188 protein-coding genes, 3 tRNA genes, 2 pseudogenes and 1 riboswitch (2 of these 194 running past the window's edge) are annotated in these 230,686 nt (G+C 63.2%); of the genes and pseudogenes, 74 read left to right on the forward strand and 119 right to left on the reverse strand.

The annotated features are described in order from the left end of the window. The 12 genes from JTF07_RS05490 to JTF07_RS05545 form a co-directional block, all read right to left on the reverse strand. Window positions 1-258 carry the start of a GlxA family transcriptional regulator gene (locus tag JTF07_RS05490; protein WP_204233239.1) on the reverse strand. It extends 780 nt beyond the left edge of the window, so only the first 258 of its 1,038 coding nucleotides appear in the window; it begins with the start codon at window positions 256-258; its stop codon lies off the left edge, out of view. A gap of 87 nt (window positions 259-345) precedes the next feature. Beyond that, window positions 346-690, reverse strand: a complete 345-nt coding sequence (locus JTF07_RS05495; protein WP_204233240.1) for a carboxymuconolactone decarboxylase family protein — start codon at window positions 688-690, stop codon at window positions 346-348. Window positions 691-804: 114 nt separating this feature from the next. Next, window positions 805-2,412, reverse strand: a complete 1,608-nt coding sequence (locus tag JTF07_RS05500) for a serine hydrolase domain-containing protein (protein ID WP_204233241.1) — start codon at window positions 2,410-2,412, stop codon at window positions 805-807. 423 nt (window positions 2,413-2,835) lie between these two features. Beyond that, complete coding sequence (gene chrA / locus JTF07_RS05505; protein ID WP_204233242.1) at window positions 2,836-4,122, reverse strand: chromate efflux transporter; 1,287 nt, start codon at window positions 4,120-4,122, stop codon at window positions 2,836-2,838. Window positions 4,123-4,240: 118 nt separating this feature from the next. After that, a complete protein-coding gene (locus JTF07_RS05510) occupies window positions 4,241-4,861 on the reverse strand; it encodes a response regulator (protein ID WP_204233243.1) in 621 nt (206 codons plus the stop codon). Then, window positions 4,858-6,150: a sensor histidine kinase gene (locus tag JTF07_RS05515; RefSeq protein WP_252199311.1), complete on the reverse strand. Its 1,293-nt coding sequence runs from the start codon at window positions 6,148-6,150 to the stop codon at window positions 4,858-4,860. Before JTF07_RS05515 ends, JTF07_RS05510 begins: the two co-directional genes overlap by 4 nt. A gap of 188 nt (window positions 6,151-6,338) precedes the next feature. Continuing rightward, window positions 6,339-8,711 (reverse strand): MMPL family transporter, encoded by a 2,373-nt coding sequence (locus JTF07_RS05520; protein ID WP_204233244.1) that lies wholly within the window; start codon window positions 8,709-8,711, stop codon window positions 6,339-6,341. Between the two features lie 122 nt (window positions 8,712-8,833). Beyond that, complete coding sequence (locus JTF07_RS05525; protein WP_204233245.1) at window positions 8,834-9,400, reverse strand: isochorismatase family protein; 567 nt, start codon at window positions 9,398-9,400, stop codon at window positions 8,834-8,836. 52 nt (window positions 9,401-9,452) lie between these two features. Continuing rightward, window positions 9,453-10,139, reverse strand: a complete 687-nt coding sequence (locus JTF07_RS05530) for a GrpB family protein (protein WP_204233246.1) — start codon at window positions 10,137-10,139, stop codon at window positions 9,453-9,455. Window positions 10,140-10,192: 53 nt separating this feature from the next. Further along, on the reverse strand, window positions 10,193-10,960 hold the full coding sequence (locus tag JTF07_RS05535; protein ID WP_204233247.1) for a siderophore-interacting protein: 768 nt from the start codon (window positions 10,958-10,960) through the stop codon (window positions 10,193-10,195). Between the two features lie 93 nt (window positions 10,961-11,053). Further along, entirely contained in the window at window positions 11,054-11,530 is a 477-nt protein-coding gene (locus JTF07_RS05540) for a DoxX family protein (RefSeq protein ID WP_204233248.1), read from the reverse strand. A 54-nt stretch (window positions 11,531-11,584) separates the two neighbouring features. Continuing rightward, window positions 11,585-12,763, reverse strand: coding sequence for a CPBP family intramembrane glutamic endopeptidase (locus JTF07_RS05545; RefSeq protein WP_353843882.1), 1,179 nt, complete (start codon window positions 12,761-12,763; stop codon window positions 11,585-11,587). A gap of 284 nt (window positions 12,764-13,047) precedes the next feature. On the opposite strand from JTF07_RS05545, the gene argG reads away from it, so the two are divergent. Together argG and JTF07_RS05555 are read left to right on the forward strand one after the other, a co-directional pair. Further along, window positions 13,048-14,469 (forward strand): argininosuccinate synthase, encoded by a 1,422-nt coding sequence (gene argG / locus JTF07_RS05550; protein WP_204233249.1) that lies wholly within the window; start codon window positions 13,048-13,050, stop codon window positions 14,467-14,469. Between the two features lie 322 nt (window positions 14,470-14,791). Next, complete coding sequence (locus JTF07_RS05555) at window positions 14,792-15,598, forward strand: DNA alkylation repair protein (protein ID WP_204233250.1); 807 nt, start codon at window positions 14,792-14,794, stop codon at window positions 15,596-15,598. On the opposite strand, the gene JTF07_RS05560 is transcribed toward JTF07_RS05555, so the two are convergent. The 3 genes from JTF07_RS05560 to JTF07_RS05570 form a co-directional block, all read right to left on the reverse strand. Then, the gene (locus tag JTF07_RS05560) at window positions 15,561-16,364 is read right to left on the reverse strand and encodes an alpha/beta fold hydrolase (protein ID WP_204233251.1); all 804 of its coding nucleotides are present in this window, start codon (window positions 16,362-16,364) and stop codon (window positions 15,561-15,563) included. The genes JTF07_RS05555 and JTF07_RS05560 overlap by 38 nt on opposite strands. 142 nt (window positions 16,365-16,506) lie before the next feature. Then, a tRNA-Arg gene (locus JTF07_RS05565) sits at window positions 16,507-16,579 on the reverse strand. Between the two features lie 165 nt (window positions 16,580-16,744). Continuing rightward, window positions 16,745-17,131 (reverse strand): hypothetical protein, encoded by a 387-nt coding sequence (locus tag JTF07_RS05570; protein WP_204233252.1) that lies wholly within the window; start codon window positions 17,129-17,131, stop codon window positions 16,745-16,747. A 454-nt stretch (window positions 17,132-17,585) separates the two neighbouring features. Here JTF07_RS05570 and JTF07_RS05575 point away from each other — a divergent pair, with 454 nt between their 5' ends. Beyond that, window positions 17,586-19,418 carry a phosphoenolpyruvate carboxykinase (GTP) gene (locus JTF07_RS05575; protein WP_204233253.1) on the forward strand — a complete coding sequence of 611 codons (1,833 nt, stop codon included), beginning with the start codon at window positions 17,586-17,588 and terminating at the stop codon, window positions 19,416-19,418. A gap of 470 nt (window positions 19,419-19,888) precedes the next feature. Here the strand turns inward: JTF07_RS05575 and JTF07_RS05580 are convergent, their stop codons facing one another. From JTF07_RS05580 to JTF07_RS05590, 3 genes are all read right to left on the reverse strand, one after another. Further along, window positions 19,889-20,122, reverse strand: coding sequence for a hypothetical protein (locus JTF07_RS05580; protein WP_204233254.1), 234 nt, complete (start codon window positions 20,120-20,122; stop codon window positions 19,889-19,891). Continuing rightward, a complete protein-coding gene (locus JTF07_RS05585) occupies window positions 20,119-21,600 on the reverse strand; it encodes an inorganic phosphate transporter (protein WP_353843883.1) in 1,482 nt (493 codons plus the stop codon). Before JTF07_RS05585 ends, JTF07_RS05580 begins: the two co-directional genes overlap by 4 nt. A gap of 226 nt (window positions 21,601-21,826) precedes the next feature. Beyond that, window positions 21,827-23,272, reverse strand: coding sequence for an aspartate aminotransferase family protein (locus JTF07_RS05590; protein ID WP_204233615.1), 1,446 nt, complete (start codon window positions 23,270-23,272; stop codon window positions 21,827-21,829). Between the two features lie 184 nt (window positions 23,273-23,456). Between JTF07_RS05590 and JTF07_RS05595 the strand changes: the two genes are divergently transcribed. The 4 genes from JTF07_RS05595 to JTF07_RS05610 all read left to right on the forward strand — a co-directional run bounded on the left by JTF07_RS05595 (window position 23,457) and on the right by JTF07_RS05610 (window position 27,768). Next, window positions 23,457-25,088 carry a PucR family transcriptional regulator gene (locus tag JTF07_RS05595; RefSeq protein ID WP_204233255.1) on the forward strand — a complete coding sequence of 544 codons (1,632 nt, stop codon included), beginning with the start codon at window positions 23,457-23,459 and terminating at the stop codon, window positions 25,086-25,088. Window positions 25,089-25,356: 268 nt separating this feature from the next. Further along, the gene (locus JTF07_RS05600) at window positions 25,357-26,199 is read left to right on the forward strand and encodes a substrate-binding periplasmic protein (protein WP_204233256.1); all 843 of its coding nucleotides are present in this window, start codon (window positions 25,357-25,359) and stop codon (window positions 26,197-26,199) included. Window positions 26,200-26,230: 31 nt separating this feature from the next. After that, the gene (locus JTF07_RS05605; protein ID WP_204233257.1) at window positions 26,231-26,968 is read left to right on the forward strand and encodes an amino acid ABC transporter permease; all 738 of its coding nucleotides are present in this window, start codon (window positions 26,231-26,233) and stop codon (window positions 26,966-26,968) included. Further along, window positions 26,965-27,768, forward strand: a complete 804-nt coding sequence (locus JTF07_RS05610) for an amino acid ABC transporter ATP-binding protein (protein WP_143920774.1) — start codon at window positions 26,965-26,967, stop codon at window positions 27,766-27,768. The genes JTF07_RS05605 and JTF07_RS05610 overlap by 4 nt, the downstream gene beginning before the upstream one ends. Window positions 27,769-27,802: 34 nt before the next feature. Here the strand turns inward: JTF07_RS05610 and JTF07_RS05615 are convergent, their stop codons facing one another. From JTF07_RS05615 to JTF07_RS05650, 8 genes are all read right to left on the reverse strand, one after another. Further along, on the reverse strand, window positions 27,803-28,558 hold the full coding sequence (locus tag JTF07_RS05615) for an SDR family NAD(P)-dependent oxidoreductase (RefSeq protein WP_204233258.1): 756 nt from the start codon (window positions 28,556-28,558) through the stop codon (window positions 27,803-27,805). A 57-nt stretch (window positions 28,559-28,615) separates the two neighbouring features. Beyond that, window positions 28,616-29,380 carry an SDR family NAD(P)-dependent oxidoreductase gene (locus tag JTF07_RS05620; protein WP_204233259.1) on the reverse strand — a complete coding sequence of 255 codons (765 nt, stop codon included), beginning with the start codon at window positions 29,378-29,380 and terminating at the stop codon, window positions 28,616-28,618. 38 nt (window positions 29,381-29,418) lie between these two features. Beyond that, window positions 29,419-30,504, reverse strand: coding sequence for a proline racemase family protein (locus JTF07_RS05625; protein ID WP_204233260.1), 1,086 nt, complete (start codon window positions 30,502-30,504; stop codon window positions 29,419-29,421). A gap of 33 nt (window positions 30,505-30,537) precedes the next feature. Next, a complete protein-coding gene (locus JTF07_RS05630; protein WP_204233261.1) occupies window positions 30,538-31,437 on the reverse strand; it encodes a dihydrodipicolinate synthase family protein in 900 nt (299 codons plus the stop codon). Between the two features lie 58 nt (window positions 31,438-31,495). Then, window positions 31,496-32,809, reverse strand: coding sequence for an NAD(P)/FAD-dependent oxidoreductase (locus JTF07_RS05635; protein WP_353843900.1), 1,314 nt, complete (start codon window positions 32,807-32,809; stop codon window positions 31,496-31,498). 254 nt (window positions 32,810-33,063) lie between these two features. After that, the gene (locus JTF07_RS05640) at window positions 33,064-33,819 is read right to left on the reverse strand and encodes a GntR family transcriptional regulator (protein WP_204233263.1); all 756 of its coding nucleotides are present in this window, start codon (window positions 33,817-33,819) and stop codon (window positions 33,064-33,066) included. Between the two features lie 56 nt (window positions 33,820-33,875). Next, a complete protein-coding gene (locus tag JTF07_RS05645; RefSeq protein ID WP_204233264.1) occupies window positions 33,876-34,469 on the reverse strand; it encodes a short chain dehydrogenase in 594 nt (197 codons plus the stop codon). Window positions 34,470-34,654: 185 nt separating this feature from the next. Further along, window positions 34,655-34,743, reverse strand: a tRNA-Ser gene (locus JTF07_RS05650). Between the two features lie 751 nt (window positions 34,744-35,494). Here JTF07_RS05650 and JTF07_RS05655 point away from each other — a divergent pair. Together JTF07_RS05655 and JTF07_RS05660 are read left to right on the forward strand one after the other, a co-directional pair. After that, on the forward strand, window positions 35,495-37,360 hold the full coding sequence (locus JTF07_RS05655; RefSeq protein ID WP_204233265.1) for an LCP family protein: 1,866 nt from the start codon (window positions 35,495-35,497) through the stop codon (window positions 37,358-37,360). Beyond that, entirely contained in the window at window positions 37,357-39,582 is a 2,226-nt protein-coding gene (locus JTF07_RS05660; protein WP_204233266.1) for an FAD/NAD(P)-binding protein, read from the forward strand. The genes JTF07_RS05655 and JTF07_RS05660 overlap by 4 nt, the downstream gene beginning before the upstream one ends. A 31-nt stretch (window positions 39,583-39,613) precedes the next feature. On the opposite strand, the gene JTF07_RS20820 is transcribed toward JTF07_RS05660, so the two are convergent. Both JTF07_RS20820 and JTF07_RS05670 read right to left on the reverse strand, forming a co-directional pair. After that, window positions 39,614-42,022: a YhgE/Pip family protein gene (locus JTF07_RS20820; RefSeq protein WP_204233267.1), complete on the reverse strand. Its 2,409-nt coding sequence runs from the start codon at window positions 42,020-42,022 to the stop codon at window positions 39,614-39,616. Continuing rightward, window positions 42,019-44,889 (reverse strand): MMPL family transporter, encoded by a 2,871-nt coding sequence (locus JTF07_RS05670; protein WP_204233268.1) that lies wholly within the window; start codon window positions 44,887-44,889, stop codon window positions 42,019-42,021. Before JTF07_RS05670 ends, JTF07_RS20820 begins: the two co-directional genes overlap by 4 nt. Before the next feature lie 219 nt (window positions 44,890-45,108). Here JTF07_RS05670 and JTF07_RS05675 point away from each other — a divergent pair, with 219 nt between their 5' ends. After that, window positions 45,109-45,756 (forward strand): TetR/AcrR family transcriptional regulator, encoded by a 648-nt coding sequence (locus tag JTF07_RS05675; RefSeq protein WP_204233269.1) that lies wholly within the window; start codon window positions 45,109-45,111, stop codon window positions 45,754-45,756. 51 nt (window positions 45,757-45,807) lie between these two features. Continuing rightward, entirely contained in the window at window positions 45,808-46,785 is a 978-nt protein-coding gene (locus tag JTF07_RS05680; RefSeq protein WP_204233270.1) for a hypothetical protein, read from the forward strand. A gap of 10 nt (window positions 46,786-46,795) precedes the next feature. On the opposite strand, the gene JTF07_RS05685 is transcribed toward JTF07_RS05680, so the two are convergent. Together JTF07_RS05685 and JTF07_RS05690 are read right to left on the reverse strand one after the other, a co-directional pair. Beyond that, window positions 46,796-47,932, reverse strand: coding sequence for a C45 family autoproteolytic acyltransferase/hydrolase (locus JTF07_RS05685; RefSeq protein ID WP_204233271.1), 1,137 nt, complete (start codon window positions 47,930-47,932; stop codon window positions 46,796-46,798). Window positions 47,933-47,966: 34 nt separating this feature from the next. Next, window positions 47,967-49,061 (reverse strand): MBL fold metallo-hydrolase, encoded by a 1,095-nt coding sequence (locus JTF07_RS05690; RefSeq protein WP_204233272.1) that lies wholly within the window; start codon window positions 49,059-49,061, stop codon window positions 47,967-47,969. A gap of 458 nt (window positions 49,062-49,519) precedes the next feature. Here JTF07_RS05690 and JTF07_RS05695 point away from each other — a divergent pair, with 458 nt between their 5' ends. Then, window positions 49,520-50,893, forward strand: coding sequence for an APC family permease (locus tag JTF07_RS05695; protein ID WP_204233273.1), 1,374 nt, complete (start codon window positions 49,520-49,522; stop codon window positions 50,891-50,893). A gap of 250 nt (window positions 50,894-51,143) precedes the next feature. Here the strand turns inward: JTF07_RS05695 and JTF07_RS05700 are convergent. Beyond that, window positions 51,144-51,231, reverse strand: a tRNA-Ser gene (locus JTF07_RS05700). A 102-nt stretch (window positions 51,232-51,333) separates the two neighbouring features. Further along, window positions 51,334-53,877, reverse strand: coding sequence for a maltokinase N-terminal cap-like domain-containing protein (locus JTF07_RS05705; RefSeq protein WP_204233274.1), 2,544 nt, complete (start codon window positions 53,875-53,877; stop codon window positions 51,334-51,336). Window positions 53,878-54,124: 247 nt separating this feature from the next. Here JTF07_RS05705 and ilvA point away from each other — a divergent pair, with 247 nt between their 5' ends. From ilvA to JTF07_RS05730, 5 genes are all read left to right on the forward strand, one after another. Further along, window positions 54,125-55,411, forward strand: coding sequence for a threonine ammonia-lyase IlvA (gene ilvA / locus JTF07_RS05710; protein WP_204233275.1), 1,287 nt, complete (start codon window positions 54,125-54,127; stop codon window positions 55,409-55,411). A 71-nt stretch (window positions 55,412-55,482) separates the two neighbouring features. After that, entirely contained in the window at window positions 55,483-56,511 is a 1,029-nt protein-coding gene (locus JTF07_RS05715) for an NAD(P)H-quinone oxidoreductase (protein ID WP_204233276.1), read from the forward strand. 61 nt (window positions 56,512-56,572) lie between these two features. Further along, window positions 56,573-57,151, forward strand: coding sequence for a proteasome activator (locus JTF07_RS05720; protein ID WP_204233277.1), 579 nt, complete (start codon window positions 56,573-56,575; stop codon window positions 57,149-57,151). After that, complete coding sequence (locus tag JTF07_RS05725; RefSeq protein ID WP_204233278.1) at window positions 57,148-57,666, forward strand: hypothetical protein; 519 nt, start codon at window positions 57,148-57,150, stop codon at window positions 57,664-57,666. Before JTF07_RS05720 ends, JTF07_RS05725 begins: the two co-directional genes overlap by 4 nt. Continuing rightward, on the forward strand, window positions 57,663-58,487 hold the full coding sequence (locus JTF07_RS05730) for an HAD family hydrolase (protein WP_204233279.1): 825 nt from the start codon (window positions 57,663-57,665) through the stop codon (window positions 58,485-58,487). The genes JTF07_RS05725 and JTF07_RS05730 overlap by 4 nt, the downstream gene beginning before the upstream one ends. Window positions 58,488-58,599: 112 nt before the next feature. On the opposite strand, the gene JTF07_RS05735 is transcribed toward JTF07_RS05730, so the two are convergent. Next, a complete protein-coding gene (locus JTF07_RS05735) occupies window positions 58,600-59,448 on the reverse strand; it encodes an HAD family hydrolase (protein ID WP_204233280.1) in 849 nt (282 codons plus the stop codon). Between the two features lie 28 nt (window positions 59,449-59,476). After that, complete coding sequence (gene serS, locus JTF07_RS05740; protein WP_204233281.1) at window positions 59,477-60,757, reverse strand: serine--tRNA ligase; 1,281 nt, start codon at window positions 60,755-60,757, stop codon at window positions 59,477-59,479. Window positions 60,758-60,854: 97 nt separating this feature from the next. Between serS and JTF07_RS05745 the strand changes: the two genes are divergently transcribed. From JTF07_RS05745 to JTF07_RS05755, 3 genes are all read left to right on the forward strand, one after another. Then, window positions 60,855-61,970: a diacylglycerol/lipid kinase family protein gene (locus JTF07_RS05745; RefSeq protein ID WP_252199312.1), complete on the forward strand. Its 1,116-nt coding sequence runs from the start codon at window positions 60,855-60,857 to the stop codon at window positions 61,968-61,970. Between the two features lie 225 nt (window positions 61,971-62,195). Further along, complete coding sequence (locus JTF07_RS05750; RefSeq protein WP_204233282.1) at window positions 62,196-64,385, forward strand: hypothetical protein; 2,190 nt, start codon at window positions 62,196-62,198, stop codon at window positions 64,383-64,385. A 244-nt stretch (window positions 64,386-64,629) separates the two neighbouring features. Beyond that, window positions 64,630-65,970 carry a hypothetical protein gene (locus JTF07_RS05755; protein ID WP_204233283.1) on the forward strand — a complete coding sequence of 447 codons (1,341 nt, stop codon included), beginning with the start codon at window positions 64,630-64,632 and terminating at the stop codon, window positions 65,968-65,970. Window positions 65,971-66,080: 110 nt separating this feature from the next. On the opposite strand, the gene JTF07_RS05760 is transcribed toward JTF07_RS05755, so the two are convergent. From JTF07_RS05760 to dnaK, 4 genes are all read right to left on the reverse strand, one after another. Next, window positions 66,081-66,518 carry a heat shock protein transcriptional repressor HspR gene (locus JTF07_RS05760; RefSeq protein WP_143920824.1) on the reverse strand — a complete coding sequence of 146 codons (438 nt, stop codon included), beginning with the start codon at window positions 66,516-66,518 and terminating at the stop codon, window positions 66,081-66,083. 14 nt (window positions 66,519-66,532) lie between these two features. Then, entirely contained in the window at window positions 66,533-67,555 is a 1,023-nt protein-coding gene (locus JTF07_RS05765) for a DnaJ C-terminal domain-containing protein (RefSeq protein WP_204233284.1), read from the reverse strand. A 145-nt stretch (window positions 67,556-67,700) separates the two neighbouring features. Then, complete coding sequence (locus tag JTF07_RS05770) at window positions 67,701-68,420, reverse strand: nucleotide exchange factor GrpE (protein ID WP_204233285.1); 720 nt, start codon at window positions 68,418-68,420, stop codon at window positions 67,701-67,703. After that, window positions 68,420-70,282: a molecular chaperone DnaK gene (gene dnaK, locus JTF07_RS05775; protein ID WP_204233286.1), complete on the reverse strand. Its 1,863-nt coding sequence runs from the start codon at window positions 70,280-70,282 to the stop codon at window positions 68,420-68,422. The genes JTF07_RS05770 and dnaK overlap by 1 nt, the downstream gene beginning before the upstream one ends. Window positions 70,283-70,692: 410 nt before the next feature. Between dnaK and JTF07_RS20825 the strand changes: the two genes are divergently transcribed. From JTF07_RS20825 to JTF07_RS21025, 4 genes are all read left to right on the forward strand, one after another. Continuing rightward, a complete protein-coding gene (locus tag JTF07_RS20825) occupies window positions 70,693-71,382 on the forward strand; it encodes a TnsA-like heteromeric transposase endonuclease subunit (protein ID WP_353843901.1) in 690 nt (229 codons plus the stop codon). A gap of 62 nt (window positions 71,383-71,444) precedes the next feature. After that, entirely contained in the window at window positions 71,445-73,334 is a 1,890-nt protein-coding gene (locus JTF07_RS05785; RefSeq protein WP_353843884.1) for a TnsB C-terminal domain-containing protein, read from the forward strand. Between the two features lie 50 nt (window positions 73,335-73,384). Then, a complete protein-coding gene (locus JTF07_RS05790; RefSeq protein WP_252199314.1) occupies window positions 73,385-74,398 on the forward strand; it encodes a TniB family NTP-binding protein in 1,014 nt (337 codons plus the stop codon). Further along, a complete protein-coding gene (locus tag JTF07_RS21025) occupies window positions 74,367-76,061 on the forward strand; it encodes a TniQ family protein (RefSeq protein WP_502710958.1) in 1,695 nt (564 codons plus the stop codon). Before JTF07_RS05790 ends, JTF07_RS21025 begins: the two co-directional genes overlap by 32 nt. 296 nt (window positions 76,062-76,357) lie before the next feature. On the opposite strand, the gene JTF07_RS05800 is transcribed toward JTF07_RS21025, so the two are convergent. Both JTF07_RS05800 and JTF07_RS05805 read right to left on the reverse strand, forming a co-directional pair. Then, complete coding sequence (locus JTF07_RS05800) at window positions 76,358-76,591, reverse strand: hypothetical protein (RefSeq protein ID WP_204233291.1); 234 nt, start codon at window positions 76,589-76,591, stop codon at window positions 76,358-76,360. Beyond that, window positions 76,588-77,424, reverse strand: a complete 837-nt coding sequence (locus JTF07_RS05805; protein WP_204233292.1) for a helix-turn-helix transcriptional regulator — start codon at window positions 77,422-77,424, stop codon at window positions 76,588-76,590. Before JTF07_RS05805 ends, JTF07_RS05800 begins: the two co-directional genes overlap by 4 nt. 159 nt (window positions 77,425-77,583) lie before the next feature. Between JTF07_RS05805 and JTF07_RS05810 the strand changes: the two genes are divergently transcribed. Together JTF07_RS05810 and JTF07_RS05815 are read left to right on the forward strand one after the other, a co-directional pair. Continuing rightward, entirely contained in the window at window positions 77,584-78,837 is a 1,254-nt protein-coding gene (locus JTF07_RS05810; RefSeq protein ID WP_204233293.1) for a hypothetical protein, read from the forward strand. 489 nt (window positions 78,838-79,326) lie between these two features. Beyond that, window positions 79,327-80,505: an alpha/beta fold hydrolase gene (locus JTF07_RS05815; RefSeq protein ID WP_204233294.1), complete on the forward strand. Its 1,179-nt coding sequence runs from the start codon at window positions 79,327-79,329 to the stop codon at window positions 80,503-80,505. A 593-nt stretch (window positions 80,506-81,098) separates the two neighbouring features. On the opposite strand, the gene JTF07_RS05820 is transcribed toward JTF07_RS05815, so the two are convergent. After that, complete coding sequence (locus JTF07_RS05820; RefSeq protein ID WP_204233295.1) at window positions 81,099-82,058, reverse strand: DMT family transporter; 960 nt, start codon at window positions 82,056-82,058, stop codon at window positions 81,099-81,101. Between JTF07_RS05820 and JTF07_RS05825 the strand changes: the two genes are divergently transcribed. Next, on the forward strand, window positions 82,057-83,466 hold the full coding sequence (locus JTF07_RS05825; RefSeq protein ID WP_204233296.1) for an aminotransferase-like domain-containing protein: 1,410 nt from the start codon (window positions 82,057-82,059) through the stop codon (window positions 83,464-83,466). The genes JTF07_RS05820 and JTF07_RS05825 overlap by 2 nt on opposite strands. 64 nt (window positions 83,467-83,530) lie before the next feature. Here JTF07_RS05825 and JTF07_RS05830 read toward each other — a convergent pair whose 3' ends face one another. Then, window positions 83,531-84,451 (reverse strand): EamA family transporter, encoded by a 921-nt coding sequence (locus JTF07_RS05830; RefSeq protein ID WP_204233297.1) that lies wholly within the window; start codon window positions 84,449-84,451, stop codon window positions 83,531-83,533. A gap of 79 nt (window positions 84,452-84,530) precedes the next feature. On the opposite strand from JTF07_RS05830, the gene JTF07_RS05835 reads away from it, so the two are divergent. Then, on the forward strand, window positions 84,531-85,421 hold the full coding sequence (locus JTF07_RS05835; protein WP_204233298.1) for a LysR family transcriptional regulator: 891 nt from the start codon (window positions 84,531-84,533) through the stop codon (window positions 85,419-85,421). Between the two features lie 43 nt (window positions 85,422-85,464). Here JTF07_RS05835 and JTF07_RS05840 read toward each other — a convergent pair whose 3' ends face one another. Beyond that, on the reverse strand, window positions 85,465-86,535 hold the full coding sequence (locus JTF07_RS05840) for a GNAT family N-acetyltransferase (protein WP_353843885.1): 1,071 nt from the start codon (window positions 86,533-86,535) through the stop codon (window positions 85,465-85,467). Window positions 86,536-86,553: 18 nt separating this feature from the next. On the opposite strand from JTF07_RS05840, the gene JTF07_RS05845 reads away from it, so the two are divergent. Continuing rightward, window positions 86,554-87,030 carry a MarR family winged helix-turn-helix transcriptional regulator gene (locus tag JTF07_RS05845; RefSeq protein ID WP_252199322.1) on the forward strand — a complete coding sequence of 159 codons (477 nt, stop codon included), beginning with the start codon at window positions 86,554-86,556 and terminating at the stop codon, window positions 87,028-87,030. Here the strand turns inward: JTF07_RS05845 and JTF07_RS05850 are convergent. Then, the gene (locus tag JTF07_RS05850) at window positions 87,025-87,603 is read right to left on the reverse strand and encodes a TetR/AcrR family transcriptional regulator (protein ID WP_204233300.1); all 579 of its coding nucleotides are present in this window, start codon (window positions 87,601-87,603) and stop codon (window positions 87,025-87,027) included. The genes JTF07_RS05845 and JTF07_RS05850 overlap by 6 nt on opposite strands. A 73-nt stretch (window positions 87,604-87,676) precedes the next feature. On the opposite strand from JTF07_RS05850, the gene JTF07_RS05855 reads away from it, so the two are divergent. Beyond that, a complete protein-coding gene (locus JTF07_RS05855; RefSeq protein WP_204233301.1) occupies window positions 87,677-88,084 on the forward strand; it encodes a VOC family protein in 408 nt (135 codons plus the stop codon). Window positions 88,085-88,115: 31 nt separating this feature from the next. Here JTF07_RS05855 and JTF07_RS05860 read toward each other — a convergent pair whose 3' ends face one another. Genes JTF07_RS05860 through JTF07_RS05870 form a run of 3 tightly spaced genes read right to left on the reverse strand, consistent with a single transcriptional unit; the run spans window position 88,116 to window position 89,979 of the window. Beyond that, the gene (locus JTF07_RS05860) at window positions 88,116-88,910 is read right to left on the reverse strand and encodes an ABC-2 transporter permease (RefSeq protein ID WP_204233302.1); all 795 of its coding nucleotides are present in this window, start codon (window positions 88,908-88,910) and stop codon (window positions 88,116-88,118) included. Then, window positions 88,907-89,623 carry an ABC transporter ATP-binding protein gene (locus tag JTF07_RS05865; protein WP_204233303.1) on the reverse strand — a complete coding sequence of 239 codons (717 nt, stop codon included), beginning with the start codon at window positions 89,621-89,623 and terminating at the stop codon, window positions 88,907-88,909. Before JTF07_RS05865 ends, JTF07_RS05860 begins: the two co-directional genes overlap by 4 nt. After that, on the reverse strand, window positions 89,620-89,979 hold the full coding sequence (locus tag JTF07_RS05870; protein ID WP_204233304.1) for a hypothetical protein: 360 nt from the start codon (window positions 89,977-89,979) through the stop codon (window positions 89,620-89,622). The genes JTF07_RS05865 and JTF07_RS05870 overlap by 4 nt, the downstream gene beginning before the upstream one ends. A gap of 71 nt (window positions 89,980-90,050) precedes the next feature. Between JTF07_RS05870 and JTF07_RS05875 the strand changes: the two genes are divergently transcribed. After that, entirely contained in the window at window positions 90,051-90,578 is a 528-nt protein-coding gene (locus tag JTF07_RS05875) for a helix-turn-helix domain-containing protein (RefSeq protein WP_204233305.1), read from the forward strand. A gap of 38 nt (window positions 90,579-90,616) precedes the next feature. After that, window positions 90,617-91,282: an SGNH/GDSL hydrolase family protein gene (locus tag JTF07_RS05880; protein WP_139467925.1), complete on the forward strand. Its 666-nt coding sequence runs from the start codon at window positions 90,617-90,619 to the stop codon at window positions 91,280-91,282. A gap of 72 nt (window positions 91,283-91,354) precedes the next feature. Here the strand turns inward: JTF07_RS05880 and JTF07_RS21030 are convergent, their stop codons facing one another. From JTF07_RS21030 to JTF07_RS05890, 4 genes and pseudogenes are all read right to left on the reverse strand, one after another. Beyond that, complete coding sequence (locus JTF07_RS21030) at window positions 91,355-91,633, reverse strand: DUF8610 domain-containing protein (RefSeq protein WP_502710959.1); 279 nt, start codon at window positions 91,631-91,633, stop codon at window positions 91,355-91,357. Between the two features lie 87 nt (window positions 91,634-91,720). Then, a pseudogene (locus tag JTF07_RS20295) lies at window positions 91,721-91,863 on the reverse strand (IS3 family transposase); the annotation flags it as partial. 9 nt (window positions 91,864-91,872) lie between these two features. Beyond that, window positions 91,873-91,983: pseudogene (locus JTF07_RS20300) on the reverse strand (hypothetical protein); the annotation flags it as partial. Between the two features lie 715 nt (window positions 91,984-92,698). Beyond that, window positions 92,699-92,854, reverse strand: coding sequence for a hypothetical protein (locus JTF07_RS05890; RefSeq protein ID WP_204233307.1), 156 nt, complete (start codon window positions 92,852-92,854; stop codon window positions 92,699-92,701). Between the two features lie 64 nt (window positions 92,855-92,918). On the opposite strand from JTF07_RS05890, the gene JTF07_RS05895 reads away from it, so the two are divergent. Continuing rightward, entirely contained in the window at window positions 92,919-95,408 is a 2,490-nt protein-coding gene (locus JTF07_RS05895) for an excinuclease ABC subunit UvrA (RefSeq protein ID WP_204233308.1), read from the forward strand. 66 nt (window positions 95,409-95,474) lie between these two features. On the opposite strand, the gene JTF07_RS05900 is transcribed toward JTF07_RS05895, so the two are convergent. Together JTF07_RS05900 and JTF07_RS05905 are read right to left on the reverse strand one after the other, a co-directional pair. Continuing rightward, window positions 95,475-96,743: an alpha-hydroxy acid oxidase gene (locus JTF07_RS05900; RefSeq protein ID WP_204233309.1), complete on the reverse strand. Its 1,269-nt coding sequence runs from the start codon at window positions 96,741-96,743 to the stop codon at window positions 95,475-95,477. Between the two features lie 76 nt (window positions 96,744-96,819). Then, window positions 96,820-98,511: an L-lactate permease gene (locus tag JTF07_RS05905; RefSeq protein WP_204233310.1), complete on the reverse strand. Its 1,692-nt coding sequence runs from the start codon at window positions 98,509-98,511 to the stop codon at window positions 96,820-96,822. Window positions 98,512-98,726: 215 nt separating this feature from the next. Between JTF07_RS05905 and JTF07_RS05910 the strand changes: the two genes are divergently transcribed. Further along, window positions 98,727-99,533 (forward strand): FadR/GntR family transcriptional regulator, encoded by an 807-nt coding sequence (locus JTF07_RS05910; protein ID WP_204233311.1) that lies wholly within the window; start codon window positions 98,727-98,729, stop codon window positions 99,531-99,533. 81 nt (window positions 99,534-99,614) lie between these two features. Here JTF07_RS05910 and aztD read toward each other — a convergent pair whose 3' ends face one another. The 4 genes from aztD to aztB form a co-directional block, all read right to left on the reverse strand. Continuing rightward, a complete protein-coding gene (aztD, locus tag JTF07_RS05915; protein ID WP_204233312.1) occupies window positions 99,615-100,865 on the reverse strand; it encodes a zinc metallochaperone AztD in 1,251 nt (416 codons plus the stop codon). 82 nt (window positions 100,866-100,947) lie between these two features. After that, entirely contained in the window at window positions 100,948-101,871 is a 924-nt protein-coding gene (aztC, locus tag JTF07_RS05920; RefSeq protein WP_204233313.1) for a zinc ABC transporter substrate-binding protein AztC, read from the reverse strand. After that, entirely contained in the window at window positions 101,871-103,103 is a 1,233-nt protein-coding gene (locus JTF07_RS05925; RefSeq protein WP_204233314.1) for an outer membrane protein assembly factor BamB family protein, read from the reverse strand. The genes aztC and JTF07_RS05925 overlap by 1 nt, the downstream gene beginning before the upstream one ends. Before the next feature lie 9 nt (window positions 103,104-103,112). Continuing rightward, window positions 103,113-103,964 (reverse strand): zinc ABC transporter permease AztB, encoded by an 852-nt coding sequence (gene aztB / locus JTF07_RS05930; protein ID WP_204233315.1) that lies wholly within the window; start codon window positions 103,962-103,964, stop codon window positions 103,113-103,115. 29 nt (window positions 103,965-103,993) lie between these two features. Here aztB and aztA point away from each other — a divergent pair, with 29 nt between their 5' ends. Next, window positions 103,994-104,626 carry a zinc ABC transporter ATP-binding protein AztA gene (gene aztA / locus JTF07_RS05935; RefSeq protein ID WP_204233316.1) on the forward strand — a complete coding sequence of 211 codons (633 nt, stop codon included), beginning with the start codon at window positions 103,994-103,996 and terminating at the stop codon, window positions 104,624-104,626. Between the two features lie 61 nt (window positions 104,627-104,687). Here aztA and JTF07_RS05940 read toward each other — a convergent pair whose 3' ends face one another. Together JTF07_RS05940 and JTF07_RS05945 are read right to left on the reverse strand one after the other, a co-directional pair. Next, on the reverse strand, window positions 104,688-108,368 hold the full coding sequence (locus tag JTF07_RS05940; RefSeq protein WP_353843886.1) for an efflux RND transporter permease subunit: 3,681 nt from the start codon (window positions 108,366-108,368) through the stop codon (window positions 104,688-104,690). A gap of 313 nt (window positions 108,369-108,681) precedes the next feature. Then, window positions 108,682-109,869 carry a CobW family GTP-binding protein gene (locus tag JTF07_RS05945; RefSeq protein WP_204233317.1) on the reverse strand — a complete coding sequence of 396 codons (1,188 nt, stop codon included), beginning with the start codon at window positions 109,867-109,869 and terminating at the stop codon, window positions 108,682-108,684. 133 nt (window positions 109,870-110,002) lie between these two features. On the opposite strand from JTF07_RS05945, the gene JTF07_RS05950 reads away from it, so the two are divergent. Beyond that, on the forward strand, window positions 110,003-110,416 hold the full coding sequence (locus tag JTF07_RS05950; RefSeq protein ID WP_252199324.1) for a Fur family transcriptional regulator: 414 nt from the start codon (window positions 110,003-110,005) through the stop codon (window positions 110,414-110,416). Window positions 110,417-110,429: 13 nt separating this feature from the next. On the opposite strand, the gene JTF07_RS05955 is transcribed toward JTF07_RS05950, so the two are convergent. Then, window positions 110,430-111,470 (reverse strand): GTP-binding protein, encoded by a 1,041-nt coding sequence (locus tag JTF07_RS05955; protein WP_204233319.1) that lies wholly within the window; start codon window positions 111,468-111,470, stop codon window positions 110,430-110,432. Window positions 111,471-111,538: 68 nt separating this feature from the next. Between JTF07_RS05955 and ykgO the strand changes: the two genes are divergently transcribed. Next, window positions 111,539-111,661, forward strand: coding sequence for a type B 50S ribosomal protein L36 (ykgO, locus tag JTF07_RS05960; protein ID WP_009884304.1), 123 nt, complete (start codon window positions 111,539-111,541; stop codon window positions 111,659-111,661). Here the strand turns inward: ykgO and JTF07_RS05965 are convergent. After that, window positions 111,652-112,293, reverse strand: coding sequence for a molybdenum cofactor guanylyltransferase (locus tag JTF07_RS05965; protein ID WP_143920853.1), 642 nt, complete (start codon window positions 112,291-112,293; stop codon window positions 111,652-111,654). The two genes, ykgO and JTF07_RS05965, sit on opposite strands and share 10 nt — an antisense overlap. 195 nt (window positions 112,294-112,488) lie before the next feature. Between JTF07_RS05965 and JTF07_RS05970 the strand changes: the two genes are divergently transcribed. Beyond that, a complete protein-coding gene (locus tag JTF07_RS05970; protein ID WP_204233320.1) occupies window positions 112,489-114,213 on the forward strand; it encodes an amidase in 1,725 nt (574 codons plus the stop codon). An 8-nt stretch (window positions 114,214-114,221) separates the two neighbouring features. Here JTF07_RS05970 and JTF07_RS05975 read toward each other — a convergent pair whose 3' ends face one another. Both JTF07_RS05975 and JTF07_RS05980 read right to left on the reverse strand, forming a co-directional pair. Further along, entirely contained in the window at window positions 114,222-114,830 is a 609-nt protein-coding gene (locus JTF07_RS05975) for a TetR/AcrR family transcriptional regulator (protein ID WP_204233321.1), read from the reverse strand. After that, a complete protein-coding gene (locus tag JTF07_RS05980) occupies window positions 114,827-116,086 on the reverse strand; it encodes a glycosyltransferase (RefSeq protein WP_204233322.1) in 1,260 nt (419 codons plus the stop codon). The genes JTF07_RS05975 and JTF07_RS05980 overlap by 4 nt, the downstream gene beginning before the upstream one ends. Window positions 116,087-116,246: 160 nt before the next feature. Between JTF07_RS05980 and JTF07_RS05985 the strand changes: the two genes are divergently transcribed. Together JTF07_RS05985 and JTF07_RS05990 are read left to right on the forward strand one after the other, a co-directional pair. Further along, entirely contained in the window at window positions 116,247-117,020 is a 774-nt protein-coding gene (locus JTF07_RS05985; RefSeq protein WP_204233323.1) for an isocitrate lyase/PEP mutase family protein, read from the forward strand. 74 nt (window positions 117,021-117,094) lie between these two features. Further along, complete coding sequence (locus tag JTF07_RS05990; RefSeq protein WP_204233324.1) at window positions 117,095-117,856, forward strand: VOC family protein; 762 nt, start codon at window positions 117,095-117,097, stop codon at window positions 117,854-117,856. A 35-nt stretch (window positions 117,857-117,891) separates the two neighbouring features. Here JTF07_RS05990 and JTF07_RS05995 read toward each other — a convergent pair whose 3' ends face one another. Both JTF07_RS05995 and JTF07_RS06000 read right to left on the reverse strand, forming a co-directional pair. Continuing rightward, window positions 117,892-120,015: a RecQ family ATP-dependent DNA helicase gene (locus JTF07_RS05995; protein WP_204233325.1), complete on the reverse strand. Its 2,124-nt coding sequence runs from the start codon at window positions 120,013-120,015 to the stop codon at window positions 117,892-117,894. A 49-nt stretch (window positions 120,016-120,064) separates the two neighbouring features. After that, window positions 120,065-120,544, reverse strand: a complete 480-nt coding sequence (locus JTF07_RS06000) for a hypothetical protein (protein WP_204233326.1) — start codon at window positions 120,542-120,544, stop codon at window positions 120,065-120,067. Between the two features lie 160 nt (window positions 120,545-120,704). On the opposite strand from JTF07_RS06000, the gene JTF07_RS06005 reads away from it, so the two are divergent. After that, entirely contained in the window at window positions 120,705-121,295 is a 591-nt protein-coding gene (locus JTF07_RS06005; RefSeq protein ID WP_204233327.1) for a TetR/AcrR family transcriptional regulator, read from the forward strand. 3 nt (window positions 121,296-121,298) lie between these two features. Here JTF07_RS06005 and JTF07_RS06010 read toward each other — a convergent pair whose 3' ends face one another. Beyond that, window positions 121,299-122,762 carry an aminotransferase-like domain-containing protein gene (locus JTF07_RS06010; RefSeq protein ID WP_204233328.1) on the reverse strand — a complete coding sequence of 488 codons (1,464 nt, stop codon included), beginning with the start codon at window positions 122,760-122,762 and terminating at the stop codon, window positions 121,299-121,301. A gap of 93 nt (window positions 122,763-122,855) precedes the next feature. Here JTF07_RS06010 and JTF07_RS06015 point away from each other — a divergent pair, with 93 nt between their 5' ends. Beyond that, window positions 122,856-123,560, forward strand: a complete 705-nt coding sequence (locus JTF07_RS06015; RefSeq protein WP_204233329.1) for a pyridoxamine 5'-phosphate oxidase family protein — start codon at window positions 122,856-122,858, stop codon at window positions 123,558-123,560. Window positions 123,561-123,563: 3 nt separating this feature from the next. On the opposite strand, the gene JTF07_RS06020 is transcribed toward JTF07_RS06015, so the two are convergent. After that, complete coding sequence (locus tag JTF07_RS06020; protein ID WP_252199327.1) at window positions 123,564-124,499, reverse strand: ArgP/LysG family DNA-binding transcriptional regulator; 936 nt, start codon at window positions 124,497-124,499, stop codon at window positions 123,564-123,566. 69 nt (window positions 124,500-124,568) lie between these two features. Here JTF07_RS06020 and JTF07_RS06025 point away from each other — a divergent pair, with 69 nt between their 5' ends. Both JTF07_RS06025 and JTF07_RS06030 read left to right on the forward strand, forming a co-directional pair. Beyond that, window positions 124,569-125,168: a LysE/ArgO family amino acid transporter gene (locus JTF07_RS06025; protein WP_204233331.1), complete on the forward strand. Its 600-nt coding sequence runs from the start codon at window positions 124,569-124,571 to the stop codon at window positions 125,166-125,168. Window positions 125,169-125,379: 211 nt separating this feature from the next. Then, complete coding sequence (locus JTF07_RS06030; protein WP_204233332.1) at window positions 125,380-126,102, forward strand: AAA family ATPase; 723 nt, start codon at window positions 125,380-125,382, stop codon at window positions 126,100-126,102. Between the two features lie 72 nt (window positions 126,103-126,174). Here the strand turns inward: JTF07_RS06030 and JTF07_RS06035 are convergent, their stop codons facing one another. The 5 genes from JTF07_RS06035 to JTF07_RS06055 all read right to left on the reverse strand — a co-directional run bounded on the left by JTF07_RS06035 (window position 126,175) and on the right by JTF07_RS06055 (window position 132,504). Further along, window positions 126,175-128,379 (reverse strand): YhgE/Pip domain-containing protein, encoded by a 2,205-nt coding sequence (locus JTF07_RS06035; RefSeq protein ID WP_204233333.1) that lies wholly within the window; start codon window positions 128,377-128,379, stop codon window positions 126,175-126,177. Window positions 128,380-128,437: 58 nt separating this feature from the next. Next, a complete protein-coding gene (locus JTF07_RS06040; RefSeq protein ID WP_204233334.1) occupies window positions 128,438-129,280 on the reverse strand; it encodes an ATP-binding cassette domain-containing protein in 843 nt (280 codons plus the stop codon). A 520-nt stretch (window positions 129,281-129,800) separates the two neighbouring features. Continuing rightward, entirely contained in the window at window positions 129,801-130,382 is a 582-nt protein-coding gene (locus tag JTF07_RS06045; RefSeq protein ID WP_186292956.1) for a DUF805 domain-containing protein, read from the reverse strand. Window positions 130,383-130,650: 268 nt separating this feature from the next. Continuing rightward, entirely contained in the window at window positions 130,651-131,961 is a 1,311-nt protein-coding gene (locus JTF07_RS06050) for an MFS transporter (protein ID WP_204233335.1), read from the reverse strand. Between the two features lie 66 nt (window positions 131,962-132,027). Further along, window positions 132,028-132,504 carry a MarR family winged helix-turn-helix transcriptional regulator gene (locus JTF07_RS06055; protein WP_204233336.1) on the reverse strand — a complete coding sequence of 159 codons (477 nt, stop codon included), beginning with the start codon at window positions 132,502-132,504 and terminating at the stop codon, window positions 132,028-132,030. A gap of 175 nt (window positions 132,505-132,679) precedes the next feature. Next, window positions 132,680-132,808, forward strand: a riboswitch (FMN riboswitch). A gap of 114 nt (window positions 132,809-132,922) precedes the next feature. Between JTF07_RS06055 and ribD the strand changes: the two genes are divergently transcribed. The 5 genes from ribD (at window position 132,923) to JTF07_RS06080 (ending at window position 138,112) form a co-directional block, all read left to right on the forward strand. Next, the gene (gene ribD / locus JTF07_RS06060; protein WP_204233337.1) at window positions 132,923-133,993 is read left to right on the forward strand and encodes a bifunctional diaminohydroxyphosphoribosylaminopyrimidine deaminase/5-amino-6-(5-phosphoribosylamino)uracil reductase RibD; all 1,071 of its coding nucleotides are present in this window, start codon (window positions 132,923-132,925) and stop codon (window positions 133,991-133,993) included. A 42-nt stretch (window positions 133,994-134,035) separates the two neighbouring features. After that, window positions 134,036-134,800, forward strand: coding sequence for a riboflavin synthase (locus JTF07_RS06065; RefSeq protein WP_204233338.1), 765 nt, complete (start codon window positions 134,036-134,038; stop codon window positions 134,798-134,800). Next, window positions 134,793-136,115: a 3,4-dihydroxy-2-butanone-4-phosphate synthase gene (ribB, locus tag JTF07_RS06070; RefSeq protein WP_204233339.1), complete on the forward strand. Its 1,323-nt coding sequence runs from the start codon at window positions 134,793-134,795 to the stop codon at window positions 136,113-136,115. The genes JTF07_RS06065 and ribB overlap by 8 nt, the downstream gene beginning before the upstream one ends. A gap of 91 nt (window positions 136,116-136,206) precedes the next feature. Next, window positions 136,207-136,677 carry a 6,7-dimethyl-8-ribityllumazine synthase gene (gene ribH, locus JTF07_RS06075; RefSeq protein ID WP_204233340.1) on the forward strand — a complete coding sequence of 157 codons (471 nt, stop codon included), beginning with the start codon at window positions 136,207-136,209 and terminating at the stop codon, window positions 136,675-136,677. Between the two features lie 496 nt (window positions 136,678-137,173). Next, window positions 137,174-138,112, forward strand: a complete 939-nt coding sequence (locus tag JTF07_RS06080; protein WP_204233341.1) for an endonuclease domain-containing protein — start codon at window positions 137,174-137,176, stop codon at window positions 138,110-138,112. A 157-nt stretch (window positions 138,113-138,269) separates the two neighbouring features. Here the strand turns inward: JTF07_RS06080 and poxB are convergent, their stop codons facing one another. The 5 genes from poxB to JTF07_RS06105 all read right to left on the reverse strand — a co-directional run bounded on the left by poxB (window position 138,270) and on the right by JTF07_RS06105 (window position 147,167). Continuing rightward, on the reverse strand, window positions 138,270-139,985 hold the full coding sequence (poxB, locus tag JTF07_RS06085; protein WP_204233342.1) for a ubiquinone-dependent pyruvate dehydrogenase: 1,716 nt from the start codon (window positions 139,983-139,985) through the stop codon (window positions 138,270-138,272). A 187-nt stretch (window positions 139,986-140,172) separates the two neighbouring features. Further along, complete coding sequence (locus JTF07_RS06090; RefSeq protein ID WP_353843887.1) at window positions 140,173-141,357, reverse strand: MFS transporter; 1,185 nt, start codon at window positions 141,355-141,357, stop codon at window positions 140,173-140,175. A gap of 109 nt (window positions 141,358-141,466) precedes the next feature. After that, the gene (locus JTF07_RS06095) at window positions 141,467-144,913 is read right to left on the reverse strand and encodes an ATP-binding protein (protein WP_353843888.1); all 3,447 of its coding nucleotides are present in this window, start codon (window positions 144,911-144,913) and stop codon (window positions 141,467-141,469) included. Beyond that, window positions 144,910-145,707 carry a DUF4194 domain-containing protein gene (locus tag JTF07_RS06100; protein ID WP_252199330.1) on the reverse strand — a complete coding sequence of 266 codons (798 nt, stop codon included), beginning with the start codon at window positions 145,705-145,707 and terminating at the stop codon, window positions 144,910-144,912. Before JTF07_RS06100 ends, JTF07_RS06095 begins: the two co-directional genes overlap by 4 nt. Further along, the gene (locus JTF07_RS06105) at window positions 145,704-147,167 is read right to left on the reverse strand and encodes a DUF3375 domain-containing protein (protein WP_204233344.1); all 1,464 of its coding nucleotides are present in this window, start codon (window positions 147,165-147,167) and stop codon (window positions 145,704-145,706) included. Before JTF07_RS06105 ends, JTF07_RS06100 begins: the two co-directional genes overlap by 4 nt. Before the next feature lie 235 nt (window positions 147,168-147,402). On the opposite strand from JTF07_RS06105, the gene JTF07_RS06110 reads away from it, so the two are divergent. Further along, window positions 147,403-148,464, forward strand: a complete 1,062-nt coding sequence (locus tag JTF07_RS06110; protein WP_252199333.1) for a phosphatase PAP2 family protein — start codon at window positions 147,403-147,405, stop codon at window positions 148,462-148,464. A 22-nt stretch (window positions 148,465-148,486) separates the two neighbouring features. On the opposite strand, the gene JTF07_RS06115 is transcribed toward JTF07_RS06110, so the two are convergent. Further along, window positions 148,487-148,915, reverse strand: a complete 429-nt coding sequence (locus JTF07_RS06115; protein WP_204233345.1) for an MmcQ/YjbR family DNA-binding protein — start codon at window positions 148,913-148,915, stop codon at window positions 148,487-148,489. Window positions 148,916-148,998: 83 nt separating this feature from the next. Between JTF07_RS06115 and JTF07_RS06120 the strand changes: the two genes are divergently transcribed. Next, window positions 148,999-149,988, forward strand: a complete 990-nt coding sequence (locus tag JTF07_RS06120) for an asparaginase domain-containing protein (protein WP_204233346.1) — start codon at window positions 148,999-149,001, stop codon at window positions 149,986-149,988. Between the two features lie 72 nt (window positions 149,989-150,060). On the opposite strand, the gene JTF07_RS06125 is transcribed toward JTF07_RS06120, so the two are convergent. After that, entirely contained in the window at window positions 150,061-151,059 is a 999-nt protein-coding gene (locus JTF07_RS06125; protein ID WP_353843902.1) for a LacI family DNA-binding transcriptional regulator, read from the reverse strand. A 232-nt stretch (window positions 151,060-151,291) separates the two neighbouring features. On the opposite strand from JTF07_RS06125, the gene JTF07_RS06130 reads away from it, so the two are divergent. From JTF07_RS06130 to JTF07_RS06150, 5 genes are all read left to right on the forward strand, one after another. Beyond that, complete coding sequence (locus tag JTF07_RS06130; protein ID WP_204233348.1) at window positions 151,292-152,629, forward strand: MFS transporter; 1,338 nt, start codon at window positions 151,292-151,294, stop codon at window positions 152,627-152,629. 5 nt (window positions 152,630-152,634) lie between these two features. Continuing rightward, the gene (locus tag JTF07_RS06135; protein WP_204233349.1) at window positions 152,635-152,973 is read left to right on the forward strand and encodes an L-rhamnose mutarotase; all 339 of its coding nucleotides are present in this window, start codon (window positions 152,635-152,637) and stop codon (window positions 152,971-152,973) included. A 76-nt stretch (window positions 152,974-153,049) separates the two neighbouring features. Beyond that, window positions 153,050-154,219, forward strand: a complete 1,170-nt coding sequence (gene rhaI / locus JTF07_RS06140) for an L-rhamnose isomerase (protein ID WP_204233350.1) — start codon at window positions 153,050-153,052, stop codon at window positions 154,217-154,219. A gap of 50 nt (window positions 154,220-154,269) precedes the next feature. Further along, complete coding sequence (locus JTF07_RS06145; RefSeq protein ID WP_204233351.1) at window positions 154,270-156,312, forward strand: bifunctional aldolase/short-chain dehydrogenase; 2,043 nt, start codon at window positions 154,270-154,272, stop codon at window positions 156,310-156,312. Between the two features lie 11 nt (window positions 156,313-156,323). Further along, window positions 156,324-157,838, forward strand: a complete 1,515-nt coding sequence (locus JTF07_RS06150) for a rhamnulokinase (protein ID WP_204233352.1) — start codon at window positions 156,324-156,326, stop codon at window positions 157,836-157,838. Window positions 157,839-157,989: 151 nt separating this feature from the next. Here JTF07_RS06150 and curA read toward each other — a convergent pair whose 3' ends face one another. Both curA and JTF07_RS06160 read right to left on the reverse strand, forming a co-directional pair. Then, on the reverse strand, window positions 157,990-159,012 hold the full coding sequence (gene curA / locus JTF07_RS06155) for an NADPH-dependent curcumin/dihydrocurcumin reductase (RefSeq protein ID WP_204233353.1): 1,023 nt from the start codon (window positions 159,010-159,012) through the stop codon (window positions 157,990-157,992). 77 nt (window positions 159,013-159,089) lie between these two features. Next, window positions 159,090-159,890: a ribonuclease FAU-1 family protein gene (locus JTF07_RS06160; RefSeq protein ID WP_204233354.1), complete on the reverse strand. Its 801-nt coding sequence runs from the start codon at window positions 159,888-159,890 to the stop codon at window positions 159,090-159,092. 129 nt (window positions 159,891-160,019) lie between these two features. Here JTF07_RS06160 and JTF07_RS06165 point away from each other — a divergent pair, with 129 nt between their 5' ends. Further along, window positions 160,020-160,973 (forward strand): amidohydrolase family protein, encoded by a 954-nt coding sequence (locus tag JTF07_RS06165; RefSeq protein ID WP_204233355.1) that lies wholly within the window; start codon window positions 160,020-160,022, stop codon window positions 160,971-160,973. Window positions 160,974-161,034: 61 nt separating this feature from the next. On the opposite strand, the gene JTF07_RS06170 is transcribed toward JTF07_RS06165, so the two are convergent. From JTF07_RS06170 to JTF07_RS06235, 14 genes are all read right to left on the reverse strand, one after another. Continuing rightward, entirely contained in the window at window positions 161,035-161,574 is a 540-nt protein-coding gene (locus JTF07_RS06170; protein ID WP_204233356.1) for a DUF421 domain-containing protein, read from the reverse strand. Window positions 161,575-161,616: 42 nt separating this feature from the next. After that, window positions 161,617-162,402: an SDR family oxidoreductase gene (locus tag JTF07_RS06175; RefSeq protein WP_204233357.1), complete on the reverse strand. Its 786-nt coding sequence runs from the start codon at window positions 162,400-162,402 to the stop codon at window positions 161,617-161,619. Window positions 162,403-162,562: 160 nt separating this feature from the next. Then, a complete protein-coding gene (locus JTF07_RS06180; protein WP_204233358.1) occupies window positions 162,563-163,546 on the reverse strand; it encodes a DUF4097 family beta strand repeat-containing protein in 984 nt (327 codons plus the stop codon). A gap of 1 nt (window position 163,547) precedes the next feature. Beyond that, window positions 163,548-164,192 (reverse strand): response regulator transcription factor, encoded by a 645-nt coding sequence (locus JTF07_RS06185; protein ID WP_009881760.1) that lies wholly within the window; start codon window positions 164,190-164,192, stop codon window positions 163,548-163,550. Further along, window positions 164,180-166,231 (reverse strand): sensor histidine kinase, encoded by a 2,052-nt coding sequence (locus tag JTF07_RS06190; RefSeq protein WP_204233359.1) that lies wholly within the window; start codon window positions 166,229-166,231, stop codon window positions 164,180-164,182. Before JTF07_RS06190 ends, JTF07_RS06185 begins: the two co-directional genes overlap by 13 nt. A gap of 212 nt (window positions 166,232-166,443) precedes the next feature. Further along, complete coding sequence (locus tag JTF07_RS06195; protein ID WP_204233360.1) at window positions 166,444-167,721, reverse strand: trans-sulfuration enzyme family protein; 1,278 nt, start codon at window positions 167,719-167,721, stop codon at window positions 166,444-166,446. A gap of 223 nt (window positions 167,722-167,944) precedes the next feature. Beyond that, window positions 167,945-170,110 carry an FAD/NAD(P)-binding protein gene (locus tag JTF07_RS06200; RefSeq protein ID WP_204233361.1) on the reverse strand — a complete coding sequence of 722 codons (2,166 nt, stop codon included), beginning with the start codon at window positions 170,108-170,110 and terminating at the stop codon, window positions 167,945-167,947. After that, a complete protein-coding gene (locus JTF07_RS06205; RefSeq protein WP_204233362.1) occupies window positions 170,103-171,065 on the reverse strand; it encodes an LLM class flavin-dependent oxidoreductase in 963 nt (320 codons plus the stop codon). The genes JTF07_RS06200 and JTF07_RS06205 overlap by 8 nt, the downstream gene beginning before the upstream one ends. Then, complete coding sequence (ssuE, locus tag JTF07_RS06210) at window positions 171,062-171,667, reverse strand: NADPH-dependent FMN reductase (RefSeq protein WP_204233363.1); 606 nt, start codon at window positions 171,665-171,667, stop codon at window positions 171,062-171,064. Before ssuE ends, JTF07_RS06205 begins: the two co-directional genes overlap by 4 nt. Before the next feature lies 1 nt (window position 171,668). Then, window positions 171,669-173,075 carry an NtaA/DmoA family FMN-dependent monooxygenase gene (locus tag JTF07_RS06215; protein WP_204233364.1) on the reverse strand — a complete coding sequence of 469 codons (1,407 nt, stop codon included), beginning with the start codon at window positions 173,073-173,075 and terminating at the stop codon, window positions 171,669-171,671. Further along, the gene (locus tag JTF07_RS06220; protein ID WP_204233365.1) at window positions 173,068-174,939 is read right to left on the reverse strand and encodes a dipeptide ABC transporter ATP-binding protein; all 1,872 of its coding nucleotides are present in this window, start codon (window positions 174,937-174,939) and stop codon (window positions 173,068-173,070) included. Before JTF07_RS06220 ends, JTF07_RS06215 begins: the two co-directional genes overlap by 8 nt. Next, window positions 174,936-175,892, reverse strand: coding sequence for an ABC transporter permease (locus JTF07_RS06225; RefSeq protein ID WP_204233366.1), 957 nt, complete (start codon window positions 175,890-175,892; stop codon window positions 174,936-174,938). The genes JTF07_RS06220 and JTF07_RS06225 overlap by 4 nt, the downstream gene beginning before the upstream one ends. Continuing rightward, window positions 175,889-176,881, reverse strand: a complete 993-nt coding sequence (locus JTF07_RS06230; RefSeq protein ID WP_204233367.1) for an ABC transporter permease — start codon at window positions 176,879-176,881, stop codon at window positions 175,889-175,891. The genes JTF07_RS06225 and JTF07_RS06230 overlap by 4 nt, the downstream gene beginning before the upstream one ends. Next, window positions 176,878-178,548: an ABC transporter substrate-binding protein gene (locus tag JTF07_RS06235; protein WP_204233368.1), complete on the reverse strand. Its 1,671-nt coding sequence runs from the start codon at window positions 178,546-178,548 to the stop codon at window positions 176,878-176,880. The genes JTF07_RS06230 and JTF07_RS06235 overlap by 4 nt, the downstream gene beginning before the upstream one ends. Window positions 178,549-179,128: 580 nt before the next feature. Between JTF07_RS06235 and JTF07_RS06240 the strand changes: the two genes are divergently transcribed. Then, window positions 179,129-179,503 carry an ArsR/SmtB family transcription factor gene (locus JTF07_RS06240; RefSeq protein ID WP_204233369.1) on the forward strand — a complete coding sequence of 125 codons (375 nt, stop codon included), beginning with the start codon at window positions 179,129-179,131 and terminating at the stop codon, window positions 179,501-179,503. Then, the gene (locus JTF07_RS06245; RefSeq protein ID WP_204233370.1) at window positions 179,500-179,991 is read left to right on the forward strand and encodes an SRPBCC domain-containing protein; all 492 of its coding nucleotides are present in this window, start codon (window positions 179,500-179,502) and stop codon (window positions 179,989-179,991) included. Before JTF07_RS06240 ends, JTF07_RS06245 begins: the two co-directional genes overlap by 4 nt. 44 nt (window positions 179,992-180,035) lie before the next feature. On the opposite strand, the gene JTF07_RS06250 is transcribed toward JTF07_RS06245, so the two are convergent. Further along, window positions 180,036-181,562, reverse strand: a complete 1,527-nt coding sequence (locus JTF07_RS06250) for an acyltransferase family protein (protein WP_204233371.1) — start codon at window positions 181,560-181,562, stop codon at window positions 180,036-180,038. 333 nt (window positions 181,563-181,895) lie between these two features. Between JTF07_RS06250 and JTF07_RS06255 the strand changes: the two genes are divergently transcribed. Beyond that, window positions 181,896-182,930 (forward strand): nitronate monooxygenase, encoded by a 1,035-nt coding sequence (locus JTF07_RS06255; RefSeq protein WP_204233372.1) that lies wholly within the window; start codon window positions 181,896-181,898, stop codon window positions 182,928-182,930. 54 nt (window positions 182,931-182,984) lie between these two features. Here JTF07_RS06255 and JTF07_RS06260 read toward each other — a convergent pair whose 3' ends face one another. Next, the gene (locus JTF07_RS06260) at window positions 182,985-183,746 is read right to left on the reverse strand and encodes a response regulator (protein ID WP_286672912.1); all 762 of its coding nucleotides are present in this window, start codon (window positions 183,744-183,746) and stop codon (window positions 182,985-182,987) included. A gap of 168 nt (window positions 183,747-183,914) precedes the next feature. Between JTF07_RS06260 and JTF07_RS06265 the strand changes: the two genes are divergently transcribed. The 4 genes from JTF07_RS06265 (at window position 183,915) to JTF07_RS06280 (ending at window position 189,025) form a co-directional block, all read left to right on the forward strand. Next, window positions 183,915-184,844: a hypothetical protein gene (locus JTF07_RS06265; RefSeq protein ID WP_204233373.1), complete on the forward strand. Its 930-nt coding sequence runs from the start codon at window positions 183,915-183,917 to the stop codon at window positions 184,842-184,844. After that, window positions 184,841-186,883 carry a sensor histidine kinase gene (locus tag JTF07_RS06270; RefSeq protein WP_204233374.1) on the forward strand — a complete coding sequence of 681 codons (2,043 nt, stop codon included), beginning with the start codon at window positions 184,841-184,843 and terminating at the stop codon, window positions 186,881-186,883. The genes JTF07_RS06265 and JTF07_RS06270 overlap by 4 nt, the downstream gene beginning before the upstream one ends. A 106-nt stretch (window positions 186,884-186,989) precedes the next feature. After that, window positions 186,990-188,360 (forward strand): sensor histidine kinase, encoded by a 1,371-nt coding sequence (locus tag JTF07_RS06275; RefSeq protein WP_204233375.1) that lies wholly within the window; start codon window positions 186,990-186,992, stop codon window positions 188,358-188,360. Continuing rightward, window positions 188,357-189,025 carry a response regulator gene (locus JTF07_RS06280; protein ID WP_204233376.1) on the forward strand — a complete coding sequence of 223 codons (669 nt, stop codon included), beginning with the start codon at window positions 188,357-188,359 and terminating at the stop codon, window positions 189,023-189,025. The genes JTF07_RS06275 and JTF07_RS06280 overlap by 4 nt, the downstream gene beginning before the upstream one ends. A 21-nt stretch (window positions 189,026-189,046) precedes the next feature. On the opposite strand, the gene JTF07_RS06285 is transcribed toward JTF07_RS06280, so the two are convergent. Continuing rightward, complete coding sequence (locus JTF07_RS06285) at window positions 189,047-189,808, reverse strand: 3-hydroxyacyl-CoA dehydrogenase (RefSeq protein WP_204233377.1); 762 nt, start codon at window positions 189,806-189,808, stop codon at window positions 189,047-189,049. A gap of 166 nt (window positions 189,809-189,974) precedes the next feature. Further along, on the reverse strand, window positions 189,975-190,577 hold the full coding sequence (locus tag JTF07_RS06290; RefSeq protein WP_252199338.1) for an NADPH-dependent FMN reductase: 603 nt from the start codon (window positions 190,575-190,577) through the stop codon (window positions 189,975-189,977). A gap of 304 nt (window positions 190,578-190,881) precedes the next feature. On the opposite strand from JTF07_RS06290, the gene JTF07_RS06295 reads away from it, so the two are divergent. Next, a complete protein-coding gene (locus JTF07_RS06295) occupies window positions 190,882-191,544 on the forward strand; it encodes a TetR/AcrR family transcriptional regulator (protein WP_204233378.1) in 663 nt (220 codons plus the stop codon). A gap of 114 nt (window positions 191,545-191,658) precedes the next feature. Here the strand turns inward: JTF07_RS06295 and JTF07_RS06300 are convergent, their stop codons facing one another. From JTF07_RS06300 to JTF07_RS06315, 4 genes are all read right to left on the reverse strand, one after another. Next, a complete protein-coding gene (locus tag JTF07_RS06300) occupies window positions 191,659-193,437 on the reverse strand; it encodes a dipeptide ABC transporter ATP-binding protein (RefSeq protein WP_204233379.1) in 1,779 nt (592 codons plus the stop codon). Continuing rightward, window positions 193,437-194,474 carry an ABC transporter permease gene (locus tag JTF07_RS06305; protein ID WP_252199341.1) on the reverse strand — a complete coding sequence of 346 codons (1,038 nt, stop codon included), beginning with the start codon at window positions 194,472-194,474 and terminating at the stop codon, window positions 193,437-193,439. Before JTF07_RS06305 ends, JTF07_RS06300 begins: the two co-directional genes overlap by 1 nt. Continuing rightward, window positions 194,474-195,565, reverse strand: a complete 1,092-nt coding sequence (locus JTF07_RS06310; protein ID WP_143920913.1) for an ABC transporter permease — start codon at window positions 195,563-195,565, stop codon at window positions 194,474-194,476. Before JTF07_RS06310 ends, JTF07_RS06305 begins: the two co-directional genes overlap by 1 nt. Before the next feature lie 226 nt (window positions 195,566-195,791). Beyond that, window positions 195,792-197,423, reverse strand: coding sequence for an ABC transporter substrate-binding protein (locus tag JTF07_RS06315; protein WP_204233380.1), 1,632 nt, complete (start codon window positions 197,421-197,423; stop codon window positions 195,792-195,794). 348 nt (window positions 197,424-197,771) lie between these two features. Between JTF07_RS06315 and JTF07_RS06320 the strand changes: the two genes are divergently transcribed. After that, on the forward strand, window positions 197,772-199,310 hold the full coding sequence (locus JTF07_RS06320) for an alanine/glycine:cation symporter family protein (RefSeq protein WP_204233381.1): 1,539 nt from the start codon (window positions 197,772-197,774) through the stop codon (window positions 199,308-199,310). Window positions 199,311-199,479: 169 nt separating this feature from the next. Here the strand turns inward: JTF07_RS06320 and fbaA are convergent, their stop codons facing one another. Beyond that, the gene (gene fbaA / locus JTF07_RS06325) at window positions 199,480-200,502 is read right to left on the reverse strand and encodes a class II fructose-bisphosphate aldolase (RefSeq protein WP_143920916.1); all 1,023 of its coding nucleotides are present in this window, start codon (window positions 200,500-200,502) and stop codon (window positions 199,480-199,482) included. A gap of 227 nt (window positions 200,503-200,729) precedes the next feature. On the opposite strand from fbaA, the gene JTF07_RS06330 reads away from it, so the two are divergent. Continuing rightward, window positions 200,730-202,049, forward strand: coding sequence for an MFS transporter (locus JTF07_RS06330; RefSeq protein WP_204233382.1), 1,320 nt, complete (start codon window positions 200,730-200,732; stop codon window positions 202,047-202,049). Window positions 202,050-202,201: 152 nt separating this feature from the next. Here the strand turns inward: JTF07_RS06330 and JTF07_RS06335 are convergent, their stop codons facing one another. Both JTF07_RS06335 and JTF07_RS06340 read right to left on the reverse strand, forming a co-directional pair. Further along, window positions 202,202-202,690, reverse strand: a complete 489-nt coding sequence (locus tag JTF07_RS06335) for an SRPBCC family protein (RefSeq protein WP_204233383.1) — start codon at window positions 202,688-202,690, stop codon at window positions 202,202-202,204. Between the two features lie 52 nt (window positions 202,691-202,742). Beyond that, a complete protein-coding gene (locus tag JTF07_RS06340; RefSeq protein ID WP_204233384.1) occupies window positions 202,743-203,084 on the reverse strand; it encodes an ArsR/SmtB family transcription factor in 342 nt (113 codons plus the stop codon). 88 nt (window positions 203,085-203,172) lie between these two features. On the opposite strand from JTF07_RS06340, the gene JTF07_RS06345 reads away from it, so the two are divergent. The 4 genes from JTF07_RS06345 to JTF07_RS06360 all read left to right on the forward strand — a co-directional run bounded on the left by JTF07_RS06345 (window position 203,173) and on the right by JTF07_RS06360 (window position 208,415). Further along, complete coding sequence (locus tag JTF07_RS06345; protein WP_204233385.1) at window positions 203,173-203,913, forward strand: TetR/AcrR family transcriptional regulator; 741 nt, start codon at window positions 203,173-203,175, stop codon at window positions 203,911-203,913. Continuing rightward, window positions 203,910-204,893 (forward strand): ABC transporter ATP-binding protein, encoded by a 984-nt coding sequence (locus JTF07_RS06350; RefSeq protein ID WP_204233386.1) that lies wholly within the window; start codon window positions 203,910-203,912, stop codon window positions 204,891-204,893. Before JTF07_RS06345 ends, JTF07_RS06350 begins: the two co-directional genes overlap by 4 nt. Continuing rightward, window positions 204,890-206,587, forward strand: coding sequence for an ABC transporter permease (locus JTF07_RS06355; RefSeq protein ID WP_204233387.1), 1,698 nt, complete (start codon window positions 204,890-204,892; stop codon window positions 206,585-206,587). Before JTF07_RS06350 ends, JTF07_RS06355 begins: the two co-directional genes overlap by 4 nt. Before the next feature lie 115 nt (window positions 206,588-206,702). Then, window positions 206,703-208,415 (forward strand): FAD/NAD(P)-binding protein, encoded by a 1,713-nt coding sequence (locus JTF07_RS06360; RefSeq protein WP_204233388.1) that lies wholly within the window; start codon window positions 206,703-206,705, stop codon window positions 208,413-208,415. 20 nt (window positions 208,416-208,435) lie between these two features. Here JTF07_RS06360 and JTF07_RS06365 read toward each other — a convergent pair whose 3' ends face one another. From JTF07_RS06365 to JTF07_RS06380, 4 genes are read right to left on the reverse strand one after another with little or no spacing between them, the layout of a single operon-like run. Then, on the reverse strand, window positions 208,436-210,694 hold the full coding sequence (locus tag JTF07_RS06365) for a LuxR C-terminal-related transcriptional regulator (protein ID WP_204233389.1): 2,259 nt from the start codon (window positions 210,692-210,694) through the stop codon (window positions 208,436-208,438). Next, entirely contained in the window at window positions 210,691-211,701 is a 1,011-nt protein-coding gene (locus JTF07_RS06370; protein WP_204233390.1) for an LCP family protein, read from the reverse strand. The genes JTF07_RS06365 and JTF07_RS06370 overlap by 4 nt, the downstream gene beginning before the upstream one ends. Next, on the reverse strand, window positions 211,698-212,831 hold the full coding sequence (locus JTF07_RS06375; RefSeq protein ID WP_252199344.1) for an aminotransferase class I/II-fold pyridoxal phosphate-dependent enzyme: 1,134 nt from the start codon (window positions 212,829-212,831) through the stop codon (window positions 211,698-211,700). The genes JTF07_RS06370 and JTF07_RS06375 overlap by 4 nt, the downstream gene beginning before the upstream one ends. Beyond that, a complete protein-coding gene (locus JTF07_RS06380) occupies window positions 212,828-214,735 on the reverse strand; it encodes an SDR family NAD(P)-dependent oxidoreductase (protein WP_204233624.1) in 1,908 nt (635 codons plus the stop codon). Before JTF07_RS06380 ends, JTF07_RS06375 begins: the two co-directional genes overlap by 4 nt. 323 nt (window positions 214,736-215,058) lie before the next feature. Between JTF07_RS06380 and JTF07_RS06385 the strand changes: the two genes are divergently transcribed. Beyond that, window positions 215,059-216,129 (forward strand): glycosyltransferase, encoded by a 1,071-nt coding sequence (locus JTF07_RS06385; RefSeq protein ID WP_204233391.1) that lies wholly within the window; start codon window positions 215,059-215,061, stop codon window positions 216,127-216,129. Continuing rightward, a complete protein-coding gene (locus JTF07_RS06390) occupies window positions 216,119-217,162 on the forward strand; it encodes a glycosyltransferase family 2 protein (RefSeq protein ID WP_204233392.1) in 1,044 nt (347 codons plus the stop codon). The genes JTF07_RS06385 and JTF07_RS06390 overlap by 11 nt, the downstream gene beginning before the upstream one ends. Window positions 217,163-217,227: 65 nt before the next feature. On the opposite strand, the gene JTF07_RS06395 is transcribed toward JTF07_RS06390, so the two are convergent. Next, window positions 217,228-218,322: an EpsG family protein gene (locus JTF07_RS06395; protein WP_204233393.1), complete on the reverse strand. Its 1,095-nt coding sequence runs from the start codon at window positions 218,320-218,322 to the stop codon at window positions 217,228-217,230. After that, entirely contained in the window at window positions 218,319-219,725 is a 1,407-nt protein-coding gene (locus JTF07_RS06400; protein ID WP_204233394.1) for a tyrosine-protein kinase domain-containing protein, read from the reverse strand. The genes JTF07_RS06395 and JTF07_RS06400 overlap by 4 nt, the downstream gene beginning before the upstream one ends. 289 nt (window positions 219,726-220,014) lie before the next feature. Between JTF07_RS06400 and JTF07_RS06405 the strand changes: the two genes are divergently transcribed. Beyond that, on the forward strand, window positions 220,015-221,256 hold the full coding sequence (locus JTF07_RS06405) for a lipopolysaccharide biosynthesis protein (protein ID WP_204233395.1): 1,242 nt from the start codon (window positions 220,015-220,017) through the stop codon (window positions 221,254-221,256). 61 nt (window positions 221,257-221,317) lie between these two features. Here the strand turns inward: JTF07_RS06405 and JTF07_RS06410 are convergent, their stop codons facing one another. The 7 genes from JTF07_RS06410 to JTF07_RS06440 all read right to left on the reverse strand — a co-directional run. Further along, window positions 221,318-221,971 (reverse strand): arsenate reductase/protein-tyrosine-phosphatase family protein, encoded by a 654-nt coding sequence (locus tag JTF07_RS06410; RefSeq protein ID WP_204233396.1) that lies wholly within the window; start codon window positions 221,969-221,971, stop codon window positions 221,318-221,320. Beyond that, window positions 221,968-223,821 (reverse strand): tyrosine-protein kinase domain-containing protein, encoded by a 1,854-nt coding sequence (locus JTF07_RS06415; protein ID WP_204233397.1) that lies wholly within the window; start codon window positions 223,819-223,821, stop codon window positions 221,968-221,970. Before JTF07_RS06415 ends, JTF07_RS06410 begins: the two co-directional genes overlap by 4 nt. Further along, window positions 223,799-224,386, reverse strand: a complete 588-nt coding sequence (locus JTF07_RS06420) for an arsenate reductase/protein-tyrosine-phosphatase family protein (RefSeq protein WP_204233398.1) — start codon at window positions 224,384-224,386, stop codon at window positions 223,799-223,801. Before JTF07_RS06420 ends, JTF07_RS06415 begins: the two co-directional genes overlap by 23 nt. Before the next feature lie 32 nt (window positions 224,387-224,418). Beyond that, window positions 224,419-225,462 carry a sugar transferase gene (locus JTF07_RS06425; protein WP_204233399.1) on the reverse strand — a complete coding sequence of 348 codons (1,044 nt, stop codon included), beginning with the start codon at window positions 225,460-225,462 and terminating at the stop codon, window positions 224,419-224,421. Between the two features lie 214 nt (window positions 225,463-225,676). Next, the gene (locus JTF07_RS06430) at window positions 225,677-228,361 is read right to left on the reverse strand and encodes a helix-turn-helix transcriptional regulator (protein ID WP_204233400.1); all 2,685 of its coding nucleotides are present in this window, start codon (window positions 228,359-228,361) and stop codon (window positions 225,677-225,679) included. Between the two features lie 241 nt (window positions 228,362-228,602). Next, window positions 228,603-229,847: a type III PLP-dependent enzyme domain-containing protein gene (locus JTF07_RS06435; RefSeq protein WP_204233401.1), complete on the reverse strand. Its 1,245-nt coding sequence runs from the start codon at window positions 229,845-229,847 to the stop codon at window positions 228,603-228,605. A 71-nt stretch (window positions 229,848-229,918) separates the two neighbouring features. Then, a protein-coding gene (locus JTF07_RS06440; protein ID WP_204233402.1) for an ATP-grasp domain-containing protein crosses the window boundary here: on the reverse strand, window positions 229,919-230,686 show its 3' portion. It continues 315 nt past the right edge of the window; the window shows 768 of its 1,083 coding nt (coding positions 316-1,083); its start codon lies beyond the right edge, outside the window; its stop codon occupies window positions 229,919-229,921.

Raw genomic sequence — 230,686 nt, forward strand, 5'->3', positions numbered from 1 at the left:
GTAGGAGAGACCGTCGGCACCGGTGACCAATCCGGGACCGGCTCCGCACACTTCAACCGAGTAGGGCCAGGTTCCGCCGGGGAGGATTCCGCTGGGATGGACCGTTGCGGTGGGGCTGACGGCATTGGAGCCGCGGCCGAAGACCTGGACGGGAACTCCGAGGTCAATGGCAGACACCCCGCCCAGAGCCAGCACGAGAATACGGTGCGGCTGCGGACGGGGTGTTCTGCGCAGAGCAGTTCGGGAATCTTCAGTCATGATTGCTCATCAGTCTAGGCAATCGAACGGCCCCGTTCATCAGCGACTCTGAGCAGCCGAGGATCGGGCATGACTCCCACGTTCGATTCAGCTGTGGTCGTGGACTCCTGTGAGCTTGAATCCGAGACGGCCATGGGCGAATGCGCCGCCGGCCCGAATCGCCGAGGCGGTCCATGCTGTCTCTGCCAGCTCGGTCTCCGATGCGCCGGCCTTGACCGCCGCGTTCGAGTGCGCATCGATGCAGTATGTGCACTGGGTGGTCAGTCCGACGGCATAGGCGATGAGCTCGCGGTACTTCAGCGGGATCTCACGCCCGTCCTCAGCGAAGACGGCGTTGTTGAAATCGCCGAAGGCCTTGAGGATGTCCGGGGTGGTCTCCTTGTAGGCCTTGTCGTACTTTCCGTCGCCTTCGCGATCGAAGAAATCAGTCATCGTGCGCTACCTCCTGGGATCGAAATCGTTCCAATTCATCACGCTACAGCCACGAGGCAGTGGGATGCATCCGTTTTCGTCATACACGGGCGGGCAGCGGCGTTTGAATGGGAGTCAGACGATGCCTGGCTGAGGCACGAACGGCTGTGGTGCGATGCTTGCGGCAGCGGCGGGTGCGGCCACGTTCGGAATCAGGGTGCCTGCTGCAGCAGGGCGGGAAGCCGCGGCGCTCGGAGCTGAGGCTTCGGGAGCCGCACTGCCGAGATCGCTCGAGGGTTCGACTGCGGACGCCACCGGCGATACGGCCGCGGATCGGGTCTTCGGGGGAACAGCCTCGGCGATGGCCTCGAACATGGCCAGAGTGCCGTGCTGATGGGCCAGGCTCACCGGTTGAGGGTCACTGGAGAGCTTGACGCCCACGGTCTGGGTGGCGCGGTCGATGTAGAGCATCTGGCCGTGGATGCCGATGCCGATGACCACGTCGCGGCTGGCCGAGGGCACCCAGAACTGGCTGCGGTACATTCCACCCGGGTAGGACTGACCCGACGGGGAGTCGGCGAAGACCTGGGCGGAATCGGCCGCACCGGTGAAGATGTCGTCGATCCACTGGCTTGAGAGGACGCGTTCTCCCTCGGCCGTGGTTCCACCGCGGGCGATCATCTCACCGAACCGAGTCAGGTCGCGCAGGGTGGTGCTGATGGCGCCGTCGGCGATGGAACCGCCCCACCGGTCCTGGCAGACCTGGGCTGCATGGGCCGCACCGATCTTCGACCATACGTATTCGCTGGCGATGACGGAGAAGGGCTGCCCGACGACGGCTTCGCAGATCCAGGCCAGGACGTCGGTCTCGCAGCTGCGGTAGACGTAGGCACCGCCGTGCTCGCGTTCGCTGGTCAGGCCCATGAGGAAGTCCTTGATTCCGTTCGCCGAGGTGGCTGTCCGCGGCGCGAAGTCGACTGCCTCGAACAGGTCCCGAATCTCGGATCCTTCCTTGAGGTATTCCTCGGAGAACTTGATGCCCGATCGCATGTCGAGGAGGTCGCGGATGGTTGCCCCGGCATATCCGCTCTCGGACAGTGCGGGCACGCGGGTGGTGACCAGGTCGTCTGGGGAGAGAAGGCCCGCGTCGGTGAGTGCGCCGACGACCGCGGAAACGATGGACTTGCTGATCGAGAACAGCATGTGCTGGCGCGCAGGCTTCATCGGCCAGGCGTATTCCTCTTCCAGCGCGATGCCGTCGCGGGAGACCATCCAGGCGTCGGTGAATGTGTTGGCCAGAACGTCGCCGACGGTCGACCAACTCTCGTCAGCACCGGACCACTTCTCGCGGTCGATGGGCAGGGGACGGAAATCGTTCTCTTCGGTCACAAGCTCACGGACCGGGCCGATCCCGCGCGGGATGCCCCCGGTCGGAAATATCTCCTCCATGCGCGTCAGAGCGAAGGCGAAGTACTTCGGCCACTTCCAGGAGTCGAGATCGATGCGTTCGAGGATCGCCTCCGAAGGATCGACGATGGCGTCTTCGCTCGCCGATGTGAGTTCGCCGGCGCGCGGCAGCGGCGGCTCGGCTGGGGGCTCTGACGGCGGTTCGGTTGAGGCGGCGCTGTCGCCGGCCCGCTCCGTCTGCGGACTGATGCCTTTGGTATTTCCCGAAAGTGCTCCGAAGCGGCGTACGCCAGATTCGTCGAGAGAACCGGGCAGTGTCTTGTCCCCATCTGCCATCGCTCGCCTCCACCGGTCTCGATCGGCATGGACTGCCGATCTGCATGGAAGAGCCTACCTGGAGGAGAAGAACCATCACAGTTGAGTCCGGGGTTCAGGCCACATTTCGAGCGTCAATGCGTGAAATGACAGGCCTGCTACCAGGTGCGACATCGCAAACGGTTACTTATCAGTTATTCAACTTACAGTCCGACGATTCCACCTATCTCCCACCGAATAGGCTTCCACACCCCTCCCGGTCCATCCCTGAGATTCGGTGCGTCGATACTCCACAACTCGTCACCGGAAGGGTCGATCGCGCGCAGTTTCTCCGCTGACCAGTCGGTGACAAGTGCGTGGCCAGCTTCATCGTTACACCCGCTGAGCGCCAGCAGCATCGCCGCCACTTCGATTACCAAGCGGACATCGGCACCGAGGTGGGAGTCAGAGGAACGCGAACCCGATCAGCCCGGCGGCGATGACGGCGGCCCAAGCTGGCAGCTTCCACTGCACCTGAGCGACGAAGACGGCGACCGCCAGCGCCAGCGTGGCAGGCGAGGTGATGCCCTGAGTGAACACCGGGTCGTAGAGGGCGGCCGCCAGGATGCCCACCACGGCCGCGTTGACTCCCAGCAGTGCCCGCCGCACAGAAGGGGCACGACGCAGGCGCTCCCAGAAGGGCAGGGCAGCGATGACCAGCAGCGCTGCGGGCAGGAAGATCGCCAGCAATGCGATTCCGGCACCGATCAGACCCGTCGGCCCCGTTGTCGCAGAGGCCCCGAGGAACCCTGCGAATGTGAACAGCGGACCCGGCACCGCCTGTGCGGCGCCGTATCCGGCGAGAAACGAATCGTGCCCCACGAGACCGGTCGCAACAGTTTCCGTCTCGAGCAGAGGCAGCACGACGTGACCGCCGCCGAAGACGAGAGCACCGGCGCGGTAGAAGACGTCGACCAAGCGCAGATTTGAGTCTCCGGTCACTGCAGTCAGGATCGGCAGTGCCACCAGCAGCAGCACGAAGGCAGTCAGAGCGAGGGCACCGACTCTGCGGGAGATGCGGACGCCGAAGTCGTGTCGCGCGCCGAAATCCTGTCGCATTTCGTCTCCACCGGACCGCGCTCCCGCATCCGGACTCTGACTGCCGGTGACCGCAGCGGCTTCTCGGCCCAGCCAAACGAGCCCGATGACGGCGCCCAGCACGATTGCGGCCACCTGAACGAAGGGGTTCGGGACCAGCAGGATGATGATCATAGCGGCGCCGGCGATGGTGGCGCGTTTGGCATCTGGGGTGAGGTTCTTTGCCATTCCCAGCACCGCTTGAGCCACTACGGCGACCGCGGCCGCCTTGAGCCCGTACAGCCAGCCCATGTTCGCGTCATCACCCAGTGAGGCGATGCCGAAGGCGAAGGCGACCAGCACAATTGCCGATGGCATGGTGAAGGCGAACCAAGCCGCGAGCAGACCGCCCATTCCTGCCCGCTGCAGTCCGATCGCCATGCCCACCTGACTGGAGGCCGGACCGGGAAGGAACTGGCACAGCGCCACAAGGTCTGCGTAGGTGCCGTCGGAGAGCCATTTTCGGCGCTCAACGAAGGTCTCCCGGAAGAATCCCAGGTGTGCGACTGGCCCGCCGAACGAGGTCACCCCGAGGCGCAGGAATGCCCAGAACACTTCCCCGATCGTGCCGGGATACCTGCGCCCCTGCTGCACGTCTGTCATCGATTCGCCCATTCTCACTATTCTGGCCTCGGCGGCTCATGCGAACAAACAATCCGCCGATGAGTATCGGTGAACTTCAGGACAACTTTTGCGCCCAGCCTCCTGGAGTCAGGTTCCGCGTCGACAGCTGCTACACCAGCCCCTGATCTTCGGCGACACGGATGGCGCGGGAACGAGAGTCCACTCCGAGCTTCGTGAATACGTTGACCAGGTGACTCTTCACGGTCGCCTCGGTGACGAAGAGCTCCTGTGCGATCTGTGCGTTCGAGGCACCGGTGGCCAGCAGCTTCACCACGTCGCGTTCCCTTCTGGTCAGCTTCGGCCCCGGATTTCTCAGTGCAGCGATGACCTTCGATGAGATCTCGGGCGGCAGATAGGTCTCTCCGCGTGAGGCTTTCTCGATCGCAGTCGAGATGTCCTCGGGGTTGATGTCCTTGAGCAGATACCCGGACGCTCCGGCGTTGAGGGCGGCGACGATCTCCGAATCGTTGTCGAAGGTCGTGAGGATGAGGACCGCCGGCTTCTGCTGCATGGCGTTGAGTCGTTTCGTCACCTCGATGCCGTCGATGCCCTCTCCCAGTCGCAGATCGCACATCACCACATCGGGTGCGAGCTCATCGACTAATGCCAGCGCTTCCTCGCCGCTGCTGGCCTCACCGACGACAGCAATATGGTCGGGGGCGTCGATGACGGACCGCAGGCCGGCCCGCACCACGGGATGGTCGTCGACGAGAATCACTCGAATGCTCATGCACTGTCTCCTTGTGAGAGTTGTCCATCGGCGTCATCGGCCTCGCCGAGGTGGTCCTGACGTGACGTGAGAGTCGGGTTGTTGGGCAACGTGGCTGAGATGGCGAAGCCTGAGCCGGGCGTTGTCTCGATGACGAGTTCGCCTCCCAGCTCGCGCATCCGTGAGCCGATGAAGTCGAGTCCGAAGCCGGATTCCGATTCGCGCTTTCGCGCCTCCGGATCGGCCATGCCGATACCGTCGTCGACGATGTCCATGCGGATCGATCCGTCGAGGTCCATGAGGCTGATCATGACCCTAGTGGCTTGAGAGTGCTGTCTGACATTGGCGAGCGCGGACTGCGCGGTCCTCAGCAGCGCAACCTCCACCTCGGCGGGCAGAGAGGGCACGGTCTCGTCGACATCGACGCGACCGTGGATGGATGTGTCCTCCTCCAGGCGGGTGAGCAGGCGTCGGATGGCTGCGGTCAGCGCTCCGTCCTCGAGCTCGGCGGGGGCGAGTGCGGCGATGATCCGGCGCACGTCGCGCGAACTCTGCGCGGCGAGGTCCTCGACTTGGCGCAGAACCTGCTGCGCGTGCTCATCGGTGGTCCTGTCCACCTCGGCGTGGGCGATGAGACGGATCGAGGAGATCTCCTGCGCGATGGTGTCATGGATGTCGCGGGAGACGCGGGTGCGTTCCTGGATCTCACCAGCATGGCGCTGAGTCAGGGCCAGTTCATCCTGCAGGTCCAGCAGATTCTGGTGAGCCAGCTCCAAGGACTGCAGCAGCTCTTCGCGTCTGCGCCCCTCCCGCAGAAGTTCGATGTAGCCGCGGGAGAGACCGAGCGCGAACACCGCACCGATGAGCGATCCGATGATGCTCGCGGTGCCGACCGCACCATAATGGGCCAGGGGCGCCACGACCGTCGCAATGTAGGTCAGCGCGGTGAAGACGACGGCGATGCGCAACGAGAACAGGTGACCGGCGAGCAGCCAGAGGACGAAGGCGATCCAGATGAATTCGGCGGAGACCAGCAGGGTGCACAGCCACGCACCGGCGAGGACCAGCAGCCACCATTTGGCCAGAACGATCGCACCGCTGCGAGCGGCCCGGACGGCGCCGAGGGCGTACCAGGCGAGGAACACGATGCTCACGGCGATCGCGGCCAGGGGTGCCGCTCCGGCATCGATGGCGCGGACGCACGAGATCACGGTGAGAGCCAGGGCCATCGCATGCTGGCCGATCTCCATGGTTCTCTCTGTCCACCCGCGCGTGCCCACGGTTTCGCCTTCCTGCAAATCGTTCTTCATGTTTGTCGTCAATCCTGCTGTCGTCATTCCTGCCAACTCAATCACATCTGCGGCGAGTGCGTGTGCTTTTCGGCGGTCGACGCTTTCGGCGGCGACGGGGCCCGACCATCGAGTTGTTTCGATAGCCGGGCCCCGCCCGTGTGAACCGATTGCGTCAGTTGCCTGTGTCAGCTCTCGGCACCTTTGGGTCAGTGCCTGCCGTGACCTACGGAGGCGCTGGCCTCGTGCCGGTCGGGCTCAACGAGGAGGCGAATCCCCTCCGCAGACTTGCCGTCGGACTCCATACCATCGGCCGGCGAGGACTGGGCTGAACCTGCTGACTGGAGATCCCCCGTCTCCTCGTCACCGGCCGCGGCGGCGTCAGCATCGGCGTACTTGTGCTCCGAGTGGGTGATTGCCCTGTTGGGCCACCACATCCGGTTTCCGGCCAGGCCGAAGATGGCTGGAACGATGACCGTGCGCACAAGCACGGTGTCGGCGAGGACGCCGACTCCGACGATGAGTCCCAGCTGGCCCAGAACCATCAGGGGCAGCATTCCCAGGGCTGCGAACACTCCGGCCAGGACGATGCCGGCGCTGGTGATCACGCCGCCGGTGTGGCTGACGGCCTCGATCATGCCCTGGCGGGCACCGTGGACGACCGATTCCTTCTTCGCTCGGTGGGACAGGAAGATCGAGTAGTCGATGCCCAGCGCCACGAGGAACAGGAACGCGAGGATCGAAACCTGAGCATCGAGTGCTCCCTGACCGAACATCGTCCGGCTGAGGAATGCGCCGAGGCCGATCGCCGCGGCCGAAGACGCCACGTTGACCACGAGTAGGGTTCCCGCCACGAGCGGTGCACGGAGGATGCCGAGCAGAATGATGAAGCTGATGGCCAGGATCATCGGTGCAATCGTCAGGAAGTCCTGAGCGTTGCCGTCGCGGGCATCGAGTTCGGTTGCCGCCGCGCCGCCGACGTGTGCGTTCGCACCGTCGATCGCGTCGACGTCTGACCGGATGTCCGTGATCAGGTCGATGCCCGCAGGGCTGTCGGGTTCGAATTCGCCGGTGACCATGACCTTCGAGATCGAGTCTGCCCCGGTGCTCGTTTCGTCGATGACGTTGGCGCGCACGACACCGTCGATGTCGGCCACGGAGTCCGCTACCTGATCGGCGTGGGCTGAGTCGGTGACGACCCAGATCGGCTGCGATTCACCGGGAGGGAAGTGTTCTGACAGGACGTCGAGGCCCTGCGCCGATTCGGACTGCACACGGAACTTCTCGGACTGATCCAGTCCCACTGAGGTGCCGATGAGACCCGTGGCCATGACACCGAGAATGATGATTCCTGCGCCGAGGTGGATGCCCGGCTTCTTGACCACGCGAGTCGCGATGGTCCTCCAGATGGAAGGCTTCGCTGCGGGACCGGTCCCGGAGGCGTCGTCAGCAGCCCTCCCGTCGGTGGCAGTCTCGTCGGAGGCGTCTTGCACCTTGGGGACGAACGGCCAGAAGACGCCCTTGCCGCAGATCGCGAGAACCGGGGGCAGGGCGAAGAGCACGGCGGCTGCGGCGATGATGAGTCCGACTGCGGCGGTGATGCCCAGTCCGCGGGTTCCCGGGATGACGGCGAAGACGAGGCTGAGCAGTGACAGAACCACGGTCAGGTTCGAGGCGAGGATCGTCGATGCGGTGTGGGTCCAGGCGGAGCCAAGGGCCAGACGGTGGTCGCTTTCGCGGCCCAGCTCCTCCCGGTAGCGGGAGATGAACAGGAGCGCATAGTTGGCACCGGCGCCGAAGACGAGGACGCTGATGATGCCCGTGTCGAACTGCAGATCGAGTGCGTCACCGACCGCTGCGGTCACGGTGGATGCGAGTCCGTCGGCGGTGCCGATGACGATCAGCGGCAGCAGCCACAGGATCGGCGAGCGGTAGGTGATGATGAGCAGGAGTGCGACGATGACGATGGTGACGATGAGGAGCGTGAAGTCCGCGCCGCCGAATGCCGAAGCGATGTCGGCACCGATCGCCGGTCCACCGGTGACCAGGAGGGACATGCCGGAGTCCGTGAGGTCACCTGCCTGAGAGTCGTCGGCGATGAAGTCGCGGAGTCCATCGACGGTATCGGCGGTGTCGGAGTTGGTCAGGCCGACATCGATGGGGACCATGAGGAGCGCGGCCTTGCCGTCGTCACTCATGATCGGTCTGCTCGCCTGGGATGCAGCATCACCGGACGAGGAGTCTGTGCTCGATTCGCCGTTCTGGGCGGAGTCGATGTAGTCGCCGAGCGAGGCTCTCAGCTTCCCCAGTTCGGACTGGTCGCGGTCACTGAGAACCGAACCGTCGGTGTGAGAGGCCACGACCATGACCGACTGCTTGTCGGCGTCGGGGAACTTCTGCAGGAGCTGGGCGGCCTGAGTGGATTCGGAGTCGGCCGGAGCTGATTCGTTGGCCCGGTCCTCGCCTGCGCCGGACAGGAGCCCGAAGAGCAGGGTGACGAGGATGACGACCCCGCCGAGGACGAACCACGAACCGCGCTTCGACACGAGGGTGTGCGCGCTTTTCGCAAATGTTGTGTTCATGACTCAAGCTCATCAACATTCTGAGCTGAAAACATCGCCTAGGAGTTCAGACTCAACCTGCAACTTTCGATGGAGAAAGCGCAGAATTCTCGACTATGCACCGTCTCACCTGGACAGATGATTCAGACGATCGTCGCACCCGCGGCGTCCATCTCTGCCAGAGCCACCGTGGAGGAGTCCTTGCCGACGCCTGCGATGAGGTCCTGGTGAACACGAACGGACCATCCGCCTTTGAGTGCGTCGAGGACGGTGGCGCATACGCAATGGTCGGTGGCGATGCCGACGACGTCGACCTCGGTGATGGTGAGCTTCGTCAGCAGATCACCGAGGTGCTCCCCCGCATCCGTCGTCCCCTGGAAGGCGGAGTAGTCAGGGGTGCCCTGCCCTTTGCGTACGTGGTGGGTGATGGCGTCGGCGGTCAGCAGAGGATCGTATTCGGCGCCCTCGGTGTCCGCGACGCAGTGCACGGGCCAGGAGTCGACGAAGTCGGGGCTCTGGCTGAAGTGGCCGCCGTTGTCGCTGTCGGCATCATGCCAGTCGCGGGAGGCGATGATCGCGTCATAGTCACCGGCATGGGCCCCAAGGTAGCGGGTCACCTCGATGGCCACGGTGTCGCCTCCGTCCACGCCGAGCGCCCCGCCCTCGGTGAAGTCGTTCTGGATGTCCACGATGAGAAGTGCCTTCGCCATACTTCGAGCATAGGCGCTTCAATGCGAATTTCCAGAGGTGTGGCGCGGTTGCTCAGATCCAGCCCTCTGCACGGAAGATGCTGTGATAGATCTCCCGGATGACGCATTGCTTGCGAGCGTTGTACTCCATGACCGTCTCACCGGCGGAATTCGCCTCAGCGACCGAACGCAGCTTCACCGCCTGATAGCGATTCCGGTCATCGGAGCTGCCAGTCAACCAATCGCGAAACAGGCGCATGCGAGCGACTTCCGGGCACCGTGGTCCGAACACGTGAAGGTTGCACATCGGAGCGACCAGGATTCCTGAATGCGCGTCGAGGTTCTTGAACATTCGGTGCTGGTACCAGGCCGGTTGGCGAATGACGAGTTCGAAACCGATCTGGTTGAGCAATGGTCGGAAGTCGGGCTCTACGCGAGGGTCGGCGACAACGAGAGCGACATCGATGATCGGCTTCGCCGCCAGACCAGGCACCGAGGTGGAGCCGACATGAGCGATGCCGAGGGCTTTGTCCCCGAGCCGGGTGAGGATCTGCTTCGACAGCTGCGAATAGTTCTCAGCCCAAGCGGGATCGTGGTCGACGAATTCGATGGGAGCGTGTGGGAGATCGGGCCGTAACCAGAGATCGGGATCATCGACGTCATTGAAGGTCACGATCTCCTTCACCTCAGCGCTGAGCAGATTGGAGCTACGCGGATGGGAGCCGAGCGGATCCACTGGGCCGTCATTGTTCGCTGACATATTCTCCTCGCTATCCGCTCCGAAGTGGTCACGACAGCTTCACATGGGAGAGCTCACCCGGTGGGTTTGCCCTCGAACCAGTAGAACTGTGAGAAATGATGATCCTTCTTCAGCTCCAGATCCTGTTTGATCAACGTACGGACCTGTTTGATGAGACTGCGTTCTCCGGCTGCCCAGACGTAGAGCCCGTCGGGATCGAGGTCGAACGAGCGCACATGCTCAACCAAGGCTGCCCCGAACGGACCCTCCCTGCCCACCCACACCCACCGAGCGTTCGGATGCTCGGCCCGGGGAAGGGTGTTCACTGTGGTCGGCTCGTGGTCGTCTTCGATCGCAACGGTCACTGGCACCTCGGCGGGGATGGTCTGCAGCCAGGAGTTCACTGCTGGCAGTGCGGTGAGGTCGCCCGCGAGAAGGATGTGGTTCGTGTCCGAGGGCAGATCGATGCGGGCAGGGGTCAGCGCGGCTTCGATGGTCGTTCCCGGCGCGGCGGTCATCGCCCACTGGCTGGCAGGACCGTTGTCGGCGGGATTCGCGGCGCCACCGTGGATGACGAAGTCGAGGCTGAACGTGCCGGCGGCCACGTCGATATCGACGAACGTGTACCCGCGCTGGCTGACGCTCCCTTCGCCCTTCTCCGGATGAGGGAACCACAGCCGGGTCCACAGGGTAGGAAACACCTCGCTGAGCTCGGCCAGGAGATTCGGCCCTGAGAAGTAGATGCGTCGGTAATAGTCCGTGAAGTCCTCGACCCGAGTCACCGTAACCTCGTGGTTGGAGATCCGCATCAGGCGCATCACGCCACGCTGCCAATTGACCATAGTCTTCTTCTCCTCGCTCAGCCATGCGTTCAGAAATGAGCTTAGCCTAAGCTAATAAGGAAGATTATGGCGTGGGACTCGGAGCGTCACCCCTCAGCCCTGCTTCAGGGCTTTCCTCTGAGCCTTCGCTGCGGCTTTCCGGGCCGCATTCTTAGCTGCCTGCTTGGTCGTTTGGGCACCTGCGACGAGGAGGAGACCGCCCAGGGCCGCGACATTCTTCGAGAAGTGGGTCTTGTGTGCCGCGGCGTCGGCGCCGTCCATCTCCCAGAATGCGTGACCAGCCAGTGTGGTCGGGATCAGAGATCCAGCGAGGGCAAGAGCGGACAGACGTGGCTTGATGCCCAACGCCATCGTGGTTCCAGCGAGGAGCTGGAGTCCGCCGTTGGCACGGACCAGGAACTCATCGTCGTCGGACAGGACCGGCACGTATTCGCGGATCGCATCGAGCGTCGGTCCAGCAGCCTGGACCCGGCCGCCCGGGTTGGTCAGTGCCGAGTAACCGCCGGTGATGAAGATCGGTGCAGTGAGTACGCGTCCTGCTGTCTGCAGCAACGATGATCCTAGTGCCATGGAATTCTCCTTGAGGTATGGGCTTTTGAGCCTAACGGATGCCTGACCTCGGCCTCAATGCGCTTCGCCATGAGGCGTCACTGGAGGTGCTGGCTCCGCAGGCGCCATTGGCTGAGCCGAGGACGCGGGCGGCACAGCGGGCGCGGGCGGCGCCACGGGCGCAGGTGCCTTCGGCAGTTTGACACCCAGTTCGGGCTGCTTGCTGAACTGGCCCGTGGCGAAGAGAATCGCGATGACGATCGCGGAGACGATCCATCCGGACACGCCCAGGAAGGAGACCAAGGCCATGTCCGGCGTCGAGGCTGAGCCGTCGATGAACAGCCCGAGCAGCATTCCGGCCGAGCCGTTGAGCGCAGCGTGTGCGGCGACGGCTGGCCAGACCGAACCGGTGCGCAGTCGCAGCCACCCGAACAGGATTCCCAGCATGATGCATCCGCCGACCATGAAGGCCACACCGGTGATGTCGGGGCGTGCGAAGTTGTATCCGAGCAGGATCAGCGGTGCGTGCCACAGGCCCCAGATCACTCCGACGATGAGCAGCGCCGGCCAGGTGCCGAGCGGACGCAGGCTCGTCAGCAGCCACCCTCTCCAGCCGACCTCTTCACCGAAGGCGACGATCACGTTGAGCGCCGATCCCAGCGCCATGATCAGCAGGTAGCCGATCACAGCCAGGGCCACCGGCACCTCGTCCAGGCCGGGCAGGTGCGAGAGCTGTGTCTTGAACCCCGAGAGGCCAAGCAGATCAACCTGCATCCACCCGAAGGCTGCGCCCACCAGGTAGGCCGCGGCAACGAGTACGAATATTCCGAAGAAGGCGAGTGCGGTCATCCCGAGCACCCGGCCGAAGGGACGCAGCGGCCAGATGCCGAGATACCTGACGATGCTGGCCCGAGGCTCACCGGCGCGACGGCGCTGGACGATCATTGCCACGACCACAGCGATCAGCGGGGTGAACATCATGGCCATCCCAGACACCTGCACGAGCACGGGATCGCCCAACCCTTCACCGCTCAACCACAGCGGCAGGCAGACGAGCCAGGCGAGGATCACCGCAACGGCGACGAAGACTGCGAACTCGAGCCAGGGCACTGTGGCCGGCACGATCGCCAACGGTCGCCCCTTGGCCTCCACCACGTCCCCCGCCGGTTCCCTCGCCGAGGTGTCCACGGGGTCTGTGGCCACGGGGTCTGTGGCCGCGTTGGCGTTGTCGTTGTGATCCGTTCCCGTGCTCACGGTTCCTCCTCAGTCCTGCACCGACGCCTCAGTCCTGATGCTTCGGGCCTGCTGCTTCAGCCCTGCGCCGTTCTCATGTTCCAACCTACGTTGTCGCAGAACTCGGCACCTCCGCCGCGTGGATGAAATCGGTCTCGTTCGTGTAGCCGAGCAGTCCGATCTGTCCGCGCTCTCCGACTCGCAACCTCCCCGGAGAGGGACCAGCCTTCCTCTCAACCACATAAAAATACATGTCTATGCATAACAATTCGACAGGAGTTGGCCGGGCCGCTAAGCTGGTCAGCATGTCGAAAGTATTGTCTTCGCTCCCCATCGGTGAGCACGTTGGAATCGCCTTCTCCGGCGGACTGGATACGTCCTGCGCGGTTGCATGGATGCGCCACAAGGGCGCCGTTCCCTGCACCTACACGGCTGATATCGGCCAGTATGACGAGCCCGACCTCGACTCCGTGACGGAGCGTGCGAAGGAATACGGTGCAGAGATCGCCCGTTTCGTCGATGCCAAGCGCCTGCTCGTCGAAGAGGGCTTCGTCGCTCTGCAGTGCGGTGCCTTCAACGTCCGCTCCGGCGGCAAGACCTACTTCAACACCACGCCCCTGGGTCGCGCGGTCACCGGCACCATGCTCGTGCGCGCCATGAAGGAAGACGGCGTCGACATCTGGGGCGACGGCTCGACCTACAAGGGCAACGACATCGAGCGCTTCTACCGGTACGGCCTCATGGCCAATCCGAAGCTGCGCATCTATAAGCCATGGCTCGACTCGGACTTCGTCGAGGAGCTCGGCGGCCGCCAGGAGATGAGCGAATGGCTCGTCGAGCACGGCTACCCCTACCGTGACTCCGCCGAGAAGGCGTACTCCACCGACGCCAACATCTGGGGTGCGACCCACGAGGCCAAGACGCTTGAATTCCTCGATGCCGGACTCGACATCGTCGAACCGATCATGGGTGTCGCCGCTTGGCGCGATGACGTCGAGGTCGCGACCGAAGAGGTCACCGTCGGCTTCGAGGCGGGTCGCCCCGTGTCGATCAACGGCGAGAAGTTCGACGATCCCGTTGCCCTGGTCTTCAAGGCCAACGAGGTCGGCGGCCGTCACGGACTCGGCGTTTCCGACCAGATCGAGAACCGTATCATCGAGGCGAAGTCGCGGGGCATCTACGAGGCCCCCGGCATGGCGCTGTTCCACATCACCTACGAGCGCCTGCTCAACGCCATCCACAACGAAGACACCATCGCGCTCTACCACGAAGAGGGTCGCCGCCTGGGTCGCCGCATGTACGAGGGTCGCTGGTTGGACCCGCAGTCCCTCATGTTGCGCGAATCCATGCAGCGTTGGGTCGCCTCGGCGATCACCGGCGAAGTGACGTTGCGCCTGCGCCGCGGCGACGACTACACAATCGTCAACACCACCGGCCCGAACCTCAGCTACCACCCGGAGAAGTTGTCGATGGAGCGCGTGGGCGACGCCGCCTTCGGTCCCGAGGACCGCATCGGCCAGCTGACCATGCGCAACCTCGACATCGCCGATTCGCGTGCCCGCCTCGAGCAGTACGCGGCCATGGGCATCGTCTCGGGCCCGACATCGGAGCTCGTCGGTTCCCTTGAGGCCGGTGGCGCTGACGAGATCGCAAACTCCACCGACGATGTCGACGCCGCCAGTGACCGTGCCGGACTGTCCGCCGCCTTCGACGCTGGTACGGACTGACCAAGATCCACCTGGCCGGCTGAGTGACTGGCCGGCCGACCACCTGACCGGCTGAGTGACTGGCCGGCCGAGTCCTTCTCGAAGCCCGCGCACACAGTGACATCACTGTGTGCGCGGGCTTCTGTGTTGCGGCATACTTCCGTGTCGGCGCGGACTGATGAGGTGCAACGGACTCCCCCGCGGCGCATCCCCACCTTCGGGCCCTGGCTTTTCGGCACCGACGCCGCAACAGTTGGTAAGTTCTCCTCGATCCCAGCGCCTGGATCAAACAGAACTTACCAACCGTTGCATCTCTTTCGGTGCGCAGTGGGATGATCGTGCCATGACATCAGCTACGTCCGGTGTGCGCTTCCTCGCCGAGGTGCTCGACCGTGAACTCCGGGACCGTGGCAGCTCCGTACGAGCCACGAAGGAACGGGCGTACCTCAAGAGCGAGCTCGTCCACTACGGCGTCGGCGTGCCCGCTACTCGGGGAGTGGTCCGCGAGGTGTTGCGCACGAATGAGTTGAAGCATGACGGGGTGATCGCTCTTGCCGAGGTGCTGTGGAATTTCGCAGGCAACGAAGACGGCATGAACCAAGCCGCCAGCCAGTCTCCTGTCTACGAACTCCGCAGCGCGGCAACGATGGTGCTCATCGACAAGCAGGACCACCTCGGCGCCGATGATACTGACCTCTTCGAACGGCTGCTGCGTCAGGCACACACCTGGGCACTCGTCGATCCGCTCGCCGGTGATGCCATCGGCCCGCTGGCCGAACACGATGCGGAGTTCGATCCCATCCTCGAGCGTTGGGCGGGTGACGAAGATTTCTGGATCCGGCGCTCAGCGCTGCTGGCCCACCTCAGGCCACTGCGTGAGGGTCGCGGTGACTTCGTCCGATTTTCACGGTTCGCCGATGCGATGCTGGAGGAGAAGGAGTTCTTCATCCGCAAGGCCATCGGGTGGGTGCTGCGCGATACCGCCCGCACGCGTCCCGATATGGTCTTCGATTGGATGCTGCCGCGTGCACACCGAGCTTCAGGTGTGACGATGCGCGAAGCAGTGAAGCATCTGTCGCCGGAGCAGCGGGATGCACTGCTCGCAGGTCCTTTCAGAGGGACCCGGCGAACTCGATCAGGATCTGGTTGAAAGCCTCGGGCTGCTCGATGTTGGCCGCATGCCCATCATTGGGGATGACCGTCGACGATCCGATCGGAGCCAGCCCTGCGGTCGCGGCTGCATGCGATGCCGGCCAGTGCTCGCTCTCGGCTCCGGCGACGAAGAGCACGGGCACGTCGGCGCCTTCGATCACCGGACGCCAATCGGCCTTCGCATGGTCGTTGAGAAGTGCGAGCTCGGCGCGGCTGAGGTGATGGTCCACACCCTTCATGGCCGTGAGCAGACGCAGCATGCGCCTGCCCCGCTTCCAGATGGGCGTGCCGTACCCGGTGGGAGGAATGCCTTCGGCGAAGTAGGTATCGACGTTGGATTCGTTGTAGCCGTAGTATCCGTGGGGCCAGTCGACGGTGTTGAGCATCTTCGGGGTCTGATCGACGATGACGATTCCGGCGATGCGATCAGCGCCGAACTGGGTGAGATAGGACCAGATTGTATTCCCGCCCATGGAGCCGCCCACAAGCAGAACATCTGTGAGTTCCAGAGCCTCGAGAACCTGCGCCACATCCTGTCCGCGCCGCTCCATTGTCACGCCTGACTTGGGGTGATCGGCGTTGCCGTGACCGCGAAGATCGACGGAGAACACCTCGTATCCGGCGCTTGTCAACGGTCCGACCTGGTAGCGCCAGCTGGTCGCCGGCGCCTTGAACCCGGACAGCAGCACCACTGGGCGACCGGAGGAGACTCCGGCCCGGGTGTACTCGAGACGGACACCGTCATCGGCAGTGATTGCGGCCATGTTCCAATCCTAGCGCCGAGCATCCTCAGACAGCTCGAGGCCGCAGTCCCCGGTGTTCAACGCACACAGACGGCGTCGGAGTGTGCATCACAGCGAAAAAGCCCCTCACCAACATTTCTGCTGGTGAGGGGCTCCCCTACTGTGCGCCACGAGGGATTCGAACCCCCAACCTTCTGATCCGTAGTCAGATGCTCTATCCGTTGAGCTAGTGGCGCATGTCGTCTGGACTCTCGCCCTGCAACTCGATCAACTATACACACCGAATTCACCCAAGCTCAAATTCGGCCCGAGTGCGCTTCGCCACATCTGCGGCTTTCGCAGGGAGGGGCTGGGCTCGCTCGATCGGCCAACCGCAGCCCCTCTACGCGGAAGTCGGCAGACTACTGCTGCGCGGCCTCTGGCTGTGCCGAATTCTTCCAGCGCCGGGCCGCAATGAAGGAGCGCACGCCCATGATGACGTAGATGACGAGCAGCACGAAGGTGATGATGCTCGTGATCACAGCCGCAGGTCGCTCGGCCTCACCGGCGATCAGCGCACCGACCTGCATGACGTTCATGCCGGTGCCGAAGATACCCAAGATGGCAACAACCAGAGCGATGTGGACTCCGAGTTTCTGATTCTTCAGCGCGATGAGTCCGCAGATGAGAAGGACGGCGCCGAGGATGGCCGGAATCAGAGCGGTCCAGCTGGCGAAAGAGGTTGCGACGTAGGCGATGACGCCGACAACGATGAGGACGATACCGAGTCCGATGGTGGTGCGGGGCATGATGCTCCTTAGATTCTCATTTGAGGTCACAGATGCCCTGTCCCGACAGTTCCGATTCAGAGCATGATCGAAGGCGTCAGTGATGACGACGACCGCCCCCTATTCTACTATTCGTAGAATTTAAGTCCATTTCGTCGGCAACCTGCCTGCAGGCGGCACCGGGAGACCCGGAAAATCACCGACGAAAGCCTCAATCGGAAGGTGAGAGCCACCTCGGCGAGGGCGCGGAAGGCACTGATTCCATGAACAATCACGTATTGCAACAAACAGTCACCGCAATGCAAAAACACATCACTTGATTGATGTATTCACGTCTTTCGAGATGCTGTTGTGATCCAATGCACATCTTCCAGTGACTCAAAACCAGGATCTTCCGGCCCGTGCGAGTCCTACGGTGGAGATGTACCAGCCGCCAGGCGGAACCCCGTAATCCCGATTGACCAGGAGACCACTCATGACTGTCCTCGACCATGACGTCGTCGCTGACCAGCTGAAGAACGCACCGACCGATAACGAGTCGGTGCTCTCGTTCGTCAGCCGGGTCGCCACCCTCACCACCCCCGACGACATCGTCTGGGTCGATGGTTCGGATGAGCAGAAGGCCACCATCGCCGACCAGCTCGTCGAAGCCGGCACGATCGTTCGCCTGACCGGTACCAAGGACTCATTCTATGCGGCCTCCGACCCCGAGGACGTCGCCCGCGTGGAAGGCCGCACCTACATCTGCTCCGCCGAGGAGAAGGACGCAGGCGCGCTCAACAACTGGATGGCGCCAGCCGAGATGAAAGAGACTCTCGAGCCTCTCTTCACCGGTTCGATGCGCGGACGCACCATGTACGTCATCCCCTTCGTCATGGGACATGCAGAGGCAGACCAGCCGATGTTCGGCATCGAGGTCACCGACTCCCCCTACGTCGTTCTCTCCATGCTCGTTATGGCTCGCTCGGGCAAGAATGCTCTCGACGCGATCGTGGCCAACGGCGGCACATTCGTCGAGTGCGTGCACTCGGTCGGCGCTCCGCTCGAACCCGGACAGGAAGATGTCGCCTGGCCCTGCAACCCCACCAAGTACATCACCCACTTCCCGGAAGACCGCTCCATCTGGTCCTTCGGCTCCGGCTACGGCGGCAACGCACTGCTGGGCAAGAAGTGCTATGCCCTGCGCATCGCTTCGTCGATCGCCCGCGATGAGGGCTGGCTGGCCGAGCACATGCTCATCCTCAAACTGACGAGCCCGGAGGGCGAGGTCAAGTACATCGCCGCTGCATTCCCGTCGGCCTGTGGAAAGACCAACCTCGCCATGATCGAGCCCACCATCGCCGGCTGGAAGGCTGAGACTCTGGGCGACGACATCGCCTGGATGCGCTTCGGCGACGACGGCCAGCTCTACGCCGTCAACCCCGAGTTCGGCCTCTTCGGGGTCGCGCCGGGCACCGGTTACACCACCAACCCGACCGCGATGCGCGCCATCGAAGCAGGCGGCAACATCTTCACCAACGTCGCACTGACCGACGACGGTGACGTGTGGTGGGAAGGCAAGACCGACGAGAAGCCAGCGCACCTCACCGACTGGCGCGGCAACGATTGGACCCCGGATTCGGAGACTCCAGCCGCTCACCCGAACTCGCGCTTCTGCACCCCGATCGCCAACGTCCCGACCCTGGCTCCCGAGTGGACGAACCCGAACGGCGTGCCGATCTCGGCCATCCTCTTCGGCGGTCGCCGTAAGACCACGATGCCGCTGGTGACTGAGACCAAGAGCTGGAACCACGGAGTGTTCATGGGATCGGTGCTCTCGTCGGAGACCACCGCAGCAGCCACCGGCGCCGTCGGCGTCGTTCGCCGCGACCCCATGGCCATGCGTCCCTTCATCGGCTACAACGTCGGTGACTACCTCCAGCACTGGCTCGATATCGGCAACACCGAAGGTGCCCAGCTGCCGAAGATCTTCTACGTCAACTGGTTCCGTCGTGATGACGACAACTCGTTCCTGTGGCCAGGCTTCTCTGAGAACTCGCGTGTTCTCAAGTGGGTCTTCGAACGCGTCACCGGCACCGCCGACGCAGCCGAATCCCCACTGGGCCTGACCCCACTTGAGGGCGGCCTGGACACCGAGGGCCTCGACTTCACCGACGAGCAGCTGCGCAAGGCTCTCGCGATCAAACCCGAGGAATGGGAAACCGAGCTCGGACTCATCGAGGAATGGTACGAGCAGCTCGGCGATTCGGTTCCAGCCGAGCTCCGCGCCGAGGTCGACAACCTGCGCGACCGTCTGGGTCTCGCCTGAGTCATTGAGACCCTACTGAGCGCCTGGGTCTCGCTTGAGTCACTGAGACTCTACTGAGCGACAGAGAATCCCCCAACCACCGACGAGGTGGTTGGGGGATTTTCGTCTTCCGGGACGCAGTGTCCGCGGTGTTCGGAGCCTGTGGTGTTCGGAGCCTGCGGTGTTCGGAGCCTGCGGTGTTTGGCGCGTGCAGTGCTGCGGGGTGGCTTCAGTGGCGTCAGCGGGGGTCCGAGACGGCTGCCGAATCGCATCACGTGCTGGGAGCACCAGTTCACACTGCAGGAGCTGTAGGACAAGATGTTCCGGGGAGGATGCGCTATGCCTACGGGTGTGTGCAACGGATTGTAGTGAATGCGACTACCGGTGGTCGGTGCCACAGGCGGTGAGGCAGTGGTGGTCGGTGCCGCGGGCAGTGCGGCAGTGGCGGTGAATGCCGCAGGCAGTGCGGCAGTGGCGGTCAGAGGACGCGCTCAGGCGCCGTGGAGGGCAGGGACGATGAGGTAGACGCCGACAAGTACAACGACGCTGCAGACGCCGAACACTGCCCAGTAGCCGACCCTGAGCAGGGGCTTGCTCTGGCCTTCGGCAGCCAGGTCGACGTGCACTGCCCGCATCCGCACAGCGGTGGAGAAGAGTGTGATGACGACGATCGCTGACACCCAGGTCGCGACCGCAACGATGAGGAATGAGCTCCACTCGATCAATTCGAATCTCCCTTGTCTGCGCGTGTCTCATCGGCTCGTGCATTATCCGCGTCTGTCTTCGCCGCTGAGATGTGCACGGCGTTGGGATCGGAGCCGGCATTCACCTCGGAGTCGGAACCGATTCCGGAGCTGGGGTTCGCGTCGGAGTCAGCGCCCGCGACGGAGTCTGCATCGGCAGCCGCGCCGATGTTCGCCTCCGTCGCTGCCTCGGCGGCTGGACCGACACCGGACTTCGCGTCCGCTTTGTCAGAGAGTCGCTGGTCGCGGGCAGCGATGCGATCCGCACGCTTCATTGCGGCACGCTTGCGGTTTCGGTCCTTCCGCAGCTTGCGCTTGCGACCGCGGATCCCCACCGCCTCGCCGACGGTGTCGAAGTTCGAGATCTCCGGATCCGCAGCCTTGCGCGAGCTGAGGAAGATCCAGAGGACTGCGACGACCGCGATGACGGTGTCGACGATGACTCCGATGGTGCCCAGATGTGCGATGGCGGCAGCGATACCGCCGACGATTCCGGCCGCTGGAATGGTCAGCAGCCAGCCCGATGCGATCCGACCGGCAGTCGACCATTTCACGTCCGCGCCCTTGCGGCCCAGACCGGAGCCGACTACCGAACCGGACGCCACCTGCGTCGTCGACAAGGCAAAGCCCAGGTGGGACGAGGCGAGAATTGCGGCGGCAGTCGAGGTCTCAGCCGCCAGTCCCTGAGCAGGCTTGACCGTGGTGAGCTTCGTGCCGAGTGTGTCGATTATTCGCCAACCGCCGACATACGTTCCCAGGGCAATCGCCAGTGCGCAGGCGGTGATCACCCAGAGGTGAGGACCGGTTCCGTGATCCTGCAGGTTCGCGGAAACGAGGACGAGGGTGATGACGCCCATGGTCTTCTGCGCATCGTTGGTGCCATGTGCCAGAGCCACGAGGGAGGAGCTGAAGATCTGCCCGTATTTGAACGGAGCCCGGTGAGCGGTCTTCCCTTCACCGTTGCGTCGCGTGATGGAATAGGCCAGGCGCGTGCACAGATAGGCACCGACGCCGGCGATGATCGGAGCGGCGATGGCAGGCAGGACCACTTTGGACACGAAAACGCCGAAGTCAACGGAGTTGAGTCCGGCACCGATGATCGCGGCACCGATCAGTCCGCCGAACAGCGCGTGTGACGACGACGACGGCAGGCCGAAGCGCCACGTCGCCATGTTCCAGATGATCGCACCGATGAGGCCAGCAAGAATGAAGTCCGGAGTGATCTGGACTCCCCCACCGCCTTCTTTGATGATGCCCCCGGAGATGGTCTTCGCCACCTCGGTGGACAGAAAGGCACCGACAAGGTTGAGCAACGCTGCCAGGGTGACCGCTGCCTTGGGCTTGATCGCTCCGGTGGCGATCGGAGTCGCCATGGCATTGGCCGTGTCGTGAAAGCCATTGGTGAAGTCAAAGAACAGTGCCAGCACGATGACCAACACAACGACGAAGATGATTTCCACTAAGCGACCTTGAACGTAGACACAATTCGGACCGTGGATGATTTAGCTGACGGGCAGCGTCCTCAATCGAAAAAAGTCTACCGCCTATTCCACCGAATCTTCACCTGCTGTTCGACGCAACTCCACTCGCGACACTCTGCGTTCATCTTTGAGCTGGCAGAACGCCTCACCACCAGCCCCGGAATGTATCGACGTTCACATTCGACCTGGTGGGTAGGCGCGATGGTCAGCAGACGAAGCCGTCGGCGATGGTCAGCGCTTCGTCAAGGACCTCGAGACCAAAGCGCACGTCCTCGTCGGGCGTGTTCAGCGGCGGGACCACATGGATTCGGTTGAAGTTGGCGAAGGGAAGCACTCCCCCAGCCTTCATCGCCCCGATGACTCGGTTCATCTCCGCCGAGCTGCCGCCGTACGCGGCCATCGGCTCCTTCGTCGTCCGGTCCTTGACGAGCTCAACGGCCCAGAAGCAGCCCATGCCGCGGACTTCTCCGATCGAAGGATGCCGCTGCGCCATCTCGCCCAGAGCCGGACCGATGATGTCCCGGCCGAGGCGGTCGGCATTGTCGATCATTCCCTCCTCGTCCATCGCATTCATCGTGGCGACCGCTGCCGCACATGCCAGCGGATGCCCCGAATAGGTCAGACCGCCGGGATAGACACGGTCGCGGAAAGTCTCGAAGATCGCGTCGGAGATCGCGACTCCGCCGAGTGGCACATAGCCCGAGTTCACGCCCTTGGCGAAGGTGATGAGGTCCGGGGTGACGTCCCAGTGGTCGACGGCGAACCAGCGACCGGTCCGACCGAAGCCTGCCATCACCTCGTCGGCGATGTAGACGATGCCGTAGCGGGCCGTCAGCTCTCGCACACCCTCGAGGTATCCGGCCGGAGGTCCGTAGATCCCGGCGGTGCCCGGCACGGTCTCGAGAATGAGCGCGGCGATGTTGTTCGGGCCCTCAAGCGTGATCATGTCCTCAAGGTGCTGCAGCGCTCGCTGGGTCTCCTCCGCCTCGGTGGTGGAGCCGAAGTAGGAACGGTACTGATAGGCAGGCATGAAGTGGACGATGCCCTCGGCCGAGTAGTCATTGGCGAAACGGCGCGGGTCACCCGTGACGTTGACAGCCAGCTGGGTGCCGCCATGGTAGCTGCGATAAGCGGAGAGCACCTTGGTCCTGCCTGTGTGCAGCCGTGCCATGCGGATCGCATGCTCGTTCGCGTCGGCACCACCGTTGGTGAAGAACACGTGGTCGAGATCGCCGGGGGTCCGGTCGGTGATGAGCCGAGCAGCCTCCGAGCGGGCATCGTTGACGTGCTGCGGAGCAATCGTGCAGAGCTTCGCCGCCTGCTCCTGAATCGCCGACACGACCTTCGGGTGCTGGTGTCCGATGTTCGTGTTCACCAGCTGCGAGGACATATCAAGCAGCTTCCGCCCCTCCCCGTCCCAGATATAGGGGCCCTCCGCGTCGACGATCGTCATCGGCTCGAACGGCCCCTGTGCCTGCCAGGAGTGGAAGACGTGCGCACGGTCGAGCTCGTAAGCGCGTTGACCTGCGTGCAGCTGTTCGGCAGTGAACGCTCGCTCGCTGTGGCCAAGCTCCGCATTGCTCTCCAAGCCTTCAGTCCTGGAGTCGTTGACCTCACGGTCGAGCTCTTCGTTCGCATTGATCACAGTCATCATGCGCCGTCCTTTCGCAATTCATTCCATATCGCCGAGGTGGGTCCGACCGCCGAGGTGACCCTGATCTTTCAATGGTGATCCAGCCGCACCCGAATCACCATGGACGAACTGTCAACATATGTCGATGCAGACTTACACTGTGTAAACCACGTGGCCTGGAGACGGCGAAGGGAAGTGAGCAATGGAAGCTTGGTCGCAGCGAGAACCGGATCTGACGATCGCGAACCTGCTCGACGTCGACGAGATCCGCGGCGGTGATCCCGAAGTCGTGACAGGTGGCGACCAGGTGGGGCGTGCAGTGAGATGGGTCCACATCGCCGACTCGGAGAATGTCGCACAGTTCCTCGAAGGCGGCGAACTCGTTCTCAGCACCGGCCTGTCCTACCGGTCATCACAGGAGTCGACGGCAAATTTCCTCGATCAGCTCGAATCCGCCTCTGCCGCCGGTGCTGTCATCGAACTCATTCATGACGATGGCCGACCTGATGACGCAGCCATCGAGAACGTGCGTGCTGCCGCCCGTGGTCGCGAGATCCCGATTGTGATTCTGCGTCGCCGGATCAAGTTCGTCCGCGTCACGGAGCTCGCTCACCAGGAACTGCTCGGACGGCAGCTTGCCCGCGTAGAGCGTGCCCGCACGGTCCACGAGGTCTTCACCCAGCTGAGCCTGGAGAGTGCTGGAGCCCAGGACATCGTCGACCGGACATCGGAGCTGCTGGGCACACCTGTCATGCTCGAAGACGTCGGACATCGCCTTCTCGCCCACGCCGGCGATACACCCTCGTCGCGCAGTGCCTTGCATGAAAGCAATAGCTCGGACCACCTCGGCGAGGGTCACGAACATGGGCACAGGCATGGGCACGGGCAACGGTGGCTGCAGACTCCGGTGGGACTGCGAGATCGGCGGTGGGGCCGGCTGCTTGCGCCGGGCCGCCTGGAATCCGATGAGGAGGCAGCGCAGGTCATCGAGCGCGCCGCGCAGACTCTGACCTTGGCGCGGATGGCCGAACGCGACGAACAGGACCTTCTCATCCAGGCTCAGGGCGGACTGGTCCGCGAAATCATCGAATCGGCAGACGTCAACGAGAATCAGGTCCGAATTCGGGCGGCGGACCTGGGGTTCGCACCACGAGGGCGCATGATTCCCGTGGTCGTCCGCGTTGATCGCGGTCCGAACACCGACCCGACATCACTCCAGCTGCGGGAACGGTCGCTGCACCGTGCTTTCGTCACTGCAGCAACCGCTCACCACTGCTCCACATTGTCCGCCGGACTGCAATCGGGTTCATTCGGCACCGTAGTGGCGCTGCCCACGGGCACCGATGATGATGCGGTCCTGGAGGGGCTCATCGGTGAACTTCCCACCCGCGACACCACAGTCGGAGTCGGGCGGACGAGCACGTCGATCGTCGACGCTGCCAGTCGGCTCGAATCCGCCAACCAGGTGGCCGAGATCGCGTCGACGCTCGAGTTGCGACAACGGCAGTACTACCGATTCTCCGACGTGAGACTGCGCGGACTGCTCTCATCCCTGCGCGATGATCCAAGCGTTCGGGCCTTCGCCGAGGCGGAGTTGGCTCCTCTGCTCGAGGTTGAAGGCGGTGGCGGTGGCGAGGAGATGCTCACCCTCCTCGAACAGTTCCTCTCTCACAGCGGCAATAAGTCAGCGCTTGCCCGCAGCGGCTTCCTGTCCCGTCCGGCACTGTACGCACGCCTGGACAGGCTCCAGGCCAAGCTCGGGGTCTCGCTGGAGGATGCGGAATCACGCACCGCTCTCCACGTCGCCGTTCTGTGGCTGCGCACAAACCGGTGAGGTGAACTGAGGCGATAGATTCACCTTCTCAGTATTGTCAGACAATCACTGATATCTGGCGCATCGAATCTCGGCGGAAATGCCTGAATTGATAACACTTGCAGGCCCAGTTTCCGATCAACTCTCGATATTGTGCAGAACTCGCTATATGGTCGATTGTATGACACAGCGGCAGTGGAAGGTGTCAGTCCGCCATCACGATGGGGCCCGCCGCTTCTTGCACAGTCGGTCCAGAGTGGGGCCGGCATTTTGACGAGGAGAGACAAAGATGTCCAAAACAAGTCAAATCATCATCGCTATCGTCGGCGTCATCGTTCTGGCTCTGGCAGGAGGCTACTTCGGAGCCGGACTTCGATCCGGAGGCGGTGCCGGGGGCACTGAGAACGGCGCCTGGATCCAGAAGATCAAGGATCAGGGCGAACTCCGAGTCGGAATCGCCTCTGCTCCCCCGATGACCGGCGAGCAGAAGGACGGCAAGATGGGCGGGCCGAACGTGCTGCCGCTGCAGAACCTGGCCAAGGAGATGGGTGTGAAGTTCACTCCGGTCGCCGCGGAATGGTCGAAGATGGTGTCCGGCCTGCAAGCAGATCGGTTCGATGTCGGTGCGTACCTCGACGCCACCTCGGAGCGGTCATTGGCCATCCAGTTCACCGATCCCGTCTACACCTACGAAGGCGTGTGGATCGTCAAATCCGATTCCGGTCTGAAGTCCACCGAAGACGTCATCAAGTCGAAGAAGCCCGTCGCCGTAGCCTCGGGTACGTCCTACGAACGTCGGGTCGTCGACCTGGGAGTCGACATCGTCAATGCCGAAGCGATCCCACAGTCGATCACCGCAATGGAAGCCGGTCGCGCCGTCGCAGCGTTCGGTGATCTCCCGACCCTGGCCGACGCCGCTCAGAAGAACAAGTCGCTGAAGATCGTGCGACCGAAGCCGGTCATCTTCAAGAGCGATTCGAACTACGGAGTCAGCGCTGACATCGATGAACGTTCACTGCAGGTCATCAACATCGCCATTCAGAACGCGAAGAACGACGGTTCGTTCCAAGCTGCACTGGACAAGGCTGGAGTGATCAGTCCGAATAACCTCGGCGACCTCGCGATGAAGTGACCGACCCTGCCCCTGAAAGAAGGGAAATCCCATGAACTACACGTTCGACTGGAGCGTGGTCACGAACAACTTCCCACGGTTGCTCGACGGCCTGCTCCTGACCGTGGAGATATCGGTCATCGTCATCATCCTCAGCATGATCCTGGCCATTCCGGTGGCCTTGCTGCGCATGTCCAACATCGAGGTGATTCGTTGGATCGCTCAGCTCTATATCGAGATCTTCCGCTGCACCCCACTTCTCGTGCAGCTGTTCTGGGTCTACTACGCACTGCCGACTCTGACCGGGATCACCATCCCCGGCACGATATCGGCAGTCATCGCGCTGACGCTCAATCTCACCGCATTCATGGCGGAGGCCTACCGCAGCGGTTTCCAAGCGGTTCCTCCTGAACAGGTCGAAGCAGGCAAGATGCTCCGACTGACCAGGTTCCAGCAGATCCGTCACATCATCGTCCCGCAGGCGCTCAAACAGCAGCTGCCGGTGATCATGTCGCTCGACATCTCACTGTTCAAAGACACCGCGCTGGTGTCCACGATCGCGGTGGCCGATCTGATGTTCACTGCGAACAAGATCTCCACGGAGTCCTACCGAGCACTGGAGATCCTCTCCGTCGCAGCTCTCATGTACTTCGCCATCGCATTCCCTGCTTCGCTCATCCTGAGCAAGATCGAACGCAACATGATGGAGACGGGCAATGTGCGCGGCACTCGTCGCAAGAGCCTTGCGGCACAGATGGCTCCTGGAACGAAAGTCGAGGTCAAACCATGAGTGAGAACTCAGCTGCCCACACCGGGACACACAGGGACATCGCCGCGAAGTCCGGCGATGTGCTCGTGTCCTGCCGCGGGCTGAAGAAGAGCTTCGGTGATCGCGAGGTCATGAAGAGCATCGACTTCGACATGCTCGCCGGCGACATCACCGTCATCATCGGCAGGTCCGGGTCAGGCAAGTCCACGCTGCTGCGGGCGATCGCCGGGCTCACCGACCCCGATGACGGCACGATGACCTTCGACGGTGAAGTCGTGTTCGAGGATTCGAAGCGCACACCGGCGTGGAAGCAGGTCGATTCCCACGTCGGCATGATCTTCCAGAGCTACACGCTGTGGCCGCACATGGACGTGCTCAAGAATCTCACGCTTGCTCCGCGGAAGCGCCTGGGCATGTCCGAGTCCGCAGCGCTGGAGCGAGCGGAGAAGGCCCTCGCCGAGGTGGGGATGTCCGACCACATCCACTCCCGACCCAGCGAACTCTCCGGTGGTGAGCGGCAACGCGTCGCGATCGCCCGTGCGCTGATGATGCGACCGAAGCTTCTGCTCTGCGATGAGATCACGAGCGCGCTCGATCCACCGGTGGCCGCCGAGGTCCTCGACGTTCTCCGTCGTCTCAAGGAAGAAGAAGGAATCGCCGTCGCTCTCGTCACTCACGATATGGCGTTCGCGTCGAAGGCCGCAGACCGGGTCGTGTTCTTCCACGAAGGAGAGATTGCGGTGAATGCGACCCCGGACGATGCCTTCAACAGAGCAGAGGACCCGGAGCTGAAGAAATTCATCGACGCTGTGCGGTTCTGATTCGGCGCCATGCGGGTGCTCTGATTCCGTGCGTTCACCGCACGTAGCCGGCCCCGGTGATGTCGAGGGTTGCCCCGGTCAGGTGCCGTGACCGTCCGGAGACGAGGAACGCCACGAGTTCGGCGACGTCTTCGGGCGGGGTGACTTCTCGCAGCGGGAGGTCGGCGAGAGTCCCCGCGTCGATCTCCCCGGAGGCGAGGCCGGTATCCACCCATCCTGGAGCCACGGCATACGCGAGGACGCCCATGTGGCCGAATCCCCGGGCGATCCCCTTCGTCAGGCTCAGCAGCCCTCCCTTGGCCGCACCGTAGGCAAGGTGCTCGGCATCATCGCCGCGATGGGCCGAGCGGCTCGTGATGTTGACGATCGTTCCCCCGCCGAGGTTGGGGAACTCTTCGAGGGCGCACTTGCACAGATCTGCTGCGGAGATGAGATTGAGCTGCAGGTTCGCCTCCCATCCCCGAGTCCATGCGTGCGGGTCAGCTGCAGGCGAGGCGATCCAGGCTCCGGCGTTGTTGATGAGAGTGTCGACGCCGCCCAGGGCTTCGTTCGCCGAGGCCCACAGCCCCGCGGCAGTGCCGGGACGTGCCAGGTCGGCACCCACGAGGTGTGCGCGCTGCCCGAGTTCGGCCGCGAGGCCACGAGCGCTGTGCTCGTCGGAGTTGAAGTGGATCGCCACTGCCGCCCCGTCCCGATGGACGGCCCTGACAATGGCTGCCCCGATCCCCTTCGACCCGCCCGTGACGAGGACTCGCCTTCCAGCCAGTGGGCGCGCTTCTTCGACGGTCATATCGTCCTCCTTCATCGACCGGGCCCGGCGACCTGCTTTCGCACCCGGTTCGGCTTCTCAACCGACCTGTTGTGCCCCGGTGATCTCGATCGCGGCACCGGAGATGAACGATGCTCGATCGCTGAGCAGGAACGTCGTCAACTCCGCGACTTCCTCCGGACGGCCCAGTCGACCCAGCGGGATGGACTCGGCCAGGACCGCCTCGGCGATATTCGAGGTTTCGAGCTTCTGCTCCAGCATCGGGGTGAGGATCTCGCCGGGGCAGACGGCGTTGACCCGCACTCCCTGTCCGCCGTAGTCGCGGGCAAGACTCTGGCTGAACGAGACGACCGCGGCCTTGGAGGTGTTGTATGCGATGTGGCCGCCTGCCGGGTGCAGACCCCACTGGGAGGCGATGTTGACGATCGATCCGGTCCCCGCACCGATGAGCGACGGCAGGAGTCCGCGGCTCAGACGCATGACGGCATCGACGTTGACGGCGAAGGTCGCCGCCCAGTCGCCCTCAGCGATGTCAAGGAGGGAACCTCGGCGCATCACTCCTGCGCAATTGACGAGGCCATCGACGACTCCGAAGCGGGCGAGCACGCCGGTGAGGAGATCGGCGCAGCCTGCCGCCGTTGAGATATCGGCCGGGTACGACGAGATCCGTGCACCCACCTCGGCAGGCAGGCAAGGATCGGGAGGCATGTCCACCCGGTCCACGGCGATGACGGTTCCGCCCTGGTGTGCGCAGGCTATGGCGATCGCCGAGCCGATGCCGCCGGCGGCTCCGGTGACGATGATGGTACGACCGTCGAGTTCCATAAGCTTTCCCTTCGCCATGCGCTGTCCATTCGCAGTCGGGAGTACTGACACTCAGTTCATTCCCCGGCCGTCATTCGGCCCATCCCTCGTCCCCAGATGTCGCCGACGGTATAGCCGACAGGGAACGGATCGTCGGATTCGAGGACGAGCTGGTGGAACCCGGTGATCCACCCGCGACCGCTGATCGTCGGCACGATCCCTGGAAGACCGCCCACGGATGCCGTCTCCTTCACCTCGGCGGTGAAGGTCGTGCCCATCATCGATTCGTGAACGAACTTCTCCCCGATGGGCAGCTCTCTCCTGGCATACATCGCTGCCACACGGGCGCTGGTGCCGGTTCCGCACGGCGACCGATCAAAGGTGCCTGACCAGGTGCTCGGATCATCAAGGTCGACGTCCCCGTTGGGCAGAACCACGGCATTGCGGCCGTGCGTGCCCTCGGTTCGTGCCGGTCCGTGGATCATCGGCAGAGCGATCGAGTCGATCTCGGGGATGAGCGGATGGACGACGTCGAACGCATCGTCGGCGGCCTTCCTCATCACCGAGGCGGCCCGGATGATCTCCTTCGCGTTGGCCGGCTCGAGGTCGATGCCGAGGTGCTCTGCCTCGGCTTGCACGTAGAACTGTCCCCCGAAGACGATGTCGACGGGAATCGTTCCGTAGCCGGGAACCTCCAGCGGCAGATCAAGACCATGGACGAACGCGGGCACGTTGTCGAAGGTGACCAGTGTGGCCCGGCCTTCTTCCACTCTTGCGCGCACCGTGACGATCCCGACCGCGGTGTCCACGCGCAGAGTGGTGATGGGTTCGAGGACATCGATCGCCCCGGTCTCGATGAGTGCGGTCACCGCGCAGATGAGATTCGATCCCGACATGGGTCGGAATCCGCCCTGTTCCATGACGATCATCCCGAAGTCGCAGCTGGGATCGGCCGGAGGGACGATCAGCGGCGAGCAGAGCCCGGGATACCCGCGAGGTTCCTGCAGGACCAGGGTCCGCAGGTCATCGAGATGGTCACGACAGTAGCGAAGTCGCTCGACCATGGTCGCACCCTTGACCCGCAGACCTGAGCCCATGAGGACTCGGCCCGGTTCACCAGCCGCGTGTACGTCGACCGCCTGAATGAGCTGCCTGTTGGCCATTGTGTCGATACCTCGTTCGAAGACGGTTGACGCTCAGGCGACGGTCTCGAGGCCTGCGGCACTGAGGAGGCCTCGAAGTTCCTCGCGATATTCCGTCGCCAGTGGCAGAATCGGCGCGCGCGTCGGTCCTGCCGGCATCCCGACGAGTTCGACCCCTGTCTTCACTCCGCAGGCATAGCTGTGTGATTCGAGGAAGACACAGATGGGGTGAATCTTCTCCCACAGTTCCCGCGCCCGGGTCATGTCAGTGTCGATGGCCAACGCGTTGTACAGATCGACACACAGGCGGGGAATGAAGCTGGCTGCTCCCCACACACCTGCATTGGTTCCGAGTGCGAGCGCTGCGAAGGTCAAGGTGTCACAGCCGTTGATAGCTTGGATGTCATCGGACTGGTCGAGATAGACGGAGGTGAACTTCGAGAAGTCGCCGCTGGTGTCCTTGTAGCACGCGACTCCTCCCTCCCGACCAAGTCGGCCGAACTCTTCAGCACTGACGTCAAGCCCGGTGGCATCCGGAATGTTGTAGAACATGATCGGAATGTCGACGACGCTCGAGACTGCCCGGTAGTGGGCGATGGTCTCTTCGATTGACGGAGTGTCGTAGAAGGGAGGGACGATCATCAGAGCATCGGCACCTGCCTCTTGGGCATCGCGGCTGAGCTCGATGGTCTCTGCCGTTGAGAGTGCCCCAGTTCCCGCAACCACGGGCACACGCCCACCTGCTGCTTGAATGTAGGCGCGGTTGCCGGCCTTGCGCTCCGCGACAGTGAGTGCGGTGAATTCTCCGGTCGAACCACCCGGCACCAATCCGTGGACGCCGTTCGAGATCATATGCTCGACCTGAGCCCCGATACCGGCGATATCGATCTCGCCGCCGTCAGGACTGAACGGGGTGATGCATGCGGCATAGATGCCGGTGAAGGTGAGTGACATGAGTTTGGCCTTTCAACTGGTGGCTGTCGTACAACAGTGGACGAGGAGCGGGAATCGATCAGAATCGCTGTGGTGATATCCGTGCGAGGAGATCGGGACTGAGGTTGGATCTTCGGTCGAGCATGATGTCGGTGAGCACCTTCGCCGAGGCGGGTGCCAGGGTCAGCCCCAACATCGAATGGCCGGAATTCACAAAGGCGTTCTTCGCCGTGCCCAGGTTGCCGATCACGGGAAGCCCGTCCGGTGTCATCGGCCGCGAACCCGCCCACGGAGCCTGCTCACCGGTCGGCGAATCACCCCAGTCACGGAAGGATTGTCTGGCCGCACGGCGAATGGCTTCGACGCGGACGCCATTGACTTCGTCATCTCGGCTGCCGAATTCCATCGTCCCCGCCAGCCGAAGCATGCCGTTGAGTGGGGTGACTGCGACCCTGGTGTCTTCGAGAGTCAGTGAGGTTCTCAGTCGTATCGGCGCCGGCGCGTAGTCGATGCTGTACCCCTTGCCCGAATAGATGGGCAGTCGGCGTCCGAGCTCACCCAGGAGTGCACCGGTCGGCACGCCTGCGGCGACGACGACGGCATCGGCAGTGATGACCTCTGCGTCAGTGGTGCCGATCGCAGTGACAGTATCACCGCTGCGCACGAAGCTGCGCACGGTCGCTCCCTCGCGCACTCTCACACCGATGTCGCCCAACTTCTTCAGCAGCCCGCGGGTCAGCGAGTCGGGTTCGATCTGTCGATCGGTGGGAAAGAACATCCCGTGGCGAATTCGGTCGCTCAGTGCCGGTTCCGCCTCCAACAGGTCATCACCGTGGAGTTCTTCGGCGACGTGACCAGCCGTTGCGAACGCCTTCAGGGTCTGAGCGTGTTCTTCGAATCGAGCGGTGGTCTCAAATGCCAGGAGCACTCCCCGCGCATGCATCTCGAAATCGATGCCCTGGCGCTGATAGTCATCGAAGAGCGCATTCGCGTCTTCTCCCATGCGCAGGTGCACGTCGAGACCCGCATCGAAGTCCTTGGCGTTGCAGTGTTGGGCCATCCGGAGCAGAAACTTCAGGTATCCGGGCGCCACAGTCGGTTTGATCGACAGGGGGCTGTCGGGCCTGAGCATCCATCTGATGCCCTGCAGCAGAACACCTGGCCCGGGAACCGGTGTGCTCTCAGCCAGTGCCACTTTCGCCGCGTTGCCATGGGATGCGCCGGCGCCGCACTTTCCTGATTCGAGGAGCGTGACCTCGCAGCCGGCAGACGCCAATTCATAGGCGCTGGCCAGGCCCACCACTCCACCGCCGACAACGACTACCTTCATGCAGGTCTCCCTCCGTGCCGACCGCGACCGACATTGGTCGCAGCTTCCGGATTGTATGACAATCCCTTGAGGGTCACGCTACGCATTCGTGGTGATCGCGTCAATGCTCTTCCGCGCAGAGTTTCCCGAGAGCTGGCGCGTCGGGATGGCTGATGCCCCACTGAATTCTGGGAACAGCCGGTCGGTCGGTCAGCCAGTCATTCGGCCGGCTGGTCGGTCGGTCAGCCAGTCGGTCGACTGGCCGGCCGGCCAGTCAGTCGACCAGTCAGTCGGGCAGGCAGCCAGCTGGTTGGTCAGTGGGCCCGCACGCCAACCGGTCAATCGGTCGATTCAGGAGTCAGCAAGGCGAGCTCCTGGGCGCTGTCCATGGTGTGAACGTCCAGGGCTGTGCGAATCTGGGCAGGATCACCCGTGCGGATTGCACGCATCAGCGCCGCGTGGATGGCATGCGCCCGTGCAGGATTCGTCCGGGTGAATTGGTCATAGGCCAAAACGATCGTCATCTGCGCTTCCATCACCGGCCAGATACGCATGAGCAGGTAGTTGTCCGCCGCTTCCCAGATTCCCCGGTGGAATCGCACGTGCGCCTCGTGCAGGGCCAGAGGGTCCGATTCTGCGGTGGCTTTCTCGAACGTCCGCCATGCGTCTTCCAGCGCCTCCATCCTCCGGCCGGTCTTGTCGGCGAGGATCTCGCTGATCGCCTCGGTGTCCAGGGCGACCCGGATTCGAGCGATGTCGAGCAGTGAATCGGACTGAATATCGGCGACCCGAAGGCCACGGTAGGCCTCCTGGATCAGAAAGCCGTCCCTCGCCATCTGATTGAGTGCCTCGCGAGCGGTCGGACGGCTGACGTCGAGAGAAGACGTGAGCTCGGCTTCGATGATGCGCTGACCCGGCCGGATCTCGCCGACCACGATTCGTCGCTTGATCTCATCAACGACGCGCTGCCGGCGCTCCGTATTGGAAGCAGGAGCCTGCGCCGTGCCGCCGGAGGATTTCTGCGGTGCGCCCGACCTGGAAGCGCCTGCCGATGCGCGCTCGATATCGTCTTTCGCTATTTCCGATGAGTCCACTCCGGCGCCTCCTGATCGATATCGATTGCTGAGCCCGGTCAAATTGCCGGACTGGGTCAGACAGAGATGACCCTGCCGGTGATGTTTCCTTCGACGGAGCGCACGAACGCCGCAGCGACCTGCTCGTCGGTCACCGGAACCATCCCTGCGAATGCGTCGTGGAAGTGCGGAGAATTCGCCAGCACATTTGGGCTGACTGCATTGATACGGATGCCGCGCGGAAGCTCTGGGGCAGCGGAGATGACGAATGATTCGACGGCGCCGTTGACCAATGCGGCCGCAGCTGCCGTCGGCACAGGCTCTCGGCTGAGCACACCGGTGGTCACCGTGATGGATCCGCCGTCGTTGAGATAGTCGAGGCCCTGCGTGACGAATTCAACCTGGCCCAAAGTCTTCGACACAAAGGCACTCATGTAGTCCTCACGCGTGAGCTCGGTGACCGGCTTGAATGCCGCAGAGCCCACCGCCACGACGATGGCGTCGATTCGTCCGACCGCTTCGAGCAGCGCGGCAATCGATTCAGGATCCGAGGTGTCGACTCCAGGCTGAGTCGATCGGGACGCCGAAACGACGCTGTGCCCTCGCGCCTCCAACTCGGCTCGAGCAACCCCTCCGACGTGCCCCGCGGCTCCGACCAACAAGATCTTCATGACACTGACTCCTCGTAGCTGCATTGAAATACCACTCACGATTGACTGACAATCCTGAGCCTAGGGGATGACGAGCAATCACACCAGGGATGGGGCGCCGCTGCTCCCTGACCCCGAGGTGCGAGCAGACGAAAAACCCCCGCCTGAGCAGTGTCTCACTGGTCAGACGGGGGCAATTCACAACGCGGAGTCGGAGGGATTTGAACCCTCGGTCCCCAGTTCAAGGGACTTCACCTTAGCAGGGTGACGCTTTCGGCCGCTCAGCCACGACTCCAAATACTGACTCGACACCTCTCCTTGAAGAGAGTGCCGAACCTGCAGTTTGCACTACGGGGAACAGCCTATGCGAAACCAGCGGCGAAGAGCAAAGCGTACCGACAAAGAGTGGCCTTGATCATAATCCAGTTAGAGTCGGATCACCGGAAAACGGGGGATGGCGGCCAGGTTCCTCTGCTCACATACACGCGAATTCCAGCATTCATCAATCTACGGGCGTAAAATCGATCTGAAGTGTTCAGCGGTTTGCTCTCTGACGGGTTTGGGAACGATGCTACGGAGGTGCCTCCTGCGCTGGCATCGATCATGATGCGCGCCGATAGTCGGCATCGCGAGCAACGCACACAGCACGAGACGTAAACCTACGAGGAGTTAAGAACTTGCCAGAGATTCCCCCTGACAAGCACGGGCCGAATGGGAACGACCCCAATTCTCGCCCTGCTGGTCACCGTCTCCGTGCTTCTTCTCGTCCTCGGTTCCGCGGTGATGCAACGGCCAGTGAGGATGAAGCGACCTCGCTTCGTCCGTCATCGAACTCGCAGTCGAAGCCACAGCGGTCCTCCCCTCAGACGCAGAACTCAACCAGGCAGTCGCAGAACTCAGCCTGGTCGCAGAATTCGGCCGGATCGCAGAATTCGGTCGATGCACGCCGTCAGTCCTCCGCATCACAGCAGCCGAGTTCCCTGAGCAAACAGTCGAAGGCACCGACGCCTCGTCCAGTAGCTCCACGCACTCGCCGCGAAGCACGGATGCTTCGTGCCGCGGGCGCCAGCGGGGCTTCCGCCGCAGGTGTGGCATCTGCCGCCGAGGCTCAGGAACGCAGTGCCAGCTCGCCGCAGCAGACTGCCTCCGCACCAGAACCAAGACCCGGCAACGCTGCCCGGTCCACCGATGCACGCAACCGCGGCCCCGCCTCGGCGAGGGCATCAGCAGACAGAGTCGCTGAGGATGCAAGCGCAGCACCGCGACGCAGAGACCGCCGAACGGACGAAGCTGCACACCCCGCCGAGACCTCGTGCGCACGGCGCCATTCGTCGCGGGTCGGAGAAGCCTTCCCCAGCCTCGTCGGCTGGACCTCCCTGAGTACCCTGCTGCCAGGCATCGGACTGCTGCGCACTCGATTCCGGCCACTGGGCTTCATCCTGCTCGGCGGGTTCGTCCTCACCTTCCTCGTCGCTCTCGTCTATGTCCTCATCAAAGGACCGATCCGCGCGTTCGGCACCGTCGTCTCAAGTCCGACGATGCTGACCTTCCTCGCGATCATCCTCGCCATCATCGGCGTGATCTGGGTCCTCGCGATCGTGATCTCCCACTTCGGGCTGCGCAAAGGTCACCGCTATGCCCCGTGGCAGAACAAGATGGCCGGCGTGCTCGTCGTCTCGCTCGCACTCATCGTCGGCATCCCCCTCGGCGTCGGTTCGGTCTACGCCCGAGTCCAGGGCGATACGGTCTCCAGCCTCTTCGGCGACAGCACAGGACATGCCAAGAGCGCCGAAGACCTCTGGGCCGACAAACCCTACATCAACGTCTTCCTCATGGGCCGCGACAACGGCGATGACCGTGAGGGTACACGTCCCGACACCATGCTCGTCGCCTCGATCGACACGAAGACCGGCAATACCGCACTGATCTCTGTACCTCGTAACCTCGCGTTCCCGATCTTCCCCGAAGGAAGCGAATTGGACGAGGCCTGGCCCGACGGATTCCGGCCCACGGGTCAGTCGTCGGTCGACCTCATCAACTCCGTCTGGCAGTGGGGCGAGCAGAACAAGGGCGACATCGGCAACCCCCATGGCCTGGAACCGGGAATGTTCACCACGATGCAGGCGGTGGAGGGCTCCCTGGGCCTCAACCTCGACTACTGGGCTTCGGTGGACATGGGCGGTTTCGAGGACGTCGTCGACGCCATCGGCGGCGTGAAGATCGACGTCGAACGCCCCATCCCGATGGGCGGCGGCAAGTCGATGTCCGGAGCCGCCAACGAGGTCTACGGCTGGGTCGATCCGGGTCCGCAGACGCTGAGGGGCAAGGACGCGCTCTGGTACGTGCGCTCACGTGAAGGCAGCGACAACTACGACCGCATGTGCCGTCAGCAGCGCATGATCAAGACCACCCTCGATCAGGTCGACCCTCGCGAACTCGCCACCGCGTACCCCAAACTCGCGAACTCGGCGACTAAGAACATCGCCACCTCGATTCCACAGAACGAGGTCCCGGCCTTCATCGAACTCGCGGTCTCGATGCAGAAGGGCGACGTCACGACGGTGCAGATCAACAACGACGTCACCCCCACCTACGACCCCGACTTCGATGTCCTCCACAAGTGGATCCTCGACGAGGTCAAGGGCGCGTCCACGGGTGAGGAGACGCCTAAACCGACGAATACTGCAGCTCCGGAAGAGAAGAAGGACACCGCCGAGGAGGAGCCGACGGAAGAGGCTCCCGCCGAGGGGGCAGCAGCCGAGGAAGCGCCCGCCGGAGAAGAGGGCGGTGAGCCCACCGAGACCACGAAGCCGGGCGAGCCCAATGCCGAAGGCAAGTGCTACCCGAAGGGCTTCAAGCCCGGCGACGACTTCCCCGGCTACCCAGGTCCGGGAGCCGGAGATGAAGGGTGACGACTTCCTCGCCACAGTCGGGAGCCGGAAGCCCATCTGAGGTGCACTCACCCGCTGCTGACGTTCCAGGGGCACAGGCCCATTCGGTGGCGATCATCGGCGCCGGGCCTCGCGGGATCTCGGTCCTCGAGAGACTCGTCGCCCTCGCCGCCGAACGGTTCTCGGGCGCAGGCACCCCGCCCACGGTCGTCATCCACCTCATCGATCCCTATCCTCCAGGCGCGGGAATCGTCTGGCGAACGGATCAGCCCGAGACCCTCCTGATGAACACGACGATCGCCGAACAGACGATCTTCCCCGACTCCAGCTGTTCGTTCGTCTCCCCCGATGGTGCGACCGACCGGTTCGGCCCGAACATGGCGCAGTGGTATCGAGATGAGGGCGGAACGGACCCCGTCGATGCCACGTTCCCCAGTCGGACTCTCTACGGCCGGTATCTGCGCGATGCCTATGCTCGCATCCGCGACACCGCACCTGACTTCGTCACGATCGTCGAACACCCGACCACGGTCGAATCGGTCATCGATCTCCCGCCCGTCGAGCCTTTGGGGCACACGTCCACAGACCCTGAAACCGTGCCGCCGCAGCTGGTCCGCTGCGAGGACGGAACCGCCATCATCGCCTCGGCCGTCGTCCTCGCCGTCGGCCACATCCCCAGCGCGCAGACCGAGGAGCGAGCCCGGCTCGCGGCCTTCGCACAGCGCGCCGGCGGACTCTACATCCCACAGGGCCTGCCGGCGGAAGCTCCCATCGCCGAGGTGGCACCCGGCAACCGTGTCATCGTCCGTGGCATGGGTCTGAACTACTTCGACCTGCAGACACTGTTCACGCATGAACGCGGAGGCCGTTTCGACCCGGATCCCGACATCGCTGGCGAGCTGCGCTATGTGCGCAGCGGTGAGGAGCCTCGCCTGCTGCTCGGCTCACGCCGCGGCATTCCCTACCGCAGCAAGCCCATCTGCCAGGCCCACCCTCGCTCACCTTGGCCTCTGCGCTACTTCACGCGAGAGAACATCGCACTGCTGGCCGGCCTCGACGACCTCGACGGTGACCGGAGGGCGGGAGCACGTTTCAACGACCAGCTGTGGCCGCTCATCCTGGCCGACCTCCGTCTCGCCTACTACAGCACCCTGTCCCGGATCCGTCCCGATGCGTTCGCCGGTGACCCAGGTCAGCTGCGTGAGGCCATCGCCGAGGCGGTGTCCCGACACCTGACCAGGCGCACCTGGCAGGAGACCCACCCGGAGGCACACGAGTCCACCGACTTACATGTCGGGAACACTGCCGCCGCTGCCGAGTCGCGCCAGCACGAAGCCGCCGAGGCCGCGCGCCAGGGCCGTGTCACCCGTGAGGCCTTCGCCTGGTCGGAGATCGAGGAGAGCCTCGTCCCCGACTCCGCTCACCGCATGTCACTGCACGAGCTGCTCAACCCGCTCGAAGGCCATGAGTTCGACAGCCGAGGTCCCAGGGAGGCGAACTCCCTGCACGAGTGGATGCTCGACTTCCTCCGCGCCGACCTCCACGATTCGCTGGCCGGCCCCGAGGGCAGTGCCGAGAAGTCGCTGTTCACCGTGCTCTGGCAGTCTCGGCTGCTGCTCAAAGAGCTCATCGTGGCAGGCCATATCGACCGGGTCAGCATCGACATGGAGATCTGCGGTTGGTTCGAAAGCTTCGTCTCCGGCATCTGCGACGGTCCTCCCCCGCAGCGCATCGCTGAGCTTCTCGCCCTGGCCGAAGCCGGCCTCGTCGAGTTCATCGGCCCGGACATGCGCATTGAGGCGAATCCCGATGTCTCTGCACCTGTGGACGGGATGCCCGCGGTGACGAGCATGGATCCGTTGCCGCAGATCTTCACGGTCACCTCGACGCAGGTCGCGGGTGGCATCACGGGCAGCGTCGTCATCGATGCTGCTTCACCGACGAACGCGGTGTCCCGGGCCGCCGATGTGCTGGTGCACGGGATGGTCGAACGCGGCCAACTCACGCCCGCCCGTCTGACGTTGGACGACGGTCGTGAGAAGTTCCTCAACGGACTGTCGCTCACGCCGCGCCCCTACCGCACGATCGATGTCGACGGCACCGTGCACCCCCGCCGTTTCGCATTGTCCATTCAGCTCTCCTCCGTCCAGTGGGGTCTGGCGATCGCCGCGAATCCCCATACGAACGCAGCGACACTGAACGACGCCAACGCCGCGGCCGAGGCCATTCTCGACCTCATCTGACAGTTCCGCTGGGCGCCTACGTGGGTCTCCCCTAGGCGTCGGCCATCTCGAGGGCGGCTTCGGGCTTCGTGGTTCTGGCTCGCACGATCGCGAGCAGGGACATCACGACTCCGATGATCGCCCAGGCCAGCAGGCCAGCATAGGCGGCACCCACTCCCGTGGTTCCGGCGGTGATCGCGGCGAAGCCATTCATCGCCGGCGTCAGCGGCAGGATCGGTGCAAGGAAGTCGAAGAAGCCGGGCACCGCGCCGATCGTTCGTCCGGCAACTGCGAGAACCACAGCGATCACCGACAGGAACCTGCCGACGCCGCCGAACCACGCCACCAAGGCGAAGTTGAGCACCATGAACACCAGCGCGGAGACGAACGTCAGGACCGCGATGTCGAACCCTTGGACGGCGCCGATGTCGAGCACGCTCACCGCCAGGATCGACAGCACAAGTGCCTGCAGCAGTCCCACGATCACGCCCGGCACCAATCCTCGCAGCCAGACTGCCACTGAAGACTTCGTCGAGAGCAGGGTCGAGGCCGGGATCGGCTTGAGCACCGTGTAGGTGACGAGGCCGCCGACCCACAGGGCGAGCATGATGAGCAGCGCAAGGGTCGACCCCTGCAGCACATCGCCCGCTTCGGAGGAGCTCGGCGCCTTGATGTTCTGAGAGGCGACGGTGGAAAGCTTGTCACGCTCCGGGGCCGAATAGGAGGGGACTTCGTCCGCGCCCTTCTTCACACCGTCGGCAAACTTGCCGACGCCTTGCGAATACTTGTCTGTGCCCTCGGACAGGGTATCCAGTCCGTTCGCAAGGTCAGAGGTGCCGGTTGCGGCAGCGGAGACTCCGGTCGTGTACTTGTCGAGTCCGGTGGAGAACTCACCGAGTCCATCGGAGAGCTGTCCTGCACCGTCGTCGAGTTCACTCGAGCCATCGGCGACCTTGGCGATGCCGTCACTGAGCTCCGGCATACCGTCAGCGAGCTTCTGATTGCCTTCGGCGACACCGGAGGCCCCATCACGCAGGCCCTTCGAGGCCTCGAGCAGCTTCGGAGCGTTCTTCGAGATGTCCTCCATGCCCTTGGTGAGTTCGCCGAGGCCGTCTTCGAGGCCCTTGACGAACTTGCTCATGCCGTCACTGAGTTCACCGGCACCATCGGCGAGCTTGTCCGCGCCGCCGAGCAGCGACTCCCCGTCCTGCTTCTGCTCCAGACCATCGACGGCGCTGTTCAGCCCGCCCGAGGTGCCGTTGAGGAGCCCCTGAGCGTAGGCCTTCTCGATGCCGGCGCAGACCGCATCCGGTGTGCCGGCAGGGCACATCTGAGCACGTGCCTGATCGGCCTCGTCCTGAGTCATCATGCCCGCCGACACCAGCGAATCGAGACCGGTCACGGTGCCGCTCTTGGCGAGCTGATCAGCCTGATCGGCACCTTCCTGGAGACCGTCGCGGTACTGGCCGAGACCAGATGACAGGCCTTCGGCGCCCTCTGAGACACCTTTCGCGCCCTTGTCGAGGTCCTTGCCGCCTTTGACGAGATCATCGATTCCGCCCTCGCCGGAGCCCGAATCACCGGACCCGGCGAAGCCCTTGATGATCTGGTCGATCGACTTCGTGTATTCGTCGACTCCGCCGGAGAGTTCTCCTGCGCCGTCGGCCAGCTTCTGCGTGCTGTCAGGCAGGTCCGCTGTCGACTTCTTCATGTCCTGCAGACCGCCCGAGAGCTCTGAGGTGCCCTTTGACAGTTCACCGGCGCCCTTGGACAGGTCTCCGGCTCCCTTGTTGAGTTCAGATCCTGAGGAGTCGAGCTTCTCCATACCATCGGAGAGTTCACCCGCACCGCTTGCCGATTTCTTCGTCCCCTTCGCCAGATCCTCGCCGCCGTCATCGAGTTCTCCGGCGGCGTCCCCGAGGTCCTTCATCTGATCACCCATGTCGTTGAAGCCGACATAGATGTTGTCGAGATAGGTCTCGGTCATCTTCGTGTTGAAGGTCGTCCGCGCCACCCCGGCGACGGACTGCGCGATCTGGGTGTCGGCGGCCGGAGCCACACCGGAGACTTCGACGTCAAGCTGCGTCTGAGTTGCGGACTTGGCGTCGCTGACCGAGGTCACAGCCCTGGAGAAGCCCTCGGGGATGGTCAAGGTCGCAGCGTAGGTCCCATCGGACATGCCTTTCTCGGCATCGTCTTCATCGGTGATGACCCAATGGATGTTCTTGTCCTCTTTGCCCACGAGCCCACTGGTCAGCTGCCGGCCGATCGGCACGGTCTCACCATCAACCTCGGCGCCGTCATCGTTGTTGACGATCGCTGCCTCGATCGTATCGAGGCGGTCGGTGCTGTTGTACGTGGCCAGAATGAATCCAGCGGCCACGATGATCGGGATGAGCACCAGGCCGAAGAGGGACAGCCAGGTCACGGGCCGTTTCGAGTTCGCACGTTCGAGTCTCACGACTGCACGCCTTCCATTTCGCTGCGACCGGCTGCGTGGGCTTGCACGCCGCCGTTGTCATTGTCGGTTCCACGCTCAGGCTCGGGCTTGGCCTCATCGAGGTCGAGGTGGAAGTAGTTCGTGTTCGGGGACAGGATCCCGGTGACGTCGCCGCCGGGCAGACCGAGCACGATTGCCGTGCCCTCGGCCTGCAGATCGTAGATCAGATCGCGCAGATCGCGACCGTCCTGGCCTCTCTCGTCGGCCAGTGCGCCTGCTTCGCTGATGATGAGCAGATCCGGCGCCGAGGTGCGCAGCCGCGAGAGCTCGCGTGCCCCTGGCATCGTGCCCGGCCCGTTCTCATCGAGGTCGAAGTACGGAACACGACGACGGATCCGTCCCGCATGTTCGGGCAGGACCATGTCTCCGATCTTCATCTCACCGGCGGTCAGCCCGACGCGACCGGAGAGGGCGAGCAGAAGTGCTTTGCGCGCTTGGCCGCTGGCGACGAGGATCTGGCCCGGTGAGAGGGAGATGTCGACCTGGGCGAATCCGCGCCGGCCCGAACTCACAGCGATGCCGCGGCCGTAGACCCGGTAATCGGAATCCGGCTCCGGCCAGTCCCGCAGAGCCACCTCATGGGCCAGGCCCTCGCCCTCGACATCGAGTCGGGGCAGGACGCGGTCGAGCCATTTCGGCAGCCACCAGGCCTTGTCGCCGAGCATGTGCATGATGGCAGGCACCAAGGACATGCGCACCAGGAAGGCGTCGACGAAGATGCCAGAGGCCAGAGCGAGTGCGATGGACTTGATGATCGGCTCCCCCGCGGGAACGAAGGCGGCGAAGACGGAGAACATGATGATCGCCGCGGCCGAGACCACTCTGGCCGAAGAGGCGAAGCCGACTTTGATCGCGCCCCGCGCACTCGCCCCATGGACGTAGGCCTCGCGCATGCCGGAGACGAGGAACACCTCGTAGTCCATGGCGAGTCCGAACAGGATGCCCATGACGATGATCGGCAGGAAGCTGATCACCGGTCCTGTCGAATCGATGCCCATCGCTGACGCGAAGAGTCCGTCGTGGAAGACGAGGACCACGGTGCCGAACGCGGCGAAGACGGACAGGAGGAAGCCACCGGTGGCCTTGATCGGCACCCAGATCGAGCGGAAGACCATCATGAGCAGGATGATCGAGAGGCCGACGACGAAGATGCCGAATGGCACCAGCGCCTTGCCGAGCTGATCGGAGACATCGATCTGGATCGCTGTGGCACCGGTGACCGCGGTTTCGAAGCCGTCCTCGTCCTCAATGTCCGCACTCAGGTCCCGGAGCCGGTCGACGGTGTCGAGGGTCGCGGGATCTTCGGAGCTGGTGGTGGGGATGATCTGGAACAGAGCTGTCGTCGCATCTCGGTTCGGGGTGGCGAGGATGACCTGGTCGACTCCTTCGACGTCTTCGATCTCGTTCTCGATCTTCTCGACATCGTCAAGGGGGTCATCAGAGGTTACGATCTCGCTCGTCATGACCAGCGGTCCATTGAAACCGGGGCCGAAGTGCTTGTCGATGAGGTCATAGCTCGTTCGGGCAGGCGTGCCCTCCTCCTGGCTGCCTGCGGTCGGCAGGGAGAGTTGGAGATTGGAGGCGGGGATCGCAAACAATGCGAGTCCACCGACGATGACCACGACCGTCAGCAGCGGAATCTTGGTCACAACCTGCAGCCAACCAGCGAAGAACTTGTTCATGATCGACTTCGGGTAGGGCTCACCGGCCTCAGCCTCCGCCTCGGCGGCAATCGATGACCGGGAGACGGAGTCGTCCGCCTTCTTCTGTGCGGTCGCGAACGCCCGGCGGTAGCGCTTCGTCGGCTTGGGGGTGATCTTCTCCTTGACCAGTCCCAGCAGCGCGGGAACCATCGTCAGGGAGATCAGCACGGCGACGACGACGGAGCCAGAGGCGCCGATGCCCATGACGGTGAGGAACGGGATCCCAGCCAAGGATAGACCGAGCAGCGCGATCATCACGGTCATGCCCGCGAAGACGACAGCCGATCCGGCAGTGGCGACGGCCCGTCCTGCGGCCTCGAGCGGATCGTGGCCCTCGGCCAGGAGCGCCCGGGCTCTGGAGACGATGAACAGCGCGTAGTCGATGCCGACCGCCAGGCCCAACATCAGCGCCAACATGATCGAAGAGGAGTTGATTGTGCCGAAGGCCGTTGATCCCACGACCAGGAGAACGGAGATGCCGACGCCGATGAGCGCTGTGATCAGCGGCATCCCCGCGGCCCGGAAGGAGCCGAGAGTCAGCAGCAGGACGATGAAGGCGATGACGACGCCGATGCCTTCAACCCAGGAGATCTCCACACCGGTGATCTGGAAGAGCTGGCCCCCGCCTTCGACCTGGCTGCCCTCCGGCAGGGCGTCGCGGAGCGGATCCAGTACCTCGAGCAGCTGGTCGGGGGCCGCTTCGCCGACCTCCTGCTGGGTGCCGTCGTACTGGACGGAGATCATCGCAGCGGACTCGTCCTCGCTGATCGCGCCCTTGATCATCTTGTCGAACGGCGACGTCACGGCATCGACGTGCGGGAGGTCTTCGAGCCGATCGACTTCCTTCTCGATCTCATCCTTGTACGCGGAGTCCTCGACCGAGTCACCATCGGCGGCGACGACGATGACGGATGCACCCACGCCTGAGGCTTCCGGGAAGGTCGTCTCCATCGAATCGAGCGCCACCTGGGCTTCGGAGCCGGGGAGGGTGAAGTCGTCGTCGAAGTCCTTCGCGAAGGCCGCGACACCGGCGCCGACGAGTCCGAAGATCACCAACCACCCAGCGATGAATCGGATGGGGGCGCGATAGGCACGGCGGCCCAGGGCGTACAGGAATGTTGACACGAAGACCTCGATACAAAAGTGTATTGGATACAGTACTGTATTGTTGTTGACTCAGTGCCCTCAGCGCAAATGCATCAGGAGTTTCTTGACGATTCTCATCGGATACCCAGGCCGACACCGACGCGCATGGACCACTCCAGCACCGCCCCTGCGACAGCAACACCGCCACACCCGCACCGCCACACCAGCACAGCGACCGCCACGACGATGAAATGTTCGATGAATACAGACAATCTCAGCGCCCGCAGACGGCAGACCCGATCCACCTTGGTGGAGGCGGGCATGTCCGTCTTCGCCGTCAAGGGCATCGATGGGGCTTCGATCGAGGAGATCTGCGAGGCTGCCGGGTTCACTCGAGGAGCGTTCTACTCGAACTTCTCCAGCCGCGACGATCTGGTTCTTGCCACGATCGAACAGCGCACCTCCCACGACCTCGACCTGCTCGACGCCGCCATCGAACGCTGGCGCGATCGCCTCAACTCCAGTCAGCCCGAGGACATCGAAGGGTTCCTCACGGAGTTCATCGACGACACCTTCAGTCAGAAGAGGGCCACCGCCGCCGAGGTGATCGCTGAGCAGGAGATCCAGCTGTACTGTCTGCGCACGCCCGACCTCTACCCCAGATACGCGGAGCTGAGCTCTTTCCAGATACAGCGGATCCAATCACTGATCGAGAACGCCATCGGCTTCGCACGAGCCGCATCGACGATTCCGCTCAAGGACCTCATCGAGGCGCTCACCGCGGTCCACACGCAGTCATCTCTGCGCGCGGCTGCGGGGAGGGAACTTCACGAGGTCGTCGAGATCGATTCGACTCAGATGGTGCGGATCCTCAGTCGGCTGCTCGACTTCTCGCAGAAGGCCTAGCCTCAGACCGCGAACGCCCAGGACCGGCACCAAGGCACTAAAGTGGTGGCCGTGAATGAACTACAGCGCGAATATTACGCCTTCATCAACAACATGGATGTCCGCCTCGGCGCCTTCGTCCTCGCCGACCTGCCCGAGACCTTCGACAAGGAAGACGGGGAGACGGTGCCGTTCCCCAAGGATTTCGGTCCCAAGTCTCTGCCGATGCTCGAGTTCTTCGTCCTCTCCCGCTTCTCCTCCCCCGACGAGGTGATCGACCCGGAGAACCGCAGATTCGTCGAAGGCCTCATCCGCTACCTCGGCGAGACCTATCTCCGTGCGATCGGCGGAGCCTGGGATCACGACGAGGAGACCGGAAACGGGATGCCCTTCATCCGCCCGGACACGGAAGATGGCCCGCTGAAGGGTGAGCCCATCCCCATCCTGGCGATCATCCTCGCCGCCGTCGATGCCCGGACCGCCGAAGTCTTCACGGCCGTCCTGAGTAAGGCACGCGAGAACCTCGGCGGTGACGGCGAGCCGCAGCGCAGCTGCACCGGCCTGGCGATGGGGATGCTCACCGCGGAGAACTCCAGCGAAGAAGAGGTCGAGTTCCTCTCCCGCTTCATCGGCACCGTGGAACCGGGCATCGCTGCCTGGACCCAGGAGCAGGCCGATCCGTCCTCATGGGAATTCGGACGCGAGGCGCTGGTCCGGCTGGGTAAGCAGCTCAAGGCCCGCTACGACTCCCGCGACGAGATGATGACGGAAGACGAGACTGAGTTCGTCGCCGGAGCGATGCGCTTCATCGGTGAGTCCATCCGGCGGATCGGTTTCGGACAGTGGCGCTACGGCGCGAACCTCGAGGCCGATGACCCCCGCAGCAGGCAGCCATTCATCCGTTTCCGCGTCGGCGATCAGAACCTCGACATGGTGCCGTGGCGCCTAGCTCAGACAGCGCTGGATGATTCGAACTCGATCGCCTCCGGCCTCGACACGATCATCTCGATGCGCGAAGAAGAGGCCGCAAGCGAAGCCGCTGATGCCTGACGTTCATAGCTCAGAGCTGGTAGCGACGGTTGCCCTGCATCCCGTCTGCCGGTGAACCGGGAGCCAGGTCGATCTGCTTCCGCTTCGGGTCGATCTGCACGGTGACCAGGGTCGCCGACCGGTCCCCGTAGGCGGCACCTGGAGCCGGGGTGCACGAGACCGGCGCTTCGTCTGGCCCTGTGGTCAGGAGGTCGATGAGCTCGGCCGTCGACTCGGGACCACCTGAAGTTCCAGCTCGAACGGAGTATTCCTCCAGTCGCCGCTCGAGGTGAGCGTGACGTGCCCGTGAAGTCGACGTCGCGTTGAGCTCGAGGCTTCCGGGGACGAGGTCGGGGTGGAGGAAGTGGTTCGTGTGCAGCAGAAATCCTGACGCCGAGCCCGGCGACGCGCTCGCCCCTCCTGCTCGTCGCTCGCGCTTCTGGGCGTTGGCGATCTCGACCTGAACCACCTCGTCGGCGGTGACCACCGTAATGATCGATGAGGAGGTGGTGGGCGCCGAGCGGATGATGTCGAGTGCCTCGTCGAGTGTCATCGCCGTCGACAGGACGCGTTCGAGGATCATGTGGATGGGCACGCCCCCGGCCTCGTCACCCTCGTGCTTGAGGATGTTGAGCAAGACGCCGACGCCGGCTTCGTTGAGTCCGATCTTGCCGAGCATCCCGTATTCGGCGATGCCCACATGACGCAGCTGGCCGGGCACAGCGCCCACATCGTTGATGTGCCACAGCGTCGAGAAGTCGGCGGCCCAATCCCAGTTCTGCGCCGCAAGCGAGCTTCCCGGGCGAGTGAAGCTCACGGTCGAACACTCCGTCGGTGAGGCCGGTGCCAGGGTCATGATCTCCGTGCGGGCGATGACCTCCATCAGTTCATCCACGGGAACCTGCGCGCCCTCGGCCACAGCCGCGACCTCCTCGGCGGCCTCAGGCGACCACGCCCTGAGACGTGCGTGACTCGCTGCGGCAGCGGCACGGACGTCCGCCTCGGCGATGGACAGGAATTCGAAGTAGCGCCGGTAGCCTGCGATCGCGGATTCGATGCCCGTGCGCAGCTCACGCCCGCGCTGGGCGCCGCGCTGGACGTGGTCAGCGGCTCGCGAGATGAAGGTCTCGGGCCTGACCTCGGCCGCGGGAACGTATTCGGTGCTCATCAGGGTCTCCTCTTGTCACCGGGGAATGCTCGCCTCACGCCTGTGGGACGAGCGACCCCGCTCCGACTTCGATGTCCAGGTAGTGCATGTGGGCGGCGGTCTCCGCCAGGGCGGCGAACAGGTTGAAGTTGTGCAGCGATTCGAATCCGCGCGACCAGTGCAGTCCCTGCGCGATCGAATAGACGCTGTGGTCATCGGTGGCGTCCATGCGCGCGGTGATCTCACTCAGACGCTGCTGGTGATGGTCGACGAGTTCACGCCTGCGGTCGTGGAGACCCTGGAAGCGGAACCCGTGCGCTGGCAGGACCGCCACCTCGGCGTCCAGCTGGCCGATTTTGTCCAGAGAATCCAGATAGTCGCCGAGGCTGTGAGTGATTGCACCGCTGTCGAGCCCGATGTTCGGGGTGATCGTCGGGAGCACATGGTCGCCCGAGAACAGCAGCTGGTCCTCATCGCGGATGAAGACCGAGTGGCCGTAGGTGTGGCCCGGCGTCCACAGTGCCCGCAGCGCGCCAGAGACCAGCGGCAGCTCGGAGCCGTCCTCGAGGATGGTGACGGTGTCGGGCATGCTGCTCATCAGCAGCGCGAAGTCGTCCTTGGATCCCGCGCCGCCCTTGTCCTTCTTGCTGCCGTCCCTCTTGCTGACCTGGAGGCGCTCGACCTCGGACCAGCGGTCCTCGGGAACTCCGTAGGCGCGAGCGATATTGATGCTCGGGTCGACCCCGGTGCCCAGATCCACGCTCTGGGAGAAGAACTGCTTGATCGAACGCAGATCTTCGCCGTGCATGGCGACCCACATGTCAGGGTTCTTGTGGAGCAGCGCGGGAACCAGCCCGATGTGGTCGCGGTGGTAGTGGGTGATGGCGATCCCGTGGACGTTCGCGACAGTAAATCCCAGAGATCCCAGCGCCGAGGTGAGCGCCAGGTACTGATCTTTGCCGTCCCAACCGGGATCGATGAGGATGAGACCCGAGCCGTCGGCGATTCCATAGCAGTAGGTGTAGACGAGTGGGTTGTTGGGGATCGGGACGGGGATCGCCCAGACGCCCTCGGCAACGTTCTCCACTGGGGGCAGAACTCTGTCTTTCCACGCCTTCGACTGCGCCGAGCTGAGTGTTTCGATCGCCATTGTTCGCCGTTGCCTCTCTTCGTCGAGCATCATGGCCGGGTCCGTTCGGGACCGAACCATTGCGACCCCGTGCTTCTGCGGGCCGACATTGCCAATGCTGATCAACCTACTCCCTTTCCGCTGCCACTGAAAAGTCGTTCGATAGGCGGGATGAGGGGAAGCGTGGTGGGGCGCCACCACCTCAGCGCCGCGATGAGCACGAGGCCCTGCGTGAAATGCCGGCGTCGGGCACACCGACCCGGATTCGAATCTCGATCAGCAATCAGTAACTTGGGCCACTGGATTCGTTGCAAACGACACATTGCGCGTGACGTTATCGTTTCGTTTCGTGAGAATGATTGCGTTTTCGGTTGTATTGCGGATAGTCTCTATGGCGCAGATCACTTATGCGCCCGTGCGAACGCACGGTCGGGTGGGAGCGCTGCGACATTCGGCAAGACTCATTGGGGAGGATTGATATGGCTGCGTCAGGGTCACTGAAACGCAACCTCGGGCTGTGGTCCATCGTCGGGCTCGGTCTCGGATATATGACGCCGACGGTGGTCTTCGATACGTTCGGGATCGTGTCGGACGAAACCGATGGGGCGGTGCCCGCCGCTTACCTCGTCGCGCTCATCGTCATGATCTTCACGGCCTTCAGCTACGGAAAGATGGTCAAGGTCTTCCCGACAGCGGGTTCGGCTTACACCTACACTCGAGAAACCATGAGCCCGGGACTCGGCTTCTTGGTCGGCTGGACTTCGCTCATGGACTACCTGCTGCTGCCGATGGTCAACTGCCTCATCGCCCGCCTGTATATGGAGTCACTGGTCCCCGATGCCCCCGCCTGGGTGTGGGTGGTCCTCTATACCGTGATCATGACCGGCATCGTCACCACTTCCATGCGCGGCACGGCCAACTTCAACGCCGTACTCCTGGTCTTCGCGGTCACCATGGTCGCTCTCTTCTGCATCATCGCCGTCGTCAATCTGACCAACGGGGAGGGATCCGGAATCGTCTTCAGCGCCGAGCCCTTCATGCATGAGGGCGTGCACATGTCCGCGCTCCTCACCGGCGCCACGGTGGTCTGCTTCTCCTTCATCGGCTTCGATGCCGTGACGATGTACACCAATGAGGCCAAGCATGTGAGCCTCATGCCCAAGGCGATTCTGCTGACCGTGGTCGCTGGTGGACTCATCTTCCTCGTCGCCAGCTACTTCGCTCAGCAGCTCTTCCCCGACAATTCGCAGTTCAGCGTCGTCGACGATCCGCTGCCGGAGATCGGCCTCCTCACCGGAGGGCCCGTTTTCATGGGCTTCTTCCTCGCAGCCGCCTTCGCCGCCACTGTGGCATCGGGCCTGGCCTCCCATGCCTCGGTCTCGCGCATGCTGCTGGTGATGGGACGCAATGGCGTGCTGCCGCGCAAGGCCTTCGGCTACATCCATCCGAAGACCCACACCCCGATGTTCAACATCATCCTGGTCGGCGCGGTGTGCCTGTTCGCCATGTCGTTCAGCCTCGAGTTCATCTCCGCGCTGATCAACTTCGGGGCTCTCATCGCCTTCACCTTCGTCAACCTCACGGTCATCGCGCACTTCGCGTTCCGCACCAGACAGGTCGTCGACTTCAAGTCGGCGTTCAACTACGTGGTGATGCCGGCGATCGGCGCAATACTCACCGGCATCCTGTGGGTGAGCCTGCACGAGACCGCACTGATCGGCGGCGCGATCTGGCTGGCGATCGGTGTCATCTACCTGGCCGTGCTCACCCGCGGCTTCAAGCGCACCGTCCGCAGCTTCGACGACCCCGAGGCCGATGCCGAGATGTCCGAACCGGAGCCCGCTGCGGAGTAGGCACCAGCCGCGGCAGAGCGGCGGTGCGGCGGTGCGGCGGTGCTTGAGTGGGCCGGGCGGCAGCGCTACGGTGCGGCGGTGCTGGAGCGGGCCGGGCGGAGTGCCCGCAGACTCAGATTTCCTGGTGAAAGATTGTCGAATTCATCAACGGAATTCGACAATCTTTCACCAGAGAATCACGACCATGTGCAGGGATGCGAAAAATCCCCGTCGCAGTCGTTTCACGATGCGAACGGGGACTTTCACTTTGCGGAAGCGGTGGGATTCGAACCCACGGAGCGGGGTTGCCGCTCAATGGTTTTCAAGACCATCTCCTTCGGCCGCTCGGACACGCTTCCAAGGGTTCGCAATGAACCACGGCCTGCTCCGCACGAGGCTGAGCCACAACAGTTTCTCACAAACCGATTGTCTTCTGCTAATCGGTTCCCGATGGACCAGCGTCAGTGCTTCGCTGTGCCGCTGCCCTGCTCAGATGCATCACTCTGCAACTGCTCAGACATATCGTTCTGTGACTTGTCGGAGGCGTCGGTCCGCGGCTGCGCCTGCCGTTCCTCCTGTAAGACGTGTCGACCAGTCGAATCCGAGTCCTCTGGGGCAGCGCCGCGCGCAGCGAACGTAGCGGGCACGGGCGAGACGACGAATTCGTCCTCTTCGTCCTCGAACTCCTCATCGTCGAAGGCCGACTGCTCGGCAAGGCTTGGGCGACGAATCCTGCTTGGCCTGGCAGCGCCGGTGAACTGCGCCGTCGGTTCCTGCCGAGGTGCGGGACGTGGCCGAGGTTCAGCGGAATCTGTTGTCTCGGCGTCCGTGTCCACGGCTGCGTCGGAGTCCGTGTCGACGGTGGTCTCAGCGTCGACGGTGCTCTCAGCACCAGCAGCACTGTCTGTTTCGGGCACAGGGCCGGTGTCGACTGTGGTGTCGGCGTCAGCACCACTGTCTGCGTCGACCTGAATGTCAGCGTCCGCAGCAGCGTCCATGTTGATCACAGAGGCGGTGTCAGCTGCGTCGGCCGTATTGGCCGCGGTGTCTGCGTCGGCCGGGGTGTCTGTGTCGGCCGGGGTGTCCTTGCCTGCCTCGGAAGCGGTGCCGGTCCCAGTGTCCTTACTGACCTCGGAGTCGGCGTCGGCCGGGGTACCCGCGTCAGCGAGAGCTTCGTCGGCTTCGACCACGAGATCGGGCTTCCGCGCTTCAACCGCGTCATTCGAAACGACTGCGTCGTTGGTGGCCTCCACGTTGCGTGAAACGTCCGTGTCGTTCGAAGCCTCCGTGTCGTTCGAAGTCTCCGTGGCGCCTGAAACCTCTGCGGCGGTCGCGGGAACGCTGAGTTCCGCCTCGGCTGGAGTGTCACCGGCACGAGCCGGCTTGCCCTTGAGCACCAAGGTCAAGGTCGACAGCGGAACCGAGAGCCAGTTGGGACGATTGCGCAGTTCGGTGACGACCTCCACAAGGAGCCTGTCGATGAGGGCTGCGCGCAGGACAGGATCACCGAGACCCAGACTTTCGCCACGGGCACGAGAATAGCCGCTGAGCAGCGAGTTCTGCACCTGCGAGGCCCAGAGGAATTCCGGGGCATCGTAGATGGCCCGCAACGCTGACGCGTCATTGCCGAAGCCGTTGACGACGAGGCCGCCGTCCTCCGATTCGAGCTCGCCGGTCCGCTGCAGTCGTGCGAACCCGGCCGCGTAGTCAACGCTGCGCAGCAATGCCACGAGGTCGAGTGCCACCGGCTTCGGATCCGAGTTCGTCGAGTCCGTGAACTTCACGACCGAGTAGCCCTCGGTTCCTGAGCTCACCACGTGATCAAGAGTCAGCTCGCCATGGATCTTCTGCAGCACACCGATCGTATTCAGCGACTGCAGCTTCACGCGGTGGGCACGCAGCTCGGGCACCAGGGAATCCAGGGCCAGCGGCGCACGGCCCAGTGCCCAGTCGATGCGCTCAATCCACTTCTTGGCCAGAAGCCTCGTCGGCTCGCCTCGACCTTCGACGATCCCGAATTCGGCGGCCATGTCTGAGTGGAGCTCACCGATGCGGCGGCCCATCTCTGCGGCCTGAGCGTTATAGGCACCGATCGATCCGGAATCGACGGCGCAGACGATGTCCACGGCTTCGCGCCAAGCTGCTTCGGCGTCGACGTCCACATGGGACAGCAGCGCCATCGGAGCCTCCATCTCGGTGACCTCGAACATGTCGTACCACCGACCCGAGCCCCAGCCGATGACTTCGGGAACGCTGCGGGAGCCCGCCTCGGTGAGCAGAACCGGGATCGTCAGCGATGACGGCATCCCATTCTCGAGCACACGGAAGAAGCTGAGCTCCATCGGCTCGTACTCGTCGTGGATGATGACCGTCGATTTGTGGGCCCCGGAGTCGGTGACTTCAATGGGACGAATGTCGATGGGCAGCTCTTCACGAGCGTCCGTGACCAACGTAGCCTTCGATGGCTTCGGTGGGACCACCTCGGCGGGGGAATTCCTGCGGCCCGAGGCTGACCGAGATACAGCTGATGTCGCCGGTACCGAAAGCTGTGCAGGCTGGCTCTCTCGCGATGCTGCTGCCTTCTCCTGGCTGTGGCGCAGCGATTCTGTGCTCAGCTGGCCGCCGTCGAAGACCTTGCGCTTGGTGATCGCGTCGGCCATGAGATTGACGAAGACGGGGTCTGCTGCACCGTCATAGACGAAGACCTGCCCCAGTGCGAGGTCATCGATCCGACCGATCAGCGACTTGCGCAGGTGCATGTCTTCGACTCCGCGCAGTGAGAGCGGAATGTTGAGCCGACGCAGGGTCGGACCGTCACCGACAGAGATCACGGTCACGAGACCGGCGAAACCACCGAGCTCCTCGGCCTTATACACAAAGGCACGAGCCACCGACATCGGGGTGATATCGGGGTCGGTTCCGAAGTCTGCGGCGTGCTTCGGAAACCACGACTGCCGAGGTATCCAGCTGGCTAACAGTTGCTCCAGCTCACTGCTGATGGCCATGTCGCCTCCTTGAAGGAATTACGGGCATCTCCATCCAACCATGTTAAGGCCCTCGCGCTGTTCAGGGCGCACCAGAAATCATCAACTCCGCGCCGTATTCAATGCCTTCAGCACCCCATCGCAGTGCTTTCGACGTCCCAGCGCAGTGTCGGTCAGCGGAGGCGGAGTGCTGGTAGGTCGGCTTGCCGTGTGTCCTCATTCCGGACCGAGTTGCACAAGGACAACTCAGAGGGAGCACAATGGAGTCGTGTTGAAAAAAGACGTATCACCCCAGCAGCAAACACTCGCGAACGAGGTCGAAGCGGCCGCGACGCGAATTGCCGACTCTGTGATCATGTCTCCCCTGCAGATTTCGGAACGGCTGTCCGCCGCCACCGGCTCCACTGTCTACCTCAAACGCGAGGACCTGCAGATGGTGCGTTCATACAAGGTCCGCGGCGCGTTCAACTTCATGCTTCAGCTCGACGAGACCGAGCGTGCCCGCGGAGTCGTGTGCGCCTCGGCGGGCAACCATGCCCAGGGATTCGCCCGCGCGTGCAAGGAGCTGGGCATCCAGGGCACCATCTTCGTTCCCAAGACCACGCCGAGGCAGAAGGTCGACCGGGTCCGTCATTTCGGCGGCGACTGGGTCACGATCGAGATCTCCGGCTCCACCTATGACGACGCATCGGCGCTGGCTCACCGGCATGCCGAACGCAACGATGCCCTCCTCGTCTCAGCCTTCGACGATCTTCGCACCATCGCCGGCCAGGGCACGGTCGCTGTGGAGATCGCCTCCCAGCTCGAGGCTGCACCCGACTACATCATCGTGCCTGTCGGCGGCGGCGGAGTGATCTCCGGAATCGCGGCCTATGCGGCTCAGAACCTGCCTGGTACCACCGTCATCGGCGCTGAACCGGCGGGTGCCGCCTCGATGATCGCAGCACTCAAGGCCGGACGTCCGGTGACCTTGGAGAACATCGACCCCTTTGCCGACGGCACCGCAGTCAAGCGCGCCGGGGCACTGACCTACGACATCGTCTCTGACCTCGATGTCGATGTCCGCCCCGTTGCCGAGGGCGCAGTGGCCACGGAGATGCTCGACATGTACCAGGTCGACGGCATCATCGCCGAGCCATCCGGGGCAATCGCCTCGGCAGCCATCGGGAAGCCGGGAACGGGCAAGCCGATCGCCATCGAACCGGGATCGACCGTCGTGTGCCTGGTCTCCGGCGGCAACAACGACATCTCCCGCTACCCGGAGATCTTGGAACGCTCACTCGTCCACGAAGGACTCAAACACTACTTCATCGTCGACTTCCCACAGGAGCCCGGCGCCCTGCGTCGCTTCCTCAACGAAATCCTCGGCCCCGACGACGACATCGCGATGTTCGAGTACGTCAAACGCTCTGATCGTGAAACCGGTCCTGCCTTCGTCGGCATCGAACTCGGCTATGCCGAGGACCTGCCGAACCTGCTCGAACGCATGGACGCCTCGCAGATCGAGATCGAACGCGTGCATCAGAACTCACCGATGTTCCGTCTCTTCGCCTGAGACCCTGCGGGCCTGGTCTCGGACGTGAAGTGGCCTCGGCCGAATCTCGACCGAACCACTAGAGTGGAATCATGCGAGCAATCACGATTTCCACTCCAGGCGGTCCCGAAGTCCTTCAGGTCACTGAGGAGCCGACCCCGGACATCGCCGCCGACGAAGTTCTGGTCACAGTGCACGCGGCCGGCGTCAACCGCGCCGATCTGCTGCAGCGCCAGGGCTTCTACGACCCACCGGCCGGTGCCACGCTGATCCCGGGCCTCGAGGTCTCCGGAACGATCGCCGAGCTCGGCTCCGAGGTCACCGGTTGGAAGGTCGGCGACCGAGTCGCCGCCCTCCTCTCCGGTGGAGGATACGCCGAGTCAGTCCCTGTTCCCGCAGGTCAGCTGCTTCCAGTCCCTGACAGTCTCGACCTCACCGAGGCTGCGGGCCTGCCCGAGGTTCTGTCGACCGTGCATTCCAACATCGTGGGCAACGCGAACATCCAGGCCGGCGAATGGCTCCTCGTCCACGGCGGCGGATCCGGAATCGGCACGGCCGCCATCCAGATCGCTGCGCACCTCGGCGTGAAGATCGTCGTCACCGTCGGGTCCGAACGCAAGGCGGAATTCTGCCGCAGCCTCGGCGCCGATGCCGTCATCAATTACCGTGACGAGGACTTCGTCGAACGCGTCCACGAGATCTGCGTTCGCCCAGACGGTTCCACCGGCGCCGACGTCATCCTCGACATCATCGGCGCGAAGTACCTGAAGTCCAACATCAAGGCTCTGGGCACCGACGGGCGCCTCGTCATCATCGGCATGCAGGGCGGCGCGAAGGCCGAACTCAGCATCGCCTCGCTCATGCAGCCGCGCAAGTCGGTCGCGGGCACGACGCTCCGGGCACGGCCCAAGGAGCAGAAGATCGAAATCGTCGCCGAGGTGGCCGCACAGTTGTGGCCGGCAGTGATCTCCGGTGACATCCGCCCGATCGTCCACGAGACGATGCCCTTGTCCGATGCACCCAAGGCGCATACCGCCCTGGAAGAGGGTGCGAGCATCGGAAAGGTGCTGCTCATCGTCGACGAGTCGGCACCTGCCGCGAAGTCAGAACAGCACGTCTGAGGTTCATTGAGGCTGCGGCCCAGCGTGTCTGAGCCTCAGCGCAGGAAGTAGGTGTCCGAACATGACCAGCACTCCCGATCAGACCGAGAACTCCTCCACTCAGCTGGGACATTCCCCCGATCAGTCGACGAGCGTCTCCGAACAGCCGACGGGCCCTGCCGGTGAGTCCGCCGAGGAGTCATCGTCCGAGGTCGATGTATCCTCCCCTGCGAAGGTGATGAGGATCGGGACCATGGTCAAGCAGCTCCTCGAGGAGGTTCGCAGCACCGACCTCGATGAGAAGGGACGCGAGCGTCTGGCGAAGATCCACCGCCGATCGATCGACGAGCTCGAGGACGGCCTGTCCAAGGATCTCATCGACGAACTCGAACGCCTCGACCTGCCCTTCGACACGAGCGACGGCCCTCCGACGAACTCCGAGTTGCGCATCGCCCAAGCCCAGCTGGTCGGCTGGCTGGAGGGACTCTTCCACGGCATCCAGACCGCGATCATGGCACAGCAGGCGATGGCGCAGCAGGGTCCTGCCGGGCATGGACAGCTGCCACCGGGAATGGTGGCACCCGGGGCTGCTCCGGCCGCAGCTGCGAACGGCACGAAGCAGGACGACACCGATGACCGACGCACAGGCAACTACCTGTGAAGAACATCTTCTCCGGCCTGCGAAAGCCGGGCGGATACTCCTCGCGCAAGGGCCCTGACCAGCAGTTCGGCATTGGACTTTGGCGCCATAACCGCGACCGCTTCATCCGCGCCGTCGACCGCTATTACACCACCTCGGTGGCCATCCACGCGCTGTCGGCCGAGGACCGAAGTCCGTCCGCCGACGCGAACACGATCATCGAGGGGACGCAGCGCCTCAACGACCTGGTGCCGGTCGTCGACGAGATCACCGCGTGGCTGAACACCCATCACCCGGTCTCCGGGCAGGTCGTTCCCGGCCACACCCGAAATGCTGTCGGTGACACTCCGGAGCTGCTGACCAAGGCCTCGTCGAAGGTCGCCGAGGCGGTGCTCGCGGCATCGATGGCCCGCACCGAGATCATCGCCGGGCGACAGTTCGGCCCAAGCGCGAAGGCGACAGATAGGTTCATCTCCGACGCTTCGCAGCTGCTCGAACGCGTCCAGGAGAACCTAGATGGACGGGGGCAATCATGACGCCGCCTGAGGGCTTCGATCTGGGCCTCGTCGCCAGCGATATCGACGGCACGCTCCTGCTTGATTGGAAACCCATCTCCACGGCCACGATCGATGCGATCCACCGCTGCCAGGACATGGCCGTCCCCTTCGTCCTCGTCACCGGTCGGCCGATCAGGTGGTTGGAGCCGATAGCCGCACAGATACCCGATCTCGGTCGAGTCATCTGTCTCAACGGAGCAGTCGTCTATGACATCGCCTCGGCCAGTGTGGTCTCTGCTCATACGATCGAATTCTCCGAAGTTGAGAAGATCATCGCCACGATCACCGCTTCCCACCCGGAGGCGCATTTCGCGTTCGAGACCCTCACCGGCGGGCTCGTCGACAAGAACTTCATCTCCCGCAACCCCCGACAGGCCCATGTCATGGAGGATCTGTCGGAGCTGGCCATGCGTGACGTCGTAAAGATCCTCGTCAGCGTCGGCTCCCAGGACTCAGCGGCGCTCCACGATCTGCTTGATCCCCTGGTCGCCGCGAACTGCCATGCTTCATTCTCAGACCCTGTCAACGGGCTCGTCGAACTGGCTCCGGCTGGTGTCACGAAGGCGAAGACGCTTGAGGAACTGTGCGACCACCTCGGCGTGGCTCGTGATCAGGTGATGGCGTTCGGGGACATGCCCAACGACATCGAGATGCTGACCTGGGCCGGCCACGGCGTCGCCATGGGCAACGCGCTGCAGTCGGTGAAGGACTGCGCTGCCACCGTCACCGACGCAGTCGATGAGGACGGTGTCGCACGCTACCTGGGTGCCGTGCTCGACGCTCGCGCAGGACGCCTCTAAAAATACCCGACGTCACTAATATCGGGCGGCGCCGCCCGATATTAGTGACGTCACCGATGTTTAGCGAAGTACGCGGTTGCAATGCCGCGTCGGCAGGAGCGGTCGCTGAGCCTCAGGTGTGGGTGGCGCGGGAACCGCTGAGTGAAAGCACCTCGCGGTCGAGGTCGAAGTAGTCGACGAGAGCGACGGCCAAGCCATCGTCATCAACCGACTTCGTCACGAGCGATGCATGCTGTTTGAGCACGTCCTTGGACTGACCCATGACGATTCCATGATGGACCCACTCGATCATTTCGATGTCGTTGAGTCCATCACCAGCGCCGATGCTCAGCTCGTGGTCGATTCCGAGTTCGGATTCGACAAGTTCGAGTCCGCTGGCCTTCGACACTCCGTCAGGGGCGATGTCGAGCCAGTTGCTCCAACCCACCGAATAGCTGACTTCGTGGAGACCGAGACGATCGACAGCCTCGGCGAACTCCTCCGCAGTGCCGTTGACCTCTCGCATGACGATGCGGGTGGCGCGTTTCTGCAGGAGCTGCTCGAAATCGACGATGTCGAGCGTGTCCGATTCCGCGAGCTCACCCGCGGGGAATGGCCCTGAGGCCCACCGGTGCAGGTCGGGGTCCTCAACGAGGAACAGTGCGTTCGGGAGCGCCTCGTGCATCTTCTCCAGAGCGTCCTTGGGGTCGAAGGACACGACGTGGTGCATCTCCCAGCCCAGCGGCGAAGCCGGGTCGAGTTTGACGACGACAGATCCGTTCGAGCAGACGACGAACCCTTCCTTGAGGTCGAGTGCGTGCACGACCTCAAGCGCTCCGGGCAGTGCCCGTCCGGTGGAGATGACGAGGTGATGACCGGCTTCGGCGAGCTGGGTCAGCACCTGACGGACGGGGTCGGACAGTGATCCGTCGTAGTTGACGATGGTGCCGTCGATGTCGAGCGCGATGAGGTGTTCGGGCAATTTCTCTCCAAGCTTGAGGATCGTGGCTTCAGTAACGCGGGCCCTCTGGTCCCTGGGCGGTCATGCCGCCGAGGTAGGGGCGCAGTGCCGCAGGAACCGTGACCGAACCGTCCGCCTGCTGGTGGTTCTCCAGGATCGGGACGAGCCAGCGGGTGTTGGCCATGGTTCCGTTGAGTGTCGCGACGGGTCGGGTGGCTCCGTCATAGCGTTCGCGGACCTGCAGGCGGCGTGCCTGGAAGGTCGTGCAGTTCGAGGTCGAGGTCAGTTCGCGGTAGGTGTCCTGTGTCGGGACCCAGGCTTCGCAGTCGAATTTGCGTGCCGCGGAGTCTCCGAGGTCGCCGGCAGCGGTGTCGATGACGCGGTAGGGCAGTTCGCACAGGCCCAGCATCTTCTCCTGCAGGGACAGCATGCGCTCGTGCTCGGCCGCGGCGTCCTCGACCTCGACGTAGGAGAACATCTCCACCTTCTGGAACTGGTGGACGCGGATGATTCCGCGGGTGTCCTTGCCATAGGAACCGGCCTCGCGACGGTAGCAGGACGAGATCCCGGCGTAGCGCAGCGGACCGTCGCTCAGGTCGATGATCTCGTCCATGTGGAGTCCGGCCAGAGGCACCTCGGAGGTGCCGACGAGGAACAGGTCATCGGCTTCGAGTCGGTAGACCTCGTCTCCGTGTTCGCCGAGGAATCCGGTGCCGCGCATGACTTCGGGCTTGACCAAAGTCGGAGTGATGGTCGGGATGAAGCCGGCTTCTTCGGCTACGTCGCGGGCCAGGTTGAGCAGGGCCATCTCCAGCTTGGCACCGAATCCGGTGAGGTAGTGGAAGCGCGAACCCGAGACCTTGGTGCCTCGGGCGGTGTCGATGGCCTTAAGCGTCTCACCGATCTCCAGGTGGTCGGCCGGTTCGAAGCCGTCGGCGCTGAAGTCACGAGGTTCACCGACGGTCTTCAGAGTCACGAAGTTCTCTTCACCGCCGGAGGGGATGCCTTCGACGATGAGGTTCGGAAGCTTCCCCGCGAGCTTGTCGAATGCGAAGCTCGCCTCTTCGGATTCGGCCTGCAGGGCCTTGACCTTGGCAGACTTCTCCTTGCCCTCTGCGATGAGCGCGGGCTTGTCCTCTTTGGCCGCTTTCGCGATCTGAGAGGAGAAGGACTTCTGATCGGCGCGCGCGTCCTCGAATGCCGTGATGGCAGAGCGACGTGCGGAGTCCGCGGCGAGGACTTCGTCTACGAGGTCGACGGACGAGCCGCGGGCCTCCTGCGATGCTTTGAACAGGTCCGGGTCTTCTCTGAGGAGCGCTAGATCGATCACCCTCTCAGCTTAACGGCCCAAGACTCTTTTCGACATTCGGCTCTCTCTGTGGTGGGTGGCCAGCTCGCACTCAAGTTGGGCACTGTAAATTTGAGCCATGACCATCGCATTGGACCCCATGATGACGTGGTTCGTCGTCGCCGGCATCATCGTCGTGCTGCTCGTCGCGTTCTTCCTCGGCCGCCACACCGGGACTCGTCGTGCCCTGAGCCGTATTCGGCAGTATTCCAGAGGCTCCGATCCCGATGGCCCAGAGAGCGAGAACCCTGGCCGCTACCGGGCGGCTCTCATCGTCAATCCGACCAAGACCGATGTCAGCAGCCTGGCGTCGACCGCCGAGGCGATCTGTCGTTTCGAAGGCTGGAGCGCACCGCTGGTCATCGAGACCACACCCGATGACTCCGGCGAAGGGGCCACGACTCGTGCACTTGACGAGGGGGTCGACGTCGTCATCGCCGCCGGCGGCGACGGCACGGTCCGAGCCGTCTCCTCGGCGCTGGCAGGATCATCGACACCGATGGGGATCGTTCCCTTGGGGACGGGTAATCTCCTGTCGCGAAACCTCGATATCGTGCTCGACAAAACCGAGTGGGCCCTGCGCATCGCCCTGTGGGGCCGCAACCGCAGGATCGACGTCGGGACCGCGAAGACCGCCGAGGATGGGGACACTCACGTGTTCACTGTGATGACCGGGCTGGGGTTCGATGCCGCGGTCATGGCCGATACCAATTCCGACCTCAAATCCCGCCTCGGCTGGCTGGCCTACGTCGAGGCCGGGTCTCGGAAGCTCGTCGGCCGACCCAGTCACGTGAAGGTGACTTTCGACGACGACTATCGGGTCTCAGCTCGCGTGCGATCGGTCCTCGGCGGCAACTGCGGGAAGCTGCAGGGCGGCATCCAGCTTCTGCCACAAGCCGTCATCGATGACGGGATGCTCGATGTCCTCATCGTCAGCCCGAAGAACCTGGGCCAATGGGTTGGCGTCCTTGCCTCCGTTCTGGGCCGGAAGACGTCGAAGGGCCTGCACACAGACATCAGGAAATGCCAGAAGGTCGTCATCGAATCCGGCGAGGAGCTCGATGTGCAGCTGGACGGGGATCCGATCGGCCAGTCCGGGTACCTGGCTATGGAGGTCATGCCTGCGGCACTGACCGTTCGCGTGCCCACCGTCGAGCAGCGTAAGCAGATCCGGGCCGAGGCCTGGCCTGTCTGAGCGTACGGCTGCCAGTTGGTCTGAAAACCGGCATCGGCCGGTAGATGAGTGCCACTACCGGCGGGTCACATCACGAGAGCGTCTCGATGTCGTCGATTCGTTGACCAAAGTGTTACAGCTATTCACCCTGAACTAAACGTACATAAGTAGTTCAGGGCATTCCCTGTATCTAGGATGGCTGTCAGATGTGCACCCCCTCACAATTCCTAGATTGAAGGCACTCCAATGAAGAAGCTCATTCTTGCGCCGGCCGTGGCCCTCGCGTTCACTGGTCTGGTGGCCGCCCCAGTCGCCGCCGCCGAGACCCCGTCATCGTCGACGCAGTCTGACGCCGCCGAGGCCAAAGCAGAGCAGATCAAGAAGGAAAAGGCCGAAAAGCTCGCCGCCGAGAAAGCTGAGCAGAAGAAGGCCGACGAGAAGGCCGCTGCCGACAAGGCCGCCAAAGAGAAGGCAGCCAAGGACAAGGCTGAGCAGGAGAAGAAGGACGCAGCCGACAAGAAGGCTGCTGACGAGAAGGCTGCGGCTAAGAAAGCAGCCGATGAGAAAAAGGCCGACAAGAAGGCTGACGAAAAATCTGGCGACGATGCCAAGGATTCGAAGAAGCCTGCACCCAAGGACGACGACAAGAGCAAGGATTCGAAGGATTCCGAGACTCCTAAGGACGACGTCGAAGAGATCGATGCACAACTGAAGGTCGCCACTTCGTCGATCTCCGCCGAGGATCTCGCGACCAAAGGCGTCAAGGTCACGGTCACCGGTCTGGAGAAGGGCGACAAGCTCTCGACCTCCGGCCTGAGCGCGCCCGTTACGACTGCCGCCGGTTCGACCGCGACTCTGAACGTCAAGTACAACGGCGATCGCGAACGCCTCAAGGACGGCAAGAAGTCCTTCAACGTCCAGGTTGCACGCCAAGGAGCGACCACCGAGAAACTCAATGGCGGCCTCGACATTCAGGCTGCGGGCGACAACCCCATCGAAGCCTCGCTCAAGGTCGATCCCACCCAGATCACAGCCGAAGACCTCGCTGATGGGAGCAAGGGCGTCACCGTGACCGTCTCGAACGTCCAAGAGGGTGACACCGTCAAAGACTCGTTGACGGGCAAGACCAAGACAGTTGATGCGGACGGCACATTCTCCTTCAGCATCTACTACGAAGGCGACTCCGCGAACCTCAAGCCAGGCAAGCAGGCGCTCACGGTCACCATCGATCGCGCGGATGAAGAATCGGTTGACCTCAACGGCAACATCAACGTCGTTGACGAGGTCGTCGAGGTCGATCCAAAGATCTCGCTTTCAACCAACGAGATCTCGGCTTCCGACTTCGAAGAGGACGGACTCAAGGTCACCGGCGAAGGCTTCACCCCCAACGGCACTGTCACCGTCTCAGGCAACGCCCCACAGTCACCGTTCTTCCAGGACGAAGTCACTGCCGATGCCAATGGCAAGATCAGCGCTACCGTCAAAGCACCCGAAGGCGGCGTGGAAGCCGGCGACTACTCTGTCTCCGCGGTGGACGCCGACACTGAGGAAGTCACGAACTTCGCCGACTTCACCGTCACCGTGGACGACGCTGTCGATCCGATCGATGCTTCACTGAAGGTCGATCCCAAGGAGATCACAGCGGCGGATCTCGCCAACAAGGACAAGGGCGTCACCGTCACCGTCTCGGGCGTCAAAAAGGGTGACAAGATCACCGACTCCCTGACCGGGGACACCGAAACCGCCGACGCGGATGGCGACTATAAGCTCCACCTCTACTACCAGGGCAATCCCGACAACCTCGAAGAGGGCAAGGTGCCGTTCACGGTCACCATCGACCGCGAGGGAACCGAGTCTGAGACGCTCAAGGGCACCATCAATGTCGTCGCCGAAGACAAAGAATACGGCGATGACGGAGACAATGGAGACGGAGGGGATACTCCCGAGGCTCCTGCAGAAGCGTCGTTCACGGTCTCACCGAAGATGCTTGAAGCCGCCGACTTCGCCAATGAGACGAAGGGCGTCACCTTGGCAGTCGAAGACTGCGAGCCCGGCTCGGACGTGCACTTCGCGGTCACACCCAAGGGCCTCCGGGTCACAGCGTACGAAAACACGGTCAAAGCAGATGACGAAGGCAAGGCTTCAGTCAATGTCTTCGGCACCTCCGACAATATCTCGGCATATGTCGGCGACTACACAGCCAGCGCAATCTGCGGCGATGACTCGATGAAGGAATCGTTCACGGTCACGGCCGGCGCAGACGGCGGCGGCAGCGACGGAAGCGACAACGGCGGAAACGATGGCAGCCAGCTGCCACGCACCGGTACAGACCTTGGCGGTCTGGCCACGGGAGCGCTGCTCCTCCTCATCGGCGGAGCAGCGATCGCCGTGACCGGTCGCCGCAAGAAGGTCGGACAGTCACCGACCGACTACTGAAGAAGAACCGCAGAATGATCACTCGATGAACCTGATCATGTGAGCGCTTGAATGGGTGTGGCCCCGACTTCGGTCGGGGCCACACCCATGTCCAACAAGTCCGCAGTACTCACCAGCCAACGACGCCTGTGACGGATATGAACAACAAATGTGAACACAACGACCACAACTATGCTCGTTGTATATATTTCATTATTGTTACCTGCGTAGGAGATCATCCTCAGCTGCTCAGACGAAGGACATCATGAAGAAGCTTGCACTCGCCCCCGCAGTGGCCCTGGCCATCACCGGCCTCGCCGCATCCCCCGTAATGGCTGCACCCACAGCCGACGCTTTCGGACAGACCAATATTCAGGTCAGTCAGAACGGCAACAAGTCAGACGACACCGAAGCTGCCGAGGATGCAGCCAACGAAGGCGCCGAAGCTCAGGCCATCGAGGCATCAGTTGCGGTCTCGCCGAAGGAGATCACCCAGACCGATCTCCTCGACCCGGGCTTCACCGTCACAGTCACTGGCCTCGAGGCCGGCGACGTCGTCACTGACAGCCTCACAAACGAAAAGGTCACAGCTGAAGGCGACTCCGTGGAGTTCAACATCCACAACGTATCCGGAGATCCCACCGCCATCGATCCAGGTCCCCTCAACTTCACGATCGCTGTCAACCGTGGCGAAGAGAACGAGGAGATCCCCGCGCAGGTCGAGGTTATCGCCGACGCCGAAGAGCCAGAGGCCCCTGTGGTCGACCCCAAGGTCTCTCTGAACACCGAGAAGATCTCCGTCTCCGACTTCGGGAAGGATGGCCTCGAGGTCACCGGTGAAGGCTTCACCCCCGGAAGCACAGTCAACGTGATGGGGAACGCAACTCAGTCACCCTTCTTCCAGGACGAGGTCAAGGCCGACGACAACGGCAAGATCAGCACCACGGTCGAAGCACCCGAAGACGGTCTCGAGCCCGGCGACTACTCGGTCTCCGCAGTCGATGCTGAGTCCGAAGAAGTGTCGAACTCCGCCACATTCACGGTGACCGAAGACGAGACCGAAGAGCCGAAGCCGACCACCCCGGCCGCTGAAGCCAACCTGACCGTCTCGCCGGAGACCATCGACGCTGCCGACTTCGTCGTGGAGAACAAGGGAGTCACCCTGGCAGTCGAGAACTGCGAGCCCGGCTCGGACGTTCACTACGTCGTCACCCCTGAGAGCAACTCGAACGTCACCGCCTACGACAACACCGTCAAGGCCGACGACGAGGGCAAGGCCTCCGTCAACGTCTACGGCACCTCTGCCAATGATGCGACAGCCTACCTCGGCGACTACGACGTCACCGTCACCTGCGGCGACGACGAGATGACCGGAGCCTTCACTGTCAGCGATGATGCCAGCGCCGGTGGCAGCGACGGCAATGAAGACGGAAACGACGATGGCGGCGGCGATGACGGCAACGGAAACGGCGGCGGCGACCTGCCTCGCACCGGTACCGAACTGACCGGCCTCGTCGGCGGAGCTGCCCTCCTCCTCATCGGTGGAGCAGCAGTCACCATGACCATGCGTCGCAAGAAGGTTGCTCAGGATCCTTCAGAGGTCTGATCCCAGGGCCTGAAACCGGAGTCAGAATTCGGATATGACGAAGGGGCGATTCCGGTTGGAATCGCCCCTTCGTCATGTCGTGATCAGGTTGAGAAAGACAGGCATTCAGTTCACCTTCGCCGGAACCTGTTGTAGAGAACCATCGCGCCGGGTTCGGGCCGTCCCTGCGGACGCCTGCCACGCGAAATCGAGACGACATCACCCGCGGAGCCGGCAGCGAAGACACGTGCTTCGCGTTCCTTCGCTGACATCCGAGACCTGACTTCGGTCTCGAGCTCCTCGTTCCGGGATTTGAGTGCATCAACCTGGTTCTGCAGATCAATGATCTTCTTGATGCCCACCAGGTTCACGCCCTCGTCCTGCGAGAGCTGCTGGATCAGCCGGAGTTTGGCGATGTCTCGCCCCGAGTACCGCCGCCCTCTGCCAGCGGTGCGCTCGGGGGTGACGAGACCTAGGCGGTCATACTGCCGCAGCGTCTGCGGGTGCATTCCTGCGAGGTCCGCCGCCACCGAAATGACGTACACCGCTGCACTGGTCGATATGTGCATTGTGCTTCACCACCTCAACTGGCCTTGGCTTTGTCGAGCAGACCGTCCCGCGGATCCTCGTTCTCGGTCGCGGTGCGGAATGATTCGACAGCGTCTTTGGCGTCCTTCGACAGGTTCTGCGGCACGACGATCTCCGCAGTCACCAGGAGATCGCCGGTGCCCTTCTTCGATTTCACACCCTTGCCGCGCAGACGCATGGTCCGTCCCGATGGTGTGCCTGGAGCGATCTTCATCGTCACCGGCATTCCGTCGAGCGTCGGCACCTTGACCTCGGCGCCCAGGGCAGCCTCGTCGAAGCTCACCGGCAGGTCCATCCGCAGATTGTCACCATCACGGGTGAACACGGGGTGCGGCTTGACCTTGATCGTGAGGATCACGTCGCCTGTCTCACCGCCGTTGGGGCTGGCCTTGCCCTTGCCTGCCAGTCGGATCTTCTGCCCGTCCTTGACGCCGATCGGCGTCCGCACTGTCAGAGGCTTCCCGCCCGGCATGTTCAGCTTCACCGAGGCACCGTTGATGGCCTCCGTGAAGGACAGAGTGGTGTTGGACTTGATGTCCCCGCCCTTGACGGGTGGCGAATAACCGCCGCCGAAACCACCTCCGCCGTAGCCGCCGCCACCGCCGAAGCCATTGAGAAGGTCCGCCAGGTCAGGGGGTACGTCTCCCCCGCCTCCACCGTAAGGTGAACGAGTACGTTTCCGTCCGCCTCCGCCGAAGAGGTCGGAGAATACGTCATCGAATCCGCCGCTGGCACCGCCCCCAGGCCCGCTGGAACCGGTGAACCTGGCGCCGCCGCCCATGGCGCGAACCTGATCGTACTGTTCGCGAGATTCCTTGTCAGAGAGCACCTGATGGGCCTGGCCGAGCTCTTTGAACTTGTCTTCAGCCTTGGAATCACCAGGATTGGCATCCGGGTGATACTTGCGTGCCAGCTTGCGGTAGGCCTTTTTGATCTCTGCGTCGGAAGCATCTTTGGAGACGCCGAGGGTCTTGTAGAAGTCCTTTTCGAACCAATCATTCTGAGGACCGGTATTCACCTGGCACCTCCTTCCGTGTCTTCTTCATCAGTGTATTCAATTGTCTCCTCACAATCCGCAACCCCGGGATCTCGATCCCGGATGATCCGGACCGCCGCCGAGGTGGTTCCACATTGGCGGGACCACCTCGGCGAGGGTGTGGTTCTCAGTCTTCCGGCTGCTGCACGCCGACGCGCGCCGCACGGATGATTCGCTCACCCATACGGTAGCCCGGCTGCATGACCAAGAAGACGGTGGGAGTCTCAACGTCGTCCGAAGGCTGCTGCATGAGTGCCTCATGCAGTCGCGGATCGAACTCGTCGCCGACCTCACCGTACTGCTCGACGCCGACCTTGTTCAGCGAGTCGATCAGCTTGTTCACGTGGGTCTCGAAAGCCCCGGTGACGTCGCCGTTCTCCTGCGCCAGTCGCACCTCGTCGAGCACGGGGATCAGGGCTTCGACGGCCTTGATCGTGCCACCGGTTGCCGCCCGCTCGCGTTCGCGATCGGCCCGCATCCGGTAGGCGGCGTACTCGGCGTTGATGCGCTTGAGGTCGGCAAGGTGCGCTGCGGCCTCGGTTCCCGGTGCGGGTTCGGCAGCTTCTTCGCCCTGGGCAGCCTCGGTGTCGTTCAACGTCGACGCATCGGCTGGAATGTCGATGCCGAGGTCACTGGCATCGGCCAGATCCTCATCGGCATCGTGGACGCCCTCGGCGCCTCCGGCACCGGCTGCGCCAGTCGCGGCATTCTCCTCACCGGCCTCCGCCGAGGCCGACGCTGCGTCGGCCTCGGGGCGGAGCTCGCCGGTGTCCGGATCAATCCGGCGCTTGTCGCTGAAGGTGAAGCCTGGCTCCTCGGACGACGGATCGTTGCCCTCGGCAGTCATTACTTCTTCTCCTCGTCCTCTTCATCGACAACCTCAGCGTCGACGACATCGTCGTCAGCGCTTGCATCGGAATCGCCTGCTGCCTCTTCACCAGCGGCGCCTTCGGCACCTGGCTGGCTGTAGATGGCTTCGCCGATCTTCTGCTGGTTGGCGACGAGCTTGTCGTAGGCCGTCTTCACGGCGTCGTCGTCTTCACCCTTGAGTGCTTCCTTGAGAGCTTCAACGTCCGAGTTGATCTCGGTCTTGACCTCTTCGGGCAACTTGTCCTCGTTGTCGGTGATGAGCTTCTCGGTCTGGTAGGCGAGGTTCTCCGCATTGTTGCGAGTGTCAGCGGCCTCACGGCGCTTCTTATCCTCGTCTGCGTGCTCTTCGGCTTCCTTGACCATGCGGTCGATGTCTTCCTTCGGCAGTGCAGAACCGCCGGTGATTGTCATCGACTGCTCGGTGCCGGTGCCCTTGTCGGTGGCCGACACGTGCACGATGCCGTTGGCGTCGATGTCGAAGGCGACCTCGATCTGCGGGACGCCGCGCGGAGCTGGAGCGATGCCGGTCAGCTCGAAGGTGCCCAGGTTCTTGTTGTCGCGAGTGAACTCACGCTCACCCTGGAAGACCTGGATCGACACGGAGGGCTGGTTGTCCTCAGCGGTGGTGAAGGTCTCCGAACGCTTGGTCGGGATCGGGGTGTTGCGCTCGATGAGCTTGGTCATCACGCCGCCCTTGGTCTCGAGTCCGAGCGAGAGCGGGGTGACATCGATGAGCAGAACGTCCTTGCGCTCACCCACGAGGACACCGGCCTGCACGGCTGCGCCGATCGCGACGACCTCATCGGGGTTGACTCCCTTGTTGGGCTCCTTGCCTCCGGTGAGTTCGGTGACGACGGCGGAGACGCCGGGCATACGGGTCGAACCGCCGACGAGGACGACGTGGTCGATCTCGGAGACGGACACGCCTGCGTCCTTCATGACTGCGTGGAACGGAGCCTTGGTGCGCTCGAGGAGGTCCTTGGTCAGGTCCTCGAACTTCGCGCGGGTCAGGGTCTCATCCAGGTGGATGGGTCCGTTTTCGCTCATCGACAGGTACTGCAGCGAAATGTTGGTGCTGGTGGCCGAGGAGAGTTCCTTCTTGGCCTGCTCCGAAGCTTCCTTCAGACGCTGGATTGCGGTCGCGTCCTTGCTCAGGTCGACGCCGTATCCGTTCTTGACCTCACCGACGAGCCAGTCGACGATGCGCTGGTCCCAGTCGTCGCCGCCGAGGCGGTTGTCACCTGAGGTCGCACGGACCTGAATCGTGGAGAAGTCGTCTTCGTCCTTGCCGACTTCCAGCAGGGAGACGTCGAAGGTGCCGCCACCGAGGTCGAAGACCAGAATGGTCTCGTCTTCCTTGCCGCGCTCGAGGCCATAGGCCAGAGCTGCAGCGGTGGGCTCGTTGATGATCCGCGAGACATTGAGTCCTGCGATCTCACCGGCATCCTTCGTGGCCTGACGCTCGGCGTCATTGAAGTATGCGGGAACGGTGATGACTGCGTCGGTGACGTCTTCCTGCAGGTATTCCTCAGCGTCGTGCTTGAGCTTCTGCAGGATGCGAGCCGAAACCTCAGGGGCCGACATCTTCTTGCCGCCGATTTCGGTGGACCAGTCGGTGCCCATGTGGCGCTTGACCGAGGCGACGGTGTTCTTGATGTTGGTGACAGCCTGGCGCTTGGCGATTTCACCGACCAGGGAGTCGCCGTTCTTGTTGACAGCAACGACGGAGGGGGTCGTGCGACCGCCTTCCGCGTTAGCGATGACCTTAGGGTCACCGCCTTCGAGGACTGTGACGACGGAGTTCGTGGTTCCGAGGTCGATTCCAACTGCACGTGCCATAACGTTGTCTCCTTACATATCGTGAGTGATCTCGACTCGAATGTGTACGATCGGGCGGATCCACCACCGGGCTTCCACAGCATTTCCTGCCGCGGGGACGAGCGATGGACCCACTCGACCGCACACATTGAGCCAACTGCACTCAAGTATTGTCTTCGTGATCCGAGCAGTCAAGCCCGGCTTCATGAAAGTTGCGTACACCAGACTCAACTTTGCGGAGTGAGGGTTTATTCCCCGGGAGAGAAAAAGTTCTTGGGCCGCTTTCTGCGGTGTAGGTTCCGCTCAAAGTGGCAGTAATGTCATTTATACGTCAGCGGAGTGTCAGTAGTCTCACCTTTCTGACAGTAGGTCACACTTGAAGAGTGAGCTTGAGAGAGGTCACACTTCGATATTGCACCGCTTCCGGTGAAGTGGTCACGACGCCTCTGCGCACTGCTCGTGCGGAAACGATTGCTGCAGGACTACCTATCAGGATCCCGCCGACCTACCGTGGCCAGCGCAACTACCCAGGATTATTCTGGGCAGCGACGAATAAACGAACGCTAGTGTACGAGAGTCTCCTCGAACTGGATCGACTCTGGATGGCGGACTTTGATTCAACAGCGGTAAGCATTGCAACGCAACCCTTTCAAATCGCTTGGCGAGAGGGTTCCGCGACCCGGTCACATGTTCCAGATGTCTTGCTGACGCATGCAGACATGCGAGTGACCGTGATTGATGTAAAGCCAGAATCGTTGGTGAACAAGCCCGAGGTGAAGCAGCAATTCGAATCGACGCGCGAAATGTGTCGCGATCGCGGATGGGACTACGAAGTTTTCACCGGCGACAACGAAGTCGCTCTACGTAACATCCGAGCTTTGGCTGTGGGACGTCGGCCCGAGCGATTACCCGAAGTTCTTATCTCACAGACCAGGGAAATTCTCAGCCCGGGCGCGGTCACTGTCGTCGAGGCTCTAGCCAAACGACCTCTTAGCATTGATGAAAGTCTTTGGCGGGCTGCACTATTCGCACACGTATGGTCAGGCGAGGCAAAAGTTGATCTGCGGACCCCTTTGTCCAATGGCACTGTCTTGCACTTAGATGAACGAGTCGCGGCATGAGGGACGAGAGTTTGAACGTCTCGGTTGGTGCCCGCTTGTGGTACCTGGGATCAGCGTGGACTGTGGTCGAACTCGATGGCGCTCTTGTGACACTGCGTTCAAGCGCTCACTTAAAGAAGGTGCACGGATCATCGTTGGTCGGGTCCGCGACGTCACTCGACGACAACTCAGACGCGGACGATTTGAGCGAGCTCGAGGCCGTGGCGCTGAGCGCCCTCAACCCAGGGAAGCGTTCCGAAGTTGAACGACAGGCTCAAGTGTTCGACGAGCTCGTGATGGCCCCTTCTAGCATGTCGGCAAACGAACGGTACCAAGCCGCTGCGGACGAACTTGGGATTTCCCTCCGAACTGCGTATCGGAGGGGTCAGCGATACGCCGAAAAAGGGATTGCTGGGCTTGTGGATTCGCGTCAACTGCGACCGAGCCGACCAACAGTTGACCCACTGTGGGACGCTATCTGCGTTGAGGTGCTCGAAGAATATCGGAACCAGTCGAATCCAACGATGAAAATCGTACTGAAGAAGACGAATGCACTTTTCGCTACTCGGTTCCCGAGCAAGGTCAGTCCTTCAAGGTCAGTGGGGTACCGACGCATTCGGGAACTCGATAAGGGGCGCTACACTTTTGGAGCTGCGAAGCAGCGCCGGTCTGTTGCAGAACGCCCTCAAGGGCATATGGGCAGATTACGAGCTGATCGTCCCGGGCAGTACGTTGTTCTGGACACCACTCGCCTTGATGTCTTCGCCATGGAACCACTCACCGGCCGTTGGTTGAACACCGAGCTAACAGTGGCCATGGACCTGTACTCGCGATGCATTCTGGGAATGGTTCTGCGTGCCGTATCAACGACGTCCCAGGACGTCGCAACAGTCCTGTACCAAGTGGTCACGCCACAACACTGGGGGCCTCCGCAAGACGCTGAACTGCCATCACCATACGTAGGAATACCGGACAATTTGATGGCGATGTCGACAGCGACCGTGCCAGATACAATCGTCGTCGATCATGGCAAGGTCTATCTGTCAGCGCACACGAAATCCGTCTGTCACAGGCTGGGGATCAACATCCAACCAGCAACACCGCACAAGCCCACGGACAAGCCGACGCTCGAGCGATTCTTCCGCACCCTGCGGCAGCAACTCTTGGAACATCTCCCGGCTTACAAAGGTCCCGATGTCTATTCTCGAGGTCAACGAGTCGAGGACGGAGCCTTCTATTACGTCTCCGAACTAGAGACAATCATTCGCGAGTGGATCGGTATCTACCATCACACACCCCATCGGGGCCTGTGTGATCCACGAATGGATTCTGTCGAACTGTCACCCGCCGAGATGTTTAGCCGAGGCGCTTCGGCCGCTGGTGTCCTGCGACTACCGGCGAGTGAGGATCTTCGGATGGAGTTCCTCGATGTCGCCTGGCGCACGATCCAGCACTACGGTGTCGAGATCGACGGGCGTCGCTACGACGGACCGGGGCTGAACTACTATCGAGGAGCCATTTCGCCCTTTGGCGGTGCTCATGCTGGGCGGTGGCCAATCATGGTTGACCGTGATGACGTACGTACCGTGTTCTTCCAGGACCCAGACTCAAAAATCTGGCACACCTTGGAGTGGGAGCACACTGAAGGACTTACTGCACCGTTCAGCGCTGAGGCGGCTGACTACACGCGACAGCTTGCTCTGAAGTCCGATCGACATGTCGCGCCTGATGAAGCATTGAACGATCTCTTGGAGCGACATGGCAAGGGCAAAGTGACTGCACAGCGGGAGAAGAATCTGGCCCGCCGCCTTGCCGCCCAATCCACCGATGCAGGCGCAGAGAAGGGCACCGAAGTCATTGATCTCTTTACGCATCTGGCTCGGCGCCAGAAACAGCCTCCTGTCGGTGATGATCTTGATGTCTTTGAGAAGTACTCCAACGAGGGCGATAAGTTCGAGGTGTTCGACGAATGACGAACCGGTGGGCGTCGTGGTTACGCAATCATGAGCCGCAACGTTTCAACATGGCCAGCAAGCAAGGATGGGATGCGTTCGCGCAATCTGCACCTCGCCCGCCTCTCGAGCTACTTTCGCGTGAGGATGTTCGGCAATTGTCGGAGGAGGAAGTCGAAGACTACAACGAAGCGCGGATGGTGTGGAACGCTAACCCGCCGGCAGTCAAGACGACTCAGTTGAACGCCGCGTTTTCCATCATGGACCAGGCAATGGCGTCGAATCGCCGAGATGGTGATCGGCTTCGCGGATCGATTGTCATCGATGCCGCTCCAGCGTTGGGGAAAACCACGATCGCAACTCGGTTCGCCCGCGAGTTCCACCGGAAAACACTCCGTCGGTACGGGCCACGCACGACAGATGGGCACCAGCGGCTGCCGGTCGCGTTCATCCCCCTCGATGCCGGGGTCACTCTCAAAGGATTGAACCAGAAAATACTGTCGTTCTACGGCCACCCTGGAGCCAACCGGGCCACAACTGCTCGCTTGGCCGCATTGGCTGTTGATTGCGTACGATCCTGCGACACCCAGCTCGTCGTCATCGATGATCTCCATTTCATCGATTTCAAACATCGCAACGGACGCGAAGTCAGCAACCATATCAAGGGCTTGGCGAACGAAATGCCTGCCACATTCATATACGTTGGTGTCCGGCTCAGCGAGAAACGGTTCTTTGATGAGGGGCTCCTTGGCGACGATGCGGTCTACGCTCAAACCTCACGTCGAGCCACCAAAGTTCCGGTCGCCCCCTTCACCATGAAAACAGCCGCCGGTGCCCGAGCGTGGACTCACCTTTTGGCTAGTCTCGAGGATCACCTCTTGTTGCTCGATGGTCGTCCGGGCACGCTGGTCGATCAGGCAAAAGAACTGTATCGACGTACACAGGGGCACATTGGTTCCCTCACCTACTTACTCGACCGTGCCAGCTATCTCGCCATCACCACCGGAGTTGAGACCATTACACCGGAGATTCTGTCAGCGGTCACGATTGACAATGCAGCCGAAACCAGCGCCCGCACAGCCTAGCGACAAGCGCCCTTCGACGCGTTTGCGGGGAGTCACGTCCGGCTACGACCTCGATGCGTGGCCCCTAACATTGTCTATTGAGCCCGATGAAACTCTCCCGAGTTGGTGGGCACGTATCGCCTCCCGGTTCGGTGTCTCACCGGCCGCCTTGTTTCGCGAAGTTGGATTCCGGATGGGTTCCTACACCCCGTGGCGAGTGGAGCAGCGCCTCGCGCGCCCCAGTTCCCCGTTGAGTGTTCGAACCGGAGTGTCCAATGAAACCAGGGCGCAGGCCCACACTGCTCAGGCGCGCATTTCAGATCTTCTTGCAAGCGTGATTCAGCGATATCACGCACCGACAATCTCTTCGAGGCCTTCATCTGGGAGCCGTTTTTGTCCCTCGTGTCTTGCCGAGACCGGGACTTGGTCCGGGCACTGGCGGAGCCCACTCATCACAATGTGCCTCCGTCACCTTGTGATGCTCGTCGATGTATGTCCTCAGTGCGGTGGCCGCCCATTTTCCGGGCCAGCATGGGCGATGCACGAAAGACAGAACACACGCTGTACCGAAAACCTCCCAAGAGACACTAGCCCCCGTAAGCGACGGAAACCCTGCGGCGCCGATCTCACTCAAGCCCAAACTTCGACAGCCGATCCGCGACTTGTGGCTGCCACTGAACTGTTGCTCGAAGACGAGAATTGCTCTGGTCAGGACTGGGTGCTGGCTGGTTTGCCCGCTACACGGGCCGAAGCCCGAGACGGTCTCGTCCTATTGGCTCTTGATGGTCTCTCGGTCAAGGAACGAGAGCCAAGGGCAGTGAGCGCAGAAGCGACGGCTCTCGAGCACGCCTACGAAGTCCTCACGAGCCCAGACCTGACCACCGCCGGTGCCCTGGCCGATCACTATCGCCTCCTCGATGCCGGTGGCCCCTTCGCAGCAATCGGACCAACCCAGGCACTGCGCGACCACCCATTCCACCCCGTATTGCATGCCATCCGTTTACGCAGTCTGCGAGATCATCTTCCGCCGGGAACGCAGCTGGCGTTCCGCATCGGGTCCGACTGGCCACGAACGCCGAATGCATTGCGCCACCGTCACACTCCGATTCCCACGTACTGCGAGAACTGGCGTCTCCCGCCGGCCCCGTTGAGCGCGATTCCACAGCTCTACTGGGAAGAGGGCCTACCCGGCATCGGACCGGTCACCAACGAACGGAGCCGATTCGCCCTCAGCATCGCCATCGCCTCAGTCGGCCGCAACATCACCACCGCCTCGGCGGCCGAAGGCCTCGGTGCACCAAAAGTCCAAGCTGCACGAGTTGCCCACGACTGGGCCACACTCAGCGAACATTGCGGATGGCCGGCCCTGCGTAAAGCAATTGTGACTGCTGCTACTCAGTTGGCTCAGGAGCCCGGGACAATCAACTATCAACTGCGACGAGAAGAGCTTGCCACCCCAGATGATCTGAACGCTCGGTTTCTCGAGTCTGAGTGGTCAGATACCGAGCAGTTGTGGCTGTTGGCCATGTTTACGCAGAGCAGTCCCCGACTCACTCCAGAAGCCTGGGGTAACCTCCGATTCCCAGCGATCGTCCCCGAACGCCCATCAGAGAGGGAGTACACCGATGGCGACATCAGAGAACTCCTCGCCAGCACACCAACGAGGCCCGAGAAGCCGCCATGAAATGAATGGGAACCAATGTGTGACGCACACGCGTGGACTGCCGACTGTCAGCGGGCCGAGTTATCGACCGAGAAAATCGGCCGTGAGGCACAACTTGCTCTTGCCCCCGGCAACAGGGTCGATCCACTCCTGAGTCTTCGATGCGCCAACTTCTGGAACCACAACCAACATAGTGACCGTAACGCCGACTTCCGCCTGCTCTCATATCTTTACCCATGGCAGCGTGTGTAGCGGAGAATCCGCCTCAGGAATAACGGCCGGCGTCAGTGACGACGCCAGCGTGTGCCGGTCCAGGTTCAAGTTTCGTGTACCCCTACGTCAATCTCGGATTCGAGGTCGTCTCTGCTGATACCGAAGATTTTCATTGCTTGGTCAAGATCGGTTCTTGCGCCACCATCTCCAACCAGGCGAACCATAGCCAGCATCGCATCATTGAGCGATTCTCGATCAGGCAGAACCACATCGCATTGGCCGCTGGAATCAGGCTCACCAATCGCCCCTCCACCTGACGGGTCAATGTCCTCATTCATGAGGCGTCCTCCCAGATCGTTCGAAGCAGGTCCTCTGCCTTGTCCGGGTCCCGACCGGGGCCGGAGAAGGCATCGAGCAGGGCCCTCGACCGTGGGACGAATCGGATGCCGCCTTCGCTCTCGACATCGTCGAGTTCACCGCTCATGGCCTCCAGGAGCAGGACTCCCCGCCCCGGCCGGGCCCGTTCCAATCCGAGCTGCTCAGCCACACCGCGGGGACCGCTCACATAGATCAACGGAGCACCTGCCTGAGCATCAGATCGGTCCTCCCAAGTGGCAACGATCCCGGACACGGCATAGTCCACGCCCGCTTCGGCCAGCCGGTCGACGAGGTCACGCCATCCTTTCGGGATCTCGACTGAGACCCGGGCACCGCGACGCCTGGCAACCTTCCCAGCGTTGCCGGCAGTCACAGCGATCGCCACCAGATCATCGACTCCAGCCGAGTCTTTCAGCCATCCGGTTCTTTTCCACCGATCAGCCCACTCACCGGTAGGGTTCTTCACATTCGACTGCATCGGCCGGTTAGTAGATGTCGTGGCCGATGATCGCGAAGCTTCGTTGTTCGGCCAGTAGGCCTGATTAACAATCGGCGCGAGGTAGGCATTCGCGGCCTGGATCGCCGATGTGTCCCCGCTAGAGAATACAGAGGTACCGCCCAGTTGGTATCCCGTGGCGGAGAAGATCTTCTGCATCGTGCCCCAGGTGGGGTCCATCTCGCCGCGTTCAATGCGGCTGACCGTCGATGGCGACACCTCGGCGAGCTGTGCCAGTTCTTTCCTGGTGATCCCGCTCATGGCACGGATCTTCTTGATGATCGCTGCTGCTTCCATATCAGCCACCTCCTAGCGTTTGCGTATATGCAATACTATGCCTTCTATATCGATGGCTGTGGCTGGTTCATTCTCAATCAGGCCGAATTCGCACACCTCCGGAAGCAATTAGGTTCTGAACCAGGTGATGCTTGACGAAACGAGAGGAATGATGAGCTCATGGGATCGAAGAACAGAAGGCGCGTACCCAACCGCACCGCTACAAGAAAGCCGCCCGTGCCGAAACTTCGGATGACCGTGGTAGTTCATCCAGAGTCTGCTGTCATGCAACACGGCGTTGTAACTTTGCAGAGGGAAGTGCAGGCGATCCGAGCGGCGATCCTCTACGCGGATGAGATTGAGGTAGTTAGTCCAGCGACAGAGATGCTGTTAGGGATGAAGGAGTTTGTAGCGACGAGTAACACTCCAGTTCTCGATCTACTCCGTTCTCTGGACGCCAGCACTCTCGAGCAGCTTAGCGGTCGAAATGGCGACGAGATGAAGAACGCACTGAATCTTCTACCTGCACTCCAGCACCCTGCCTTCAGTGACCTGATGGAGCAGTACGGTAGCGACGAGATGGAAGAACTCCGGCGGTCTGCCGCTGAGTTCCAGGAGAAGATGGGAGAGTCGACGGAGCAGGTCCGCGATGACATAGCGGCGATGTACGACCAGGCGGGTGGTCCCGAGCTGGCCGCCGCCATTGAGAGCGGGGTCGTTAAGATCAGGCCACTTCTGCATGAAGACGACGAGGGGAACGCCGACGTACTCATCGATCGCTATGCAACCGCGGTCAAGGAGCTACTCGTTGAAGGTTCGCGCCATATGCTCCTGGATCGGGGAACCACTCAACTTGCTGATCTCATGATTAAGGAGAAGCGAGTTGTGCCGTCTGCCTTGGCATTGCCGAATGCTCTTGAATCAATCGTGGGGACAGGAATGATTACGCGGCTACCCACCTTTGGGGAGACTCCAGCTGACGAACTGTTGGATCTCCGGAGAGATCTGATGGCGCCTCTGGGGAGATATCGCCGGTCAGTGGCAACTCTTGGGGCCAAAATGCGGGTCGGCCCGTTTGACGGTGATGCAGAAGCCGAAGTTGAACATCTTTACCTGACGGAAGTTGAACCAGCCCTGACGGAGATTCGTGAACAGCTTGCTGAACACGGTCTGGTTCGGGAGTTTGCCGATGCGATCGGCGCAAATCTTGGAGCAGTCGTTGGAGGGGCCGCCGCAGTGCCGGGACTTGTCGTTGGCATCCAAGCCGCGACGGACCTTGCTGCCGTAGCCACCGCTGGTCTAGCGGCCATACCCGCGCTTGCTGGAGGGGCGGCGGTGCTGGCTCGGGCAAGGCAGGCGCAGAGAGAAGCTTTGACAGGAGTGACTGGCAAGGATCTCTACTATCTTCATGAGCTCGACCGTCGAATGTCATAATGGACGATTAATCAGCTTCTCGATTCACGTAGCGACCAACGATGAGATCCTACAGTTACTGTAGGATCTCGGATTTCGTGTCGGAATCTCAATTTCGCGTCGGAGGCGTGTCGGTGTTCCCAGTTTCATGTCGGTGCGAGGATGCTGGAAACATGACAACGAAGACGTTGCTGGACACGGAACTGATGTACCTCACCGAGGAGGGCACATCGGTAGCCACCACTGTGGGCGCTGTGGACAGCACCCGACTTTCGAAGGGACTACCGGTCCGGTCGCCCAGATCATACGCGCGTCAACGTCACTACCCCGGTTTGTTTTGGTCCGCGACCACAAACGACCATATACCGTTCGAAAGCCGGTTAGAACTCGATCGATTGTGGTTGGCGGACTTCGAGTGGAAACCAAACCATGGGTCAGGTCAGAGTCAAACAAACCTTCAGCATTCCCTTCGTTTGACCTGAACCTCGGTTCAGGGGTGAAGCTTGAGGCATGAGTGAACGAGATGAGCTGTTTGGGATTGCCGAAGTCTCGGCACGGATCGGTCTGGAACCGGACACGATACGATACTTCGAGCGCCAGAGGGTCATACCGTCTCCACGACGCGACAGTGCGGGACACCGTCAGTACACGACGGCCGACGTCGAGTTGATCCGCATGCTGGTTCATCTCCGTGAGACGGGGATGCCTCTGGCTGATATCGCGCAGTTCACGGGCGCAGACAACAAGGTGGCTGATCTGGCCGGACTTCGAGTGGAGTTACTGACAGCCCATCGCCGTCGCGTCCAGGATAGGCGTGAGGAGCTCGACCGAGCGCTCGATGTAATTACGCGGAAGATCATGGATTTCAGCGATCGAATCACCGGTTCGGTGAATCTTCTCGAGCGAACAGATTGCACGATTGCGTTCGACGTCCAGGGGGAGGGGCCTCTGTTGTTCCTGGTCGGTGCGCCGGCGGGGCGGGCTGGTTTCGCACCGCTAGCGCATGAGCTTTCCGACCGTTATACCGTCGTCACCCATGACCCGCGTGGTGTCGGTGCCAGTCGTGCAGTCCTGGGGATGGCTGCACCCACGCCCGAGGTACTTGCCGAGGATCTTGCTGCGCTTGTTGACCGGCTCACCGGAGGGCCCGCCCTATTCGTCGGAACCAGTGGCGGCGCCGTGACGCTGTTGGAACTGGCCAAGCAGTATTCTGAAATGGTTGGCCGGGCCGTGTTGCATGAGCCGCCGCTCATGTCCCTCGTGGCTGATTCGAAGCTAGCGGACAGAGCTGCAGCGGTGTTTGAAGCCGCGGAGGCTGATCCCCAGCGGGCAGTGCAGGAGTTCTTTGATCTCAGTGGCGCTGCCCACCATACGGGACCAGATCAGACACCTCCCGCCCATATGTCGATGCCCGAGCTACCTGCCGAGGAACTCGAAAAGAATCGCTACTTTCTAGGGCAGATGGCCGGTCCATCAGTCTTTTACGTACCCGATATTGAGGCCATCCGACGTGTTGCGATTACGCTGTGTGCAGGCTCACTGAGCCATCATCAACTCGCGCGGCGGGCAACCCAAATACTCGCTGAACGTCTAGGACTGCCCCTAGTCGACATGCCAGGTAACCACCTCGGCGCAAGCTCAGAGCCGTCAGAATTCGCAAAAGACCTCAAGCGCCTGCTCGAACCCTGAGCACTACCCGCGGCCCTTCCTAGGCCGAACGGCCCAGGACCACGGCCCCGCTGGAGCTCTTGACCGTTGAGGCGGAATGCCCGCTCTCCCACACGTTGAGGGGGCGCTTAATCGTTCCGGTGGTGGTCTTCTTAGCCCTGATATGTCCAAACGAGGGCGGCGCACGGAGCCGCAGCCCAGTTTCGTACAGCTAGGCGGTGGAGGCGGGGTCGAGGCCCCGCTCGTCGCGAATGAGCGTCATCGACCAGAACAAGGCTCGTCGATTCCTAGCGATTCTCTTCCACGACCACTCGACGACCTTATGGGCGTGTACGAGACGCCCCAGCACTCGCAGATAGCGGTGAAGCGCCCTGGGGTTCGCTCCAGGTCTTAGCAAGGGGAACGGGAGTATGTCCAAGGAGTTCAGTCAAGAGTTGCGATATCGCACCATGCGCATGGTCTACGAGTGCCCGGCCCCGCTCGCAGTCGAATCGTGCGCTCACCCCGCGGTTCGGTGTCGGCGGCGAGACGCTGCGAATCTGGTGCAACCGCTACGGGCCCACCGAACCTGCGGGTTGCCACGGATCAGCCCGTAACTTCTCCGAGATCAGTCATCAGTTAGCGCGGAGTGTGTCTCGTACACCTGCCTGCTTTCCTCGGTTGCGGGCGCGAACTGCAAGCAGTGCGCAGCCGATCACGGCGATGCCGCCGGTAACGGTCTGCCAGCCGATGTGCTCGCCCAGCAGCAGGCCTGCCCAGAGGATGTTCATCACCGGTTGAGTGAGCTGCACCTGGCTGACTTCTGCCATCGGTCCGATGGCGAGGCCACGATACCAGGCGAAGAACCCGAGGAACATGCTCACCACCGCGAGGTACGCGAACGCGCCCCACTCCACGAGGGTGCCCATGGGAGGCTGCTGCACCATGGCGATGCCGGTCAGTAGAATCATCAGCGGTGAGGCGAGCACAAGCGCCCACGAGATTGTCTGCCACGACCCCAAGCTGCGCGAGAGCAATCCGCCTTCCGCGTAGCCGACCGCGCAAACGACGACGGCGGCGAACAGTAGCAGGTCGGAGAAGTGCAGCCCGCCGAAACCGCCACCTTGGATCACGGCGAATACCACCGCAGCGACAGCACCAAACGCGGCGGCGACCCAGAACGAGCGTGCGGGTCGTTCCCCCGTGCGCAGCGCCGCAATCACCGCCGTCGCTGCGGGCAGCAGCGCGATCACCACAGCCCCGTGGCTCGCGCGCGCTGTCTCGAGGGCAAACGACGTCAGCAGCGGGAACCCGACCACCGCGCCGCCCGCGACCACCGCGACCTGTATCCACTGCCTCCCTCGCGGGAGTCTTTGCCGCGTCAACCCGAGGGCGAAGGCGGCAAGCACGGCCGCGATCACCGCACGGCCCGACCCGACGAACAGTGCCGACATGTGCCCGTTCTCCACCGCGACCCTGGTGAACGGCACGGTGAACGAGAATGCGGTCACGCCGAGCAGCCCCCACCACAGGCCGGAACGGGATACTGGTAGCAGTTTGACAGAATATACAATAGCGCTATTGTTGTGATTCATGATTAATAGTAGCAGTGACCGCATCGTGTCGGCACTTGGCGAGTGGCTCGCGGTCGCTCCTGCGGGCGCACAGCTTCCGTCGACGCGGCAGCTTGTCGCGCGATTCGAGGCCAGCCCGGTCACGGTGCAGAAGGCACTGCGCACCCTCATCGGTCAGGGGGTGATTGAGTCGCGGCCGGGCGTCGGCACGTTCGTGCGCAGGGTCCGGGAGGTCCGTCCGAACGACTACGGCTGGCAGACGGCAGCGCTCGGCTCCCCGCAGCACCGCATCCCGGCCTCGTCGGTGGCGCTGCGCACAACGCCGAACGATGTGATCGCCCTGCATTCGGGCTACCCCGACAGGGAGCTGCTGCCCGAACGTCTGGTGCGGGCCGCGTTCGCTCGCGCTGCACGCAGCGAGGCGGCGGTGAGCCGCCCGCCCGCTGCAGGCCTGCCCGAGCTGCAATCCTGGTTCGCCGCTGAACTCGGCGCGATCACTCCCACGGATCTCACCGCCCCGGCCGCAAGGGATGTCGTAATCGTGCCGGGTAGCCAGAGTGGCCTCAGCACTCTCTTCCGCACCCTTGTCGGTGCGGGACGACCACTACTCATCGAGTCACCGAGCTACTGGGGGGCGATGCTCGCCGCCGCGCAGGTCGGCGTGCAACTCGTACCCATCCCGTCCGGGCCGCACGGCCCGAACCCCGACGACCTCGACCGCGCCTTCGCGCAGACCGGGGCACGCGCGTTCTACGCGCAACCGAACTTCGCCAACCCCACCGGCGGCCAGTGGTCGGCGGAACTGGGTGACGCGGTGCTCGGGATCGTGCGCGAGCGCGGCGCGTTCCTCATCGAGGACGACTGGGCGCACGACTTCGGCATCACTACCGATTCTGTCCCCATCGCCGCCCGTGACGACAGCGGTCACGTCGTCTACATCCGCTCACTCACCAAAAGTGTCTCTCCATCAGTCCGGGTCGCGGGCCTGATCGCGCGCGGCCCTGCCCGTGATCGCATCCTCGCGGACACGCAGGCCCAGGAGATGTACGTCAGCTCCGCCCTACAAGCCATCGCGGTCGATGTGGTCACGCAACCGGCTTGGCGCACGCACCTGCGCTCACTCAGGCAACAGCTCGCCACCCGCCGCGATCTCCTCGTCGACGCGCTCCACGAGCACGCTCCGGCGGCGTGCCTGGACGCCGTACCGTACGGCGGCCTGAACCTCTGGCTGCGACTGCCCGACGACACGAACCTGCTCCAGCTTGCCCGAGAATGCGAAGCTCGTGGGGTCATCATCGCAGCAGGCGACGATTGGTTCCCCGCCGAGCCAACCGGCCGCTATCTCCGTCTGAACTACTCCGGACCCAACCCCAGCGCGTTCCCCGAAGCCGCGCGAATCATCGGACAGGCCCTCGCGAACAGACAGTGAATCGTTTCGGTGAGGATAGCGCTCCCGACCTTGCCGGTCGCACCGAATACAGCGGCTCGCATGATCAGACGTGGTCTTTCGTGCTCGGTGGCGGGAGTTGACCGGCGACCATCGAGATGAGTGCGGCGGCAAAGCCGAGAAGTTGGAGTGGGGTCAAGGCTTCACCTGCGATCGCGGCGACGAGCACCGCCGCGGCGAGCGGGGAAAGCAACCCGAGCAGGGCGGTTGCCGTCACGGGCAGACGCCGGATGCCGGCGAACCAGATGGTGTAGGTCAGCAGCGCCCCGATCAGCCCCAGCCAGGCGTACCCCAGCACGGCCTTACCGTCGATACCGGGCGGAATGCCGTCGATGAGCAGAGCCGGCAGCAGCAGGACAAGACCGGCCGCGGTGAGTTGCCACCCGGCCAGACCTACTGCGGAGACCCCTTCGGGGCGCCCCCACTTCTTCGTCAGCACAACTCCGATGCCCATCGACACGGCACCGCCCAAGCCCGGGAGGACACCAAGAGGTGATGTCGCAGCGTTCGGGCCGAGGACGACGAGCGCAACGCCGATCATGCCGAGCACGCCCCACGTGACTCGCCAGAACGAGAGCTTTTCGTGCAGGATCGCCACGGCGAGGAACGCGATCACGATGGGCTGTGCCGCACCCAGCGTGGCTGCTACTCCGCCTGGCAAATGCTGGGCTGCGAGGAAGAGCAGCGGGAAGAATGCGGCCATGTTCAAGGTGCCGAGCACGAGGCTCTTCCACCACCACGAACCGTGCGGCAACTGCCTCGCGATCAGGAGCGCGAGCAGACCTGCGGGAAGCGAGCGCATCATCGCAGCGAAGAGAGGATGCCCTGCGGGCAGTAGGTGCGTGGTCACGATGTAGGTGGTGCCCCAGGCCATCGGGGTGAGCGCAGTCAGTATCGTCCACACGGCCTGGCTCGTGGATTCTGCCTGCACGCTTGGAGGCGTGCGCGGTGAGGTCGTGATGCTCATGGTTACATCGTCGGGTCCGGCATGCCCATGAGTCCAGGACATTGTTGTGATCCCAGTGATGAACAAGGATCATTGAAGTGTGGAGCTTCAGCAGATGCGGTATGTGGTCGCGGTGGCCGAGGAACGCAGCTTCACTCGCGCGGCAGAGCGGTGTCTCGTGGTGCAGTCCGCTCTGAGTCACCAGATCAAGGCGCTCGACCGCGAACTCGGGGTGAGGTTGTTCGCGCGCACCAGCCGCAGGGTTGAGACCACGGCCGCCGGCGAGGCATTCCTGGCACGAGCACGAGAGAGTCTCGATGCGGCTGAACGGGCGGTCTCCGAGGCGGCGGAGGCGGACGGGCAGATTCGAGGCAGTCTCACGATCGGTGTGATTCCGACGGTGACCGCCATCGATATACCTACTGTACTGGGGCATTTCCATCGCGCCCACCCTGCGGTGCGGATCAAGCTCCGAGGCGGCGGTAGCGATGAGTTCATCACCGCGATCAGCGAGGGCCGTATGGACGTCGCAGTGCTCGGGCTGCCCGACAGCGCACCCCCGAAAGGCGTGAACGCGCGCGTTCTTGCTAGGGAGCGGCTCATCGTCGTCGTCGCCGCTGAACACTCACTGGCTCGGCGTCGCAGACTACGGTTGGAAGACTTGACCGATGAAGTGTTCGTGGACTTTCCCGAGGGAACACCCGGCCGAGTTCCCTCCGACCTCGCATTCCAGGCCGCTGGTGTCCATCGCGAGGTCGCCTTCGAAGCGATGAGCGCCGACCTCATCGTCGACCTGGTCAGGCAGGGCCTCGTGATCGCCCTGCTCTCACCAGCTGTCATCCCCGCCGGCAGCAACGACCTTCGAACGATCCCGGTGACAGCTGGCCCCACCCGTATCGAGTACCTCGCGTGGAGCAGCTTCAACTCCACCCCCGCAGCAAGAGCATTCCTCGAAAGCCTGCCGATGCCTCAACCGGGCGACGACACGTAGGTGCATTCGCAGGGAGCCGAATGTCAGTCCACCGGACCTCGCTTCAAAAACGCTTGACAAGGTCGACTGCTCCTTCGGGATTCTCGGTTTGCTGGACGAATCCTTCGCTCGTGTACAGATGGATGTTCTTCGTGCTCCGCGATCCGGTGCTGAGCTCTATCCGGTCGCAGGAGCTGGCGAGAGCATCCGTCGCGTGCCGGAGGAGCCAGCGCCCGATTCCCCGTCCGTAGAGATCGGGAACGACGGCGAGTCTGCCGATGTACCCTGTTCGCGATGCGCGTCGAGCGCGAACCATTCCGATGAGACGACCGTGGAGCCAGAGTCCGATCGTCTCCCAGTCGGTGAGCCAGGCCTGCACGTCGTCGAGGGTCTCGGTGAACGGAGTGAGGTCTAGTGTTTCGTTGCTCAACGCCTCGTCGACCCAGCAGCATCGCTGCAGAACCAGTACATGAGGTGCGTCGTTGGGAGTCAACGGGCGTGTATAGCTACCGGGCAGCGGCCCAACTCCGTTACCGGGCCGTGCAGCCTCCCGCATGGGCTTGAGCGCGTGAGCTAGTCTGATCAGCTCTTCCAGCAAGCTGTTCGCTGACGCGGTCAGCTGTGCGCCCGGGCGCACCCCGGTCGAATCGATCGTGTCTTTCAGGCGCAGGGCGACGGTCGAGCCGAGTGGGACGAGACGAAGTGTCGTTATCACCTGTTTCGCGTGCTGCACGGATCGGGTGCCTGCCGAGGTGTTGCCGTAGCTCACGAACCCCATGGGCTTCCATGCCCATTCTTGGCTCAGGTAGTCGAGGGCGTTCTTGAGCGTCGCGGGCATGCCGTAGTTGTATTCCGGCGTGACCGCGATGAAGCCATCCGCCTCGTCGACGATCTTGCTCCACGCTTTGGTGTGCGGGTTTCGGTAGGCGCCAACAGCAGGATGTTCCTCCTCGTCGAAGAACGGGAGGTCGAGATCGCGCAACGACACATGCTGAAGCTCGACGCCGAGTGCGTCGGCGTCGGGGGTGAGGGTTCGCAGGAGCCAGTCTGCAACCGCCGGGCCCATAGCTCCTGGCCTGGTGCTGCACGTGAGGATCACGACTCTAGGAGATTTCATTGACATGTAAACGAGCATAGATCGTAGAATGATTACATGTCAACGAAAAGGATGGGGTCCGCGGCGCCGTGGTTGAACGAGGATGAGGAAGTCGCCTGGCGCGCGTTTCGTCGCATGACGATCGCAGTGCAGGCCGGTGTGGTGCACGACCTTGCAGCGTCGGGTCTCTCGGAGCCCGACTACGAGGTGCTCAGCACCCTGGTCGAAGCGCCGGAGATGACGAGCACACTGCATGCCCAGGCGCAGAAGATGGGGTGGTCGCGGAGCAGGCTCTCGCGTCACGCCGGCAGGATGGAAGCGCGAGAGCTGATTCGCCGTGATCCCGACCCGGCAGACGGTCGCGGCTGTCTGCTCGAACTCGCCCCCCTCGGTCTCGACGCCCTTCGTGGAGCGACTGCCGTGCACTTGGAATCCGTGTGCCGCCGGTTCGCCGATCGGCTCGACGCGCGCGACCTCCTCGACATCGTGCGAATCTCTGGAAAACTCTCCCATGCTCCAGAGTCGGCTCTATGACACGTAGGCCGTGAGCAGTCTGTCAAGGGCCCGATGAGACTGCCGACGAGCCAGGTCGATGTCGTTCTGTTGGGCTGTCCACAGGGCTGCTTCGTTCATCGCGCCGGAGAGCTGCGCGGTCGACGCATCGAGGATGTCTTCTGCAACTCCTGCCTCACGTAGTGCCTCTCGCAGATGCGTCGCCGAATTCTCTGCGTCGAGTCGGCGCCATTCCTGCCAGCCGGTCACTGCTGGTGAATCGATGAGCAGGATGCGCATGGCGGCTCCGTTCGTGATCGCATCGAGGAATGCGTGCGACCCGGCCTTGAGCTGTTCGTGAGGCTGCGGGTCTGCATTCTCGGCTGCCGCGACGACAGCTCGTGCGACGTCGGCTTGGAGTCGGGCGGCGACTTCGCCGAACAGCGCGACCTTGTTCCGGTAGTGGTGGTAGACCGCCCCCCGTGTGACCCCGGCGTCCCGGGCGACGTCATCGACGGAGACTTCGCTGAAGCCTCGTGCTGAGAAGAGTTCCTTCGCGGAATCGAGGATGCGTTGGGCTGTCTGGGCGGCGTCGGCTGCGGAGGCGCGGGGCATGGTCCTCTTCCTTTACGTACAGTGTGCATGTATGCTGGCTTCGTTACATGCATATCGTACGTAAAGGAGTGCAATGTCCGTCACCAGCCTCTATCCCGTGCTCATGTCTCGCGATGTCGACGCCGCGGCGTCCTTCTACCGCGACTTCATCGGTTTTGAGACGACCTTTGGATCCGACTGGTATGTCAGCTTGCGCTTAGGCGAGTTCGAGCTGGCGATCTTGGCTCACGATCACTCCACGGTGCCGGCCGGATACCGTGAACTTCCCCGAGGAGTGATCGTCAACCTCGAAGTCAGCGACGTCGATGCCGTCCACAAGCAGCTGGCCGGCAGAACAGAGGTGAACGTGGTGTTACCGCTTCGCGACGAGGACTTCGGTCAGCGGCACTTCATCATTGCTGCCCCCGATGGTGTGCTGCTCGACATCATCCAGCCCGTGGCTCCCAGTGAGGACTACGCGAGCGCGTATGTACAGCCATAGAGGCTCCCGTTCGGCGAGACCCTGGATCCGTTCACCTCAGGTCTCGCCGAAGGGGAACGAAGATGGCGAGAATCGCCGCGATGACCGCGTATGCCACGAGGATCGCAGCGCCGAGCACAGGTGAGACCATCGTCGCAGGCGTCAGCGCTGTCTGGCTCGCGATCGCGCCGGTGAGGAAGTCGAAACTCGTCAGCGATGCCGTCGCGCCGCCCGGCAGGAACGGGTAGATCGCATTGACGCCGGGAACCATCATCAGGACGTACTCGACGAACAGGAAGTAGCCGAGCACGACGCCGATCGCGACGAAGGGTGAACGCACCAACGCGCCGATCCCTACTCCAAGCAGCATGTAGGCGGCAGCGGCGAGGCTGAGCTGTATGAGTGCCGGTACCAGATTCACCACATTGACGCCCAGCGGTACACCGCGCATCCATGTTGCGACGATCAGGGCGAGGAAGGCCGACAGGGATGCGACCATTCCGTAGACAATGCCCAGCGCTGTGTACACGGCGAGCTTGGCTGTGAGTACTCGACCCCGACGAGGAACGACGAGGAACGTCGTGCCGATCGTGCGGTGTCGATACTCGTTTGTGATCGCGATGGTCCCGATCAGCGCGGGGACGAACAGAAGCACGGTTCCGATGCCGAGCACGAATCCAACGCCTTCGGGGGTGTCGATGTCCGGCATGGGAGGCTGGGCGTTCTGCGGTCCGGTGAGCGCAAGGAGAAGCGTCAATCCGCCACCACACGCGAGCGCAACCAGTGTCGACCGCAGTGCTACTCCGGTGCCGCTCAGTCGCGCGACTTCGCCATAGACGGCATTCATAGGAGGGGTTCTTTCTGCGTGAGGCGCAGGAAGGCTTCTTCGAGGGGAGCATCTTGCGCTACGAGTCGTTCGAGTGCGCCCGCCCAGACGGTGCGGCCTCGGTCGATGAGGATGACGTCGTCGATCGTGTGCTCAACCTCGTTGAGCACATGGCTGGAGAGCAGTACGGCGCCGTCAGCATCGGCGAACTCGCGCAGGAATGTGCGGAGCCAGGCGATTCCGCTTGGGTCGAGACCGTTCGACGGCTCATCGAGCACGAGGATGTCCGGGTCGCCGAGCATCGCGGTGGCCAGCGCGAGGCGCTGGCGCATCCCGGTGGAGAAGGTGCCGATCCGACGATCGGCGTACGACTGCGCCCCCACGAGGGATAACACGGTGTCGACCCGCGACCGGTCCATTCCTCCGAGTGCCGCGTACGTGTGAAGGTGAGCGCGTGCCGTCATGCGTGGATGCGCTGAGGCAATGTCCAGGACCGCGCCCACGGTCTTTGCGGGCGCAGGCAGGTGGGCATACGGAAGGCCAGCAATGTGAGCCTCACCGCTGTCGGAGCGAACTAGGCCGAGTAGTGCGCGCATGAGCGTCGATTTCCCTGCCCCATTGGGCCCGAGGAACCCGACGACGCGCCCGTACTCGACCTTCAAGGTGACATCTTCGAGCGCAACGACTGCCCCGAACCGTTTTGAGAGCGCCTCTACCTCGATCGCAGCGTTCAAGAGTGCACGTCCGATCGGAGGTCTGCCGCGATCGACTCTGCAGCATCGGTGCTCAGGAGGACCTCGTCGAACCCGACGGCGGCCCGGTCGACGGCGATCCGCAGCAGCGGGTGACCGCGCTTCATCGAGACTAGGCGCCGCACTCCCGAAGGGTGTCTGAACGTGCCCAGCTTGCGGTAGCCAGAGATGACGAGACCGGATTTCATCCCGAGGATCTCGGAAGTCCATCCCGGCTCGCTCGTTACACCACGGATCGCCGCCCTCGAAATTGACAGCTTCGGCAAGCCCGTCATCGTCGCCTCCCAGCCAGGAAACTGCACGTGCACTCCCGTTTGGTCGTACGTGATGTTCGTCATCGTTCTCTCCTGATCGCTAGAATAGAATCGTAACGAGAACATTATCATAATGATAACAGTGAGGAGTCAAGGTGCCGGACAAGACTGCTCTGGCAGAGGTCGTGCTGCACCCCGTGCGATTACGGATCATCCAGCAGCTGGGTGGTCGCAACCGCACGACGGCACAGTTGCGCGAGGCGCTCCCGGATATCCCGCAGGCCACGCTCTATCGACATGTAGCGGCCCTCCTCGATGCCGAGGTTGTCGCCGTGGTCGATGAGCGCAGATCTCGTGGCGCGATCGAGCGAACCTTGGCGCTAGGGGACCGGATGGCAGCGATTGACCACGCCGAGCTTTCTGCGATGAGCAGCGCGCAGCTAAACACAGCCTTCCTGACTTTCTTGGGAGACGTCACGGGTGACTTCGATCGTTTCCTCAGCGCGGGTTCTCCCGAAGCCCGTGAGCTGGTCGGTTTCGCGCGAACGCCCTTGTACGTGAACAGGGAGGATCTCGCCACGATCCAGTCCAACCTCGCCGAGCTACTGGCCCCTTACCTGACGGAACGGGAGGACGGTCAGCAACGCGTCAACCTCGCCACGATCCTCCTTCCGGACCCGTGAACGCGTAAAGAGAACGACGGCAACGCAAAGGAGACAAGATGCCAACGACGAAGCACATCCTTGTGTACTCGGACTCGCTGACCTGGGGCATAGTCCCGACGACTCGGCAGCGACTTCCCTTCGAAGAGCGCTGGCCCGGAGTCCTGCACGCCGCGCTCAACGCGGGAAGGGACGGTCGCATCCGGCTGACGGAGGATTGTCTCAACGGGCGTCGCACCGCCTTCGACGACCCATACAAACCTGGGCGGAACGCCCTCAGCGGCATCCAACAGGTCATAGAAGCGCAATCCCCGCTCGACCTCGTGATTCTCCTACTCGGCACGAACGACTTCCAATCCATGCACCAGCACAAACCCTGGCACTCCGCGATGGGCATCGCAGCGCTCATCAACGCGATCAGGACAGCGCCGATCGAGCCCGGGATGCCTACCCCGCCGATTCTCGTCATCGCGCCCCCGCAGCTTGACAACCCTCGAGGACCGATCGGCCCGAAGTTCGCGGGCGGGGATATCGCCGCACAGGGTCTCGCGCAGGCAATTCGACAGGTCAGCGAAGACACCGACTGCGTCTTTTTCGACTCGAACACGATCACCACCAGCAGCAAGCACGACGGCGTGCATCTCGACGCCGACCAGCACCACGCCCTGGGTGTCGCACTCGCGCCGGTCGTCGCGGACCTGATGGTAGATCGCGATGCTGGCTGAAGCTCCACAGTCAAACAATGCGGGTCTTCCGGCCCCTTCTGAGGCGATCAGAGCGTAGTTCCTTACTTTTACCTACTGGGCGCTGCCTGGTTGGTCACATGCAGGAAGACTGTCGGCTACTTTTGCTGAGATAGGACGGTGCGCTGCCCAGACCCTCTCTATATCAACTTGGCGTAGCGCATCTCGCATCGCTCGTAGCGCGTTGTCCGAGTGTCGCAACGTTTTCTGGGTACCTAGTCGAAAGAGGTGCGAAAAATGGTCGTCGTCATTGTCTAGTCCCAAGTGCCTGCGCAGAGCTGTGGCTCGGGTGCGGTTAACGTTTGATTTGTCGGCCAGGTCATATTTTCCCATGTAGAACTTTATCTCCAAGTGGACTTCACGGATGCCGGCGGCTTCGGCTTCAGGGTCATTGGTCGTGTGTAGCGCAGTGCCCTATAGGTCTTTGTGCTCGTCGAGGAAAGCGACGATCACTTCCGTAGGCGGTCGAACTCCGCCTTGCCGAAGTACGCGGTCGCTGACCGGAGGATCTCGTTCGTCTTCTTCAGCCCCCGATTCTCAGCCTCCAGTTGCCGGATCCGAGCTGTGGAGTCGATCGGCGTCGTGGGCAGATCGTCATCTTCAGCGCGCTTGACCCACGTCTGGAGAGCTTCCTTGTGGACACCGGTCTGTTCAGCGATCCGAGCGATCGCGCCGTTGCGCATCGCAGGGTCTCGGCGAGCTTCCACCGCCAACCGTGTGGTACGCGCGTGGAGCTCGGTAGGATCCTTCGGGTTCGGTAAAAGGGCCGTCCTTCCGGATATCTGTCACACCCTCAATCAAACTAAGGACGGTTCAATCTGTGGCTACTTGTTTCCCTTTGTCAAAGACATTCTTGTCTCCAGTAGCGAGCAGCGCTGCTTCGAGGAGCATTTCGAAACAATGCTTAAGATGGATCAAGACTGTGGTCACTCTTCCATTGTTTTCCAGTGCGTTGAACGCTGTGACGCCAGTGCGCAGCGAGGAGATGGCTTTCGCCCTCAGTGTGCGAACGTCGTATGACTTTCATGGCATGATTACAGGTTAAATGAGATCGGATGCACTTCCACCGCCTGTGAGCCCTGATGTTGGCAGGCAGAGGTCAGACATTGAGATCGCTGACGAGCGTGGACCTGGTCAATCCAAGCTCCCTTGACAGTAGGCGGATCCTGCTCGTCGTCGAACACTCGTAGGTGATACGACTTTACCCGAGCGACTTGACCGCAAAGCGGGCGCTCACTCCTTTACGCAATGTTGCACCGCGATAGCTCATCTTTAGGCTTTCATCCACTCTGTGGTAGGTACTGGAAGAAAATGACAACTTAGTGAGACGAAAGTGGTCTCCTCAAGTTGTCATGTCCAAGGTCACCTCGGTGAGCTTCTGACAAGAGTAACGAGATCCTACACTTTCTGCTGCTCTTCGACCGGGCCCTCGACGTTCTTCGAAGCGAGCTGATCCACCATCGGCGCAGAGTACTTGTCGCCGGCTTCATACAGGGAGTACGTCTGGGTCACATACAGGGAGTACGCCTGGGTCTCTCCGACTGCAGTCGGCATGAGGCCCATGCTGATCTCATCGCGATCTCCACCCGCGCGACAGCTATGCGGCGACAATGGGGGCATGAGCAATCACCAGATGATCGAGATCCGAGGCGCCCGCGTGCACAACCTGGCGAACATCGATGTCGACGTCCCATTGGGTCGGCTGGTCGGCATCGCCGGTGTCTCCGGTTCGGGCAAATCGTCCCTGGCCATGGGAGTCCTGTACGCGGAAGGCTCTCGACGCTACATCGAAGCGCTGTCCACGTACACACGCCGCAGGATGAGCCAAGCGCCGCGTGCCGACGTCGACCGGGTCAGTCACGTGCCTGCCGCTCTGGCTCTGCGACAGCGCCCTGGCATCCCCGGCGTCAGATCGACCTTCGGCACGTCCACCGAACTGCTCAACGTCGTCCGGCTCATGTTCTCGCGCCTGGCATCACACGTCTGCCCGAACGGCCACCGACAGGAACCGACGCTCAATGTCGCGGCAGAGGAGACCTTCGCGTGCCTGAGCTGCGGAGCGAACGTTCACGCTCCAGGAGCAGAGGAGCTGGCCTTCAATTCGGTGGGAGCCTGCCCATCATGTGAAGGGACGGGCATTGTGCGCAAGGTCGACGATGCCTCCCTGATCCGTGACGAAGACATGAGCATCGACGATGGAACGGTGATTCCGTGGCAGATGTTCGGCTTCAACGTCCAACCGCAGATCGCGCGCGAATTCGGCGTCCGCACCGACATCCCCTGGAAGGAGCTGAGCTCCGAGGAGAAGGACATCATCTTCGATGGCCCGGAAGAGAAGAAGCACATCGCCGTGACCTCGAAGAAGGGTCTGCACGAGCTCGACTTCACCTTCCGCAATGCGCGACTGACCGTGAGCGAGGAGCTCAAACGCGCGACCGATGAGAAACAACTGTCCCGGGTGAGCCGGTTCCTCACCGAACACACCTGCACCACGTGCCACGGCACCCGACTCGCACCTGAAGCGCTGCTGCCGAAGATCGGCGATCTCAATCTCGCCGATGTCACCGCCATGACCCTGAGTGAACTCGCCGATTGGGCCGAGGCGGTGGCCGACACCGTGCCGAAGACGATGCGCTCCATATCCGAGGCACTGACCAGCACGCTCGAGCACATGTCGAAGCGACTGCTCGACCTCGGCCTGAACTATCTTTCGCTCGATCGTGCCGGATCAACACTCTCCACCGGCGAGCGCCAACGTGTGCAGCTGGCTCGAGCCGTACGAAACGAGACCACCGGGGTCCTCTATGTCCTCGACGAACCCTCGATCGGCCTCCACCCATCGAACATCCGCGGACTCCAAGGGGTCATCTCCGACCTGCTCGAGGAAGGCAACTCCGTTGTCATGGTCGACCATGACCCTCTCGTGCTGCGTGAATGCGACCATCTCATCGAGATCGGTCCCGGTTCCGGCAACGACGGCGGGACGGTCGTCGCCACCGGAACGGTGGACAGCCTCGGCGACAACCCGGACTCTCTCATCGGCGGGTTCCTCACCGGAAGAGAGGACAGCCTTGTCCGCACTTCTGCGGCGCCCGATCAGGTCTTCGACAACGGGACGATCAGTCTGCGCACCTCTCCCATCCACACCGTGCATGCCCTCGACGTCACGATCCCTCGGGGACGGATCACCGCTGTCACCGGAGTGTCCGGATCCGGGAAGAGCACGCTGGTTCTCGACAGCCTCATTCCCGCACTCCGCGCACCGGATCAAGCCCGTCTGCCCTCGCACGTCACCTCGATCGAGGGTGCCGGAATCGAGAAGGCCAGCGTCGTCGACGCCACCCCGATCGGGGTCAATGTCCGCTCGACCGTCGCCACATACTCGGGCATCCTCGATGAGCTCCGGCGCGCCTACGCCAAACTCGACTCGGCGAAGGCCGTCGGCCTGAGCGCCCGGGACTTCTCCTACAACACCGGTTCTCTGCGGTGCCCACGCTGCGAGGGGACGGGAGAGATCACACTCGACGTGCAGTTCCTCCCCGACGTCGACATCGCCTGCCCCGACTGCGAGGGCCGTCGCTACGGCCCCGACGCCGAGGTTCATCGCCGTCCCGGTACTGACGGTGAGATTTCGCTGCCCGAGCTGATGGCGATGACCGTCACCGAGGCTGCCGGGCACGTTGCCGATCTGAGGAAGGTCAGCACACGGTTGCAGGCACTGCAGGAGGTGGGACTGGGATATCTCACCCTCGGCGAGGCGACTCCGGCCCTGTCCGGCGGTGAAGCGCAGCGTCTGCGTCTCGTCTCAGAACTCGATCGGACGCAGACTGGCACCCTGTTCGTGTTCGACGAGCCCACCATCGGGCTCCATCCATTGGACGTACGGCTGCTCATCGGCGTCCTGCAGCGACTCGTCGATCAGGGAGGCACCGTCGTCGTCATCGAACATGACCTCGATGTCATCGCCAACTCCGACCATGTCATCGACATGGGCCCGGGTGGCGGAGTGGACGGCGGTCGCATCGTGGTCGCCGGCGCTCCGCACCAGGTTGCCGATGACAAGGACAGCGTCACGGGACGATATCTGGCGAAGGAGTCGTCCCTTTGACCAGCATTCGACGGGTGAGCTGGCAACAGTCTCCGAGGCGAAGACCACTGCCAGCTCAGACAGCAGTCACACGGACTTCGTATCCGGGTCCGCACCCTCCAACTGACCATCCCGACTGAGCCTGCGCAGCTGGGTCACATGGCTCGGGTTGAGCTCGGCGATGTTTGATACCTGAAGGAGCTTCATCGTCCGCTCAACCTGTTCGCTGAGGATCGCGATCGTGCGATCGACGCCTTCTCTGCCACCGGCCATGAGCCCGTAGAGGTAGGCCCGGCCGATGAGTGTGAAGTTCGCACCCAAGGCCATTGCTGCGACGATGTCGGCACCATCGCGGATTCCCGTGTCGACGATGATCTCGAGGTCATTGCCGACTTCCTTCGCCACCGAGGGCAGCAGTTCGAAGGGAACCGGGGCGCGGTCGAGCTGTCGTCCGCCATGGTTCGACAGCACAATGGCGTCGACGCCGAGATCGGCAAGCTTCCTGGCATCGGCAACAGTCTGGACGCCCTTGATCGCAAGCTTGCCCGGCCACATCTCTCGGATCGTGGCCAAGTCGTCGTAATCGATCGACGGATCCATGGCCGAGTTGAGCAGCTCGCCGACAGTTCCACCAGTCTCGGACAGAGACGCGAACTGCAGCTTCTCCGTGGTCAGGAAGTCCCACCACCACCAGGGACGCGGAATCGCATTGAGAACGGTCTTCGGCGAGAGCTGCGGCGGGATGGAGAACCCGTTGCGACTGTCCCTGATCCTGGCACCGGCGATCGGAGTGTCCACGGTGAAGAACAGCGTGTCATAGCCTGCTGCAGCCGCCCGCTCGACCAGACCGTAGGAGATCTCCCGCTGGCGCATAACGTAGAGCTGGAACCAGTTGCGCCCATTCGGGTTGACCTTCTTCACGTCCTCGATCGACGTCGTACCCAAGGTGGACAGGGTGAATGGAATGCCTGCTGCACCGGCTGCAGAGGCACCGGCGGTCTCACCCTCGGTCTGCATCAGCCGAGTGAACCCCGTGGGCGCAATGCCGAAGGGCATCGCCGAACTGCCGCCAAGGATCTGTGTCGACGTATCGACATGCGAGACATCGTTGAGGATGGAGGGGTGGAACTCGATGTCCTGGAAGGCCTGCACGGAGCGCTCCATCGAGATCTCCCCCTCCGCTGCGCCGTCTGTGTAGTCGAACGCGGCTGCGGGGGTGCGCCGCTTGGCTATCTGGCGCAGATCCGCGATCGTGAACGCCGACTCAAGCCGGCGTTTCCGGGAGTCGAGCTCGAACTTCTTGAACTTCATCAGCTCGAAGATCTCGGACGGATTGGGCAGTTGTCTCTTGACCATTGGCGCAGTCTCTTTCTCTTCAGTTCGCAATCTTCAGTGTTCAGTCTTCAGTATTCAGCTTTCAGTTCGCTGGGCCTCACGCCCCGCCGGGAACCATCCAGGACAGGACGGTCGACTGCAGGCCAACGAGCAGGCACATGACGACGAGCATGCCCAGCGACCACCAGATGACGCGGCGGAAGATCGAGGCCTCCTGGCCGAGGAGGCCGACCGCCGTAGCTGCGATGGTGAGGTTCTGCGGGCTGATCATCTTGCCCACGACTCCACCGGAGCTGTTGGCAGCCACCAAGAGGACGGGATCGATTCCGGCCTTCGTCGCGGCAGTCTGCTGCAGCGTCGCGAAAAGCGCGTTGGCGCTGGTGTCAGAACCGGTCACTGCTGTGCCGAGCCAGCCGAGGATTGGTGAGAGGAAGGCGAACAGCGCCCCGGCCCCGGCGATCCAAGTGCCGATTGTGATCGTCTGTCCCGACAGATTCATGACGTAGGCCAGTGCCAGGACGAGTCCGACGGTGAGAATGGAGAATCGCATTTTGACGACATTATCGACGAAGACCTGGAACGCGTCCTTGACGGTCATCTTGTACACGATGGCGACGATCATGCCTGAGACCAGCAGCATCGTGCCCGGTGATGACAACCATTGGAAATTGTAGACCGTGCTCGTCGACAGCTCCCCCGCAGCAGTCATGATGTTCCCATCCAGCCCCGGCCAAGGAATTTTGACATCGGTGGCGGCCAGCCACTTGTCGATGACTGGGATCAGCTTGGCACCGGAGAAGATGGCGATCACGGTGAGGTAGGGGAAGAGCGCCATGAACACTCGCTGACCGGTCAGAGGTGCCGCCTTCGTGTCCAAGGAGGTCGCCACGGCTGAGGCTGCTCCACCGGCATCGGGCGCGCTGGCCTTCTCCCGACTGCGTTCGTCGGCCATCTTATCCAGGGCGTCCTGGCCGCCGACGGGCTTCCAGAACTGGAGCATGATCACGGCAGCGGCGAGGCCCAAGAGCGAGGCGATGATGTCGGTCATTTCAACCGAGAGATAGTTCGCAGAGACGAACTGCGCTGCCCCGAACACCACCCCGACGACCAGAGCAAGTGGCCAGAGCTGACGCAGACCTCGCTTGCCGTCGACGAGGAAGATGAGGAACAGCGGCACGACGGCAGCCAGCAATGGAGTCTGGTGACCGACCATGGCACCGATCTCCCTGTAGTCGATCCCGGTGAGGTTGCCGGCGGTGATGATCGGGATGGCGATCGCACCGAAGGCGACCGGAGCGGTGTTGGCCACCAACACGACGACTGCTGCTCGCATGGCGGTGAAGCCGACTGCGATGAGCATGACACCGGTGATGGCAACCGGGGCGCCGAATCCGGCAAGGGCTTCGAGCAGTCCTCCGAAGCAGAAGGCGACCAGGATCGCCTGCACGCGAGGATCATCGGAGATGACGTTGATGACCAGTCTGAGGTCTTCGAAGTGTCCTGACTTCACCGTCAGTTCGTAGAGCCAGATGGCGGTGATGACGATCCACATGATCGGAAACAGCCCGAAAGCGAATCCCTGGCTGGCCGAGAGGCCAGCCAGTCCGACCGGCATGCCGTAGACGAATATGGCAACGATCAGAGCGACGATGACTGCCGCCAGTCCTGCCCAGTGGGCCCTCCATTTCAAGAATCCGAGGGTGACGAAGATGGTCAGCAGCGGCAGCAGCGCAGCCAGCGATGACCACAGGAGGCTGTCTGCAAGTGGGGCGATTTCAGGAGTGTACATATCTTCTCCTGCACGATCGGTGCTCGACTGCAGCGTCTGCGTTTCGACGTTGAACGCGCCCGAACATGCATACTCGATGGGTTTCAGTATGTCCTTTGTGTGGTCAGACCACTAAAGTGAGTGTAGGACCGGATGTGATCCAGGTCAAGAATTCATTCCCGATGAGGCAGGGTCCTACTCGTGGGATGATGGCGAGGTGCGAAAAGCGAGTACTCATGCCCAGTGAATCAGTCACCCCAGAAGACGGCACCGCCGCAGGTCACGCCCTCAACACGCCCCAGGCGCCGGAATGGAAGCCAGTCTCCCGATCGAGCACACACGAACTCGTCATCAATGCGATCGAGGAGCAGATCACCTCCGGATCCCTCACCGTCGGCGATCCGCTGCCCTCGGAACGGGAGCTGGCTGCCAAACTTCAGGTCAGTCGCGCGGCAGTGCGTGAGGCCCTGCGCGTCATGGAGTCCCTCGGCGTCGTCGTGTCGAACGTCGGCTCCGGCAAGTCCGCGGGCACCTTCATCGCCTCCATGCCCAAGGAGGCCCTGACTCGGTTCCTGCGCCTGCATGTGGCTCTGGCGAACTTCAGCATCGAGGAAGCCATCGAGACTCGCATCCAGCTGGAGCGCTCGAGCACCGCACTGGCAACAGGCCGGGTCCACGACGACGCATTGGCTGGCATGAACGCTTCGCTGGCGATCATGGACACCCCCGGCGTGAGTCTCGAGACCTTCAACGATGCCGACACCGCATTCCACGTCGCCATCGCCCGCGCCACGGAGAATCAGCTGCTCTCCGATCTCACCGAGGCCATCCGCGGATCCCTGCGCCGCCCCATCCTCATCGCATTTCACAAGGTCGATGATCCACGTGCCCTGATGGCGCAGCTGCAGGAGGAGCATCACGCCATCATGCGGGCCATTGTCGACCGCGACACCGACCACGCAGTGCAGCTGACCGAAGATCATATCCGCTCGGCCGCCGCAGCCCTGCCGCACATGACCCAGAAGCCTGCGCCACTCAGGTGAATGCCAGAGGTGGGATCGAGCTCAACAACTCGACCCCACCATCACTGCTCCTGCGCCGAGGCGGTTCCCCGACGATCTTTCTCAGCCGGTCACACCGGTGACTTCGTTGCTGGCGTGCGGCAGTTCGGCGCTTTTCTCCACCTCACCGGTGGCCAGATCCACGATGTGGAGTTGGCTCTTGTCCGGTTCGGAGACATAGGCCTTCTCCCCCTGCACGTAGAGCGTCGGCCGGGGCTGCTGCCAGTCGACGGGTTCCTCCCATGCTTCGGTGACCGGGTGCGAGTCGGTGATCTTGCCGGACTCCGGGTCGATGACGTTGAGCTTGCCGTCGGTGCCGAGCACAAGTGCTTCACCTTCGGGTCCGCGGGCCAGAGAACGGAAGCTGTACGAGGAGTCGAGGTCGACGAGCTTCATCTTCCCGGTCTCGGTGTTCGTCAGTGTGACCTTCTCCGGGCGTTCGAGTTCGGCATCCTCGTCGACCTTGTAGTCGCCGAGCACGACCGGCGAGTCATCGGATCCTGCCTGATTGCCGATCCGACCATAGCCGTCCGGGGAGTCGACCTTCGTGAACGTCCCGTCCTTGTAGTAGAGGATTCCATCCTCACAGCCGACGGCGATCGCCTCGTCCTGGGCAGCGGCCTCCCCGTGGACGCCCGGGCAGTCCTCGTTGCGGGCGATCTCCTTGCCGTCGGCATCAACGACCTTCGCTCCCGAGCGCTCCTCTTCATTGCCGATGGTGTGCAGCACGTTGCCGTTCTCCAACTGCACCGCCACACCGTGGTGTGCTTCCTCTGCCTCTTTGACTTCGGGTTCGGGTGCACCATCGTGGAAAGCCTCGGTGTCGAAGATCTGCATACGCCCGTCGCCGTCGCCGAAGAGCACAGTCGAACCGCCGTGGCGCACGACGTGACCTGGGGTATCGGTTTCGTAGACCTTGTCGGTCAGTTGCGGTGAACCGGCAAAGCTGTGGGTATGGTCACCATGCTCTTCGGTCCAGACACCGGCGTCGAAGAGCTGGAATCCGTTCGCCACCGACACCATCGCATGTCGACCGTCGCCGACCGGATTCACTCGGTTGAAGCCCTTGAGCTTCGTATCGTCGATAACCTCGAGCGTCTTCGCGTCCAGAGTGAGGATGCCACCGTCGTAGGTGGTGATCAGCCGTGGCTGCGTCTCCTCAACCTGCTCGGCGTCCGAGGGCTCCGCAGTGTCTGTCTGCTCGCGGCTGTCGGGGTCGGCCTCCGCACCGGTGGTGGCGCACCCGCTCAGCAGGAGGGCGGTGACGGCTGCGCTGGCAGCCAGTGGTGCGATCAGGGTTCGTTGTGTTCTCATTCTTCTCTCTTCCCTATTTCCATGATGGTCTGTTCGTGACCTGTGGTGCTGCGAGGCCGTGTGCCTCGCTGAGAACCGCTCGTCAGCGGGGCACGAGTCCGTCTGCAATGGCCTGCGCGTTGGCTCGCTGCATGTCGATGTAGGTTCCGGCCTCCCCGTCGGCTTCGGTCAGCGATTCCGAGAACAGCGGTGTCACTTCGACATCGAGGTCGACTTCCTCAGACAGGGCCTCGGCGAGCTTCTGCGGCTGCGAAGAATCCGCGAAGATTGTGGGCACCCCCGCGTCCTCGACCGTGCGGGCAAGCTCCTCGAGATCGGCCGCCGAGGGTGATGCCAGTGTGGTTCCGCTCGGAAGCACCGCCCCGATGACCTCGAAGTCGAAGCGGTTCGCGAAATAGCCGAACACGTGATGGTTCGTCACGAGCTTCCGATTCTGGGCAGGGATCGTCTCGGCGATCTCTTCGATTTCGGCATCGAGGTCGTGAAGCTGCCCTCGATACGAGGCCGCGGACTGTTCGATGGCCTTGGCGAGGTCATCGCCGACCTCCTCCCCCAACGCCGTGGTGATGACATCGACGGCGGCAACCATCCGCGCGGGATCGGTCCAGAAGTGTGGGTCAGGCGCCCCCGCACTGCCGCCCGAGGTGTACTCAAGGGGATCGATGTGCTCACCGACCTCGAGCACGCGCACCCCTTCGCTGCGCGCGTTGTCGAGGTTCGCCGACAGCCCCTCTTCAAGCCCCAATCCGTTGCCGATGATGAGATCGGCGTCCTCCATTGTTCCGGCTTCCTTCGCCGAGATGCCGAAGGAATGGGGATCGGAGTTCGGCTTCATCAGCACCGTGACCGCTGCGTGGTCTCCGACGAGGCTGTGTACGACATCGCCGAGGATGTTCGTCGTCACCACGATCGACGGCTCATCGCCTCCTTCCGCGCAGGCGGTCAGAGACCCGAGCGTGGCCAGCGTGAGCGCCACCGCTGTGAGGTGGCGCCGTCGTGTGCCCATCACCGCCCCGTCACAGCCAGGCTTGCGGGTGCCCCGCCGAGGTCGAAGCTGCGCGCCTCACGCAGCCCATCGGCCGGGTCGAGTTCAAGTACTGCTCCCGACGCAGGGTCGCTGACATAGGTGCGTTCGCTGTCCACAGCCACCGAAGGACCGGCTCCGTGACCCTGGCTCTCGGCGTCGAAGGGTGCGATGAGCTTCTTCTTCGTCAGCACCTTCCCGGTCTCCGGGTTCAGCGAATAGACGGTCCCGTCTTCGTCCAGGGCCACGACCGCGGAATCGTCGGGAGCGATGCCGGCGGAGACCACCGTGGCCTCGGTGTCGGCGAACGTCCACTCATCCGTCGTCGCATCGAGGATCCCGATGCCACCATCGTCGAAGGCGGTCGCAGCGAGGTCCCGACCGACCTCGACAGACCACGCGCGCTCATCGGTGCCCTCGGGGTAGGGCAGCACCTCGGCGCCGAAGTCCTCGTTGACCCTGATCACGCCCTCGGCGCAGGCGAAGACCAGCCCATCACGAGTGACGCCGGTGCCGTGGATCTCCTCGCATCTCGCATCGATCGGAGAGGCCTTGCCCTTCTCGTCGTACACGGTCAGCTCGGAGGGCAGATCCTCGGCCTTGTCTCCTGGAAGTGTGGACACGAAGTGGTCTTCGAAGGGGATCGTCACTCCGTGGTGGGCACCCGGTTTCACGGTGCCGAGCTGGTTGAGTTCGCCGTCGCCAAGTACGCTCCGGTCATAGATCTTCGCCCGGCCTTCGCCGTCGAAGAAGAAGGCCACCTCTGTCGGCGTCGAGACGACGTGCGCGGGGTCTGCCCCGTCGATCTGACCGATGGTCTTCGGCTCGGCCTTGTAATAGTGCCGGTGGTCGCCGTGGTCGACCGTCCATGCCCCCGTGTCGACGGCTGTGACCGTTCCGGCTTCACCATCGCCGAGGTAGAGATATCGGGAATCTGCCCCCGACAAGGTTGTCGACGGTGAGCCTTCGACCTTCTCCACGACGTCCTCGGTGAGCAGGTCGAGGACCGAGACTGCACCGGTCTTCGCATCGCTGACGGCCAGACGCAGCTGCGGCTCATCGGCCTCCTCCGCGCCTTCGACATATCCGTGGGGAGCCGTCGACTGGCTGGGACTGCTGGCCCCGTTCGCCGATTGCTGTGCCTGGCACCCGGTGAGGGCGAGCAGTGCGATCAGTGCCGCGCTCGGCGCGGCGAATCCTGTTGTCCTCGTCATGAGATCTTTCTATTGATAATGGTTCTCATTGTGATGAGAGTATCGTAGCGCACTTCTCACCCTCCTCGCGACGAGCACCACGAAGAAGACGAGGACGGTGAGCAGCGCAATGGTCGCACCGGCAGATGTCTGGGCATACCAGCTCACAAGCAGCCCCAGGAAGCACGCGATCGCACCGATCGCCGAGGCGGCCGCCATGATCACTCCGACGCGGTCGAAGAGAAGGCAGGCCGTAGCCGGGGGCCCGATAAGGAGCCCGAAGACGAGGAGAGTGCCGACGACCTGGAACGATGCGACGACCGCCAGAGCCGTGAGCAGGAGCATCGCAATATGGGTCCAGCCGGGCCGCATGCCCAGAGTTGCCGCCTTGCGCTCATCGAAGGCGAGCGCAAGAAATGGTCGATGCAGGAGTGCGCAGGCCAGCACGCCCAGGCAGACCGCGACGGCGAGGATGATCAGGTCCTGACCGCGGACACCGAGCACGTCGCCGAACAGGAAGCCCGTGAGGTCGACGGCGAAGGATTGGGAATGGGACACAATGACCACGCCGACGGCCAGCATTCCGACAAAGAGCAGTCCGATGCCGACATCCTGGGACAGCTTCGACTCGCGAGACACCCAGGTGATCCCGGCCGCCATCACCAGGGCACTGGCCGCTGCGCCGATCATGAGGTGACCACCGAGGAGCGCCGCGATTGCAACCCCCGGCAGCATCCCGTGCGACATCGCGTCCCCGAAGAAGGCGAGGCCGCGCAGGACGACCCAGGTGCCGATGCATCCGCACAGCACGGCGGCGAGTACACCGGCAATGAGGGCGCGGAGGACGAAGGACACCTCGAAGGGCGCGAATAGGAATTCCATTCGATGATGATAACCATTATTGTTAGGGCGTGGACAATCCGATCACCCTCACCAACCTCAGCGCTCACTATGGTGCCCATCTCGCGCTCGACCAGATCACCCTGGCCGCACCCCAGGGCCGAATCACGGCGCTCGTCGGCGCCAACGGCTCAGGCAAGTCAACGGTGCTCATGGCACTGGCAGGACTGCTCAGGCCGACACACGGATCGATCTCCGGCCTGCCCTCTACTGTGGCTTTCGTGCCACAGCGCAGTTCTGCTCCGGACCATCTTCCGATCACCGTCAGACAGGTCGTGGCCATGGGCAGATGGAGCACACAGGGCCTCTTCGCCCGCCTCGGCAGCGATGATCAGCAGATCGTCGACGACTGTCTCGCCCAGCTGCGAATCGACGACCTCGCCTCGCGTCGCCTCGGTTCACTGTCCGGGGGTCAGCGTCAGCGTGCCCTGGTGGCGCAAGGTCTGGCACAACGCGCTGACCTGCTGCTCCTCGACGAACCTCTGGCCGGAATCGATGCTCGAGCGACCGAGGACATCACCTTGGCCATCGACTCCGAGCGCAGCCGCGGCGCCACGATCGTCATGGCTACGCATGAGCGCACCCAGGCGTCTCGGGCCGACCACGTCGTCCATCTGCGCCAGGGTGCGCTCGCGTTTGGGTGAGCCTTCACCAGAACTCGATCACCAGAACTCCCGCTCCGATGAACCGTCGCCGCACGGAATCTCACCCATCTACGGGACGGGCGGCAACCTCGGCGGTCTCTTCGTCGATTCTGTGCTGATCGGCCTCATGCTTGGCCGCAGCCTTCGCCTCTTTGTGCTCCGCCCGGCGCTCCTTGCGCCGTTCGACGAGGAGGTAGAGGGCAGGCACGAGGATCAGGGTCAGCACGGTCGAGGAGGTCAAGCCGCCGATGACGACGATCGCCAGAGGCTGGGAGATGAAGACTCCCCCGCCGGTGAGTCCCAATGACATGGGCACGAGCGCGAAGACCGTGGCAGCGGCAGTCATCAGGATCGGGCGCAGTCGCAGTCGGGTGCCGTGGATGATCGCATCCCACAGCCCCATTCCGTGCTCGCGAAGCTTGTTGACGAGGTCGATGAGCACGATCGCGTTGGTCACCACGATGCCGATGAGCATGAGGAGGCCGATGAGCGAGGGGATGCCCAGCGGTGTGCCGGTCAGCAGCAACAGCAGCACGGCACCGGTCGCGGCGAAGGGAATCGACACGAGCAGTATCAGCGGCTGGACGAAGCTGCGGAAGGTCGCGATCATGACGAGGAAGACCAGCGCGATCGCCACGAGCATGGCCCATCCGAGCTGGGCGAAGGAGTCAGCCTGCTCCTGGCTCGCCCCTCCGACGTCGAAGCTCACTCCATCGGGCAGATCCATGCTCGAGGTCAGTTCCTGTGCCTGGGTGGAGACCGGGTTGAGCTGCCCTTCGGCAGGGGTGGCGAACACTGTGACCTGACGGTTTCCGTCCTCCCGGGTGACGGTGGCTGGGGTTTCGGTCTCGTCGACGCTGGCGATCTCATCGACCGTGATCGGGTCGCCCTTGATGTCGGGGATCGCCGCCTGCTCGTCGGCGAGGTCCTGCTCCTCGGCCTGGCTCTCCTCCTGCTCGCGCTGGCTGTCGACGAGGTCGTCGATCGCGTCGTTGGCCTCGTTCAGGCCCTTCTCTGCTTGTTCGACGCCTTCTTCGGCCTGTTCCACCTGGTCGGCGGCCATGTCGCCGGGGCTCGGAGCCGGCGGTGGATTCCGGGCATCGCGCAGAGCCTTCCGGGCTTCCTCGAGCTGATCGGCGGCGTTGTCGCGGGCCTCCCGCGCCGAGTCAAGCTGATCGGCTGCTTCCTCTTCGGCCTTGGCCTTGGCTTCCTCGGCTCTGCGGTCGGTCTTCTCTTCGACTGCGTCGGTCGCGTCTTCCTGGGCGTTCTGCGTCTGCACCTCGGTGACCGGAAGCTCCAAAGCTCGGATCTCGTCTGGAGTCGCATCAGGGTGGGTTGGGGCGAGGAAGATATCTCGCTCCTTGCCCTCCAGCGTCAGAGTTCCGGCTTCACTTCCGTGCAGGGCTGCCGCAATGGCCTGTCCCACCTCGGCCTGGCTGTAGCCGTAGTCCGCGGCCTTCTCCCGGTTCACATCGACGTGGATGATCGGCTGATCGGAGGCGAGGTCATTGCGGGCGTTCGTCACACCCTCGGTCTCACTCATCTTCTTCGTCACGGAATCGGCGGCCTCGCTCAGCGCTGACAGATCAGAGCCGGAGAGTTTGATCTCCACGTCCTCGTTCGCACTGCCTGAGGCGTCTTGGAGATCGATCTCGCCGACGTCGTCGCCGAGTCCGTCGATCTGGTTCGACAGCCGGTTCGTTGCGACCTCGGCTTCGGAATCGTCCTTCAGGGTGATGTTGAAGGAGTTCTCTGAACCGGTTTCGGGTCCGTTGACGGTCGTCGAGTAGGTATCGACGTCCGGGTCGGAAGCGAGGACGTCTTCGATCTTCTTTGCCGCCTCATCACTGGCCTCGAGCGAGGCTCCGGCTGGCAGGGTCTGCGCGATGTAGAGAGAGTTCTGCCCTGCGGCCCCGAGGAGGTCGGTCTTGAGGAAGCTGGCCATCATCATCGTCACGGCGAAGATCGCCACAGAGATGACGATCGTGCGCCATGGGTGTCGAAGTGCGGCCAGGATAGCAGGCAGGCTTCGCTGCTGCAGACGGTCGACCCTGTCCGAGGCCTCGCCGTCGCCGGGCATCGGCGTCACCGGAGCATCGGCAGTCGCCGCCGGGAGCAGCGTCTTGCCCTTGGCGTCGCGTTTGGCATTCTTCCTGTCGATCTTCGACTGTCGTCTCTCCGCGCGCTTGATGCCCTTCTCACGATGCTTCCGGGCCCACGCCTCATAGCGTGCGTCGGTGGCAGCCTGGCGCTTCGGCGACAGGGGCTTCGGGCTCTTCCGCAGGACCCAGTAGCTGAAGACCGGAACGATCGTCAGCGCGACAAGGAGCGAACCGAGCAGAGCCAGTGTCACGGTCACGGAGAACGGTCGGAACAGCTGCCCGGCGATGCCGTCGACGAAGGCGATGGGCAGGAACACGGCCACAGTGGTCAGGGTCGAGGCCGTGATGGCGCCGGCCACCTGTTTGACGGAGGCGACGATGTCATCGATCGTGAGGTCGCTTGTACCCTGCCGTCTGCGGATGTTCTCGATGACGACGATGGAGTCGTCGACGACACGGCCGACGGCGATGGTCAGGGCTCCCAGGGTCAAGATGTTCAAGGTGTATTCGCCGACCATGAGACCGATCATCGCGATCAGCAGCGACATCGGGATCGAGATCGCGGCGACCACGGTGGACCGGAAGGAGCCGAGGAAGGCCAGGATCACGAGGATCGCGAAGAACAGTCCCAACCCGCCTTCGACCGACAGGTCATGGATCGACTTCTCGATCTCGGGAGCCTGGTCGAAGATCGTGGAGAAGGAAATGTCGCCGCCGAGTTCGGGCCCCATCCTCTCGAGGACCTCATTGACTCCGTGGGAGACCTCAACGACATTGTCGTCCTGGCCCTTGGTCACCGACACCGTCACGGCATCCTTGCCATCGGCACGCGAGTACGAGGTCTTATCCACGGAATCGAGCTCCACATCGGCGACCTCGCCGAGCAGGACCGTGCCGTCAGCCGTGCGCAGCGGGGTCTTCTCGATCTGGTCGACCGCGTCGAGTTCATCGCCGACCTCGACCGATAGGGACTTGTTCCCGTCTGCACTCTGCCCGGCGGGAACAACTGTCCCTGCCGCGGTGAGCTCATCGGGCACCGAGGTGGTGACGACGTTCTTCTCGTTGACGTCGTCGGGACGGAAGCTGATGTTGACTCGCTGCTCGTTCTGCCCGGCCACGTCGACGCTGGAGACGCCCGCGACGCCTTGGAGCTCGGGGACGAGTTCAGTCTCAACGAGGTCGCCGAGCTTCTGCGAGTCGTCTCCCCCGGAGACGGCGAACATGACCACCGGGACGTCGTCGATCTGCTGGGAGAGCACCTCTGCCTCGGCGCCGTCGGGAAGGTCTGCCTTCGCGGAGTCGACGGCGGAGCGCACAGAGTCCGTCATCTCCTCGGCATCCTTGCCGAAGGGCCAGGTGACGTTGGCCGACATCGATCCCGCCGAGGAGGTTGTGCTCACCGTCTCGAGATCGCCGACCCCTTCGAGCGCGGTTTCGATCGGTTTGGTCACCGATTCCTCGACGACCTCGGGTGAGGCTCCCGGAACCGTGACCTGCACCGAGGTGCCGGGCAGCTCAACCGAGGGCATCGTCTCCTGGTTGAGCGAGGTGGTCGCAATGACGCCGAATACGGCGATCACAAGGGTGAGCAGGCCGACGATGAGGCGGTTCTTCAGACTCATCCTGGTGATCAGGGACACGGGTTCCTCCGGGTTTTGGGCATGCGGGAGCTGCGGATGGTTGATCGGGTGTTTTTGTGGAGCGGTGTCGACGGGGATGGTCCGGGCGAGGGTGGAACGAGTTCAGTCTTTCAGGCGGGGCCAGTCGACGCGTCCCCCGAAAGTTGTCTTCTTCCTCCCCCAAAAGGCTGAGTGAGGCATGGGAGATCGGTCATGATTCGATCATATGAGCGCTGTCGTCTGCGGGCGCGGGTGTTTTCCTCCGTCTTGGATTCCGGAAACACCACAATCGTGAATGTGACGGGCTTCGGCTCAGAAACGCGCCTCACTGCTCTCAGCTGTGCAGGCGTACGTAGTGGCGGAGTCGCTCCACTCCGTTCGCGCCTCCGCCACTGGCCAACGCGGCCTTCAGCTTCTCCCGGACTGCTGCTTCGTCGAAGGACTCGCCGATGACGACCAGCACGCTGTCCCAGCGCTCCTCCTGCGGTGCCATCGTCGATCGCGGCGCGGCTTCTGATTGCGGTGCGGCCACCGACTGCGGCGCAACCGCCGACACATAGACGTTCGGGCCTACCGCCTGGAGCCCATAGCGCCTGCTTCCGGCTCTGTCGTCGATAAGAATCGAGCCCTTCACCCGGTAGACCCCGGCAGGCAGGTCCTCAAGGAAGTCCAGCACGGCACCAGCATCAGCAGACCCGCTGCCGGTGATCGTCACCGACTGTGAGTGGTGGTGGACGGGGGCGTTCTCACCTTCGCCGCCGAGGCCCTCCTGAGCGGCCTCGGCGTAGGCCTGTCGGATGAGTTCCCGGATCGGAAGTTCCGCTTGGACGGGGTCTGCGCTTGCGCCTGCATCCCCGGTCGAACTGTCACCCGACTGTGTTCCGTCGCCGCCTCGTTCGTCCCCTGAGCCAGGGTCGAAGATCAGCGCCGGGTCGAGACGGCCGTGGCTGGTGCCGACGACGAGGAGTCTCGGATTACGTTGATGGACCCGTTCCCGGATCGCAGCGACAGCCGTGTCCCGGTCCGCGGCGGGGAGCTGATCGAGCTTGTTGACAAGCACCAGGGTCGTCGCCGCGTAGCGCATCGGCGGTGCGGTTTCGGTGTCGACTGTGGCGGCATGCATGGTGGCGTCGACGACGTCGATGACCCCGCCGAGGTGGAAGCGGTGGTGGCCCATGCGGGTGACCATCCGTGCCAGTGTCAGGGGTTCGGCGAAACCGCTGGCTTCGACGATGATGGCGTCGAGACGCAGCCGAGGTTTCGCCAGAGCGGTGAGTGCGTCTTCGAGTGAAGTGTCATCATCAAGACAGCAGATGCATCCGCCCGAGATGGAGAAGGGCTCATCGACCTGACCGACGACAAGGCCCGCGTCGATGTTGAGGTCGCCGAAGTCATTGACGACGACCCCGATGCGCGCATCGGGATGGCGCAGCAGGTGATTGAGCAGACTGGTCTTACCTGCCCCCAGGTAGCCAGTCAGGAGGATCACCGGGACGGCTCCTGCGGACTGCTTCCTGTTCACATCTCCTCCACATCTGCCCTTGGAACGCTCATCATCCGCTAATGGTAACGTTTTTCATTAATACCGGAACATATCAACGTATGCGCATATGCTCACAGGATCACCTGCGCTGCACAGTCGGAGGCACAAGGACATGACGGCTGAAGAACCCAAGAAGACCCGCAGCACGGCCCAGAAGGCCGTGATCCGCTCAGCACTCGAGAGCGAGAAGCGCTTCGTCTCCGCCCAACAGCTCCATCGGACGCTTGAGGATCAGGGGCACACAGTGGGGCTGGCCACCGTCTACCGACAGCTCAACTCCCTGAGCGATTCCGGGCACGCCGACTCCATCACCATTGCCGAGAAGCAGCTGTTCCGCGCCTGCGCACAGGACGAGCATCACCACCACCTGGTGTGCGAGAACTGCGGCAAGGCCGTTGAGGTGGAACCACCCAGCGAGGACTGGATCACCACCACCGCCAGAGTTCATGGATTCGAAGTCACCCGACACATGTTCGAGATCTTCGGACTCTGCGCTGAGTGTGCCGCATCTGCCCAGAGCAGATAGCGACCCCGTAGAATCACATCGTCGCCGTGCTCCAGTCCGGGAATCGGTCTGGGAAGCCCGCCCAGACTATCGGCCCGGCCGCCAACTCCGCATCACTGAGGGCAGCATTGTCGAGGACCCGTCGCAGCAAGGGTTCATCGATCCCGATACCGATAAACGCCACGTCCTGACCAAATGCCAGGACCTCGCCATCGGCACCGAGCCTGCCATCGAGCGCCAGGGGTGAGAGCGTGAAGAACCCTCCCACCTGGTCCCATTGGCCGGTGATGTGCGGTCGGGTAGCCAAACGGGCGAAACCGGCCGAACGCAGAATCCGACCGCAATGCCCCTGGAAGAGGCACGAGGTCAGTGCCTGGTGAAGTCGTCCGGGATGGAACGGCCGCAGCTGCTCGTATCGGCACGCCACGACCCCACGCGAATGGAACTTCGGCCTGAATTCTCCATTGAGGATCGAGACCCAGCCCGCATCCGGCACCCGCTTCGCAAATGGCCGCCGCCCCTCGCCATGGACGTGGTCGGAATCGGCAATGAGGCACTGGTCAGCACTCGGAGCCAGATGGCTGAGCAGCGCGGCAGCCTGCTCGAGTTCCGCGGACTCCAGCACCCCTGAATTGACGATCGCGATCGTTGAAGAGAACTCGATCTGACTCACGAGCAGCTCCGCCCTCGCAGCGAGGATACCGCCCTCGCCCTCGCCGCCCATGGCCGGTAAGCCGACATAGTCCGGGGACCCTATTTCGACGAGCATGTGCCCGACATCGAGTACGCAGACAAGGTCGATGAGGCGCGTGTCCGCACCGGCTGCATTGAGTGATCCCACGATCTCCATCACTGGCGTCTCGAAGGGATACTCCAGCACGATGCCTTGTACCTGAGATGCTCTGCGGAGGAGGTCGACCGCGCGGTCCACCACTTCGACACCCTCGGCGGTCTGTTCCGCGGGAACGAGGACGAATCCGCGCACCGCAGCCAGACGCCTGGCGTAGCTGCGCCGCTCCTCCACGCACATGCCCGTCACGGCGATCACATCGACGTCGGCCTCAATCTTCGGCATTGGCTTCCTTCCCTCGAAGAACCTAGTATTAACGTTAATAATACTCGTTCTCAATAAGGAGTTCAGCAATGAAGGTCAGGAATTCTCTGCGTTCGCTTAAGAATCAGCCGGGGGCGCAGGTCGTTCGCAGGCGTGGCCGCGTCTTCGTCATCAACAAGAAGAACCCCCGCTTCAAGGCCCGTCAGGGCTGATCGGGTCGCACGCCCCCGTCGAACCGGGCGTGGATGCGCTCGAGGTCGGCGGCCGTGTCGAAGTCGGCCACGACGCTCGGTTCTACGTCGACGAGGGTCGGTTCGAGGCCGGCGAACAGGAGCCTCACCGCACCATCGACGGGGTCCGGGATGGATTCCACTCGCGCGAGCAGCAGGGCCGTGGGCCAGGCGGCGCACAGGAACTGTGTCTTTCCGCGATCGTCCGTGCCCGTGGCCGGAAGCCCAGCCCGTCGGCAGGCAGCCATCAGCTCGCCGAGGTGGCCCGCCGTGATCAGCGGCATGTCCCCTGCCAGCACCAAGGTCACATCCGCGGACTCACCAGCGCCGGTTGCGCTCTCACTCGCCCGAACTGCGGAACACGCCGCTGCGATCCCGGCCAAGGGACCGGCGAAGACCGGTTCCTCACGAATCGCATGCACGGATTCCGTCTCCGCCTGTGACAGCCCGTCGGTCGGCCCGGCCACCCACACCTCGGCGAGGGGGTCGACGGTGCGAACGGTGCCCAGGATTCGAGAGATCACCGTGACACCGCCCAACTCGACTGCGGGCTTGTGGACGCCGCCGAAGCGGTTCGAGCGGCCTCCGCTGAGTATGATCGCCCTGATCGACATGCCCCGATCCTACGCGCGAGGACATCATGATCCAACGCGCGAAGACCTCAGCGGCAACGGGATTCGCACAACATTTCCGGTCCAGGTGAGCAATACTGTGAGACACCACCAGTTCATGGCGGGCTGCATCCAGCGGGACATCGTCAACCCGGCGAAGGCGCCCGTTCGCACCGGAATTGCACGGAGGAATCGAGAATGACGAAGTTCGATGTTGTCGAAGCATCCATCGCATCACTGCGACAGGCACTCGAGGACGGAACCGCCACCTCGGTGGAGCTCGTCGAGTCCTACCAGGCACGCATCGCTGCCTTCGACGGACCCGACACCGGCACGAAGTTGAACTCGGTGATCGTGGCCAACCCGGATGCTCTCGCCGAGGCGGCCGCCGCCGACGAACGACGTGCCCAGGGCCAGACGCGAGGACCCCTCGACGGGATCCCGTACACCGCGAAGGACAGCTACATGGTGACCGGGCTGAGCGTGGCCGCCGGTTCCCCCGCTTTCGCCGAACTCATCGCGCAAAAGGATGCCTTCACCGTCGAACGCCTCCGCGACGCCGGTGCTATCTGCTTGGGGCTGACCAATATGCCCCCGATGGCCAACGGCGGCATGCAGCGTGGTCTCTACGGCCGAGCCGAAAGCCCCTATAGCGCGCAATGGCTGACCAGCGCCTTCGCCTCCGGCTCGTCGAACGGCTCCGGTACCGCGACAACCGCGAGCTTCGCCGCCTTCGGTCTCGGCGAGGAGACCTGGTCCTCGGGACGGGCCCCTGCCTCACACAACGCCCTCGTCGCCTACACCCCCTCTCGCGGAGTCATCTCCGTGCGCGGCAATTGGTCCCTGGTGCCCACGATGGACGTCGTCGTCCCCCACACCCGGTCGATGGCCGACCTGTGCGAGGTCCTCGACATCATCGTCGCCGATGACGCCGAAACTCGTGGCGACTTCTGGCGAGTCCAACCCTGGGTCGAGATTCCCGCCGCTTCTGCCATTCGACCCGATTCCTATGCCGCGCTGCTTCCAGCCGATGCCGAGGCAGCTCGTTCGACACTTGCCGGCAGACGCTTCGGCATCCCGAAGATGTACATCAATGCCGACCCAGAGGCCGGGACGAACCCCGATGGAGGCATCGGCGGGCCCACGGGACAGCGGATCGAAACCCGGGCCTCGGTGATCGCCGCCTGGCAGGCTGCCCGCCGTGATCTTGAGGCCGCCGGTGCCGAGGTCGTCGAGACCGATTTCCCAGTCGTCAGCAACTACGAGGGCGATCGCCCCGGTGCTCCGACGATCAGGACGCGCGGCGTCGTCAGCACCGACTACCTCGATCGGGAGATCAACGACCTCTCCGCGTGGGCCTGGGACGATTTCCTGGCCGCCAACGGCGATCCGAAGCTGTCCTCCCTCGCCGAGGTGGACGGGACGAGGATCTTCCCCCACCCGGGCGGTGCCCTGCCGGATCGATACACCGGATTCGACGATGACATCGCCGAATACCCGCAGCTGTCCAAGGACCGCCCCTATACCTCGGTGACGGAGATCCCCGATCTCGAAGACGGCATCCGAGGTCTCGAGGTGACTCGTCGGATCGACCTCGAAGAGTGGATGGACGTCAACGGCCTCGACGCGGTCATCTACCCGGCGATGGCCGATGTGGGACCGGCCGATATGGATGTCAACGAGGCTTCAGCGGACCTCGGCTGGCGCAACGGCACTTGGGTCGCCAACGGCAACCTGGTGCCACGGCATCTGGGCATCCCCTCGGTGACGGTGCCCATGGGCACAATGGCCGACACCGGAATTCCCATCGGGTTGACGATCTCAGGCCGTGGCTGGGATGACTCGAAGCTCATCGAACTCGCTGCGGCGTTTGAAGCCACCGGTGATCGACGTGAGGAGCCACCGCGGACGCCGAGGCTGTGAGTGCGAGCTCAGAGGTCCTCGGAGTCGAGAATCCCGCCCACTGCCGCGATGATCACCGCAGTCGCATAGTCTTCGTCAGCACCGTGGCCCGCCTCGTCGGCCGAGCCTGTCCAGCCGGCATTGTCGACGATGACGGCTGCCGACTCTTCGAGTCGTGCCGCAGCTCGGGCATGTCCGGCGACGAGTTCGAGCAGCACCGCGATGGCGGAGTATTTTCGTCCTTCCGGAGCCGGATGAGAGGCCAGCAGACCGATGGCCTCGTCCATCACCTCGCCGATACCGGGGCCCATCGTCTCCGGCAGCACCCCTGTCGACAGCCAGGGGTGCGCGCGGTGGAGAGCGAATATTCCGGCGGCGAATGTGGAGAGATCGGCCCGCCAGGAACCCTTTGCCTCAACTGCGGTCCGCTCTGCCAGCACCTCGTCGATCATGAGAGCGACGAGTCCGTCCCTATCGCCGACGTGCCGATAGAGGGCGGCCGGCGCGCTCCCGATCTCTGCAGCCAGGGCCCGCATCGTGACCTGCGGCAGACTCGTCCGGTCAGCCAAGGCGATGGCCGCTCGTGCGATGCCCACCCGGTCCAGGCGAGCGGGCCTGCCGACCTTTCCCGCAGTCACTGCCGCCCTCCTGCACACGGCGTGGAAGGCTCGGCGATCCAGCGTCGCAGTGACAGAGTGCTCTCGCCCTGTTCGTGCTCAGACCGCTCCAGCGTCTTCGCAATCGTGGTCGCGTCTCGGAGCATCTGTCCTGACCCGGTCACCGACTCCACGCTGGAGTGCAGTGCGCTGGGAGTCACTCTGCGATTGCTCAATGCCGGTGCTGCGACTCCGAGTCGTGCGGCGGTCCGCGCCCAGAAGAACTGATCCGTGTGCTGAGGGAATGGGACGCTCGGAATTCCGGCACGCAGGCAGGCCGCGGTGATTCCCGCACCAGCTTGGTGGATCGCGGTCGCTACCTGCGGCAGCAGCCAGGAGTGGGGCACCGGGCCCGCGGTGACAACCCGGCCGGGAGCCGCCTCGGCGAGGATGGGGCCGGCCGCACCCTGGACGATGACACGATGGCGGGTCGACGACACGAACTCGGACAGCGCATCCGCGGCTCGGCTGCCCTCTGGAACGCTGCCCATGGTCACGAGCACGGGAGGGGGCCCACTGGCGAGAAAGTCTGCGAGCTCGATCGGTGCGGTCCACTCTTCGTCGTCGACCGGCCACCAGAAGCCGTCGAGGCTCAGGTGCTGAGGCCAATCGCTCGGGCGCGGGAAGATGACGGGGCTGATGCCATGGTGGACGGGCACCGCGGCACGTGCTCGTTCGTTCAGAGTTGTGGTGAACTTCTTCTTAGGCAAGCCCAGCTGTTCCCGAACCCATGCCGCTGCAGGGACGTAGGGCGCGGGTACTCTCTGCGCCACGCGTCCGATCGGACGGTTGAGAAGGGGTCCGAAGTCGATCGCCGAAGCGATCATCGGCGGATAGGCCCGACTCGGCCTCGAGGGCTGGAGCAGTGCTTCGGCTGATGGGATGCCCAGAGCTTCGGCGATGTCGTGGCCGTAGGGCGAGATGGGATTGGTGAGCACTACGTCGATGGCGCCTGCGCGTACTGCCATGAGTGCGGCTTCAGCGTGGTCCATCATGTAGCCGCGCAGATGATCGAGGTACCCACGTACACCCGGGCCAGCGCCTCCATCCGCGGACGGAGGAGGCGTGAGGGCAGCCGTGTATCGTGCCGCGGCGCACCCGGATCGTTCCACAGCCGCCGCATAGTCGGCATGGACGACCATGGTGACCGTGTGCCCGTCGGCAATGAGGTCCACGGCGATTCTGATTGCCGGTGCAACGTCACCCCAGGACCCCGGGGCCAGAATGAGCACCTTCATGACCCTCCTCAACCGGCTCGCGCGCCGAAGTCTTATTTTGTGTACATCGTTCACTAAATAATATCAGAGCCTCGATCACTGTGTGAATAAGTCTGAAACCTTCGGGTGAACTCGCCAGATTACTGGATCGTAGCCAGCAATCGGTGGAACAGTGTTGGACATGACCGATTTCTCTATTCTCGCCGAACGCGCGTCCGCTCTACTCGAAGCCCATCATCAGGATCGCCCGATCGTCCTGCCGACAGTGTGGGATGCCTGGTCAGCCCAGGCCATGGTCAATGACGGATTCGAGGCCCTGAGCATCGGCTCTCATCCTCTCGCCGACTCCGTGGGCTCCGCGGACGGCGAGACCATGAGCCTCAGCCAGGCGCTGGCAGGGATCGCCCGCGTGTGCGGCTCCGTGGATGTGCCGGTCAGCGCCGATCTGGAATCCGGCTATGACACTGAAGCGCCGGATCTCATCGCCGGGCTCCTCGAGGCCGGCGCTGTGGGCGTCAACATCGAGGACACCATCCACAGCGAAGGACGACTGCGCAGCGCCGAGGAGCACGCCGAGTACATCGGCGACCTGCGTCGCGCCGCTGACGCGCAACGAGTGCACGTGGTCATCAATGCCCGCACCGACGTGTTCAAGAATCCCGATGATTTCGAGGATCCCACCGCCGAGGCGATCCGACGCCTCAACCTGTGCGCCGAGGCCGGTGCGGATTCCGTCTATCCCGTCAGGCTGCCGAACACCGAGACTCTTAAGACCGTACTGTCGCAGGTGAGACTGCCGCTGAATGTCACCGCCCACCCGATCAAGGGTGCCGTGCCCGACGAACTCGACCTCTCTCAGCTGCAGGACCTTGGGGTGAAGCGTGTGACCTTCGGGCCTCTGCTGCAAGCCACGATGTATGACTACTTCGCCAAGTTCACCAGGAACTGGCACTGACAACAGCCGCTGAATCCGCTGCCATCGACCACAATCACTGAGCAGATCGCCAACCGCAATGATGAGGAGCCGCAATGCCTGAGAATCTCCGCGAAGGGCAGCCAGTCTGGATCGATTACACCTGCCACGACTTCGAGTCCACAACGAAGTTCTACTCCGAGATCTTCGGGTGGACGTTCGAGGATCAGGGACCTGACTTCGGCCACTACAACATGATCACGAAGGACGGAGCAGCTGTCGGCGGCGCTATGCGTGCCATGAACATGGACGGCACTCCGAACCCGATGATTCCGGCGATGTGGACGACCTACCTTCACACCGATGACATCGCGAACACCTATGCGGCAGCACTCACCGCTGGTGCGGCCCCCATCGCCGAACCGATGTCCGTCGGACCGCTGGGACAGATGGCTGTCATCACCGATCCCACCGGTGCCGGTGTTGGCATGTGGCAACCCGGCGAGTTCACCGGGTTCGACACACCGCTCACTCCCGGGACTCCGGTGTGGTTTGAGCTCATGACGCGCGACTATCCCGTCGCGCAGGAGTTCTATCGCACCGTCTTCTCCTTCGATATCGTGGCGATGGAGGGGTTCCCGTATTCGACACATGGCGCCGATGAGAACGCCGTGGCCGGCATCTGCGACGCCAGCGAATGGACCCAGGTGTCCTTCTGGCGTGATTACATCAACGTCGAGGACACCGATGCCACCGCAACCAGGGTGGCCGAACTCGGCGGCAAGGTGCTCGCCGGTCCCGAAGATTCACCGTATGGCCGCATCGCCACCGTCACTGATCCGGAAGGGGCGACGTTCCAGCTCCAGCAGAATCCGTGAGTACTCACGCCTGAGGTCGATTCCGCCAGCAGGCGTCAGGCACGCAGTGCAAGTGCGAACGGCAGCACCGCAGTCGCCCCCGCCTGCCTGAGCAGACGTGCACCGATCGCCATCGTCCACCGTGAGACGACCTCGTCGTCGACGAGAAGCACCGCCTTTCCGGCCACTGCCTCTTCGACCTCGGGCGGGACGACGAACGCATCGTAGAGATCCTTCACCCGGAAGGCGCTGTTGACCTCGGGGCTGCCGTGGTCATGAACCTGCAGCAGCTCTCCCCCATCGATGAGTCGTCCTGCGGAGGCCAGATTCGCCGCCAAGGATCGCACTGTCGTGGGCCTGCGCGCGCTTGGCACCGAGACGACGACTTCAGGGCGGATCTCCCAGTCCCATTGGGCCAGAACCTCAAGGCACCATTTGCCGATCTGTGCGGGTACTTCGGCATCGGGAGCGTCCGGTGCGAGGAATGATCGCAGGGTCTGCCCCTGCCCCAGATCGCTGAGCCGTACGATGGCTCGGCCCTCGGCCGCCAGCTCTCCGGCGGGAATGCGGCCCTTGAGCGGGACGCCGATGTTGGCCATGCCGCTGGGCCAGGTGCTGCGCGCGTCGATGGGCAGGCCGACGCGATGCAGAGTTCCTGCCATTGCCTGCCTGTTCTCATCAGAGATCTCGGCCGACCACCACATTCCGGCGCAGTTGTCGCAGCGTCCGCAGGGTGTGGGCTCGGGGTCATCAAGTTGGCGAATGAGGAATTCCATTCGGCATTCGCCAGTGGACTCGTAGTCGAGCATCGCCTGCGCCTCAGCAGCGCGCACGGCCGCGACCTTCTCGTATCGTTCCTGGTCATAGGTCCAACCTCGGCCAGTCGAGATATAACCGCCCTTGATCTTGGTCACGGCGTCTTCAACTTCGAGGGTCTTCAGCAGCAGCTGCAGCCGGGTGCGTTTGGTCCCGACCAACGTCTCCAAGCGAGCCACGGACAGGGGGCCGTCCGCCTCGGCGAGGGACTGAAGCACGGCATTAGCGTCGGACTGATCGGGCATCGACGCAGTGGCGAAGTAGTTCCAGATCTCCTGGTCCTCAGCACCGGGCAGGAGCAGGACATCCGCGGAGTCCGTGGCACGACCGGCGCGGCCAACCTGCTGGTAGTAGGCGACGGCAGATGATGGTGCACCAACGTGGATGACGAAGCCGAGGTCTGGCTTGTCGAACCCCATTCCCAGCGCGGAGGTGGCCACGAGCGCCTTGATCCGGTTGTCTTTGAGCTGCTGCTCAAGCTCGGCCCGCTCCTCAGCATCGGTGCGGCCTGTGTAGGCACGGACCTCGTAACCCCGGTCGCGCAGAATTCTGGTGATGTCTTCGGCCGCGCTGACCGTGAGCGTATAGATGATTCCCGAACCGGTGAAATCACCGAGGTGGGAGCACAGCCAGGCGATGCGTGCGCTCGCGTCGAGTCCGGGTTGGACCCCGAGCCGGAGGGAGTCACGAGCGAGTTCGCCGCGCACGACGGTGGTGTCGTGGCCGAGCTGTTCGGCGACATCGGTGACCACCCGGGAGTTGGCGGTGGCTGTTGTGGCGAGGACAGGGGTGTTGCCCGGCAGTTCGGCCAGAATGTGTCCGATCCGCCGGTAATCGGGACGGAAGTCATGGCCCCAGTCGGAGATGCAGTGCGCCTCGTCGACGACGATGAGACCAAGGAAGGCCAGGAGTTGGGGCAGGACCTCGTCGCGGAACTGCGGGTTGTTCAGCCGCTCGGGCGAGACGAGCAGAACGTCGAGGCTGCCGGCCCTGAGATCGTCGAGGACGGTGTCCCACTCGGTGACGTTGGAGGAGTTGAGACTGGCTGCACGAACCCCGGCGCGCTGCGCCGCCGCGATCTGGTCGCGCATCAGGGCCAACAGCGGGGAGATGATGAGGCTGGGACCGGTGCCAGCCGCCCGGAGCATTCTGGTCGCTACGAAGTACACGGCCGACTTGCCCCACCCGGTCCGCTGGACCACGAGGACCCTCTTCTTCTCCACGACCAGATCGCGGATCGATTCGAGCTGGCCGTCCCGGAACTGCGCGTCGGGATTCGCAGTGAGCTCGGCCAAGATGCGCTGAGCCTGAACGGCGAATTGGTCGGCGTCGATGGTCGTTGCCCTCGGTGTGGATTCGGTCATGGCCACAGTCTAGATGTCGCCACTGACGCAGCCGCTCAGCCCTGATCCATCACCTCAGTGCGAGTTCGATGCCCAAGGTGGCGAGGACGCCGAACAGCACACCCCACAGGATGATCGAGATGATCTGCCAGAAGGCCACAGCGTTGCGGTCGGCACCGAATCCGACCATCGCCATCGAGGTGATCTGCGAAGGCAGCAGGGTCTGGCCGAGCAGGGAGACTCCGGGGACGCCGAACTTATCGAACATGCGCTTGAGCCGCTGTCGTTTCGGTGAGGATTCAGCGTCTTTGCCATTGTTCTTCGTCGCTTTGTCGCGGATTGCTCCGGCGCCGTAGACGAATGCGAGCATCGAGACCACGTTTCCGATGATGGCCATCATGATCGCGACGACCGGATTCAGGCCGATAGCGACACCGATGACGGCACCGAAATAGGACTCGACGAAGGGAATCGCGGAGACGAGGATGATGCCTGCCCATTGCAGCCAGTCGGGGATCGATCCGGCGAATTCCTGGATGCTTTCGATCATGATGGGGCTCCATTTTCATTGGTTCGGAGTCTCTGTCTATGCGCTGCACACGCGGGCCATAATCGATCTCAACGCAAGAACCCGGCTTTCCGGCACAGCGTGCTAGTACGTTGTACTATACAGAAAACGGCAATGATGCGCGAGACAGAGAGGAGTGGATATGTCCCGACGCGATGACATCATCTCTGCGGCGATCCGACTGGCCGAAGCGTCCCCTCCCGGGCAGGCCACCCTCAGCGTGCGCGCCGTCGCCAAGGAGGCCGGAATCGGCGCCTCGACGCTGCGCCACTACTTCCCCACTCAGACCGATCTGCACGAAGCCATCGCGCGCAGCTCTATGGACACCGCGGTCCAGGACTTCTCGATTGCCGACCCCGCCCTGGATCCGGCCGAGCGCCTCTACGAGTGCTGCGCGCAATTCCTCCCCACACACGAACACCGCGACATGCAACTCGAACTATGGTTCACGATGCACCTCAGCGCCCTCGGACCCGATCAACGCGCGGTCTCCCGCAGGCTCTTAGAGTACGGCCACGACTTCACATACGTCTGCCTGCAGCGCTGGCTCGGGATCCTGGCCGCCGAAGGTCATATCGACCCCGACGAGGTGGCTCCATTGTCGACAGCCATGTTCACCATGCTCGATGGCTTGGCACTGCATTCGATCATCACCCCCGAACGCGTCACCGTCGATGCCGCCCACAACCAGCTTAAGTGGCTCATCGCGAAGATGCTCACGCCACAGGACTGAGGCTCAGCCGAGGACCTCGCTCAGATCGTGGGCGAACTCTCGCGCACGCATGGGCTCGAGGCAGGCGAAACCGACGACCAGCCCCGAGACAATCGACTTCGGCTGGGACGGAAAGGACGACAAGGTCGAGACTTCCCATCCGAGATCACGCAGGTTCAGTGCCACCTCGGCATCATCGGCGACGCCCAGACTCACGTGCAGGCCGGCTGCCACACCGAGCACCGGCACATCCAGGCCGGAGGATTCCATCGCCTGCACGAGGGATCGGCGTCGATCACGGTAGACCCGACTCGCCCGTGACAGATGCCTGGCAAGGTCTCCACTGGTGATGAACCCGGCCAGCGCGGTGGCGATCACTGGGCTTGCGACCAAGCGTCGATCCCACATGAAGTCAGCGAGCTCGTCGAACATCCCTGCAGGCGGGACCGCCCAGGCGAGCGCCAGACTGGGGCTGAGCACCTTCGAACTCGTACCGACATAGACGACGCATTCACCCGCTCCTCTCATTGATCGCAGCGCCGGCAACGGCGGAACACCGAAGCGGAACTCGCCGTCGTAGTCGTCCTCGATGATGATCGAACCGGTACGGCCCGCCCACGCGATCAATTCGGCTCGGCGCGGGACTGACATCCGATACCCGAGCGGATACTGATGAGCCGGAGTGACGTAGACAAGACCGGCCTTCGAAGGGAGATCGCCGACTTGCAATCCGTCCTCGTCGACACCCACGGGGAAGACGTCGAGCCCGACGCGCACCATCTCTTCGTAGGCGGCCCCGTAGCACGGCGCCTCCATATAGCAGCGTCGCAGTCCTCGAGCGTGGGCGAGCTCCGCGATCGCAGCGAAGATATGTGCAGACCCCGGCGCAGTGACGATGGATTCGGTACTGATCCCCCGGTGGCGGCGCAGGTGTTCTGCCATCGCCGAGGCGAAAGTCGGGTTTCCGACTTCGCGAGGACTCTCGCGAAACGCCGTCTCTACCGCCGCACGCTTGACCGAGGCGGCCCACGCCCTCATGTCCATCAGAGCAGTATCGGGACGCCCGGGGCGCAGGTTTCGGCTTGTTGCAGACCACGTCGATCTGCCTGGCTTCCACGAGACAGCCTCCTGTGCAGTGGGCCCCTTCTCGCCCATGGCCTTGCCACTGAGATGACGGGGACCCGCTGCCGCGCTTGCGAAGCCCGCTGCGACACCCGCAGCAGCGCCGTTCGCAGCGCCCTCGGCCACCCTGGTCCCCGATCCTGGAAACGTCTCCAGATAGCCTGCAGCGATGAGTTCGGCATAGGCGGTTTCGACCAGGGTCCGCGAGCACGACAACTGGTGCGCCAGCGCCCGCGAAGATGGCAGCCAGTCCGCATCGCTCAGCTGCCCTGTGGAAATCAACTCGATGATCGCGTCGACCAGCGCGGCCGATCGCGGCTGGTCGAGGACGATCGGCAGATGGACCTCGCGGGGTGCCCTTGGCATGAGGGAATTCTATCGGAGACCATTCAAACTGGCTTTCAAATTTCGTGAATTCTGGCTGTTCTTGACAGTCCGGATAGATGGTTCGATAAGGACATGCTTCATGTCACCAGGAAACCAGAACGTCAATCCACCGACCTTGAAAAGCTCGAGGGGCTCCTCGACGAACAGTGGTGGGGTGTCCTCAGCATCAGCCGAGACGCACTTTCCGGCCCGGCGGTCATCACCATTCCGACGCTCTTCGTGCGCGTCGGCGACCGAATCCTCGTTCACGGATCAACGGGAGCCGGAACTCTGGGGACAAACGGCACGACGAGGCACGCCGACCCCGATGCGACCACCTCATCAGGCTCGTTCGAGGACGAAGGATCGACTCCGCCTCGGGCCCCGCTGCCGCTGTCATTGTGTGTGACGTCGATGGACGGTCTCGTTCTTGCCCATTCGACGTTCGACTCCTCGGTCAACTATCGCTCGGCCGTCGTCTACGGGCACCTCGAATCGGCTGCACCCGCCGACCGCGAGGCCCTTCTCCTGAGCTTCACGGACCGACTGGTCCCCGGGCGCAATGCCGAGGTCCGAGCCATGACCCGGAAGGAGATCGCAGCCACGAACGTCTCGGTTCTGCAGATCACGGACGGTCAGTGGGTCTACAAGGAAAGAACTGGCGACGTCGGAGTCCCGGACGAGAACACGGAGGCATGGGGTGGCGTCATTCCGTTCACCACGAGCTATGCCGAGCCCCAGACCGCCGAATGGGCGCGGGGACGCGAAATCCCAGATTCAGTGCGTCAGCTCCGGTGACATTCACCGCATCCCAGCCGCGGCACGGTGAAGGGCCTCGGTGAGTCGGCCGAGTTTCTCCGAGGCCAGATTCCAGTGGTGCCAGTAGAGCGCGATATCGATGTTCGGTTCAGATGAAAGCGGGACGAGGTCCGTGCTGAGATCGCCCAGCTGCATGATGGGGATCAGCCCCCATCCGACTCCCGCCTCGACTGCGGCCGCGAACTCCCACGAGCTGGGCACCACCGACATCGGCGGGATCGTCGCAACTCCGGCGCGCCTGAGATAGGCGAACTGGAGGTCATCGTCCTTGCCGAAGTTCACCATCGGCAGGGACCCGAGGTCCACCTCGGCGATTGATCCGCGACCAACGTTCGTGCCGTACTTCGCGAGCAGGTCCCTCGCTGCGACGGCGACGTAGCGCATCGTGCCGAGCTTCTGCACCTGGGTGCCGTAACTGCCGACCTCCGCCGAGGTGATGGTGCCCAGCACCTCCCCCGAGGTCAGCAGCGGCAGGGCCTTGTCCTGGTCCGCGACCTCGATGCGGATGGCGATATCGTCCCAGTTCGCCACCTCGGCGAAGATCGGACGAAACCAGGTCGACAGCGAATCGGCGTTGACACCGATGCGCAGCACCGTCGGAACTCGTCTTCTCTGGCCAGACGCTTCACCAGCGGCCATGCCGATGCCGTCGGGATCGTCGACGTCGATGCCGTGCAGGCGGTCCATGGTTTCGGACTCGAGAAGCTCGATTTCCCGCGCATATTTCAGGACCGCTTCCCCCGCCTCGGTGACGGTGATGGGATTCGTGCGGCGGATGAGCACCTGCCCGATGCGGGATTCGAGGGTGCGGATGCGCTGGCTCGTCGCCGACGGCGTGACGCCCAGGACGAATGCACCCCCTTCCACAGTCCCCTCGTCGACGACGGCAGCCAGAGCTTTGACGTGATCGATGTTCATGAAGCAATTGTGCATCAAATGAAGATTATGTTGTTTTTCTTATCCATTCGCGCGTCATAGTCTGTCTCCGTGCTCACTCATCTCATCAGCGGAACCCTGGCCGGTTGGTCGCTCATCATCGCCGTCGGCCCGCAGAACGCGCTTGTCCTGCGCCAGGGGATTCGGCGTGAACACCTCGGCGTGGTGCTCACCATCTGCATTCTCGCCGACATCGCACTCATCGCAGCGGGTACGGTGGGCATCGGTGCGATCGTACTGCTGGCGCCTTGGGCGCTGGAGATCCTGCGGTGGCTTGGTGTGGCCTATCTGCTCTGGTACGCGTGGGGAAGCCTGAAATCTGCGCGCGAGGCGTCGGGGCTCGAGGCGGATACACATCAGCGCAGTCTGAAGTCCATCATCGCAACGACCCTGGCTCTGACCTTCCTCAATCCTGGGGTCTACCTCGACACCGTCGTCATGCTCGGCAACCTCGCGAATCAGCAGGGGCCCGGCGGAGCATTGCCGTTCACGCTCGGTGCGATGTTCGGATCTCTCACCTGGTTCCTCGGCATCGGCTTCGGTGCCCGAGGTCTCTCCCGCTATCTTGCCAGGCCGCGGGTGTGGCAGGTCCTCGACATCATCATCGCTATTGTGCTGGTGATTCTGGCACTGCGGCTGGCGTTCGGGTGACGGTGCACTGATCCAGGCAGAGCGCAGGCCATCAGACTCGGTTGCAGAAGGGGGTGGCCGGCTGGATCGCGCAGAACACGCGAGCGCTCCGGACTGGGCTGCTCAACTGTCCGTGTCGCTCCAACCTCGGTCACCCTTCCGTCGATCACACTGGCGTCGGACAACCTGCCGTCTCCGTGCTATGTCAGTGTCGTTGTGTACCGTCGCCCCCATGGATCCTCGTATCGACCTGCCGCTGCGATCCGTCACCAAACATGCGCATTCTCCGCCAGAGCTCAGCCCATGGCTGTGTGACCTGCCTGCTGCCCGTGACTTTCTGGACGGCTTCGAGTTCGAGCGCACAACTGTCTTCGTCGGCGAGAACGGCTCGGGCAAGTCGACTCTCATCGAAGCACTGGCCACCGCCCTCAACCTTCCGCACGGGGGCGGCACGGGATGGGAGGTTCGAGACCACGCCGAGGAAGTCCCGGAGTTGAGCGAACACGTGCAGATCGTGCGCGGTGCCGCGTCCAATCGCGGCGCTTTCTTCCTCCGTGCCGAGACGATGCACGAGAACATGGCCTACCTGATGGAGATCGGCGCCGGCCGCGGCCACCACTACTCGCAGCAGTCACACGGAGAGATGTTCATCGAGATGTTGACGGGGAAGTTCATGGACTTGGGGCTGTGGGTCCTCGACGAACCGGAGAGCGCCCTGTCCTTCACTGCCTCGCTCACCCTGCTGCAGCTCATCCGAGCGCGAGATCGCGCGGGGCTGCAGACCATCATGGCTACCCACTCCCCCGTCCTCGCCCGCGCAGAGGGCGCAAAACTCGTCGAGGTCGGGGAATGGGGGTTGCGCGAATCCACATGGGATCGGCTCGACATGGTCGACCACTGGAGACGATTCCTCCAGGAACCACAGCGATACCTGCGGTATTTCGATGACGACTGACCAGTTCGCTGCCCCGGACGACGAGGACGACGGTGCGCGCCGACGCACCGCCGCCTCGGCGAAGATCAGGCCTTACAGCGAAAGACTCGGATGCAGCTGAGTCAGGGTGACCGTGCGCTTCCGGCCGCAGACGAGCATGGTTGCCACCAGACAGATCGCGGTCATCAGCAACAGGACGACTGCCGACTGAGCGGCGATGAACATGTCCCCGCCGGCGATCAGGGTCCGCAAGCCGTTGACGGCGTGCGTCATGGGCAGGAAAGGCGAGATGATCTGGAAGATGCCAGGCGCCGTCTGCACCGGATAAGTGCCTCCCGCCGAGGCGATCTGCACCATGAGCAGGACCAGGGCGACTAGTCTGCCGACCCCTCCCAAGGCCGCAACGCAGAGTTGGTGGACCGCGTGGAAGCTGGCCGCCACAAGGATCGAGAACAAAAGAGTCCACAACCAACTGCCCGCGGAGAAGTCGAGAGCAAAGGTGAGCACTCCGTAGAGCACCGCCACTTGGGCCACTCCGAACAGGAGACCGGGCACGTAGCCGGCCCAGGCGATTCGGGAGGACTTCGCCGAGGACATGAGTGCGCGGTAGGGGATCGCATTGATGACCATGTAGGTGATCATGCCGCCGATCCACAGTGCCAGGGAGACGAAGAACGCGGCGAGCCCCTCGCCGTAGGCATCCACAGAGTTGTCCTTGAGCTTATCGGCGTCGACTGGCATCGCGACGACGTCCGAGCGATTCTCGCGATCGGACTTGTCATAGGTCGGGATCTGCTTGAGGCCATCGGCCAGCTTGTCGGCGAGCTCTCCTGAACCATCGACGAGCTTCTTCGCACCCTTGTCGAGTTCATCGGAGCCATCAGCAAGCTGCGAGGATCCGTCCTTGAGGTCGGCAACGCCCGTCTTGGCCTTCTCGGTGCCGTCCTTGAGCTGTATGACGCCGTCATTGAGGTCGCCGGCGCCCTTCGCCAGGTCGCCTGCACCGGCATCGAGTTTGATCAGCCCGGAGTGCAGGTTGTCGGCTCCGGTGGCCACCTTCTGTGCGCCGTCGTCGAGTTTGCCGATCTTCTTGTCGGCTTCCCTGATCTTGCCCATGACGTCGTCGACGGCGTCCTTGACCGGATTCTCGAGATCCTTAGCCTCATCTGCCGCCTTCGACGCTCGCCCGTGGGCCTTGTCCAGATCCCCGCCGAGGTTGTCCATGTCATCGGCGAGCTTCGCGACATTCGGATCGGCGGGGTAGTCTTCGCGCAGCTGCGCAACCCGGTCATCCATATCGCCGTTGACCGTGTTCCGCGCCGAGTCGAAGTCGCCCTCCGCCTGGTTCAGCTTGGGTCGTGTTCCTTCCACGAGGTCGTCGGCCTTGTCTTTGAGGTCCTCGGCCTTGTCCGTGGCCTCGTCAGCTGTATCGCGCAGCTGGCCCGTTCCGTCGGCGACCTGCCCGGCACCGTCGGCGACCTTCTTCGAACCGTTCTTCGCCTCGGTCGTGCCCTTGGCCAGCTTATCTGCGCCGGTCTTCAGATCGCCGCTGCCCTTTTCCAGTTCACCGGCCCCTTCGTCGAGGTCACCGATGCCGTTCTGCAGCGTGCCGACTCCCTTGTCGAGGGTATGCGCACCGTCGGAGAGCTCGCCCGTTCCGTCGTGAAGATCGACGGCACCATCGTTGAGCTGCCTCGCCCCGTCGACGGCCTTTTTCGTCGAGGAATGGATGTCATTGAAGCCGAGGTAGACCTCGGTGACGTATTCGGCCGTGGTGGTCTCGTTCAGCCCTGATTTGATCTCGTTGAGGATGGTTCCTGCCATCTGCCCCACGATGAAGTTGTGCGCGTCGTCGGTGCGCAGGTTCAGTCCTGCCTGCTCTGGATCGTCTCCGCCGGTCGAGACGAGTTCCTCGGAGAAGTTCTCCGGGATCTCAAGGACAGCGAAGTACTTGCCTTCGGCGAGGCCGTCGTTGGCCTCTTTCAACGATGTCTCCTGCCAGTCGAATCCGCCTTCGCCTTTGGGAGTGATCTGGTCGACGAGCTCATCGCCTGCGTGGAGCTTCTCGCCGGACTTGTCGGAATTGCCTGATTTGCTGCCGGAGCCAGGCTTCACCGCACCTTCGTCCGTGTTGACCACGGCCGCCTGGAGCTTGTCGAGGTTGTCAGTCGGTGCCCAGTTCGAGGCCAGGTACAGACCGCCGTAGATCGCGGGAATGACGGCGACGACGATGATCGCCAGGCGAGTGATCGTGTGCCGTTTAAAGCGAGAGAGTTCGAGCCAAGGCAGAGAGAACATCGCAGAAACACCTTATTGTCGGGTCTGATTCGGAAAAGCTTTTGGAGGCGGGGGTGCCTCAGTGACGGGGATGGCGCGTGAGGGACAATGTGTCCACCGAGGCGGGTGAGACCTCCGGGGCGAGCGCGTCGAGGACGAGGTCGACGTCGGTGGAATCCTCGCAGGAGGCGATCACCGTGAGCGGATGCTCTGGGTCGCGTTTGCGGCGCAGCTCCTGGTAGATGAGAATTGCCGCCCAGGCGCGGGCACGGTCTTCGCGTTCACGCAGGTAGTCGATGTTGTCGAGGACGACGACCGGGGCCTGGGCGAGGCTGGCGAGCCCGAGCTCGAGGAGAAACTTCTGCAACTCGCTGAGTTCAGAGACGAAGGCCTTGCCCTCGTCATCGATGAGGAAGTCGGCATCCTTGACCTCAAATGAGGAGAAGTTCTTCTCGGGAAGACGGTCGATCACCTCGGTGGCGGACGTGAAGGTTTCGCGGATGACGTCGATGACCTCGTGTAGGGAGGACTTCGAGACCCAGGGTTTGTACCAGGGCTGAAGCATGATGAGCCGCTCGGCGAGGTGCTGGGCGAGCGTGAAGTCGTTCTCGAGGTCGGTGAGACCGGCGACGTGGCCGACGGTCACCTGTTCACGCACACGGCGAGCCTGTCTGCGAATGTCGAGTTCACCCACATGCCCTTGACCAGTGTCCACCCGCATGCGTCCGGCGATCGAGAGCAGCAGGGACGTCTTTCCCGAGCCGGCGGCGCCCTGGATGACGGAGAGTGCTCCGGGAGGGACGTCGAGGTCGATACCGGAGAATACGTCTCCCTGCTTTCCCGACATCCCCCAATCGCTGAGGCTGACCTGGCTGGTTGCCCGTTCCGTCTCGTCGACGAGCGTCTGTGACGTGCTCTGCATTTCCACTGCTCCCAAGGTGTGCGACTATGTCGACCGTTTGTGCTGGCCGCTGACGCCGGGAACGCGGTTGAGACACGTTCCGCTGCCAAACACACTACGCCGCATGGGCCCTGACAAAGCCGCTCTGTCTGACGCAGGTCAAGTTACTCACAGGTAACTATAATGGCCGAAGCTGAATATTCTGCTTATATTTCCCCGGATGTCTCCAATCCCACAAAAAGTCGCCCTCGGCCGCAGCGAGATACCGAACTCGGCCCGGGGAGCATCACGCCCGGTTAGTCTCACGACATACAGCTGCAGCGGTAGGTTTCAGCAGCCGCAAGGCGCTATGCGAAACGAACTGTATGAGTTGGACGCTGCGATGCCAAACGGCACGGAATACATGAGTTGGCGGCGCACCTACGGACGGCGCGACATTGAAAAAGCTGCCGCATGCAGGGTGTGCATGCGGCAGCTTCAAGTCCGTTCGAAGAGGGAGTTCTGCAATGAGAGCCCCGCTCAAGCGAGAACGCTCAGACGATCACACGTCGAAGCGCTGGCCTTCGGGTTTGGAAGGCAGGAGCATCAGAACGAACACGATAATCCCCCCGACGCCTGGAATGAAGGAGAGGAACCAGAATGGACCAGCAAAGTTCGCATCGTGGAGACGGCGCCATGAGAGGGCCAAAGTCGGAACGATAATGGCAAGGCCGATGAGGAGCATCAGAATTCCACCGATCGCAGTGAGTGCAAGCGCCCCACCGGAAGGTCCTGCCGACATCTGAGCACCGTAAGGGTCCGCTGCGGCCATCGAGGCAGCCCCGGCCGTCATGCCGAGACCAATCGAGTAGAGGATGCTGGGAATGAGCTGGATCAGGAAGAGGAACAGCGCCGCCCACCAATACTCGCTGCGCGATGCACGTCCGGAGAACTTGGCGTACTTCTTGAAGAATCGCTTGACTGCCTGGCCGAACGATGCGCCGTAAAGAGGAAGCGAGAGATCATCGGGGCTGGCCGCCCCACGGATCTGGCCACCAGGACCCATAGCACCTGGGCCAGCGGCACCGGAACCAGCAGGATAGGCGTTGTTCGCGTTGTAGGCGCTGTTCGCGTCGTAGGACATGGTGACCTTCGTGTAGGAAAAATATCGTCTCTGCACAGTGAGTGCACTACCAATTGTGCTACAAAGTGACCGGAATCCGCGCATTCGCGGTGTTCCAAATCTGGAACGTGAAATGAACAGCTGACTGAATTGTTCGACTGGACCAATCACAACGGCACTACTACTACGCGAGAAGCGCCCGAGAAGACACATCTTCTCGAACGCCACTGCCGGATCGCTTCAAGCGAATATTCGATGCACGCGGCTCTTCGCCGTCAACGCTCTCAGTTCAGGCGTCTCCGCCGGTCAGCGCATAGGCTTCGTCAACCGGCGCTTCGTCGATGTGACCATCGACTCGGCGCAGAGTCTTCCAGCCGACAGCGATGACGATGACTGCCAAGAACACCACTGCAGTGCCGAAGAAGTATGGTGCTCCGGTGCCGATCGACTCGGAGACGACACCGGCCACAATCGGTGCGACTGCGCCGCCGATGAAGCGCACACCCGAGTAGGTCCCTGAAGCTACAGGACGAGGCAGGTCGCTGACTTCCATCGCCGATTCGGTGAATACGGTGTTGAGTACGCCCAGGATCAATCCGGCCACGATGACGCAGACGATGATGCCAGTGAAGGATTCGACGAGGAATCCCATGACAGCCAGCAGCACCGCGAGAGCAATCAGTGCGACAACGAGACTGCGGCGACGCCCCAGACGTTTGGTCAGAAGTGGAGCCCCGAAGACCGAAGTGATAGCCACGCACATGCCCCAGCCGAAGAAGACATAGCCGAGGCCCATAGCCCCGAAGTCCTCGATGCCGGCCTTTGCCGCGGCCGCCTCGACAGGGAACGGACTGTAGGCCAGGAGAATGAAGAAGCCGAAGTTGTACAGCAATGCGGCGATGCCGAGCACGAGGACGCCGGGACGACCAAGCGCCCGGAAGGTGGCACTGAGCTTGATCGGCTCGGGCGAGGTCTTGATGCCGGTGCCGGTCTTCCCGCCGGGCAGCAAAATGACGATGGCGATGAAGCCGATGGCCATGAGGACAGCGGTGCCGAAGAACGGTCCGCGCCAGGAGATTCCGCCCAGCAGGCCACCCAACAGAGGGCCGGTCGCAATGCCGATGCCCAGGGCGGCCTCGTAGAGAATGATCGCTTTGTCGGCACCACCGGAGGCGGCACCGACGATGGTTGAGAGAGCGGTGGAGATGAAGAGCGCGTTGCCCAATCCCCAGCCCGCGCGGAAGCCGATGATCTGGTCGACGCTGCCGGAGAATCCGGCCAGGGCGGAGAACGCGACGATGAGGATGAGGCCGATGAGCAACGTGGTCTTCGCACCGATCCGGGAGGACACGAAGCTCGTGAAGAACATCATGCCGCCGGTGATGAACAGGTAGCTGGTGAACAGCAGCATCGACTGCGACGGGGATGCGTGGAGTTCGGCGGAGATCGCGGGCAGAATCGGATCAACCAGACCGATACCCATGAACGCGATGACCGCGGCGAACGCGACTGCCCATACTGCTCGTGGTTGCCGCAGAATCGATGCTTCCGCGCCCTCCCCGTCTTTCGTCTGTGCTTCATTACCTGGTGACACGCTCATTGCTGTTCCTGCGCACCCTTTCGTCGGTATTTCATGTTTCGCTGTTGTTGGCCTGACGTGTGTTCGTCAGCCGGTGTGCGTCTCGTCCTGCTGGACTTCGTCAACATCCACGGGATGCTGTTCCTGCAGAAATTTCGAGACCAATCCCAGTGCCCGATGGACACTGAGCCTGTCGTCGGGAGTCAGAGCCTCGAAGTAGGGCTCCATCCGCTCGACCAGGATGGTGCGGTTCTCGGCCAACCGCGCACGGCCCGCCTCCGTCAGTGAGAACTGTGAGGCCCGCCTGTCACTCGGGCTGGCTTCGCGAAGGACATATCCGGCCTCTTCGAGTCGGGCCAAGACCTTGGTCGCAGCAGGCTGCGAGCACAGGTACCCCTGCGCGAAATGCCCGACCCGGACAGGCTGGTACTGCTCGACCACGCTGAGCGCACGCAAGGCGACAAGGTCACTTTCATTGCCGACGACTCGCCTCAACGCCCTGGTCAGACGCGAGGAGACAACGACAAGGTCCGTGACGAGCTCCGCCGAATCAACATCATCCATAACTCTTTTATATACCTTGGTTATGCAATATCGCAAGGACCCCCTCAACAGCGAAGGCGCCGCCGCCCACGACCGCACCCGCGATGCTGGCCCGGCTGAACTGCGGCAGGGCACCTGCACTTCTCATGTGACGGACATCATGGCCACCTCGGCAAGGGGCATGCTAATCTGTGGTCACATGTTCCGGGGACGGTGAAAATCCGTACCGGCGGTGATAGTCCGCGAGCCGACTGCATTCGTGCAGGAGGTTGACTTGGTGAAATTCCGAGACCGACAGTCAGAGTCTGGATGGGAGGAGCATGGCGACCGCGGTCGCTGTGATTCGGTGCATCCCAATGCACTGCCGCACAGGTCCGCACGCTCTGATAGTTGCACCCGCAATATCCTCCCTCCCGGCATCAGTTCGGGAGGTTTTTTCATGTACGCGGGGTTCACCGATCTCGAAACGACTGCGATGACCGCTGCCCTGCAGGCCGCGCGAAACGGTCACCGGGGCGCGAATCCTCTGGTTGGAGCCGCGATTCTGACGAGGGACTCGCAGGTCGTCGTCGGCCATCATGCAGGCGCAGGCAGTCCCCACGCCGAGGTGGACGCCATCACCACGGCCATCGACCTCGGCGTCGACCTCGCCGCCTCCACCCTGTTCGTGACCCTTGAGCCGTGCAATCACACCGGCCGGACCGGACCGTGCACCCAGGCGATCATCGATGCAGGCATCCCCGACGTCGTCTTCGCTCTGCCCGATTCCAACGGCGTCGCCGCCGGTGGTGGAGCCACGCTCGCCGAGGCGGGGGTTCGGGTCCGCTCGGGCCTTGGCCGTGACGAGTCCTCGGCTCTCAACGCCAGGTGGCGTCGTGCCGTCGATGCCGAGCGTCCCTTCGTCACGGTGAAGATCGCACAGAGTCTTGATGGCATGGTCGCGGCCTCCGATGGGACCAGCCAGTGGATCACCTCGGCGCAATCGCGAGAGCATTCACATGAGTTTCGGTCCCGGGTCGACGGCATCCTCGTCGGCACCGGAACGGTACTCGCCGATGACCCCCGACTCAATGCCAGGGGACCAGGTGGTGAACCGCTGGAAACCCAACCGGTGCCCATCGTGCTCGGGCTGACCTCCCTGCCGCAGGAATCGTTCCTTGCACTCAACCCCGACACGATTCACCTTCGCACACGCGACATCACTGCAGCACTGGGCGAACTGCATGCCCGCGGTCTGCACCACATCCTTGTCGAGGGTGGGCCCAGCGTGCTCGGCGCCTTCTTCGCCGCCGGTGCAGTCGACGAAGTCTTCTGCTACCAGGCTCCACTGCTGGTGGGCACGGGGAAATCCAGCCTATCGGGCCTGGGCACGTCGACGCTGAGTGCGGCGGTCGGTCTGGTTCCCGACGAGACCGCTGAACCTGCAGTCGCGCGACTTGGACCCGACGTGCTTCTGCACTTCGTCACCGACGACGCCGGTCTCGGCACCACCGACAACTACACCATCTGACTCACCACCTACTCACTGATCGCACACTCACTCGGAGGGCACATGTTCACCGGCATCATCGAAGAGCTCGGCATCGTCGCAGCCATCGACCGCAGGGACGATTCGGCTGTCATCACCATCGACGCCAAGGGACTCGTCGACGACCTCGGCCTCGGCGGGTCACTGGCCGTCAACGGCGTGTGCCTGACCTCGGTCAGGAACGAGACATCCTCACCGCCCAACGGTTCGCCTTCCGAATCGCCGGGTGCCTTCACCGCCGAGGTGCAGGGACCCTTCACCGCCGAGGTAATGGGCGAGACCCTGCGACTGACCGGGCTGGGAGCCTTGCGCACCGGGGACCGGGTCAACCTGGAGAGGTGCACACCGGCGTCGGGACGCTTCGATGGGCATGTGGTGCAGGGACATGTCGACGGGTGCGGTGAACTGCTGAGCCGCGACGACTTCGATGAGTGGTCGACATTACGCATCGGCATCCCGAACTCTCTGGCTCCTTACACCGCTACCAAGGGTTCCATCGCCCTCAATGGCGTCTCGCTGACGCTGACAGCCGTATCAGGACCCAGCGAGACCAGCGCCTGGGTCGAGGTCGGACTCATCCCGGCCACGTTGACCCACACCACGTTCGGCGATCTGGCCCCCGGTGATCCGGTCAACGTCGAGGTGGACGTGCTCGCGAAGTACACCGCCCGCCTGCTCTCATTCCGCACAGAGATCACCGCTTCTGCGGAATCTGCCACATCTGCCGAGACAACCACTCTCTTCAACTCAACTGACAGCAGCACTCGACAAGGAGCCGACAATGCCTGATACCGACCCAACCGCTGCGCGGCTCGATCCGATCGAGGACGCGATCGCTGCGTTCGCGGCGGGCCAGCCCATCGTCGTCGTCGATGATGAGGACCGCGAGAACGAAGGCGACCTCATCATGGCCGCCGAGTTCGCCGAGGCGGCCACCATGGGCTTCTTCGTCCGTTACACTTCTGGAGTCATCTGCGCGCCCATGGATGCTGAGCGTGCCGCCGCACTCGAACTGCCGCCCATGGTCTCTGCGAACGAAGACCCGAAGGGAACCGCCTACACGATCAGCTGCGACGCGGTCGGCGTGACCACCGGAATCAGTGCCGCCGAACGTGCCCTGACCGGACGCCACCTTGCCGCAGCAGTCCCCGATCCGGCATCGATCACACGCCCCGGGCACGTGTTCCCGCTCATCGCAAAGTCCGGTGGAGTCCGTGAACGCCCAGGCCACACCGAGGCTGGAGTCGAGTTCGCACGACTGGCCGGGGCTGCTCCTGTGGCAATGATCGGCGAGGTCGTCCATGACGACGGTTCGATGATGCGCTTCGACTCCCTGCGCGAGTTCGCCGATGCCCACAAGCTGGTCATGGTCTCAATCGAAGGACTCATCGACTACCTCAACGAGACAGATACGACCCCGCGAGCGATCGAAGCCTCGGCAGAAGTTCCGCTGCCGACCAAGCACGGGAGCTTCAGAGCACGTGCGTTCACGATCGACGGTCACGACCACCTCGGCGTGTTCTCCAGGATCGAGTCTGCCGCTGTTGCCGACGAACCGACGGCTCAAGAGTCGTCACTGCGCGGGCCTGCACCTCTGGTTCGGGTGCATTCGGAGTGCCTGACCGGGGATGTCTTCGGATCTCACCGCTGCGACTGCGGGGAGCAGCTGGATCTGGCACTGCAGCGCGTCTTTGACGAGGGTGGTGCCGTGATCTATATGACCGGACACGAGGGTCGCGGAATCGGGCTGAGCAACAAACTCCGCGCCTACGCCCTGCAGGATCGGGGGTTGGACACCGTGGATGCGAACCGTGAGCTCGGCTTCCACGACGATGACCGCGACTACCGTGCAGCCGCGGAGATCCTACGCTCCATCGGCCTGACTCGCATCCGTCTGCTGACGAACAACCCGGACAAGACCCGGGCGCTCGAAGCACTGGGAATCACGATCGAGGCCGTCGTTCCGCTTGAGATCCCAGCGCGGCCGGAGAACTCGAACTACCTGACCACCAAGCGCGAGCGAATGCACCACACGCTGACCCTGCCCTCGGTGGTCGGCAGCGCCACAGCCTCGGCGACCATCGCTGAGAAGCACCACTGCTGAGAAGCACCACTGCTGAGCGGCCGTTTCAAACACTCCCACTTCTGACCACTGACTCTTCCGGCCACCACGGCCGGCACGAAAGGAATTACCCATGGCACATTCCGGAGCACCCGAGCTCGCCGTCTCCGCGGCCGATACTCGCGTCGCCATCATCGCAGCATCCTGGCACACACAGATCATGGACGGCCTGGTCGACGGCGCCCAACGTGCGGCCGACGAGGCTGGAGCCCAAGCCACCCTGGTGCGGGTCCCAGGAAGCTTCGAGCTGCCCATCGCCGCGGCCCGACTGGCACCGCACTTCGACGCGGTCGTCGCCCTCGGCGTCGTCATCCGCGGCGGCACCCCACACTTCGACTATGTGTGCCAAGCAGCCACCGACGGTCTCAACCGCGTTGCCATCGACTCCCGCAAACCGGTCGGGTTCGGGGTGCTCACCTGCGACACCGAGCAGCAGGGACTCGACCGTGCCGGACTCGAGGGATCGCAGGAGGACAAGGGCCACGAGGCCATGACTGCAGCACTGGTCACCGTGCAGGCCCTGGCGGAGTATTCGATCGCGTGAATTGTGAGGCTCACGTTCCCCGCGACGAACGTGAGCGCAGCTAGTCAGACCGCAGTGAGCGCGGCAGGGGCTTCTTGCGCCAACATGACAGGGGCCTCCTGCGCCAACGGTTGGTAAGTTCGTCGCGATCCTGAGCTCGGGATCGCGACGAACTTACCAACCGTTTCAGCAATAGTCCGCAGAAATGTCTGGATTCCGTATTGCGGGGCCTGCGAAAGTCGACTCATGCGCTTTGCAGTGTGGATGACCCCGAGCTTCGGAACATTGTGAGACCTAGACCTTCCTGCCGGGGCCGAAAGCAACAGCTGCGATCACAACAGGCGCGATCATGCGAATACCGCTCAGCGTCAACGGAAATCGCCACTCGAGCCGAGTGCGCGTCTGTCCACAGCTGGACCTGACTTGGACGTAATTCCCCTGGGGATGCAGGGTCGTTATCCCCAACGCTCCCAAGCCACGTGGAAAGCGTGCCGCTGGCCGCCCGATACTGATCAGCATGTCGTATTGGCACTCGAAACCGATGACGTTCAGGCAGATGCCGACCCCATTCACCCGCGCCGATCTAGCCGCTCGGAATATTACTTCGTATGCGCTGCAGCATGATCCGCGCTATATCCAGATGGTCCATGGCGTTTGGATCGACAGCACCGAGGACATCGTGGCTCCCACACCGGTTTGGGCAGGAGCCGAGTGGCAGAGAGTTGCGACGCAGCTACGAGGCTTTCGCCTGCGACGCCCCGACCTGGCTGGCACATTCTGGACTGCGGCTCGCCTCTACGGCTTGCCGGTGCCGAATCGAATCCGGGACCAGGATCTACACGTTGCCGGAGACACGGCCTGTACCCGAGTCAATATGCGGCAGGTCATTCTTCATCGACATCGGCAGCTCAAGCAGGTCGACTTCTTCGACCTGCAATTGGTCACGGTTCCACACCTTCTCGTCGAACTCGGCTCTCACCTCAGTCTGCTCGAACTCGTGCAATTCGGCGATGCGGTGGTGTCGAAGCGATTCGGCGGCCCGAAGACCACTGTCGAATCGCTTCAATCTGAACTCGCCACTCGCCGCCAAGTCCGCAGCCGCCGAAGGATCGAGAAGGCGTTCTCGCTCATCCGCCTGACCGTTGACTCCCCTCGTGAGACCTGGCTACGGCTGTGGCTCATCGGCAACGGCTTTCCTGAGCCTGTAGTTCATCCGCAGGTTCTCTGCCGGATCAAGAATGTGATCCTGCAACCCGATCTGGGATATCCAGAGCTCAAGCTGGCAATCGAATACGAGGGAGACCATCATCGATCGTCAGAGGGGCAATTCAACACTGACATCGAACGACAGCAACTGTTGGAAGCCGAGGGGTGGACCGTCCTCCGAGTCACGAAGAAGACAGATATGGCGACCTTTGGGAAGCTTCTCGACACTCACCTGAACAAACCTGCCTGAACCTGCAGCTGACGGCAACGCAAGAGGCGGCAGCTGAAGAGGCAAACGGTTGGTAAGTTCTTCTCGATCCAGAGCTCCGGGTCGAGAAGAACTTACCAACCGTTGACGCGCACAGGCTTGAGCGGCAGCCCGGCAGCCCGACAACGCCCAGCGACTCTCAGAACAGCTGGCGGATGTTCGTGCGCGCCAGGTCGATGAGTTCGTCGCCCTTGCCGGAGAGCACCGTGCGGACGGCGTAGAGCGCGAAGCCCTTGGCCTGTTCGGCAGTGATCGTCGGCGGCATGGACAGTTCCTGGCGTTCGGTGACGACATCGAGGATGGCTGCCCCGTCGTAGGCGAGGAACTCCTTGACCACCTTCGGCAAGTCCTTCGACTTCTCGACGCGGAAGCCCTTGATGCCGACCGCCTCGGCGATGGTGGAGAAGTCGGGGTTCGACAATTCGGTCCCGAACGTGACGAAACCGGCGGCCTTCATCTCCAACTCCACGAAGTTCAACGAGGAGTTGTTGTAGACGACGGTCTTGACCGGCAGCTTGTTCTGAGTCAGGGTGATGAGCTCGCCCAACAGCATGGCAAGGCCACCGTCGCCGGCGAGCGCGATCGTCTGACGATCCGGATGGGAGGCCTGCACGCCGACGCTTTGGGACAGGGCATTGGCCATGGACCCGTGGCTGAAGGACCCGATGAGCCGGCGTTTGCCGTTCATCGTCAGGTACCTGGCGGCCCAAACGACAGGTGAACCCACATCGGGGACGAACACAGCGTCGTCATCGGCCATCTCATCGATGAGGCGAGTCAGATACTGCGGGTGGATCGTCCGCTTCGACGGGGTGGCGAGTTCATCGAGGTCCTTGCGGGTCTTGCCGTAGTGCTTGGTCATCGACTTCAGATGCGCACTGCTGCGGCTCGGTTTGATCAGCGGCAGGAGCTCGCCGACGGTGTCGGCCACTGTGCCCACCAAACCGATGTCGACGCGTGTTCGTCGGCCGATCTGGGAGCCTCTGACATCGGCCTGGATGACTGTCGCGTCCTCGGGATAGAACTGCTGATAAGGCAGGTCGGTGCCCAACATGAGCAAGGTGTCGCAGTCTTTGAGCGCATGGTAGCCGGACGAGAAGCCGAGCAGCCCGGTCATGCCCACGTCGTAGGGGTTATCGTATTCGATGAACTCCTTGCCGCGCAGCGAGTGCACGATCGGCGCCTGGAGCTTGGCGGCGATGGCGATGAGTTCGTCATGGGCACCCTGCGTTCCGGCGCCGGCGAGGATCGTGACCTTCTTGCTCTTGTTCAGAGCCTTCGCAGCCGCTTCAAGCTGGGATTCGGCGGGGATCACACGGGGTGCATAGGACCGCACCACCTCGGCGGCGGCAGAGATATCGGTGAGCCCGACGTCACCGGGGATGACGAGAACGGCAACACCGCGCTTCTCGATGGCCTCGCGCATGGCGATGCGCAGCAGGCGAGGCATCTGCTCCGCGGTCGCCACGTGTTCGACGTAGACGCTGCATTCGCGGAACAGCTCGGTCGGGTGGGTTTCCTGGAAGTAGTTGGAGCCGATCTCATCGCTGGGGATGTGAGCGGCGATGGCGAGCACCGGCACCCGGGAGCGCTGGGCGTCGTAGAGTCCGTTGATGAGGTGAAGGTTACCCGGTCCACAGCTGCCTGCGCAGACGGCGAGTTCACCGGTCAGTGCGGCCTCGCCGCTGGCGGCGAAGGATGCCGCCTCTTCATGGCGGACGTGGACCCATTCGAGCTGAGGGTTGACTCGCAGGGCATCGGTGAAGCCGTTGAGCGAATCTCCCGGGATCCCGTAGACCCGCTTGACTCCGCTGGCCACGAGCGTATCGACAATGTTTCCGGCGACGGTGGGCATAGGATTCCTTCCGTTGGAACACGTGGAGCTCTCACAGCTCCTGGGTGGACCTCCATCAGCATCCCAGTCAGAGTGCTGACACAGGCTGGTACCGCGGTTTCAGTCTAGCCCCGAGGTCAGCGGTCTGCAGATGTGAAGTCAGAGACAACGGACATGCGCACAGGCGTCGTTGACGTCAGTGCCGCATTCACGTCCGCGCCGACAACATCGTCGCCCCGGTCAGCAACGCTGCCATGACGATCGCCATCGTCGGATAGCCCCCGACGACTCCGGCCAGCGCGGGACCGGCGACGGGGGCCAGCGCGGTGCCGACGGTGATAGGGGCGACGAAGACCCCGTTGATCGCACCGAAGTTGGTCGTCCCCCACCTATCGGCGACGGCTGTCGCCTGGAGCAAGGTGATGCATCCGCGCACGCCGCCGGTGAGCATACCGATGCCGATGAGCAGCCAGATCGGGCCAGAGACGAACGCCAACAGCCAGAGTCCGGCCGCCCCGCAGGCGAACAGCAATATGGTTCTGGCCCGTGAGGTGGTCCGGCGTTCGAGTGCAGGGTAGAAGAATCGGCCAGTGACCTGCCCGAAGCCGACGATCCCGAGTGCGATTGCTGCGAGTCCGTATGCGGCGCCGCGCTCGATGAAGAGCGGGATGATGTTGATCGTCACGGCGAAGAGCGTGAAGGTCGACAGTGCCACGGAGATCTGCAGGATGATGAAACGACTGGACCGAGTGACCGCACGGATCTCTGCCTTCGATGGCGTCCGCGACACCTGCGCCTCCTCGTCGGTCCACCTGCGGTTGAGGAAGAACAGATGCATCGGCAGCGCGGTGACCGCTAGGATTCCGGCGAGGATGACGTAGGTGGTGCGCCAGCCGCAGGAGTCGATGAGCCAGGCGATGATCGGCGCGAACACGGTCGACGCGAGTCCACCGACGAGGGTGATCGTCGTCAATGGCTTGACTCTGTCTGTCCCGTACCATCGGGTCACGACGGCGAACGCCGGAGGATAGAGGGTGGCAGCCTGGGCGAAACCCGCGAGCACCCAGGCTGCGAAGAAGACAACAAGATTCGGCGCCGCCGCCACCAACAGCAACGCGAGGATGCCGATGACCGTGCCGAGGCTCATGAGCGTGCGCGGCCCGTGCGAATCCAGCATTCTGCCGACGCGGACGCCGGCGAGCGCGGAGATGATGAGCCCCACCGTCAGTGCCCCCGTCACCGTCGTCTGACTCCACTGCATGTCCGCGGAGATACGTGTCACCGCCACCGGCAGGGAGTAGTAGAGCAGACCCCAGCTGCATAGTTCGGCGATGCACAATGCGGCCAGGCCACCGCGTGGCCGGTCGGTCGCCGCCGCTTCCTGGCCGTTCACGTCGGATCCTCGGTCATTCCGAAACCTCGGTCGGAGCCGTCGACTCCCTCGCCGAGGTGAGCGCATCCGCCCCGGTGACGGTGAGCATAGTCATCGGCTGCTCATTCGATCAGACGTCCTCGCGCTCATCTGTCGCAGCTGCCGGTGCCAGAGACGCGGCGTCGCCTTGCCCGTTCGGGTCCTCACCAAGGTCGCCGCCGGCCGTGTCCCAGACCATGGTCGCTGCAAGTGTCTTCTGTCGGCTCGGGTTCTCGATCGAGGTCGCCGCACCGACATAGGGTTCGATGGTCTGCAGCAGCTTCTGCGGGGTGGCCAGGACCATGTGGAATCCGAACTCGATGAAGATGTTCAGAGCCATGCGCGTGTACCTCGTGTCTGCCTTGTCGAAGGCCTCATCGAGGATGATCGTGCCGTACTTCGAGATCGCCTCGTCTGGATCGGCCAACTGGTAGCGCAGAGCCGCTGCGAGGCAGAAGATCACAAGCTTCTGCTGCTGCCCGCCGGACATCGCCGCCCCGGAATCGTAGGTGGCGTGGGCCCGACCGTGGTCATCGATCTCCTCGGCAAGGAAAGTCACGTGCAGACGAGTATCGAGGCAGTGGTTCTTCCACACCTTGTCAACGTGCTCGCTCGATGAGAACCGGCGCATCACCTCGGCGAGGGTGTCGTATTTGTCCTCCGCCGTGGTCATGTCCTCTTCACCCCAGGTGCCGCTGGCGACCTTGCGGAGGTCGGCGATGAAGGCGTTGACGGTTTCACTGCGCCGAGTCTTGACCTTCAGTCGCAGGTAACGACCTTCATCGAACTGGGACCGCAGGAGCGAGGAGTTGATCGGCGCGACCCGGTCCTCGATCTCGCGTGGGGCGGCATGGATCTCGTTGAGGAGTTCGCCGATGAGGTCGCGGGAGCGCTCACTCAGCAGATCCCGGAACCTGTTCTCATGATCGGGCAGTCCGTTGGCCAGGATCTCATCGAGCATCACCAGGTAGTCGTGTCGATCAGCGACATCGGCGGTGAGATCGGAGGCAACCGAGGACCACGCGGCCTTGAACTCAGCGGCCAGCCTGGTCACGACCTGACCGGCTTCGCTTGCCGCGGCCTGTGCTCTGTCCTTCTCCGACTGCAGAGCCTGAGAGACCTGCTGGCCGATTTCGGGCAGAGATTCGCGCTTGACGCGGCGCTGGATACGCGTGAATCGGGCCTCGAGCTCCTCGGCAATCGTCGGATCCACCTCGGAGATGTGCCCGGCGCTGACGTCATCCTCGAGACGGCTGAGACGTGCCCGCAGACTGGTGATCTCTTCGTTCGCCCGACGCAGGGCATAGTCGCAGTCGCGCGTGGCGACCTCGGCTGATTCCTTCGCCGCACGGGCTTCGCGTTCGGCTCCGATCGCCTGCTGCAGGTCACCGTCTGCGTCCTCGAGTTCGCGCAGCGCCTTCTCCAGCGTGGTGATCGTCTCCTTGGCCCCGGACAGGTCCACATCGCGCCAGGACTGTTCGCGGATACCGGCGAGGATGCCCTTTCGTCGGTGAGCCTGTGCGCTCTCCGCGTTCGCGGTTTCCACGACGGCCTGCGCCTCGGCCAGGTCCGCCTGGGCGTCTTTCAGTGCGGCGATGAGAGCTTCGAGTTTGTTCTCCCTGTCACCGAGCACCCACTGGCTGCGATCGTCGATGCGACGCCGGTCATCCTTCTCATAACGGGTCCGGGAGGTCTTGACCTGGCCCTTCATCGTCACAGCACGGGGATGGTCATCGAGTTCGTCGGGTCGCTCGACACAGACGAAGTCGAAGCGTTCGGACAAAGTGGAATGGACCCACTCGCCGAATCCGGTCTCGGCGACAGTGACTTTGTTGACCAGGGACTTCGTGCTGTTGACGGGTCGTGGTTTCGCGGCGTGCGCGGGGATCTCCTCAAACACCAGTCGCCCCTTGATCCGATGGGAGTCGACCCAGGACCGGACCGCACCGAGGTTCTCGCTGCGCACGAGGACCGTAAGAGCCAGCGGACGCAGCACACGTTCGATCGCCCCGGTCCAGGCCGCCTGGTCGGGGTCGACGTCGATGAGTTCGGCGGCGAACGGCAGCGCCTTCTCGCTCAAGCCGGTGTCCTCGGCCAGTTCCTGTCGGATCTGGAGCAGGTTGCCTGGCACGGTCGAACCCGAACGACGCAGGGAGTCGATCTCAGCTTCGAGTTCCCTGACACGTGCCCGGGTCTTCGAGAAGCGGTCGTGGTCGGCATGGCTGGGGCCCGCGGCCTGTGTCTCCTCATCGAGTGTCGAGGCGATCTTGGCCTGGAGTTCGGCGAATTCAGTCGCCGAGGCGGGCACCTGTCCGATGTCTGCCTGCTGCAGCTGTCGCTCCAGGCTGGCCCACCGGTCGGCGATGGCCCTGCGTTCGGTCTCGGCCGTGTCGATGCGCTGCTGCAGGTGTTCGGCCTCTGAACCGCCGAGGTCGAGGGTGGCCCGACGGGCGAGGTCGTATTCGTCGAGGGCAGCGTCATAGTCCTTCTTGGCCCGGTCTGCAGCGACTTCGATTTCGACGAGCTCCCGGCGCTGGGATGAGAGATCTGAGCGCATGAGGTCGAGTTCGCGCCGCTTCTGGAACGGCAGCAGGGCATCGTTGAGGGCGATCGACTTCGCCGCGGACTCGTGGGCGAAGTCGTATCGGTTCGAGGCTTCGCGCAGTTGCAGGAGGTGGTCGCGTTGACGGCGCAGTTCGACCACGTGGTCGTGGGCGTCCTTGAGGTCTCCGAACTGGTTGACCGCGGTCTCTGCCAGGTCGAAGGTGACTGGCGGTTCGAGCATGTGGTCGCGGAAGAGACGGTCGAGACTGTCGAGGCTCTTGGCCGATTGGGTCTTGTGCAGCAGCTGCAGCGCCGATTCGCTGGCCATACCGAAGACCTTGCGCATCCGGGCGTAGAACCTGGCGTGGGAACCATTTGAGGTGATGAGCGCTTCCGGATGCTCGGTCTTGAGCGTCCGGGTCTCGAGACCGGACCGCGCGTACTGCTGCAGGTCGGCGAGGTCGAGGCCTGCCCGTTCGAGAATGCAGACATCGGACAGGTCGGTCATCTTCGTGCCCGAGCCCTTGATGAAGAAGAGCCTGGCCAGTGACAGGGGACGGTCCGTGCCATTGTCGTAGCGGAGGATGATGCCGCTCCACGTGGCACGCGGACGCAGGTACTTGCTCACGACACGGTCCTCATCGGAATCCGCTGTGCGGGTCCACGCGCCGCGGACATAGCTGACGAGACTGCGCTGATCGACCCGACTGCCCGCAGTCTGGGCTGCGACGTTGAAGCGCAGCCACTTGTCCGGTGTGAGCACGGCGGCGATGCCGTCGAGCAGTGAGGACTTGCCCGACCCCGAGGGGCCGGTGATCAGGTGACCCTTGTGGGAGACAGGGATGCGATGGATGTCGGCGTCGAAGGTGCCCCAGTTCGCGATCTGGATCTCGGACAGCCTCCACTGGCTGCCGACGTCAGGACGATCGGTGCCGCGGGCGCGGGCCTGGTCGGCGATGAGTGCGGCATCGAGCGGGAAGAGGGCTTCGGTCACGCTTCCTCCTCCTCGGAGTCATCGGTACCGAGTCCGGAATCAGGATCGGAGCCTTCGGGATCGTCAGAACTGTCAGGACCGTCAGGATCGTCAGGATCGTCAGGATCGTCAGGATCGTCAGGACCGTCAGTCGCATGGGAACTGAGTCCCACCTCGGCGATGGAGCCCTTGGCCTCTCCCGAGGCGATTCGTTCGTAGACGTCGATGAGCTCATGCACCTGGTCCTCATCGATGAGGAACTTCACCATCGGCGAGATTTCGAAACGCTCATCGCCTGCCTTGTGAAGGACGCGCAGACGGTTGCTCATCCGGCTCCAGGCACCATTGAGATTGCGCTGGAACGTCGACTCGTCGCCTGTGCGATAGATCGCGAGACGTTCGTAGACCTCCTCACGATCGACGATCACACGCCGCTCGCCGGGTGCGGCCAGCAGCATCTGCCGCAGGACGAGAAGCATGGCGGTATCGAGAAAGGTCAGCCGTTCGCTGCGCACCGCAGCGGGCACGTCGATCTCCTCGGAGACGACCTTGCGGGTGAAGGCGAATTCGTCGAGCTTGTCGATGACGAGATCCAAGAACAGGTCGTGCAGCCGTGATCGCACAATGGACTCGTCGGCAACCAGTGCCGACCACAGCTGCGGACTCTGTGCGCCGGAGACATAGGGGCCCTTGAGCAGTTCGAGCAGAACTCTGCGGGTGCGCTCACCCAAGGTGCCCGTGTCCTCAAACCACAGCCCACTCGGATTCTGGTCGGACTCCTCAGACTCGATAGGTGCGTCTGCGGAATCGTTCATAGTGTGATGCCTTCGGTGAAGTAGTGACGGCGGATCGTGGCGCTGCGTCCAATTCCGTCGACCCCGGCCCATTCGAGTCGGTCTCGCGCTTCGGAATCGACATGTCCATAGGTGCTGGCCAGGGACAGGAGGCCGACGACGCTCGCCAAGCCCTGTGAGGCCGGGAACTGGTCGAGCACCTCGGCGACGGAGATCTGCTCGGATCCATGGATGGCCTGATTGACGTTATCGGACAGTTCGGAGAAGTCGATCTCGGATTCCCTTGCGACGGCGATGAGTTCAGCGAAGTCGACCTCGGTCTCGGTCGCCTCGCCCAGTTCGGCGCCGGCATCGAACTCGGTGGGGTCGTGGAGGACGACCTCCCCGACGCTGCCCAGTGCGACGCTCGAAAGCTCGAGATCCGCGCCGAGGTCGTCGTAGGGTTTGCGGACCTGTGAGACCGGGGCTGCCGCGGCCAAGGCATCCTGGATCAGGGTGCGCATGACGCGGTCGCGTTGGAATTCGTGGGAATGGACATAGCGGCGCAGACCGCGGGCGAATTCGGACAGGATGTCGGAGACTTCGCGTGAGCCGTCCTTCATCTGCCGCATGAGGGTGCGCAGTGAACGGCGGGTCTCGGCCGTCAGCGCAGCTGAGAAGTCACGGTCGAGGATCGCTGCGATATCTTCGTCGAAGGCCGAGGCTTGCTCGGGATCGCGGACGAGTTGAGAGAAGGCGGAGAAGGTTCTGCCCTCATCAGAGGATTCGATGAGGTCGACTCCGCGGAAGACCTCGTCAAGTACCTGGGACTGTGAGTCCTCGGCGGTGAGGATCGAGATCCGCAGCTCCTGGTTGAGCTCTTCGAAGCGAGCGCGAACACGTGCGAAGTCGGCGGGCAGCCCCTGCGCCTGTTGGAGGATGTCGCCGACGCGCTCATTCGCCCGGCGCCGGTCGAGGACGATCGAGCGGGGATCTCCGCGGCGGACGCGGGCGATCTCAGCATCGATGCGGTCACGTTCGGCTCGCAGGGATTTTAACCGACGCGAGCTGTCCGGGTCGGTGTCGATGGCCAGCTGCCGCACCGATTGGGCGAGGCTGACCAGTCGTGATTCGGTCGCGGTCTGCGGTGGGGTGCGCAGCTGTTCGAGCATTCGGATGGCGTCGAATCCCGCCGCGGAGAGTTCGTAGGTCTCGCCCCTCGCCGAGGTGGCCGGTCGGCGGACGAGGATCTCCGCCCGTCGCCAATCGTCGCAGTAGGCCTTGGCTGTCCGCTTGGACAGCTCGAAGTGGTCGCGCAGCTCCTCGAGGTCCGAGTCGATGGACTCGTGCAGGTCTTCGGTGGAGATTCGGGTGCCGGGCTTGCCCAGGTGAGTGCCCAGTGTCGCTGCCATCACCGGAAGATGGTCGGCCCGCAGCATGCGCAAGGTGGCATTCGTATCGAGCAGTCGCCGGTAGGCGAGTGCGGAGCTGAGGGCGGACATATCACCCATTCTCTGCGCCGGCGGGGCCCGTTGCCAATTTCGGGTGCGCGGGCCATGGGGATCGAGGCGTGCATGCCTCTCGCATCGCGCACGACCCGCCTTCGGGTGGCGCACAGGTCGCCTTCGGACGGCGCACAGATAGTCGATTATTGGGCCATTATTCATGCTTTGTTCAGCTCGTGACACGGGCCACTGGATTCGGCATAACGATACTGAATTGTTATACCGTGTGCCGATGACTCGGATACGACGATGGCCCTACACCTTCGCCATGCTGCTCTCTATTGTGATCGCAATGGTTGCCCTGGCTTCTTCGATCTACCTCGGTCGGCCGCTCAGAGACCCGGACGGCTTCCTCGGACCCGCCTATATCCGGATGCCGTTGCTGGCGCTGCTGTTCTTCGGCGTGGGCATCGTCGTGGATGCGGTGAGGACGAGCGGCTGGAAGAATCTGCCCAACGGGATGATTGAGATCGTGAGAAACGAGTGGAGTCTCCGTCGGATCCTGTGCATCACCGCGGGCATGATGAGTTTCTACGTCTGCTATCTCAGTTACCGAAACCTCAAGAGCGACCTTCCGACCTACCGGGAGGGAGTTCTCTACGACCAAGAGCTTTTGCATTCCGATCTGTGGTTCAGCGGGGGAATCAATCCCGCTGTGTTCCTGCACGATCTGTTCGGCACCGGGTTCATGGCCGAAGTGTTCTCCGTCGTCTATCTCGCCTATCTCCCGCTTATCCCCATCAGCCTCGGGGCGGTGCTCATCCTCAGCCGCAACCTCGCCATCGGTGCCTGGTATGCCACGACGCTGTGTCTCAACTGGGTGCTAGGCACGGTCAGCTACTACATCCTGCCTGCTCTTGGGCCTGCATTTTCCCGGCCCGAACTCTACCGCGGCCTGGCCGATACCGGGGTCACCGAGTTGCAGCAGTCACTGATCTCCACTCGACTTGATGTTCTTGCCGACCCAGTCGGCAGCGGACAGATTCAGGGCGTGGCCGCGTTCGCCTCGTTGCACGTCTCCGTGACATTCACAGCGGCTCTGTTCATGATGCGCACTCGGCAGAAGCCTGTGATACAGACGCTGATGTGGATCTTCTTCGGGGCCACGGTCATCGCCACACTCTACTTCGGCTGGCACTACATCCTCGATGACATCGCCGGCATGGTGATCGGCTGGGCCGCGGTCACTCTGGGTGCTTGGGTCACCGGGAACCGAAGAAAGCGACCTCAGCAGAGCGCAGAACCGGGCACCGTCGAGCATCGTGAGGAAACGGCACTCGTCGATGCCGCCTGACGGATGCGGGGCACTGACCGATTCATGTCGCGTTCCGCCCGCCGAAGGTATTCGGATCGACCGGACGGACCTTCTTCGGCAGCTTCGCGACAACGAGGCAGTAGGACTCGAGGACGAGATCATGGAGCAGGTCAGCGTCGAGGATGTTTCCCCTCGCATCGCCGGGACCCTCGTTTTCGGCCGCGCCAGCACCAGCCACGGTGATCCAGTGCTTCTTGCTCATGTGATATCCGGGAGTGATCTCCGCATAGGCATCACTGAGCACTTCCCCGTCCAGCGGGTCGATCTTGAGATTCATGCTGGGCACACCGCGCAGTTCGAAGGTCATCATGAACATCTTTCCGCGCACCTTGTACACGGTGTACTCCGGCCCGAACGGATGCTCGATGTCCACCGACGGATACTGGATCGCCTGGTCATGAGCGAGGGTGAGCACGGTGTCAGGATCCATGCCTGGATATTAGCAAGCGGCCATGACACCGAACCCGCTCACCAGCGTCGAACCGTCAGAGCGGTGCCGATAGACTCTTGCCCATGTCGCAGAATGCTCCCCGCCTCCTTGTCGCCGCTCTCGGCGGAACCATCGCATCGACCTCGAACCAGTCGGGAGGCGTGGCCCCGGCCCTGAGCGGGGCCGAGATCGCCGCGGCCGCGGGTCTCGACCAGATCTGGCCGGACCTGCAGGCTGACTTCACCCAGGTGTCACAGGTCTCGAGCGCCAATGTCACCCTCGATATGCTCTTCGAGGTTCGCGAACTGGCCCGCACGACCGAGGCCGACGGCATCGTCCTCACACAGGGCACCGACACTCTGGAGGAGAGCGCCTTCGCCCTCTGGCTGCTCAACGACTCCGCTACTCACATCGCAGCCACCGGAGCCATGCGCAACCCGACCCTGCCCAGTGCCGATGGACCGGCAAACGTGCGCGCCGCCGCGCTGACGGCGCTCTCTCCGCTGAGCAGTGGACTGCCCTCAAGCCTGGTCTTCAACGACGAGATCCATGATCCGCGTTTCGTCCGCAAGTCCCACGTGACCTCGACAGCAGCATTTTCCTCCGGCCCGGTCCTCGGCGCGATCGGGTGGATCAGCGAGGATACAGTCCGCCTCCCCCACGCGCCCGCCTCGAGTGTCTCCCCGTTCGCAGGCCTGCCCCGTCCGGACACGGTTGCGAAGGTCGCCCTCGCGGAGGTGGGGATGGGCGAGCCCGAGGAGACACTGGCCCAGCTCCTCGATTCCGGTTTCTCCGGTGTCGTCATCGCTGGTGTCGGTGGCGGCCACGTCCCTGAACATCTGGTGCCAGCAGTGACCCGCCTCGGCGAAGAAATGCCCGTGATCTTGGCATCGCGGCCAGGCTCGGGCGCGAGCCTGACTCGCACCTACGGCTATCCTGGCGGCGAGATCGGGCTGCTCGAGTCTGGCCTCATCCCGGCCGGGATCCTCGACGCGCGCAAGGCCCGCATCGTCCTGACCTTGGCTCTGAGCCTGGGGCTCGATCCCGCCGAGGTGTTCGCGGCATTCGCGTGAGCGCCGACCCCTGCTGGGCGCCGAGCTGAAGCGGGGTGAGCTGAGTTCGGCCACTGACCGACAGAGGCGGACTCAGACGTCTTTCGTCGACTGACGAACGACGAGTTCGGGCGTGAACTTCTCATCCCGGTGGGCCTGTTCGCCCGATTCGTTCTCCGCCAGCAGCGATTCGACAGCGGTGCGTCCCAGCAGATCCGCCGGCTGCCGAATCGAGGTCAACGGCACAATCGTCGAAAACGCGTAGTCGATGTCGTCATAGCCGATGAGCGCAAGATCCTCAGGGATGCGCAATGCGGAGAACATGATGACCGCCTGCATGAAGCCCACAGCAAGCAGGTCATTGGCACAGAAAACAGCATCGGGGCGCTCTTCTTCCGGCAGGGAGACGATGTGCTCCCCGATCGAGCGACCTGCGAGTATCGTCAGCTCATCGGTTTCGAACACTGCCAAGTCGAGATCGGACTCAGCTGCGCGCTCTCGCGCACCGCGAGCACGATCACTGACCTGCGGCAGAGTGAACGGTCCCCCGACGAACGCAGGTTTCGCACATCCACCGGCGATGAGGTGGTCGAGCGCCATTCGTCCGCCTGCGGCGTTGTCGACAGTCACCGAGGACAGCGAGTAGCCGCCGGCCTCGCGGTCGACGAGCATCACCGGGGTCCCGCGGGATGCGATTCCCTCCAATTTGCTCAGATCGGCACCAGAGGGGGTCACCAGCAGACCGTTGACCCTCTGCTCGGCGAACAGGTCGAGGTACTTTGATTCCCTGGCCACCTCCGTTCCAGAATCACCGATGAGGAGTGACAGACCTGCCGCATCACAGGCTTCTCTGGCACCGTGGGCCACCGAGGCGAAGAACGGGTTCGCAGTGTCGAGGACGACGAGACCGAGGCTGCTGCTCCTCCCGGAACGCAGCTGCCTAGCTGCGGCGTTCCGGACGAAGCCGAGTACGTCGATCGACCGACTGACTTTGGCGATCGTGTCCTCGGAGACCTTCTGGGACCGGTTGATGACATGGGAGACCGTACCCACGGAGACACCCGCATGGGCGGCGACTTCTCGCATGCTCACCTTGGCCAAGCGGCCCTCCTTCATCTGTCGTCTCCCGCACGTTCCGTCTGAGCGGGTCTGCCTGAGCTGGTCTGTCCTATTCTGCCCGACTTCCGAACAATATCTTGATGTGACTCAGGTGACATGATACTGTCTCCAACAGCCTCATTGAAACGTTTCAATTAGTTTCAAACCCCCGGGCCGTCCCGGCGGATCGACATCCACATCATCAACCGACAATTCGGAGAGACACATGACGGACACAAAGACGTCGTCCAAATGGAAAGCCACCATCGCTGTGGCCATGTCCAACTACATCGAAGCCGGATCCATCATCGCGATCGCCACGAGCATGAGCCTGTGGCAGACAGAGTTCGGGCTCGACAGCCTAGCCGTCGGCCTACTCAGCGCTCTGAGCGCAAACGCCTTCGGCGCAGCGATCGGTGCGGCGATCGGCGGTCCACTGTGCGACCGCTACGGCCGCAAGTTCATCTACACCTACGACCTGATCCTCTACATGTTCGGCACCCTGTTCGCGATCTTCGCGATGAACTTCTCGATGCTGCTCATCGGCTTCGTCCTCACCGGCATCGCCGTCGGTGCCGGAGTCACCGCCGCCTGGACCTACATCGCTGAAGAGGCACCCGACGGTCGCCGTGCCGGTCACGTCGGCGTCGCCCAGCTCGCCTGGTCGATCGGACCGATGATCGGGTTCCTGCTTGCCGCACTGCTCGAGCCCATGGGACTGCTCGGCTCTCGCATCATCTTCGCCCACCTCTTCGTCATCGCCTTCATCACCTGGTGGGTCCGGCGCGGACTGGCCGAGTCACGACGCTGGAAGGCCAAGAATGCCAATCCGAATACCGTCGGAACCTATCGCGGCTTCGTCGAGCTCTTCACGAACAAGAAGAACCTCATCGCCCTGCTCTTCCTCATCGGCGTCTACGGGCTGTGGAACACCGTCGCCGGGCAGGCAGGCATCTTCCAACCGCGCATCTATGAGGCGACCGGTCTCACCGACGCCCGTTCCCAATACCTGCTCCAGGTCCTCGTCTGGGGACTGACCAGCGCTTCCACCTTCTTCGGCTTCATGCGCTACGGCGACAAGGTCTCCCGGCGCTGGCTCTACGGCATCGGCGCCGGGCTCGGAATCATCGCCTGGGCGGTCCTCATCTACGGTCCCGCCGGTTGGTTCTCGCTCCTGGTCTTCGCCATCGGCTGGGGCATCTCCTCCGGCTTGGGGGCACAGGCCTTCTACGGGCTGTGGGCGGCAGAGCTCTTCGCCACCCGGTACCGCGCATCTGCGCAGGGCTTCATGTTCATGATCGTGCGCGTCATGGTCGGCGTCCTCTCCCTGTGGTTCCCGCTCATGCTCGACAAGACGGGCCTACACGGTGTCGGATTCCTCATCCTCGGTCTCCTCGTCGCGGCCCTGCTCATCGGTGTCATCTGGACGCCGAGGACCCAGGACAAGACGCTCGAAGAGATCGAGATCGAGCGCTATGGACGACTCCTCGATGCTGATGTCGACCACGAGGTTGCCGCCGGGAGTGTCTCGGCAAACGCGCAATCCACAGCAGGGAAGGACTGACGCCGATGGAACGCGTGTGCTTCCGCATGCAGGTCGATCCCGCCCACCTCGGGGAATACATCGAACGTCACCGCTCGGTCTGGCCGGAAATGCTCACGGCGCTCCAGAACTCGGGGTGGAACAACTACTCGCTGTTCGCCGACCCGAACGGAATGATCATCGGCTACCTCGAGACCGAGGACTATGAGACCGCGCAACGCGATATGGAGCTGAAGGACATCAACGCGAAATGGCAGGCATCGATGTCCGAGCACTTCGCCTCGGGAAGGTCCTTCGACGACGGCCCCGCCCGCCTGCAGGAGGTCTTCAACCTCGAGGACCAATTGAGCGCCCGGACACCGTGACCCACCACGTTCCCGGCACTCCCGCCCGCCCCAACACATCAGACACCTGATCTCTCGAAAGGACGATGATTCGCTCATGACCGCACCCATAAGCTTCACCGACATCACCGACGAACTCGCCGCTCAGTCGATCGAGCTGCCCTCATGGGCGTTCGGCAACTCGGGCACCCGCTTCAAGGTCTTCGGCACACCCGGCACACCACGAGACCCTTTCGAGAAGATCGCTGACGCCGCGAAGGTCCACGAACTCACCGGACTCGCACCGCAGGTGGCGCTGCACATCCCCTGGGACCGCTGCGATTTCGAAGCGTTGGCGACACATGCAGGGGAACTCGGAGTTCGTCTGGGAACTGTCAATTCGAACACGTTCCAGGACGACGACTTCAAGTTCGGTGCTCTGACACACGTCGACGAACGCATCCGCTCAAAGGCCATCGATCACCACATCGAGTGCATCGACGTCATGGACGCCACCGGCTCGCGTGACCTCAAAATCTGGCTGGCAGAGGGATCGAACTACCCAGGGCAGGCGGACATGCGGGGCCGCCAGGATCGACTCCACGACTCACTTGCGACGATCTACGACCGCCTCGGCGAGAGTCAGCGTCTCGTGCTCGAATACAAGTTCTTCGAACCGTCCTTCTATCACACGGACGTTCCCGACTGGGGCACGAGCTTCGCCCAGGTGTCTGTCCTCGGCGACAAGGCCAAGGTCTGCCTCGACACCGGGCATCACGCTCCCGGAACGAACATCGAGTTCATCGTCATGCAGCTGCTGCGACTGGGCAAGCTCGGCTCCTTCGACTTCAACTCCCGCTTCTACGCCGACGACGACCTGATGGTCGGTGCCGCGGATCCCTTCCAGCTCTTCCGCATCATCCATGAGGTCATCCGCGGCGGTGGGCTCAACAACCCGGATGTCGCGTTCATGCTCGATCAGTGCCACAACGTGGAGAACAAGATCGAAGGGCAGATGCGCTCGGTGCTCAACGTCCAGGAGATGACTGCCCGTGCGCTCCTCATCGACACTGCCGCCCTGACCGCAGCACAGAACTCCGGCGATGTCATCGCCGCCAACGACATCTTCATGGACGCCTTCTACACCGACGTCCGACCTGCCCTGGCCGAGTGGCGGATTTCGCGGGGGCTGCCCGCGAATCCGGTGCAGGCATTCCGCGAATCCGGGTACCAGGAACAGATCGAGGCCGAGCGAGTCGGCGGAACCCAGGCCGGCTGGGGCGCGTGAGGGAACCACGTTCACGGCCCGTCCCCAACAGAAATACTCCGAGGAGAGACATGACCACGACCAACCCCACGGTGACTGAGCTCGTCCGACGCTCCAACTCATTGGGCTCCGATCGACGCAATACGAACTTCGCCGGAGGAAACACCTCCGCCAAGGGCAGCGACCTCGATCCGGTGACCGGTGAGACCGTCGAGCTGCTGTGGGTCAAGGGTTCAGGCGGGGACCTGGGAACGCTGACGCCCGAGGGATTGGCCGTGCTCCGCCTCGACCGTCTGCAGGCGATGGTCGGCACCTATCCCGGGCTCGACCGTGAAGATGAGATGGTGGCGGCCTTCAACTACACACTCCATGGCAAGGGCGGTGCCGCACCTTCCATCGACACCGCCATGCACGGGCTCGTCGACGCCGCCCACGTCGATCATCTCCACCCCGACTCGGGCATCGCCATCGCTACGGCGGCCGACGGGGCAGAACTGACGAAGCAGATCTTCGGCGACAGAGTCGTCTGGGTGCCCTGGCGACGTCCCGGCTTCCAACTCGGACTCGACATCGCCGCGATCAGACGCGACAATCCACAGGCCGTCGGAACCATCCTCGGCGGTCACGGGATCACCGCATGGGGAGACTCCTCGTCGGAATCAGAGGCCAACTCGCGGTGGATCATCGACACCGCTGCACAGTACATCGACGACTATGGTCGGCCTGAACCCTTCGGAACGGCCCGTCCAGGCTTCACGGCTCTGCCCGAATCCGAACGCAGGTCCAAGGCCGCTGCCCTGGCACCGCACCTGCGGGCCATCGCCTCAGCGGACAGAACCATGGTCGGTCACTTCACGGACTCCGAGCCCGTCCTCGAGTTCCTCGCCGGGCAGAAGCTGGGCGCATTGGCCGAACTGGGCACGAGCTGCCCCGATCATTTCCTGCGGACCAAGGTCAAGCCGCTGGTCATCGACCTGCCGGCGAGCGCCTCGGCGGAGGAAGTCATTGCGACCCTGCCTGATCTCCATGCCGCCTACAGGGAGGACTACCGCTCCTATTACGAGCGTCACGCGGATGCCGATTCGCCTGCGATGCGCGGGGCCGACCCAGCAATCGTCCTGGTCCCCGGTGTCGGAATGTTCTCCTACGGGCCCGACAAACAGACGGCACGCGTGGCCGGTGAGTTCTACGTCAACGCCATCAATGTCATGCGCGGGGCGGAAGCCCTCTCCAGCTACGCGCCGATCTCCGAGGCGGAGAAGTTCCGCATCGAGTACTGGGCGCTCGAAGAGGCCAAACTCAAGCGCAGACCCGCACCTAAGCCGCTCGCCTCACGAGTCGCCTTCGTCACCGGAGCTGCGAGTGGAATCGGCAAGGCCATCGCCACCCGACTCTCGGCCGAGGGTGCCTGTGTCGTCATCGCGGACCTCGACCGGGGCAAGGCGGAAGCAGTGGCGGCCGAACTGGGAACGGCCGATGTCGCCGTCGGCGTGGCCGCAGACGTCTCCGATGAAGCCGGTGTGCAGGCGGCCCTCGCCGAGGCGGTGCTTGCCTTCGGTGGAGTCGACCTGATCGTCAACAATGCCGGACTGTCCCTGTCCAAATCCCTGTTCGAAACGACGGAGAAGGACTGGGACCTCCAGCATGATGTCATGGCGAAAGGATCGTTCCTGGTGTCGAAGAACGCCGCAAAGATCCTCGTCGACCAGGGGCTCGGAGGCGACATCGTCTACATCTCGTCGAAGAACTCTGTGTTCGCTGGCCCCAACAACATTGCCTATTCCGCGACCAAGGCCGATCAGGCACATCAGGTAAGGCTGCTCGCGGCCGAGCTCGGCGAGCACGGAATCAGGGTCAACGGGATCAACCCCGACGGGGTGGTCCGCGGTTCGGGAATCTTCGCCGGAGGATGGGGAGCCCAGCGCGCGAAGACCTACGGCGTTGAAGAGAAGGACCTGGGAAAGTTCTATGCCAAGCGCACGATCCTCGGCCGTGAAGTGGTCCCGGAGAACGTGGCGAATGCCGTCTACGCGCTGTGCACCGACGACTTCTCGCACACGACCGGACTGCACGTGCCGGTCGACGCCGGCGTGGCCGCGGCCTTCCTGCGCTGAGTGGTGGGCTGATGGACCACAATGACGACTCAACGACCTTCAAGTTGGCGGCCGTTGACCTCGGAGCGACCAGCGGCCGCGTGATCCTCGGCGGGTTCGAAGACGGCGTGCTGCGGATGAAGCACGTGGCACGGTTTCCGAATACGCCGCTCGCGCTGTTGGAGGTCAACGGCGAAGCGCGCGTTCCTGACCACGACGGGGATGTAGGCAATGGTGAGAGGCTGTACTGGAACATCCACTCCCTGTTCGCGGCGGTTCAGGACGGACTGCGGGAAGCCGCGCAAATCGCTCCCGGTCTGATCAGCATCGGAATCGACTCCTGGGCCGTTGACTACGGTCTGCTGCGCAAGGGTCGACTGCTCGGATCCCCGCATCACTACCGCGACGAGCGAACAGCGCGAGGGGTTGAGCTCGTCCATTCCCGGGTCGCTCCCACTGAGCTGTTCGAACGCAATGGTCTTCAACATCTCGACTTCAACACTATGTTCCAACTGGCAGTGGAATCAGAGACCGGATTCCTCGCCCTGGCCGATGAGGTTCTGCTCATTCCCGACCTGCTTGCCTACTGGCTGACAGGACGATCGTATGCAGAGATGACGAATGCGTCGACAACAGGACTGCTCTCGGTCACAACGCGAGCTTGGGACACCGAACTGCTCGACGAACTCGGACTCACACGGGACCTTCTGCCACCAATCGTCCGATCCGGTGAAGCCATCGGACACATCACCGACGCGACTGCACGACGGCTGGGAGCAGATCATGACGTCCAGGTCACGGCCGTGGGGTCCCACGACACCGCCTCGGCGGTGGTGGCAGTTCCCTTCTCATCGAAACGATCGGCCTACATTTCGAGTGGAACCTGGTCCTTGGTGGGCCTTGAACTGGACGAACCAGTGCTCTCGGGCGCGGCCCGGGAAGCGAACTTCACGAACGAAGGCGGAGTCGATGACACCGTCCGATTCCTCACAAACGTCTCGGGCCTGTGGTTGCTCAGTGAATCGATGCGCCATTGGCAGGCCGATTCGAACGACGCACAGCGCAGTGCCGACCTCCAGACGCTGCTCGCAGATGCCGGGGCCGTGAAGTTCCATTTCGAGGTGTTCGATCCCGCCGATGCGCGGTTCCTTCCACCTGGTGACATGCCCAGCAGGATTGCAGAATGGTACACGGACCACGACCTGCGGCCACCCGAGTCCCCCGCCGAGGTGGTGCGGTGCATTCTCGAATCCCTGGCCGAGGCCTACTCCCGCACCATCGACACCGCCGAGGCGTTGGCCAAGACTGCCGTCGACACCATCCACGTCGTCGGAGGCGGATCGCAGAACGCATTGCTGTGCCAGTTGACAGCGAACCGGACGCGCCGCCCCGTTGTAGCCGGACCAGTCGAAGCGACCGCGATCGGCAACCTCCTCGTCCAGGCCCGAACCATGGGCCTAGTCGAGGAGGACGCCTCATTGTCGGATCTGCGTGAGATCGTGCGGCGGTCGTTTCCTGTCACGGAGTACCTGCCTGAAACGACCTGACCCAGCAGCGACATTCGAACTCGAACTATGGCCTGAAACTGAAACAGTCGGTAAGTTCTGGTCGAATCTCGTGTGATTTTCGACTAGAACTTACCGACTGTTGGTGTTGCCCGCAGCGCCGTGGTGTTGCCCGCAGCGCCGTGGAGCTGCCTCAGCTCTCGGCGCCGACGGCCACGACCATCTTGCCGAAGTTGCGGCCAGCGAGCAGATCGTTGAAGTACTCGGGTGTCTTGTCCAGGCCCGGGCGAATGTCCTCGCGGTAGCGGACCTTTCCTTCCTTGACCCAGCCGCTCATGTCGTTCAGGAAGTTCTCGTGATGCTTCTCGACGAATTCGGTCTGGATGAACCCACGCACGTTGAGTGACCTCGTCAGAATGTTGCCCATGAGCGCACCCGAACGGTCGGGGCCCTCAGGCAGTTCGGTGAGGTTGTAGTTGGCGACGAGTCCGCAGACGGGTACGCGTGCGTAGGTGTTCAGACGTGGCAGCACGGCCTTGAACACGTCTCCGCCGACATTCTCGAAGTAGACGTCGATGCCCTGTGGCACCGATTCTTTGAGTTCGTCCTTGAGGTTGCCCGTCCTGTGGTCAAGCGCCACATCAAAGCCGAGCTCGCCCAGGTGGGCGACCTTGTCGGGTCCGCCAGCGATGCCGACGGCCTTCGCGCCCTTGATCTTCGCGATCTGGCCGACGACGGAGCCGACGGGGCCGGTAGCAGCAGCGACGGCCACAGTCTCGCCTTCCTGCGGGCGCCCGATCTCAAGGAGTCCTGCGTATGCGGTGAAGCCAGGCATGCCCAGCACACCCAACGCGGTGCTGACGGGGGCGACTTCGGGATCGAGGCGGCGCAGGTATGCAGCCTTCTCAACGGAGTACTCCTGCCATCCGCCGTAGCCGAGGACTGTGTCTCCGGTGGAGAAGTCTGACGAGTTCGATTCGACGACTTCTGAGACTGTGGCGCCAACCATGACATCGCCGACCTCAACCGGCTTCGCATAGGACTTCGCATCCGACATCCGACCGCGCATATAAGGGTCGAGTGAGAGGTACAGGGTCCGGAGCAGAACCTCACCGTCCTGCGGCTTCGGCAGTTCTACCTCGTCGAGCAGGTAGTTCTCAGCAGTAGGTGTTCCTACTGGTCGGGAGTTTAGGAGAATCCGGTGGTTAGTCGTCATGGACATGATTCCTTTCATCGACGCCGTGCACTGTCTGCGCACGGTCGCTGCTGGTCTGCGGGCTGAAACTGTAGTGTTCAGATCCAGTCCTTGGTGTAGCAACCACTTCGAATCCGCTGATGTTCCTGATTCTGCGAAGAATTCGTTGTCGTCCGCGACACCAGGCTGCGTGCCATCGTCTCCCACTTCGAATCGAATGCCCAGGTGAACTCGCCGAGGTGGTCAAGCAGCTTCGCACCATTGCTCCGGATGATGTCCGTCCACTCTCGCGGCCAAGCACCGTAGTTCGCTGCGGCGGCGAGCTCGTCGACGTCTTTGAACACCGCCCCGTTCGGGTTGAGGCCGTCCGTATTGTGCAACGGCATGCTCTCGACGGGGAACGTGATATCGAGGATGTGATCGCTGGTGTACAGGGCAACACTCGTGCGGCGATGGGTGGCTTCGAGGTTGACATACCAATCCGCACGAACTGTGCCATCGACAGCCGGTTTGAGCAGCACCCACACGGAGAATGGAACTCCGGGCGGGACGATCTTGAGCACCCCGAGCCCGCGCCAGCTGCCGGGCGCCTTGATCCGTCGAGGCGCCTCGGCCGGCGGGCGAAAACGATCCTTCAGCGGAACGTCGTGGGGATTCGAATCCTCCCATCCGACGATCCTCGTGTCGACGGTCTCGGTGCCTCCGGCCATCCACAGCACGGCACCGGCCTGCCCGTCCTCGATCACACGCATCGGTCGGCGCACCTCGGCGTGGTCGCGGTCGAAATCGAATCGTCGAAACAACCACGTCACGGTATCGCCGGGCGTCCAGAAGGGCCCCTCACCCACGCGACGTGTACCGGGTGGGACGTCGATCTCGTACGGATCGGTGAACTCCATAAAGGCAGTCTAAGTTCATGTCATGAGTGAGGGCTGGACACACACGAGCCCGCTTCTCAGGCACCGATACAGCCGAGCCGCTGCCCGCCGCTTCAGCCCGCTCAGCGGCCACCGCCTAAGGTGGTGGGCATGGACGACTTCACACTTCCCGATCGCAAGGACGCGACTCATCGCAGCGAGGCGACCACACCGTCGCATACCCCGCCGCGCACCGATGCCGACATTCCGGGCTACCTCGAGGCGCTGGGCATCCCCGGCCTCGCCGACATCCACATCCACTTCCTGCCGACCAACGTCCTCGACAAGGTGTGGGCATACTTCGACGCCGCCGAAGCCAGTTATGGCTATCCGTGGCCGATCCACTACCGCTATGGCACGGAGACCCGCCTCCAGATCGTCCGTGACCTGGGCGTCCGTGCGATCCCGGCTCTGACCTATCCGCACAAACCAGGCATGGCCGCCTGGCTCAATGAGTGGAATCGTGAGTTCGCCGCCGCCCACGAAGATGTCATCCACTGCGCAACCCTGTACGCGGAGCCGGAATCCGCCGACTACGTCCCCGAGGCACTGGCGGCCGGGGCCGGACTGTTCAAGGTCCATATCCAGGTGGGTGGCTTCTCCCCCGATGACCCTGTGCTCGATCGGGCGTGGGCGGCGCTTGCCGAAGCGCAGGTGCCCATCGTCATCCACGCCGGCTCCGAGCCGCTGCCCGGCACCTACACCGGTCCGCAGGCGGTGGCGAAGGTCCTTAAGCGGTTCCCGTCCCTGCGCTTCGTCATCGCCCACATGGGCATGCCCGAATACGATGCCTTCGCCAGCCTCGCCGAGGATTACAACGGAGTCCACCTGGACACGACGATGTACGTGTCAGGGTTCTTCTCCTCCCCCGCTGAGGTGGACCCGGCGTACCGTGAACGCTTGGCTGGTCTGCAGGACAAGATCATCCTCGGCTCGGACTTCCCGAATATTCCCTACCCCTATGCGGATCAGATCTCGGGGCTGGCAGAGCTCGACCTCGGCGATGATTGGATGCGCTCGGTGTTGTGGCGCAATGGTGCGCGGATCCTCGGGCTCGATGGCTGAGCGGGTCCTCGGGTTCGACGGCTGAGCGGCAGAGATCTCAGTCTCTGCGTGGCCGCAGGGTTCAGCTCTCGCGGGGAATTCGCTCCGCTCCGATGACGCCTCGCAGCATCTCGTCATCGATCGGCGCCCCTCTCCGGGTGACGCTGATCTGACCTGTAGGTTCGAGGATCACGCATGCCACCTCGGCGCGCTGTCGGATTCCTGCCATTCGCAGCTTCGAATACACTTCGGCGGGGTCGACATGGGCCCTGGCAAGGTTGTCGGTCAGCAGCTCGCTGCCAGCCATGAGTACAATCGCGGGACTGTTGACGATGCCTGCGATGCGGTGGAAGCGGCGAGCCTTTCCGGTCAGAGCCTGGAGGATCAGCAGGGTGGCCAAGGCCAGGAGACCAGCAATGAGGGTCGGAGTGTCACCGAGGATCGAACGACCGATGATCGCACCCAAGGCGATGATGGCGGCGAGGTCGAAACTCGAGAGGCTCGCGAGGGTCCGTTGGCCGAAAACGCGGACGAGAATAATGATGCCGAGGTAGAAGGCAATGCAGGATACGACGATCCTCACCACATCGATGCCGTCGAGTCCGAATTCCAGCCAGTCCATGTATTTCCTCCCGACTGGATACTACAACTTCATGCCTGCAGCTCAGCGGGAACGGATCCATTCATCGACCGTGACGGTCGAGAGCCTCGGCGAATCCGGGATGAGGCCATTGCCGGACATCGGTCCTGGGATCGGGATCGGCACGATCTTCGGAACAACCCTCGTACGGGATCCGCCACTCGGACCTGCTCCGACACTCACGGCCGAGTCTGCGTCGGCCGCCGCAATCCTGCGGGCCATCGTCGGGAAGTCGCTGACCTCGGGGCCCGCGACCTCGATGGTTCCGCGTTCTCCTGCATCGATGGCCTCGGACATCATCCGGGCGGCTTCGTCCGCGGCCAGGGCCTGGACTCGCATCTTCGGCACGAACGCCACCGGCCCCGCGGTGAACGTCACTGTGTCAACAAGCTCGAACCATTGGGTCGATCGGAACATCAGCAGCTGGTCGGCGGGGATCAGTCTGCGGTAGACCCGCTCCTGGAGCTCTTTGGCTTGGTAGTAGCCGAGCAGCTTGGACTGGGCGACCTCGGGTCGGAAGGCAATGGACAGACACACCATCGCGGCCCCTGGGTTCTCCGCCGCCGCCATGGCGATCGAGCGTGAGCTGCGGGAGAAGAAGTCGAGCGCCTTGTGGCGGTTGTTCGTCATGAAATTGACGCAGTCGACGAGGACATCGCTGCCTTCCGCCGCCTCAGTGACGCCTTCCCCCTGATAAGTATCGACGCCGATCCCGCGGTGAGCGGCGATCACTGAGTGGCCGCTCTCACGAAGGTGTGCCGTGAGTCGGCGACCGAAGGTTCCAGTGGCTCCATAGATGGTGATCTGCATGTCTCATCCCTGAGTTCGGTGGATCGGCGAGTGCGCGAGTCACACGGCCCGTCGACAGGTGGGCGGATGGCGGTGCCCGCCGGCGGTTGCACCGACGGGCACCGTAGGCACCAGTCTAGTTCTGCTGATTCCCGTCTCGCTGTCGCCAGTTTCTCCTGGCCTAGTTCTGCTCGATGGTGATCGTACCCATGTCGGCGCTCGCGGAGACAGGGATGACCGTTTTGCCCTCGGCACCCTTCGAGGCCCTCGCAGCGTCGTACTTCTTGAGGTCCCTGGCCAGATCCACGCTCCCCTCATTCGAGTTCGCGTTGATGCTGTAGAACAGGTCCTTGGCGTCAGCGGCACTGCCGTCGTCATCCTTGGAACCGGCGGCCTCGGCGGCCATCCTCTCCTGGGCCAGGTCCAAGCGCGGCAGGCGGATGTCGATCGTGCCTTCGTCGGCCTTGGCAACGATCCCGGACATCGGAACCATGTCGTTGGAGAAGTCGAGATCGATCGTTCCTGTCGAGGTCACCGCGTCGACGTGATCGCGAACGTTGAGATTCGAACCGTTGAGTGTGCCCACACCGGTCTTGGATTCGATGGTGTCGAAAGTCCCCCTCAGGTCAGTCATTCCGTAGTCGGTCGACGTCTGCAGACGCTCAGCCGAGCCGCTGACATCGACTGCGCCGCCATCTGTCTTCGCGACGATCTCCTGGTAGTCACCCACGATGTCGATGGCACCGTAGCCGCCGTTGAAGTCGAGTTTCATCTCCTTCGAGGTCTTGGCGGGAAGAGTGACCTCGATCTGGGCATTCTCGAGGTTCCGCTGATCGTCGACGGACACTGTCGACGAGTCCCCGGCTCCTCGCACCTGCAGCGTCGGTGCTTCGTCGCGGGGCCCGGTGGCGGTGAGCCGGACAGTCGGCTCATCGGTCTCGGTGGTCTTGACGGTCACTGATGCGGTGGTCTCGAGGAGGAACTTCAGATCCGTGACCGAGGTCGACAGCGGCTTCATGACGTCGAGCTTCGCGTAGTTCAGACGAGAGGCTCCGTGCGCGACGCTGAAGGCGATCGGGACGAGGAGGACGACGAGCGCGGCGATTGTGATGATCACTCGCATGCTCGCGCGGGTGGATTCGCTGACGTGGACTGTGGCAGGCATTCTATGCTCCGAGGAATGTGAGGACGGCGAGGATGCGTCGGTTGTCCGAGGTGTCGGCGGTGAGGCCGAACTTGGTGAACACCGAACTGATGTGCTTCTCTACTGCTCCGGCGCTGAGGTAGAGGGTGCGGGCGATTGCGGCATTCGATTTGCCCTCGGCCATGAGCTGGAGGACTTCGAGTTCGCGCGGACTCAGGGTTGAGAGCCCGTCTTTCTTGCGTGTGCGCACGAGGATCTGCGAGACGACCTCGGGGTCGAGGACCGTGCCGCCGGAGGCGACCTCGTCGACTGCGGCGAGGAAGTCCTCGACATCGGCGACCCGGTCCTTGAGCAGGTATCCGAAGCCACCGGTGTTCTCAGCGATGAGTTCGGATGCGTACTGCTCCTCCACGTACTGGCTGAACACGAGCACCTTGACGTCGGGGTTCTGCTTGCGGATGAGGACTGCTGCGCGGATGCCTTCGTCGGTGAACGTCGGCGGCATGCGCACGTCGATGATGGCGAGGTCCGGCGGAGTATTGTGGACCGTCGCCAGGAGCTCGTTGGCATCGGGGACGGCGGCGATCACTTCATGCCCGGCATCGACCAGAAGCCTCTCGAGTCCGGCTCGCAAGATTGCAGAGTCTTCGGCAATTACGATGCGCATGGCACCTCCACAACAACAGTAGTTGGCCCACCTGCGGGGCTGGTCAGGTTCAGTGTCCCACGAGCGGCTTCGACGCGATCGACCAATCCGGCGATCCCGGTGTGGCGGCCCGAACGATCGATGCGCGCACCGCCCTGACCGTTGTCGGTGACGACGATCTGCAGGCCGGCCTCGATCGGAGCGATGAAGACTCGAGCATGTGTGGCACCCGAGTGTTTGGCGATGTTCGTCAGGCACTCGGCGACGACGAAGTACGCCACGGCTTCGGCCTCCCGATCGATTCGCCCAGCGAGTCGAACGTCGACCTCGACGGGAATCGTCGAGCGTCCGGCCAATGCGGAGACGGCTGCGTCGAGGCCGCGGTCTGTGAGCACAGCAGGGTGGATTCCACGTGCCAGTTGGCGGAGTTCATTGACGATGCCCTTCGCCTCTGCGTGAGCTTCGGAGACGAGCTCTTTGGCGCGTTCTGGATCCTTGTCGATCTTCGACTTCGCCATGCCCAGTGTCATGCTCAGGGCGACGAGGCGCGGCTGGGCTCCGTCGTGGAGGTCGCGTTCGATGCGCAGTCGCTCCGCACCCGCGGCTTCGATTCCGGCCATGCGGGCCCGGTCGAGATCGGTGACCTCGGCCTGCAGGGCGGCGGTGCGTGCCGGTGGCAGGAGGCTGCGGTCGAGTGCCCTGTCGAGGTACGGGGCGAACCATAGGATCGCCAGTGAGCTGGCGAGGACGATGAGGGAACCGATGGCGATGCCGGTGCGACCCAGCCCACCGGTGGTGCCACGGAAGAAGAAGTCGGTGATGCCCTCAGGATTGATGGCGCTGAAGATGCCGATGATTGCCCCGCAGATGCCGGCGATGGTGCCGCCGACGATGATCGCGCCGAGCAGCATCTTCACGTAGTGGTGGGCGGTCGATCGCCAGAAGGACCCGGACTTCACGTGCAGCCAGCGGTTGTGGAAGAAGCGGCCGAAGGCGGATTCTCGGGTGCTGCGTTCGATCTTCGGGACCGGGATCCGGTCGCCGTAGATGAGTTCGGCCCTGTAACGTTCGAACACATTCGCGCCCTGTTGGACGACGACCCAGGCAACGAGTGCGAGCACACCGAGGCCGAGGGCGAAGATTCCGCCGAAGCCGGTGAACAGCAGCCCGAGCGGGATCCAGGCCCAGACCACAGCCATCACGGCGGAGAGCACGAGGTTCGCGACGCCGACGATCCCGACTCGCTTCTGCGGCCATTCGATCGGACCGTCGGCGGGAATCTCGGTGCCTTCCTCACGCGTCAGCGGCATCGCCCCGGTCGCAGGTGCGTACGTGACGTTCTCCGACTTCGGCTTCTTCCGCCGAGGTGGCGGCACCGGCTGCATCGGCATCTGGCCGTTGGCCCCGGGCACGGGCGCAGCGAACTGGTTGGGGTGCTGGCCCTGCTGCGGGCTGTACTGCTGGGTGGAGTAGGTGCGCGGCTGGTAGCCGGGCTGCTGCAGGGTGCCGGGCTGTTGGAGTGCGCCCTGTTGCTGGAGATTGCCAGGTCCGGAGGAGTGGGTGCTCTGGGACGGGTACGCCTGAGTGGGGTGCTGTGAGGGTGTTTGCTGCGAGAACCCCTGAGTGGAGTTCGCATTCATCACGCGGGTCTGGGGATGGGCCTGCGTGTACTGCTGCGTTGGTAGGTCAGTCGCCGGCGATTCCTGGTCGTGCGCCGATCCGTGCTGCACTGCCGATCCGTATTGCTGAGTGGCACCACGGCTGAAGGGAACCTCCATATCCATGGGCGCCGTCCGAAACTGTCCTGCCTCCGTCGCCAACGGTGTGTCTGCGGACTCGTCGGCTGCGCCGCTCACCGATGGCTCGGAGCGGTCTGCGGATTCGTCGGCCTCGGGGGTCTCCGCAGCCACGGGAGTCTCTGCGGTCGGGGGTGCGTTGACGATCGCCTCGGCGCCGATTGGCCTATCCGATTCCGGCGCTGCTTCTGGTGTCTGGGACCCCGGGGAATCGTCGCTCTGCGGCTCCGATTCGTGTGGGTTCGTGGGGGTGTTCTCACTCATAGCAATAACGCTACGGGAGTCGACAAGCTGCCGACAGCACGTTGACCGCCTACCCTGCGTCGGGTTTTCCCCACGACCCGTGACCACGCACACACGCGCCACGCACCGCTAGCTGCGATTCATACCGCCCCACCACGCACCGCCAGGTGTGAATCCTACCCACAACTCCACGCGCCACCTCTGGCACTGCGCGTGGCACTGCGCGCATCAATTCATACCGTTGCAACAGGGTGGTGAAGAGTTGACGGTGCGGGGTCCGCAACTGGAACCTCCGCACCCAGCACCTCCACGTCGGAGCTCACGCCGTCCGGAGCCTGCGCGGCCGCGGCGAGCGCCGATTCGAGGTCGGCGAGGATGTCGGCGATGTCTTCGATGCCCAGGGACAGTCGGATGAACGTCGGTGAGACGCTGAGTTCGCAGTCGGCGACTGCCAGATGCGTCATGGTCGCAGGATGATCGATGAGGGACTCAACTCCGCCGAGCGATTCGGCCAGGGTGATGAGCTTCGTGCTCTTCACCAGCGACAGAGCTCTTGCCTCGGTGTCGGTGCGGAACGAGACCACTCCCCCGAAGCCGCTCATCTGCTTCTTCGCGACCTCATGGCCCGGGTGAGATGACAGACCTGGGTAATACACCTCAGCGATCTCGGGGCGGCTCTCCAACCACTGCGCCACGGCCTGCGCGTTCTCACAGTGCTTGGCGATGCGCACCGGCAGGGTTTTGATGCCGCGGCGAGTCAGCCACGCATCGAAGGGGGCGATGCCCAACCCGACGGATGCGAGGTAGGACTCGAGACGTTCGACAACCTCGGCAGCACGGGGACAGGTCGAACCGTCACCGGCGAGAACGGCACCGCCGATGACGTCGGAGTGGCCGTTGATGAACTTCGTCGTCGAGTGGATGACGACGTCGGCGCCGAGCTCGATGGGGCGCTGCAGAATCGGGGTGGCGAAGGTGGAGTCGACTGCGAGGATGGCGTTCGCAGCGTGGGCGAGCTTGGCAGTCTCCTCGATATCGACGATGTCGAGTCCGGGATTGCTCGGGGTCTCGACCCAGACGATCGCGGTCTTGGCCGAGATCGCCGCGGCCAGCGCCTCGGTGTCAGTGAGGTCGACGGTGCGGATGCGCACACCCCAGCGCTCGTATTCGTTGACGAGCAGCCGGTAGGTGCCGCCGTAGATGTCGCGCGGGATGATGATCTCATCGCCGGGACCCAGCAGCGCAGTGAAGACTGCGACCTCGGCAGAAGTCCCCGAGTTCACCGCCGCTGCGAAGGAGGCGTTCTCCAATTCGCACAGCACCTGCTCGAGGTCGCTGCGATTCGGGGTGCCGGTGCGCGCGTAGTCGAAGCCGGCACGAGTCTGGCCGGGAGTGTCCATCATGAAGGTCGAGGTCTGGAAGATCGGGGCGACAACCGAACCGGTATGCGATTCGGGGTCGGCGCCTGAATGCACTGAGCGGGTTGAGATTCCGTTCTGGGTGATGCTCATGGCGGGTCCTTCCTTCACTGATGACACTTCGACTTCGCTGCCGAAGTTCCACCAGTCTCAACCGCTCGTGAGCCCGTTGTCGCTGTGCATGACCTGGGATGTCACCGACCGTCATGTTCGGGTCTTTCGATGTCACTTTTCGTCATGCGAAGCCGGAGAGCCTGTCATGCGGTGCGAGTGGGTGATGCACTTTCGCCTCATCCGGGACAACACCCGGGTGCGGTCACCCGGCCAGCAGCGACCTCTCCGAGCCCTCGGCCTCGGCCCTGGCTTCGGCCCCGAATCCGACCTCGCTGCCCGGTAATGATTCGAGGATCGCCGAGGCGATTCTTTCGTTGTCCCTGAACACCGGAGCATCCGTGCGGGGGCGGCTGAATCCTTCCGCAGTCGATCCCGACACGGCCGGGCCCAACAGGAACAGGTCCGGCTGCGAGCGCCCGGACTTGTCGAGGGCGTGGCCGTGGGAATCGGTGCGCAGCTTTGTGTGGCTGGCGGCCTCCCCACGACCGGATTCCAGCAGGATCGCACCGCGCTCGCCGAGGGACTCCAAGGCAGGATCGAATGCGCGGGCGGCGCTCTGCTTGGCCAGTCGCGCTTCGACGAAATAGGTGAACGTCGTGGCATCGGGGTGCGCACTTGAGGTCGCACGGAACCCTGCCTCGCTGGCCTCCACATTCAGTCCCGGCCCGAGGAATCTCAGCAAGCCCGCCTCGTGCAAGGCGATGATCTGCCGAATCCGCAACGGCGGTGGACCGCTGCCGATGAACGAGAACAGCGAGTGGAAACTGCCCTCCACATAAAGTGCTCGATCCTTCGCACTGACTCGTCCGGCCCGCACGAGCATTCGAATGGCGACGTACGACTTCACCAGAGCTTCGAAGACCGCGAGATCCGCGGAATGGTGGAGATCGGCACTGCGAGCCAGCTGCGCTTCGATGTGTTCGAGGACCAGCGCTTCTCCCTCGCCGAGGCTGTGCGAGGTGGCATCGTCAAGTGGCCTGTCAATCGCATCGAGGTCGAAGAGGTCGGCAGGATCATCAAGCACCGATGCCGCCGATGCCGTGATGCTCGCCCGTCCACTACCGAGCACGTCGTCACTGGAGGCAGCGTCAGGCTGCGCGGCAGTGGCAAGGTCCGAGTTCACGTCAGCGTCAAGGACCTGCTGCGCCACGTCATCGATCTCGGAGAGCAGCGCAGCATCTGAAATGCCGCGCTTCCACAGGACGTGTTCGTAGTGGGCATAGGTGAGCTCCAGCTCGGCCAGAGGGCCGATGACGGCGCGGAAGTCGATCGTCCCATCGCGATGAGGCCCACCGATTTGAGACCCCTCGGCCTGAGCTGCACCGGTTGGGGCCCCGGTGGCGACCGGCCGCTGCTCGAGACGATCCGTATTGAGGTAGCGCAGCTCGACCCCGGGCGCACCCGGGAGATCGGCGCGGCTGTAGCCGAGCTTCGGGCTGTAGGGCACGCCTCGAGACGAACCCACCCACAGTACGGGTTCCTTACCCGACGACAGGTACCGCAGTCGTCCGCCGCACTCGATGAACTCTCCTCCGCGCCCGAGGGTGAGGATCACCATGAGGTCGATGAAGGCCAGGCCGAATCCGCGCGCCAGCACATCGGCTCCTGCCGGGATGCCGCCGAAGTCGATGTCTGCGGTGTACCCCGGTCGTTGATAGTAGAGACCCTTGCTGCTCGCGCCCGTCCCCTCGGTCACTCGTTCGAACTCGAGATCGGCATCGGCTGGCGACATGTCGAGATGTCCCTGGGCCGAGACCACGGTGTCAGTCAGGATCGAGACCCCTTCGGACGTCACGACCCGAAACCCTGTGCCCTGAAGGTCGTGGTCCCGAAATCCTGTGTCCCGGAGATCGTGGTCCGGATCTCCCAAGCGACGAGACCTCGAACTCACGGGAATTCGATCGACCACCTCGGCGCGGGCGCGGTGGATGTGGACCGTGGCGGCGAGGTTCTCCATCGCGACGTCGAAGGCCCACTCGAGATAGTGGCCCTGGACGCGGCGCGAGGCGAAGGACTGCGAATCGAGGCTCTCCGCGTCTTCACCCAGACCAGCTGCCGCGAGGCACTCCAGGCCCTGGTCATGAATCCATTCGTGCAGGCTCGGGCCAGCGACTGGAGTGCGTTCGAGGGTGCAGCTCGAGTCGGGGAAGATCGTGATGTCCTCGGTGCGCGAGTTCATCCACAGATGGGGCGACTGGGCGGTCCGCCAGATCCTTCCGGCACCCGGTGGATAGGGGTCGATGAGGTGGACGGTCCGCCCGGCGCCAGCGTCCGAGGTGGCTGCAAGCGCCAGGAGAATCCCAGTGGTCTTCGGTCCGGCACCGATGAACACGAGGTCCGCGCGCAGATCGGGTGGGAGTTCACGCATGGGTGTAGAGGCTGTGAGCCGCGGGCAGTCCCAACCGGGTGCGCAGATCGGCTCCGGACATCGCTGGGGTACGCAGCCCGGCGGCAGTGAGCGCGGGAACAATCTCACTGACCAATCGGATGCTGAACTCGAGCTGTTCCTCCGGCAGGGCCGAGAACACGATTCCTGATGCCCCTCTGGACTGAAGATCGAGGGCGAAATCGGTCGTCCGAGCCACCTCGCTGCGGGACGTTGGGGCGGCGAGACGAGCGAGAACCGGAGTCCGCGGACCGACAAGTTCCCGCAGCTTCTCCACGCTCGGGCCCGCGCTATCGACGTCGGCGGTGTCACCTGCGCCGATGTCGGCTAGGACGATGTCGGCGGACTCCACGGCCGCCGCATTGTCGGCATCCGCCCTCACCACAATAGGCGGGTGCCCCTGCGGCGGTCGTGGAGTGATCGAGGGGCCGAGCACGGAGTAGTCCGTGCCGGCCGAGTCTCTCAACTGGGCGTCGACGATGTGGAGCCGATCCCGTTCGATGTACCGGTCCGTGCTCAGGTCGCGGATGATTGCGTCGTCATCCCACGAGTCCCACAGACGGCGGACGAGGTCGATGATCTGTGCTGCTTCTGCCCAGGCCGGTGCGGAGTCTGCACCCGGGCGTCGGCCGAACAGTGCGGCATCGGCGTCGCTGGTGGAGATTCCGATCGAGAGTCCGGAACGGCTGCGGGCCGTGTAGTCCAGAGTCGCCGAGGCGGTCGCCACGTGGAAGGGTTCCGTGTGGGTGACTCTGACCTCGGGAATCAGTCCGAGTTCGGAGGTGATAGGACCAAGCCAGGAGGAGAATTCGAGGGCGTCGATTCCGTCGAAGGCATCCGGGACGAGTGCGAAGTCGACGTGTCCGTCGAGAGTCTTCGCCGCAGCCAGACCGGTACGGGGATCGGCTGTGATCGTGGTGCCGATGATGAAGCTCATGAGGCACTCCTCTCAGTCGAAGTGAACTCGGGTTCGAACTCGGTCGTCGCATGCGAGCAGGCTCGTTCCTTGGCCTTGAGCTCCGAATCGAACTGGTCGATGGCGTCGACGATGTCGCGTTCGACGGATTCGTCGATGGCCGCCGGAGTCGACTCGGTGGCGGGAAGGATGTGCTTGGAGATGACGAAGCGTCCGCGGCCGATGGAGCTGGCGCCCAAGGTCGCGACCAGTGGTTTGAGGCTGAAATCCAGAGCCAGAACGTGCGCCGGTGAACCGCCGGTGAGGATCGGGAGCACTGGCTTGCCCTGGAAGGCGTCCATCGGCAGCAGGTCGATGAAGACCTTGAGCAGCCCGGCATAGCTGGCCTTGTACACGGGCGAACCGATGACCACTGCGTCTGAGGATTCGATCGCGGCACGCGCTGAGGCGATGAGATCGTCCGCGGCATCGGCCCTCAGCAGCGCCGCGGCGGGAAGATGACGCAGCTTGATGATCTCGGTGCTGTGGCCGTACTGGCGCAGGCGGCGAGCGATGAACTCAAGCAGTGCTTCTGTCTTCGAGTTCTCGGTGGGGCTGGATGAGACGAGGATGACGCGGGACATTTCAGCCCACCTCTCTGTATGCGGGGCTATTGTCGGTCGAGTTCCCCATCGGGGTGGCACGTGCTCGGGCACGTTTACTCGTCCATTCGCCGGCTGGTCTGGCTGGCGGCAGGCCGAGGTTCTCGCGCAGATTCTGACCGGGGTACTCGGTGCGGTAGACCCCGAGTTCCTGCAGTTCGGGTACGACCTTGGCCACGACGTCGTCGAGTCCGCCCGGGGTCAGGTGCGGGACGAGGATGTAGCCGTCGGCGGACCTGGTCTGGACTGCATCGGAGAGATCCTGGGCAACCTGTCTGGGAGTGCCGACGAAGGAATGCCGGGTCGAGACCTTGATGACGAGTTCGCGGGCGGTGAGGTTCTCGGCCTCTGCCAGCTCCCTCCATTGCGCGATCGTGGCTTCGGTGTCCTTGATGTGCTTGACACGCCCTTGAGAAATGGACTCACCGGCAGGCGGAACGTCGGGCAAGGGGCCGTTGGGGTCGAATGCGGAGAGGTCTCGGTCCCAGACGCGCTCGAGGAAGGCGATCGCTCCGGCCTCGCTGACCTGCTGTGATGCGACTTCCTTTGAACGTTCGGCCGCTTCTTCCTGGGTGTCGCCGAGGATGACGGAGATGCCGGGGAAGATCTTGAGGTCGTCCTCTCCCCTGCCGTAGTCAGCCAGGCGGGTCTTCACATCCGCGTAGAACTTCCGTCCCGATTCCGGATCGGAATGGCGGGTGAAGATGACATCGGCGGAACCGGCGGCGAAGTCGCGCCCTGAGTCGGAATCCCCCGCTTGGAAGATGACCGGGTGGCCGCTGGGCAGTGAGGGCAGGGAGAAGCGGCCCGAGATGTCGAAGAAGTCGCTGACATGGGAGAAAAGGTCCCCGGTCGTTCCGTCGGCATGGCCAGATCCTCGCCCAGCGGTGTCCCAGAGTTCGCGGGCGACGTCGATGAAGTCCTCGGCACGCAGGTAGCGGTCGGCGTAGTCGAGGTACCCGCCGCGGCGGAAGTTGGCTCCGGTGAAGGCGTTCGAAGTCGTCACCACGTTCCAGGCCGCACGACCGGAGGACAGCACATCGATCGAGGAGAGCTTCCGGGCGATGTCGAAGGGCTCATTGAACGTCGAGCTCAGAGTCCCGGCCAGACCGATGTGGTTCGTCACGGCTGCGAGTGCCGAGAGGACGGCGGTCGTGTTGGGTCGTCCGACGACGTCGAGGTCGAAGATCTGCCCTTGGTGTTCACGCAGTCGCAGCCCCTCGGCGAGGAAGAAGAAGTCGAAGAGTCCGGCCTCGGCAGTCCGGGCCAGGTGGGCGAAGGAGTCGAATTCGATGTGGCTGCCCGAGGCAGGGTCTGACCACACTGTGGTGTTGTTGACCCCCGGGAAGTGGGCGGCCAGATGCACTTGGCGCAATGGCTGTTCAGGCATGATCTGCTCCAGTCGAGGTGGCGAGACGTATGGCGGGTCGTGTGGCAGTACGTGTAACCGCAGTACGTGTAACGGCGGTCGAGTCGAAGCGGGGAACCGCGTCGAGCAGTGTCCGGGTGTAGGGATGACTGCTCTCGCGCAGAACCGTGGCGGTGTCGCCCGACTCGACGACGAGGCCGTCCTTCATCACGAGCACCTGATCGGCGATCTGCTCGATGACGGCCAGGTCGTGGGAGATGAAGAGGTAGGCGAGGCCGAGCCGTTGCTGCAGGTCAACGAGCAGCTGCAGGATCTGTGCCTGCACCTGCACGTCAAGGGCAGAGACCGGCTCGTCGAGGATGAGCACCTCGGGTTCGACAGCGATCGCACGGGCGATCGCCAGTCTCTGGCGCTGCCCTCCCGAGAGCTCACGCGGAGTGCGCCCCAGCAGACTCTCGTCCAGCGCCACGGAATCGAGAAGGTCCCGTACCCGGGTCGGGCGGTCCTTTTTGGTCGAGATCATGTGTCCTCGCAGCGGTTCGGTGAGGATCTTCTCGACCGTGTAGTTCGGGTCGAGGGCCGCACTCGAGTCCTGGTGGACGTACCGGATCCGGCGCCCGAGTCCCTTTGCCCCGTAGGTGCTCAGCTCCCTGTCGTGCAGTTCGATGGTGCCTGCGTCTGGTCGTTCGGCTCCGAGCAGGATCCGAGCGGTCGTCGTCTTCCCGGATCCAGATTCGCCGACGATGCCGACGGTTCGTCCGGCAGTGAGTTCGACGCCGAGGCGTTTCACCGCCGGGTGCGGACCGCCGAAGTCACGGACGATGTCGGTGGCCCGAAGAACCACCTCGGCGTCGGTGGCAGTGGCCTCATTCGGGGCCCCGTCCACGGCGGCCTCGGTGCTCGGTCGGAGGCGTCCTCCGCCCAGGTAGGGTGCTGCGGTCAGCAGCGCCCGGGTGTATTCCCTACTCGGTGAGGCGATGATCGACTGCGTTCGGCCCGCTTCGACGATGCGCCCGTTGCGCATGACGATGAGATCCTCGGCGCGCTCCTTCGCAACTCCCAGATCGTGGGTGATGAGGAGGAGCCCGGTCGATGAACCGGCAACGAGTTCCGAGAGCACGTCGAGGACCTGCTTCTGCACCGTCGCGTCCAAGGCCGAGGTCGGTTCGTCGGCGATGATGAGCGCCGGATCCGCGGCGATGGCGTTCGCGATGAGGACCCGCTGGCGTTGGCCGCCTGAGAGTTCGCAGGGGTAGCGGCGACCGTGCTCGGCCGCGTCGAGACCGACCGCGTCGAGCACCTCGGCGACTCTCGAACCGATCCTGGGTCGGGCATAGCCGTTGACCGTGAGTGTTTCGGCCAGGCCGGAGGCGATCGTGCGCACGGGGTTGAGTCCGGCTCCTGCGTCCTGCGGCACATAGGCGATGCCCGTGCCGCGGATGCGCTGCCAGGTGCGCGGCTTCGCCCCGACCAGGTCCTCGCCGAGGTAGGAATGTGTGGACGCGTGGACCACGGTTCCGGTCGGCAGGAGTCCGGTCAGCGCGGCCGCCGTGGTCGATTTCCCCGACCCGGATTCGCCGACGATCGCCACGGTTCCGCCGGGCGCAATGGAGAGGCTGACATCAGAGATCGCCGAGGTGGCCTCCCGCGGGTAGGTCACGCTGAGACCCGAGACTTCAAGGACAGGGGCTGGGATTGACGTGTGCGCAGTCGTGGCGATGGGTGAGGCGGCCTTGTCGACACCGGGCTTGTCGACACTGGGTTCGTCGACACTGGGTTCGTCGACACTGGGTTCGTCGACACTGGGTGTGTCGACACCGGGCTTGTCGAGGAGTTCGGTGCCAGCGCCCGCGGCCGGCCAGGCGAGGAAATCAGTGAGTGTCATCGGAATTCCTTCTCTGAGTTGACGACGTGGGAGATGCGGTTGGCGGCGAGCACGACGGCTGCGACGACGAGTCCGGGGAATGTCGTCATCCACCAGGCTGCGGCGAGGAAGTCACGGCCTTCGGAGACGAGGAGACCCCACTCGGGCTGCGGCGGAGGTGCGCCGAAGCCCAGGAAGCTCAGGGCGGAGACGGCGAGGACCGCTGATCCGAATTCCAGTGCCACGAGTGCCCCGATCGGGCCTCTGACCTGCGGCAGAATGTGGCGTGCGAGAACGCTCAGGGTGCTCAGCCCGTCGGCGCGTGCGGCACGGACGAATTCGGCTGATCGCCACCTGATGACTTCCGCGCGGGTGAGGCGTGCGAACGAGGGAATCGCGGCGACACCGACGGCGAGGGCCACATTGATGGTGCCGAAGCCGAGAGCTGTGATCACGGCCATGGAGAGCAGCAGACCGGGAATGGCCTGGAGGACGTCGACGATGCGCATGAAGATTGCGTCGAGAACACCGGTGAAGAAGCCTGCGATGAGGCCGATGACCACACCGCTGATGACCCCGATGGCCACGGCGGCCAGGCTCGCCGACAGGGTCTGTGCGGAGCCGTGGACGGTGCGTGAGAAGACGTCTCTGCCAAGGTGGTCGGTGCCGAAGATGTGGTCGAGGCTCGGAGGCAGCAGCCTGTTCACCGGATCACCCGTCAGAGGATCGACTCCGGTGAGCAGGGTCGGCCAGAAGGCTGCGAGGACGGCAAGCGCAAGGGCCGCCAGCGCGAGGATCTCGATGATGCCGAGGCGACCGCCGCGGATTCGCAGCAGCCCGCGGGCCCTGTTGCCGCCTTGCCGATCGTTGCCGCCCTTCTGGTCAGGCGTTGATGCACCGATGCCCTCGGTGCGAACGTCCTCGCCGAAGGTCTCGGCCTGTCCGTTCTTCTGGAGTTCCATTGCGAGGCTCATGCGCGGACTCCTTCGTGGTCGGTACGGGTGGCGTCTGCCGGCACGTTCCTCGTTGCGGCCTTGAGCCGGGGGTCGAGTACGGGATAGATGAGGTCGGTGGCGAGGTTGACGAGGACGAAAACTGCGGCGGCGAAGAGCACGATGCCCTGCACGAGCGGAATGTCCTGCCCGGTCACGGCGGTCTGTGCCAGACGCCCCAGGCCCTGTCTGGAGAACACGTTCTCGACGACGACGGACCCGGCCAGCACCTGCCCGAAGAGGACTCCGCTCATGGTCAGGGCCGGCAGCACTGCGACGGGCAGTGCCTGTCGCAGCAGCAGTCGCAGACGTGAGTAGCCCGAGGCCGTGTAGGTCGTGACATAGGGCTGGATCCACGCGTTCTGCAGGGCCCGGAACAGGATCTGCGCGATGATCGCCGACAACGGGATCGCCAGGGTCACGGCCGGCAAGATGACCGCGGTCGGCGTGCCCGTCCCGATGGCAGGGAAGATCGGGAAGCGGAATGAGAATACCTGCAGCAGCATCAGCCCGACCCAGAAGGTGGGCAGTGCCACGCCAAGACCGGGCAGTGCCGCGAGTGCGTCTCGCAGCCAGGGCCTGCGCGTGAGCGTCGCGCCGATGGCGATGGCGGCGCCCGTCACCAGGGCGATGACCAATGCCACCGCGGCGAGACCGATGGTTGAGGGGAGCGAGGAGGCGATCGCCTCGGTGACGGGAGTCCCGGTCTGGATCGAGGTGCCGAAGTCCAGGCGGAGGACGGCGACGAGGGCCAGGAGGTACTGGACGGGCAGAGGTTGGTCCAGGTTGAACTCGGATCTCAGCCGTTCCACCTCGGCGGGGTCGAAGTTCTGCAGCTCTCCCCCGGCCCCGAGCATCGTGATGACGGGGTCCCCGGGGAGCAAGTAGAGGAGGAAGAAGCTGAGCGTGAACGCGATCCAGAGGACGATGATTCCCTGGGTCAGGCGCGAGGCGAGGTAGCGAAGGCTCATCGTGCCTCACCATCCAGCCAAGCGTCGTAGAGCTGGAAGCGCGAGGAGGCTTCGTAATTGAAGTCGTGGACGTCCTTGCCCGTTCCGATGACCCCGGAGAGTTCGACGATCGGGATCGAATAGCCTTCGTCGATGAGGACCTTCACAGCTTCAGTGAAGTCCGCCGTGCGTTCGTCCTCGTCGAGTGTCGAGGTGGTGCGGGCGAGGATCTTGTCCAGTTCGCCAGGCTTCCTGGCGTTGCCATTCTGTTCGCTCGCGCCGAAGTAGTTGCGCAGCACATCGCCGTCGGCTCGGGTGAGGTTGCCGAAAGTGAGCTCTTCTTTGCCTTCGGCCTGCAGCGCGGTCACCTCGGCGGTGGACTTCTTCTCGAGCTTGAGGTCGAAGCCGATCTCACGCAGCTGCTGTTGGACGAGTTCGAGGAACGAGGCATCCTGCCAATAGGTCAGAGTTACACTCAGCGGCTTGCCGTCCTTCTCACGGATGCCGTTCTCCCCCGGCTTCCAGCCAGCGTCGTCGAGAAGTTTCTTTGCTCCTTCGGGATCGTAGGCGAGGAGGTCGGAAACGTCTTCGTATTCGGGGGTCGATTTCGCCAGCACCGAGGTGGCCGGTGCCTGATGCTCGGAGATCACCGATTTCAGCTGCTCCCTGTCGATGCCCTTGACCAGCGCCCGACGAACGGACTTATCGGCGGCGATCGCGCCGGTGAGCTTGGGCACGAGATTATAGACGACGCCCGGATTCGGCCGGGAGACTATTCCCAGGCCCTGTGCTTCGAGGGTCTTCTCATCCTGGGATTGGACGGAGAAGTCAACGTCGACCTGACCGGAGAGCAGCGAACCGTTGCGCACGGAGGCCTCGGGCACGATCGAGAATTCGATTCCGTCGAGGTGGGCTGGCCCTTCATGCTTCGCAATCGAGGACGGCCAGTTGTAGTCATCGAACCGTGAGAGCTTGATTGCCTTGTTGTGGACGAAAGAATCCAATGTGAAGGGTCCTGTGCCGACGATGTCGCCGGTGCAGCGTTCCTCGGCACTCTTTGCGAGTGTGTCCGAGGAGTAGAAGCCCAGTGACATCGTCGAGGTGGCCTGCAGGAACTGGGCATTGGACTTGTCGAATTCGAAGGTGACCGTCGACTCGTCGGGGGTCGTGATCGACTTGAGCCCGTCGAGGTAGGTCTGTCCGAGCGAGGCCTTGGCACCGAGGTCCTGAATCGCTTCGAAGTTCTCCTTCACCGAGGCGGATGTGAAGTCGGTGCCGTCCTGGAAGGTGACCCCATCCCGCAGTTGGAAGGTGAAGGTCTTCGCATTCGCGGATACGTCCCAGCTCTCGGCCAGCCACGGCTTGATCTCCTGAGTCTCGGGATCTTGATCGGTCAGCGAGTCGGTGATCTGCCGCGTCACATTGAGGGTGACGTTCGTGCCCTGCTGTTGCCCATCGAGGCACGTCGGATCAACGTCGTAGGCGATCTTGAGCGTTCCACCCGACTGCGGTTTCGCACCAGCATCCGCCTCGGCCTGAGCGTTTCCGGAGCAGCCGGCAAGCAGAAGAGATCCCGCGGCAAGCAGGGAGAGGAGCACCTGACCGCGGGGTCGGCTGAGTGCAGCGGCGGATCGTAGCGGTGAAGCCGGTTGTTCGGATGCGAGTGAGTGGCTGCTGATGGTGGGCATGGTCGTCCTGGGTGTGAGAAGTGAATGTTTGAGAAGCGAATACGAAAGTGAGGCGGCGAAGGGTGCGACTGGCTCTCGACTACTGCTCCGAGGGTGGCGAACGCATGGCAACGCCAGGGCAGAGGCGGAGGAGCGACTCTCGCGTAGACTCTCTAAGTTACATGGATTGCTCAACACATTGAAGAGAAACTTGGAACATCGATGCGAGAGCACCCCGGCCGGCGCGCACCCTGAGACCCGGATGCAGGCAGCGGACAGGTGCAATGGAAACGGCGAACCGCCCACGGGCCCTGGAGCAGGTCTAGCGGGTCAATCTCCTGCGATGGAGAGGCGCATGCCCATGGGCATCGAACAGTCAAGAGCCTCGAACCGCGTGGCTAGCGCCCAGGCCTGAGTGTTCTTGTATGCGATCATCGCGCCCTCTGCTGAGATAGTTTCGTCATGTCGTGCTGACGAAACTCACAATATCAGGATTAAAATTGCTCAACAATACCTGTGTGAGATTTCCGTCTTGCGACGTCACATTTCGCCCACAGGGAACCATTGACCTTCACGATCGAGCCATGCGATACTTAGCTTCATGGCTAAGTATTCGGAGGAGCTTGATGCGATGTTCACCGCACTTGCCGATCCCACGCGGCGCACCGTGATTCATCGCCTCGGCCACGGACCGGCGAGCATCGGAGAGTTGGCAGAGCCCTTGTCGATCTCGCTCCCGTCGTTCATGAAGCATGTGCGCACCTTGGAGTCGTGTGGGCTGATTCGGACACGGAAGTCAGGACGAGTGCGCACCTGCGCACTCAACCGCGATCGCCTGACGCTGCTCAATGATTGGCTCGCCGAGCAGAGACTCATCTGGGAGGCCAGCACAGATCGTCTCGAGCAGTTCGTCGCCGGCGACAGCGACACCGGCGACAGCGACAGCGACACCACTCACAGTAGGGAAGACTCATGACCGCACATCTCGCTCGCACCCGACACATTGACCCCGATCTCGACCTCACGATCCACCGAGTGATTCGGGCACCCAAGAAGGCCATCTGGTCCGCATGGACGGATCCCGAGAAGCTGGCGAAGTGGTGGATTCCAGAACCGCTCACCCTCCGCGTCGAAGCGCTGGAGCTGCGTCCCGGAGGGGCCTTGACCACCGTGATGAGCGAGGACGGCGAATCGTTTGTGCCGCACGTCGACGCAGTCTTCCTCGTCATCGAGGACAGCAGTCGCCTCGTGTTCACGAACGCCGTCAACAGTTCCTGGCACCCGGCTTTTCCCGACCCTGTCTCCATGACCACCGAGATCATCGTGGGCGACCACGCCGACGGCACCGACTATCAGGCGATCGTCCGCCATGGCAGCCCCGAGCAGCGCGCACGTCATGAGGAGCTCGGGTTCTTCGACGGCTGGGGCACCGTCACCGAGCAGCTGGCGCTATCGGTGGAGTGAGGCGAGCGGGGCGGCGCTTGCGGCAGCACGTGCGGCTGTCGGCCTCAGCCGAGGCTGGCCGTCGCCCTGCCACGATCCGTCACGCTCAGTACGTCACTCTCCGCTGGAATCTGCGCCTTCATGGTGGCGGCCAGCACCAGTGAAGTCAGGAGCGCCGACACGGAGACGAACGTCCAGATCAGCGGAGCGATGCCGATGAGAAGCGCAATCGCGATGCCGCCCATTGCCAGAGTGACTGCGATGAGGGCCCGAGTAACAGGACTCAATAGGCGCTGACCCACTCGAGCCTCGGAAGTCGAGATGCTCGCCCGCACACCCCTCGCCGCTGCGCGCCCGAACGTGGCCAACCTCTCCTCACCGGGGAACGGGATCTTCGACATGGCCATTGCCAAAAGCGCGGCCAGTCCCATCACCGTGATCAGCCATGGCAGCCTGGTCAGCCACCACCAGTTCGATTCGATCTCAGGGAGTACGATCCCGGTTGCCGACAGCCCATCTCCCGCCGGCACCCCGGACAGCAGCTGAGCTGCGTAGCCCAGCGCTCCGATGAGGGTGATGACGATCGGCATGTGCCACAGGTAGACCTGGATGCCGTAGGTGTTGCCCCAGGAGATGACACGCTCCCAGATGCGGGCACGGTACTCGTGTCCGACCGCAGTCCGATCCGAACCACCGGACACGATGTCGTTCAGGCTCGCATGGCTCAACCGCAGGATGCACATCTGCGCAATGCCCAGCAGCACCAAGGCACCGGTGGGCGGGTTGAGGTTGATGAGCATATTCGGGCTGTAGACCCCGAGCCCGACGAGTGCTCCGAGGCTCACCAGGGACAGCACCATCACGGTCCAAGCCGACCAGGCTCGCACGGGACGATGAATGGCGTCGGCGTAGAAGAAGCCGAACTGCTGAATCAGGGGCCATACGAACAGGAAGTTGAGATACCCCAGTCCGTTCACTCCCGTGAGTGCGACCAAGCCGTCCACCGCGACCACAGCACCGGCGAGCGCAGCGATCGTCCGCCTCGGCGCCCTTTCATGAAAGTGCACCGCCAGGGGAACCAGGGAGGTCAGCCCGACGTAGACGGCGAGGAACCACAGGGGCTGCCCGATGCGAGTGCTCGCCTCGGCGAGCAGGTCTGCGGGAACGCCCAGTTCAGAGGCGATCGACAGTCCTGCACCGGCGAGGCCGATGAGGGTGGCGACCGGAATGACGAGGCGGCGCAGACGGGCGCGAATATAGTCGGCCCAGGTGCCTCCGGTGGCTTGGGTGCGTCGCCAGCCGCTGATGGCGGCATACCCGCCGATGAAGAAGAACAGCGGCATGATCTGGAAGAACCACGAGGCAGCTGTGAAGCCAACGGTATGCAGCAGCGCCACCGTGGGCACAACCTCACCGTCTGCTCCGAGCACGGCTGCGCTCATCATCGAATGCAGGATCACCACGACGACGAGGCAGCCGAAGCGGATCAGGTCGATCGCCCGGTCCCGGTGCGGTCGATGAGTGGTGCGCCTGGGCAGGACGGGCGGGTGGTTCGCCCCGGCCTCGGGCGGCCTGCTGAGAGTGAGTGACATGTCTGCTCCTTGTCGGATTGAGCTCCGCTGTTTGCACAGGGCGCTGAGCTCGTCGTTCGATATATCCGAAGCTATGGGCGCGATCACCACCGGCACATCACCTCTGAGTTCCGACCTGAGTCCGCCCAAGCACTACTTTCGGATGAGGCGGGACTCCACCGACTGGATACCCTCACCCATCCCGCCCAGAGAGCCGCAGCCAAGCGAAAAGAGTGCCGCAAACCTTCCTGGTGCAAACACCGCGGCCCAACGTGAGTGCAAGAATGGCAACGAGAGCATCACCCGATCAGGGACTCGACTCGTCCCGAACGTCCTATTGAGGAGCACGCAACGATGACGACGATCGCCTTCGAGACCACCGACCTGCCCATCATCGGAGCCCCGATGGCGGGCGGAACGACGACGCCCGAGCTCGCAGCAGCGGTCGCCCGTGCCGGCGGATTCCCCTTCGTGGCCGGCGGCTATCTCAGCGCCGAAGCATTGGCCCCTCTGGTCGAGCGCATGCGGGAGACGACCGAGAACTTCGGCGTCAATCTCTTCGCCCCGAACACTGTGCCCATTGATCGCGCTGCCTTCGACGCCTTCGTCTCGGCACTCGAGCCTGTCGCGGCTGATCGTGGCGTCGCCATCGATCCCGAGCCCGTCGATGACGACGATCATTACAGCGACAAGGTCGACTACCTCGTCGACAACCCCGTGCCCCTGGTGTCGATGACGTTCAACATCCCCAGCGCCGAGGTGGTCGATCGTCTCCATGCCGTCGGCACTCAAGTGGTGGCTACCGTGACGACCGCCGCCGAGGCGCGCACGGCTGCCGATCGCGGCATCGACGCCCTCATCGTCCAGGGTCCTCGCGCCGGCGGGCACTCGGGCACCGCCGATCCGACACGGTCCATCGAGGATCGGGCCACCGTCGATCTCGTGAAAGATGTCCTCGCCGAGGTGGATCTGCCGTTGGCCGCCGGAGGCGGAGTCGACAGCCAGGAGTCTGTCGACGAGCTGCTGCAGGCTGGGGCGAGCGCCGTGGTCGTGGGCACTCTTCTGCTGCTGAGCGATGAGGCAGGCACTGCGCCGACGCATCGGGCGGCCCTGCAGTCCGCGGACTTCGACGAGACACAGCTGACCAGGGCATTCACCGGCCGACCAGCTCGTGCGCTGGTCAATGACTTCGTGCGGAAGTTCGATCCGATCGCAGTCGATGCCTACCCGGCTCTTCATCACCTGACGAAGTCATTCCGCGCCCAGGCGAAGAAGGATGATGACCCGCAGGGCCTGCACCTGTGGGCCGGCACTGGCTATCGCGGCGCGCAGACAGGCTCAGCGGAGACGATCGTCAAAGAACTCGGCGCCTCCTTCACTCGGAACTAGGCGCCCGCTTCTCCTCGCGGCGGCCCAGCCGTCCGAGGTCCGACGCTGCTGCGCTCAGCTGCCGGCGACGACCAACCCGGATTCGTAGGCGGCGACGACGATCTGGGTGCGATCGCGCAGTCCCAGCTTCGACAGGATCCGGGACACGTGGGTCTTCACCGTCTGCTCGGCCAGGAACAGGTGCGCAGCCACCTCGGCGTTGGCATGGCCCTTGGCCACCAGCGTCATGACGTCGATCTCACGGTCGGTCAGCTGCCCGAGGACGGCAGTGTCCTTGGTGACTTTGGGCCCGCTCACATACTCGGAGATGAGGCGACGGGTCACGGACGGCGCCAAGAGCGACTGACCGTCGGCGACCACGCGCACAGCTGTGATCATGTCTTCGGCTGTGGCGTCCTTGAGTAGGAACCCGCTCGCTCCCGCGCGCAGTGCCGAGAACACGTACTCATCGGCATCGAAGGTGGTGAGCATGATGATCTTCGGGTGGTCCCCCGGCATTGAAAACACCGCACGGGTGGCATCCAAGCCGTTGAGCTTCGGCATCCTGATGTCCATGAGGATGACGTCGGGCGAGGTTCTGCGCACGAGGTCGACGACCTGCGAACCGTCCTCGGCACTGCCGACGACACTCATGTCCGGCTGGGCATCGAGAAGGGCTCCGAAACCCTGGCGAACCATGGCCTGGTCATCAACGATGGCGACCCGCGTCGTCTCGGACGAGGGCGGCGGCACCCCGTCGCGCGCAATCGATCCCGGCGCGGGACTCGGCGTTGGGCGCGGTGTCGGACTCGGACCTGACGCTCCTGCTTCTGGCATGCTCTTACGCTACCCGACCCGCACTGCCAGAGCCCCTCGAATACCCGTGAAATCAGGCGGACGACTCCCTGCCTGCGCCGATTTCATCCTCAAGTAGCACTTCCGCGTCGGCACAATCACTCCTTCGTATGATGCGCCCCATGACACCGGGTCCTTAGCGTGCACACCATGATCATCACCGCGATAATCCTCGCCACGCTCGCAGCCTTCTGCTTGGCACTCGGCACGCATTTCCAGCAGTACGCCGTCGCCACCATGGCGCCCGGGCCCAAACGTCGGGCAACCTGGGCCGCCGGCCTGGGGCTGATGGGCATGGTGACCGTCCTCAACGTCGTCGCCCTGGGACTCGGCCCCGTCGCCATCGTCCAACCCATCGGCGCGATCTCCCTCGTCTTCGCCGCGCTCATCAGCCGCCGGTACTTCGGCCTGCAGCTCGGCGCCCCACTGCTCATCAGCATCGGGGTGACGATGTTCTCGATCTTCGCCTTCGTGACCACCTCGGCGCAGTTCTCCCACGAACTCGTCGCCACCGAGGAAGCGGTGACCTGGCTGCTGGCACTCCTCGTCGCCCTCAGCGTCTTCGGCGCGCTCTTCGCACTCAGCCGGGCCGGGCACATCCCACGAGTCATCATGACCGGCATCATCTTCGGCACCGTCGCCGCCGCGACCCACGTCCTCGCCAGGACCGTCGTGACCGAGGGCCTGCCCGATTTCGAAACATCGGGCTCGCGGTGGTGGATGATGCTGGCAGCCGTGGCCCTCGCCTCGGCGGTGGGATTCTGGTTGGTCCAGACCGCCTACGCCTCTGGCCCTCCAGAGACGGTGCTCGCGGGACTGACCGTCATCGACCCGATCGTGGCTGTGGTCATCGGCGCCGCCTTCTTCGGCGAGTACGCGGGCCTCACCCCCATGGCCATCGGCCTGCTGCTGCTCGCCGCAGGTGGTGGGGTCGCCGGGGTCTGGATGCTCTCGCAGTTCCATCCCCGCGTCCTCGAATCGAAATCGGTCCCCACAGGGCGCATCCCAGCAGACGTTCCCGCACACCCTTCACCAGAGCCGCGAACACCGGCACACAACAGCCAAGGAATCCGATCATGAACCCGACTCTCGAATCCTCGTACACTGATGCGCCTTCGTGGCCGAGCACGTATTCTGAGAACGTGCCCCGTCCCCCAGATACGCCGCCGCAGACCCGGTCATGGTGGTCGCGGATGTGGCACAACCTGGGCCGGGACGCCATCCTCGTCCTCCCCGGATTCTTCATCTCCCTCATCGGGTTCGTCGTTCTCATCACGATGTTCTCGGTTTCAATCTCCACCATCGTCATCTGGATCGGCGCCCTGCTCCTGCCTGTGACTCTCTACGTCGCGACCGGGTTCGCGAACCTCTCACGGGCCCGCGCCCGGCAGTGGGGAGCCCCCATCGCCGAGGTGGTCCGTCGTCCCCGTGGCCACGGATTCAGCGGGTGGTTCGGTGTCATGGCCGAAGGACGGCGCTGGCTCGACCTGCTGTTCGAAGCCGTCTTCGCCCTGCCCATCCGGCTCTTCACCTTCTCCGTGGTGATCCCCTGGTTCTTCGGTGCCCTGGGCGGGATGACCTACTTCATCTGGGGGCGCTTCCTTCCCAACGACAACACCGATCTCATCAGCTTCATCGCAGCATGGTGGAACGACACCTCCGTGGTGGCTCTGGGGTTCGGCGCCGAAGCGACCTTCCAGTTCATCGCGGGACTCGTCCTCCTCGTCACCTTCCCCTTCGTCCTGCATGCCATGGCCCGGTTGGAGATCGCAGCGATCACGGCAGGGCTGGCGCCCGGCCACGATGAGGTGACCTCGGCGGGAAAAGCACGAGCCGGTGACTCCACGAGCCACGCTCCCGACGGGACCGCCTCGGCGACGTCCTCGGGATCGAGGGCCCCGGGGTCGCCGGCAGCCAACTCGTTCCTGACGCGGGCCGCCGGCGAGGGCTGGTTCTGGCTGCTCAGCATCTTCGTCGGCGTGGTGCTCGTGGCCATCGGATGGCCAGTGACCGCAGTGCTGTATGAATCGTCGACCGTCATTGCGATGCTCGTCGCCCTCGGCCAGAGCGGCGCGCTGGTGCTCGCCGTGCGCAGACCGGTCACCGCGATCATCGTCGGGCTGGTCTCGGCTGCGGCCGGAATCACCCTCACCGCAGACTCTTTCGGGTTGGTGTGGCCATGGACGGCGACGTCGATTCTCGCACTGCTCTTCCTCCACCTCATCATCGGGCTGCGTCACAGCTGGCTCCACCTCGTCATCCTGTGGTCACTGTCCACTGCGCTCGGCGCGCTGAGCCTGACCTTGCCCCATGCGGGAGGGCTGTCGGGGGCGCTGGCGAATGTCATCACGACGGTCTCGCTCACTGCAGGGATCTCGATCGTCGCGGTGATCGGCAATCTGTGGATTCGCGGTCGCACTCAGCTGGCCACGGAGCGACAGCTCAGTGCCGAGGAGCTGGCGAAGCGTCAAGAGCTCGAGGAACGCAACAGGATCGCACAGGAGCTCCATGACGTCGTCGCTCACAGCATGTCCGTCATCAGCGTCCAGGCCACCACGGCCCGCTACCGACTGCCCGAACTCGATACCCGAAGCGTTGAGGAGTTCGACTCGATCGCCGGCTCCGCTCGACAGGCGCTCAATGAGATGCGCGGTCTGCTGGCGATCCTGCGCGGTGGCCGTGATGCCGATCTGGCTCCGCAGCCGATGATCGATGACATTCCCGACCTCGTCGAGGCCACGCGCGGTTCGGGCGCCGAGGTGGAGCTCGACTTCCCCGCGGGTCCGCTCCCCCTCCACCCGACCACCGGGCTGACCGCCTTCCGCCTCGTCCAGGAGGCCCTGTCGAATGCTCTGCGCCATGCTCCCGGTGCACCGGTGAGGGTGTCCGTTCACACCGATGACTCACAGCTGTGGGTGGCCGTGGTCAATGGGGCGCCGGACCGACACCGATCAGACCGGCCCGAACCCGATCGGGACAACACCGCTGCGGGCCACCTCAGCGGTGGATTCGGCCTCAAGGGCATGCGCGAGAGAGTCGAGGCCCTCGGCGGAACACTGCACGTGGGCCCGACTGTCGACAGCGGTTTCGAGGTACTCGCGACCTTGCCCGCGGACTGAAGCCTCGGGGCGGATGGGAGTCGGCGAGGGCCGTTGGCCATCCGAGCGGTTGATCTCATCCTTTCGGGCGACAGCGTCAGGCGAGCGTGAGCGGTAGCCTCGAAGAGTGAGACTTCGACCCGACCGGCGCGCCCTGACCCATGCCCTCCTCTGGACGGGCATCTCGGCGGCCATCGGCGTGTTTGCGCTCATCGTCATCGTCGGTACCGAATGGCCGGATTTCGAGGAGGCGGGTGCCCGCACCGGAGCGCTCGGTGCCGAGCTGTTCATCCATATTCTCTTCGGCCTCATCTCTTTGGCCTGCCTGCCCATCGTCCTTGCCTTCGACGGACGGACGATCCCCCGCAGATCACTGCGCCCCAAGGTGATTGCGGCTGAAAAGCTGCGCGATTTCCTCACGAACACTGGTCGCGGCGGCGTAGAATTCCTCGCCTCGGACGGCTCCGTCGAATCCCTGCAGCGTCGGCCCGGCGGCTGGGTTCCGGTGGCGGTCGGATTCCTCGGCATCGTCACCGGTACGATCGGCGTCCTCGGCGCATTCGCCGGACTGCTCATCCTCATCACCCTCACGTCTCGACGCAGCTGGTCACTCGACTTCACCTGCCTCGCTGCCGCGATCATCTCCCAGGCTCTGACGTACACGCTCACTCCGACGGCGGTCGGAGCGTTCGAACTTCCACTGTTCCTCGTCAACGGAACCGTCTACGCAATGATCGTCGTCATCGGCGTCATCCGCGGATCCCGCGAACAGGGGCTCATCGACACCGCCGCGCAGACGCTTCTGCGTGAACGCTCGCGCCAGGACCGTGCCGTCGCTGAGGTGCGGCGCGGCATCGCCCGCGACATGCACGACTCCCTCTCGCACCACCTCAGCGTCATCGCCATGTACTCCGGTGCACTGTCCGTCAGGCGAGACCTCGACCCCGAGTCCGTCCACGAAAGCGCCCGACTCATCGCCAGCAGCGCCCGCCGCTCAGGAATCGAGTTGCGAGAGGTCCTGACGATGCTGCGCGGAGACGACCAAGGCACAGTGATCGACCCCGATCTCGACCGCCTCGTCGCCGACCGCCCGGAGTCGGTGACCCTGATCTACTCCGAACCGCTCACCTCCGAATCACTGCACGCCCTGGGCAGCCTCGAACGAATGACGATCTACCGCTTCGTCCAAGAGACCATGACCAATGCCCTCAAACACGCGCTTGGTGAGATGCTCACCATCACCATCGGCGGCGAGGGCGATGACGCCGTTCGATTTATCACGATGACCGCGCACAATCACTACCCGGACAGCCTCCACGGCGCCCCGGCACACGGCGAACCCCACCGCAAGCAGTACATCGCCGGCTCCGGCCTGGGGATTCTGGGCATCAAGGAAAGAGTGGAGGCGATGGGCGGTGACCTCGAGGTCAGCCATTATCCTGACTTCGAACTGCGAGCTCGCATCCCCGTCCAGAACACGGAGGAGATCAGCGCATGAGCATCAGAACGATCATCGCCGACGACGAGTCCCTCATGCGCTCGGGTCTGCGCCTGCTCCTCGGCGCGGCCGATGACATCGACATCATCGCCGAGGCGGCAAACGGTGCCGAGGCCATCGAGCTCGTCCGAGAGCTGAGTCCAGACCTCGTTCTCATGGACATCCGCATGCCCGTCATGGACGGACTCGAGGCCACCCGTGCCCTCATGGCGCAGACTCTTCATCCGGAGGTTCTCATCCTCACAGCCTTCGGCACCGACGAATTCGTGCTTCAGGCACTGCGCTCGGGAGCCGCCGGCTACATCCTCAAGGACACTCCGCCAGAAGATCTCATCCACGCGGTTCGGGCAGCCGCGAACGGCACACGAACCTTGTCACCAAGTGCGGTCGAGTCCCTGCTGGGACGTGACACCACCTCGGCGACAGCGGTGGCTGGTGCTTCGAATTGGAACAGCGCACCGATCGGACCTGATCCCTTGGAGCCCCTGACCACACGAGAACGGGAGATCGCCGAGGCGGTCGCTCAGGGGATGACGAATGCGCAGGTGGCGCGGGCGCTGTTCGTCTCCACGGCCACGGTGAAGACCCACCTGGCGCGCATCTTCTACAAACTCGACGTCAGCACCCGCGTGCAATTGGCCCTGCTCGTCAACGAACGGCGCTGAGCGGCGAGGGACGGACTCAGATCACTTCGGGGCCATGCGGATGGCCCCGTCGAGGCGGATGGTCTCACCGTTGAGCATCGGGTTGGCGACGATCGATTCGACGAGCTGCGCGTACTCGGCGGGCTTGCCCAGCCGAGACGGATGGGGAATCGACTTCGCCAGAGACTCCTGAGCCTCTTCGGGCAGACCGGCCATCATCGGGGTCTCGAAGATACCCGGCGCGATCGTCACGACACGGATCTGTGAGGAAGCAAGTTCGCGCGCCATCGGCAGGGTCACCGAGGCGATTGCACCCTTGGACGCGGAGTAGGCGATCTGTCCGATCTGACCGTCGAAGGCCGCGACCGAAGCGGTGTTGACGATGACGCCGCGTTCCTCACCCACATTCTCCTGCGCCTGCATCGCGGCGGCGGCGAGGCGGCATACGTTGACCGTGCCCACGACGTTGATGTTCAGCACCTTCGAAAACGCGTCCAAAGCCAGTGGGCCCTTGCGCGAGACGAGCTTGCCGGGAGTCGCAACTCCCGCGCAGTTGACGACGACGCGCAGCAGCCCGAGACCGGTCGCCATGTCGACGGCGGCCTGAACCTGCTCTTCGTTCGTGACATCGGCGGAGACGAAATGGGCGCTGGAGCCCAGTTCCGATGCCACCTGCTGACCCACCTCGGCGTTGAGATCGACCATGACGACCTGAGCGCCGGCGGCCAGGAGCCGTTCCGTGGTGGCCCGGCCGAGCCCTGATGCCCCGCCGGTGACGAGTGCGACTGTGCTGTTGAGATCCATGAGTATCCTTCGCATGACTGAAGTGAACGTGTGAGTTGGTTCGACTTTAACGCAAGCACGTCGGGTCCGGACACGACGAAGCCCGCCGACCATTCGGTGCGGCGGGCTTCGGACGTGTCAGCTGCCGGGGAGGGGATTCCTCATCTGCAGGGTGCGCTGATGACGGTCAGGCTGCCTGCTCTTCGGAGGCGGAATCCTCGCGCACGGACTTCAGGGCCTCGCCCCAGGACACAAGGTCATCGGCCATCGAAGCGAACGGAGTCGCAGAGACCTCGGTCGGAGTGAAGACGCCATCGGCGAAGTCGGTGAAGAGGCTGAAGGAGGCCTGGTCACGGACGACAGCGAGCTTGTAGTTGGCGAGGATATGGCGCAAGTGCTCGGCGGCACGCACACCCTTGTCGGCGCCGTAGTTCACGATGCCGGCGACCTTGTGGTTGAACTCGCTGGCCACGAAGTCCAGGGCGTTCTTCAGCGATCCGGAGATCGAGTGGTTGTACTCAGGGGTGACGAAGATGAAGGCATCGAATTCGGCGAGCTTGGCACCCCACGCCTTGGTGTGGTCGTTCTGGTACATGTTCGCGCCGGCTGGGATGACTTCGTCGAGCAGCGGCAGATTGAAATCACCGAAGTCGACGATCTCGGCGCGCACGTCCTCGCGACCGGCCAACTGGTCCTTGGCCCAGGCGACGACCTGCGGATTGAGTGCCTGCGGGCGCGAAGTTCCGGGAATGATGGCGATGTTGAGCATGTCCGTCCTCAGTTCATTCATAGGGTGCGATGTCAGGTAGTGCTGGTTTCAGGTGATCGGCACCGGCAGTCTTCGTCCGTGCCATCCACATCTGCCCAACATGATTGAACCGTCAATCATTCCCATTCGCCACGGTGATTGGCGTCACTTCAGGTTGCCTGTATGGGGCGGCACCCGCACGTGCCGACCACAGCCAGCGCACACCTCGGCGGCGCGAGATCCGCGAATCCTGGCCGGAAACGGCCAATGTCACCCCAACGTCATGTATCCTCGGTTGGCAAGTGAAAGATTGTTCGATATCCGACCGTCAAGGAGCATCAGCACCGTGAGATCAACCAACGGCCGCAACAACATCCTCCGCTCGGCTCGGGACACCTTCGCCGCAAAGGGATTCGACGGTGCCTCCATCCGCGATATCGCACAGGCCGCAGGACTGAGTCTGTCCGCACTCTACTATTACTTCCCGTCCAAGCAGGAAGCTCTCTACGAGCTCGTGCACACGGCGTACACCTGGTACAGCGAGCACAGCCGAGCCGCCATCGCCGAGGTGGGCGATGATCCGACCGAGCAGCTGACCGTGGCCGTACGCTACCTGGCTCGGTACCGGATGGAGAATGTCTCGGTGTCCACCGTGCTGCTGCGCGACACCGAACGGCTGACCGGTGACAACGCCGCTCGCGTCAAAGAACTCCAGCGTGAGGCACGAGTCATCATGGGCGACATCGTCCAAGCCGGTATAGACGCCGGGACGTTCCACGTCGACAGTGCGCAGCTTGTCACGCGCGCGATCCACTCGATCTGCAATTCACTCTCACTCTGGTACCGACCCACCGGCGACCTGACTCCCGATGTCATCGAGCGCGATTTCACTCAGTACTCCCTGCGCATCCTCGGCATCGACCCCAGCGCAGAGGAGCTTGACCGGCTCATGGCGCTGCCGATCAGCCAGGCAGGCATGCTCGACTTCATCTCCGCCGACCAGGCCTGACCCCGCGACGGCCAGACCCGACCCCGCTATATTCGCCCGAAGGGACTAAACACGCACGGCGCCGCGCGTGTTTAGTCCCTTCGGGTATTTTTTGTCGCTAGTTTGGACCGCCGCTCAGCCGGCCGTGGTGCGCAGGCTGCGGGCGAGTCCGCGGCGCTTGGCCTGCTCGTCCGGGTCGGGCACCGGCAGAGAGGCGATGAGTCGCTTCGTGTAGTCGTTGCTCGGTGACCCGAGCACCTGTTCACCCGTGCCCTCTTCCAGCAGCTCACCGTGGAACAGCACACCGATGCGGTCGGAGAGCATGTCGACGACAGCCAGATCGTGGCTGATGAACAAGGCGGCGAAGTCGAACCTGTTCTGCAGCTCGACGAACAGCTCGAGCACCTTGGCCTGCACCGACACGTCCAGGGCAGAGGTCGGCTCATCGGCGACGAGCAGTTCCGGATCGAGTGCGAGACCACGGGCAAGGGAGGCCCTCTGGCGCTGGCCGCCCGAGAGTTCGTGCGGGTACCTGGCACCGTAGGCCTTCGGCAGCTGCACCGAGTCGAGCAGTTCGAGCACGCGCTTCTCACGATCCCTCGGCGACATGTCCCGCTGGTGGATGGCGAACGGCTCCGCCACACACTCACCGATCGTCAGGTGCGGGTTGAACGAGGCCGCCGGGTCCTGGAACACGAACCCGATGCGGCGCCTGATCGGAGAGAAGGCGCGTTCCTTGAATCCGACCATCTCATGCCCGAGCACCTGGAGGCTGCCTCCACTGGCCCTGGTCAGACCTGCGATGGCACGCCCGATCGTGGTCTTGCCCGATCCCGATTCGCCGACCAGTCCGTAGACCTCGCCGGCCTTGATGTCGAAGCTGACCGAGGACACCGCCTGGAAGTCCGACCGTCCGAATCCTCCCGGATAGACGATGTCGAGGTTGCGAGCAACGACGATGGAATCGCGTTCGTCCCGAGGCTTGCCGGGGTCCGCATCAGCGCCAGTGGATTCGCGGGCGGATTCGCGGGCGGATTCACCGGCGCGATCCGCCTTCGCCGAGGCGGCAGCGGCCTTGCGGCTGCCGACGACCGTTGATCCCAAGCGGGGAACGGCACCGAGGAGGTCGCGCGTGTACTGCTCCTTCGGGTCGCTGAAGAGCTGCTTGACCGACGAGACCTCGACGAGGTCTCCGCGATACATCACGGCCACGCGGTCGGCGAGATCGGCGACAACGCCCATGTTGTGGGTGATGAGCACGATCGCGGTTCCCGTCTCATCGCGCAGGTCACGCAGCAGGTCGAGGATCTCTGCCTGGACGGTGACGTCGAGAGCAGTCGTCGGCTCGTCGGCGACGATGAGCTCGGCACCGAGGGCGAGCGCCATGGCGATGACGATGCGCTGCTTCTGTCCACCGGAGAACTGGTGCGGGTAGTAATCGAAGCGGCTCTGCGCATCGGGGATCCCGACCTGCTCCATGGCTGTGATGACCTTGGCCTTGAGTTCGGCCTTGCTCGCACGCCGGTGGTGGGCGCGCAGGCCTTCGGCGATCTGCCATCCCACCGTGTAGACGGGGTTGAGTGCCGTCGATGGCTCCTGGAACACCATCGACACATCTGTTCCGCGCATCTTGCGCAGCTGTTCCCCGGAGACGCTGAGGACGTCCTTGCCGGAGACGATGACTGCACCCGATCGCTGGGCGGTCTCGGGCAGGAGCCCGAGGATGGAGCGTGCGGTCACGGTCTTGCCCGAGCCGGATTCGCCCACGATCGCGAGCACTTCGCCTGGAGTCACTGACAGCGACACGTCCTTGACTGCGTGCACATCTCCACCGTCGGTGGAGAAGGTGACATTGAGACTCTCGACGTCGAGGATGGATTTGGCTGTGGTCGTTTCGTTCACGTTTTCACTCATCACTTGGCATCCTTCGTCTTCGCTTTGCGGCGCACCCGCAGACGCGGATCGTTGAGGTCGTTCATCGACTCACCGACCAGCGTGATGCCCAGGACCGTGAGCACGATGGCCAGACCCGGGTAGACCGACGTCCACCACACACCGCTGGTGACGTCGGGCAGTGCCTTGTTGAGGTCATAGCCCCATTCCGACGCCGAGGTGGGTTCGATTCCGAAGCCCAGGAACCCTAGTCCGGCCAAGGTCAGAATCGCCTCGGAGGAGTTGAGGGTGAAGATCAGCGGCAGGGTGCGTGTGGCATTGCGGAAGATGTGCTTCGAGATGATCCTGGTCTTCGAAGCGCCGAGGACGATCGCAGACTCCACGAAGGGTTCTGCTTTGAGTCGCAGAGTCTCGGCGCGGACGACGCGGAAGTACTGCGGGATGAAGACCACGGTGATCGAGAACGCGGCCGCGGCGATGCCGCCCCACGCACTCGACTGGCCTCCGGAGATCGCAATCGACATGACCAGGGCCAACAGCAGGGTCGGGAAGGCGTAGACCGCATCGGCGATGACGACGAGGATTCGGTCGAGCCAACCACCGAGGTAGCCCGAGACGAGCCCGAGGATGACACCGGCGAAGAGCGACATGATCACAGCGACGATGATCACAGCCACCGCGGTCTGGGCTCCCCAGACGACGCGGGAGAACACGTCGTAGCCACCTACTGTGGTGCCCCAGATGTGGGTTCCGCCAGGTGGCAGCTTCGATCCGAAGTTGCCTTCGGCGGTGCCAAGCTGATTGAACCCGTATGGGGCGATGAGCGGGGCGAACACTGCGCAGATGAGGACGATGCCGCACAGGATGAGTCCCGTGATGAGCATTCCTCGCTGCAGACCGACCGATTGGCGCAGATGGGAGACGATCGGCAGGCGGTTGAACCAGGATTTCTTGGCCTTGTCGTCATACGCGATAGCAGGGACACCGGAACCGGGGGCCACCTCGGCGAGGTTCTCATTACTGCCTGGAGCCTGTGATGTGTTGTCTGAAGTGGACATCAGTACCTCACTCGGGGGTCGATGAAGGCGGCGATGACGTCGACGAGGAAGTTGGTCAGCGCCACGATGATGGCGAGGAAGACCACGATTCCCTGGACGGCCACGAAGTCACGGGCGGTGAGGTATTCGGCGAGCTTGAAGCCCAGTCCCTTCCATTCGAACGTCGTCTCCGTGAGCACGGCACCGGCGAGCATCAGGGCGATCTGCATGCCCATGACGGTGATGATCGGGATCAGCGCCGGACGGTAGGCGTGCTTGGTGACCAGCCGGAATTCGGAGATGCCGCGGGAGCGGCCCGAGTCGATGTACTGCTGACCCAGCGTGCCGATGAGGTTCGTGCGCACCAGCCGGAGGAAGACTCCTGCCGTGAGCACTCCGAGGGCGATGGCAGGCAGCACCGCGTGGGCGAGCACATCTCCGAGGACCTCGACGTTTCCGATGCGGATCGCGTCGATGATGTAGAACCGGGTGGGACCGACCACGCCCGACATGATGTACTCGGTCTCGGTGGTGCCGCGACCGGCGACGGGCAGGATCGGCAGAAAGACGCCGAAGACCAGCTTGAGGATCATGCCGGCGAAGAACACCGGAGTGGCGTAGCCGAGGATCGCAAGGATGCGAAGCGCGGCATCGGGCGCCTTGTCGCGGTGGTAGGCGGCGAGCATTCCGAGGGGGATGCCGATGATGAACGCGACGATGAGGGCATAGAAGACGAGCTCGACGGTCGCGGTTCCGTAGTTGAGGAGGATCGACGACACCGGCTGTCCGTCGGAGATCGCGGTGCCGAAGTCGCCCTTGAGCAGATTGCCCATGTACTCCAGGTACTGGACGAGGATCGGCCGGTCATAGCCGGCGGCGTGGATGCGCTCGGCCAGCTGGTCCGTCGTCAGGCGCCCGCCCATTGACGCGGAGATCGGGTCGCCGGTGATCCTCATCAGGAAGAAGACGAGTGTGGTGAGGATGAAGATGGTGGGAATGATGAGGAGGAATCGGATGAGGACGTAGCGTCCCAGTCCGCCTCCCGAAGGCTTCTTCACCGCGACCGAGGTCTCGGCGGCTTCTGCCCCTGGTTCGCTGATGGCTGCAGTCATGTGTTCCTTCATTGCTGGCGTCGACGCTCGAAGATCTCGCGTGCCGACGTGGTTCTCGTTCGGTGCCACAAGGTGCGGACACGGCCTGATGCCGGTGCGAACGCACCACGAGGTGCAGGTGGGCCAGACGGCTCACCTGCACCTCGTATCGACGATCAGTTCGCTGATCGTCGGAGCATCGCCGTGCGCACTCTCACGCCGATGGCGACGCGTGTGGTTCGCGCTCTCACTTGCTCAGCAGTGCCAAACGGAACTGGAATGCAGGGTCGAGGGTGTCATCGACGCCCTTGACGTCCTTGCCGGACACGGCGATCTGGTTGCCCTGAAGGAGCGGCAGAGTCGGCAGTTCGTCAGCGAGCTGACCTTGGATCTTCTTCAGCGCTTCCGCGCGCTTGCCCTTGTCGTCGATGGACGACTGAGCGTTCAGCGCCTTGTTCATCGACTTGTTCCTGTAGTTGTTGTCCAGGAAGCTCGGAGTCTCCTCTGTGTCGTAGAAGAACGGCACGAGATAGTTGTCCGCGTCCGAGTAGTCCGGGAACCAACCCAGCTGGTACATCGGGTAGGAGTCGGCAGTGCGGTCCTTGTTGTACTGCACCCATTCGGTCGACTGGAGGTTGACCTTGAACAGCCCCGTCTTGTCCAGCTGGTCCTTGACCAAGGCGTATTCGTCGCCCGATGAGGGACCGTAGTGGTCGGGGTTGTACTGGAGGTTGAGCTTGACCGGGGTCTTGACGCCGGCATCCTTGAGGGCCTTCTTGGCCTTGTCGACGTCGGCACCTCCCTTTCCATCTCCGTATTCCGACTTCAGCGGCTCGTCGGCTCCCGGCAGTCCGTCGGGGACGTGGGAGTACAGCGGGGTGAAGGTGTCCTTGTAGACCTGCGAGGCGATGGCCTGACGGTCGACGGAATCGGCCATGGCCTGGCGTACTGCCAGTGACTTCTTCTCATCGGCCTCATCGGTCTTCGCACCGAAGGGCATCGTGTCCATGTTGAACACGATGTAGCGGATCTCGCCGCCGGGGCCCTTGTGGACCTTGAGGTCTTCCTTGGTGCCGAGGTCTTCGATGTCGGTGGCCGACAGCGATCGCCAGGCCACGTCGATCTTGCCTTCTTGGACCTCGAGCTTCATGTTGTTCGCGTCCGAGAAGTACTTCATCTGCACGGTCTCGGTCTTCGCCGGCTCGATGAAGCCTTCATAGTCGGGATTGGCCTTGTAGGTCAGCAGCTCATTGAACTTGAAGCCGTCGATCGTGTAGGGACCAGCGAAGGCCTTGCCATCGACGATGGCCTGGTTCTCGGTGATCTTGTCCGGCTCGAACACGTCCTCATCGACAATGGGTCCTGCGGCGCTGGCGAGGACTCCCGGCCAGGTCTGGTCGTTCTTGCGCTTGAGGTTGAAGACGACGGTCTGCTCGTCCGGGGTTTCGACCGACTTCAGACCGCCGAGGAGGGACGAAGGCCCGTTCGGATCCTGAATCTTCAGCTGTCGCTCGAACGAGAACTTCACGTCCGAGGAGGTGAGTTCGTTTCCGTTGGCGTACTTCAGCCCCTCTTTGAGTTTGACCTCGTACTTCGTCGGTTCACTGAAATCAGCTGATTCAGCGATGGAGGGATTGAGCTCTGCCGTGCCCGGCTTGTAGGCCAAGATGAACGGGTAGACCTGCTGTTCGACGAGCGAGCTTCCGTTGTCGTAGGCACCGGCCGGGTCGAGAGCGACAACCTTGTCCGTGGTGCCCACTGTGAGGGAACCACCGCCCTCTTCGCCGTCTCCACCAGTTGTCGAGGTCGAGCATGCCGAGAGTAGCAAAGCGCCGGCAGCGGCGATGGCCACTGCCTTTGCACCAGTTCGACGTTTCATTGTGTTCCTTGTCATCCAAAGTGCTCTCCGTGTCGTCTTTGCTCGGAGAGATCCGCACCACATCTTACGGTTCGCGTCCCAAATAGTGAACTTCACAGTATGATTCCGCCCACTCTGTCACCACATTGAAATGTGCCGATGGCGTCACCGAAATCGGCGTCCGGGTTGATTTTCCGGGCCGTGACCACCGGATTTGCGTCACGGGTCACAATCCGTTTGACTTATGAAGTCGATCACAGAGAAAGCTCATGCCCCTTTCCGTGATCGCCCATATAAATGCCTGATCCAGCTCACTGCCGGATCCCGCCCAATGATCAATCCCGTCTTCTGCCTCCTGATTGGAGAAGCATGTCCGCAGTCCTCGAATGGCTCAACGGCATCATCTGGTCGTCTGCCCTCGTCTACCTGTGCCTCGGTGCAGGTGTCTACTTCACGATCCGTTCCCGCGCCGTCCAGATCCGACAGATCAAAGCGATCTTCACCCAGATGTTCCGCGGCAAGAGCTCCGATGAGGGCGTCTCCTCGTTCCAGGCTCTGGCGATGTCGCTGGCCGGTCGAGTAGGCGTCGGCAACATCGCAGGTGTCGCCACCGCCATCGGCTTCGGTGGCCCCGGTGCTGTCGTGTGGATGTGGATCTCCGCGCTGCTCGGCGCCTCGACCTCCTATGTCGAATCAACGCTTGGCCAGGTGTTCAAGGAGCAGGACCCCAAGACCAGTGAATACCGAGGCGGTCCGGCTTACTACATCGAGAAGGCCTACCGGCACACCAAGGCCAAGGGCCTGTTCAAGGTCTACGGCATGGTCTTCGCGGCAGTCACGGTCTTGGCCATGAGCTTCATGCTCCCGGGCATCCAGTCCAACGCCATCTCCGGAGCCGTTGAGAACGCGTGGGGAACTCCGACCTGGGTGACTGCGATCGTCCTCGCCGTCATCATGGGCTTCATCGTCATCGGCGGGGTCAAGCGCATCGCGCACTTCGCTTCGTTGGCTGTGCCCTTCATGGCCGTCATCTACATCATTGCCGCGATCGCCGTGACACTGATCAACGCCGACCAGATCATCCCGATCTTCCAGCTCGTCTTCACCTCGGCCTTCGGCATCGACGCCGGACCAGAGGCCGCCTTCGGCGGAATCATCGGCATGGCCGTCCAGTGGGGCGTCCAGCGCGGAATCTACTCGAACGAAGCTGGTCAGGGCACCGGACCTCACGCGGCTGCAGCCGCCGAGGTCTCGCACCCGTCGAAACAGGGCCTCGTCCAGGCTGGGTCGGTCTACATCGACACCCTGTTCGTGTGCTCCGCAACTGCGTTCATGATCCTCTCCACCGGCATGTACAAGGTCTTCGGCGAAAACGGCACGACAATCATCGGCACGGGGCGCGGCCAGATGGTCGAAGAGATCGCCGCGACGCCGGGCGAGAAGTGGCCGCAGGCCGGTCTCGACACGATGATCTCCGGCTTCGGTGCCGGCTTCATCGCGATCTCGATCTTCCTCTTCGCCCTGACGACCATCGTCGCCTACTACTACATGGCCGAGACCAACCTGGTCTACCTGCTGGGTCGGATCAAGAACCCCCTGGCGCTGACCATCGGTACGCGTGCGCTGCAGGTGCTCATCCTCATCGCGGTCGCCGTCGGTGCGATGTCGACCTCCGGCAGTGCCTGGGCACTCGGCGATATCGGTGTGGGGCTCATGGCCTGGCTCAATATCATCGCGATCCTCATCCTGCAGGGTCCTGCGTTCAAGCTCCTCCGGGACTTCGAACGCCAGACGAAACAGGGCCTGGACCCGGTCTTCGATCCCAAGGCGCTCAACATCCGGAATGCCGATTTCTGGGACAAGCGCATGGCCAAGGTGAAGTCGGGAGAAGCAGTCTCGGAGGGCTGATCACACGCCGTCGGTGCCGATCGCAGGTCGGCACCGACACTCACAGATGAATACACAGTGATAAATGCTCGCGAGGTCCGGGACAATGGTGTCCCGGACCTCGCGTCGTACTGCTATTGCTGTGTCTCTACAAGCTGCTGTGCTGCTCCGCAGCTTCGGCGTGTACCGCTTACTTCAGGCTGGTGCCGGCGGAGCCGAGGTTCTGACAGGCTTCGACGATGCGATCGGCCATGCCGGCCTCTGCTGCCTTACCGTAGGCGCGCGGGTCGTAGATCTTCTTGTTTCCGACCTCACCGTCGATCTTGAGCACTCCGTCGTAGTTGCGGAACATGTGCTCGACGACTGGGCGGGTGAAAGCGTACTGGGTGTCCGTGTCGATGTTCATCTTCACGACACCGTGACGCACTGCCTCGGCGATCTCCTCTGCGCTCGAACCCGAGCCGCCGTGGAAGACGAGGTCGAAGGGCTTGTCCTTGCCGACCTGCGCGCCGACGTCGGTCTGGATCTCACCGAGCAGCTCGGGACGCAGCTTCACATTGCCCGGCTTGTAGACGCCGTGGACGTTTCCGAAGGTCAGCGCCGTGAGGTAGCGGCCCTTCTCGCCGGATCCCAGGGCCTTGACAGTGGCCAGACCATCGGCGACCGAGGTGTAGAGCTTCTCGTTGATCTCGTTCTCAACGCCGTCCTCTTCGCCGCCGACGACGCCGACCTCGATCTCGAGGATCGAGTGAGCTGCTGCCGAGAGCTCGAGCAGCTCCTCGGCGAGGACCAGGTTCTCATCGAGGGGCACGGCCGAACCGTCCCACATGTGCGACTGGAAGTAGGGCTCGCCGCCGTTCTTCACGCGTTCGGTCGACAGAGCCAGAAGCGGCTTGACCCATTCTTCGACCTCCTTCTTCGGGGCGTGGTCGGTGTGCAGTGCGATGTTGACGTCGTAGCTCTTGGCCACCTCGGCGGCGAAGACGGAGAACGCAATGGCACCGCGGACGCGGTCTTTGATCGTCGGGCCGGAGATGTACTCGGCACCGCCGGTCGAGATCTGGACGATGCCGTCGGATCCGGCCTCAGCAAAGCCGCGGATGGCCGCGTTGATCGTCTGCGAGGAGGTGCAGTTGATCGCGGGATAGGCGAAGCCCTCGGACTTCGCCCGGTTGATCATCTCGGAATACACTTCGGGGCTTGCAATGGGCATAGGGGCTCCTTAATCGGTGGATTCGATGCGCTTTCGGTTGCCCCCAGACTACTCGGTCTCCGGCGGGCGACAGAAGCACTCCCCGCCGTGCACACCAAATTCTCACTGGCCGGATTCCTTCCGTTCTCACCAGCGAGATCTCTCCCGCTCCCACGGCTGAGCTCCTGTGCTCGCCGAGGTGGCCCTCCGTTCACCTCGGACACCTGCCGATTCAGTACAGTGGCGTCATGCAGACGAATCCGAGATCACCGGTGGGGTCCCGTTCGAAGATACTCAGCTGGGCCCTCTGGGACTGGGGATCGGCTTCCTTCAACGCCGTCATCATCACCTTCGTCTTCGCTCCCTATCTGACGAAGAGCGTGGCGGCGACCGAGGAGGCCGGGTCTTCGGCCCTGGGCTGGTCGACGGCTGCTGCTGGACTCATCATCGCTCTCGTCGCGCCGGCGGCCGGGACCCGCGCCGACTCCGGCGGGCGGCACAAGCTGTGGCTGGGAGTCCACACCGGAATCGTCATCCTCACGATGTTCGGCCTCTTCTTCGTCCGTGACTCCCCCGATTATCTATGGCTGGGTCTGCTCCTCATCGCCATGGGCAGCGTGTTCTTTGAATTCGCCGAGGTCTCCTACAACGGCATCATGGTCCGCATCACCCAGCCTGACAATGTCGGGAAGGTCTCCGGTTTCGGCTGGGGCATGGGCTACGCTGGCGGCCTCGTGCTCCTCGTCATCCTTCTCGTCCTCGTGATCCAACCCGAAGTGGGGCTCTTCGGTGCCGGCGATGAGGGCGGCATGAGATTCCGAGTCGTCGCAGCCCTCTCTGCGGTCTGGTTCGCGATCTTCGCCCTGCCGGTGCTGCTCGCCGCGCCGAGCGCCAAGGTCGCGAACCCATCGTCGGGACACCCGATCAAGGCGTTCATCGCCGACTACGGCGCGCTGGTCCGCCGCCTCGTTCGGATGTGGAAGGAAGAGCACCAGACGCTGCGGTTCTTCATCGCCTCGGCGGTGTTCCGCGACGGGCTGGCCGCGATCTTCGCGTTCGCCGGTGTCCTCGCAGCGGGCAGCTACGGCTTCTCCCCCGCGGAGATCATCGTTCTGGGCGTGGCCGCCAACGTCGCAGCCGGCACGGGTGCCATGATCGCCGGCTACTTCGATGACCGCCTCGGACCGAAGTCCGTCATCATCACCGGGCTCATCATCATCCTCATCGGCGGTTTGCCGATCCTCTTCAGCGATACCGCAGCCGTGTTCTGGGTCTGCGCGCTCGTCCTCAGCTTCTGCGTCGGACCTGTGCAGGCCTCGAGCAGATCCTTCCTGGCCAGGATCACCCCGCCCGAACGGGCCGGAGAGAACTTCGGGCTCTACGCCACGACCGGTCGCGCCGTGAGCTTCCTCGGCCCGGCCATGTTCGCGGTCTCGATCTCCATCTTCGGATTCCAGCGGGCCGGGACTCTGGGCATCCTCCTCGTACTCTTCATCGGACTGCTCCTCATCATCCCGGTCAGGCCCGATGCCCCGCGCCGCTCGATGCAGGCACAGGACGGAGGGTGAAGCGCCGGGTGTGAAGCCTCCGGGTGTGAAGCGCCGGAGCACTCCTTCGAAAGGCCAACGGTTGGTCAGTTCTCCTCGATCTGAGCACGATGATCGAAGAGAACATACCAACCGTTGACGCACCCTGCACCGGCCTGCTTCAGTCGCCTGCTTCAGCCTTTGGCCAGCAGTTCGTCGATCTGGTTGATCGCTCCGGTCGAGCCTTCGACGACGCCCATGTCGAGTACGGTCGTCAGACCCTCAAGGGTGTCGAATGCCGATTCGTAGGTGACGCGAGTTCCACCCTCGATCGCTTCGAAGGTGTAGGTGTTGGTGCTGCCCGGCATCGATTCGACGGCATTGAAGTCTTCGTCTGCGAAGTAGTCGCGAAAGACGAAGCGTGCGGGCTCATCCACCGAGGAGACCTCCCAGAGACCGCAGAACTTCTCACCCTCAGGGCTGGTCATGTAGTAGGTGACCCTACCTCCAGGGGTCAGCGAGTGGTCGACGACCGTGGCCGGATAGGTGGGTGGCCCCCAGACTCGCTCCAACTGGCGCGGGTCGGCGTAGACCTCCCAGACTCGCTCCGGCGTCGCCGCGAATTCAGCGACCATCGTCAGGGTCAGCGTTTCTTCATCATGGGTGGTGTCTAGAACTGGCATGGCCTCTCCTCGAATGTCTCTTCTCCCGCCCAGTTGACGGGACCGGGTCACTTCATCGACCGGCAGCCTCGTCGTCGGCAAGCAGGTCATCGATGCGCGCAACTCTCGCACGCCACATGTCCTCGAGCTCGTTCAGCAGCGACGCCACGGTGCGGATCGCGCTCATCTCGACTCGAGCGATCTGCGCCCTGCCGACTCGCCGCTTCGACACGAGTCCCGCGCGCTCGAGCGCAGCAACGTGCTTCTGCACCCCCGCGAAACTCATCTCATAGGAATCGGCGAGCTCGGACACTGAAAGCTCCTCATCCATGACTCGCCGCACGATGTCCCGGCGCGTCCGATCGGCCAATGCCTGGAACATCGCATCCACCTGATCGTCCAGAAGTGCCTCCATGACATCAATAATACAACCATCTGGTTGTACGTCAAGAACTATTCGCCAGCTATTGACTCGCTGGTTGAACACGTGTTTAATATTAAACATGCGTTCAAACTATGATGATTCGGACTCGAAGAATTCCGAAACGACAGCGGCAAGGCCCAATCGCGCTCCTCATGTCTCTCCGGAGACGGCAGAGCGGATCCTCGGCGCCGCCGTCAAAGAGTTCGCCGAGCACGGATTCACGAAGACGACGATCCGCGGCATCGCCTCGGCGGCAGAAGTCTCCCCGGGGCTCGTCATCCATCATTTCGGTTCGAAGGAAGGTCTGCGCACCGCCTGCGACGACCACGTCTTCGACGCCATCGCCACGGCAAAAGCTGCGAATGCCGAATATGCCAGCCGAGCCATGCAGATGATGTTCGACGACCCGAGCATGGCCATGAACATCAACTACCTCATGAAGTCACTGCTTGATCCCAGCGAACACGGCCAACGCTATTTCGAGCACTACCTCAACCTTGTCGAGGACTACATCGCCCATGGCTTCGCCGGATACGAGTTCCGGCAGAGCGAAGACCCTCGAGGGCAGGCGGCAACAATCGCGACCCTGGCGCTGGCCCCGACGATGCTCGAACACCGGCTGCAGGAATCTCTGGGCACGAACGGCCTAGCGGAGACGATGACTCGCCTCGCACCTCACCTGCTCGACCTCTACCTCAACGGCGTCCTCGAGGCCGTCCCCGACGGTGCAGACACCGGACCCGTTTCCTACGCTGCCCGACCTGATCGTGCAGACACAGATTCCGAACCCACCGACTCATTGGGAGGCGATCAATCATGACCACGAAGACGAGCACCCCGACGCCCACCTCGGCGACCGCCGGCCACGACACCGCGGCCATCTCCATACAGGACGTCGTCAAGAGATACGGTCGCGTACGCGCGCTCGACGGGCTGTCGCTCGACGTCGCCCGCGGCGAGGTCCATGGCTTCCTGGGCCCGAACGGTGCCGGAAAGTCCACGACCATCCGAATTCTGCTCGGAATCCTCAAACATGATTCGGGACGCATCAGGCTCCTCGGGGAGGATCCCTGGGCGAAAGCGGTGTCGCTGCACCGCAGGCTCGCCTATGTCCCCGGTGACGTCGAACTCTGGCCGAGCCTGACCGGCGGTGAGGCGATCGACCTGTTCGCACGGCTGCGCGGCGGGGTCGACACACGCAGACGGGATGAGCTCATCGAGCGCTTCGACCTCGACCCGCGCAAGAAGGGCCGGACGTACTCGAAGGGAAACAGGCAGAAGGTCGCACTGATCTCCGCGCTGGCCTCCCACGTCGACGTGCTGCTCCTCGATGAACCGACGGCCGGCCTCGACCCACTCATGGAGGCCGTATTCCAACAGTGCATCAGAGAGGCTAAGGAGGAGGGGCGCACGGTTCTGCTGTCGAGCCACATTCTGGCTCAGGTGGAGGCGCTGGCCGATCGGGTATCGATCATCAGGTCAGGACGGATCGTCGAATCCGGTGCCCTGGCAGATCTGCGCCACCTGTCGCGGACGACTGTCACCGTGCAGGTGGAGACGGACATTCCGCAGCTGGTCACCATGCGCGGAGTCCACGATCTGGTCCGGGAGGGTCAGCAGCTGCACTTCAGCGCCGACACCGCCGAGCTCCCTGCCATCATGCGCGCCCTCGGCGAGCACGACATCAGGTCGCTGACCGCCACTCCCCCGACCCTCGAACAGCTGCTCCTGCGCCACTACGGCGATGCCACCGAGAGCAGCGAACCCGCTGACGGAATCCTCGCAAGGGAGGAACCATGACTCTGCTCACGAGCGCCACCGGCCACACAGGCGAGTCGTCCCGCCGCACCCAGCACGGACGACACAGCGAGGATCGTGTCGGTTCTCAGGTGACAGGACTGCGGACTCTGCTGCGACTCATGATCAGACGGGACCGATGGCGAGCGCCCATCTGGATCCTCAGCCTCGCCGCCCTCACCGCCTATTTCGCGAACGCGATCGCCGTGGTCATGGATGGCGACACTCTCGCATCGATGGTGGTATTCGCGAAGAATCCCGTCATGGGCCTGATCACCGGCCCGGGCTATGGGATGGATGACATCACGGTCCCGCGCTTCATCGTGGGCATGTACGGGGTCTTCCTCATGCTCGGCGCCGCACTGATGTCGATCACGACCATGACCCGGCATACTCGTGCCGAGGAGCAGACCGGTCGGGCGGAACTGATCCGTGCGAATGTCACCGGCCGCCACACGCAGCTCCTGGCAGCACTCGGACTCACCCTCATCATGAACCTCCTGGCAGGGGCCCTCATGTCCCTGACGTTCTTCTTCTCCGAGGCGAAGCCCGAGCCGTTCTCCTCCGCGCTCCTCTTCGGTATCAGCATCGCCGCAGCAGGGTGCGTGTTCGCCGCGATCTCTGCAGTCACCGTGCAGCTGACCTCATTCGCCCGCGCAGCCTCGGGGATCGCCGGGGCGGTGCTGGCCGCGAGTTTCGTCGTCCGCGGACTCGGAGATATGTCGGCAGTCGCCGGCGGCGATCTCAAGTGGCTGTCCTGGCTCTCACCTTTGGGTTGGTCACAGCAGACGGCTCCATACACCCTCGACCGGTGGGCTCCGCTTCTGCTGTCTCTGGCAGCCGTGGTCGTCCTCGTTCCCGTGAGCCTGTTCCTGCAGTCCCGCCGTGATCTGTCGGCCGGTATCTTCGCCGATCGCCTCGGTCGTGCTCACGCGTCGTCTGGATTGTCGACGAGTATCGGACTGGCGCTGCGCCTGCAGCGGTCGAGTCTGCTCTGGTGGTCCATCGGGGTCTTCGCCATGGCTGTCGTCTTCGGCTCCTTCACCGGAGCCATGAAAGAAGGGGCAGCGGGAATGCCGCAGGAGATCCTCGATCTCATGGGCGGTTCGCGTGGGATCGTCGACGGCTACATCGGCTACATGGCCCTCTACTTCGCCATGATCGTCTCCGCCTATGCGATCATCGCCGCTTCGGGTCTGCGGTCCGAGGAATCGGGTTTCCGCACGGAACCGGTGCTCGCCACTGCTGTGGGGCGTGGCCGGTGGGTCCTGTCATGGACGCTTGTGACGCTGCTCGGCTCTCTGTGGCTCATGGTTCTGGCGGGGGCAGGCGAAGGACTGGGCGCGGCCGCATCGACCGGTGACTGGTCCCTGCTGGGACCGGCAGTCCTCGGTCACCTCGCACAGACTCCCTCGATTTGGGTCCTGCTCGGGCTGGCCCTCGCGCTCTACGGTTTCGCGCCGAGGCTGCAGGGACTGGTCTGGCTCGTCTTCGTCTACAGCGCAGGCCTGGCCCTGTTCGGGCAGATGATGCGCCTCGACGAGGCCGTCCTCAACACCTCCGTCTTCGTCCACATCGGACAGTACCCTGCCCAGGATCTGGCCGCCGAGGCGGTCGTGGTCCTGACCGCGGCAACCGCGGTTCTCGTCGGGTTGGGGGTGCTCGGGTTCCGGAGACGGGACCTCATGACGGCGTGACGACCGGACCGAAGGGCAGAGACGAGCCCAAGTGAGATGAATTCGTCACCTTCAGATGACCCCGGTGCGATCTATCCTGAGAACATCGTGTGCCGCTTCGACGAAAGCATCCCCAATGACGAGAAACCCCTCCACACATGGCCCGGACATTGCCGTCCTCGGTTCAGGAGCATCCGGCACTCACGGACTGCTCCGGATCCTCACCCGCCTGACCGACCGGGAGTCATCGGTCGATGACGTGATCCGCATCGCCGTGATCGATCGTGATCACCAGTTCCACTCCGGCATCCCCTACGGTCACCGTTCCGGGCGATCCTCCCTGCTGATCTCGGCATTGGAGAGCTTCCTTCCCGACCGTGAACGCCGCGATTTCATCAGCTGGCTGGAGGTGAGACGAGAGGCGATGCTCGACTGGGCCAGAGACGGTCAAACCCCCGACTCGCCTCTGGCGGCGGCCATGGAACGCGACTGGATCCTTCGCCATGAGAATGAGGTGCGCGACGGGCGATGGGATGAGCTCTATCTTCCACGAAGGCTCTACGGTCAGTATCTGTCGGAGCTGGTTGAGCACGCCGTCGAAGCAGCCCGGGGACTCGTCGAGGTCGACTTCGTCCATGCCGATGTCAATGAGGTCATAGGCGACGGCGGTGGCGGGGTCCACCTGCGCGAACGCGGCAGCGATGGTGGTGTGCATTTCGAGCTCCACGCGCATTCCGTGCTGTTGGCCATCGGTTCACCCCCGGTACGAGATCTCGACGTTTCCAGTGCCCCGATTCTCGCCGGACCGAACACAAGTGCTGCCAGGCAGTCGAGCATCGACGACCTTCTCGGCATGGGGCTGGTCACCGACATCCATACTCCCGAGATCGAGCACGTGATCGAGAAGATCACTGTGCGACTCGAGTCCCTGCCAGTCGAGAAGCGGACGATTCTGCTGATCGGGGGGAACGCCGATGCTCTTGAGTTCCTGCTCGCATCACACAGGCTCAGGCAGGACACCGGCACTCGACTCTTCGTCCTCTCCTCGCGGGGTCGTCCTCACTATTGGCACCATGACCGTCAAGGCGAGCAGGCCTCGACGCCGATCCTTGACCGACTGTTCGAGACCGCCGAGGCTGGAGCTCCTCTGCGCGCTCGAGACCTGCATGAGGCAGTGCACGCTGAACTCGCAGCGGCGCTGACCCACGGCAACGTCAACTCGACGATCGCGGCCCTCATCGCTGCAGTCGGCTCTTCCCTGCGATATATGGACGATTTCGAGCTGTGTTCGATGGCCACCGACCACGGAGTCGCCATCTCCGATCTGCTGCGCCGCGCAGGCGGCGACTCCCTCGATTTCCTTACCGCCGGCATAGCGGACGGCACCATCACCTGCATACCCGGACGATTCCGCGAGGCCCATGTTCGCGAAGACATGCTGTTCGCCACCGTGGATCAGCTTCCGGGTGCGACGCCGACTTCAGACACGGTCACCTCACACGACGAGGCTTCGGGCGGCCCGGACCATGGATACGCTGTGATCGTCAATGGGACCGGTTTCGAGCGGGTGACAGACACTCGCTCCCCGCTGCTGCGACAGATGCTCGGCTCGGGAACCGTCCGTGCCTCAGCATCGAGAACCGGACTTGCCCTGAACGAGACGTTCCAAGCGGCGCCGGGCATCTTCGTCCTCGGACCGCTGATCGCCGGGCACCATGGCGGTGGCTCCGCCTATTGGCATATCGAAAGCGTGGTCCGGATCATCCAGCTCGCGGACGCAGTAGCCGAGCGCCTCGTCACCGAAGCCATCAGCAAACGCTCGATCAGACAGGAACTGCTCACCCCTTGAGCCTGTGCTCTCTCCAGTGCTCAGACGCCTATGTCGCCGAGGTAGCCCAGCACCCGAGCGCGTGTGACTGCCGCTTCCCGTCCACTGACTCCGAGCTTCCGGTAGAGCGAGGAGAGGTTGTTCTTCACCGTCCCCTGCACGAGCAGCAGGTCGTGGGCGATCTCGGCGACGCTGGACCCCCGGTCGAGCTTTTCAAGCAGAGTCATCTCTCTGCGTCCGAGCATCGGGAAGTCGACCAGCCCGACCACAGCCTCACCGAGGCTGCTGAGCTTGTCCATGCAGACGGCGAGGGATTCGCTGTCGAAAGAGCGACGGCTCACTGAATGGGCCAACGGGGCGAGAACCTCAGTGATCTTCTGCCAGATCGGCTCCTCGGCGCTCATCCGCATAAGCTCCTGCCTCACGTCCAAAGGCACCTGCACGATCGGCATCACCGTGCCCACCAGTGCGGAGAGCTCCAACAGCTCCACAAACGACAGATGCGCCGCTTCCCGATCTCCGATGCGCAGGAGCGCAGCAGCTTTGATCCCCGTCAGTTCGGCTCGGTTACGGGTGTCGACGTGGTTCTCGTAGTACTGTGCCTCCGCAATGCGGATCGCAGCTTCATTGCGTCCTGCCACCAACTCGCTTCGCGCAAACAGCACCTGGCTGACCCCCAGGATGCCGGGCAGCTTCTCCAACAGGATTTCGGCCCGATGCAGCTGGCCGAGGCTGATGAGCATACCGATGCGCGAGGCCATGAGCATCTCGGATGCACCGCCTGTCGCGCAGACTCCATGAGCGTGCATGTCGATGGACTCCTCTGACCGCAGCAGAGTCGACCGTGAGCGCGCCACCAGCTGCGAGAGCATCCTTTCGATGATCGGCATGTGAAACCACAGGTCGCCCATCTCCGCGTAGTCGCGCATCCGGCGCACCGTTTCCTCCGCCGCACCCAGATCCAGCTTATCGAGGCTGCGATAGGCCTCGACGATGAGAGCGGCGGGCCGGAAGGTCTGTTCCTGCACGTACGGTGGAGCGTCGAGACGAGCGAATTCGACGATCTCCGTGTCGGCACGTTCATGGTCACCGGCGAGGTACGAGGCCAGGGCCGTCCAAGCCGTGACAGCGGGAGAGAGGAAGTCCCCGACCACGCTGTCCTCCTTCACCTCGTCCTCGATCGACCTCAGCAGAGCCAGTGCGCGCCCCGGCGCACAGGCGAGCACGCTGTGGATCGATGCATGCAGGCGAACGATTCGGCGCGGACGTCGCGCCGCTCCGCCGGCGACCCAAGCTGCGCCCGCCTCGGCCGCGGCATGATGCGCGCCTGCAGCGCCGAGGCGGGCCATCTCACCCATCACTGCGTGGAAATGCGATGGTGCCCCTGCATCTCCGAGCAGCACTCGCGCCGCGAACTGACCGACCGAATTGCCCTCTGCCTCCAGGTCACCAAGCAGCGCTCCCGGTGCTGTCAGTCGAGCAACGTGCTCGCGAACAAGCTGGCTCGAGGGAACCTCTGATCCGGCATCGAGCAGCGCTTCCTGCACCATAGTGGCCACTGCGGTGACCTCTCTCAGCTCCGGGACGGCACGCAGCGCCGTCGCTGGCAGTTGGGCGAATGCCGCCACGCTGGAGCGATGGTGGCGATAGAAGAGCGGATATCCGCAGGCGAGGAAGATGCGGTCGAGCAGTTCCCAGGCGCGTACCCTCCGCGCCAGCACGACGGCGTTGTCCACCAGCAGAGAGTCGGGAGAGCTGGCCAATTCGAGCTGCGCGGTGAACGCTTCCGCCAATGACTTCTCGACTGTCGCAGAGATACCTTCCATCGCCTCCTCGATCAGGCTCTTCCGGGCCCACGCTGCGATCAGCAGGGGCACGAACCAGTGAGTCTCCTCCGATCCGGCCGTCACTGCGCCGGACATCTGCAGGCGCAGCAGCACGGTCGGTACATCCGCCCAGGCAGGATCCGTCCAGGCCTCGGCCGACACTTCGAATGCAACCCGGGCGACGCCTTCGTCGAATCCGTCGAGCAGGGAGAGCACCTCGAGCGCATGCTGGTCAGACGTCGAGAGCGGAAGCGAGAAGTCATCTGTCTGCGAGACGACGAAGTCCGCCAGCCCGGCTGACCCCAGCAGCTCGTCCAGACTCCGCCCGGTGGTCTGAGCTGCCGACACGGCGACACCGGCAAATGACTCCCAGCCTCCGCTGGCGGTGTGGATGATCAGCGCCGCGTCTTCATCGAGATTGAATTGTGCCTGCAGCTGGACAGCTGTGAGCTTCTTCGCTGCCTGGTCGATCATCGGTGGCTGTCTTCCGCTTCGAAGCCGTAGTCGGCGACGGTGTCATCGGCGATCGCCTGTTTCAACTTCTCGAGGCCGCCGTGGTCGGCGGTCAGTCGCGCTCCATCGTCGTCAGGGACGATCGGGACTTCTGTCGGAGCGGTGACGAAGTCGAAATCGCCCTCGCTGATCCCCTCGAGCTGGGATACCAGTTTGACCAGCGTGCTGGCGTTGAGTCCGGAGTCCACGGTGAGGGACGGGCTGAGCACTCGGACCAGTTCAGCCATCTTCAGCGGGTCGAACTCATAGTCCGCAGACAACAGCTGAGTACCGACTGCACGGATGAATTCCTGTTGATTGTGGATTCGCTGCAGGTCTCCGTTCGGGAATGCTGTGCGTTCGGATATGAAGGCGAGCGCAGCTGCGCCGTTAAGCGTGTTGGAACCGACCCTGAACTCATGGTCACCGGATTCGAACGCCGTCGACGACTCGACCTCCACCCCTCCGACGAGCTCGGTCAGATCGCTGAGACCAGTGAGATCGATGACCGCAACATGGTCGACGGTGATGGCAAGGAACTCGGATACCGTCTGCACGGCCAGCGGCAGACCCCCGATCTCAGCAGAGGATTCGACCGTGCCCTGCCCGTGTCCGGGTACCGGCACCCAGGTGTCATTCGGGATGGAGACGAGCTGGACCCCGCTGCGGTCGGCGGGAATATGGACGACCATGATCATGTCCGTCGGGAATCCTGTGGCGTCAGTCGTGGCTGTGGCGGCGGTGGAGTCCGGGGCAGGTTCCGGAGCGTTGGTGCCGAGGAGGAGAATGTCGGTCGCCGCCGGCCCAGCGCTCTTGTCCTGCTGCTTCGATGCCTCCAGCTGCTTCGCCAGAGCAGGACTGTCCGACTTCGCAGTCCCCGCGTCCCATGACAAGCCCAGATACCCTGTGTACACGCCGGCACCCGCGCCGACGAGGAGGAGGGCGACGACAGTGAGGCCCGCCACAATGATGATCCTCTGCTTCTTCATACTCCGACCACCTCATCGATGAGGGCCGCGATTTCCGCGACCACTAGTCTCCGGTCCTCCACAGGAAGATCCGTACTGGACGGCAGCGCAAGCCCCGTCCGGAACAGCTCCTCTGCGCGCCCTGTGATGTAACGCCGGTCGCAGCCTTTGTGGACGGGCTGCAGGTGCATCGGCTTGAAAACGGGGCGAGTCTCGACTCCGCGGCGCAGCAGGGATTCGCTCACCGACCAGGCATCGGTGCCGGATTCGGCCCCGACGATGAGCACGCTCATCCAACAGTTGCCGTCTGCGGCGTCGAGGACTCGCATCCCTCTGACTCCATTCAATGATTCGTCATAAGCCCGGTAGTGGGAGCGTTTGATCGCCAAGATCTCCTCGAGCCTCTCGAGCTGGGCCAGACCGAGTGCCGCGAGAAGGTTGGACAATCGGTAGTTGTACCCCACCTCGGTGTGCTCATAGTGCACCACAGGCTGCCGCGCCTGGGTCGAGAGGTAGCGGACCCGTTCCGCAGTTTCAGGATCAGAGCAGAGGACTGCGCCGCCCGAGGAAGTGGTGATGATCTTATTGCCGTTGAATGACAGTGCGGCAACCTCACCGAACGATCCGGCCGGAGCCCCGCCGAGGTTGGCACCCAAAGACTCCGCGGCATCGGAGATGACGACGGCGCCATAGGCTGCCGCGATCTGCCCGATTCGCAGGTAGTCCGCAGGGCGCCCATAGAGATCGACGGGCATCACAGCACGGATCGGACTCCTTGTGGCGAGGGAATCGACACAGGCAGCCTCGAGCGCTTCGACCTCCATCAGACCTGCGTCGTCGCAGTCGATGAACACCGGTTCGGCGCCGACGTAGTGGAGGGCATTGACCGTCGCGGCAAAGGTGAGCGTCGACACCGCCACGCGGTCTCCGCGACCGATCCCCTGCGCCAGCAGCGCCAGGTGCAGAGCCGCGGTTCCAGAACTCACTGCCACTGCATGTGTGCGGCCCGTGACGGTGGCCAAACGCGATTCGAACTCATCGAGCTGAGGCCCGGCCGGAGCCACCCAGCCGGATCGCAGGGCGGCGACTACCGCTCTTTCTTCCTTCGCCCCCACTGATGGAAGGCACAGGGGAATACGCATCGCCATCATGACCAGCTCGTCCCGGCGAGGTCGAGCTTGCCCGTTGTCTGACTGACCCCGGTTACTTCGACGGCAGGCATCTCAGCGAGAACCTCGACGGCTGTCAGTGCGGCAACCGCGCCGTCCACGACCTCCAGATAGCAGTCCCGGATGTTCTCGAGAGTGGCCCCTGGGGTGGGAACGTCCGCCGGATCCAATGGTGCGACTTCTACCGTCCACGACACCCCGTTGGCCGAAGTTCGTTCGATTTCGTCGGGAGAGAACAGCTCTTCGTGCAGTTTCTCCCCCGCGCGCAGGCCGGTGTAGACGATGGGACAGGACCGCCCCGTCAGTGCCATCACTCGTGTCGCCAGATCGACGATGCGGACAGGTTTGCCCATGTCGAGTACCTGTGTCTGGCCGCTGCCGCCCAGCGCTGCGGCCCGCAGCACCAGGAGGCAGGCTTCGGGAATGGTCATGAAGAACCGTGTGACGTCCGGATGTGTCACGGTCAGCGGTCCGCCGCGACGGATCTGATCGGCAAAGGAGATGAGCACCGAGCCACGTGAGCCGAGGACATTTCCGAAGCGCACCGACACATAAGGAAGGCCCGTTGCAGCCGCATAGTAGGCGGTGAAGCGTTCTGCGACGAACTTCGACCGTCCCAACTCGCTGCTGGGATTCGCTGCCTTATCCGTGGAGATGTTGACGAATCGGCCGACACCGTGTTTCCGGGCCGCACGCAGAACATTCAACGAACCGTGCACATTGGTCTTCCACCCTTCAGCGGGATAGCTTTCGAGCATCGGAAGATGCTTGAGCGCAGCCGCATGGATGACGATGTCCGGCTTGTGCTTGGCGAAGGCGTGATCCAGGGCCTGCGGATCACGGATATCGGCGAGGACGAGATCAGGAGAATCCATCAGCGCTCGGCCTTCGAGACTCATACACAGCGCGTGCAGCTCAGACTCATCGCGATCGAGCATGATCAGTCGACTCGGGCCGTGCCTCGAGATGATCCTGCACAGCTCAGAACCGATAGAGCCGCCGGCACCGGTGACAAGGACGGTACGGCCCTCGACGAGATGAGAGATCTGATCACTCTCGGGTTCGATGGCGGGTCTGCCGATGAGGTCTGTGACGTCGAGGTCGCGGATATCGGAGAGCCCGATGTCCGATGAGAGCATGTCCAAGGGCGAGGGCACCGCCCGCACCCAGGTCGTCTCCGGTTCCAGGCGCTGGACCAGTGAAGCGAACACCTGCGCCGGTGCATCGGCGATGCCGACGATGACTCCGGCGGCATGCGAAGCGGCAACCACCTCGGCGACGGAAGATGTGGTGCCGCGGACAGGAACACCGTGGATGAGCTGCCGAGCCTTAGTCGGGTCATCGTCGATGATGGCCACGGGACGGTAGGGGCTGAGCGGATCTGCCATCATCTGCGAGACCAGCGAAGCACCGAGGTCACCGGCACCGACGATGATGACCGGCTCGCCGGCCACTGGCACGAGTCGCAGCTGTTGGAGGACTCGGACGAGCTGCCTGACGAAGACCATGAGACCTTGGGCGAAGAGCAGAGCCAGAAGCAGCCAGGGGATGTCCTCCCGGTATTCCGGCACTGCTCCCATCACGGCGGTGCCCGTGAAGAGGATGGCCGCGACTACGCCCTGATTGCGCAGTTCGCGGTCGGAGCCGAGCTGATACCGGTTCCGATATAGCGAGAGCAGGTAGCCCAAACCGAGCTGCCCGATGACGAGTGTCGGCAGCAGGAGAAGAAACTCGCCGCCCCAGACCCGACCGAAGAGGGAGACAACGAGGAACCACGAAACGATCAGTGCTGACCCGTCGAGACAAGCCAGGCCGAGAGCACTGGAGTAGGGCCGGCGACGAGGACTGTCACCGGCGGATGGCAAGGGGGCTGGGAGATCATTCATTGTTTTCACGAGGCCCAGGATTGCCCAGTCATCGCACAGCCGATAGGGGGTTACCTCCGGACAGCCGCGTGTCATTACTCTGTCATGATCAGGTCATCACTGGCTCCCGATACTCAGTCACCCGCTATGACCTGGAACTCGTGGATCAATCCCTCTCTGATCGCGCCTCAGACACTCGACCGCCCCGAGATTCCGCCTTCGACGGTTGACCGCACGGAGTCTGCGGATGACCGTAGACCGCGGTGATCTCGACGGTTTCACGTCCCGCGTGCTCCTATTCTGAGAGCGTCAGCGAGAGCACAGATCAGGGACGGTGAAGCAGCGTGAGGATCGGCATATTAGCCAGCACCGGTGGGATGTTGGATTCCTTCTTCATCGAGATCGCACAATCATGGCGATCGTATGGGCACGCCGTCAGCTTCGCCGCCGGATCACCGATGGTCTCGGACCAGGCGACTCTGATCCCCGGGCTCTCCCGTCGTCCCGACCCGAGGACGTTGCGAGCCCTGGCCGGCCTGCGGCAGTGGTCGGAGGGCGAGGCTCTCGATGTCATCGTCACGAACTCGGCAACCGCCTCGGCGCTGGTGAGACTTGCCGGGACGAGAGCACCTGTCGTCTATTTCTGTCACGGGCTGCACTGGAACGATCTCCGTTCGATCGGGGACCGCGTGTGGCCGGTCATCGAGCGCATGCTCCTGCCGCGCACCGCAGGCGTCATCTCGCTCAATTCGGACGACCAGGCATGGTTCGCTGGCCGCATTGAGAGCCGCCGTCGGCTGCATCTGTCGGCCGGGGTCGGTCTCGACCTGGCTCGATACCCCGTCCGAGACCTACCAGGCGGGCCTCTGCGACTGTGCTGGATCGGGGAGTTCTCCCCTCGCAAACGTCCGCATCTGGCTCTGGACACAGCGGCCGAACTGCAACGGCGAGGAATCGACTTCCACCTCGAGATGCTCGGCGAGGGAGTCTTTCGCGCACAGATCCAGGCCGAGATCTCTGACCGGGGACTGTCGGGATGCGTCACTGCGGATGGCCCGGGTGACGCGGCCGCTGTGCTCACGGACAGTCACGCTCTGGTGCACACCGCGCAGTGGGAGGGTCTGCCCCGAGTCATGTTGGAGAGCTTGGCGATCGGCCGAGGCAGCTATGCATTCGACGTCAAGGGTGTGCGTGACATTCCTCTGGCTCAACTGAGCGTCGACGGCGACGCAGTGCAGCTGGCCACCCTGATCGCCTCTGACTGGGAATCGGGACGACTGCGCCGCCCACTGGACTTCGACCGAGACCTCCTCGACTACTCACATGGCGCCGATGGGATCCGGCAGTTCCTGCCCAGTTTCATCCACACCGTTTCCTCGAGGTCGAATCGGCGGAGAGAACCTCATGTCGAATGATGCTCTGATATCCGTCATCATCCCCGTCCACAACGGCGAGAGGTACCTGCAGGACTGCCTGTGGTCGGTACTCACCCAGTGCCACGAACATCTTGAGCTCATCGTCGTCGACGACGGTTCTACCGACGGCACTCCGAAGATCCTTGAGGATTTCAGCTCCCGGGACCCGCGGATCATTCGTCTTCAGACCGATCATGCCGGGGCCGCGGAGGCTCGCAATGCAGCGCTGGCGAAGGCGCGGGGCGAATGGATCATGTTCGTCGACGCCGACGACCAGCTCCTCAGCCCTTGTCTGCTCGAAGCGATAGCCGACTGCTCGGATTCCGCCCTCGACGTGGTCACCTTCGAGACCAGCAGCAACTCCGCCGACATCGCTGATGCCGACGACGCTGCGCTCCTCGCGCGGCACAGGTGCATCGCCGGCGAAACTCGCCTGACGCAGCCGAGGCGGGTTCTCGATCCGTCCTATCTGGTCCCGAAGATCATCGACGAATCGTTCAATACGGTGTGGAACAAGGCTTATCGTCGTGCAGCTGTGGCCCGGTCAGGGGCGCGATTCCCTGGCGGGATCCACCTCGGCGAAGATCTGCTGTTCAATCTCTCCTTCGCCCGTGCACCTGCAATCGGGAGCCATCTTCCCCTGCTGGGCTACTACTACCGGCGAGACAATTTCGCCTCGGTGACCACACGGTTCGTCCCTGGAAAACACGATGAGCTGATGCTCGTCAACGACTCTCTGCAGCAATTCGCCTCGGACCTGAGCTCGCCCGAGCTGTTCGCCGCGGCCGGATATATCCGAGCCAAGAATGCGGTGTCCTCGATCAGGGACCTCCACCACCGGCAGTGTTCTCTCCCCCTGCGAGAGAAGCTGGCGGCGGCCAAGACCTATCGGGGCGCGGCAACACGGGTGGCCAGTCGCGGTCTGAGACCCGTTCAGCTGATGTTCGGCACCGTCTACAATGTGCTCGATCATCGAGTGCTGTTCCTCCTCACCGGGTTCCTCGCCGCGGCGAACCGGCGGGCCATTCGCTGAAGGGACACATGCCGGCGATGCCCCGCACCGACGCAGGTCTCAGGGGCTGAGCAGCCTGCCCGCCATCAGGTGTTGAGCAGCTTGTCCATCGCGCCGATGTACTGACTCCAGCCGAGGAAGGCGACCATGAGCCCGACACTTCCCAGTCCCTGTCTCCACCCCTTCAGACAGAGCACCGGGACCGTCACGATCAGCGGCACGATCGACCAGGAATAGGCCGCGACCCTGTCGCTGTAGTAGACGAACCCCAATGCCAGGTAGTACGTATTGAGGATGACGAAGGCATGGAACAGCGGTCGGTACCAGGCAGGCAGACCATCGATCGTCCTCAGCACGATATAGCCCATCACCAGGACGCAGAGGCCGAGAATCCAGAAGTCCGGCCTGTTCGTCCCGCCGGTGTACAGATCGGCGTTCTCAGGATCGGTGTAGGTTTCGAGTGCCTCCGACCCGGAAGCGAACGGCGCCAACAAGGTCGCGTTGAGTCCCGTGAGGAACAGAAGAGAGAACACCGCCCATACTCCCACGAGGAAGTTGGTGGAGGACTTCGGAAGAAAGCGGATGCCGAGGAGAAGCAGCGCCGCAGGGATCGCCGACCAGTGGAAGAGAGACGCAACGGCCAACCACACGAGCGTCTGCCACAGGCGGGCCTGCCGGCAGATCGAGACCAGAGCGAGCAGAATGAACAGCAGAGACAGTCCCTGACGCAGAAGATAGCTCGAATACCCGGTGAAGAAGCCGAAGCAGAAGGTGATGTAGTAGACGACGGTCATCTGCCATACCGACCGCAGCAGCCAGAGCAGGGCGAGGGCGAGCACGATCGAGCCGAGCAGGGCGATGACGAAGAAGTAGACCTGCGGGTCATGGGTGAAGAGACCGATGAACCAGCCCAGCAGGAGGAAGGCAGGTTCGCGCCCCTCGCTGTCGTAGGTGTAGAAGACCTCGCCGGTGGGCGCGAAGCTGAGGATCTGGAATTCCGTCGAATAGATCGCCTTGTCGGAGATGTCGTAGTTCCCCAGGGCTGCGACGATGGTGTTGATCAGGATCAGCGAAATCAGCGGAAGCAGAGCATTGCTCCAATGCCGCAGCTGTGGGACTCTCCAGCTCAGAACGAGCATGAGAACCCAGACAGTCGTCACCCCGAACCAGATGGCGATCATGATCGCTTCGTGCCGCCGTCGTTGACGATCAGCGGCAGAGAAGCACTCGGGGGCTCGGACTGAATTCCGTAGGTTCGGTTTCGATCGGCCTCCGCCGCTGACAATTCGGACCTGTTGAGCACGAGACCGATCGGAGCGCCCAGTTCATCCAGAGCCCTGACGGATTCTGCGACGGCTCGGGACTTCACCAGTCCGGCGCCCGCGACAAGGAGGGTCCTGCTGGCCAGTCGGGAGAGGACGAGTCCGTCTGCCACAGGCAGCAATGGTGGGCCGTCGAGAATGACGAGGTCGAACCTGCCTGCCAGTGCGGACACCAGTTCGGCCATTGCACGGGTCTCGAGCAGCTCCGCGGGATTGGGCGGAATCTCTCCGGCCGTGAGCACACCGAGGTCATGATCGCCCCAGGTCTGCAGCAGCTCATTCAAGTCGAGGCCTCCGACCAAGGCGGTCGTGAGGCCGGCCGCATTCTCCAATCCCAGACGTGAGGCGACACTCGGTCGTCGCAGGTCGGCATCGACGAGGACGACACGCTGCCCCGCGCGGGCGCTCGCGATGGCCAGATCGAGGCTGAGCGTGGTTTTGCCCTCCCCCGCCTGGGCCGAGGTCACGAGGAGGACGGTGCTCTCCTCGTCGACGTGGGCGAAGCGGAGATTGGTTCGCAGACGAAGAATCGACTCGCCGCGAACTCCTGAGATCGCGGGTCCGCCCTTGGCTGACTCGTGAACGATGGCGCGGTCTTCCGGGACCGCTGCCATCAATGGCGCCGAGGTGATGGCAGCCAGGTCGTCCTTCGTCCGGATTACGTTGTCGAAGGTTCCACGCACAATCGCAATGGCGATGCCTGCCGCCAGACCGAGGAGTGCACCGATGGGCGCGAAGACCCAGTTCGGCAAGCCGTCTGAAGCTTCCGGCACCACCGCCGCATTCGCCTCGATGAGGTCAATGGATGCTGTATCGGTCTTTCCCGGGTTCTCGAGCATTTCGATCCTCTCCGTCAGACTGCGAGCCACTGCAGTCGAAAGACGAGCCGCGCCGTCCGCGTCCTCGGCCTGAGCCTGTACGGTGATGAGCACCGTCTCGGGGTCACTGAATGCTTCGACCTGTCCAGACAGCGCTTCCGCAGTGGTGTCGAGTCCCAAATCTGAGACCACTGGTTCGAGGACGGATTCGCTGCTGACCATGCCCACATAGGTCTGGATGCGTTCCTTGATGAAATCCGAAGCCATGCGCATCTCATAGGGATCGCCTGAGGTGGGTACCGACACGAACAGCTCGGTGCGCGCTGTATACGTCGGCGGGAGCAGGGTCGATACCCCGAATCCGCCCACCCCGCCGACGAGGACGGTGAGGATGAGCAGCACGGTATGCCGGCGGAGGAGGTGGAGAGATTGCTGGAGTTTCATCAGAGATCAGCTTCAGTCGGGCCGGAGAGCCGGCATGAGACGACATCGCAGCTCAGCTCGATGTCCGGGACTCGTACTCGCGCTCTCAGCCTAGTGAGACTTGCTTCGGAAAGGACCCCTTCCCGCCACTGACTACGGTGCACCGCGATGGATGCACGGACTACCGCACATGTCAGTGGCGCATCCGCAATCCGGCAGCGAAGCCGGACAATGAACCGTCGGCGGGGACGATACTGGAGTCCGGCCCTCATCATCCTGAGGTCGCGCCCACAGTCGAGGAGGAACCCCGGTGCACAGCTCCCGATCCTCTTTTGCGTTGGTCACTGTGGGCAATGTCGCGGTTGCCGGCGCCCAGTGGTATCTGGTGTGGCTGTTCGCTCAGCAGAGCGGACCGATCGCCGTCGGCCACTACTCCACGCTGATCGCAATGATGACACCGGTATTCATCGCCACGCAGCTTGGTCTGCGCAACCTCTTCGTCACCCTGCAGCAGACTGTGCGCTGGCGCATCTATCTCGGGTGCCGCCTGTCCACCGCCGGCCTGTCCGTCCTCATCATCACCGGGCTGGTCATCTACGGGCCCGCTCAGATCCATTCTGCTCTCGCTTTTCCGCTGCTGATGATCAAGGTCAGCGATTCGATCGGTGATCTGTTCTATGCCCGGCTGCAGAAGACCGAGCGGCTCTTCGCCTTCGGGCTCATCCTCCTCGGCGTGGCCACGGTCAGCGCAATCACAGTCACCGCGGTGATCCTCACGACCGGTTCAGTCATCACCGCACTGTGGTCGGCAGCCGTGGTGTCTGCCGCAGGCACGGTCGTCACCATCTGGGTGGCCTCGGCAAAACCACCCGAAACGCCCGAAACGATAGATTCACGGACCTCGGTACGCGAGGAGATCCGTGCACTCATTTCGGCAGGGGTCCCGATGTCCCTGATGCAGGGTGTCTATTCGCTCCTGTCGTATGTGCCGCTTGCCGTGGTCGCCTGGTTCGGATCACCCAGCGACGTCGGACGCTACGCTTCGGCCGCCTACCTCGTCGTCTTCGCCAATCTGGTGGGTGCGTCGATCGAGACGGTCGTCCTCCCTGCCTTTCGCACCATCCACGACGCCGACGGACCTATTGTGCTGCGACGGCGAGTGAAGCGGCTGTGCGCGATCGCTCTGACCAGCCTTGTCCCCTTTGTCGTGCTCGCACTGCTCATCGGACCGTGGCTGCTGTCGACCATCTACGGTGCCGACTTCGTCCTCTCCCGCGAAGCCGTGCTCTTCCTCTCCCTGGCGGCGCTCTGCACCTTGCCGACCTATCTGGCATCGGCGAACCTGCTTGTCCTCAACCGCTATTGGGCAACCTTCTTCGTCGGCGCAGCTGCGATCGGCGCTGTCCTCGCAAGCGGTGGGATCGCCGGCGTGGCCGGAATGTCGGCCGTGGAGTCAGGTTGCCTCGCGGTGTTCGTCGGCTCGCTGACACGGCTGCTGGGCGAGTTCTACAGTTCCCGGCCCCGCCCTGAGTCATCGCCGGTTACCCTGTGATTGAGTCCAGACGGTGTGATTGAGTCCAAGACGGTCAGTGCCGAAGAGAACGGGCACCGCTTCAGGCTTCGCCGAGGCTGCTGTTCCGGTACTCCCAGTCGACCATCTCGTACACGCCCGGGAGCATCTGGTCGTTCATCACTGGGCTGAGTAGGTCCCAATCATCGTGCGGATCGACCACATCGTCGAAGTCCGGTCCACCGGGAGCCGGCATGCGGGAACGCTGTGCCAGAGCGACCAGGTTCTCCCAGCGCTGCCGAGTCGTCAGATCTTCGCTCGTCGAGAGGGACCGAATGATGCGGGCGAACTCCCGCAGTGTGAAGGTTCGTCTGAGCGCGCGCGGCTCAAGAGTCACCACTTGGCTCCGGTGCCACCGATCCATTGCGATCACCAGATCTGCGTTCGTGACATGAACAGGCTGCAGACGTTTGGCGCGAAATTCGCTGAGGTCGAATCCCCAGTCTGCCGCCAGAGACTGCACATCGTCGGTCACCTCGCCCCCCGCCGCTCCCTCGGTGCCCGCGCTGTCGAGGGCGAACCGACCGGGGGCGACTTCGTCGAGCCCCTGTTGGAGCAGTCCAGCGGCCAGCGGCGAACGGAAGAGATTTCCGGTGCAGACGACGAGGATTCTGAAACGGTCGCGACGGCCGGCCTCGGCAGACCGGACGGTCGGGCCTGTCAGTGGGTCGGGCGCTGGGTCACTCCTGATCGTCACTGCTCCGCAGTCCGCTCTCCGGCCCCGGTTGTCGTGGTGGCATCGGCTGTTCCTGCAGCCGACTGATCCAATTCGCCAGTCGGTCGATCGGAACGAGCGGTGAGGCGTCCGGATCCCCCGGTGCGCAGTGCTCTTCGCCGAGTCCGGCTTCCGGGCCAGACTCGAGGTGTGCGCGTGGACTGCTCGGCGCTGAGCTCTCCCGGCAGCCATCCGATCGGCTCCATGCCTTTGGCGAGGGCTGGCTCTTCTCCACTGCCTGTTCTGACGTGACCGGACGTGGGTGGCAGATCGGCAGACGACTGGCGCGCCGAATAGGTCTTCGCATATCCGGTCAGGTCGGCATGTCCCAGCGGGACCTTGTTGACGACGAGGCTGAGCGGAGTCTCGACCACGGACAGATCGTTCAGTGCTTCCTCCAGCTCGTTGCGTGATGTCTCATTCACCGCGATGACGTGGATGATCCGACCGGCTATCTTGGCCAACAGAAGACCGTCTGCAACAGGAAGCACAGGAGGGCAGTCGAGGATGACAGTGTCGAAATCATTGCGCAGGACCATCATCAGTTTGGACATCGACCTCGAGTCAATGAGTTCCACCGGATTGGACACCCTGTCGCCGGCGGTCAGCACGTACAGCTCGTCTTGTCCCCACGGCTGCAGCAGATCGTGAACATCTGCGGTTCCCAGCAGTGCGGTCGTCAGCCCTGCCGAGTTCTCGAGACCGAGCCTGTCGGCAACGGCGGGCTGGCGCAGGTCGACATCAACAAGAACCACTCTCTGCCCGGACTGTGCCAGCGAGATCGCCAGATTCACGCTGATTGATGTCTTCCCTTCGGAGGGCACCGATGAGGTGACCTCGATGACGTTGTTCGAGTCTTCGACTCGAGCGAATCGCAAGTTGGCTCGCAGGCGACGAATTGCCTCGGCATAGGGAGAGTCCTGATGGATGGCTGTCGGCTCCGGATGCGCTGAAGACTCGGTGCGCACTGGCACCGAGGCGAGGATCGGCGCGGCGGTCACCTCGCGAACACCTGTGATATCGCGGATCTTGGAGTCCACTGCGGAGCGGAACAGTGCAATTGCGATGCCGATTGCTGCTCCCAGGAGGATTCCGATTACTGCGCAGAGCCACTGTGCCGGTCCGCTCCCCGTCGAGGGGACGCTCGCATCGTTGGCCACAGCCAACCGGATACCCGATTGTGCTTTGCCATGACGGGATTCGAGATCGGTGATCGCCGTGGTGAGGCTGTCTGCCACCGCCTCCGACACTCGGGCGGCTCCTCCCGGTGTCGTGGCTGTCGCGCTGACTGTGAGCAGCACGGTCCCGTGGTCGGATGAGGCCGACACGTACTCAGCTAACTTCTCGGGACTGATCGTCAGATCCAGATCGCGGATCACAGGCTCAAGCACTAGCCGGGAGTCGGCGAGATCAACATAGGTTCGCAGCCGTTCTTGGACGAATGCAGACGCGATCTGCTTCTGGTCCGGGTTCGACGCCTCTACCGTGGACACAAACAGTTCGGTCCGCGAGGTGTACTCATCGGGGAGCAGAAGGTAGACACCGACACCGCCAAGACCGCCTGCTGCAATCATCACGATCAGCAGGACGATGTTCTTCCGCACAATCCGCAGAAAATCGATGATGCTCATCTCGGGTCCAATCCGGTCTGAAGGGGCACTGCTGCGGTGATATTTGGCCCCAACTGTAGCGTCGGCGACGGCAGAAGGGTCGGTCTCGTCACCGAGCTTGCGGCGTCCCGCAACGACCCTGCGGAGGCGTTCGTCTCCCACAGACTCGCCCCGGTGGACTGCGGCCAGAACCCCGCCCTCATTGCCTGCTGTCGGGGGCACATCCCCGCACTTCCCATTCGCGAATCACATCGATCGCGGAGACGATCTGGGTGTTCATCCGCTCGTATGCCCGCGCCGGGCGATTGTGCGGATCGATGACATCATCATCGTCTGCGTCCCCTGGCGGAGGAATTCGATATCGGGGCGCAAGAGCGACGAGGGACTGCCACCTCCCTGTCGGCGTTGCCAGCTGCTCGGGACGCACGGTAGGAAGGATACGTGCGAACTCGCGCAGGGTGAACGTGGTCCGCAGCGCCCGCGGACTCACCTTCACGACCTGGCGTCTGAGCGCTCTGTCCATGACCAGGATGAGATCGGCTTCGGAGATCATCGCCTCGTCAAGCTGGCTGACGACGAATCCATGCAGACGAATCCCCCGGCGCGATGCCAATCTCAAGACTTCCACCGCAGCTGGACGACCAGACGTGACCTGGGTTCCCGCGCTGCGCACAGTGAACTCACCGGGCGCCTCGATGTCGAGCTCGTGCTGCAGCATCCGTGCTGCCAGAGGGGAACGGCAGATATTGCTCAGACCCACGACGAGTATCCGAAATACTGTGGGCATCACTGCCCAGTCTCCGTTCACAGCTGCGTTCGTCATTGGCTTGCGTCCGCCTTCGGCAGCCTCTGCATTGCCGATTCGCCTCGACCCGCCTCATCCGGCCACAGCCTGCAGACGGCAAGAATCCGGTCTGCTGAAGCAAAGTGTCCGAATTTCGCCTGTTCCTCCGGGTCGGCGATCTCTGTGAACCCGGCTTCGGTCAGCACCGAACGGTCCACGCTGTCGGCGCGCACCGCGCAGACGGCGAAATCGACCTCGGTCGCCCGCGTACGGTTCGTCAGCAGTCTGACGACCTCTCGTCGAATCTCGATGTCGAGATCCTCTTCCGCGCAGTCATCGAATCGGATCAGAAGAGCTCGCTCGCTGATGGCCGAAATTTCGCAGCATCCGATCTCGTGGCCGTCAGAGCTGCTCACTGACCATGTCGTGATGGTCTCTGTCCGACTTCGCTGATCAAACACCACCAGGTCGGATTTCAATGTGCCGCCGAAGTTCTCCGCTGTCACCTCGCCGTCCTGACTGATTCCATCCGCACGCAGCACGATACTGATTGTGCGCATGAGTATGCGCAGATCGAGGCCGAAACTCACCGTATCCACGTATTCGACGTCAAGATCGAATCGGTCGTCCCAGCGCACACGATTGCGTCCGCTGATCTGCGCCATTCCACTCAGCCCTCCACGTACGTGGTGCCGACGACGCTGTTGGTCCGAGTAGTGGGGCAGATAGCGGGTAGGCAATGGCCGCGGGCCGATCAGGCTCATGTCTCCGCACAGCACGTTCCACAGACTCGGCAACTCATCCAGGCTGCTCGACCGCAGCAATCGACCGAAGCGTGTCATCCTCTGACCATCGGACACGAGGCCCCGCTCCGGATCAGGGTTGAGCATACTGCGGAACTTCCACAGCTGGAAGACCCTTTCGCCTTTTGTCACTCTCTCCTGATGGAAGAAGATCGGCGCACCGAGAAAGAGAAGTATCAGGACGCAGACGACGATGAGAACCGGCGAGAGCACGATCAGAGCGACCAGAGCGCCGAGAACATCAAGCACCCTCTTGACGATGTGATATCCGTTCATCTCACTGCTCCCCGGGCCAGTGGGACGGCCCCGACTGGAGCTGGGCCGGGACCCTGGCGGAATGGCTCAAAGCTGAAGCTCGTTTCGGTTGTCACCATGGCAACGCACTCCTCACTGTCTTCTGGTTCTCAGGCTAGGCATGCACGAGGGCTCCGCCACTCGTCTTGCTGCAGTCTTGCGGGACACCGTTGAGTTCCTGCGGTCGTCTTCGCGCTCAGGCCACCGGGAGGCCGGCACCATTCGCCAGCCGGGCGATGAGTCCGGTCCGCGACGTGACCTCCAACTTGCGGTACACAGAGGTCAGCCGAAGTTCCACAGTGCGCAGCGAGACGAATATCCGCAGGGCGATCTCCCGATTCTTCAGTCCTTCCCACACCAGCTCGACGACTGCTCGCTCATCAGCGCTCAAACGTTCCAACAGACTGTTTCGCGCCGGCTCCTCACGAGCCGCTGTACATTCGGGTCGGGCGACGGTGGCCAGGTGGTCCGAACCGACTTCGCGAAAGATCCCCACCGCCAGGCTGGCTCGCTCTGCGGCACCTGCATGAGCACCAGAATCGGCAAGCCGTTCAGCCATCACCAGGAGCGTCACTCCCTTGTCGAACTGGGAGTCCCCAGAACGCCACGAGCCGAGCAGCCTGCCCATGGCTTCGATCCCCGCGTTTTCTGGAAGCAGGAGAATACGTGACCGCTCAAGCGCCAGTTCCGCCCAGCGCGACGGTGCCCTCTCGACTCTGCCGTGGAAGACTCGAACCAGCATTCCCGCGTGCTCACGGCGCCCTGTCGCGATCAGCGCCTCGATGAGATCAGGTTCATAGCGAATGACATTGGGGTTGAGCTCGCTCAGAGCCAGCTCTTCGCAGCGATGCAGATGGCGTACCGCCTCGGCGGCAAGTCCCATGCGCAGCAGGTAGTTGCCCTGCATCGCATTGAGTTCAGCCAGCAGACTGAGGTTCTGGGAGGCCATAGCATGCGCCGTCAGCGCAGCTTCTACCGGCTCCGCATCACTGGCGCGTCCTTGCGCTAGAAGACTCCAGCACCGCAGCAGCAGCTGACGATCCCGCCGGATCATTCCACCGGTGGTGGCCTGAGAGGCACACCTGTCGATGAGCGCGATGGCCAGACCGATTTCGCCTCGGCGAATTGCGATCTCGGCACGCACACACTTCGATTGTGTGTCCCAGATAGTCTCCCGTGTTCCGCGCGCGTCCAGACAGTCCAACGTTGCGAGAGCCGAGCCGTAGTTCTCAGCCGCCATCAGACCCATGGACAGCAGAAGCAGACAGACCGGGTCCCAGACTTCGGTAGTGTCGAGGCCCTGAAAGTCCTCCACGGCACGGGCGTTGTGGCCTCGTCCACATTCGAGCAGAACGTCCAAAGAACGGTGTAAACGCAGCGATCGATCGTCGAAGTGGGCACTCAGGCTGCTTGCATTGTCCAACAGCTCCTGCGCCTCGGCCGTTTCTCTCCTCAGCGCATGGCACAAGGCGATGACCAACTGCAGGTGGGCCACCTGGGCGGGAGCCGCAGCGACTTCGCTGCGACTCCACTGGTTGCGCAGACGCAGCGGGACCGACTGGTGAACAAGGAATTCGGCCCACACACGCAGCGTGCGAGCTCGAACGAGGACACTGACGTCTGTGCTTCGAGTGGCGTAGGTGAGGTAGCGCAGTGCGAAATCGATCTGTCCTCGGTCGATCAGTCGCGCTGCGAGATCATTCAGCTGCGTCGACACCGGTCCGAGCTCCATACTGAGGGCGAGGGCTCGTTCGGCGAACTCGATTCCGGCCCAGTCCCGTCCGTCCGAAACCAGTGCGCAGGCATCGGCGAGCAGCTGACGGGGGGTCTCACCCGTGGCGTCGATGAAGGACCGATGCCAATGGTGAAGTTCGGGATAGCCCTCCTCGCACCTCTGCGCGAGCAGCGAGTGCCCTGCCACCCGCTCGTCGACGCTCAACGTCCGATGTCTGCAGGCACGAGCCAGCTCCTCAGAGAAGCGGCAGTACGCACCGTCTTTTTCGACGGTGCCCCGGAATTCGAGTTCCGAGAACCACTCCTGTGCTTCCCGCGACGCTCCGAGAACTGCGGGCCGCGGAGACAGCGGAGCCAAGGATATGAGGTCGAGCAGCGCATCGGCCTCTTCGCCGAGTCGGTTCTTCGCACCCGAGATCATCGCGTCAGCGTTCGGCTCCATGTGCAAGGGCAAGTCCAGTGCCTGCGATCCCTCCATCTGGTTCGAAGGAAGCCGTTCGAGCAGCTGACGCAGAGCAGACGGCCGACCCGAGGCGGTCCGCACTGCCACAGCGACGACTGCGGCGGCAACGCGTCCGGATGTCAGCTCTTCCGCCAGCTCGCGCATTCGGATCTCGTCCAGGTGTCGCAGCTCCACGCTGGGGACTCCGGCCAGCGGACTGGTCGGAGACAGCGCACCGGTTGTGACTGCGATTGTGAGCCTGTGCCCTGCCATGCGTCGCAGCATGTGACTGAGGACGAGCTGCGAGGGCCGATCCATCTCATCCGCTGCCGGCACGATGACCAGAACACCCTGTTCCGATTCCATGCTGCCGATCAGCCGGGTGACCTCGTCGGCAATCTCCCGAACGGATTCCGGGCTGTCGGAGTTCTCTGCCTTCAGCCGACTCGCGAGCTCCGTGGATTCGAAGCCCCCGAGATTGAGGGTGCGCAGCGAGGCGAGAAGGATCTCCAAGCCCGCATAGGACCGAGAGAATTCCGTCTGGCCGTTGGGAACTCGGATGATCGGGACGGTCGAATCAGCTTCCAACGCCATGAGCATCTCGTCGCCGCCCAGGCCAGGTGGGCTGATGATTGCGGCCGCGCTGTGACGAACGAGCAGGTTGCGCAGCTGATCAAGCTCGCGACGGCGAATCAGAGTATGCATGATGTGTTCCACCCAGTCCCTGAACCATCGTCATTCCTCATCTGCGCACGCAGCGGCATGTTGTTGTCCATGCCCTCATGATTCCCTCGCCGAGAGCTCACAGACAGGTGGTCATGCCCGGACATTTTCCGGTCAGTACTCAGTCACGATGGAGACAGCACTGGTTCCGCTACTCAGACGAATTGAACGGCGGTGATCGCAGGTTCGGCAACGCCTGAGAGCATAATTGCGTTGCCTTGGCCTATTCGGATTGAACGGCCGTGGGCGGCAGTTGCCCGTCTGTCCATATATTGCTCTGAAGGTAGTCCTCGACGTCACCTGCGCGTCGCACCAGCGTCAGGTGATTCTCGTGGAGTACATAGACTGCCGGGGGAAACTCAATGAACGAGGAGCCGTACGACATCGTGTAGGCACCAACTCGTCTGAAGACGATACGGTCTCCCTCGACGAGTTTCGGAGAGTCCTTCAACACCATCAGGCGATCGTCCTCCATGCAGGTGAATCCGGCGATCACCTGCTCGGGATGGCTCGTTCCCAGAGCTGCCTCGGTGTCGATGTCGTAGGCGGGTTTCTTGCGGAAGAGCGGATCGATGTCGGTCCTGCTGGTGTCGGTGATGACGAAGCGCTGTCGCCCGATGTCCTTGGTATCAAGGACTTGCGCATGAAACTCCACCGGGTTGGCGATCACAGATCCCCCTGGTTCGATGACCAGCCGAGTGCGGTTGAGGTCGACGACCGCTTCGAGTTCAGCACGGATGCAGGAGATGTAGTCATCGAACCCCGTGGTGTCGTTGAGACTTCCGAAGAAGCCGCCGCCGATATCGATCCAGTCCAGGTCGAGATCAAGTTTCTCAATGATCTCGGCGGCAACTCCGGCGGCCGCTCGATACACCTGCAGGCTCTTCGTTTGGGAATTCCGATGCATGTGGAGCCCGACGACGCTCGCACCGGCTGCCGACAGTTTCGCGATCGCTGCTTCGAGATCGCCATTGTCGCAGTCGAAACCGAACCGACTCGCCTCTCCGATCAGCGTGCTTTCGCCCGGGCACAGCGCTTCGAGGTCCCAATTGACTCTGAGCCCGACGCGTACGTCCAAGCGGGAGTCCTCCTCGGCCAGCTCCGCCGCCCATCTGACCTCTCGGTTGGAGTCGAGGTTGGTGAGTGAACCATTGCGCAGTGCCGTCCGGAGAACTTCGCGGCTCTTGACCGGGCCGTTGTACACGATCTGCTCCGGCTCGTAGCCGATTGCGCCCACGAGTCTGTATTCGGAGTCGGAGACGACTTCGGCCCAGACTCCGCGTCGTCTCATATAGGTCAGCAGCCAAGGCAACGGGTTCGTCTTCACGGAATACGACATGACGGAATGGGGCCAATGCTTCGCCAACGCGCTCTGAAATCGATCGACCAGAAGATTGAGCGCCGATTCATCGATGACGAAGGCCGGTGTCGGCGGCCCGGTGATCCGTGGATGTTCTGTGGAGGTCATAGCTGCCTTTCCTGTGCGAGTTCGGACGATGCCGTTGATGTCGCTGCTGCACCACCGCGCTCGCTCACCGTCTACGTGTGTTCAACCGAGGTGGATGTGTCGCTGCCCTCGCAGGACCCGTGAGCCGTTACACGAGTCTCCTGATACTTGGCAGAGATGACGCCCGGCTCGTATCGATTCCACCCCACGCCGACTGCGGTTCCGAAGATCTGGCTGACGTAGTAGAGCGGAACATCGGCACCTGCCAGATGGACGAACGGATATCCGCCGCCGAACCGAGGATTGATATCGATCACCGAAGCCCGGCCCTGATCGTCAAGGAACATGTCGACATCGATGAGTCCGGACAATTCGGCAGCACGAGCAATCTTTCCCGAAGCTTCCCGGAACGGCCCGGGGTCAACCGTGACAGCCTTGTCTGTCTCGCCGGCGCGCATCCGCAGCTTGCGACGTGCGAACACCCCGGTGAGAGGACCCGGGTCCAGCAGGCTGGAAACGATGTCAACACCGTATTCGCTGCCCGGCATCCTCGGTTGGACGACGACGTCGTCCCGAGGGTCCGTACGATCAGCACGCGGTGGAACACTCTTCGCAGAATTCACCACAGCCTCGTCGACATCATCTCCAGTCACCACTGCCAATCCTGAAGAGCGACTGCCGAATCGATGCTTCACCACGAATTCGCCGTCCTCCCCCACGTCTTCGAGAAGGCAGGCCAGGTCGCTCCCCTTCACCGTCTTCGGCGTCGGGACGTCAACGTCTTCGAGCATCTGCGCCATCCGGAGTTTGTCGGCGCAGCCGACCTGCCATGCGGCAGACACTCCGGGAACGAAAACGCC

The sequence above is a fragment of the Brevibacterium sp. RIT 803 genome (assembly GCF_016892625.1).
In the GTDB taxonomy this organism is placed as follows: Bacteria; Actinomycetota; Actinomycetes; order Actinomycetales; family Brevibacteriaceae; genus Brevibacterium.

Excerpts from the sequence above, each read along its gene's own strand:
- JTF07_RS05495 (WP_204233240.1), bottom strand. The coding sequence starts at position 690 with ATGACTGATTTCTTCGATCGCGAAGGCGACGGAAAGTACGACAAGGCC.
- JTF07_RS05500 (WP_204233241.1), bottom strand. The coding sequence starts at position 2,412 with ATGGCAGATGGGGACAAGACACTGCCCGGTTCTCTCGACGAATCTGGC.
- chrA (WP_204233242.1), bottom strand. The coding sequence starts at position 4,122 with ATGGGCGAATCGATGACAGACGTGCAGCAGGGGCGCAGGTATCCCGGC.
- JTF07_RS05510 (WP_204233243.1), bottom strand. The coding sequence starts at position 4,861 with ATGAGCATTCGAGTGATTCTCGTCGACGACCATCCCGTGGTGCGGGCC.
- JTF07_RS05515 (WP_252199311.1), bottom strand. The coding sequence starts at position 6,150 with ATGAAGAACGATTTGCAGGAAGGCGAAACCGTGGGCACGCGCGGGTGG.
- JTF07_RS05520 (WP_204233244.1), bottom strand. The coding sequence starts at position 8,711 with ATGAACACAACATTTGCGAAAAGCGCGCACACCCTCGTGTCGAAGCGC.
- JTF07_RS05525 (WP_204233245.1), bottom strand. The coding sequence starts at position 9,400 with ATGGCGAAGGCACTTCTCATCGTGGACATCCAGAACGACTTCACCGAG.
- JTF07_RS05530 (WP_204233246.1), bottom strand. The coding sequence starts at position 10,139 with ATGTCAGCGAACAATGACGGCCCAGTGGATCCGCTCGGCTCCCATCCG.
- JTF07_RS05535 (WP_204233247.1), bottom strand. The coding sequence starts at position 10,960 with ATGGTCAATTGGCAGCGTGGCGTGATGCGCCTGATGCGGATCTCCAAC.
- JTF07_RS05540 (WP_204233248.1), bottom strand. The coding sequence starts at position 11,530 with ATGGCACTAGGATCATCGTTGCTGCAGACAGCAGGACGCGTACTCACT.
- argG (WP_204233249.1), top strand. The coding sequence starts at position 13,048 with ATGTCGAAAGTATTGTCTTCGCTCCCCATCGGTGAGCACGTTGGAATC.
- JTF07_RS05555 (WP_204233250.1), top strand. The coding sequence starts at position 14,792 with ATGACATCAGCTACGTCCGGTGTGCGCTTCCTCGCCGAGGTGCTCGAC.
- JTF07_RS05560 (WP_204233251.1), bottom strand. The coding sequence starts at position 16,364 with ATGGCCGCAATCACTGCCGATGACGGTGTCCGTCTCGAGTACACCCGG.
- JTF07_RS05570 (WP_204233252.1), bottom strand. The coding sequence starts at position 17,131 with ATGCCCCGCACCACCATCGGACTCGGTATCGTCCTCATCGTTGTCGGC.
- JTF07_RS05575 (WP_204233253.1), top strand. The coding sequence starts at position 17,586 with ATGACTGTCCTCGACCATGACGTCGTCGCTGACCAGCTGAAGAACGCA.
- JTF07_RS05590 (WP_204233615.1), bottom strand. The coding sequence starts at position 23,272 with ATGACTGTGATCAATGCGAACGAAGAGCTCGACCGTGAGGTCAACGAC.
- JTF07_RS05595 (WP_204233255.1), top strand. The coding sequence starts at position 23,457 with ATGGAAGCTTGGTCGCAGCGAGAACCGGATCTGACGATCGCGAACCTG.
- JTF07_RS05600 (WP_204233256.1), top strand. The coding sequence starts at position 25,357 with ATGTCCAAAACAAGTCAAATCATCATCGCTATCGTCGGCGTCATCGTT.
- JTF07_RS05605 (WP_204233257.1), top strand. The coding sequence starts at position 26,231 with ATGAACTACACGTTCGACTGGAGCGTGGTCACGAACAACTTCCCACGG.
- JTF07_RS05610 (WP_143920774.1), top strand. The coding sequence starts at position 26,965 with ATGAGTGAGAACTCAGCTGCCCACACCGGGACACACAGGGACATCGCC.
- JTF07_RS05615 (WP_204233258.1), bottom strand. The coding sequence starts at position 28,558 with ATGACCGTCGAAGAAGCGCGCCCACTGGCTGGAAGGCGAGTCCTCGTC.
- JTF07_RS05620 (WP_204233259.1), bottom strand. The coding sequence starts at position 29,380 with ATGGCGAAGGGAAAGCTTATGGAACTCGACGGTCGTACCATCATCGTC.
- JTF07_RS05625 (WP_204233260.1), bottom strand. The coding sequence starts at position 30,504 with ATGGCCAACAGGCAGCTCATTCAGGCGGTCGACGTACACGCGGCTGGT.
- JTF07_RS05630 (WP_204233261.1), bottom strand. The coding sequence starts at position 31,437 with ATGTCACTCACCTTCACCGGCATCTATGCCGCATGCATCACCCCGTTC.
- JTF07_RS05645 (WP_204233264.1), bottom strand. The coding sequence starts at position 34,469 with ATGAAGATCTTGTTGGTCGGAGCCGCGGGGCACGTCGGAGGGGTTGCT.
- JTF07_RS05655 (WP_204233265.1), top strand. The coding sequence starts at position 35,495 with ATGCTTCGTGCCGCGGGCGCCAGCGGGGCTTCCGCCGCAGGTGTGGCA.
- JTF07_RS05675 (WP_204233269.1), top strand. The coding sequence starts at position 45,109 with ATGAATACAGACAATCTCAGCGCCCGCAGACGGCAGACCCGATCCACC.
- JTF07_RS05685 (WP_204233271.1), bottom strand. The coding sequence starts at position 47,932 with ATGAGCACCGAATACGTTCCCGCGGCCGAGGTCAGGCCCGAGACCTTC.
- JTF07_RS05690 (WP_204233272.1), bottom strand. The coding sequence starts at position 49,061 with ATGGCGATCGAAACACTCAGCTCGGCGCAGTCGAAGGCGTGGAAAGAC.
- JTF07_RS05695 (WP_204233273.1), top strand. The coding sequence starts at position 49,520 with ATGGCTGCGTCAGGGTCACTGAAACGCAACCTCGGGCTGTGGTCCATC.
- JTF07_RS05705 (WP_204233274.1), bottom strand. The coding sequence starts at position 53,877 with ATGGCCATCAGCAGTGAGCTGGAGCAACTGTTAGCCAGCTGGATACCT.
- JTF07_RS05715 (WP_204233276.1), top strand. The coding sequence starts at position 55,483 with ATGCGAGCAATCACGATTTCCACTCCAGGCGGTCCCGAAGTCCTTCAG.
- JTF07_RS05720 (WP_204233277.1), top strand. The coding sequence starts at position 56,573 with ATGACCAGCACTCCCGATCAGACCGAGAACTCCTCCACTCAGCTGGGA.
- JTF07_RS05730 (WP_204233279.1), top strand. The coding sequence starts at position 57,663 with ATGACGCCGCCTGAGGGCTTCGATCTGGGCCTCGTCGCCAGCGATATC.
- JTF07_RS05745 (WP_252199312.1), top strand. The coding sequence starts at position 60,855 with ATGACCATCGCATTGGACCCCATGATGACGTGGTTCGTCGTCGCCGGC.
- JTF07_RS05750 (WP_204233282.1), top strand. The coding sequence starts at position 62,196 with ATGAAGAAGCTCATTCTTGCGCCGGCCGTGGCCCTCGCGTTCACTGGT.
- JTF07_RS05755 (WP_204233283.1), top strand. The coding sequence starts at position 64,630 with ATGAAGAAGCTTGCACTCGCCCCCGCAGTGGCCCTGGCCATCACCGGC.
- JTF07_RS05760 (WP_143920824.1), bottom strand. The coding sequence starts at position 66,518 with ATGCACATATCGACCAGTGCAGCGGTGTACGTCATTTCGGTGGCGGCG.
- JTF07_RS05770 (WP_204233285.1), bottom strand. The coding sequence starts at position 68,420 with ATGACTGCCGAGGGCAACGATCCGTCGTCCGAGGAGCCAGGCTTCACC.
- dnaK (WP_204233286.1), bottom strand. The coding sequence starts at position 70,282 with ATGGCACGTGCAGTTGGAATCGACCTCGGAACCACGAACTCCGTCGTC.
- JTF07_RS05790 (WP_252199314.1), top strand. The coding sequence starts at position 73,385 with ATGGCCAGCAAGCAAGGATGGGATGCGTTCGCGCAATCTGCACCTCGC.
- JTF07_RS21025 (WP_502710958.1), top strand. The coding sequence starts at position 74,367 with ATGCAGCCGAAACCAGCGCCCGCACAGCCTAGCGACAAGCGCCCTTCG.
- JTF07_RS05800 (WP_204233291.1), bottom strand. The coding sequence starts at position 76,591 with ATGAATGAGGACATTGACCCGTCAGGTGGAGGGGCGATTGGTGAGCCT.
- JTF07_RS05805 (WP_204233292.1), bottom strand. The coding sequence starts at position 77,424 with ATGGAAGCAGCAGCGATCATCAAGAAGATCCGTGCCATGAGCGGGATC.
- JTF07_RS05810 (WP_204233293.1), top strand. The coding sequence starts at position 77,584 with ATGGGATCGAAGAACAGAAGGCGCGTACCCAACCGCACCGCTACAAGA.
- JTF07_RS05815 (WP_204233294.1), top strand. The coding sequence starts at position 79,327 with ATGAGTGAACGAGATGAGCTGTTTGGGATTGCCGAAGTCTCGGCACGG.
- JTF07_RS05825 (WP_204233296.1), top strand. The coding sequence starts at position 82,057 with ATGATTAATAGTAGCAGTGACCGCATCGTGTCGGCACTTGGCGAGTGG.
- JTF07_RS05820 (WP_204233295.1), bottom strand. The coding sequence starts at position 82,058 with ATGAATCACAACAATAGCGCTATTGTATATTCTGTCAAACTGCTACCA.
- JTF07_RS05830 (WP_204233297.1), bottom strand. The coding sequence starts at position 84,451 with ATGAGCATCACGACCTCACCGCGCACGCCTCCAAGCGTGCAGGCAGAA.
- JTF07_RS05840 (WP_353843885.1), bottom strand. The coding sequence starts at position 86,535 with ATGCTCGTTTACATGTCAATGAAATCTCCTAGAGTCGTGATCCTCACG.
- JTF07_RS05845 (WP_252199322.1), top strand. The coding sequence starts at position 86,554 with ATGTCAACGAAAAGGATGGGGTCCGCGGCGCCGTGGTTGAACGAGGAT.
- JTF07_RS05850 (WP_204233300.1), bottom strand. The coding sequence starts at position 87,603 with ATGCCCCGCGCCTCCGCAGCCGACGCCGCCCAGACAGCCCAACGCATC.
- JTF07_RS05855 (WP_204233301.1), top strand. The coding sequence starts at position 87,677 with ATGTCCGTCACCAGCCTCTATCCCGTGCTCATGTCTCGCGATGTCGAC.
- JTF07_RS05860 (WP_204233302.1), bottom strand. The coding sequence starts at position 88,910 with ATGAATGCCGTCTATGGCGAAGTCGCGCGACTGAGCGGCACCGGAGTA.
- JTF07_RS05870 (WP_204233304.1), bottom strand. The coding sequence starts at position 89,979 with ATGACGAACATCACGTACGACCAAACGGGAGTGCACGTGCAGTTTCCT.
- JTF07_RS05880 (WP_139467925.1), top strand. The coding sequence starts at position 90,617 with ATGCCAACGACGAAGCACATCCTTGTGTACTCGGACTCGCTGACCTGG.
- JTF07_RS21030 (WP_502710959.1), bottom strand. The coding sequence starts at position 91,633 with ATGGGAAAATATGACCTGGCCGACAAATCAAACGTTAACCGCACCCGA.
- JTF07_RS05890 (WP_204233307.1), bottom strand. The coding sequence starts at position 92,854 with ATGCCGACTGCAGTCGGAGAGACCCAGGCGTACTCCCTGTATGTGACC.
- JTF07_RS05895 (WP_204233308.1), top strand. The coding sequence starts at position 92,919 with ATGAGCAATCACCAGATGATCGAGATCCGAGGCGCCCGCGTGCACAAC.
- JTF07_RS05900 (WP_204233309.1), bottom strand. The coding sequence starts at position 96,743 with ATGGTCAAGAGACAACTGCCCAATCCGTCCGAGATCTTCGAGCTGATG.
- JTF07_RS05905 (WP_204233310.1), bottom strand. The coding sequence starts at position 98,511 with ATGTACACTCCTGAAATCGCCCCACTTGCAGACAGCCTCCTGTGGTCA.
- JTF07_RS05910 (WP_204233311.1), top strand. The coding sequence starts at position 98,727 with ATGCCCAGTGAATCAGTCACCCCAGAAGACGGCACCGCCGCAGGTCAC.
- aztD (WP_204233312.1), bottom strand. The coding sequence starts at position 100,865 with ATGAGAACACAACGAACCCTGATCGCACCACTGGCTGCCAGCGCAGCC.
- aztC (WP_204233313.1), bottom strand. The coding sequence starts at position 101,871 with ATGGGCACACGACGGCGCCACCTCACAGCGGTGGCGCTCACGCTGGCC.
- JTF07_RS05925 (WP_204233314.1), bottom strand. The coding sequence starts at position 103,103 with ATGACGAGGACAACAGGATTCGCCGCGCCGAGCGCGGCACTGATCGCA.
- aztB (WP_204233315.1), bottom strand. The coding sequence starts at position 103,964 with ATGGAATTCCTATTCGCGCCCTTCGAGGTGTCCTTCGTCCTCCGCGCC.
- JTF07_RS05950 (WP_252199324.1), top strand. The coding sequence starts at position 110,003 with ATGACGGCTGAAGAACCCAAGAAGACCCGCAGCACGGCCCAGAAGGCC.
- JTF07_RS05955 (WP_204233319.1), bottom strand. The coding sequence starts at position 111,470 with ATGCCGAAGATTGAGGCCGACGTCGATGTGATCGCCGTGACGGGCATG.
- ykgO (WP_009884304.1), top strand. The coding sequence starts at position 111,539 with ATGAAGGTCAGGAATTCTCTGCGTTCGCTTAAGAATCAGCCGGGGGCG.
- JTF07_RS05965 (WP_143920853.1), bottom strand. The coding sequence starts at position 112,293 with ATGTCGATCAGGGCGATCATACTCAGCGGAGGCCGCTCGAACCGCTTC.
- JTF07_RS05970 (WP_204233320.1), top strand. The coding sequence starts at position 112,489 with ATGACGAAGTTCGATGTTGTCGAAGCATCCATCGCATCACTGCGACAG.
- JTF07_RS05980 (WP_204233322.1), bottom strand. The coding sequence starts at position 116,086 with ATGAAGGTGCTCATTCTGGCCCCGGGGTCCTGGGGTGACGTTGCACCG.
- JTF07_RS05985 (WP_204233323.1), top strand. The coding sequence starts at position 116,247 with ATGACCGATTTCTCTATTCTCGCCGAACGCGCGTCCGCTCTACTCGAA.
- JTF07_RS05990 (WP_204233324.1), top strand. The coding sequence starts at position 117,095 with ATGCCTGAGAATCTCCGCGAAGGGCAGCCAGTCTGGATCGATTACACC.
- JTF07_RS05995 (WP_204233325.1), bottom strand. The coding sequence starts at position 120,015 with ATGACCGAATCCACACCGAGGGCAACGACCATCGACGCCGACCAATTC.
- JTF07_RS06000 (WP_204233326.1), bottom strand. The coding sequence starts at position 120,544 with ATGATCGAAAGCATCCAGGAATTCGCCGGATCGATCCCCGACTGGCTG.
- JTF07_RS06005 (WP_204233327.1), top strand. The coding sequence starts at position 120,705 with ATGTCCCGACGCGATGACATCATCTCTGCGGCGATCCGACTGGCCGAA.
- JTF07_RS06010 (WP_204233328.1), bottom strand. The coding sequence starts at position 122,762 with ATGCCAAGGGCACCCCGCGAGGTCCATCTGCCGATCGTCCTCGACCAG.
- JTF07_RS06015 (WP_204233329.1), top strand. The coding sequence starts at position 122,856 with ATGCTTCATGTCACCAGGAAACCAGAACGTCAATCCACCGACCTTGAA.
- JTF07_RS06020 (WP_252199327.1), bottom strand. The coding sequence starts at position 124,499 with ATGAACATCGATCACGTCAAAGCTCTGGCTGCCGTCGTCGACGAGGGG.
- JTF07_RS06030 (WP_204233332.1), top strand. The coding sequence starts at position 125,380 with ATGGATCCTCGTATCGACCTGCCGCTGCGATCCGTCACCAAACATGCG.
- JTF07_RS06035 (WP_204233333.1), bottom strand. The coding sequence starts at position 128,379 with ATGTTCTCTCTGCCTTGGCTCGAACTCTCTCGCTTTAAACGGCACACG.
- JTF07_RS06040 (WP_204233334.1), bottom strand. The coding sequence starts at position 129,280 with ATGCAGAGCACGTCACAGACGCTCGTCGACGAGACGGAACGGGCAACC.
- JTF07_RS06045 (WP_186292956.1), bottom strand. The coding sequence starts at position 130,382 with ATGTCCTACGACGCGAACAGCGCCTACAACGCGAACAACGCCTATCCT.
- JTF07_RS06050 (WP_204233335.1), bottom strand. The coding sequence starts at position 131,961 with ATGAGCGTGTCACCAGGTAATGAAGCACAGACGAAAGACGGGGAGGGC.
- JTF07_RS06055 (WP_204233336.1), bottom strand. The coding sequence starts at position 132,504 with ATGGATGATGTTGATTCGGCGGAGCTCGTCACGGACCTTGTCGTTGTC.
- ribD (WP_204233337.1), top strand. The coding sequence starts at position 132,923 with ATGTACGCGGGGTTCACCGATCTCGAAACGACTGCGATGACCGCTGCC.
- JTF07_RS06065 (WP_204233338.1), top strand. The coding sequence starts at position 134,036 with ATGTTCACCGGCATCATCGAAGAGCTCGGCATCGTCGCAGCCATCGAC.
- ribB (WP_204233339.1), top strand. The coding sequence starts at position 134,793 with ATGCCTGATACCGACCCAACCGCTGCGCGGCTCGATCCGATCGAGGAC.
- ribH (WP_204233340.1), top strand. The coding sequence starts at position 136,207 with ATGGCACATTCCGGAGCACCCGAGCTCGCCGTCTCCGCGGCCGATACT.
- JTF07_RS06080 (WP_204233341.1), top strand. The coding sequence starts at position 137,174 with ATGTCGTATTGGCACTCGAAACCGATGACGTTCAGGCAGATGCCGACC.
- poxB (WP_204233342.1), bottom strand. The coding sequence starts at position 139,985 with ATGCCCACCGTCGCCGGAAACATTGTCGATACGCTCGTGGCCAGCGGA.
- JTF07_RS06100 (WP_252199330.1), bottom strand. The coding sequence starts at position 145,707 with ATGAACGATTCCGCAGACGCACCTATCGAGTCTGAGGAGTCCGACCAG.
- JTF07_RS06105 (WP_204233344.1), bottom strand. The coding sequence starts at position 147,167 with ATGTCCGCCCTCAGCTCCGCACTCGCCTACCGGCGACTGCTCGATACG.
- JTF07_RS06110 (WP_252199333.1), top strand. The coding sequence starts at position 147,403 with ATGACTCGGATACGACGATGGCCCTACACCTTCGCCATGCTGCTCTCT.
- JTF07_RS06115 (WP_204233345.1), bottom strand. The coding sequence starts at position 148,915 with ATGGATCCTGACACCGTGCTCACCCTCGCTCATGACCAGGCGATCCAG.
- JTF07_RS06120 (WP_204233346.1), top strand. The coding sequence starts at position 148,999 with ATGTCGCAGAATGCTCCCCGCCTCCTTGTCGCCGCTCTCGGCGGAACC.
- JTF07_RS06130 (WP_204233348.1), top strand. The coding sequence starts at position 151,292 with ATGACGGACACAAAGACGTCGTCCAAATGGAAAGCCACCATCGCTGTG.
- JTF07_RS06135 (WP_204233349.1), top strand. The coding sequence starts at position 152,635 with ATGGAACGCGTGTGCTTCCGCATGCAGGTCGATCCCGCCCACCTCGGG.
- rhaI (WP_204233350.1), top strand. The coding sequence starts at position 153,050 with ATGACCGCACCCATAAGCTTCACCGACATCACCGACGAACTCGCCGCT.
- JTF07_RS06145 (WP_204233351.1), top strand. The coding sequence starts at position 154,270 with ATGACCACGACCAACCCCACGGTGACTGAGCTCGTCCGACGCTCCAAC.
- JTF07_RS06150 (WP_204233352.1), top strand. The coding sequence starts at position 156,324 with ATGGACCACAATGACGACTCAACGACCTTCAAGTTGGCGGCCGTTGAC.
- curA (WP_204233353.1), bottom strand. The coding sequence starts at position 159,012 with ATGACGACTAACCACCGGATTCTCCTAAACTCCCGACCAGTAGGAACA.
- JTF07_RS06160 (WP_204233354.1), bottom strand. The coding sequence starts at position 159,890 with ATGGAGTTCACCGATCCGTACGAGATCGACGTCCCACCCGGTACACGT.
- JTF07_RS06165 (WP_204233355.1), top strand. The coding sequence starts at position 160,020 with ATGGACGACTTCACACTTCCCGATCGCAAGGACGCGACTCATCGCAGC.
- JTF07_RS06170 (WP_204233356.1), bottom strand. The coding sequence starts at position 161,574 with ATGGACTGGCTGGAATTCGGACTCGACGGCATCGATGTGGTGAGGATC.
- JTF07_RS06175 (WP_204233357.1), bottom strand. The coding sequence starts at position 162,402 with ATGCAGATCACCATCTATGGAGCCACTGGAACCTTCGGTCGCCGACTC.
- JTF07_RS06180 (WP_204233358.1), bottom strand. The coding sequence starts at position 163,546 with ATGCCTGCCACAGTCCACGTCAGCGAATCCACCCGCGCGAGCATGCGA.
- JTF07_RS06185 (WP_009881760.1), bottom strand. The coding sequence starts at position 164,192 with ATGCGCATCGTAATTGCCGAAGACTCTGCAATCTTGCGAGCCGGACTC.
- JTF07_RS06190 (WP_204233359.1), bottom strand. The coding sequence starts at position 166,231 with ATGAGTGAGAACACCCCCACGAACCCACACGAATCGGAGCCGCAGAGC.
- JTF07_RS06195 (WP_204233360.1), bottom strand. The coding sequence starts at position 167,721 with ATGAGCATCACCCAGAACGGAATCTCAACCCGCTCAGTGCATTCAGGC.
- JTF07_RS06200 (WP_204233361.1), bottom strand. The coding sequence starts at position 170,110 with ATGCGTGAACTCCCACCCGATCTGCGCGCGGACCTCGTGTTCATCGGT.
- JTF07_RS06205 (WP_204233362.1), bottom strand. The coding sequence starts at position 171,065 with ATGAGCTTCATCATCGGCACCACGATCACAGCCGATCCCCGTACCGGT.
- ssuE (WP_204233363.1), bottom strand. The coding sequence starts at position 171,667 with ATGTCCCGCGTCATCCTCGTCTCATCCAGCCCCACCGAGAACTCGAAG.
- JTF07_RS06215 (WP_204233364.1), bottom strand. The coding sequence starts at position 173,075 with ATGCCTGAACAGCCATTGCGCCAAGTGCATCTGGCCGCCCACTTCCCG.
- JTF07_RS06220 (WP_204233365.1), bottom strand. The coding sequence starts at position 174,939 with ATGACACTCACTGATTTCCTCGCCTGGCCGGCCGCGGGCGCTGGCACC.
- JTF07_RS06225 (WP_204233366.1), bottom strand. The coding sequence starts at position 175,892 with ATGAGCCTCGCAATGGAACTCCAGAAGAACGGACAGGCCGAGACCTTC.
- JTF07_RS06230 (WP_204233367.1), bottom strand. The coding sequence starts at position 176,881 with ATGAGCCTTCGCTACCTCGCCTCGCGCCTGACCCAGGGAATCATCGTC.
- JTF07_RS06235 (WP_204233368.1), bottom strand. The coding sequence starts at position 178,548 with ATGCCCACCATCAGCAGCCACTCACTCGCATCCGAACAACCGGCTTCA.
- JTF07_RS06240 (WP_204233369.1), top strand. The coding sequence starts at position 179,129 with ATGGCTAAGTATTCGGAGGAGCTTGATGCGATGTTCACCGCACTTGCC.
- JTF07_RS06245 (WP_204233370.1), top strand. The coding sequence starts at position 179,500 with ATGACCGCACATCTCGCTCGCACCCGACACATTGACCCCGATCTCGAC.
- JTF07_RS06250 (WP_204233371.1), bottom strand. The coding sequence starts at position 181,562 with ATGTCACTCACTCTCAGCAGGCCGCCCGAGGCCGGGGCGAACCACCCG.
- JTF07_RS06255 (WP_204233372.1), top strand. The coding sequence starts at position 181,896 with ATGACGACGATCGCCTTCGAGACCACCGACCTGCCCATCATCGGAGCC.
- JTF07_RS06260 (WP_286672912.1), bottom strand. The coding sequence starts at position 183,746 with ATGCCAGAAGCAGGAGCGTCAGGTCCGAGTCCGACACCGCGCCCAACG.
- JTF07_RS06265 (WP_204233373.1), top strand. The coding sequence starts at position 183,915 with ATGATCATCACCGCGATAATCCTCGCCACGCTCGCAGCCTTCTGCTTG.
- JTF07_RS06270 (WP_204233374.1), top strand. The coding sequence starts at position 184,841 with ATGAACCCGACTCTCGAATCCTCGTACACTGATGCGCCTTCGTGGCCG.
- JTF07_RS06280 (WP_204233376.1), top strand. The coding sequence starts at position 188,357 with ATGAGCATCAGAACGATCATCGCCGACGACGAGTCCCTCATGCGCTCG.
- JTF07_RS06285 (WP_204233377.1), bottom strand. The coding sequence starts at position 189,808 with ATGGATCTCAACAGCACAGTCGCACTCGTCACCGGCGGGGCATCAGGG.
- JTF07_RS06290 (WP_252199338.1), bottom strand. The coding sequence starts at position 190,577 with ATGAATGAACTGAGGACGGACATGCTCAACATCGCCATCATTCCCGGA.
- JTF07_RS06300 (WP_204233379.1), bottom strand. The coding sequence starts at position 193,437 with ATGAGTGAAAACGTGAACGAAACGACCACAGCCAAATCCATCCTCGAC.
- JTF07_RS06305 (WP_252199341.1), bottom strand. The coding sequence starts at position 194,474 with ATGTCCACTTCAGACAACACATCACAGGCTCCAGGCAGTAATGAGAAC.
- JTF07_RS06310 (WP_143920913.1), bottom strand. The coding sequence starts at position 195,565 with ATGACTGCAGCCATCAGCGAACCAGGGGCAGAAGCCGCCGAGACCTCG.
- JTF07_RS06315 (WP_204233380.1), bottom strand. The coding sequence starts at position 197,423 with ATGAAACGTCGAACTGGTGCAAAGGCAGTGGCCATCGCCGCTGCCGGC.
- JTF07_RS06320 (WP_204233381.1), top strand. The coding sequence starts at position 197,772 with ATGTCCGCAGTCCTCGAATGGCTCAACGGCATCATCTGGTCGTCTGCC.
- fbaA (WP_143920916.1), bottom strand. The coding sequence starts at position 200,502 with ATGCCCATTGCAAGCCCCGAAGTGTATTCCGAGATGATCAACCGGGCG.
- JTF07_RS06330 (WP_204233382.1), top strand. The coding sequence starts at position 200,730 with ATGCAGACGAATCCGAGATCACCGGTGGGGTCCCGTTCGAAGATACTC.
- JTF07_RS06335 (WP_204233383.1), bottom strand. The coding sequence starts at position 202,690 with ATGCCAGTTCTAGACACCACCCATGATGAAGAAACGCTGACCCTGACG.
- JTF07_RS06340 (WP_204233384.1), bottom strand. The coding sequence starts at position 203,084 with ATGGAGGCACTTCTGGACGATCAGGTGGATGCGATGTTCCAGGCATTG.
- JTF07_RS06345 (WP_204233385.1), top strand. The coding sequence starts at position 203,173 with ATGCGTTCAAACTATGATGATTCGGACTCGAAGAATTCCGAAACGACA.
- JTF07_RS06350 (WP_204233386.1), top strand. The coding sequence starts at position 203,910 with ATGACCACGAAGACGAGCACCCCGACGCCCACCTCGGCGACCGCCGGC.
- JTF07_RS06355 (WP_204233387.1), top strand. The coding sequence starts at position 204,890 with ATGACTCTGCTCACGAGCGCCACCGGCCACACAGGCGAGTCGTCCCGC.
- JTF07_RS06360 (WP_204233388.1), top strand. The coding sequence starts at position 206,703 with ATGACGAGAAACCCCTCCACACATGGCCCGGACATTGCCGTCCTCGGT.
- JTF07_RS06365 (WP_204233389.1), bottom strand. The coding sequence starts at position 210,694 with ATGATCGACCAGGCAGCGAAGAAGCTCACAGCTGTCCAGCTGCAGGCA.
- JTF07_RS06370 (WP_204233390.1), bottom strand. The coding sequence starts at position 211,701 with ATGAAGAAGCAGAGGATCATCATTGTGGCGGGCCTCACTGTCGTCGCC.
- JTF07_RS06375 (WP_252199344.1), bottom strand. The coding sequence starts at position 212,831 with ATGATGGCGATGCGTATTCCCCTGTGCCTTCCATCAGTGGGGGCGAAG.
- JTF07_RS06380 (WP_204233624.1), bottom strand. The coding sequence starts at position 214,735 with ATGAATGATCTCCCAGCCCCCTTGCCATCCGCCGGTGACAGTCCTCGT.
- JTF07_RS06390 (WP_204233392.1), top strand. The coding sequence starts at position 216,119 with ATGTCGAATGATGCTCTGATATCCGTCATCATCCCCGTCCACAACGGC.
- JTF07_RS06395 (WP_204233393.1), bottom strand. The coding sequence starts at position 218,322 with ATGATCGCCATCTGGTTCGGGGTGACGACTGTCTGGGTTCTCATGCTC.
- JTF07_RS06400 (WP_204233394.1), bottom strand. The coding sequence starts at position 219,725 with ATGAAACTCCAGCAATCTCTCCACCTCCTCCGCCGGCATACCGTGCTG.
- JTF07_RS06420 (WP_204233398.1), bottom strand. The coding sequence starts at position 224,386 with ATGCCCACAGTATTTCGGATACTCGTCGTGGGTCTGAGCAATATCTGC.
- JTF07_RS06425 (WP_204233399.1), bottom strand. The coding sequence starts at position 225,462 with ATGAACGGATATCACATCGTCAAGAGGGTGCTTGATGTTCTCGGCGCT.
- JTF07_RS06430 (WP_204233400.1), bottom strand. The coding sequence starts at position 228,361 with ATGCATACTCTGATTCGCCGTCGCGAGCTTGATCAGCTGCGCAACCTG.
- JTF07_RS06435 (WP_204233401.1), bottom strand. The coding sequence starts at position 229,847 with ATGACCTCCACAGAACATCCACGGATCACCGGGCCGCCGACACCGGCC.